Origin of the sequence: Evansella vedderi (genome assembly GCF_030813435.1) — a bacterium.
In the GTDB taxonomy this organism is placed as follows: domain Bacteria; phylum Bacillota; class Bacilli; order Bacillales; family Salisediminibacteriaceae; genus Evansella; species Evansella vedderi.
The window spans coordinates 230687-461372 of sequence record NZ_JAUSUG010000001.1 but is presented as its reverse complement, the minus strand read 5'-3'; the positions used below and the strand labels follow the sequence as shown (position 1 = coordinate 461372).

Below are 230686 nucleotides of genomic sequence, written 5' to 3'. Positions count from 1 at the left end.
TGGCCACATAAATCAAGGATTACCGCTCCCCTAAACGTGTCCCAATTTAACCCCTCCGGAAGGTGACGATAAAAATGAACACTTCCCATGCTCTCCGTTTGAAAATATGGGGGCTCCTCCATATCGAAAATAGCAAGAACAATATTCATCTGAAGATCTAAATTCCTCAACGCATCCATCACTGCAAGTAAAATGCCCACTGCAGCAGCATTATCATCGGCACCAGGACAACCTCTTAGATGATCATAGTGAGCACCTAACAGCATCCAATCCTCCTTGCTGCCTTTGTTTACCGCCAACAAATTTCTCCCCGTAACTCCGTCATGTGCCAAATAGGACTGTACCCATCCTGTTTTTAACAAAGGATCCAGACCCAGCGTCTCTACCTGTTCTGTAATCATCCTCCGGGCTTCATTATGCCCTTCCGTCCCAGGCACCCGACCATTAAGTGCTGGATCCGACAATTTCTCAATGAACGTAATAAACTCTTGTTTCATACTTTCTCTCCTTTGCCATTTGTCGATGTAAGAAAATCCTGTATAAATTCCGCCAATTTTATGGAAATTAAGTAGTGCATAATTTAACTCAACTGGGGATGTGGAAGGATAACTATGATGAAAACGAAAATCAGGGAGCACCGGTTTCTATTCCTTTGCCTCCTTGTGGTATGGCTAAAAACCTTTATCGTTTCCGGCCTCACATTTTACATAAATATGAACGAAATGCTGCAAGGCTTAGCCTTCGCCATCAATCCCCTGCTATTTTTATTCATCCTATTTACCCCAGGGGTATTTTTCCGTGAAAAATTTCAGCCAACCTATTATCTCGTCATTAGCATTTTATTATCCGTCGTCCTTTATTCCAATATCGTTTACCACCGTGAATTTAGTGATATCATCACCCTCCCCATGCTTCTAATGGGGGCCAATATGGGCGATTTAACCACCAGTATTTTTGCCCTAATCGAGTGGTATGACATCCTTTACTTTATAGACATTTTCTTGATTAGCTTTTTTGTGTGGCGTTGGGAAAAATTCCGATGGTTAACGACCAAACAGGTTTCATTCCGACAGTCAAAGACTGCGGTCTTTACTTTGTTTTTTCTCCTATTTATCATTTTCGCGCAGTTTAAAACATTAGACGCAGCCTACACCTTTAATCGTAACCAATTAGTTCAAACACTGGGCCTATTTAATTATTATATTTACGATGCCATCATCCATACGCAAACGCGGACCCAACCGATTTTTTCCGAAGAAGGGGATTGGGATTCCATAATCAGGTTTTTGCAGGAAAAGCATGTAGAACCAAACCGTGAAATGTTTGGCATTGCTGAAGGGATGAACGTCATTGTTGTTTCACTGGAATCGGTGGAGAGCTTCGTCATCGGCGAGACGTTGCACGGCGAGGAAATAACACCATTTTTGAATGAATTAATCGAAGACAGCTTTTACTTTGACAACTTTTATTATCAGACGGGGCAAGGAAAAACGTCCGATGCGGAGTTTTTGATAAATAATTCCCTTTACCCATTAGGAAGGGGCGCGGTGTTTTTGACCCATGACGATAATAAATTTCGAACGTTGCCAGAGACACTTTTTCGTAATGGGTATTCTACGAATGTGTTCCATGCCAATTATCGAACCTTTTATAACCGGGATGTCATGTACCCAAACTTGGGCTACGAGCAGTATTATTCCTTTAGTTATTTTGATATTTCCACGAAGAATTCCGTGGGATGGGGCTTGAAGGACATCGATTTCATCGAACAATCGATGGAGTATTTAGTAGAGCTGTCTGAACCCTTTTACAGTACGTTTATTACGCTCACCAACCATTTTCCCTATGATTTAGATGAAGAGGATCACTTTATCGAGCCCTTTTATTCCGAAAGTCATATCGTAAATCAATATTTTCCAACGGTCCGCTATACGGATGAAGCGATGCGAATTTTCGTTGAGCGTTTGAAGGAAACGGGCCTTTATGAAAATACTGTTTTAGTAATGTACGGAGATCATTACGGTTTGGCGGAAAGTCAGTACGATGCTTTAGGGCAGTTTTTGGGCAAGGAGATTACTGTCCATGATGCCGTCAAGCTGGAACGGGTACCGCTGATTATTCATATTCCTGGGTTAGAGGGGGCGACTGGAACGATGAGCACTGTCAGCGGACAAGTAGATGTCATGCCAACTTTGTTGAATCTATTAGGGATCGAAGAAATGGAAGGGGCGGAACATATTATGTTCGGAAGTGACTTGTTCGCCGAAGATCGAGAGGACTTCGTCGTCTTGCGCGATGGAACAGTCATTACCGATGGACTCATTTACACCAACGAAATGTGCCTTAAGAGCGAAACGGGAGAGTCTGTTCCCTTGCGTGAATGTGAAGAGCTTCGGGAGCGAGGCATGACTGAACTGAACTATTCTGACAAAATCATATACGGAGACTTGTTAAGGTTTAAATAGTCGCGAATTACTTAAATCTATTAGCAACAAAGCAACCGTAATCTTTATCTATGATATAATTTTTTATAATATTGTAATCAATCCTATTTCAGAGAGGGGTAGAAACGAATGAAATTAAGGAAACTTCGGGAAAAATTAAGCCAATTAGGCTTGGACGGAATGCTTGTTACAAACCAATATAATAGAAGATACATATCTGATTTTACGGGATCCGCTGGTGTACTACTTATTTCTCCATCAGAAGCAAAGCTATTAGTGGACGGTCGCTACACGGATCAAGCGATGGATCAGGCCAAGGAGTTTGAGATCGTTCAATCCCCAAGAAACCTCCTTCAAGCAATTACCGATCAGGTTGAACAAATGGGAATAAAAAGGCTTGGGTATGAAGCGGACCATCTAAGTGTTACCCAATTTAATCAATACAAAGATAATATCAATGCAGAACTGGCTGCCACTTCTAAAATTATTGAAACGTTACGAATTGTAAAAACAGAAGACGAATTAGTACAAATGCGGGGCGCTGCGCAAATCGCAGAAAAGGCGTTTCAACACATTTTAACGGTGATTAAGCCTGGTATAACGGAAAGGGATATTTCCGCAGAATTGATTTTTCAAATGCAAAAGCTTGGGGCAAGTGGTCCTGCCAATGATCCGATTGTTGCTTCCGGTTGGAGGTCAGCTCTCCCCCACGGGCGAGCAACGGACAAAGTTATTGAAAATGGGGATATCCTCACTATGGATTTCGGAGCCATTTATAACGGCTATCTCTCGGACATGACTCGGACGCTGGCCATTGGCGAACCACCTGCTGAATTGAAGAAGATTTATAACATCGTCCTAGATACCCTTGAGCACTCGAAGGAAAAGGCAATGCCGGGAGTCACTCCACGGGAACTAGATAAATTCGCACGGGATTATTTGGACGCACAAGGTTACGGGAAGTACTTTATCCATAGCATCGGGCATGGCCTTGGACTTGACCTCCATGAAGACCCATTCTCCTCTTCAGAAGAAGTTTTCGAGGAAAACATGGTTTTCACCATTGAACCAGGTGTTTATATCTCTGGCCTAGGAGGCGTCCGAATCGAAGACGATGTGGTCATCAAAAAAGACGGTGTCGAAGTATTAACACCATCTAATAAGAAGCTCATCATTTTATAGTTTGGAGAAAGATGAAAATCAAAGAATGTCCAAATCATCGTGGGTCATTTACTTATTACAACCTTTAATGGACAAAAATCATTCCCCTACTTCGAATAGAAATAAGGTGCAGTTAAAGACCTTATGAAAACTGTATGATTTGGAAACATAGAATCAGCCCCCGTACTTCAAAATAATGTATAATGGGTACAGAGATTTATTTTTTCATAGATTGGGGGGATTTAAATGTACTGTCACCGTTGTGGTAGTGGTAAATTACCGGATGATTATTTGTTCTGTCCTAAATGTGGAGCGAGGCTGGATTGTGCAGAGGAACAGGATGAACAGGAAATCCAGGGGCAGATCAGCGATTCAGAGGACCAAAAAAGAATAACATCTTCTGATGAAACTGGTAAAGAAGATCTTCCGGAAAACACTAACCTACAGGAAAGTACAGATAACCCAGAAGCTACAATTCACGAAGAAAGTATGGAAACTGTAGACAATACAGATCAGCAGGGCGATGCCGACAAACCTAATTTGGAAAAGTCCGGAGAAAATGAGGAGGCATCTGAGGAACCAGAGGGCGAAAATAAGTTAAATCAGCAGGAAAAAGAGGACAATGCTCATGACCTGGAAGATGCTGATCAAATTGATGATACGGAACAAGGCTTGGACGAAACGATTCATACTGACACCCTAGAAGCTGAAAATCAATTTGAAGATACAAACACCAATGAAACCGCGAATCAACTTAACGAAACGGACACGCATGAAACTGCGAATCAACTTGAAGATGCTGACACCTATGGAGCTACAGATATTATAGAAGATACTGATAGTCTAGTTTCTGAGAATCAGGATGACCAAGATCGCGAAAGACTACTTAATGATACGGACCTGATCTCAAATAGCAGCAATCTTCAGGAAATCCTGGATACTTCTGAGGAGCCAACAGCATACAACAAGTCAACGGAAGTTGCCACTTTAGATCCGGATTCATCCTTAGTAGTAGACCCGGCTCACCATGAATTGGAGCACAGCAGTAAGAATGAGCTGGAACTTATTTTGGAAAATCAGCAAAATGAAGTCCTTTCTAGATCCAACGGTAAAATTTCTCTCTGGTTCACGATAGCAACTCCTCTCATTAGCTTGTTATTCATTTCTTCTGGAATTATTTATTATTTTTTTCATGAATCAAATATTAATGAAGAGGTATTAGCTTTACAGATTTCCGGGGAAGAAGCTGCGTTAAATGGCCATTTTGAAAGGGCGGAACAAGCATTTACGGAAGCCTTGAATTTGCGGCCGAATTACTCTGTTTTAGTTGACAACCTTGAAGAAATTCAATTGGCGATGGAGATAAGGGCTACCCTTGATGAGGTTTCGGAAAAAATTGCAGATCAAGAATACGATGAGGCTGAGGAATTACTTTATTTTTCCAGGGAGAGGTTGGAAGGGCAAGGAGGTATCTTGTTTGATCCTTATCACGATAAAGTGAATGAACTTCAACTCCTTATTTCCAAAGGAAAAATTGACTCCCAGTTGGAAGAGCAAACGACTGTTGGTGAGCTTGCGAATCTATTAAACCATCTTGCTCTTCTTCCTTCTGGCAAAGGGCAAGAGCTTCGAGAACAAATAATTTACAAGATTGTGGAAACTAGTCTAGGTGAGGCTTCCATTTCCCTTGAAAACTATCATTTTTCACAGGCCCTATCAACAGTTAATAGAGGGCTGGAGCTAGCGGTGAATAACTCGGAACTCCTTGATTTAAAGGAAGAGATTAAACAGAAGCAGTCGGAGTTTTCACAGGCGGAACAGGAACGGTTAGAGGAAGCTGCAGAGGTTGCGGCTCGAGAGGATTTACGGAATAGAACGGAGGCAGTTAATATTAGCTCATTTGAGACAGAATTAACAGAAGATGGTGACCTTTACCTTCACGGTGAAGTGGTGAATCAAGCGACGCGGACCATTTATTCCATTACGATTTATTATTCTGTCCTTGATGGGGAAAACACTCATGTAACGGAAGGGCATACTGTCATCACGCCCTACTATTTAAGCCCTGAAGAGAAAGGTGTTTTTGAAGATACAATTAGTCTTTCTAAGGAATATGAAGAACTTACGGTAAAAATTGAGAGTATTACTTGGGAATTGGAGTAAAGGAAGGTGAAAACAGTATGAGAAGAAATTGGCAAATTATCATTAGCACTATTTTTACCTTAGCCATCATAGGTTTAGGAGTTTATGGGTTTCACTATATTTCTACTTCCATACCTACTCAGCTGAGTACACCTTCTACTATTTTAGTATCGGGAGAATTCGAGGATGTGAACCAGGACCAGGGTGTTTCACAGCAGTCTAAGGAATTAAGTGATGTCATTCGGGAATCGCAGCAGCGTGTGGTGAAAATCGAAACTCCAGACGGAACGATCGGCTCAGGTTTTTTATATAACGATAAAGGTGATATTGTTACCAATGCCCATGTAGTAGCAGGCACAAAGGACGTTATCATCATTTCCGCAGATATGAGACAGCTCGATGGGACCGTGATTGGGATTAGCGAAACAACGGATGTGGCCCTCGTCCGTGTGGAAGACTTAGCTGGTGAGGATCCCCTGAAGATAAGCTTTGAAAGTCCGGCAATTGGGGACGATGTCCTAGCATTAGGGAGCCCCTTCGGCTTTGAAAATACCGTTACAACAGGGATCATCAGTGGCGTTAACCGTAATTTCGAGATCCCCCCTTACAACTTTGAGGATGTGTTTCAAATTACAGCGCCTATCGCCCAGGGAAATAGTGGTGGCCCGCTAGTGAATAGTAAAACGGGGGAAGTGGTGGGAATTAATTCCGCCGTTATAGAGCAAACCTCCATTGGATTTAGTATCCCTATTTTAAATGTTATTGGGTTGCTGGAGGGCTGGGCTTCCACCCCAATGGGTGCTATACCGAATGTGGCAGATGATCAAAACGCACAAGGACATGGACAGAGTTACCCATACGATAATCATGTGTATAGTAACTCTGAGATGGATCTCGCTATCTTTTTAGTAAGCTACTTTTATGAAAACATTAATTTCCATGACTTTATTACGGCTTATTCTTTCTTAGGAAACTCGTGGCAGACAAATACAACCTATGAAAACTTCCGAAACGGCTTTATAAATATAGAATGGATTACAGTAGATGATATTTGGGTGGAGGAAGAAAACTTAGAGGCTGTTGATACTGGAGAGAACTTAACCGTTATTACCAAAATTACCGTTCAAGAACGGAAAGATGGAAGAAGTACCTTTGAAAAATATGAACTCACTTATACTGTAGGCTACGAAAATGATCAATTAAAGCTGTTATCCGTTGAAGAAGAAAAATTGGACTAGGCTGTTTTTTTAAAAGATTGCTCTTATATATAATGTGGCTTGGATACGCTGCAGGCGGACGCTTTCCGCGGGCAACGCCTCAGCCTCCTCGTGCTTTTCCGGCTGGAGTCACCGCCTTCCGGCTTCTCCAAGCTTTTCAAAAGAAGCAACAAACGATTCCCAATACAACCTTTAGTTAAGAGGGAAAATCAAAAGATTTTTTACCTTTTGATTTCCCCCTTTTTTCTACCCTTAAATTTGAACTGGCTTTTTTGAATGGAGTGATTGGTAGCAGGCTTGAATGGTCTTTATATTATTCAAGGTCTGCTCTCCTGTGTAGCTTGGCTCCTCCCCATTTAACACACAGTTGGAAAAATGCTCTACTTGCAGTTCATATTGATTACCTTTAAAGGTCTCTGTCCGTTCTTCCCCCGTTTCGTTTTTGACAATTACCTGGGCTAGGCCTGATTCCAATCGGTCTGGCCTGTAGGCAAATGGAACATAAATGGAACCTTTTGTCCCAAATATTTCATAGTTATCATCCATGGGTTCTTCGAAGCTGCTATGAATCATTGCCGTGACTCCACTAGGGAAGGTGAGTATTCCTGCAGCATTTGTATCCACTTGGAAATCAGGATGAATTTTTCCCGTCACATAGACTTCCGTAGGCTCCTCCCCTAAAATTAACCGAGACGAATGGATACAATAACAGCCCACATCCCAAATGGAACCTCCACCAAGCTCCCCATTCAAACGAATATTCTCCCGCTGCTCTTCAAAATTAAGTTTAAACGTAAAGGTAGATCGCATGTGGCGTACTTCCCCAATTTCCCCTGAGGAAATAATTTCCTTTACTCGCTGATGCTGTGGCTGGAATTGATACATGAATGCTTCCATAAAAATTACACCGTTCTCACGGCACCCATCCACCATTTCCTGAACATCTTCTGCTGTTAATGCAGCCGGTTTTTCGCAAAGAACATGCTTCCCTTTGGCAGCTGCCTTTAGAACCCATTCCTTATGTAACGTATTGGGAAGTGGGATGTAAACAGCGTCGATGGAAGTGTCCTCCAAAAGCTCCTCATAGCTTCTGTATATTTGCGAAATCCCAAGAGCCTCTGCAAATGCCTCCACTTTGTCGCTTGCGCTAGCTACTGCTGCTACTTCTACATTGGGTACATTCTGCAGTGCAGGAATGATCGCTTTTCTTCCGATATTTGCCGTGCTCAAAATTCCCCATCTTACCTTCTTATCCATTCATAACATCCCCTTTTCTTTTTGTTTATTTATATTCCTACAATGTTTGTTTCGGAGAATATATATGGCTTGGATACGCTACAGGCGTAATGTCACCGTCCTGGTTCCCGGGCAACGCCTCAGCCTCCTCGGGAAGAGCTCTCTCCGAGGTCTTCAGCCATTAAGTTACAACTCACAGCTGTCTCGTGAAGCCTCGCTCGTCGCTGGAGTCGAGTTGGAATTTACTTTGTTAATTAGCTTCTACAGTAATTATGTATGATCCTTCCTTTTACCTATCCTCTTAAATTCTGTTATCCAAATAGGATGAGGTTCGCTGCTGCTATGGCAACTACGATGGCAGCAAAGCGTTTAATTTTTTCCTGAGAAAGCCTTGCAAAAAATCGAATACCTATCCTAGAACCGATAAGTACACTAGCTAGTCCAACTAGAAAGGAACCTAGAAAATCAATGGAAAAGTCCCCATTTATTCCATGGAGAGCAATGGTGATAAGGGCGGTTACCAAAAAGGATATTTGCAAGTTTGCACTATAAGCATACTTGTTATCATGGTAAATCAACAAGAAATAAAACACAAAGAACGGCCCCCCAACAGCAAAAATCCCCCCAATGAGTCCCCCGAAAAATCCAAGGGTAATAGGAAGCCAAGTTTGGTTCACCTTCTTACCTGGTTTCGGTCCCTTACTGCAGAATAAGTAAATGACAACTGCAATAAGAAAAATACCTAAAAATGTCTTTAAAATATCCATTTCCCCATAATGACTAAGAATCAAGAATCCGACATATCTTCCCACCACTGCAGCACTTAAAATAACAAGGAGTGATTTCCATTTTATATGCTTCCACAACTGAAGGGCAATGCTCACTGATAGGACGAATGCTAACGAAACGACAAGCAGTGTACTTTCCTTAACCGTAAACAAAAAGGGCAAAAAGCTCATGGCAATAATTCCAAAACCAAACCCACTAGCCCCTTGAATAAAGCTCCCAAACAATAATATAAAAAATATGAACAGCAACTCTATAATCATGCACAGCGAACCTTTCCTTTTATCTATCCCTTAATGAGACTTCCTTGAACATATTTTAACGCTACCTACGTTTATTAACAAATAAACAGCAAATAATTCCCCTAAAAAAAGTTATTACACAAAAATATTGAAAAATTACGAATTTTCTTAAATACAAATCTTATTTTTTTAATAATCCTTTGATACGACAAAATTAACTCTTGTTTTATTATTTGAAATTAGGCATTATAAAGTTGTAGGATTATTTTGAAATATTTTATTAAACAAACAAATAAAAGGGGGAGTTTGATGAAGCTTATTGCAAAATTAATTGTCGGGATTATTGCCGGTATTTTGATTGGACTAATGAATATTACTATTATTACAGAACTGATGGTAACGGTGAAGGATATATTTGGTCAGTTCATAGGTTTTGTGATTCCATTTATTATTTTATTTTTCATTGCTTCTGGTGTATCGAAGCTTGGAAATCAATCTGGAAAGATGGTTGGATTCACCGTGGGAAGTGCTTATATTTCTACGCTACTTGCAGGTCTTTTTGCATTTATTGTTGCTATCACCGTTATTCCATTCCTTAACACGACTGAGCGCTCAGTTGAAGAAGGTGCCGGCGTAGAAGGGTTGTTCGCCTTAGAAATCGCACCCCTAATGGGTGTCATTACCGCCTTAGTAATGGCCTTCCTCTTTGGGATTGGTATTGCCAAAACGAAGAGTCAGACACTAATGAACGTTTTTGACGAAGGGAAAAACATTATTGACCTCGTCATCTCAAAGATCATCATCCCATTTTTACCCGTCTATATCGCTGGTATATTTGCAGGATTAGCAGCTGAAGGAACCGTGTTTGATACATTACAAATGTTCGGTATAGTCCTCCTAGTGGTCATCGTAACTCACTGGGTTTGGCTCACGATTCAATATGTTACTGCGGGTAGCCTTGCAAAACGAAATCCATTCTCGTTATTAAAAAATATGCTCCCAGCGTATTTTACAGCCCTTGGAACGATGAGCAGTGCAGCAACGATCCCTGTAACATTAAAGCAAGTAAAGAAAAATAAAGTAAAGGAAGAGGTTGCAGACTTTGCAGTTCCTTTGTGTGCAACGACACACCTCTCCGGAAGTGTCATCACCATCGTTGCCTGTGCCGTGGCCGTCATGTCCGTAATGGGTGAGTACACGGTACCAACCTTCGGAGAAATGATTCCGGTTATTTTAATGCTCGGCATCATCATGATTGCTGCTCCAGGGGTACCTGGTGGTGCCATTATGGCAGCATTAGGTGTATTAACAACCATGCTAGGTTTCAATGAAGCAGCAATGGGATTAATGATCGCCCTATACATGGCTCAAGACAGCTTTGGAACAGCAACGAACGTAACAGGAGACGGAGCGATCAACATTCTCGTAGACCGATTCGCTAAAAAATAGGGAAGCAAATAACGAAATCACAACAAACAGTCAAAAAGCAGTATAAATATGAAAGTGCACGGGGCCGTTCCCGTGCACTTCTTTAATAGATGGAACTGATTTCCATATCAATAGAATCCGATTCTCTAAACCTGCTAACGAGTGAACCTCTTATGGTTAACTGCTCTATGGAGAAATCCCTTGCTGCCAGTTGAATAGCTTCGATCACCCGTTCCAATTCTACTTCCTTCAACTCGTACTCTTCTTCTGATATTTCAATCACAGCATAATGACTGTCAACAATCACCGAGTCGAACTGTACCGATTCTGGAATAGCTGGCCGATACCATGCTCCAGGCTGTACCCACTTCATTTTTTCCAACGTCTCCTCGAACGTAAACAAGGAGTCCGCTGTATTTCTGAGGGGTTCCTCCAATGCAGCTCCCCTAATAAAATAAGTCCGGCCTTCCTCCCCGACATACATATAGTATCCTCGATTTTCAGGGAGCAGCTCGAAGCCTTCCACGTAGCCTTTTGCTCCATATTGAACACCTAACTCCCCATTCACCGTAAACTTTACTTCCTCAAATCCGTACAAACTGAATACCTCGATAATGGAACTTGTGGCAATGTTCATTTCTCCCGTTGCGAGAGTGCCCAATCCATGCCCTTTAGAAAAATTCATTGTTACAGTTCCCTCTCGTTCATGGATCTCAATGGATTCCAGCCCCTGAAAAATCTCCGTTGCCCCAATCCCATTTTCATGGGAAGTGAATACATAGACAAGCATCTCTTCTATATTTTTTCCCGTATCCTCCGAAAAAGGGATCCATTCCTGAACAATAAAGGAATGGAATTCTCGCGTTCCATCAGCCATCGTCACATCAACAGTGTATGGAACAGGAACGGTTAACCCATTTCCATTATCTTCTACGAATCGGTTCGTTTCATCTCGGTTATCAACCTCTATGGTCTCCCCCGTTTCTGCCACTTCCAATCCCCCAGCGTCACCCTGATCCCCTACAATACTTACACCAGTATCGTTTATGTTCATGTCCCTTGCAGAATCGGGGAAATCCTTTAACAGTGACGGGACAATCATGATTACTAGAATGATAGCGGCAATGGACGCAAGGATAGGAATTCTTCTTGTAAAAACAGAGTCCTGACTCTTAGAATCTAGTAATTCTCTAGCTTGAATTTTTTCTTGAATCGATTGATATAGCTTTTCCTTTGATTGTCGGTCCTTAATGGGAGGGAACTGTTGCAAGCAGCCTTTCACCCGTTCATCATTCCATAATGACTGTGGATTCCTCCTCACATTTTTCACCTCCTATATGTTATAGTTTCTAGTTTTGTAAAACTTTCTTGACTGCCCCTTTTAAAAATATTGTCGCTCTTTTCCCTAAGGAAGTTACAAATAGGGTGTTTGCCAAGTGCCCATTTATGTGATTCAATAACGAATGTCCGGTGAAAATAACACAAAAAACCATGGGAAGAAGCTCCTCATGGATTCAAAACATGACACCGGTACAAACGAATTGCTAGGAAGATAATAATATATTATTAGAGGTATTGTGTCTCATTCTAAATAGACACTAAAGGAGGTCGAAAATTGATGTTTACTTTACCAATCCCTAACCATACCTTACTTTTATTTACTTCCGTAGTTATGAATGGCAGCATGACCAATTTGTATAACTATTAAAATAAAAAAAGGGTATCCCAAAGCCATACTTTTGGGATACCCTTTTTTAACTTACCTTTTTCTGTTGTTCCAAAAACAGTCAAGGAGTATTTTCCACCTCACACGGATTCCTGCAATAGCCCAGGTTTCCCTAAGACATAGCCTTGTCCTAAAGAGACTCCTAACATTTTCGCCATGGCTAGTCTGCGGGGGTTTCTAATCCCTCAAGAACAAGCTGGCTGTTATGTGTATTACAATAATCAACGTAGTACTTAATGAAACTCTGTTTCTTATTGGAAGTTAATAAATCATCAGAAAAAAATCGGTCCAATTTTATATAATCATGTTCTAATTCAATAATGGCACGAGCATTAGCATATCCCTTCCCAACATCATCTATGGCAATTAAGAAACCGAGGTCCTTTAACACCTTAATTTGCTGTTTAAAATGGTCAAACTCTTTAATGATTTCCGTTTCAGAAATTTCCAAAACTACCTGTTGACTATTAAGGTGATTATTAGAGATAATCAAATTTAGAAAGGATGGAAACATTGGATTTAAAATAATCGATGGGAAGATATTTAAAAACAAGTATCCATCTTTTTTTGAGAATCCTGCCTTTTGGTAGGTGCGAATAGCTTTATGAATGGACCGCGAATCCAATTCATAGAGCCTTTTTGCTTTTACTGCCTTTTGAAAGGCAACCTCTGGGTTCGGATGAAGCTTCGACCGAAGGATTACCTCATACCCCTCTTTCTTCCAGCCCCCAAGCTGATATATGGGCTGAAAAAAATGATAAAACTCCTCTTTACTTATGAAATTATGCATCGACAAATTAACATCAAACCTATCATAAAAAAGTAAAAGGTGAAACTTCCAATTAGAAATAAAGAAGTTTCACCTCGTGGATGTTTTCTTCGGTAACCCGGCTGCCTTCGCGAAAATGCATTAGGCCCGTGGCTTTGCGTCCCTACCTTTCGATAGGTTTGCCGTTTCGGTAAAACTTTATATCTACTTTTATTACAATTATAAACAAAATATCCCATCAAATAAATACATTCGACAAAAACAGACAGAATCATTATAGCTCCATTTGACTAGATTTGTAATATTCCGTCTGTTGATATGTTACTAAAGTCTGATTATTAACAAGCAAACATAAAAATCAGTCCCTTTAGTAATTTCACCTTATAATATTTAACTAATGAAGTTATAACTAGAAATAATTTTAAACGAATACACCTTCTCCTAATATGTCAGGAATTTGTAACAATTCAAAGACTTCCATAACATCCTTTTTTACATTCACAATATATACTGTCGTTCCCTTTTTATTTAAAGTATGAACTAAGTTAAGCAATAACCCCATTCCCGAAGAATCTATAAAAGGCACTTCCGTAAAATCCATATTTACAACAGAGTACTTTTCCATTTCAGGTGTAATTTCCCGTTCCATAACTTCTGTACCTTCTATATCTAAGTCCCCTTTTAAATAGATATTTAAGTAACCACCTGTTGTGTTTTTTGAAAATGTAAACATTCGCAATCCCCCCTTATTTTATTACTATCCTTCCATGCTCGTTTAATTGAGCTTGCACAAAGTTCCTTGTTTCTTTAAAACTGTACCTGGTGCGACCTATTTTTAGAACGGTCCCTTCAATTGCCTTCCCAATACTAATTGAACTGCCTTCAGAAGTTTCAATAAGTGTAGTAGTTCCAATTTCCGCTCCTACTTCCTTAACTTCGACACCTAAGTTTCCATAAACATGACCACCACGTAAAATACCTCCAACGGTTAACTTACCTCCAGCATGGAGTTTTGAATTTATGCAGCTTTTCCCGGAAACAGTAATATTACCGCTGCAGTACAGTTGACTATTAAGAGTATTTGGTATGGTAATGTAGGATTCTGGTTCCACTGGAGTAGTACTCAATTCATGTAATTCTTTGAGCTTTTCAGATAATTGAATTAACCCATCTACCGACAAAACATCTTTTGATAAGGCTACATAATAACGCATTAAAGAAGTGGCTACGTCTTTCCAACTACTATCTATTAAATACTTCTCTTCTTTCTTAACCAATTCTGTATATTTTTTTACCAGTGGGGGAATTTCTTTAAATTTCTTCTCTAATAAAATTCCTATTAAAGGCTTTAGTCCTCCTTGTGAAAAATCGTTTGATTTAAAGGCTGTTAACTGTTGCACCAATTGCCTAATCACTGTGATAACCTTTTCTGTCTGGCCATGCAATATTCCTAGGATCTGCCCTAGTTCCACGATAATCATATTATTTTTCCCCGCTGAAACAACGGATCCATTAACAGTCCCACGGCTGATCACAGCACCAGATGCAGTTAATGTGGACATGTTTACTGTTTTGTGAACGACTATGTTTCCGTCTGTCTCTACCATCATGTTGTCATCCACATTACCTAATATCTCAACATCCCCCATAAAGTGGATATTCCCAGATGCCATATCCACATCAGATCTGATTGTTAGTTTCGGCATAATGGAGACCCTAACTAATTGCCCTCTCTTTTCAACTTGAGGGCGTCCACTTTCCATTGATACAATTCTATCTTCTACTAATACGATCCCTTTCCCAGCAGCAACAGTAATGGGGAAGGTTTGCTTTGCTGGTAAAGGCTCATTTGTAACGGTATACCCTGCTTTCCCAGGAACAGGAGGATGAATGATTGCAATGACCTGACCTTTTTCCACAGTAGGAATGGTTTTAATTTCACGGTGGTCAACACTACCATCTTCATTTTCTTTCGGCCCTTCCTGTTCCTCTATATCTACCATAAGTTCAATCCAACCGTTTTTACCTGGAGTAGGTTCTTTCCCAAAAGCAATTTCATAGGTTCCTGGTTTTGTGCCATTCATCGCTTTTATCAATTGCGTATGATCAAACCCATGTCTAATTCCCATCTCTACTGCTTTTTCTATTATTGCATCGTAATTGAGATTGGTTTGAATTTTCTTCGTCTCCTCAACGGTTAATTTAATGTGATGATCAGGTTGGATATCCTTTACTTTTCTAATAATTTCATTGCCTGGATTAACATGTAAAAGAGCTTTTAATCTATGTTGATCGAACGTTATTTTCCAATCAGTTGCCCTTTCCTCAAATTCCTCTTTAAGTTGAAAGGTATCTGCTTCCGTCAAAACTTCACTTTTTCCTTTTACTTCCAGATTATTTTTATAAAGCTTTACTCCTTTTGAAATAGTAACCGTAGGAAGTTTACTAGGCGCAGTTTGGAAATGTAGTATCCCATCCTTTACCCACGCTTTCCCATCAAGGTTGGCTTCTGCCACTGGAAGAATTTCTTCTTCTGCAACCTTTTGTTCCCCTTGTGCTGCCATTCCATCAATCATTTGCTCCGCTATATCCAAATATCCTGTAGGGTTTTCCTTTTTCATAAAGGAGTCATTAGAGTCTAGTTTTGTTAGTTTTACAATTGCTTCTTTGGAACGTAAGCCCCAGAAACTTTTCGTTTCCTGCTGAACAATTTCTATATTTACCTGACTTTTTGTGGTTTCTAATAATTTCAATCCGACTGCGATGGCCTCTTCAATATTCCTTCCCTTTGAAACAACGCTTTGCATATACCCTCCCCCTAACTGAATACTGGAGAATTCAAACTTGTAATATCAGCTTTTTGCTTGCTGATTTTTAATAAAACCATTGTGATATCGTCTTTCTGAGGAACACCTGCCGTAAATTTGTTAATGGATTCCATTACAGCCCTCTCAATGTCCCCCACTACCTTTTCTTTATTTTGTTCTAATGTGGAGATTAACCTATCCAATTTATACTGTTCACCGTCTTTGTTAATAGCTTCGACGATCCCATCTGTATAAAAGAAAACCGTATCTTCGTCATTCAACTCCACTGATTGCTCTTTATATACTTGGTTTGGCAGGCCGCCTACCATAATACCTTTTATTTTAGGGAGCTCCTCTATGGAATTACTTTTTCCATTTATATAAAGTGGAGGATTATGCCCTGCATTAGCATACGTAAGTGTACTGGTATTTGGATCCCAATCAGCACAGAATAGTGTTACAAAAGACTTTAACGTTTTTAAATCATTATAAATCGCTTGATTCATGGCTGTTAATGTTTCACCTGGACTTTGGGTACTTTCTGCGGCACTTCGAAATGCCCCCCTAGTTAAAATCATTAACATGGCTGCTGGGATACCTTTACCCATGACGTCACCAATGACAATTCTAATCTTCCCATTCACTAGAGGGTAAAAGTCGTAGTAATCTCCCCCTATTAATCGCGCTGGTAAAGAAGCACCACAGACTTCCCCTCCATCGAATGTGGGAGTTTTTCCATTTAATAGGGATGATTGTATATTTCTAGCTAAATTTATTTCCCTTTGTAATGCTTTATTTAAATCTCCTTTAATCTCTTTATCATTCTTATAAATATAAGTTAAGCTGTCCTTATACATCTAATCCCTCCTGTTGTACCGCCTCTAAAATGTCATACAACCCTACCATTTCAAACACTTGTCTTGTAAGCTCATTAACACCCTCAAACTTTAATGTGAAATCTTTCTCTTGCGAAAGGTGAATCGCATTCATAATCGACCCAATACCAGTGGAATCGATAAACTCTATTTCACTGAAATCAAGGGAAAGTTCCTTTAGATTATTGTCAATCTCATTTAGGTAAGGGACTATTTCGTTTGTTGTTGAAATATCTAAGATTCCTATAAACTTAAGAGTCATTGTAGTATTTTTAGTTTCTTTTTTTATAACTAATGACATAGCTTTTTCCTCCGATGATTAATAATTAAAAAGTTATTTCTTATTCCTCTCGTACTTTAAAGTATTCTATCTTTTGATTTAGTTCCATTGATAATTGATCTATTTTGTGAGATGCAGTTTTCAATTCATTTAATGTGTCGTAAAACATTATCGTTATTTCTGTAACATGATTAGAATGATTTTTAATCATCTTTTCCAGTTCCATAATTTTTCCGTGAGTTGAACTTAAAGACGTTTTCACCGGTAGATAGCGTCCACCATTTGCACCCTGTTCCTCTTCTACTGACAGACATTCATTCTCTAATGCTTCTAATAATTTCTCTAACTCCTCTTGAAAAATTGAAATTTCTAGCACAATTTCCTTTGATTCTGAAGTCATCATCGTTGATGTATTTTCCATTGTTTTCACAGAATCATAGACTTGCTTAGAAAGGAGATTAGAAACAATCATTAATGAATGAGTTTCTCCCTTTACTCCTGTAATTAATTGTTGAAATCGTTTCGTCATGTCATTAATGGACGTTGATAATTTATCTAGTTCATTTCTTTCATTTAATGTAATGGTCTGAGTCAAATCCCCATCGGCAACATCCTCAATATGATCAACAATGTCATTTAATGGTTTAAGTTGTCGTTTCGCTATGAAATGGATCATTAAAAATAACACAATGGAAGATACAATAAATAAAAGAATAAACAGTAAAAGAAAATGACTTTCCATTTGTTTTTGTCTAGATAAATCTAAAACAATGGTCATGACACGATTGTTCGGCAATGCTGTATATATTTTCTTATAGCTTGTACCTGCTTGATCGAATAGTATACTTTGAGTTTCCCCCTTATCCTTTACCATTGGGATAAGATCTGTATCTTCTTCTAGACTAAATTGATGACTTCCGTATAAAATGGGTAAATCTATGTCAGGTTCAATGACTTCATGATCCTCTCCCTGAAGCCAAGCATCCACATTAATAACGGCAATCTCTTTCATGTCCAAATTCTCATTGACTATTCGGTCAATCATTTGTGTTGGGCCAGCCTCAAAGGTATGTTTATAAATTTCCTCATCAAGAATATAAGGGTTTATCATGAAATCTGCTGTTCCGTCATAGTAATAAGCAAATTTATAATAGATATTATCAAAGCGATCTGCCCTCGAGATTGGTCCTACCCAATAATTTTCTAAAGTAAATCCTTCGTCTACTATTACTACTTCTTGATTCATTAATTGATTAAAGGCTGTAAACCAATAGCCCCAATCTTTTGAACTAAGATTTAACTGTGTCACATCTGAAGACTGTGTTACAACAATGTCATCCCCTTGTCTTTCCCACAGAGATATTTCATGAACATCCCATTTTTCCGCTAAATCACTTAACATTTCCTGGCTTATCTCTAACACACTTTTTCCACGAAGATCACTCATAATCCCTTTAGAAGAGGTATACAGCCTGTGTTCAATCATATTTTCTAAAGTTTCCGCAGATTTTTGCGTAGAAGACATGGCATGTACAACCGTACTTGTGGCACTGTTAATTTGTTCTAATTGATTTTCCTCAATATATACTTTTATAATCTGATAACCTAACAATAGAACGATGATTGCAATAAACCCTAGAACTAAACTTATTTTAACTACTAACTGAAGCATTATTGTATTTTTCTTCATTTTTTCCCCTTTCCTATCCAACAAGAACATTATCTGTGGGATTACTTACATCGAAGGTTAATATTAGGGTGGATCCTTCATTAGATGTGTATAAAATAACCTGTTTGGCCATTTTCATCATTAATGTAAACCCCTGCCCCATCGACCTTTTTGTAGAATACCCTGCTAACAAGGTTAGCTTCGGCAAATCTTTTAGGGAAAAACCTGGTCCCTTGTCTTCAATGATAAAACGAATTTCGTTCCCCTCTTCTATCAAGGTCATTTTTCCTTCTTCCGCATGCTTAATGGTATTGGTTATGGCCTCAGATAGTACCAACAATAACCCCATCATTGCTGACCCATTAATTTTTTTATCCTCTAAACTCACCTTTACCTTTTCACGACACCTAGGAATATCAGAACGCTTTTTTATCATTTCTTGACACAATACTTCCCCAGCTTGGTACTCACTAATCTCATCCTTATTTATAAGCAAAAACTTTTCTTGTGTTGCTGCATATATCACATCTCGATATACTTCCCAGGCTTCTATTTCTTTTTTGCACTCTTGAACATCACTTTCTTGGGAATTCCTAAACATTTCATCCTTAAACATTTCATAGGCTTTTAAGAGGGCATTTTGAATGTCACTTCTAATTTCCATCCCCTTAATCTGCTCAGGAATGTCTAATTTTCTATCATTCCACACAAGCATTAATTCACATAAACATAGGATTACTTCCCCTTGATCCTCTTTATTTGTATCTAGAAATGACGGCCGTGAATGGGATAGATAAAACAAAGAATCCCCGTCTGTTTGATTTAGCTGTAAATATTGACATATTTTTTTAGCAAGGAAACCTCTTTTTGTTCGATATTCTAGGTTGGCATAGGATAGATCTGATGGGAGGGATGGAGTATTTAATAAAGGCTCTTTAAAGGGCTTTTTTAACACTCTATCGAATAAGCGCTTTGCTTTTTTTACCTCATCCTTCATTGAATAATTCCACCTCTAATCTCATGAATTTAAAAAGTCCACCAAGGAGGATGGTGGACGAAAGATATAAACCATTTGTTCCTAAATGCCTTTACTGATAAACGGTTTAGACTTTTGTTGACCCAACCCTTTTCGGAAGCTCGGCGATCATAGCTTTCATATGCCTTAGACCCGTAGCTTTGCGTCCTTACTTTTCAATAAGTTTGCCTTTATCGTAGGTAATAAGAGGGCTATTAACTAAAAAGCTTTGAAACTTGAATTTTGTTCATTATTCTTTCTAAAATCCCAACGTTTCCAAAATCCATTTCATTTAAGTCTGGGAAATAGATTTTATAGTTGTTTTTTCCTTCACTTTTAGCGTAGTACATAGCTTTATCAGCGTGTTCTAGAAGGGTATCCTTATCGCATCCATCATCAGGATACATACTAATTCCAATACTTAACGAAATGTTCGTTTTCGTTTCGTCAATCATATACGGGTAAGCAACATTTTCAATCATCCGTTTCGCAATTTCCTCTATTTCGTCCCGGTCTGTTTCCTCAAATACGATGATAAATTCATCGCCGCCGATACGGGCAACGAGATCCTCTTCCCTGATACTTTCATTAATCCGACTAACAACTCCCTTTAATAACTCATCACCTGCATCATGCCCCAAAGTATCATTGACAACTTTAAAATCATCTAAATCAATAAACATGATGGATAAGTTATGGTTATGGCGTTTCGAACGTGCTAATGCTTTCTTCATATGCCTATCCAGAGCCACTCGATTAGGTAAATCTGTTAACTTATCATTATAAGCCATCAATTTAAGTTCATTTTCCATTTCTTTTCTAACCGTTATGTCGACAATTTGTCCATTTACCTTTGTTACATTACCATCTACATCCATAATTGGTTTCGTATATTTCGCAACCCATCGCTCCCCTAATTGTGGATGTTGTATTTGAAATTCGGTCATTGTGGTTTTTCCGTTTAATATTTGCCTTTCATCTTTTTCTAATTTAGTTAAGTGATCTACATGAATGACCTCATTCCACAATAACGGATTTTTATTGAATAGATCGACATTATATCCATAGATATCTTCAAATCCGGTGGAAAAATAAAACTTATTCGTAACATAGTCAAAGCTATAAATGGCACCATTTAAAGAATTAAGTAGTTTCTTATATTCCGTATTATTCTTGTTACTGATGCTTAATTCTTTTTCCATCTCATCATTCTTTTGGCGTGCCTCTATTAAACTTGCCTCTATCCATTCCATTGACTTCCATAGCTTCCATAGAAAATAGCCCATAGCCAGTAGGAACACTAAACTTATAATCGATTCAAAAGGTATTGTGGCAAATGGAAGCACCCCTACGATGAACATACTTACAACGAGCGCTGTGAGATAAAACTGATTTCCCCTCATCCCTTACCTACTTTCTTAATTTTACTTTTCATTTACAAAAGTAATCACTAAACCTATCTAATTACTAACAACGTTTTGATTTAATTCTTTTAAATTTTCGATAATTAAACTCTCGACTTCAGGAGAGGCTAATAGACTCACTCCGTAAAGATAGTTACTTATTCCGAAGTTTTTATTCCAAACAAGTTTTCCACCAACTACTATGTCTTCCTTCAAGGAAAACCTTATTTCTAATTCAACGTCATTTTGCTCACATTGGAAATCTAATGGGGCTTCTAGTTTTATCCCATTTGGACTCATATCCCATATCCTTGCTTCTCCGAAGTTACTGGCTACTTTTTCCCCATTAACACGCAAAATTTTTATCCTGCATTCCAAAGGCTCTTTAAACTTATATCGAAATAATTCCTCTCGCTTATATCTCATTGTTATATCCCCCTCAGGAATTTTACTATTTACAGAATTATCTCCTCCGCGCTAACCGGTAGGATTACCTCTACTCTTGTCCCTTCTCCCTCTTTTGTCGCCACTTTTATATGTCCACCATGCTCTCGAACAGTCTGATTACATAAAAGAAAACCTAAGCCTGTTCCTACTTCCTTGTTACTATAGAATGGCTCCCCTAACTTCTCAAGTCGCCCTTTACTCATGCCACTCCCATTATCTATCACCGTAATTCGTATATTTTTATTTATAGAACCTACATTTATCCTTACCGTTCCCCCATTTAACATGGATCCTAGGCTATTTGAAATCAATTGTTGAAAAACAGTGTTGATTTGCTCTGGGTCACATGGGATGTCTGGTATATTTCTTTCGAATTGTAATAAAATGTGAACACCCCTTAACTTTGCAGTAGATTCTAATCCTTTTACTACTTTGTTTAATAAAGATTGTATATTAATGGATCTTTTTAAATTAGGTTTCGATCTGCCAATTAAAAGTAATTTATCGATATATTCTTCAATTTGTTGGATCGAAGAATTAATAATATCAATATATTCTTGTTTCCCTTCCCCTTGTTCAATAAAGTGAACAAATCCTTTTACAGAAGTAATAGGGTTCCTTATTTCATGGGCTACCCCTGCAGTTAACTTCCTTAAAGTTTCTTCTCTTTCTTCCTCATCAATATGTTTTTTCTTAGTAGTAACGGCACTGTGTACATCTTTTAAACGAAGGTCCTCCTGGAAAAATTGTTCCTTTATCTTGTCTATTAAATGAGCAATCCCACTAGCTGGTATTGGTTTACTAAAGTAAAATCCTTGTCCCTCATCACATTGAATGTACTGTAAAATTTGAAGCTGCTCTTTCGTTTCAATTCCTTCAGCCACAACTTTTAATTTTAAGTCATGCCCAAGAGTAATGATGGTTTTCGCCAACGTTTCATCTATAGAATTCTTCTTTAAATCCGTTATAAAAGATCTATCAATTTTAATCGTATCAATTGGAAAATCCTTCAAATGAATTAAGGAACTAAACCCGGATCCAAAATCATCCATACTTAGTTTTATTCCCAGATTTTTTAACTCTTTTAATATATAAGTAGTTTCCTCATAATTGGATGTAACACTTTCTGTAATCTCCAGCTCCAATAAAGAAGGATCATGGCCTGTTTTTTCTAAGATTCTAGAAACTGATTCGACCAGCCCAGTTTGCATAATTTGTTTAACGGACAAGTTTACGGACATTACCATATTAATACCCTCTTTTTGCCACTTTCTATTCTGGATACACGCTGTTTCCAGAACCCACTCACCAATCGGAATAATGAGCCCCGATTCCTCTGCAATTGGAATGAATTGGCCCGGTGGAACCAACCCCCATTTCGGATGTTCCCACCTAACTAGTGCTTCCACTCCAATCATTTCCCCTGTTTTTAAATTCACCTTTGGTTGATAATGTAAAACTAATTCCTTTCTCTCACATGCCTTATGTAAATCCATTTCCATCTGAAATTGATTCCACTTTTCTCTGGAAAATGATTTGTTTTGATAAAAATAGTAGGAGCTTTTTCCATCCTTTTTTGCCTCACATAAAGCCGTACCAGCTGCTTCAAGCAATTCATCCATAGTACTGCCATCTTTAGGAAACAAACTAATTCCTATTCTTGGTGAAACAAAAACATCTTTTCCCTTCACGATAATTGGGTAAGACAAGGCGTTTAGAATTTCATTGGCTTTCCTCGAAACATCTTCCAATTCCCTAACAGAAAGGATGATTGCTAATTCATCTGTTCCCCGTCTGAATAAATCCCCCGCTGTTCCTATACAGTTTTTTAAACGGGTGGTGACTTCAATTAATACTCTGTCTCCTCCTAAGTATCCTAAACCCATATTGACCACTCTAAATCGTTTAAGGTCTACCAATAATATGGCAAACTTACTTCCTGTTCCCCGGGAATTATCTAGCTCTTCAAATAACCTTTCTTCTAACATGAAATGGTTTGGCAGCTCAGTTAGATAATCATGATAGTATAACTGTTCACCTAGCTGTTTGTACGTAGTATTCACAGGTTGTAATTTTGTCTTTCTCACTTTTTCCTTAACACTAGTTACTCCTAATTTTTTCATAAAACTGCCACCTCAAATCTGTTTAGTTATTTGCATTCCCTAACTGAAATAAAAGTCATTAGTTATATTGACCTATTTAGATTCACTGGATCTATGATTACAACACTTGTCGAAACATGTCTTGGAATTAATAATATTTTCTAACAATTCACCAATGAAGTAAATCACCTTCTATTCCTATTATCTATTTCAAATGTAGTCTTAAACTTTGAAAATATAGTCTTATTTCATGAAAAAATATTGAACTAGTCCTATATATCCAAATTTTAATAGGAATGTGTTCCTATTTTTTCATGAATGACAAAATAATAGAGTAACCCTTTTTAATTTATATAGGTTACTCAATTATTGAAATGTTTTCACCAGGTTTTAAATTACTAATTAAACTTTGGAAACATTGAATTTCTTCACAAGTTTGTCAAGGTAAGTAGAAAGCTGCTGGAGTTCCCTACTCATATCCGCTAATTCATTAACAGTAGCCGTCTGCTGTTCAGTCGAGGCAGCAATTTCCTGTGAACTTGCCTTTGCTTCCTCAAATACCTGTGATGTCGTATTAATAGAGTCATTCACATGTACAGTACTTTGGCTAAGCTGCTTAATCGTATCGGAAATTTCTTTCGTTTGTTCTTTTATAACCGTGGTTGCACTATTAATATTGTAAATCGTCTTTTCCGTATTTCTTACTTCTTCAACGACACTCTCAATTTCTTCCCCACTTAATCTAGATACTTTAACGATATCTGTTATAGAAGATTGAATGTCTTGAATTAGAGCCTGAATTTCATCCGTGGACTTTTTAGATTCGGTGGCAAGCTTTCTCACCTCATTAGCAACTACTGCAAAACCTCTCCCAGACTCTCCAGCTCTGGCTGCTTCAATGGAGGCATTTAAGGCTAATAAATTTGTTTGCTCCGAGATCCCATTAATGATGCTAATAATATCATTAATGGCATTTGATTTTTCACTTAATAGGGTTACCTGTTCAATGGTACGGATTACCAGGCTTTTCGTAATATCCGCTTTTCTTATGGTTTCATTAATTGCTCCTACTCCTTCTCCTGCTTGTTGTAGGACATCCGATGCAGAATCGTCCACCTGCTCCACACTAGCAGAAAATTGTTGAATGCCAGCAGCAGTTTCATTGGCCTCCGTAGCAATTTTTTTAAATTCCTCCGCCAGCTGTTCCGTTGAATTAGAGAAATCTTCTGTACTATTGGCAATCTGTTCGGAAGACATTAATGTTTCATCTAGGGAAATTTTGATATTACTTGACTTCTCCTGTAACGTTTTGCTTGAGTCTTTTATTTCTTGAATCAATTTTTCCATTTGAGTCGATGTGTCGTTAAAAACGTCTGCCAGCTTCTCAAACTCGTCTCCCGTTTTTAACTCTATTTTTTTCGAATAATCGTTTTCCTTAAAAGCATTGGCAAACTTCGTTAACTCTTTTAGAGGTTTCCTAATCATAATTCTTATAATAATAAAAGCACCAATTGCCCCTAATAAAATAGTAATGGCACCGGTTATAATGTTCATTAGTAATAAATCCTCTATGTAATTCTGTGCTATTCCCGTAGCAATCGTACTAAGGGATGTAATTATGAAAAATAATACGACAATCATCATTGTGAGCTTCCATTGTAAATTTAGTTTCCATTTTCTCATTTTGTAAGTTCCTCTTTTGTTCCCCATTAGATGTCTCCCCTTTTATACCTTGATAATCTTTATTAGTTCTTTCGTAGCAAACCTAAAGTTACATATATACAACTATAGCAAAACAAGCTACCTAACAAAAACATAATCTGACATTTTTCGACGGATATCTACTATAAACAGGAAAGTTAATAAGATAGTCCTACTAATTACAAGCAACTAAAAAATACTTAGGAGCTAGATAAATCAGGTTTAGAAACTAAAATCTTTGTTAAAACTAGTTTCATAGATTACTTTCATTTAAAAGGAGTGCGTGAATGGTGAACAAAATATCGATGGTTCCATTTGAAAAATTATTAGACGTTTATTTCGATGCCCATAACAATGATAATATGAAAAATGATCCTTTAAACCCTTTTGAAACAGCCTATGAAAATGGCATGATAGAAGTAATTAAAGAAATAGCGCAAACAAAGCTCTTACAATATGAACTCAACAGAGGATCAAGTTCCACGATAGATAGGGACGCAACGGAGCATGCCATCGCGGCATTCCAGCATGCTATGGACCTCGCCTCCACCCCGGAACAAAAGAAGGCATTAATGGAAATCGATTCAACCTATAATCGATGTGCAGGAAAAGAAGCCGATGAATATTTTATCACCGGTTTTATCATGGGCTATAAATTCCTTAAAGAATTGAAGGAATCCAGCAGGGCTTAACAGAACTCCCCACATGTTTCATGTTTGATTAAAAAGGGTATGTAATCAAACACTTCATAATTTAATTACTAGATAAATGAGGGGGCTTGATGTTTATGATTAAAAGTTTTGTTTTTGCAATATTAAGAACTTGGCATAACCACAAAGCAAACCTTTATTTAAGAACTGCAGACAAAAGTAAGTGCAAGAAGGAAGCACAAAAACTGATGGAAAAGTGCTCATTCCACCATCAAAAATACATCAACTATTTAACGAAATGAATTTTTGGTAAAAAAATAACCCTGCTGAACAGACAATGATATACTGCTCAGCGGGGTTTAATCATTAGATTTCTATGAACGGGACGTGTGCATGTGGAAAGTTTCCGTGAAATGTTCTCTTGCTTCGGTTATATTTACGTCTTTACCTAGTTCAATAAGGGTTTCACCAATGTGGGTCACCGCTTCTTCTAGCATGGCTTCTGTCGTATTCCCCATATGGCCGATCCGGAACGCTTTTCCAGCAAGATGAGCCAGTGCTCCTGCTACAATAACTCCTTTTTTTCCTAATGTCGCCCTAAATTTAGCATCGTTCACTCCATCAGGATAAAGAATGCAGCTTAATGTAGCTGCTGCAGCCTCTTCATTAGCAAGCGCCTTCATTCCATATACAGCTAAGGCTGCCCTTACTGCTTTTCCAAATGCCTCATGACGTTTGTAACGATTCTCCATCCCTTCTGTCAAAACCAGTTTCATTCCCTCGTCATAAGCATAAATAAGATTGACCGGCGGCGTAGCAAAATATTTAGTTGGATCATGCATTATTGGTAGCCAGTTATAAATATCACAATAGTACGCCGGAACCTGCTCAATTTTTTCCCGGGCAGCAAGGGCAGTTTGGTTAAATGCAACGATTGCTAGACCTGGTGGTACCCCAATTGCCTTCTGCGATCCTGTCAAAACTACATCGATTTTCCCGTCGGCCCCTTCTTGTCCGTAGGTTTTGCTCATATCCTCTTCCATGGCCGCTGTGGCACAAACGCCATCTAAAATAACCAGGGCGCCATGCTTCTTAATAATCGGCACAAGGGTATCAAGGTCAGCTGCAACACCCGTCGACGTATCCGCATGGGTTAGGGTCACTGCCTTATATGTCGTTTGAGCAAGCTTCTTTTCCACAATATCCGGATCAACCTGCTTCCCCCACTCCGCTTGAATAACATCCGCTTCAATACCGAAAGCCTTTGCCAATGGTAGGAAACGGTCCCCAAAGAAACCTTGGCTAATGATCAACAGTCTTTCCCCAGATGTAACCGTATTCACAAGTGCCATCTCCATAGCAACCGTACCTGAACCGGAAATGACAAACACCTCACCATCCGTTTGCAGCATCTCTCTCGTGCGGTCGATAGCCCGCTTATAAATAGCCGCAAATCTTGGATCCGTATGTCCACGTGTTTCCTGACCCATCGCATCGTAAATGGAATCCACAACCGGAGTCGGACCCGGTACAAGCAACATCTCTTCATTTCTCATGATTTCATCCCCCTCTAAGTTCACGCAAAAGTTTATTGCATTAATTTAATACGTGTAAGTCTTCGACGTGAATACGAAATTACCTCTTTTTGGGTGGAATGTCTTTTTGATTACAGTGATAAGGGGGACTATTTCTTAAAACCATTTATTTCTTCTTAAACTGTCAATACTTTTACTATCCTTTGACACTTCAACCTTCCATACCTTCTCAACTGTCAATACTTCCTCCAACCTTTGACACTTCAGCCTTCCATACCTTCTCAACTGTCAATACTTCCTCCAACCTTTGACACTTCAGCCTTCCATACTCGCTCAACTGTCAATACTTCCTCCAACCTTTGACACTTCAGCCTTCCATACCTTCTCAACTGTCAATACTTCTTCCATCCTTTGACACTTCAGCCTTCCATACCTTCTCAACTGTCAATACTTCCTCCAACCTTTGACACTTCAGCCTTCCATACTCGCCCAACTGTCAATTCCGCCTCACCCCTTTGACACTTCAACCTTTCAAATACACTCATCTTTCAATACTTTCACTATGTCACTTCAATCCAAGGACTTATCAACATAGTAAGCTAAACTAGAAGACCCAATCCTTTTAAAATTCGTCCTTAAAACTCGTATAACTCTCCATTTACAATCAATCACTCTACACCATTTCCAAATAATATCAGTTGTTAATTTCTCGTCAGGAAACAGCATTCTGAACTCTTCAATACTACGCAAAATGCAACTCGTCACATTTTCTATATGCTCACATTGGTGGCAAACAATAGTTTGTTTATTCCTAACAGGGGCAGCCAAAAACCCACTGCAACAAGCACACATCATTCCCTTTCGAAGCCCCTCATAATCATAGTCCGGCACACTAAAATAAGGGGTCTCCCCCAACTGCACAGATAGTATCTGATTTGCTAGATTCACCTGCTGCTGGGTAGGCTTTTCAATCCCACTGCCAATACTCTTTTACTTTAATTGTTCAAAAAAACTCTTCATTTGAGTTGGTAGCTTTATGGGATGATCACGAATATCCCCAAATAAGGTGTATTCTGGATTGACAAACGTCAAGGTAGAGATTACAGGAAAGTTTACATTACACAATTGCTTCAAGAGGTTTCAGTAATAGGTATCAAGCGTTGCAATTGAGTTAGGGGGTTATTTCTTGTTTCTGAACCATTCTTATAAAAACGGCCATCATTAAGTTCATACTCCCCTTCATTATTTTTTATATCGAAAACATAATTTGCTTGGGGAGTAAGGAGCAAACTGTCAATTTGAAAAGTAGCGTTACTATTCTTCAACCATAAATCATTTAAAACTAGCCAGTTACTTGGACAATTCTCATAAAACTTATCAAACTGGACCTCTCCTTCGTAACCTTTTCGAATAGCGTACAATCGTTCCTTTTCTTCCTTACTAAATTCCATTCGTAAACTCAAAGATGACATCACTCTTAACTCTAACGATGGACTGCGTGGCTTAATAATCGTCATGATCAACTTCCATTCCTATATATTTTTTAAAAATCAAAAGTATCATACATCACACATCATTCCCCGACAATATTGCCCAAGAAATATTACTAAAGTTGACATATTTCACTGCAATTGCGCCCCCCATAAAAAAAGCGCTACTCTCTTCACCAAGAGAGTAACGCTCCTCCTTCCAAAACCCTTAATTACAGAATTTCGCCAATCCTTTTCCTTTTCCAGGGAAAACGTCTTGTCCTTTCATTTTCCCTTTACCTGGGAAGCATACTACATTAAATAGACCTTCATTTCCAGTAATAACAATGTCATCGATCCGGCTCGTTCCACCTGAACCAACTGTTCCACCCGCAACGGACACATTAGAAACATTCAACCATCTCACAAAAACTATTTCCTGATTTTCCACTTCCGCGGGTAAAACTAAATTATCTGTTACGCCGGAATTCCAGTTGTTTCCGACAACAATTTCACTGCCGTCCACTGCTGTCCAGTTTTCACCGTCCACACTATACTCCACTCGGAAATCCCTTGGACCAGTGTTGGAGCCAAACTGTCTAGAAGATAGTGCAATATTTTTATAGCCTAAAGTGGTGAATTCTACTAACCAATGTCCTTCCCCTTCATGCCATCCGTTAGCATTCACTGCTCTAGAACCACTACCGAAACCGGCAACATAACCTGTAATGGAGGAGCCTACTGTACGAATCTCACTGCCTACGTTTTCCTCAATACCGCCAGTGGCCACTTCTGATTCCCCGTCAAAATTCCAGCTCACAAGCTCAACAATTTCAGGTAGTACAAGCAAAGTGAATTCTTTCGTTTCCACTAACTCTCCCTTTACAAGGGTAGCTGTTAAAATAACCTCCACAGCTTCATACTTAGGATTGGTCACCACTCCATCAACGGAAATAACCGCTTCATTGCTTGATTCCCATGTAATTGTAGACCCGTATGAGCCCGTTGTTTCTAATGCTACATCAGAAACGACACCACTAGGGGAGTCTGTCCCTTGGAAACCTATCCCCAATGCATTTTTGTCCATATCAATGGCTTCTCGGTCTGTCAATTGTAAAGGAGTATAGCCAAGTGCTTCCGCTTGCGCCCGTGTAAAAAATACACGATACTCCGGCTCAATAATAGCGTAATGATCCGGTGCTACATATTCCTTCGTGCGGAAGTTCCCTACATAACGGGATAGTCCGCTGTCGCCACGTTCTCTTGCACGGAACACAAACGGCTCCTCCAACAATGGATCCTCAGGATTGTAGATCCCAAGCTGATTCTTACGGGCATATTTTGCCGCTTCCGAATATTCTTCTACCTTCTCATCTTCAAATGGATAGATAAAGTAAGTGGAAGCATAACCAGCCCTTACCATCTCTAAATTCGTGTTCAAACCGTCAACAGTATAAACCTCTGCTAACAAACGGCCGAAAGCGTCTAACGGCTCTTCCCCTAATTTCAAAATAACCGTATCCCCGTCACTCAACATCGTTTGCATATACGCCGTTGCATTATTACCGTGACGCATTTGATTTTCATCTAGTTCGTTACGAACCGTATGATAGGTTTCTGGCGTGTCCATGTTCAAGAAACGGACGTTCGTTGCACCAAGAACAGGCGTTGCTAAACGGATCGTATCCCCGTCTGTAACATGGGTCACTTCCACTTCGAACTCACGATTCAACGTCGTCGGTGCTGGGCGCTGCTCCTCCAACTTAACAAAGTCATCGTTACTTCTTGCTAAGACCTGATAGTTCGTGTTAAATTTGCTGGAAATTGCCGTAACCTCATACCACGTATGTTCCTCTAGTTGCTCTAAATCAATCCCCGTGCTTTGCCACACACGAATATCTACTGCATCAAAATCGTCATTTATAATGGAAATAGAAACTCCGCCATTGAAGTAATCGTTGATGTTGCGGATATAACCTTCGAATCTCACAAGCTGCCCTTCGTAGGAGTCAGCTAAACTAGCATTCATGTAAGTGGACAAATCAATTTTTTTCACAGGAATATCTTGACCTGTCTCAAGGATTTCCACCTCCGACACTTGTAATTGGGTAACTCCGGTATGCTCCCCAACGATACCAGTGGCCTTCACTAAATCCCCTTCTTTTACTGCCGGAAAAAGATTTTCATTGAAGTTAAATAGCTGTATTCCCGCTTCCTCATCTTGAATGTATAAAGAAAATCTACCATTTTGTAATAAACCTTGATCAATATTCGCCACACCTTGGACGGTAACCTCCTGCCCCATCATGCCTCGAGCAGTAGAAAGACTGACAATTCCGTCCCCCGGCTCCTCAGGCTCACCCGGGTCCATCGCTCCATCTAGGGGAACACCTTGAATGACCACATCGTCCACTCGGTTTGTCCCGCCTCCAGCGACATTATCTCCTCTAATGGAAACATTGGATGTATTTAACCACCTCAAATAAACCGTTTCCTGGTCATTTACCTCTTCTGGAAGGGAAATGTTCGCCAATACTCCTGACGTCCAATTATTCCCTACTGTAATATCCGTTCCCGGTACATCTAACCAGTTTTCACCGTTTAGACTGTATTCTACTGTAAAGTCTCTTGGTCCAGTAAGGGAACCAAAATGCCTAGAGGAAAAACTTATCTCCTCAAAGCCCTCCGTGGAAAATGCTGCAAACCAGTAACTATCCTCGGAAGTATTCCATCCGCTAGAGTTAATTGCTCTCGAACCAGTACCATTACCTGCAACATAGCCAGTAATGTTAGCACCTGCTATCTGGAATTCTTGATGGGCATTAACGTCGACTCCCCCCGTAGCAACAGGACTTTCACCGTCAAAATCCCATTCAACAAGCGTTACCGTTTGTGTCTGCCCCTGCGCTGAAACGGCTGCTGGTAAAACTAACGCAGACGATAACTGCGAGAAAAATAAAATAATAGCTAAAAATAAAGGCATTACTCTAGTTCTCATATTTCTCCTCCTAAATATACGTAATTCTAAAAATACTTTATTATTATAGCTAATCCTCACTATAAAAACTATCAATTTCTTTACATTTAACATATAAATAGGTCTTAACATTCGGTTTTCACTTAAACAACCCTGTTTTATGGAGTGAAAATAGTTAAATCATCCTGCTTCATTTTTCATAGTAGAAAACAAAAAAACAAAAAGCCCTCTTATTAAATAAAAGGACTGTGCACTTCGGTTAAACTGCTATTCTGTTTTTTCCCGTTCGTTTCGCTTCATATAACAAGGCATCCGTCGCTTGGAAAAATTCTAGTTTTGATAAGCTGGGATCATAGTTTTTCAGCCCTATGCTGACCGTCACTTTCTCCCCTTGTATCTCTCTATGCTTCACATTTTCAATATGTATTCTAATTTCTTCTATTGTATTAAAAGCTACTTTCATATTTTTGTTCGTAAGTAAAATGGCAAACTCCTCACCGCCGTAGCGAGCGGCAATATCATCTTGGGAAACATTTTCTATTATTGCGTCTGCCACACGTGTTAACACCTGGTCTCCCACACTATGTCCATATGAATCGTTAATCTGTTTAAAATTATCAATATCAAGTACTGCGAGTTGGAGTGGCATGGCATAGGTTTTGCTTTGTTTTACGAGATGATCCATATACTCCTGAAATGTCTTATGATTATATAAACCAGTTAATGCATCTACCTTTGATAGTTTTTCCATTAGCGCCGTTTTTACCATTAATTCCTTTTCCTTCTTTGCCGTTTGCCGGAGCATTTGGAGTACTTCATTCCCCCTCTGGATGATGGCCAAGTAAATGATGTAACCGGCTATTAATGCAAAAATATAAGAGAAATATTCATACTCCGTCACTGCCAGCCTTATGGACGGGAACACGAGGTAAATAGTAGTTAAGCCTAGTATATTTACTACCAAGCTGAGTAGCAATTTCACCCTATTAAAATAGATTAAAGCTACAGCCATCGGTAACAATAGGGTCACCTGCAACCCAGGCACATTCGGATGAGCCACAATAATAACCAAAGTTAATAAAGTCCCGGCTATTATGATCAAACTAGAGCTATATATCTTTCTTACCCTTATCAAATACACGCACACACTCAGGATCACTAACTGAATGGATGTAGGAATAATAATTTTTCCCACCACAAATTCCATCACATCTTCAGGGAAATAGTAGGTTGTGATAAGTAACCCTACACATTGGCCGATGATGGAGACAGCAACCAATAACCAATAAAAATTAAGGATTTTCACCGACCAATATCTGTAATTCATTCGCTCTGACAATTGCCCAGCCCCCTACCCCAGCCAAAACTCAACTATCTTTCTATTATAATAAAAATAGAGGCAATTACCTATTACTAATTCCAATTTCATACACATCACATGAAAAGTCCAGGTTTGGGCGGTATGATACAAACCACATTTATTTATAAGCATTAATATTCAAGATCGTTTCTAAATCTACGATTTCAAAACCTTTTTCTTGTAACCCTATAATAATGGTAGGCAATGCATCTACCGTTGCAGAATTGCTAGAATCAGAATGCATCAATATAATATCCCCATTCCTAACATTATCTAGCACTACATCCACAATATCATCCCCTTCCATTTCTGGACCGTAGTCAAGGGAATCGATGGACCACAAGATAACGGAATACCCATTCCTATCCAAAATAGCAGCCACTTCTTCATTGATATCCCCATAAGGGTTTCGGAACAACGCAGGTTTTTTCCCAATAACTCTTTCAATTGCTTCCTCGGCCATCCTCACTTGTCCTGCCACCTCTGACTCGCTTAACTGGGGCAGTTGAACATGATGGTAGCTGTGACTTGCAATAATATGCCCTTTCTCATAAGCATCCCCCACTACAGAAGCATACGTTTCCACATTGTCTCCAACGAAAAAGAAAGCTCCTTTCACACCATAATCTTCTAAAATTTCAATTACAGCAGGAGTAACATTATTATCGGGACCATCATCAAAGGTCAGTGCCACCATTTTTTCATCACGACCATTAAGATAAATATGCTCGTATTCCTTAGCAAAGGATAGAGCCTCCACTCGCCAATCCAATATACTTGCCATATATTGATCAGATAATTTTTGGGACTCTCCAATAATTTCTAAAATATAGTCTTCCTTTTCCACTTTATTCAAATCTACTTTAACCTCCTGGACCATTTCCTCACCATCTGCGGTTCTCTCTTGATTTTCACACGCACCGAAGGTAATGACGAAAAATACAGTAAATACGATTAAAATAACATTTCTATTACTCAAATCTACAACTCCCTCCCACTCCCTTTTAACACATTATATCAAAAATATAAAAATGGTTATGAAATTAAATTTCACTACCACTAAAAGGTTTTTTTCAAACCAAAAGTGAGTTTGTTTCGTCTAAACTATAGGAAGGGGTGATACGTAGATGAGTGAATTGGAGCAAGTAGCTGTCTCGGCAGAAGAACATGAAACCGATCGCGAACAACTTATCGACCAGTTGATGGAGAAGTATGGAAATGATATTCTTCATCTCGTTTATACATATGTAAAAAATCAAACCACAGCGGAGGATTTAACACAAGAAATCTTTATAAAATGCTATGAAAAGCTAGATGACTTTAAACAGCAATCCTCTATGAAAACTTGGCTATATCGGATAGCTATCAACCATAGTAAGGACTATTTGCGGAGCTGGCATTACCGAAAAATCACCCTTAACGATAAAATTGCCGAATACATTCCTTCCAAATCTAAACAAGTGGAAGAAGAGATTATTGCGAAAAATGAGGAAACGACCCTTACCAAGGCTGTCATGGCCTTACCTATCAAATACAGGGAAATAGTGTTCCTCCACTATTACGAGGAGCTGACCTTATTAGAAATCAGCAGCACTACTACCACCAATATAAATACAGTGAAAACGCGATTAAAACGAGCGAAAGAACTGCTCAAAGACATGATAAAAGAGGAGGTTTAGAAGATGAACGATCCACTTAACAAACTCAAAAACTCCATGAAAAAAACAGTTTTCAAGGATCTTTCCTTTTCCCATGAGCGAAAAAATGCAGTGAAGGAGGCCATACAAAGAGGAAAACACTCACATCCACAGCTTCATTTTTGGAAGGAAGAAACCATACTCTATATATTAGACTCCATTCAATACGAAGAAAAACACGGCTACGAAATTTCCACCCACCTTTATCAAAAAAATGACAATAGCTTTATAAAAAGCGAAGGCCAGCTTTATACACTGCTCCACCTGCTAGAAAACAAAGGAATTATTCAGTCGGAATGGATAGAGGAAAAAAAGTACTATTCCTTAACTACCAAAGGGAAAAAACATTTAGCCGCAGTTCAGGAGGACGCCCCTAAACAACGAGCTTCCCTCAAACACCTACTAGAGGAGGCCTCCACATGAGCAGGAATTTCGATGAATTTTTAACAAAAGTCACCTCGAAAGTGAAGTCTAAGGTAGCACACGGCATGATTAAAAAGGAGCTAACAAATCACCTAAAGGAGCTTAGTCACGCCTATCAAAAGGGGGAAACCACAAAAGAGGAGGCTGACCAAAAGGCCATTCAAGAAATGGGCAACCCCTATACCATCGGGGAAAATCTAAACCACCTTCATAAGGCAAGAATGGATTGGTCCCTCCTTGCCCTATTCATCACTATTGCAGGGATAAGCTTCCTCCCACTCGTAGGCGGAATTCCCCATTTGTCAATGCCTGGACCCTATTTTATTGGACGGCAAGCAACCTGGTATACTCTCGCCATCCTAGTAATCCTTGGCTTTCTCTTTTTTGACTATCGAAAATTAAAGAAATTGTGTCCAGTATTTTATGGAGTCGCGTTGACCCTGCTTTTATACACCCATTTCTTCGGCCTCGAGTTTAACGGAGCCCAACGATGGATTGTAATAGGAGAGTTTATAGCCGACGTGACCATAACTTTATTTCTCTTTTTCATTGCCTGGGCCGGTATTTTTACCAAAATCAATTACTATGGGACTTGGAAAAAGCAAGGGTTATTACTCTTTCTATTCTGGATTCCAATCCTCATCTATCTGGCGCTGCCCAACTATATGTTAAGCTTTATTTACTTTTTTACCGTAGTAGCCATGTTTGTTTTTTCCGGTGTAAAAAAGAAATTAGCCATACAAATTTCGTTGACTAACTGTGTTGTAGGTTTCATTGTGTTCATTCCAATAACCTATGTAGTAACCTCAACACCACATATGTATAATCGGTTATTAGCTTTCTTTAACCCTGAAGCATATGCACAGACTGCAGGGTATATCAATATGTTGATTAGGGACGTCCTTTTACAGGCAGGCTGGTTCGGGAACGGACTTCTTACAGGAAACCCTTTGCCCGAAGGACATACGGATTTTGCCTTCCCATACCTCGTTTACTCACTAGGCTGGGTATTTGGAATATTCCTTTGTTTGCTATTGTTACTGTTTATTTTACGAATTTCCCTTAATGCATTTAAAACAAAGGATTTATTCGGTCGCTTATTAGTCATTGGCGGTGCAGCATTATTTACGGTTCCCATTTGCTGGAACATCCTCATGGGCCTAGGTTTGCTGCCCATCATGGGAGTCTCCCTCCCATTCATCAGCTACGGTGGAACAATGCTCCTATTTTACGCTGCTGTATTAGGCCTCATTTTGAACGTCTACCGGCGAAAGGACATTGTGGAGCCAACAATAGAGACCTCATCATAGAAAATAGGGTGACGAAATGTGTTCCCGTCACCCTTTTTTCTATCAGTTTAACCGGAACTGGGGTCCATTTATCCTACACCAGGCTCTTGCTTACTCTCTTTTTCTCCCGGTTTGAACTGTAGCCTTTTAATCCCAATTAACCTGAACCATTTTCTTCCAACTTATCGCGATACCAACGCTTTCCCGACACTTCCGGTCAAACTGTTCTGGGTACAAACTGTCCTCCTTCAGGCTCCTTCTTTCTGTACCATTCTCCAGGTTTTAACCTTATCAAAATGAACCTGGTTCACCTGAACCAGGTTCATTTTACCCTTCTTCAAACTCTGTCTTTCTTTCTCTTTCTCCCGATATGAACCGTATCAACCTGAACATGGTTCAATCCGACCGCTATTTACTTCGGATACTCCCTGGCCTGCATCTTCGGCCGCAGCTTTCGGATTGCCAACGCTAACGAACCTACGATCACCGCTCCGTACACACCAAAAAAGATGATCCACGGCGAAAATTCGAAGCCGGCCATATGTTTAAATTCCGTCATGATAGATTCCTCAAAAACGGAGAAAAACATGATTGGTATATTCATAGAAGCAAATATAAACGGCCAAATATACTCCTGTCCTTGCTGCTGAAACGTATAGCTAAAGCTAGTAAGCATCAAGGTGATAACGGCTAAACCACCTGTGAGAAAAAACGCAATACTATACGTTGTCACCATAGCAATAATGGTTTTTCGAATGACCGTAGAAGCAAGGACACCGATGCTTCCAATCACTAACATCGTAAAGGTATAAAGGCCAAAGCTTGCCAACACGCTCATGGGGGAAATCCCCCCGTACAGAAATACGATCATATATAAAGGTGCTGATGCAAACACAATTAACAGCAAGTAAGCCAACGAGGAAAACAGTTTACTTAAAATAATAGAGCTAGAAGATTGGGCCGTCGTCAGCAAAATAGGTAGCGTCTGCCGTTCTCGTTCACTACTAATTACTCCTCCTGTGAGCCCTGGAGTAATAAAAATAACGAGGGAAAGCTGCAGCATACTAATCAACAGGAACATGCTTCGGCTTTCCTCTGGACGGAAGGTCCCCCCATCAAAACTCAACGTTAAACCGATGAAACCTAAGGAAATCAATCCAAGAATGGATAGGTAGGAAGCAATGCCAATGAAGCTTTTCGACGACCGGAACCGAAGACGAATTTCTTTATTCAAAACAGGATTCATGAACAACGATTTCATTCTCCCTCCACCTCCACTTCCTTCATAATCTCCATAAAGACATCTTCAAGGTTTTTTTCCAACGTCTGAAATCCTAACAATGGAATGTCAGCTAACACTGCCTTTTTAATCAAGGCTTGCTGGCTCGAGTCAGAGCCACGGAAGCCAAATTGGATCTTGCCAACACCATTTTCCACTACGGAAACGTTCAATACCTCCAGTTCCCCTTCAAAGAATCGAACGGCCCTTTCCATTTCTCCGCTTACAGTTACGATAATTTCTTTATGCACCTGAAGCTTCGTCTGAATCTCAGAAACGGTACCAGTGGCCACCAACTGTCCACAATTGATAACACCGATCTCGTCACACATTTCTGCCAGCTCCGGCAATATGTGAGACGAAATGATAATGGTTTTTCCCATTGCCTTCAATTCCTTTAATATTTCTCTCATTTCCACCCGAGCGCGCGGGTCTAAACCAGAAGCGGGCTCATCCAAGATCAATACCTTCGGGTTATGTATCAGCGCACGAGCCAAACACAGACGCTGCTTCATTCCCCGGGACAACAAATCCACGTAGGAATCCCGTTTCCCTGTTAAGTTCACAAGTTCTAACAGCTGGGGAATAACCTCTTCCCGCTCAGCCACGGACAAGCCGTAGCTCGCTCCGTAAAAATGCAAGTACTCTTCCGCTTTGAACTGATCATAAACCCCGAAAAAATCAGGCATATAGCCAATCACCTGCCGCACCTTTGCCGGCTCTTTAGTAATATCGAATCCGCTAATATAAGCAGAACCGTACGTGGGAGACATTAGCGTTGCAAGGATTTGAAAGGTGGTAGATTTCCCTGCACCATTTTGACCAACGACTCCATACACAGTACCTTCAGAAATAGATAAATTTAAGTCTTCCACTGCAGTAAAGGAGCCATATTTTTTTGTTAGATTCACTGTCTCAATCATGGCTAATTTCTCCTTTCAATGACACTTCTGGTACTGGCATCTCCTCCGGCATATCCCCTTTTTGAACGCGGATAACGATATGGCCATACTCAGCAATATATTTTTCCGGCTGATCAAAAATAGTTACTTCACCCAAAGCTTCGTACCTGTCCTCTTCTATGTTATAAATCTCGTAATCTATATTATCGGAGCCCCTTATTTTTATCTCCAAATCAGAGAAGGTTGTTTCCTCTCCCAACAGCTCCTCCGGTACCGTAAACTCGAACGCAAAGGTCCCTGCAGTAGCATATACACTACGTCCACCAAGCTCAAGATCATGGGAATCCACAAATCCATGGCCATCCATCATATAGACAAAAGGCATCAGGTCGTCTGTGTTAAGGGTAAAAGGTCCCCCAACAGCATCCACAACAACCAACGGCTGAACGATAATATTTAAACGTTCCACTAATGCATCCTGCCCAGCAAGGGATGCTTGGAGTAAATTTCCCTCTGAAAAACCTATTAGGGCAGGCTTCCCGCGGGTAAACATATTCAAATCGTGCAGGGAGCGAAGAAGCTCATCCTTCCGCCGTTCCCCAATGTCCTCCGATAGGTTATATGGTTGATTCCGCCACATCGGGGCAGTAAGGATGGACCCCGTTAGCTCAAAGGAAACATCAATGGTCTCTCCAGGCTGTATAGAGCCTAAGGAGACCTCTTGACGGCCAGACATTAACAGCAATTCAAAAAAAGCAAGTTCCGTATTATTCGTCAAGGTCCCTGTCACTTGCTGATCATTTATTTGTAAATCCCCATCCAAGGTACCAACGTCCATGGATAATATCGGACCTGACACGTTTCGAATGGACCAATATTCCACATCCTTATACAGGACATCCACTTGATCTCCTTGGTGACGAATTCCCACATTGGATAAGGCTCCATTCATGGAGTAGCCTGTAAGAATAGGAAATGGGGCAAAGCTTCCTTCGCCTAAGTGAATCGTATAATTCCCCCTTCGATTGCTTAATAGGGATAGACTTCCGTATCCTTGGCCAAAGCCTTGCTCATCAACTGTCAGCAAGGTTACCTCATTTAATTGGGGCTGGGCGATACGGTCTTTTCCCCCAAACCCGAAGATACCTAAGCAAACGATCAAGGACAACGCCGGCAAAATCCACCAGGAATGCTCCCGCTTATCCATCTTTTTCAAAATGAAATAGATCGCAGGGAAGATCACCAGAACATAGACGACAAAAACAATGACCAGAGCAGAGAATGGCAGAAAGGAGGATGGGAAATAATTCGTCGCCCGCGCCACGCCCCACGTTAAACGGTCATAAATAGAATCGTAGTAAACATTCGAGTTATTCAATGCAGGTTGTACTGCATCGGTCCAGTATCTGGAAGCACCGTCCCACTGGGCAAAGGTTTGATCACTTGGAGAGAAGGCCAGTTGAATGACCTCACCATTTCCAAATGGACGGACAGCAATAATCGGCAAATCCTCCTCTGTTCGCTTCGTTACCCTTGTGTTATCAGACAAGGTCCCAGTAATGAACTCTACTGTATCAGACGGATATTCCCGTGTATCTTCTTCATTGAAAAAATCAGTGGAGACCGTTTCAGAATGAAGATTCTCCCCCATCGGCAGGAGCTCCGACAGCAATCCAAGATTCTCCTGTACACCTGGATCCGCCCCGACTATGAGCCTACCTCCATTGGATATCCAAGACTGAATTGCTCGCAGTTGTTCTGTCGTTAAATTGGTCATGGAGAACTGATCGGTAATAATGGCATCCAACATGGATAAGCCCATGGAAACGGTCGGCACCTTATCCGGTTCGATCGGTATTGGCGTATAGGCATTTCCATGTGGAACCCGTACCGTTTTCAAGAAGTTGAAGACATCGGGATCCTCCGTAAATAATCCAATAAGCCTATCCTCTTCGTTATACATTCGCTGTGGCAATCTCGTTTGACCAGCTAACTTAACTTCCTTTCCGTCCTGCCAGCCCCCCTCGTAAAAACGAATGTGATTCATGTTTGGCATACCATAACTGTGCATATCACCATGGCCTGGCAAACTGAGTCGAACAGTCCTTTCACTGTTCGCTGGAATATCCACCGCAGTAATAATATTTCCATGACTGGAATTCCAGCCCGGTGCAACGGAAATTACCAGATCCCCCGAAATATCCGGTCCATTATTGGTGATGGTCACCGCAATGGGAAACCCTTGCTGCCGTTTCACCTTTCCATCAAAACCAACTTCCGTTGAAACCGTGAGACGTTCCTCTCCCTCAGCCAGTGCTGAAGAAAGGGGAACAATAAATGTTAAGCAAAGCACGAACAAAATTAGAACATTCCATTTTTTTGATTTTTGTTCCATGACCTACCCTCTGCTTTCTCTTTTAGTATGTTGCCAATTTTCACGAATATTTTAAAAAAAATAATAGTACTAATACTCTTAATCTACCATATTTCACCAGATTAAATGATGAGTTTTTTAGGCTAATTTCCAACATCATTCTCCAAGTCTTTTAATTTTATAGAATAGGATAAGCTTTTCCTCTCATATCTTTATAAATAACAGACTGTTGATTAGGGGGGATGAATATTATAAGGAGAAGTATCCAGCGACCTTTAAATAGTGTTTCTCTTATGTATTGGCTAAACCTCTCCAAGAAAAAAGCAGAACAGAGGTCTAAGGAATATAACGAAAATAGAAGTAAAAATGAGCTCATTGTTTATAAAATGAAACAAAGTGACTATTTACTTATAGAAGGATACGAGAAGTATTTCTCTTTATACAGTAAGAACCCAAAAATGAAGGTGAGGTTTGTCATTGGGGACTACGAGTCCGATCTGGAAGCCAGGTATGCAGCAGTAAGAGAACTACTGAGCTACCACCAATCGGCATGGATCACGAAAATGCAGCAATTTAAAATACTATACAAAAACTATAAGCAATGCAAAAACACCCTTTCTTCCAAATTAGGTATCCCCTATAGAAAGGTAGAGCATTACTTATTGGATGAAGACATTCCCATTAAAATACGAGCGAGGGCAGCGGAATGTGAACTAGGGAGACTGGCCAATGCAATTTGTCGTTCTACCCTCAACGAACGAATGAAAAACATTATGTATGAGTTTATAACCTATCCTGCAAAACACAACCTCCGATTAACAGATCAATCCTGGAAAATGGCACGGTCAATGATTCTCGATACTACTGACGACCTTATGGAGTTATCTGATAGGAACATTCGATTCCTTATTGTTCGCCACGCCATTGAATATAAAAAACGTAGTAAAGAAAACTTTCATTCTGATTTAGAAAATATCAAAAACAGGTTGCAAATTAAATTATTTACTAACACCTATGTATTGAAAGGAAAACAGAAATCGGCCAAAGAAGAGGCTGGGACATAACTAAAGTGTTTAAATGAAAATACGAACAATGCAATGCCATAGCGCAGGAGATATACGTAGACTCCTCGAAAATGTTAGCACATTTTCTTCGTGCGTGGGCAATCTCACGGATGCGTAATCAGTGTCCTGCGGGAGCAAAGGCAAAGGTGAGACCCCACAGTGCGTTAGGGGGCCACTGAAAATTCATATATTTTTCGCTGAGAAAATAGCAATCGCTCCGCGCGTTGCGCGCCTGCTATGAAAAAACCACTCATAGCAGGCTTTAAAAACTTGCAACGGCTTCGCTGATTGCTTCGAGACCACTGAAAAAGGGAAAAAACGTCCTTTTTCAGTGGCCTCGTGCGTTAGCGCGAGGAGGCTCAGCAGCCGCCCGCGGAAAGCGAAGTATATTTCCGAATCGGGTAGATTGCACCTACATTTAGTTTGTTCGGATTTCTTATTAGTAAAAATACTTTTGTCCCAGCCTCTTCATCATTTTCAGCCGTCTATTCACCAGTCCGATATCTAATATATTTAGGGCAGTCAGCCAAGTAATTTTCTTGACTGACTGCCCTTTCAGTTGATCATGCTAGCAAACAAGTTATCCACCTACAACATACTTATTATCCCCTCGGAAACTTTGGGACAACATTTGAGTGGTAACAGATAACGGTTCCGGCTTACTTATGAGGTACCCTTGAATCTCATCACAACCAATAGATTGAAGAAATTCCATTTGACTTTCCTTCTCTACACCTTCTGCGATTACCTTGAAATTCAATCCTTTGGCAATCATAACGATCAGCTTAACTATGGAATCGTTCTTATCATTTGTATTTAATCGAGAGATAAAGGAACGATCAATCTTCAAACGATCTATAGGGAAATTACTCATGTACTGTAAGGAAGAATATCCAGTTCCAAAATCATCAATGGCTATATGAAACCCAATTTCTTTTAATCTAGTTAACTTTGCTATGGTACATTCTATGGTACCCATTGCAATACTCTCGGTAATTTCTAGTTCTATATTATCCGGATTAGCCTTTGTTTCCGTCAGTATGCTTTCTAATGATTCAACAAAATCACGTTGCTGAAACTGTAAAGAAGATAGATTGACAGCAACCCTTAACCCCTTATAGCCTTGTTTTTCCCACTTAACAGATTGCTTACATACTTCCCTAAAAACCCATTCTCCAATTGGAATAATCAGCCCCGTTTCTTCTGCGATCGGTATAAAGTCGGAAGGAGGAACAAATCCTTGGCTTCGGGAATTCCAACGGAGTAATGCTTCAACTCCCGTAAATTTACCATTATCTAAAGATACCTGCGGTTGATAATATAACTCAAATTCGTTCTTTTCTAGGCCTTTTCTTAACGAATTTTCCAGCGTTAATTGGGGTTCAATATCCATCGTTTCATTATATATTCTATAATGGTTTTTTCCGTTTTCCTTTACCTTGTACATGGCAGTGTCTGACTTCATCATGAGAGCCTCAAAGTCCTCGCCATGTTCAGGATAAAAGGAAATCCCAATGCTAGGTGTGACATGAAGATCGACACCTGTAATTTTATACCCTTTACGAAGAGCAGATAATATCGTTTCTGCTTTCCTTTCAATCTTTTCCATCGTAGCATTTTCCATTAATATAGCAAATTCGTCTCCGCCGATTCGGCAAACTATTTCATTAGGTCGCATGGCTTTGCCTAGTCTAGTCCCTACTTCCTTTAATAATAGATCCCCAGAGGAATGCCCCAGACTATCATTAATTTGTTTAAATCTATCAAGATCTAGTAGCAAGAAAGCCATCTTCTTTTCACGGGTGAGATTCGTATTTTTTATTGCATGTGTAAGCCTTCTTTCAATATAACGTCTATTTGGAAGACCTGTCACAACATCATGGTAAGCTAGATGTTCCATTTTATTCACCGTTTCCACTAACCGGTCCGTTCTCTCTTTAACCTTTATTTCTAATTCTTCATTTAAATTATTTAGATCATTAACTAATTTATCATTGTCTAGCAGTGTAAATACCTGCCTTAGTATGACTAGCAAAATACTTAAAAACAACCCTAGCAGTATAGTTTTATTGTATTGAATCTGAGAGATAACATAAATGGAGAGTAATATAACCCCTGCATATGGGAAGCTATGTTTTAAAAAGGCCATCCCCTTCGTTTTTGCACCAGTTGATTCTCCATGCTTCCGATCGGATACAGGTTTATGATATACCCCAGCTAACCCTAAGATAAATAGAGATAGGATCCATAACGGTTCAGATAAACTTCCCACGGAGTAAATATTTGTAGCGGTTAAATAAGAAAAATGCAAATCTGCAATAACTTGAACTAGTAGTCCACTAACAAGGAGAAAGGAGGTTGCCTTCGTAAAAATGGTTTTTGAAACTATAATTAGACTAAGAACCCCCGCCAATACACCAAGATCTAAAATGGGATAAAGAAAATCAACAAAAGAAATAGGGTTTTCTCTGTTTTGTATTAACGGATTCATGATAAAAAACCAAATAAAAGTAGTCGCAACGGACATAACAATCAAAATATCAAACACAAACCGGATTGTTAGTAGATTATTATGTTTCATGACATTCATCATCAACAAAAGGGCTACAAAGTAGAAACCATTTTGAAAAACAAAAAATGTCTTCGGTAAAATAGAAGAATCGGCCTCCACTTGCATGACAAACTGAAGAAAAGACCAAATAAGGATTCCTAATAAATAACATAAAATCCCTAAGCCCAGGAAAAGCCAAAAATTCCTAGCTTGACTATTATCTTTTTTATATGTACTCCTAAGCCAGCTAAATACTATTAGACAAGCAATAATTTGAAATACCACGCCGCCCCAATCCAAAAAAGCCTGTTCAGTTTGAAACCAATAATTCCAAGTAAAGTACAAGGCTATTAAAGTGATAATAATCATGTATGCAAACTTCTTATCAGTCCGGTTAAACATTCGTTTTAACTCCTCGATTAATAATAGATAGGGGTTCGTCTAAACTGTGGTTCCATGTTTATCAACCATGGAAAACTTTCCTTTCGAGTATAAATATGATTAGGATAAATAACGGTAGGAATCACATGATCACCCTTATAATAAATGGGATCCCCAACAGATTCTAAAGGAATTTTATACACATTTTTCAAAGCCTTATAAAAAACTCTTTCTAGTAAAGCAAGGGAATATTCTTTCTTATAATGTTCCGTATAACTGACAAACAGAGACAATAACGTTTCCAAATTTTTACCTCTGTGCTTCCTTAAAATAGCCACCTTATCTATTTCTATTACTTTTTCTGGTGCATTTGCAAGGTGTTCTATCTTATGAAAAGGAAACACCTTGTTGATATTATTCTCAATAGATGGATAATAAGGCTTAAATTCAATAGTACCAATGTTTTCTTTTTCTAAATTTTGAATGATAAACTGATCCCCATTATCAGAAGACGGTTCCAACATATATCCTTTCTCTAACCAACAATCCATCCAGATTTGGTTAAAACAATTCAGTTCCCCTACTGTTTCTACTCGAAGATACATAATAAACATCCCCTAACATGAAATTTATTAATCAATTATCAAGAAGTTATTAATATTATAAAAGTCTAGTAATGTTAACGTTTTTAAAAACTATTACCTTTCCATCTTACTAAAAAAATCTTTATCTGTTAATTCTTTCTTATTATTCTTTTGGTTATTGTATTAGGACCGACAGTCAAGTTTGTTTTCTTACAACCTGTCCCACTTTTTCTTATTACTCTTCATATGTTGGCATATCAGGGTAATGGCGAGTCCGGAAAAGTAGGTTTTTTTATGTATAATAGTAAGACCACTTTCTATTATCGTTTTTTCCGTATTTCTATTAAGATGGCATCCATCACATAGATGCTTCCAAACTGGTGTTAGCATGTTTTGAATGACTCTCAAAAGTGGCTGATTCATTTTTACATGTTCAATAAGTAAAATAGTTCCATTAGCTTTTAACACTCTTTTCATTTCTGCCAATGCCTTTTTGGGGTCACCAACGGAGCACAATACTAGTGTGACAACAATTGTGTCAAATTCTTCCTCAGCAAATGGGAGTTTTTCGGCCATTCCTTCAACGATCTTAACAGGAACGCTAGCCTTCTTTACCCTCGCCTTTCCTTTCTCAATCATAAAAGGATTCGGTTCAAGGGCAATCACTTCGTCACACCGTTCATATAGAGGAAAATTGATACCTGTTCCAGCCCCAATCTCTAATACCTTTCCCTTTGCTTGGGTTAATAACTCCCTGCGCCACTTCGTGATATATTTCCTTTCTATAGGTCCCATGAAAGTATCGTAAACACTCGCAAATATTTTCTCCATCTGCCGTTCCTCCTCCCTGTCTCTTCCTTATTATAAAGGCTTTAGCTGAATTGCCCATGCAAACTTTTATGAAGGTTTTTCGGATGGTAACAGGCATCATATGTATAAAGATGAAATTATTGTAAATATTAGATGGAAAGGGGACTGCTTTACTTTTGGGGTCTTTGACTATTAGTAATGGAAATTGGGATAGGCTTATCCCTTTTCCATAAAAATGGAGATAAACATGAAACATTTTTCCGTAATATTTTTGTTAATATATCTTAACCATAAATCTAAAAACTGGTCGAAAGTAAGAAAACATTGGAGAGTTATGGTATATGTATCATTGGTAAATACAATTTATTATGTATTATGCCACCGTAAACTCGTATGGGATTTTCGTGATGACTATTTTAGTGTAAAATTTATTCGTTTGATAAATGTGATTTTCATTGCTCCATTAATCATACTTTTATTTTTATCTAGGATGCCAAGTAAACATCAATTTAATTATATTGTTCGATGGGCGACAGGCTCTTCCATTGTAGAATGGGTAGCATTGAAATTAAAAATGTTAACTTACAGGTATGGTTGGAATCTATTTTGGACATGGGTCCTTTATATTAAGATGTATCTATATAGTTTTCTTTACTCCAGAAAGCCCTCTCTAGTTTGGATATTAACCGTCACTTCAATCTACATGTTTGGCACTGTGTTTAAAATACCATTCGCTTTAAGAATTAACAAATTTCTTGAAAGAAACTTACAGATGAAAAGAGAAGACCTACCACATTCATAGGGTAGTCCAAAACAAACAGGAGTCAGTAGTAACTTTCCTGTTTGTTTTTTTTTAGAAAGTCGCCGGCAAATAAATTTTTTTAAAATAACATTGTAAACGCTATCCCCTTTGTAAAATCAACATTTCACACACACCATTGTTTTGAATTTATAGTATTTTCAGAAAAAAGTACTTGTTTTAGCAGGATGAAGTGATTAAAATATTCAATATACTCCAATAATTTATTATCTACATTTAGTGCCAGGTAATAACCAGTACAATGCAAAGATACACATTACAATATACTAAAGTCAGGAGAGACAACGATGGTAACATTCTTTATTGCTATTATTCTATTAATTACCGGCTACATGGTTTATTCAAAGGTGGTTGAACGTGTTTTTGGAATCAACGATAAACAGCCAACACCCGCTTATTCTAAATCAGACAGTTTAGATTATGTGCCCATGCCTTGGTGGAAAGGAAGCCTAATTCAGCTCCTAAATATTGCGGGCTTAGGACCAATTTTTGGTGCCATCATGGGGGCCCTATATGGTCCAGTCGCCTTTATTTGGATCGTTGTGGGATGTATTTTTGCCGGGGCCGTACATGACTACTTCTCAGGAATGCTTTCTTTACGTCATAACGGGGCACAGTACCCAACACTCGTTGGCCGATATTTAGGAAAAACGGTACAAGTATTTGTTAGTATCGTTTCCCTTGTATTAATGATATTAGTTGCAGCAGCATTCGTTGCTGGCCCAGCTCAATTAATTGCGGAGATTACATCCATAGGCTTTATGACTGCACTTTTATTCATTTTTGGCTACTTTCTATTAGCAGCTCTTTTTCCTGTAAACAAAATTATCGGAAAGATCTATCCAATTTTTGGCGGTATTTTAATCTTTATGGCCATTTCTATCGCTGTAGCCTTAATTTTTACCGATAGACAAATCCCTAATATAACAATGGATAATCTCCATCCCGGGGAGTTGCCAATTTGGCCACTTTTAATGGTAACTATCTCCTGTGGGGCCATTTCAGGGTTTCATAGTACACAAAGCCCAATCATTGCCCGTACATTAAAAAAGGAGTCCGATGGGCGAAAGGTATTTTACGGAGCTATGATTGCAGAAGGAATTATTGCCCTTATTTGGGCGGCGGCCGGAATGACGTTCTTCGGTGGCACAGAGGGATTACAGGCTGCACTTGCAGGTGGAGGACCGGGGGCAGTAGTAAATGAAATCTCCACTACTCTACTTGGAACATTAGGAGGAATTCTAGCCATTCTCGGTGTTATCCTATTACCAATCACAACAGGAGATACGGCGATACGCTCCTCTCGAATGATAATCATTGAATTTTTGCAAAGGGGATTCAAAAAGGTGAATGGAAAAGGGATCGTCATTGTTGCCACTTTAATTGTAACCATACCAGCCTTTTTCCTATCTACCATTGATTACTCCTTCCTATGGCGCTATGTAGGATGGACAAACCAAGTGGTTGCTACCGTAATGCTCTGGACAGGAGCCATGTATTTGCTGAAAAACAACAAGTTTCACTGGTTGTGTGGTGTGCCAGCAATGTTTATGTCAGCTGTCGTATGCACCTATATCTTCTATGCACCAGAAGGCTTTAATCTAGGTTATGAAGTATCCATGATAATCGGTTTCGCCCTTACCATACTTATCGTTTTATGGTATGTAAAACAAATAATCGCCCATAAACGGATGGGTGATCATAACTATAGTAAAGTAGCTTAATAAAGTTATTAATTAATGAGGGTGCTCTAAAGTGAAAGACACTTAGAGCGCCCCCATTCTTTTCTTTATATTCTTAATGTACACTATTCAAATTAACTTCCTTAGTAAAAAAGAAAGAACAAAGGAACTAAATCCCATGTTCTATATAGAGTTTCTTATACTCTTAACCCAACCCTATTGTTACAGTAAAAACATCATTAGGACTGGAATGGAACAAAATTATTGTTGGCTAACTGAAGGTTTCTAGGAACGTTTATATCTGCCATTGTTAATAGACCAGATACGTTCCCCATCCCTACAATTTTAGCCGTGTTAATAGCCATGGCCGCTGTTGCTGTATCTCCAAAAATCCCGTTGGGAATAACTAGCTCAACTGGCTCTTGACCCTCTAATGTAATACGGTCTTCCTGTTCAACCCCGACCGCCATAATTAATTCTAATGTAATGTTTCTCCCATCTGTTGTTATTGCTTTAACGACCTGATGTTGTCCACTTACTTCACCTTTTGTTAGTTGACCAATAGGTAAATGAATGTCCTCTTCTGCTATCACTGGATTGATAGTATTATAAACTTTTCCAAGGGAAACACCTAAACCATAAGCAATTAACTGGGCCGATTCCTCCAAACCAACATGTCCAATACTATTTTGACTGGCTAGTTGATTAAACTCTTCCCTAGTCATACCAACGCCTACCTTTTTCTGTAGGGGGATTCTCCTTTTGGAAACATCCACTTTTCTAACAACTTTAATGTTATTAACTTCGTTAGTAACAGAGGTAAAACATATGGTTAGGGTATCCATAATAAACCCAGGATTGATACCAGTGCCCAAAACCGATTGTCCCTTACTTTTAGCATAATAATCTATTTCTTTGGATAAATTTGGATACCGATGCCACGGATAAGCTAATTCTTCACAGGTTGAAACTACTGAAAAACCGTAATCTAACAATTCCCGTATTTGAGGCCAAACCTTTTCTAAATTTGAACCAGTCGCATGAATGGCTACCTTTCTACCATTCTCTTGTTGAGGAAGGGATAAATCGTTGAGATCCGAAACGACCTGAAACCCTAGTTTGCCGGTGCCTATTAAATCACCTACATCCTTCCCAACCTTTTCTGGATCAATATCAACAGCTCCTATTATATTCAGTTGATGAAGCTTCCTTGATTTTTCTAAAATTTCTAATCCAATGGGACCTAGACCAAACTGCAAAAGACGAACATCATTTTTTGGTAGCATAGTATCACTCCTTCAGTTAATATCTTTTTTACAATAAAAATGTAACAATTTACTGAAAGGAATGGAAATACGAAAATATTATATATTTATAATTTAAAGTTATAAATATTACTTTTTAAAACGTATTATTTAAGTTTATTAAACTGCTACACTTTTACTTATCTTATTAGATTTTTTCGTTGTCATTTACATTTACCCTTCGATATAATGTGGATATATCACGCCGGATTATTAAGTATCTATTATTAGTTTCAGCTAAGGAGCTGCATTATTTATGAATCTACTTTCCCTCCGCTATTTTCTTGAGGTAGCTAACAGTCTCAATTTTAGTCAAGCTGCTCGTGATCTACATATTTCACAGCCAGGACTAAGCCAACAAATTACGTTACTGGAGCAAAACCTAGGTTTTAAGCTTCTCAATAGAACAACTAGAAAAGTTTCTTTAACAATAGAAGGGGAATATTTATATAAACACTTAATGCCTTCCTTTGAAAATATCGAACGAACTCTTAAGGTGTTAGTTGAAAAGGGGGCTATACCTCAGTCAACCATCAAAATTGCTACTGTTCCTTCTGCTGCTAGTAATTGGATTCCTAACTTATTAAATCAATTAAAGGAAACCTTTGAAAACATCGAGTTTTATATTGAAGAAACCTCATCAAAACATGCAATAGAGCTTGTTAAAGAAAAAGAATGTGATATTGCTTTAATAAGAACACCAATAGAAGTTAGACAACTTGTGGACCATCAATTAAAAATAACTGAATTAACAAGGCATCCCCTAAAGGTGGTTGTCCCAGTGAATCATCCCCTTTCCACCAGTGATTCAGTAGATCTTTCGGAATTTAAAAGGGAAACATTCCTCCACTATGACAAAATAAAATCGCCCGCTCTCTTTTTTGCTATGGAGAACGCTTGTTTAAATGCTGGATTTATTCCTAAAACAATGGGAATGGGGCCAGAACTGTTAACGATTGCCAACCTTATCTCTAGTGGTATAGGCGTTACTTTAATGCCCAGTGATATGATCAAACTATTGCCCGCCGAAAAAATAAAAGCAATGAATATTAAAAATGAAAATTCCTACAGCTCTATCTCAGTTGTATGGAATAATAGTCCTAACCTTCCCCCCATAACCGAGTCCGCCCTTCAAATTCTTAAAGGGCAAAGTAAGAAATTAAATATAGATGTTTAAGATAGTGAGTGAAATTTATATTAAGGGTAATTTTAATATTCCTTATTAATAAGGTTCTTTAAAACTATTAAGCGAGGTTCTCGAACAATCTGAAGAGGCTGGGACAAAAGTATTTTTACTAATAAGAAATCCGAACATACTAGATGTAGGTGCAATCTACCCGCTTTGGAAATATACTTCCCTAAGGTAGTGTATTGTTCGTATTTCTGATTAAACACTTTAGTTATGTCCCAGCCTCTAGCTTAAAAAATTAATCCTTTAAGACAGATCAAAAAAGGCTATAACTCTTCTCCAATTTCTTCTTCCGATCGTAATAATGCCATCAGCTTAATCCTTGCCTTTTTACTATCATAATCCTTTCCTAAAATAATACCGGCCCTTAACAAATCGTAAGTACTCCCCCTGTAGTCATAGGAGGGGTAAACTTCTCCCTCTTCGGTAGCTGTTGTTATCACCACATGTACTCCTTTTTTTACCGCTTCTTCTATAGCGTCTATCATTAGGGGAGAAACCTGACCCCTGCCAACACCTTCAAGAATGATACCATCTACCCCCTCTCCCAAACAGGCACGAATAAACTTATCATCAGCACCTAAATAGCATTTAATGATCTCCACAGTTGGAATTCTTTTCTTTACAGGAAGGTGCTTTTCACTTTTAATAGGTTTTTGATACAGCTTCAACTTATCATTATCGATAATACCTAAATAACCAAACCCGAATGAATTGAATCCTTGTATGTTTGATGCGTGCTCTTTCTTTACATACTTCGCTGAAAAAACGCGTTCATTGAAGACCACCACAGTACCAACGTTGTACAAGTGCTCATCACAAGCGGAATAAATAGCATGCCTTAAATTAATATACGCATCACTACCTAACTGTTCAGGGGAACGCTGGGAACCAGTAACCACAATTGGCCGAGGATCATCAATTGTCAAATCAAAGTAGAACGCCGATTCCTCCAAGGAATCAGTACCATGGGTAACAACAACACCATCCAACGCTTTGTCCAAAAATAAAGAGAGGATTTTATCCCTTATTGCGTCCAAATCAGAAAATGTAATATGCATGCTTGGCTTTTGTAAAAAGGAATAAATGTGTATATCAATATTATCAGGGAGATGTAATACAGCATTAAGCTCTTCCCCCGTCATTTCACCGGAGGATAACCGACCATCTTTATTATGCTTACTAGCAATTGTTCCACCAGTGGTAATAACAGCCACTTTTTTCATAATCATCCTCCAACTAAAATAATAATCTACAAATTAGTTAGCTACTTTAACAATTTAACGCATCGGAGGTCTGTCCCCCTACATATCTACATCAATATAGAATTTAATCCTATTTGCCGGCAAGTAATATATTGAGTAATGGACAGGGATATCCTTGTCATCTCTGATTAATTTCTCAATTTGTATGACTGGTTCCACGCTTGAAATATCAAGAGCCTCACTAATTTCCCCTGTCGGTTGAATGAAATCCATCTCTTTTCGAGCTTTTTTAAACTTAACTCCGTATTTATTATTGATAAGATCGAAGGTAGAGACGTTATCTTGTATTAATTCTTCAATACCGGGATAGATATCACATGGAAAGTAAGCGGAATCAAAACTTAGTAAAACATCAGCATCTCGAATAAGCCTAACTAATTTCAAGATCTTAAATGGCTCCTCCCGTTCAAAAAGCTTCATTAGCTTCTCATCTGCCATTTCAATCTCCTTTACTAATATTTCCTTCGTGATATTTTCTTCCGTTAGACCGAGGCCTCCTTCCGTAAACCCCTTTAGGTTTAAAATATGAAGCTGACGCTTTTCCATTTTTACAAAGGTGCCTTTACCATGAATGATTTCGATAACCCCTTCACTTGCAAGCTCCTTTAATGCCCTGCGTATCGTAATTCGACTTGTATCAAACATCTCACAGAGCTCCGTCTCATTAGGAAGCCTCCTACCGGGGACGATTTCCCCATTAGCGATCATCTCTTTAATTCTAATTTTCACTTGTTCATATAAAAATACCGGGCTTTCCGACTGAACGGACTTTTCCTTTGACATAGGCCCACCTCTTCATCTCAATGTACTTACTCTCATTATATCTCATATACTAGAAATTTTAATCTAGGCTGTTTTCACAAACTTTGTTGCTTTTTACACTTTAAAACAACATTCTATGTGAAAAGAGCCTTAATCTAATAAGCACCTAATCCAAAATTTAAATAATAGCCTTTGCACCAAATTGTACAAGGCTATTACAAAGGGTCCATTATACTAACGCTTTCGGGTAGCCAAATCCGCCATAAAAACCACAAGTAACACTAGCATTATGAGCAGCCACTTCCAATGCATGGACAATATTCTTCGTTTCAACAAATGCTGTTAGGAACCCAGCTATAAAGCTATCTCCAGCACCCATTGTATCAACCACTTCCGTCTCCAAAGCTTCCTGGTGATATCTTACCCCTTTGTGGATGAACAATGCAGGTCTAGCCCCTCGAGTAATCCCGATTACTTCAAGATCATATTTTTCTAACTCACTTACCAATCTTTCCAACTCCTCTTCATTCAGGTCTGCCCCTGAGAAAAAACCGTAGGAAATGTGAGGACAAACCCGCCCTAAATATTCAGGCTCACGGCGATCGGAAAAATCAAAGGATACTTTAATATGCTCTGATAAAACTGGAAGCTCCTCCTCTAAGAAGGAGTAACAGCTCGAATGGGCCACATGAAAGTTCTTCAAATAATCAATGTCATCCTGTATTAATCTAATTTTCACTTGATGCCGCACCGTATTTGTTGGCCCTCCCACAAAAATTCGATCCCCATCTTCTGATAGATTGACCTTCGGTTGACCACTGATGCCCTCCACAGTACGGGAGCGATGGAAGTCCACTTTTTCTTCTCCTAAAACATTTTTTAAATGGTCGGCTTTATCGTCCGTAGCAAACACCCCGATATAGCCGACCTCTTCTGCCCCAGAACGTTTACAATTGACGGCTACGTTGACGCAGTTCCCTCCAGGATAGTACTTCCCCTGATCTAAATAGCAATCCACAACATTATCTCCGATAGTTATTATTTTCATTGTATCTTCCTTTCTATTAACCTTTTACGGAACCTTCCGATAGACCTCTAACCAAGTATTTTTGAACAGCGATTAGTAGGATAATCATAGGGATCGTAGCAATTACCATCCCCGCAAGGAGTACTCCCCAGTCGGTCCTTAAGGCATCTCTAAAGTTCATTAGCCCTGATGGAATTGTCTTTAACACATCTGAGTCGATAAAGATCGTGGCAAACAGGAACTCATTCCATGCAAAGAAAGAGGTTAATACTACTGTTGTCACGAGAATCGGTAAGGCAATAGGCAGATATATTCGCGTATATATTCCCCATTCACTGCATCCATCAATGGTTGCCGATTCGTCAAGCTCCTTTGGAATACTCAGGAAATACGCTCTCAGTAACAAAACAGATAGTGGCAATCGATAAGCCACATAGGTCAAAATTAGGGCCCAGCGAGTATTAATCAAGTCCAATGTACTTAAAATATTGAACAAAGGAATTAAGGCAACCTGCGGATTCATCATCATTCCGCCAATAATAAAAAGGAGCGCCAAATCAATCCATTTCGACCGATACCTTGCCAAAACAAAGGCTGCCATAGATCCAAACAACAGGACGGCAAAAATAGTAATTCCCGTAACATACACACTATTTAAGAAATAGTTGGATATCCCTTTAGACCAAGCCTCCACGTAGTTCCCCACAAGCCATGTGCTTGGTAAGCCCCATACATCGTTAAAGATTTCATCATAGCTTTTCATGGAAGAAATAACCATCCACAATAGTGGGTACAGGATGATGATAGCAAAGGCAGTCAACCCTATTGCCACTAGAAATTCTCCAATGCCGAATTCACGCTTTTTCTTAGGAGTTTTTTTCACAATTTTGGTCTTCAGCGTCGTTGATTTTTTCATTAGTTCCATATCAATCATCCTTTCCAGTACGGGACAGTCGAATTTGAATGATTGCTAAAATTGCCGATAGTAAGAAAATACAAATGGCTAATGTGGAGGCATAGCCCATATTATCCTTAACAAAGCCTTCTTGGTACATATGAACAGCCATTGTCATGGAGCTGAAACCTGGCCCCCCGTTCGTTAAAATGTACGGTTCGTTAAATACTAGCATGGATCCAGTTACGGTAATTAATGTATTAACAAAGATAGCCTCTTTCACCTGTGGTACTGTCACACTAAAAAACTTTCTTATTTTCCCTGCACCGTCAATATCAGCAGCTTCATATAGGTCCTTTGGAATTTTCTGAATGGCAACAATGAACAACATCATAATAAATCCGATACTCTGCCATTGGGACATGGCAATAACGGCATAAATAGCAGTGGTAGCATTCCCTAACCAAGGTTTTCCCCAATCACCTAAGCCTACTAATTCTAGGAAACTATTTAAAAGTCCCATCTGAGGATTATAAATAAAACCAAATAGTAAAGCGATTACAGAAATAGAAATCATCACCGGCATGAAATAAACGACCCTAAAAAATGGAGCAACTCTTCTAAATATCTTATCTTCTAATATATAAGCAAGGACTAATGCAAAGGCAACCTGAAAAATGACAGAAATGACTGCATACTTAAAGTTATTTAACAGGGCAACAGGTACGACTCTATCATTAAAGAATATTCTGAAATTTTCCATTCCAACAAAGGTTTTGGTCTGGGAAAAAACAGAAAAGCTAAAGAAACTATTATAAAAATTTTGAAAAAGAGGAATATAAACAAATGTTAATAGAAAAACAACACTAGGTAGTAAAAATATAACAGGGATTAAAATACTTCTTCTTTTAATCAATTGCTCCACCCCTTTACTTATAAGCTAAGCTTTACATCCGTTTCTATATTTCTAAGCTGTTTTTTAAAGCTCGTTGTTTGCAGACTATTATAAAATGGCTTGGATGCGAAACAGACGGACGCTTCTCCAAGCTTCTACAAAAAGACGAAAACAGCTATTTTCTAAGATCCGGGATCTAAATCCCGAATCTTAGAATTTTGGGAAAATATATTCTTATTCTTTCGATAAACGGGCTGCCTGCTCTTGTGCATCCTTAATAATTTCTTCTGGAGTCATTTGGCCCGTTGCCAATGACTGTCCACCTCTCATGAAGACATCGGCAACGTTAATGTTCACCGCATTATCAAACCATGGAGCAGATGCACTAGCATTTAGTATAATCTCATAAGCTTCCATTCGTGCTGGAGAAGTATTCTCTTCTGTAACAGCACCTATAATGGCGTTTAATTGACCATCTACTTTTGTAAACTCAAAGGCTGTTTCTGCAGAAGTTAAGAACTTTAAGAAATCAATCGCTTCTGGTGGAGCATTTTTACTAAGCATCCATCCTTCAGGAGCCCCTGTTAAAGCATTTGGATCTCCCTTTCCATCGGCAAAAGCAGGGAAGTTGAAGAATCCGAAGTCCACTCCACCAATGTCCTCTACTAGCTTGATTTCAGCAAACTGCATGTAAACAATAGGAATCTCACCGTTACCAAACATATTTCTTGCATCCTCATGGGTGATAGCCGTTGATAGATCTCCCATATACGTCGCGAGCTCTTGGAACACTTCTAACCCTCTTAAGTAACCTGGATCTGTAAACTCACCATAACCATCTTGATAGTCTACCTCTAATACAGCAGGATCAATAATTCGTTGGAAGATGGTTCCCATATAATGAGAGATTGCCCATGTATTTTGTAACCCTTCCACTAACGGATTTTCATAGCCCGCTGCTTGAAGGGCATCCAATACAGCGATAAACTCATCATACGTTGCAGGTGCTTCTAAATTGTTTTCAGCAAAAATATCTTTATTATAGAAAAACACTTTCCCATCGATCGTAAACGGTACACCGTAAGTAACATCGTCAAACGTAAATCCAGCAAACTGAGATTCCATAATATTCCCGGACCACTCTGGATCTTCTGCTAAAATATCATTTAAAGGCATGATCCTACCAGATGATACAAGATTTAAAGCAAAGGAATCAGACCAGGAGGTGAAAATATCCGGAAGATTCTCATTGGAAATCAACACTCTGATTTTTTCCTTATAAGCATCATTTAACACAGCGTCCACATTGATCTTAACGTTAGGATTTGCCTCCATATACTCCGCAATCTTCTGATCATAGAAAGATTTACGAGGTTCGTTCGGCCACCTGTGATTAAAATTAATTTCTACAATCTCGTCACTAGAAGCATCATTGGAGTCTGATGAACTAGATCTGTCCCCACCAGACGCTTCATTGGAAACATCACTGTCCCCTGAGGAAGAACAAGCCACAAACAACGACAATAGAAGAAGCACCATAACTACTACTGCAAGTAATCTTTTCACTTACTTCACACCCCTTAATTTTTTATGGTTAAATAATTGATGCACAGGTGAATGGAGTGGTTGTTCCGAATAGTATACTATCAAAATAGATTGGTGTCTCTAGTTCTCTAGACATTTTTCTAATTATTTCGACACCTTTCGGAACAATCCACCATTTTTTCAAAACAATGCTAGATGCTAGTAAAATAGCTATTCGTAGTTGGGAAGTGCTAGTTTATGTTCCTCTTGTTGTTATGAAAGAATCTATCTATTAATATTCCATTTTCCACATATAACGTCTTACGGAAAGTGGGTGTCCTGTATGCTCAGCTAAACCATCGGCATATTGTCTAAGTACAACTCCTACGATAGCAGGACCAAAGTATTCACGAAGATCCTCGTCAACACCTGTGTAATCTAGTTCGGCAACATCCAATACTTCCACTTTTTCACTGAATTTTGCCGCAAAATCAATGGCACGTTGATCTAATGGACGAATAGGGCCTTCCCCTTTAATGATCAAGAAAGGAACGTCATAATCTGTAATCTCAAACGGCCCATGGAAATACTCACCGGAATGAATTGCATTAGAGTGAATCCATAGCATCTCCATTAAGAGACAACTAGTGAAGGAGTACGCTTGGTGATAATAAGCACCACTACCCATCGTGTAAATGATTTTCTCCCGTTTGTAATCCATACCAAATTTGTAAGCTCTGTCTAGCGTTTGCTTTTTATTGCTTTCAAATAGGTTTTCTAGATTGCTCAATTGACTTAACACTCGCTGGTACTTTTCATCGGATGATAATGCACTGATAATTCCGAAAATTAAGCTGAAATAAACACCAACTTCCCCATCGATGGCATCTGAACCATCTTTGTAGTTGTAATGAACGGTATATTCCGCCGCTTCGCATAATGGTGAAGTTTCTTCCATTGAAATAGCAATGGTAACGGCTCCCTTTTCTCTTGCAAACTTTGCTGCCTCTACCGTCTCCGGAGTAGTACCAGAATGGGAACGCAGAATGACAACACTATTTTTCCCAAGCCCACGTGGATTCATATGGATGAATTCATTAGAAGTATAAACCCTGCTTGGAGTCTCTAACTCTCGATTAATAAAATAGTCCCCTGTTGCCAGTGAAGCCATGGAGCCCCCACAAGCAACAAAATAGAAATTCTCCACCGTACTGAGAGATTTTACTGCAGCAATAGCTGCGTCAATTTGCTGGACATGCTCATTTTTCATAAATGATAACCTCCTAAAAATTATAACATCATATGACGTCTTAATCACATCATATGACGTCATATGATGTTTGTCAAAGGTTTTTTAAAAAAATTCAGTCAATTATGTTGGGTAAGGGGAGCAGGTTTCCTAGAAAAGTTATTTCGATAAAAGTTCATTACGGGAAAGCATAAAGGGCAATCACCTAAATAGTTAGGTAATTACCCCTTTTAAGTTTTATAGATATATCTTTTTTTGACGAAAATTTTTTTTAATCTAGCGGATACTTCAAAGGCTACTGCCCTATAACAGCACAGGAAAACATTTTCCTATGAACAGTTCATTACAAGCCATTAAGACAGTAAGGGAGTTTATTATCTCCATAAAAACGAAGAGATGTACAGCCATGTTAGTTAGCTATACATCTCCCCTTTTAGTTTCTCTCTTAATTTTAGGTAAAGAGTCTGTGGATACTCCTTAATTTCTCGGAGCAAGCTCGATTGCAGAGTTAATGGCTGCTTTCATGCTTCTAGAGTCAGCGATGTTTTTTCCAGCAATATCAAAGGCAGTTCCGTGGTCAACAGAGGTACGAATAATGCCGCCCTTTAAACCTACCGTTATATTTACCCCATCCTCTATTCCCATTACTTTAATTGGAGCATGGCCTTGATCATGGTAACATGCTACTACGATATGGAAATCACCACGGGCTGCACGGAAAAATAAAGTATCTGCTGGGTGAGGGCCGGAAGCGTCGATTCCTTCGGCTTTCGCCCGTTCGATACCTGGAATTAACTTCTCCTCTTCCTCCCCGTTGCCAAATAAACCATTTTCCCCTGCATGTGGATTAATACCGCACACAGCAACACTCGGGTTTTCAATACCTGCTCTCAATAACGTCTCATGGGCTAATTTAATTACTTTATAGGTTCTTTCTGGATTGATCATCTCGATAGCTTTAATTAAGCCTACATGAGTAGTAAGATGAATAACCTTTAGGTTCGGTGCCGTAAGCATCATGGAGAAGTCCTCGGTCTCCGTTAATTCTGCTAAGATTTCCGTATGACCTGGGAATAAATGTCCTCCTTTGTGCATGGCTTCCTTGTTTAGTGGTGCTGTACAAATAGCATTAATTTGCTTTTCCTTTGCTAATTCTACGGCCTTGGCAACATATTGGTAAGCTGCATTTCCCGCTTCTCCAGATACTCGTCCGAACGGTAAATCAGCAGACACTAGATCCAAATCGATAACATCAATGACACCTACTGCGTTTTTTGCCTCTACTACGTTATCAATAACATTTATCTCTACATCCGCTTCCACTATCGGTTTTACCCGTTCTAAAATTTTAGCATCCCCAATAACCACTGGCTGGCAGCGGTCATAGATATCCTTGTCTGTTAAGGCTTTTACGATGATCTCAGGTCCAATCCCTGCAGCATCTCCCATTGTTATTCCAATAATCGGTTTCATTCTTTATAGCACCCCTTTTAATTTATCAATAGCATGAGCGAACACGGTGTCCTTCCCGAAACCACCAGCTTTTGTTATGACATAAATCTTATCATTCCCTATAAACGTAGAGATAGGAACGCCGATCTCCAGTTCATCATGAAGATAAAAGCCTTTTACATTCCATAGTTCACACACTTGCTTCGCTGTATCCCCACCAGTCATGACAATACCCTGAAACAATTTTTCCTCAATTAATTCGGCACTAATGGCTCCAAGCATTTTTACAATTTCATTGCTCGTCTCTGTAAAATTATAGCCGTTTTCCTTACCAATTTTTCTCGCTCTATCAATATCTCGTTCCTCTCCAGTAGAGTAAATAACTACATCAAGCCCTTTACGAGCCGCCGTTCTAGCTTCCTCAATGACTTTCAGCCTTTCCCCTTTTCTTACCTCTAGATCGGAAACAGCTTTGTATGATTCCACTTGAATCCCAACGACCCCTTGTTTTTTCAATACCACATTTAATTGATGGCGGGAATTTTTATTTACACTACCCACAACGGTTAGAACAGGAAGATTATTCTCAGGAATGGTCAATTGCTTTTCCCTTTGTTCCATCCCGTAAAAAGCAGGAAGATAATTAGCTAAACCGGCTGAACCTACCCAAGAAACAGAAAAACGGAGACTTTTAGTATTAGTTAAGATCCGTTCTAGATCCTCTTCCGTTTCTGAATCCACCACAACATAAGTAATTCCCTGTTGTGTGAACTTTTCCAATTGCTGCTGAACCGCTTCCGGACCTTTACGTAACATATCAATATCGATTAGACCTATTGATTTGCTAGTCTGTTCTTTTAATAAAGTGGGAAGATGCGATTCTTTAACAGGTGTTTTCGGATCGTTGGCAATCTCTGTTTCATTTAACGGAATTCCATTAAGATAATGGTGGCCACGGACTACCTTCCGACCATTTTTAGGGTACCCCGGAACGATGAAAACAAAATCAGACTGTAAGGAATCGTAAAGGGCATCCACCTCCCTACCAATGTTCCCTCGCATGGTAGAATCCATTTTTTTATAGACTTTATTTATTCCTTGCTTTTTTAGAAACTCTACTACTTCATACACTCGCTTATAAGCTTCTTCCCTATCGATAGAACGACTATCTGTATCAAAGACTACAGCCTCTGATTTCCGAACAGCCTGTTCATCCAATCCAAATAACACAGACGTTTTTAATCCAAACTTGGCAAGTTGTACCCCACTATCATTTGCTCCAGTTAAGTCATCTGCGATAATGGCTAATTTCATGGTTTGCACCCCTTCTCTCTCTATAAAAAACACTATGATTATGCTGTTTATAGATTAAGTTAATCATTTGACATAGTTTCATAATAAAAGAGAAAGCCATCCAAGTTAATGAATGGTTCCCTTTTTTTATTCTATTAAAGTAAGTTTTTATCTAAAATCCGTGCTGGCTGTTTTTCCTTGTTTTTCTAAGCGTTTCACTAAGAATGCCACGAAAATTGGTAGTAGTATAGCAGTTGTTACAACACTTGCTGCAACTTGAACGGTCGCTAGTTCCACATTCGCCGCAAAGGCTGGGCTCGCTGCCGCAATGGCTGCTGGTGTAGCAACGGCATTACCTGCTGTAGATCCTTCTGCCGCACCAACGATTGGGTTCCAGTTAAACGTTTTGAAAACAAAGTAAGCTGCTGAACCTGTCAATAGAACGGTTAATACACCAATTACAATTCCTGATAAACCACCAGTAATGATTGCTTGGAAGTTAATCCCCATCCCTAACGCAAAGGCAAAAAATGGAATTAACATGTCACTGCCTTTACTTAAGAACTCTCTCATTTCTCCATCTAAGTTACCTAATACAAATCCAATTACGATTGGAAGTAATACCGATACGAAAGAAGTGAGGGAGAACATCCCTTCCACGAAGCCCATTGCACCAAAGATAGATAGGGCAACCATTGTTAAGAAAGGACCATCATTTAAAGCTAATACAGAGTAAGCAGCTTTATCGTCCGCTTTCCCGTATTGCCCAACTAACGCCATATACAATCCACCGTTACTATTGGTCATGGCAGCAATAATGGCAATTGGTACTAGTCCATAGAACAATCCATCAGAACCTGCCATAGCAAAAGCTAGTAAACCGATTGCAGCACCCACGATCCATTTTACAATAAGAAGGGTTGCCCCTTTCCCAACAGATACACCAATATTTCGAACATTTATTTGTGCACCAGCGCAAAGTAAGAATAAGGCGATTAACGTTCCTGCCCCGTTTACAAACAATGCTTCTGTAAAGTTTCCGATACGAAGTAATTCGGGAGCAACTGTATTAATAGTAGCAGCTAATAATAAAGGAACTACCATCATACCGCCTGGAATACGATCCAACGTTTGTTTAATTTTCATTGTAAAAACTCCTTTATATTTTTTTGCGCACGTTGCACTTGAAAACGTTATAAAATTTATGATTTCGTTAAGCCCCACCTATCTAGGCGGAATACAATTGTTTTAAAATACAACACTTGTGTTTTCTTAGACAAACTCTAATGCGCTTACATTTGTAATTATATATATTAAAGTTTAATTTTGCAATAGTGATTTGTGAAAAATAATTTAAAAAATAAATAGAGTTGCATTTTGCAACTCTATTTTATCTTTCGCCATAAGGTTGTCCGATTTATTCCTAAACGTTTTGCTGCTTTTGTTTGATTCATATTTTCCTCTTGGAGGACATGAAGAATCACTTCCTTTTCAATTTCCTCCAATGTTTTTGATAAATCAATTATCCTTCCTGCCCCTGAGGAAGCCTTTTCCTCATCCGTGACAAAGGAGTCGATTAAATCAGCTTCAATATAATCCCCATCAGATTGACTTACTAATTCTTTCACTACTCTTTTCAACTGTTCCACATTTTCCTTCCAGTGCATATGCCGTAGTCGGTCCAGTGCCTCTTTTCTTATCCCAACTATTTGTTTTCCAAAGTAGCTGTTGTAATTGGCAACATAAAGACGAATGAGTTCCTCCAAATCTTCTGCCCTTTCCTTTAATGTAGGGATATAGATTGTCTTCCCTTTCATTTGTGCAACAAATCTACCTGACAACTTATTAGGGGCAACATCAGGATGAAACGGAAAAGAGTAGATAACCCTCCATTCATTTAAAAAGCTAAACAGCTTCCTAACTTCCTCCTGCTGATCAACAGTTAGCTTCTCAAACCCAGTCACATAAACAGTTCCTTTGACGGATGAAAGGATAGGGGCTATCTCCTCTACTATATTTCCGGAACCATCGAGAATTTTCATTTCTACGAATTCCCCTAATTCCTGTTCACTTTCCCAATGGATACAAGCGGCGATCAGCCTCTTCCCTACTCCTTTTTCACCAAAAAGAATTACATCCTCCGTGCCCTCTGCCGCTTCCTTAGCCTCTTGCAATACTTTTTTCATACTACTGCTGCTTGTCACTAGTTGGGCAAAGGAGGTTCTCCCTATTCTGTCTTTTATGACCTCCATACTTTTTGCAGTCGTTCCTTTCTTTTCTTGAAGCTTAAAATAAAAATAGTTATCACTGTTATTAGTTATTTTTCCCCCTGTCACCACAAATTCCTCCCCTTGGAGAGCCATGGCCTTGTTTAGGATTTGCCTATTTTGTAGTTGGAAAACATCCGGCAGCAGCTGGACAAATTCCTCTGGCAAGTCAAAAATAGTAAGCTCACTCATTTCTATGCTTCTGTTATATACTTTTTCCGGAAAAACAGGGTTGGCATAATGAATCTCGCCACTCTCCTGAAATAGGAGAACCCCCTCATCCATGTGATGGAGAAACTCCTTGTACAAGGAATAGTCCTTTTCCAATTGATCCATCACCTTATTCATCTGCCTTACTTGGTCAAAAACCTCCATAATCGCTTCTTTACCTGAAGTAATAAGCATCCCCTGTAAACCAAAGCTTTCTGCCGTATTAACGGTAATGGTATCACCTAATATCAGTTGGGCTCCATTTCCCCATGCTTCCTTTACAGCATCAGCAACCTCTTCTTTATATTGAATAACGGTATAAGAAATATCTATATGAAGTAAATTGGCAATGGACAATACGTCATTACAAATGTTTGGAAATCCAATCATATGTACCTTCATTTTATAGTCTTTAATGAGGGTTAAAGTACGTAAAATATCATAACCGGATAATTTAATTTCAACTACAGGAACATTCGTATACTTGCTGATGATTTTGGCAGTACCACCACGACTTATAATAAACTGGACACCTTTATCTTCATAAGCCTTCACTACTGGTAGGGCTGCACTCAAATCTGCTTCTTCTATATAAATATCAAGGTCATCCTGCTGTCTAGCCAAGGTTGCAGCTAATTCCTTTAAACCTCGATACGGCGCTATAAACAAAGTTTTAATACCCATGATCACTACTCCTACTGTTGCAATTTACTACAGTCATTATACAAAAACATCCTCTAAATGGAAAGTTTAGGAATCAAAGTTAAGAAGGATGCACCTAACCCCAAGAGTATTTTCTTTTCCATAATCAGTACTTTCATGACTTTCCTCCTTCATTTTAACAATATACCGAATCTATTTTATATACTGTCTATAAATCTAGTTAAAGGAGGACATGATATGTTAAAGAAATCCATGATATTTCTTGTCTTATTTATGTTCGTAACGTCATCGGTTTTGGCAGGCTCTAATTTTATTAAATCTAGTATTCCCGAAGAGGTGTACGAAGAAAATAACGCTAATTATACACTTCAGTACAGCATTTTTATTGAAAACTTCAAAAACGGTACCATATACCGAGAAGATCCTGACGGAACAATCACTCATTTAGGAAATGTCGTTCGTCATACGGAAAGTACCTATCAGGCTGCAGACGGCTTTTGGGCTGCCCAGTTCTCCCGTTCCATTGATGGCAATGCAGGTAACGTAACGGCAACAGCAGTAAATGCCTTGCATCTTCGAGTAGCTCCTGACAATTTTTATGACCCTGAGCAGGCACAAAAAGGAAGAGATGCAGTCTGGAAGCCACGTCTAATATCCCTTCTTCCAGATCGTGAGTATTTTAAAGCCGGTATGGGGCCTCATCCTGGTCGAATTGCAACCGATATTCCCGGTGGTGAAGGACTTTTTGGGGGACTATCCTCTGCATACGTTGGCTCTCCAGTTAAATATTTAAATGAAAATGGAGATTGGGAAACGATCGATGAATTTTATCGTCAAAATGATGATGACTCCGCTCCAGAAAACATAAAAATTGAAGTCTACAAGCCCTATACGGAAAATGGAATCGCATCTCACATTATTTTTGAAAATGAAGTGGGCGGAGATATAACCTTACATTATGAAAACGGCTTCTCCAAGCCCATTGCGACTGTTTTACAACGTGTAGAAGGTACTGGACGCTTTGGTGGATCCGAATATGCTGAAGCAGGTTATGTTAGAGCAAACCATGGGGGCGTATTAGACCTTTCCGTCTCACCTTATCATGGATTTACATGGGACATAAATGTAATGGGTGGTTTTCAAATTGTTCCTGCTAACCATGTGATCTATTCGAAGTATTTCCTAGACCTTAATTACCTTGATCGCCCACAATGGATGATTGTTGGACACTATGGTGCAACTCCAGACCGGTTGTACGACCCAACTTACTTTGATGAAAACGGATTGGCCTATGACCCGCATTATGAAGCAGTGGCACCACTATTTAGTAATTATATTAAGCCTAAACTAGTAACAAATCACGATAAAATATCAGAAAACGCTAATAGAAACTCGGTACCAGTTAAACCGGTTAAAGGACAATCTACTCATTTCCAATTCTCCTTTGACGGTGGTAAGACTTGGGTTGACCCAGAACCTACTACAGGAACACACAATGATAATTTAGTAGATGTAACACATATTAAGCTGAAGTTAAATTATTAAAATTGATGGGATAATCCATATTTAGAGGGTGACTTAACCCCCCATTTCTTTACAGACACCACGATAAATGAAAAATTATCGTTTAAAAATAAGCAATGTATTAAAACATAGTTTTCTTATGTTCTTATTACCTATTAAGTCACCCTCAAAGGAGGTTTATTATGAATACTTCCCTTTCCTTAAAGGAAAAAATTGGTCAACTATTTATTATTGCTGTGCAAAAGGATGAATTAGATGAGGAATTAAAAAAAGCCATTTCTCACTATAATATTGGCGGTGTTATCCTTTTTCAAAGGAACCTGCGCAATTTTTCAAAGATCATTCATTTCATAAAGGATATTCAAGCCTATGCAAAGGGTTCAGGTAGACCCCCCCTATGGATCTCGATTGATCAGGAGGGCGGTGGTATCTCTTATTTATGGGAAAACATGGCCGTTTCGCCAGGAAATATGCTTCTCGGCGCGACAAACACCCCCGAAAAATCCTATATCGCCCATTACCACATGGGACGTCAGTTAAGAAGTATTGGATTTAATATGGATTTCAGCCCTGTGTTAGATATTAATAACAACCCAGAGAATCCTGTTATTGGAGCCCGGTCCTTTGGGGAAAGGGAGGAACTGGTGACAAAAATGGGAATGGAAGCCATAAAAGGGCTTCACGATGCAGGAGTAATGGCTTGCGGCAAGCATTATCCCGGACATGGAGATACGGAGTTTGACTCCCATTTAAGTCTACCTACCATCAATAAATCGATAGAGGAATTGGATCAATTTGAGCTAGTTCCTTTTCACAAATCTATGAAGAATGGGTTAGAGGCAATTATGACAGCTCACATCGTCTATCCTCATGTTGACCCTGATAAGCCAGCAACACTCAGTAACGAATTCTTAACTGAAATTTTACGAAAAGGGGTTGGTTATGAAGGACTAATTATTACCGACTCCATGGAAATGGAGGCTATTTCTCGTTTTTTTGGAAGAGAAAAGGGAACTGTTATGGCATTACAAGCTGGTGCTGACATTATCTTAGCCTGTGGGCAAAGCTATGAAAATCAATTTAAGATGATTGATGCAGCAGTTGATGCTGTAGAGGGGGGAGAATTAGATCCTAGCCTTATCAATACAGCATATAAAAGGAATTTAAAGTATAAATCTAAGTGGGTGAAACCTGATTTCAACTCTACTGTTGAGGATATTATAGTCTATTGCAATGATGATTCCATTCACCAACTCATGGAGGAAATAGCCTGTGAAGGGATTACCGTTATTCAAGATGACAGGAGGCTCATTCCCATTCCCCCTGCCAAATGTACTCTCATCTATCAAAAAACATTAAACGACGAGAATTATATGGGTGATCGGAAAAACCCTTGTCCTGCCACCTTTACAGAAGAGCATTATCAATTAATCGCCTTAGAAAACAATGTCCCAACTTCTAAGGATACAACTGAAATGGTTGACAGGATATTGCCAAACGAACAGGTTATCCTATTCATCAATGAAAGACGCAACTTGAGGGAAGAGTGGAATAGTTTAATAGGGGAAATTAGCAAACTAACAAAAAATATTATCGTTGTATCTTTGTGGAACCCGCAAATTTATAAGGAGATTTCAGATAAAGAGATTACGTATATAGCTTGTTACAGTAATACCTCCCATGTTATTCAAGGACTTAAAAAGATCATAGAAGGAAAGGTCGAGCCAAAGGGCACTCCCCCTGTTACGATTTTAAAGCAAGGGAGTCAAAGTCTATGACAGCTAAATTATATTCATTATATGAATGGAATGCTAGAAATTTCTTAGAGGAAATGGTTCATCTTTGGAATGAAACTTTGTCTGACTATTTTCCACTTAACAAGAAATTATTTGAACGGAACGTTTTTCATCCATTGTATTTGAATCTAGAGCGGTCGTCCCTATTAATAGATAACGATACAGTAGTTGGTTATTTAATTGCTAAAAGTGATCCTTTTCGGGTCCTCGGTGGAAGGGGCAGTTTATGGATATCTTGCATTGTTGTCCACCCCGCTTATCAGAAAAAAGGATATGGCAGTGCCATGATAAAACACGCGTTAGGTGATAAGGGTAATGTGTATGATAAATACCATATAGGGTCGGATCCACATCATTTTTTTCCTGGCATTCCCCAAGAGTTAACGGAGGCACAAGTTTTTTTCAAAAAACATGGCTTTAACCTGAGTGGTGAAGCCTACGACCTTCACTGTGATATTACCAAGTACCATTACACATCCCCACCTCTGGATGAAGAATACCATGTTCGGCGTCTCCTCCCAAAAGACCAAGGACCACTTTTTCAACATTTGAAGGAAAATTATAGTTTAAGATGGTTTGAGGATACGAAGTGGTCTCTAACCTATGAAAAAAACATCTCTTCACTTATCGGACTTTTCCATAGGGAAAAAGTCATTGGCTTTGCCCATGTTCATACGAAAGGAGATAACTTTTGGATACCTAGTGTCTACTGGGGAAAGCTACATAACCCTTCCTTTGGCGGCTTAGGACCAGTGGGGATCCATAAGGATTACCGGGGTTTAGGAGTCGGCTCTTATTTCATGGTAGAATCCTTAAAAATCCTTCAACTGGAAGGAGTTAAAGAAATGGAGATTGATTGGACGATACTGGTTGATTACTATAAAAAGTTTCACTTTAAACCATGCCGAAGCTATATCCATGGCCAAATTAATAATAACGTAGAAAATGAAAGTTAAGTAATTTTGAGGGAGTTTTTATATAGATAGTAGAAGAAGTGGTGACAAGAGAATAATCCTGATTTCTTGTCACTACTTCATAAAGTCGCGGCTGGTTGAATGAATCACACTCTATTATTCACAAACTTTGTTACTAATTCCCAAACAGATTTCTTAAAATAGATATGGTCAAATAGCATCACACCATCGCTATGGCTCATGATTACCTCCATGGCCTGCTCTAGTTTTTTCTCATCATTATGGTAATGCAATAAATACAATCCACCATATAACTCACATGCTCCATTTATAAGTTCCTTTGCCCTACTGATAGATCCTTCCACCGTATCTTCTACCATCGCCCCCCCAGTCCCCCGTAAACGATAAATTTCCGGATAATAACAGCCTGCAAAAATACGGTCTACCTCATCTGCTAAACTAGTAGAGCAATATAGGTCCCCTTTACATATATGAGGAATTTTATCTAGCATATGATTGGAGCTCGCCCAGTTTAAACCTTCTTCATAAGAAGTCTCGTACCAAGCACCTGTATAAAGGGCCAATTTCGTGAGAGGAGAGGCGGACTGGATCCGCTCTTTTACTTTGACGATAAATTCCTTTATTACTCGAGACCTGTAAATGACCCACTCATGGTACATGTTTCCTTCTCTCCACCAGTTTTCACCCTCATCATAATAAAGGATTTCCCTTCCCTCAACCTCTCTCGGTAGTCTTACCCAGTTTGAAAACTGCTGTAAAGACTCCTTACTAAAATCAGCAAACTTATTAGGGTATCGTGCTCTATCTAGAATAATACCATCGGGGTTGTATTGTTTGGCAACTTCCTCCACGATTCCAAGTTCATAGTGCTGCACCTCAGAATGAGCGGGGTTAACAAACATTGTTTTTATATTTCCTTGTTCACCTTTATGAGAACTTCCCCCGCCTTCCATCTGTAAGAAGGTAACACCCCAGCTCTTTTTCTCATCCCAGAACTTATCTTTAAAATCCTTATGTCCTTCTGTGAAAATATCCAGTTTCACCCATAGTAATAGTCCATATTCTCTACCTCTATGAATTAATTCCCTGACTAAGTCTCTTCCTTTCCAACTATCGTACCTTCCATCAGAAAAGGAAGAAACATGAGGAGCTGAATGGGAAAGATAGGTTGTAAAGCCATAAGGAATTTTTCCATCAATCACAATTTCCTTGATCCCACTTTCCTTTGCTTCTAGAAAAATCCGGTGTTGCTCCTTTTCTGAAAAAAGCATTTTGTCATTTGCCATAAAGTCTATCCATAAACAAACAGTTTTATTGATCATCATATTCACCCACAATATTTAACTAAATGCAGCTTTTACCCCTTCTGTTTTCACGGTTGTAAGCATTTCTCTTGGTGTCATTCCCCAGTATCTTCGAAAAACCTTTGTAAAATAACTAACATCCTTATAAGCTAGCTTTTGAGAAACAACAGATATTTTATCCCCATTTTGCAGCAGTGTTTTTGCCAAAAGCATTTTCCGTTCCATAACATAATGGGAAAAGGACATGCCTACCTCTTTACTAAAGAGACGGCTTAAATAGGAGGAGTTTACATAAATACTCTCTGCTGCATCCTTTAAGGATATATCTTCATAAATCCTCTCTTCTACAAAGGAGATGACCTGCTGAACGAGTTTATTTTGCGGTTGACCATCCTTTTGAATGTTTTGTAAGATTTTATCACTAATATCTTCAAAGACGTTAACTAATTCGTGATGACTAGTGATCTCCTTCCTATCTATTTTGTAAATGTCATTAGTATAAAGGACTTCATGGATATACCAGCCCTTTTTTTGTATAAAAGCTATAAACAAACTCATTAAATAATAATACTTTTCCTTTCTATCCATATCAGCTGATCGATGAATAGAAGTTTGATGAATATAGCTTTTTAATAGGGATACGATTTCTTTTTTATCGAGGGCTTCAAGAGCGATTTCCAGGTTCTTATCAAGCCGAGTAACTTTTAATCGTTGATTATATAAAAGATAGTTCCCATTTCGTTCCTTTAACATTTTCCTCCTCCTTCATATCTACCATCTCCGTGATATAAGAGGGGCCATTTTCTCTATCCGCTTACTAGCACCGCTATATTTGGATTATTTATAACATTTAACTCCCTTTACCTACCTTCACTCTAACTTCAAACGTCCTATTCCATGGCAGCTCACAAAGGGATAGATTCCAATTATCCCTAGCAGAAACAGGTCCCATTGGCAAATAACTAACTAGCCGGTTAAAGTAAGGAATCATTTCCTTCTTTACTAGTTGGTTTACTTCCTCATATTTCCCCTCTAAATTCGTCCCATCTACATTTAAACGATCCGTTATGTCCAAATTCACTTTCCCTCGTACGTTCGCTTGATAAGCCCACTCATCCATTAGGCGCTCCATCATAAAAGAAAGGTGCTCCTGTTCCAGAGCTTCCTTCCCCCCCTGCTTCCGTTGAGCAATAATAGAGATAATCGATTGGGTAATACATGTTCCTAACGTATTTCCTGCCGTATTCCACCCTGCATAAGCGGTCAATGAAAAAAATAAATTTTCCGTTAATAAAAATTGTACCAATTCTACATCAGATGCATTTGGAAAGCTAATATCTGCTACACTAACAGCTCTTCCCTGTTTAAGATCATATTCAATAGATTCTATTAAATAGAGCAACGGGTGACGGGAATTAAAATGGGCTTTTTCCTCTAAAGGGTGGTTCCCATCAATATCTCCCCCAACAGGCGTATTCACATACAAAACAAGGTCGGCTTCAGAAACCTCATCCACTACTAATGCACCTGCCGCGGTTATATGACTAGTGACACTCTCCTCTACAGGACGGTCCTCAAACTTTGCAACCTCCAATTTACCTGACGAAGAAGCATATTTCGGATAAATTTTGATCCTGCTGTTCTCCCAATATTGAACCATCCTAGCAAGTAACGTTTGGGTTGCTTCGTCAGCCCCTGGATACACCAGTACCTTCCGTTGAACATTCAACTCAAATACTTTCTTAACAAGGGTTCTTTGCTCCATAAGATGCATGCCTACTGCACTGGCATCCTCCTGTGTAATTGCTAAAAAGTCTATGGTTCCGTCTGCTACCCAATCAATCATCAGCTGATTCATGTGATGGTTTCTTTCTCTTGCATCTAAATATTCTTGAAGCACTTCCTTAGGAATTTGCTTTTCCAAAGCCTTAAGTTCCCCTTCTACCTCTCCTTCTTGTAGACGATGGAGTCGGTCATATAGCTGAGAGTAGGCAAATACCTGCTTCCAATATTGGGTGAAAAGCTTATTTTTCGTAGTAATGGAAATTCGCATTAAAACATTCACTGCATAAATCAATAAATGAGGGTGATCCTCTCTAAGCTGTTTAATGATGCCAACAATTCCTTTACATGTTTCTAAATCTCTTTCCATAATTCTTGATGGGATGAGCCCTCCGTATGCAAGCTGATCAATAGATAAGATCATCCCGTCTACTTTGGGGGCTGTTTCTTTTAACCAGTCACTAATTTTCTCCGTGTCACCAAAATAAGTAAATTCTCCAATTATCTCTTTAGGAGGCTGAAAAACTTGTACAGCTCCCCACTTACCAAAGCTTTCTGTGAAATCATAACAGCACGGTCGATTGTCTAAGGGCAAAATGGCGACTTTTTTCATCTTATCCTACCTTCCATTACTTATCAGAGCTAATATTAATGTTCATAAAATACTTTTGAGCAAAAATAAACACGATAATGATCGGTAACGATACCCATACAGTGGCGGCCATAAGCGGTCCCCAATCCGTGGTGTACTGAGAAGTTTGGAAGCTTTGCAACCCTAATTGTACAGGCATTAAGTTTTGGTCATTAATAACAATTAACGGCCAGAAGAAATCATCCCACATCATAGAAAAGACAAAAACGACAAGGGTAGCAGAGGCTGGTTTGATTAAAGGGAACATCACCCTCCAAAAAATACCAAATTCAGAACAACCATCAATTCGGGCCGCATCCTCTAAGCTCTTTGGCAATGTTAAAAAGAATTGTCTCATGAGAAATACTCCAAAAGGAAAGAGTAACCTTGGCACAATTAAGGCACTGTAAGTATTTAATAATCCCGTACCTCCACCCCATATGCCATTGCCTCCTGTAAATGGGAAATTTACAATAATTAAATACAATGGTATAAGCATTACCTCGAAAGGAATCATCATAGAAGCAAGCAATAATATAAATAGAAAGTTCCTTCCAGGAAACTCTAGTCTTGCAAAGGCATAACCTGTTATGGCACATAAAAATAAGGAACTAAAGGTAATAACCCCGGCAACAAATGCCGTATTAAAGAAAAACCTTTCCCACGGTGCCGCTTTCCATGCAGCGACGTAATGATCAAAAATAATTTCATTCGGAATAATCGTTGGTGGGTATGCAAACATTTCTGTGTTGGGCTTAAAAGAGGTAACCGTCATCCAAATGAAAGGCCAAAGCATGATAATAGCAATGGCTGACATAAGAAGAAATAACCATAATTTATTTATCGCCTGTTTTACATCCCTACTATTTCTAGTCATGCTCTCCCTCCTTATAGATCATAGTTAACCTTCTTTTGTGTAATGAACATATTAATTAGTGTAAGCGTTAAGATAATAAAGAATAAGACAAATGCAATGGCGGATGCATAGCCCATTTCATATCGCTCAAATCCGTAAACAAAAATCAAATACACTAGAGTAGTTGTCGATTGAACAGGTCCACCGGAAGTCATGGCATAGATTTCCCCAAAGGTTTGGAATGTACTGATCGTTGCCATAACAAAAACGAAAAATGTAGTCGGTGCTAAAAGAGGCCACGTTATTTTCCAAAAGCTCATCCATCGCCCTGCCCCTTCAATAGAGGCAGCCTCATACAATGTTTTCGGTATGGATTGTAGTCCCGCTAAGAAAATAACCATATTCCACCCCACCCCTTTCCATACACGCATAAGCGCTAATGCCGGAAGGGCGAGGTCAGGATCATTTAACCAACTTTGTGGATTAAAACCAAGCTGAATGAGTACATAATTGATTAGTCCATTATTGGAGTCATAAAGCCACATCCAAATCATCGATGCTGCAATAATGGAAGTTACAACAGGCACATAATACGCGGCCCGAAAAAAGTTCATTCCCCTCATCTTTCTATTCACCAATAGTGCAAGACATAAGGAAATGGATATATTTAATGGTATTACCATTAGTGCGTAATAGGTTGTATTCCAAAGGGCGTTGCGAAAGGCATTATCGTTCATTAACCTCTGATAATTATTGATACCAACAATTTCTCCTGGGGTAAAAATGGTATAGCTTGTAAAGCTTAAGTAAAAAGCCCATATCACTGGTATAAATAGAAAGACCACAAACAATAAGTAAGCCGGAGCAATAAACGTGTAGCCTGCAATTGCCCTCTTTCTGTTTTGCGTACTCCCCCAATATTCTTTTTTCCTTTGAAAATAGCTTTTCTTTGACGGAGGAGGAGAGGAAGGAGTATTGACTGGTATATTTGGTTCGTTATTGGCCATCTGGTCATCACCCTAATGAAATAATTAGTTAGGAGGGTGACTTAGATGACCGAATTTTCAGTCATCTACATCACCCTTGAAAAGCTTTTATCGGTTTATTTCCTCATTAATTTCCTTTTCTGCATTTTCAACCGCTTCCTGTGGAGTCAATTGACCGTATATTGCCTTCTCCACATTGGCGGCGACGATATCACGGATAGCAGTCCAGCGAGGTACGTTCGGATTCGCCTTCCCATCCACTTCCGTCGTTAGCTGAACAAATTCATAGAAGAGACGATCTTCTTTAACAAAATCTGCTTCAGCAACATCTAATCTTACAGGTAAGAACTTAAGCTCTGAAGAAACCTTTTCGATATTATCTCGATTACCAATAAAGGACATTAGTTTCCAAGCCTCATCCTTATGATCTGAATTGGCATTCATAAAGAATCCAGATGAACCAACAAGTGTAGTTGTACCCTCTAACCCTCGTGGAGGTGCTGCTACCTTAATATGTTCATAGGCATCTGGAGTATAAGTTAAAATTTGATCAATCGCCCATACACCATCGAATGTAAAGGCTACTTCTCCAGTACCTAGAGGATGCTGATCCCCCTGACCTCCCATTCCAGCTATTGGGGTCAATTCTCTATCAAAGAAGGCTTTATAGAACTCTATGGCCTTTACTGCTTCCTCTGAATTGATGGCAGCTTCTGAGAAATCCTCACTTAAAATGTCTCCCCCATTGGACCAGAGGAATGCGCTCCAAATTTGCTGCAAATCATTTCCTTCCGTTGGTAATGTTGTAGCTGCTCGCACGAAACGGGATCCGTCTCTTTCTACAAATGCCTCACTTATTTCTAGAAGCTCATCAAGGGTTTCAGGAATCTCCACTCCTGCTTCTTGAAAGATATCCTCCCGATAGAACATCATCCGGTTAGCCCCTTGAATAGGGACGACATAATAGTCTCCGTCAACGGCGCCGGCTTCTAAATAACCCGGATTAAATTCCGAGTAATCAGCCCAATCGTCAAAGTAGGCATTTAATGGTTCAATCTGATTTCCCGCTGCAAAGCCAGCAGCTGCTGCCGCACCATGCATGAATACATCAGGTCCAACACCACCAGCTAAAGAGGTGCTGAGCTTTTGATCAAGCTCCCCCCATGGTTCAAATTGAACATTTGCCGTAATTCCTTCTGATTCATATTGTTCATTAAAATCATCAATAATCGCACGGAACGTTTCTTGGATTTGGTTACTGTTACCGGCAACCCAAATGGTTAATTCAGTTTCTCCATCTCCAGAAGTACCTTCCCCGCCACAAGCTGTAACTACGACTAGAAGAACTGCCGTGAGCATACATACTATCCACTTTTTCACTTTTCCTTCCCCCTTTTGATTTATCCGCGTCACAGGCTCCATCTAAAAACCTTATTAAGTGTATATTCTTACTCTTTTTCTATCTCCCCCTTTCATAGGGTATAAAGCCCTAATGAATTAATTGTCTTATAGCCCGTTCCTTAGCTATTGCAAGACACCCATATAGACCTACATGCTCCACTTCCTCAGAAACCTTCATTTCAATAGGAAAGGGATAGATTCGATAAACCTCGTTCTTAATTTTTGGGAATAGATAATTTGATAAGGCCATTAACTCTCCACCTACTACTACTAACTGAGGATTTATCAGAGCAGAAACATTAGCAATCATAACTGCAATATGCTTTGCTAATTTGTCTACAACTTGGTGAACGTAAGCATCTCCTTTGGAAAGTAAATCAAGAACATACTCTAAAAACCTTTCATCGTCCTCCTCATAAATGGAAACTGAACTACCGGCTCTAGTTCCTAATACTGCATTTCTTAATGCATCTAACGAAAGAATCGTTTCATAATATTGTAGATTCTGATCTGTTACTGAAGAGGACATCAAGGCAACTTCTCCTGCTCCACCAAAGGAACCTTTGTAAAGTTCCCCATGTATAATGAGACCAGAGCCAAGTCCCCTTCCAATGCTAATAAAAACCATATTTTCTGTTCGCTCATATTTTTTAAGACTTTGGTATTCTGCCAATGTAGCTAGATTAATGTCGTTTTCTAAGACGACAGAGATATTCAATCGTTCCTGTAGAATAAGGGCTGGATTTACATCCTGCCAATTAATTTGTTCAGGATCTAGCCTGATATGACGATGATTCATTAAAATTCCTGGAGAGGCAATAGCAATAGCAAGAACAGAAGTAGGTGGTACTTTTTCTTCGTTTAAGACCATGTAAATATGCTCTTCAATCATGTTAATTAAATCATGACCAACCACATTTTTTGTTCTTTGTCCCTTCGTAATTTTTTCAGGTTTTCCAGATAAATCACTAAGGGCACTTACAATTCTCCCCTTACTCAAATCAATTCCTAATATATAGCCGTATTTAAAATTAAACTGAAGCATAATCGGTTTTCTGCCTGCTGCAGATTTTCCAAGTCCCCTCTCATATAAGATACCTGCTCGAAGCAAAGGTTCTACATTACTAGAGATACTTGGTGCACTGATGTTTAGGCTTTTTGCCAGATCAGCACGTGATATTTGTTTCTTCTTTAGAATTTCTTCCAGAATTAAATTCTGGTTATGGATTCTTACAAAACTTTGGTCTCCTCCCTTTTTAATCATAATTAACTCTCCTCAATTTCTTTTTCTGTTAAATAGCACTCTTGTTTTCTAAGGGATTGCTGTAATTTTTCAATAGAGATGTTTCTTGGAAGCTGTTCTTCATGGACGGCTATTGCTGCAGCTGTCCCTGCCGCCTGACCGACAAGCATAGCAGTAGGGGTTACCCGTGCAGATGCTAAAGCTTCATGCGTAGCCGATAAGCACCTTCCAGCAACTAAAAGATTCGGTACTTCTTTATTCAAAATGGAGCGGTATGGGATATCATAAATCGTTCCCGGTTCCATCTGAATGACATTTATTTCATCACCATCGGGGGCGTGAATATCAATAGGATAGGAACCTAATGCAATGACATCATCAAACTTTCTACCAGTAACGACGTCTTCCCCTGTGAGGACATATTCGCCGATAATTCTTCTAGACTCCCGTACACCAATCTGTGTGCCGCAATTGATTAAAATCGCCTCTTCAAATCCTGGAACGTCCCTTTGAAGAAACTGGACAACCTCCATTACCTGTCTTCTTGAGATAATTTCCGCTTTACTTAAGGCCTGACCGTCTGTGGCATCATAGCGAATAACCCTTGTCATATTAACGGAAACTTCCCCTTCTGTGGGGAGTTCAAATAAGAGAACTCTATCACGGTCAATAGTAAACCGCCCTTCCTCTTTCGCCTTTTTAACAAGGCTAAAGAATCCTGAAACAGCCACCATTGGGAACGAGTCCCAGTCTTTAGCTAAAACAAAGTCATCCGGGTTATTTCTCATATATTCTTTCACTTTTTCTAGGTTTACCTTTCCCATCCGAAACATCATACTCATCGGTTGAGCGAGACCGTCCTTTGGGCGTCCCTTCTCATAGGGAACTCCAGCCATTGCTACGACGTCACCATCGCCAGTACAGTCAATAAATACCTTTGCCTGCACTTTATAATGACCGGATTTATTATAAAGCTGAAGGGCTTTCAAAGTCCCTTCTTCTTTTAATTCAACACCTGTAACTACGGTATGAAGCTGCAATTTTACATCGCTTTCCTCTGCCATTTCTTGATAAATATATTTTAATTTCTCCACATCTACCGGGGTAACAGTTGGAACGAAACCAATCATATCCCTCACATGCCCTGGAGTTCCACCTATTTGTTTTAAACGTTGGATTACCTCTTCCCCAATCCCTTTAGCAATTTGCTTTTCACCTGCATGGAAGGTTTGAAGAGGTCCAACTAACGCATTTGTAGCCATTCCCCCTAAAAAGCCATACTTTTCAATAAGCAGTGTCTTTGCTCCGGATCTTGCTGAGGCTATAGCAGCAGTAATTCCTGATGGCCCGCCTCCAGCAACGACCACGTCAAATTGTTCATCTATGACCACTTGGGCATCACATCCTTAATCGATCTATTTCTTGTTTATACGCTTTTGTTGTTTCATAGATTTGATCAGCCGTTTTACCAGTAACAACGGCACCAATCATAAGACCATGAACACCAATTTTATATAATGCTTTTAAATCTTCTAGCTGTATTTTTTTTTGAGTAGGGATAACGATAGGTTGATTGACTTGAGAAATAAGATATTGGTAATGAAGTAGATCTTGGAGGCTTAATTCTGTACCATAGGCTGCTGGTTTCATTACAGAAGCTTCAAGTACTTCAATATTTGCGCTGTTGAAAGAGTGTAATTCGTAGTTGGTATATTCGTTGGATAATGCGATCATTTTTTCTAAGTGGTTATCTTCAAGAAGCCAGGCTGGAGCTGTATGTGAATAAATAGATAAGAAAGTAAATCCTATCTCTTTTAGACTTTTTATTTCTTCCGGTTTTACCTTTTCTGGTAAATCGCCAGGAACAACTCCGGTGGGGCCTCGAAATAGTTGGTTCATTTGTTGAAAAAAATCTTTATTTTCCTCTAAGGTCCCAAAGGAATTTCCACTTGCACGATGCTCCACATTCATATGGACCTTTATGACATCCGCTCCCCCATCAGAAGCTGCTTTAACTAACTCCATGGAGTTTTCTGGGAGGCTGACAATTAAATTCATCGGCTTTGCCTTTAATAAATCAGTGAACGTCGTCACTTTCCTCACCCCTTTATGTAAATTTTAGGAATTATCAATTAATTAATTAACTATCGTAATTTTCTGACTTTAGTTTAGTTAACCATGAATTAATTACTTGTTCAAGGTACTTTAAAGAAAAGGTAAAATTATTACCAAAAAGTCATAACAGCAAGGGGAATTCGACTACCTTCGTCAAAATAATAGTAAATTCCTTAGGTGGTTGGTTAGTTTTAGGCTTGGAAGAGGTATATTCTATTAATAAACTTTATTAATTAATTCGTCCTCAATGCGCTTCCCTCCACTTATTTCTTCCACACTTATGTTGTTGATTAATAGGACTTATTACCTTAGAATTAATAAAGTATCAGCCTGAATAATCGATAGTGATAGGAGGGAATAGGATGTCAAATTTTTCATTATTTAGTAGACTTACTAAGGCTCACATTTACATATTTCTAGTTGCTGTAATAGGGTGGAGTCTATTTTTTCTACATGACATTTATATTCCAAATCCTACTATGTTAGATTGGGCTCTATTTTTACTGTTAACGAATGCCGTTGTCCTTTTAAATAAATATCGAATTATTCTTCCATTTGATCGAAATTCCCTTTCGATGGACTCTGCCATCTACATAGCGATTCTTTTTATGTATGGTTTGGAAATGACCTTGGCAGTGTTAATAGCAGGGAGTATCCTTTTTGCCATTATCGACAGGGTTACGGAGTGGTGGAAGCATATATTTAATATAGCCATGTTTATTATTACTATTACGGTTGCACACTACGTTTTTATCTTAGTCGGTGGTGAAACTGGTATATTGCATTTAGCCAGTTCCTTTCCCTATATACTCTCCATGGCAGTGTATTTTTCCATTAATATCATCATGATTAGTATCGTTTTTCAGTTGCGTCTTCCAACCTCTCCACCGCTTCTTGATGTTATGAAAGAAGTTGGAAAAGAAGCAATTTTAAACTACGTTATTACATTAGCACTAGCATTTATACTTGCTATGCTACTAGAAAGCTATTCTATTTTCGGAACTATTGTTTTTTCTTTTGTGGTTATTTTAACGTCCCTAGCATTTTACAAATACTTTCATCTTTATGATCAAATGTCTAACGAAAAGAATTATCAAGAGCAGATACTTAATTCACTTCCAGTTGGCATCATAACGGTGGGCAGTATACCTTCTGAAATTTTTCTAAACTCTACTGCCGAAACTCTTTTAAATTGTAATAAAACAAAAATCAATCAATTAGTGACAGAAGAACAAATAAAAAATAAAGAGTTCTGGTCGATTTTTTCAACGGAAGAAAATTTTCAGAACATCAAAGTCACTTATATATCCCATGACGAGACATTTCTGCTGCTTGTCTCACAATCACAGCTTTATAACCAGCATCAAAACCCTATCGGCCGAATTTTCTTCTTTATTGACATAACGGATACTTCTGAAATGGAGACACGGATGCATCAATCGGAGAAATTGGCTCTCCTAGGTGAACTAGCTGCAGGTGCTGCCCATGAAATACGAAATCCATTGACAGTTGTACACGGCTTACTTTCTATGTTGAAAAAAAGTTTTTCCACGGAAGATCAAAGGAAATTCCACTTTCCATTAATGTTAAGTGAATTTGAGAGAATTAATTTCATTATCGAAGAAATGCTAATGGTCGCAAAGCCAGGGGCACCTAAATTTAAAGAAGGGAAAATACGAGATATTATCCTAGAGATAACTGATCTTTACAGAAAATCTACTGCTAATCAACAACTACAATTCAACATTAATATAGAGGATACAACATTGATGATGGATGAGATGCAAATCAAGCAAGTCCTCCACAATATTATAAGGAATAGCAGTGAAGCGATGAATGGAAAGGGCACAATCTTATTTTTTTCAAAAATAGAAAGGGACCATTACCACTTTTATATCCAAGACACTGGTACTGGGATTCCAAAAGAAATCCAAGGGCAAATATTTAACCCATTTACAACATCTAAAGAAACCGGCACAGGATTAGGACTTACTATTGTTCAAAGAATTATAGAAAATCACAATGGAAACATTCAATTGCACTCAAGCTCAGGAAATGGCACCACCTTTGTTATCTCCCTACCACTTCTAAATAAACAAGAAAAAAACAGGCTATCTTCATAACTCCCCACCAACAAACTTGGCGGGGAGCACTCTAAATCCTTTATTTATTAAAATCAACTGTTTCTTGTTTTCCATCCAGTTGGATCATGGTTTCCGATAGTTTCGTTTCTGCGATGATCTTGCCGTTTCGGATGGAGTAGCGAACGGCTGCTTGTTTGCGGATGGCTTCATATTCGTTTTCCGCCCCAAGGATGATAAAGTTCGCTGGCTTCCCAGCTTCCCCATTTGGAAAGGACAGGATTCCTTCCTGTGGAAAAGCAACGATTAGTAATTCAACGTATGGTGCAACCTCTTCTTTCACATCTAGCATGAGCCTTTATAAAACACCTAAACAATAAGAGGCATTCCGTCAATTGGTTTACTTGACGGAATGCCTCCTGGCCATGTACTACGCAGTTTTGAATCATACATCAATAATAGGAATCTTCCATTCTATCGACAAAATCCGGTGGTGACAGGCACGCTCCTAGAAGAAGCTAGTAGCGATTGTGTGAATAATAATGATGGCCATTCCTACTGGTACGATGTAACGTAACACGAAGAAGAATGTTTTAAACAATCCGTTATCAGCAAAATCTGAGTTCTCATATACTTCTCTTCGCGTCCATCCCCAACCAACAAATAGTACGATGATTAGACCACCAATCGGTAAGAATAACTTGTATGCAAATAATTCAACAAATCCGAAGAAATTGTAATCACGGAAAATTGTAAAATCAGCTAATGGACCAAAGCTTAAGGAAACTGGGATACCCGCTATAAAAATAAGGGATCCTAGTAAGATTGTTACTTTTTGACGGGCCCATCCTAATTTTCGCATGAAATAAGCAACAGCTACCTCTATTAGTGAAATAGCAGAGGAAAGGGCTGCGATCGCTAACATGAAGAAGAATAGTATACCGAATACAATTCCAAACCCACCCATGCTTTCAAAAATAGTTGGTAATGCGAAGAATACTAAGCCTACACTTCCAGCTGGCTCACCACCAAAAGCGAATAAAGCAGGGAAAATCATTAAACCAGCAAAAATAGCAAATAGGGTATCTAATGTAACAATCGTCCCAGCAGCTTTAGGTAATTTTTGCTGTTGCTTAATATAACTACTGTACGTAATCATTGCACCCATACCTAAGCTAAGAGTAAACATCGCTTGACCCATTGCCATCGCGAACACACTTGGATTAGTAAAAGCCGCTGCCCAATCTGGAACAAACATAAAATCTAAAGCTTCACGTGTTCCGCCTAAAGTTAAACTATAAATAGCTAAGAATAAGATCAACAAACCAAGTGTAGGTAAAATAAATTTATTTGCTTTTTCAATACCTTTCTTAATACCTAAACTAACAATCCCTACTACAAGGAGCATAAAGATAAAGTGCCAAATAAGCGGTTCAACGCTGTTTCCTGCAAATGAAGCCCAGTAACCTGTAGCTTCACCAACATCCGTTGTTCCAACACCACCAGTTAAATACACTGTAAAATATTTTAATGTCCACCCAGCAATAACGGAGTAGAAAGACATAATGAAGAAGGCAGCTGCAACCCCTATACCTCCAGCTATATACCACTTTTTACCCGGTGCTATTTTATGGAATGACTCTACTGCATCGCTTTTAGCACGTCGTCCAATCATAAACTCCGACATCATTAGTGGAAAACCAATGAATAAAATACAAGCTAAATAAATAATTAAAAATGCTCCACCACCGTTACTTCCTAATTGGTAAGAGAAACCCCAAATGTTTCCTAAACCAACAGCAGATCCAACCGCAGCAAGAATAAACCCCCAACGGGTCGCCCAAAATTCTCTACCTTGAGCCGTTTCAAGATTTTGTGACATTTTCATCTCCTCCTGTTTTTCTTTTTTTGAAAGTCAGAAAGTCGCTGCGCAGGAATCATGCAATGATAAAAATTATGAATAATTTCATTGTTCAAAAACTCATAAGATTTCAACGCAACGATTAGTCGTAATATTCTGACAATCAAGAGAGTTACTTTAACACTAGGTATTAGCTATTAAATTTTATCAATTAAAAAATTAAATTACAATACTTTTTTTAAAAAGTAAGAAATTTGAAGGGCAGGGCTTTTATCCCTTCAAAACACTCTCTATCGACAAGTCTATCAAGTGATTTATGGTCAAGCCCTTGCGATACTCCAATTGCCTACTAGGCCCCTGTTAATAACACATATCTCTTCCCAATACCAATATATACTCCTGTCTTCGGCACCCGGCACACTTGCCTTCACTCATGCAAATTTGCACGAATGCATCAAACCTCCTACCCTAACCATCTCTTTAATGACTTAAGTTTTATCACCAAACTATTATTACATGTAAATTTGCATATTTGTCGTGGAAGGGTCGAGTCCCCACGCTTTTTCAAAGAAGCACAGAAACCACCGAAATACCCACACTTATTTCTGAACATTCTTTATTTTCTGTTTTTTGGCACAAGGTTTGCATTATACTTTTAGTAAGACTATGAAAACGAAAATAAGGAGGAGAAAAAATGAAAGAAAGAAACAACCCAATACCAGAAGATATTGTTTATCCATTTTCAGGAATACCAACTTTTCTAAGATCAAAATTAGTAACTGAGTTAGGTGACTTAGAAAAACTGAATCCTACCATCGCAGTAATGGGAGTTCCATTTGATGAAGGTTGTCCTTATATGCCCGGCTCTCGCTTTGGTTCAAGGACTATTCGTGAGCACTCACTCCGGTTTAGTAGAAATGGCTACTACGATTATGAGTTGAAAAAGATTCTCCTCAAAGAAGAGTTGAGCAGAGGTCGCATAGTTGATATTGGCGATGTTAATGTAATTCCAACGGATGTGGAAGGTACTTTTCACCGCATTACACAAATGGTAGAAACTGTCATGAAGAAAAATCGGATGTTAATTACGTTAGGCGGTGATCATTCTATCACGTACCCCATCGTAAGAGGAATCAGCCAACCGATCCATGTAATCCATTTCGATGCCCATTCTGATTTTGCTCCAATTTATGACGGATACCAATATACAAACATGCACGCTTTCAGGCATATTAGTCAGATGCCTCACGTTAAGAGCCTGACACAAATCGGTATAAGAAGCATTAGAGATACTAGTGTTTTGGACTCCATTGCTGCAGGAAATAGAGTAGTTGGAATGGACGAATACCGCGAAATCGGTCCGAAAAACATAGCTCAAGTCGTTCCGGAGGGAGAACCTTGTTATGTAACAATAGATATAGATGCTTTTGACAGTACACTAGTACCTGGATGCGTTTCAGCCGAACCTGGAGGATTCCTCTATAACGAGCTAAGAGATTCCTTAGGAGCCATTGCCGAACGAAACCCTATCGTAGGTTACGAAATGGTTGAAGTTGCACCTCAACTGGATGTGGGAACAGGAATCACTTCTTATTTAGCAGCACAAACAGTGATAGAATTCCTTGGAAGAATTTGCGAACAACCATGGTGGAAGGAAAAGTACAAAAATAACAGAGAAACGGAAGCGGTTACATTTCAATCGTCTATTGAAAATAAAGTGTAAGGGTATAACTAATCTAATTTGGGAGTGACTTTATGAAACCAATTCCTGGTAATAATGAATTTTCACCCTCTGAATTATATGTAGATCGTTCTTCTGACTTAAAATTAGGAAATAAGGAATATATTAGGGGCCTAATTAGGTGTACTTTTTATTCTTTTATAGCAATCATGATTTTTTTCGTCCCACTTACCATTAACGGTGAAACGGAAATTCTATTTGGTTATATTTATAAATACCTTATTGAACTATTCGGTATCGCTGGTATTTGGATGATTGCTATCCTTACATTAGGAAATGCTTGCGCTAGTATTTATGGAAAATTCTTTGCACACGAAAACACAAAAGTTTATCAGTATTTCAAAGACGATACACTAATACACCTGTTTATTTATTCCTTAGGTGCTTTCTACGCTATTCTATTTACCTTACACACAACGTTCCCAGGATTTACAGGTCCTGAAATGATCGTTGGGGGTGATACTGGGGGCGTAATGTCGAGTATTGCCGTACAAGTTTTTTGGATCATTCCATTAGGGGCCATCTTTATTCCACTAATTTTAAAATATGGAGGAATAGATTTTGTCGGGACGCTCATGCAACCAATTATGAGACCGGTGTTTAAAGTACCTGGTAAAAGTGCTGTTGATGCAGTTGCATCGTTTGTAAGTTCTTCTTCTGTAGCTGTTATCATTACTAGCAATCTGTATAAAAGTAATGAGTATACTAGAAGAGAAGCAGCCACCATCGCTACTAGTTTCAGTGCAGTAAGTATTGGCTTTGCTGCCGTGGTAATATCTACAGCCGGTTTAATGGATCATTTTCTAAAAGTTTACTTTTCTTCTTTTCTAATTGCCTTTATTGTTTCTGCCGTTATGGTAAGACTGCCACCATTATCTAAAAAAGCAGATGTATTTCATAATGGGAAAGAACAATCAGTGGAAGAAAGATTAAAAGAAAGCAAGTTTGATCGAAAAATCATGAAAAAAGCTGTTTACCGTGCTGCAGAAAATGGCTACAAGGCAGATAATGTTTTTAAAGAAACGGGGCGTAGTTTAAAGGATGGTCTTGCTGTTCTGCCAAAGGTACTTTGTATGTTAACAGCTATCGGGGTTACTTGCCTGATCATTGCTGAGTATACACCGATTTTCAACTGGATCGGTTTATTATTTGTACCTATCCTTCAGCTTTTCGTTGTTCCTAATGCAATGGAGATAGCCCCAGCCATAACTGTGGGACTCGCAGAAATGTTTCTTCCAGTATTAATGATTGCCGACTTAATAGGAACTATAGACATTAAAGCAGCCTACTTTATTACAGCTTTATCGATGGTACAGATTATTTTCTTCTCAGAAACAGGAGCCGTTATGTTGTCGACAAAACTGCCAGTTAAGGTGAAAGATCTAGTCATTATCTTCTTTATGAGAACATTAATTGCAATACCAGTCGTTGCTTTATTCATGCATATATTGTTTTAGCTAAAAAAAACATCCTCTTGAAAAAGTGTAACAGCATTTAAATCACACTTTTCACGGGGATGTTTAGCTTTTTTAATTTTCTTCTTACAGTGCTTTCATCAATTTTTAATTCCTCTGCCATTCTAGCGATATTTTTTACTTTAGCTAATTTTTCCTTCAAAAACTCTCTTTCATAGGCTTCCATGACTTCTTTATATGACAATTGGGAATCCGGTTTATAAAATTTATTTTCTCTCTTCATATTTGCAGGTAATCGTTCTAGATCAATGGTATTATCCTTTGAAGTGACAACAAGACGCTCGATTACATTTTCTAGTTCACGAATATTTCCTGGCCACTCATAATCAATTAACAATTTTATGGCGTCCGGATGAATCTCTTTCTGTAAAGAATATTTTTCGTTGAATTTTTTCAGTACCTTTTGGATTAACGGATAAATATCTCTCTTCCTTTCACGGAGAGGAGGTACATTAAGAGGAACGACATTCAATCGGTAATATAGGTCCTCTCTAAAGGTTTTATCCTTTATCATTTTTTCTAACTCTTTATTTGTGGCTGCAATAATCCGGATATCTACTTTTATCGGTGCTTTTCCCCCAACTCTTACAACTTCCCTGTCTTGGAGTACTCGTAGTAGCTTAACTTGTAATGAAAGCTGTAGTTCTCCTATTTCATCAAGAAATAACGTCCCTCCATGAGCTAATTCTATTAAGCCCACCTTTCCGTTTTTATCTGCTCCAGTAAACGCTCCCTTTTCATACCCGAAGAGCTCTGACTCTAATAGATTTTCTGGAATTGCCCCACAATCGATTTTTATAAATGGACCCTCTTTCCGTTTGCTTTTTTTGTGTATAAATCTACTTATAACCTCTTTTCCCACACCCGATTCCCCTTGAATTAAAATTGAAGAATCTACATTAGATACCGTGAAAATAAGATCCATCATTTTTTGCATCTCGAGGCTTTCACATACAATATGGGAAGGCATTTTTTCTGTTCGGATAAACTCCAACTCCGTTTGGTATTGCTCTTTTATCATCTTCTCATGGGACAATTCCTGCTTTAGTAGATTTAATTCAGTAATATCTCTAGAGTTCATTACGACCCTTGTTATTTGACCATTTATAAAAATTGGCTTAGCAGATACCATAATTTCTTTACCATTTACTTTTTGCAGCTGGGTCATAGGCATTTTCGTTTCTAAAACTTTAAGGGCCAATGAATTGGGATAAACACCTTGATCCACAAGACGTTGTACATTTACACCTATCACTTCTTCTTTATTCAACCCTTCAATTCTTTCACAAGCTTTATTATAAAAAAGAGTAACCCCTTGTCCATCAGTAATATGAATACCATCAAAGGAAGAATCAAGAATTGCTTCAAACTCTTCTTGAAGAGAAGCAGGCATAGACATGGCATTCTCATAGTTATTATGGAAGTTTAGCAAATCAAAATCACCACCTTCGTAACATTCTGAATTTTTATATAATTTTATCATGGCCTGGAATTATATTAAAGAGTCAAAGGAAAGAATATAACTTTGATGCTTTTCATCAAGTAATAGTGGCACTTCATTCGACAAATCTCGAGCAGTGACTGGCACCTAAACCGTTTGTTATACTAAGCTTAACACGAAAACTCTTTTAGCAATCAAAATCAGAAAGGGGTTAATACATAATGGAACTAGGACTAAATGGAAAAGTAGCACTCATCACTGGAGGAAGCAAAGGAATTGGCTTAGAAACTGCACTGCAATTAGGTTATGAGGGTGTAAAAGTAGCTATCGTTGCACGAAACGAGGAAAATTTACAAAAGGCAGTAGCTTACATTACTGAAAAAACAAATACTGAAGTATTACCCATTCAAGGGGATGTTTCAATAGAGGACGATTGCAAGCGCGCCGTGAATCAAGCTGCTGAACACTTTGGGCAGTTAGATATAGTTATCAATAATGCAGGAACAGCTAACGCCAAAGCCTTCGAACAAGTGGAAACAGAACTATGGCACCAAGACATAGATTTAAAGTTATTTGGGGCGATTCATTGCTCCAAGCATGCACTTCCCTACTTAAGAAAATCAGATAGTGCATCCATCCTTAATATCACTACATCTAGTGCAAAAACACCCCCAGCTGGAGGACTGCCAACGAACGTCAGTCGCGCAGCTGGCTTGGCCCTAACAAAAGCAATGAGTAAGGATCTAGCAAAAGATAATATTCGCGTCAATACGGTGTGTATTGGTTTAATAAGAAGTGATCAAATTGAAAAAATGTGGAAGAAACAAGCTCCTGAACTCACATGGGACGAGTTTGCTAAAAAACCTAGCCACGACATACCATTAGGAAGAATCGGAAATACAGATGAAGCAGCAAAAGTCATTACATTCCTTGTCTCAAGCGCAGCCTCCTATGTAACCGGTACCTCCGTTAACGTCGACGGCGGAAAAGGCGCTGCACTTTAAAGTTGGAACATTGGCATCTGTGGGAACTGCAGGTGTCGTCATGAATTCCACCGTTTTCGTGCAACTCGGTTTACCAATGGAAGCCGTTGCCCTGTTAGTAGCTATTGATGCATTAGTAGGTATGGGATGTACCGTCCTTAATGTAACAGGCGACCTAACCGGATCTTCCGTGATGAACCAAACAGAAAAAAATAAAGCCGTCGCATTATGTAGCAAGCACGGGGACGATTCGAAACCAGTGAAAAAGTCGATAAACTTTGTTGCAATGGCTGCTCTCGTTGTGCGCTTGATATGAGAAACCCGCTCATATCAAGCTTTTAAAAGATGGTAACGGCTCAGCACATTGCCACTCGGACTGTTCCCGTGCTTCTTTTTTTAATATAGTTTTTTCCCATTCGAACCGGGGGTCAGGCACCACCAAAACCACTACTAAAACAAACCAGGCAGCCACAATGTTAATGCTGGTATAAATGTTACTAGAAGAACAACGATGATACCTGCTATAAAGTACGGAAAAATGTCCTTGATTGTCCTTTCGATTCCTATTTTTGCTATGAAGCAGGAGATGAATAATGTTGCCCCTACTGGTGGGGTAAACATTCCTAATGCTAAGCTAACTAGCATGACGATTGAAAATTGAATAGGATCCATTCCAAGCTCCGTGGCAATTGGGAAAAATATTGGAATAAATAAGAACAAATTCGGAACCAGTTCCATGATCATACCTGCTATGAGCATGATCCCAACGATGACTAGTAATAAGCCCCAAGCTGGTAATCCCAGAGAGCCTAATAGATCGGCTATCATTCTTGGTATTCCTTCTGTGATCAAAACCCAGGTGAAGATCATGGAGGCACAGACAGTGATCATAACAATACCAGTACCATGAACCGTTTCACGAATGGATCGTAAAATATTTCTCCCGTTTAAGCTTCGATACACGAACACCCCTACCAATAGGGCATAGACCACCGCTAAAGCTGCGGCTTCCGTAGCCGTTGCGACACCAAAGACAATTGCTCCAATTAATAAAATCGGCAGCAACAGCGCCCAAAATGCTCTTCTAATGCTAATGATAAATTCCATGAAAGATGGCTTACTCTCTCTTGGGTACCCTCTCTTCAATGAAATAAGTACGGTTGTTATTAAATAAATAAGTCCAATTAAAATACCAGGAATAACTCCAGCTAAAAACATTTTTGCTACGGAAAGGTTTGCTAACCAAGCAATAATAATCATGGTACTACTAGGAGGAATAATGATACCAACAACAGAACTAGATGCATTTATTGCTGCGGCAAAAGAGGGCTTGTACCCCTTTCGCTTCATTTCAGGAATTAATACACTTCCCGTGGAGGCTGCATCCGCTACTGACGACCCTGATACACCAGCCATTCCCATACTGGTTACAACAGAGACACATCCTAATCCCCCAGGAAGCTGCCGAACCATGGAGTCAGCTACATCAATAATTCGTTTAGCTATATTACCATAAATCATTAAATTCCCTGCTAAAATAAAGAACGGAATTGCCAAGAAGGCAAAGGACTGAGTATTGGAGAAGAAGCGCTGTGCTACCATCTCAAGGGGGATTCCTGCAACCATAATGTACATTAATGCAGATGCTCCCATAGCAAAAGCAATCGGAACCCCAAGTACAATCAATACTAAAAAACTAGCGAGCATTATCCATATCATCTAACAAATCCTCCTCTCTTGGCGGCTCTAGCTTATTCATGAAAATTAGGACTAGTTGATAGATGAGAATAATCGTTATTGCCGCAAAGGATACAACTACGGAGTAGAATAACCAGGCTCTTGAAATCCTTAACATTGGCAGTACCTGATTGGAAACCGTCTGTGCAAGGTTATAACTAGAAACCAACATATAGAAAGAAAAATAAAGCATGACTAGCTTGGAAAAAATAAAGGCCAATTTTTGCATTGCTTTTGGCAGTAATTCACGAAAAAAGGTAATAGAAAGATGACCCTCGTTTTTTGTTACAGCAATAATCCCCAAAAAGATCGTCCATGGAAATAATAGTTGGGTTAACTCGTTCGAGAAAACAAGGGGATAATTGAAAACATATCGACTTAATACCTCACTGAACACAACAAGGGTTAGAAGGGCCATTAATCCACATGCTGCTAAATCAAGTATTTGGACGGTTTTGTCTATGAAGTTAAATGACCTTCTCTTCTTTCCAGGTTCCATAAATAACACCTCTCGTAGAAAATGAGGCCTATCCTACAATAGGCCCCCATGATAAAAACTATTTGATTAATTACGATACTGTTCTAAGAATGCTTGAATGTCGTTAATGATTTCTGCTCCCATTACACTTTCCAATTCCTCATAAACAGGTTGAACCGCTTCTTGGAATAAGGTTAGGTCAGGATAGGTTACTTCTACGAAGTCCTCTTGTGCTTTCTCAAGATAGTATGCATCACTTTCTTCCACAACGGCACGGGAAGCGTCTCTTGCTAATTCAGCACCTTTACGTACAATTTCTTGTAGCTCAGCATCTAAACTGTTAAATACATCTTGATTAATAATCATGTAGCAGTAGTAGTACGTATGGTTTGTAATAGCTAAATAATCTTGAACTTCTTGCATGTTTTGATCATAGATATTTATCAATGGGTTAAATTGTCCATCAATAACCCCTTGAGCTAGTCCACTATAAATTTCTGTATAGGCCATCGTAGATACGGAAGATCCGAATGCTCTAAATGTTTCAATTAAACTAACATCATTAGGGGAACGGATACTCATTCCTCTTAAGTCTTCAGGTGTATTGATTGGTCGTGCATTGTTTGTAATTTGAGTAAAACCAAGGTCTACATCTGTAAGTGCCACAAAACCATGGTCTTGGCTAAGTTCTTTTAATTGCTCTCCAACGGCTCCATCTAATACAGCGTAGGCTTCCTCTGGAGTTTCTACTAAGAACGGCAGTGATAGAGCCGAATATTGAGGAATAATATTTGCTAATTCATTTGCACCTGGAATCGCCATTTCAAGTGCACCTAGCTGAACCGCATCGATCATTTCTGGTGATGATGCATACGTTTCATTTGGGAAAAATTCAATTGAAATACGTCCATTAGATTCCGCTTCAACGTATTCCTTAAAAGCAATTGCCGCTTCCCCTTTTGTGTCACCTTCTAAACCAGAATTCCATCCTAATTTCCATTCATATGTTGCTCCATTTTCCGTTTCTTCATCCGCTTCACCATTTTGGTCTGCTTGACCTTCATTGGAACATGCCGTAAATAATACGATGACTGCTAATAAACAAGCATATATTAATCCTTTGTAATTTTTCATTTTTTTATTTCTCCTTTCTTATTCTTGACAGAGTTTCTCTAGATAGTTTTTTAATACATGAATAGTTTTGACACAATCATTTAGTGATGACCATTCCTTTGGATTATGGCTAATACCATCCTTACTTCGAGTAAATAACATTGCCATTGGTACATACCGTCCTAGGGCCATGGCGTCGTGCCCAGCCCCACTTGGCAGGTGGAAAGGCTGAATACCAAGTGCTTCTTGTACTGATAAGGCCGCTTTTTCCTGCATCTCTTCCTTCACCGCTACAGGCTGAACATTCATCGTTGTCTTTACTTGTACCTCTATTTGATGATCTGCTGCAATTTCTTCAGCAGTCTGTATAATTGAAGTAACAACCTGATCTTTCGTATGTTCATGGATATCCCTTATATCTACAGTTAACCTTACTTCCCCAGGTATCACATTGACACCATTTGGAAAAACTTCTAATTTCCCAACGGTAGCCACTGCGGAATCGCTCACCTGTGACGGAAAGTTAGGTACATTTGCAACAAATTCACTTGCAGCTACTAAAGCATCCTTTCGATCATTCATCGGTGTATTGCCGGCATGTCCAGCTTCTCCAACAAACGCTATATTTAGCCAAGTTGGACCGGCGATACCTGTTACAATACCAACGGGTAAGTCTTCTTTCTCCAATCGTTTCCCTTGCTCAATATGGACCTCAACAAAAGCAGCAACGTCCGAAAGATCTCGTTCGGCATGTTGAAAACCTTCCATCGTTAATCCGTCACTTACAATAACTTCTTCAAAGGATTTCCCATCAAAATCCTTTAAGTGCTTTTGTTTAGCAATGTCAATGTCTCCTGTCATTGCACGACTTCCCGTTAATCCACCATTGAATCTGGCACCTTCCTCATCAGAAAAGATAACAACTTCATAGGAATAATCCGGTTGATAATCCGAATCTCTCCATGCTTGGGCAACTTCTAACGCAGCTAAGACCCCAAGGGGACCATCGAAATGACCTCCATTTGGTACACTATCAACGTGAGAACCGGATAATACAACTGGCTTTTGTTGTTTTCCCTCAAATAAGCCAAAAACATTTCCCGCTCCGTCTTCTCGTACGTCCAAACCAGCCTCTTTCATCCACTCCTTCACCAGCTCTTTTGCTTGCCTTTCTTCTGGTGTAAAAGCGATTCTTCTAGAGCCACCTTGCTCCGTTAAACCGATTTGTGAAAGTTTCGTTAGTCTTTCCGCTACTCTCTCTCCATTAATACCGGAATGATTAAGTGCTTTGTCATATTCTGAAACTAATGCTGTATAGAACTTATCTAGCTGTATAACAGTCGACATCGTACTCTTATCCCCTTTAAAGCTTTTTCAAAATTTTCTTTCTTTTGCATATTGTGATTATACGATAAAGCCTTACGGATATTAATAGGCGATATCGACAAACTTCTACACAACCCTTTGTCTGAAACCAACAATTAGACAGGTACATACTCCTGAATATATAGGGCTAGCTGTAAATCAAAAGCAATCCTTCCAGATAATGATTCTATTTGTAAAATTTGATTAATTGTTTTTAAACGGTATTTAATGGTGTTCGTATGCACGTACATTTTCTTCGCTGTTTGAGCCATATTTTGGTTCGATTCTAAATAAACCTTTAAGGTTTCAAGGAGGTCCGTTTCATTTCGCTCATCATACGCAATAATAGGTCCGAGGGTATCCTTTACAAAGTCATTTAACTCACTCTTCTCCGTTTTTAAGAATAGCCGCTGTATTCCTAATTGATGATAAGCAAGAAACGTACTCTTTAAATTAGATGATTGTAAATAATCCACACACTTTTCTGCATCACGATAAGATGCTTTGACTTCTTGAAGGCTAGTAACGATTCGTCCCATCCCTATTAGAAGAGATAAATGAAATTTTTCTTGGGCATGTCCTTGAATCGATGAATATACTTTCTTTATTTCTTTATAGATGTTTTCCTCTGTAAAATGGAGGGGAAAAACAAACATACAGATGATTTCAATATCTTTATCTAACACAAATGTCTTAAAGGGGAGCTTCAAAATCTCCCTATTAATCGCCCTTAGGAGCAGGTGTTTCTTTTCTGAAATTTCTTTAATCGATAATAGAGCTTCATTCATATATGATTTTACAGCCACAAACTGATATTTCTCACTCTCATCTATATGAAGCTTTGCTAATTGGTTTAATGAAAGTTCATTCAACTCACGATGAAGTAATTGATCGAGGACATATCCGGAATATTTCAGATCCTTTATTGCTGTACTTTCCCTTCTATTCATTTCTAGGGCGAAAATAACAGACGCTTGCTCCACGGCAAACATGTCGAGAGGATCTAGTATGTCACCCCCATCCAGGAAGATCGCCAGTAAACCAATAATATATTTATCTGCATATACGGGAAAAAAGTAAACTCCTTTATCGTTATTAAAAAGCTGTATTTTCTCATAGATCACTGTTCGTTCATGATGAATAACACGTTGCATAAGCTCAGGAAAATGCTGAACCACTGCGGCAGCCACATCTCCTGCCTCACTGGAGGATGAAACAAGAACATCGAAATATTCATTGTACACGGCCACTTTTGCCTCTATAATTCCAGATAATGCTTTCGTTATTTCCGATAAGCCCCCCTGTGACAAGGAAACCTTCGATAATTCCTCATGCATTTTCTGGGTACGTTCATTCTTTGAAAATAACGTAGCATTTTCAATTGCTACTGTTGCCTGAACAGCAAATGTTTCTAACAGTTTCAAGTCATCCTCATTAAATTCATTTTCCTTATCGTAAATATCTACCGTTAATACCCCTATACATTCTTCATTCGACATAAGGGGAACACAAATAGCACTAGATGGATATTGAAACCCACCTAATGATTTTCCATATAAGTCTAGAATTTCCTCACTTACATCTTTCATCCCTTTTGTTGTATCTTCCTTGGAATGAAAAATTCTGCCTTTTTGAGAAAGGAACGTTCTGCCGCTCATCCCTTCTCCAGGCTCCAATAAAATATGCTTTAAATATTTCATATCAAAGCCAGCAGCAGCCTTGGCATACAACTTATTGATCTTTTTATCATATAAAAACAACACACTAGCGTTGGAACCTTCAATGACATTTAATACTTCTTTAATTAATTGGTTCAACACGGTATCTAGGTCACGTGTGGAATTCAACACCCTAACGGAATTAATAAGACTTATTAGCTTCTTTTCTGTATTCATTCTTTCTCCCTAACTTTCATCTATTTTTCTTCGTATAACATTACATAAAACTTAAACAATCAACTGTATTTTTATTCAATCGGTAGAATTATAGGATCCCTTTACCTAGAGGATCGGTGGAATTTAGTGGCGAGCACTTTTATTGGTGGTGACAGGCCTCCCCTTGTGATATCATTATATATAGATGTGTAGACCAAGGAGGAGTCAAAGGTTACTATAACAACTCATGTCCTTTGACCAAATGGCCCATGTATATAACTATCCTGATTTTAATGATTCTATTTCAAATAGTATTAAATATATTTTTGATTGTGTCCAAAACCGCTTTCAAAGACAGTATTGAAGTTATCGGTATTCCAATCCATTTGATTTTTATGTTTTTTCTAAATGTATTTTGTCTTGTTTTGCTAGCATTTATGAACGCCAAAGAGGAGAAACGAAAGATTTCCTTAACGGAAAATACGCATGCAGAACAATTCCGAGCTCTAGTTACATCCGTTCGATCCGACCGTCATGACCTTAATAACCATTTAACCGTCATTGCTGGTTTGATAAAAATTGGGAAATATTCACCTGCAGCTGACTATATAAAAAATGTCGTTGGTGATGTACAAATTAATAATGAAGCACTAAATATTAAGAACCCGGTTCTTTCTTCTATGCTGTATACAAAAATGGATAAATATTCAAAGGAACAAATACCCTTTATACTTAACATTAAAAGTGAAGCATTCACAAATAAACTATCGTCAACAGACTTGATTCGATTAATTAGTAATTTATTAGATAATGCCTATGAAGCAACAATGGAAATGCCTAAAGAAGAACAAAAAATAGTTTTGACGATGACAGAAACCAAAGATGCTTATCTCCTTACCGTGAAAAATTCAAGTTTAAATAAAAGCTTGGATGATAAATTTTTTGAACTGGGATATTCTACAAAATCAGTACACAATAGAGGCTATGGTTTAACAATCATCCAGGAAATCACAAAAAAATATAACGGGATTTTAAAGAGCTCCAGCGAGGATTCACTAATTGTAATTGAGGTTCAATTGCCAAGGAGTAAATAAAATGATCACCCATATAAGTCATAGAATAGCGGTTTTATTGTGCCATTTATCAGACCGTAATCAGGAAGTAGAATATGTCCGTTATGGAATAGAAATCATGCTTGGTTCCTTCCTTAAATTTGTTGCTCTACTAGGGTTAGCATATTCTTTCGGCTTCTTTCAGCCAATGGTATGGGCCATCGCGACCTTTGTTATTTTCCGGTCCATAACAGGGGGACATCACTATTCTACTTATTCTCGTTGCCTTTTTGCAGGTGTAGTCATTTTCCTCACTATATCCTATTTATCTACAAAACTAGTAAATATATTTACCGGGGAGTTCTATTTATGGATATTATCTTTTTCTATTGTTTATGGTATAATCCTAGCATATTTCTATGCCCCTTCTAACCATTTTTACAAGAAAATAAGTGTCAAACAACAAAATACACTACGGAAACTTTCATTCTTTGCAATATTCTTCTGGGGAATGGTAATGTATTATTTCTTTGCTAATTATGGCATTCAGGAATGGATACTAGCATCGAACTTAGGATTTATTGCACAATTAAGCAGTATTCATCCATTAACATATAAAATGGTTGATCACATTGAAAAACGATTAACGAGGGGGACAATGACGTAATGAAAAGACTTTTAAAAGTTTTTGTTAGTGCAATAGTCACATTTATTATCCTTGTTGCGAAAGCAGATATTAGTTCTGCATCAACTTTAACATACTACCAACCAAAACTCCCAGATAATAAAAACAATTAAGAGTAGGTTGTATGTTTTCATAAATTTTAAGTTTAGACTAAATAAAATAAGAAAAGAGAGTGAGCATCTTGTCTTGGTACAGCTATTTCTTATTATCCGTTCCTGAAGCATTCATTTTACCTTTATTTCTTTTTGTCTTATTTGGGATTTCCATTCGAGATAAACTGAAGCCTTTAATTTTATTTGCATTTATACACGGGGGATTTGCATTTTTATTAAGTATGTATTTTGAGAATTCCTATAAACCGTTTTTAACCTTTGGAATATTCTTTTTACTGCTTGTTATACTCTTCCGATTCAAGGTTCTTAAAAGTCTATTCCTTACGTTAACTGCGTTTATAGCCTTAGGTCTATTTGAGGTTCTCCTTACATTATTTTTAATTAATGTGTTCCCAATAGATTTAAATTACGCTGAAATTTTGAGTAATCCATGGAAGCGTATTTTATTTAGTTACATTACATTGCAAATTCCATTGCTAATATTGACTTTTATTCTGTTAAAATTACGTATTAAAATTAAGCTACCTCAACTATAAAAAGAAAGGAAGGAAGGGATACCTTGTCCCCCCCTTCCTTTCTTTTATCTCGAAAACTTATATAATCCCTTGCATTCTTAAAACAACTTCTGCTATTAATGCTGAACCTATAAATGTTCCTAGGAGAACACACACGGCCACAACTATACTTCTCCAGCCCAGCTTAACAAAGTCTGTCCAAGATCGACCGATGGCAATACCTGCATAAGCGAGGATCGGTGTAGCAAGGGCAAGAAGGTTTACACTAGTTGTCCACTCTACAACCTTTGCTGATCCTGGCATCCACGGCATGGATACTAGAATACCCACAATGGCAACGTAGGCTACACTTGGAATATTACCTGGCATAATCTTTTGAATGATTAAGCCTGCAAGACAAATAAGAACAAGTACAATCATTCCTAGTAAAGCATCTAGAGGTAATACATTATAGCCTATCCAGTTACCTAGAAGGGCAACAATACCAAAAATACTTAATAATAATGTCCACTCTTGAATATTTTTCAGCATAGTATTACGCCCCCTTCTCTTGTTTCATTTCTTCTTTTTTCTGCTTTCTTCTTGTTAAAACGTTATACAACTTTTCTGTTAATGGTAAACCAATAAAAATACTCATATATAGTCCCGTGGATAAGGATAGTAGATTACTAGCTCCAGCAAAGGCAACAATATCATTTTCCATTCCAGGGAAGGCGGCTACAAGAGATCCGCTTGCAGCGGCCATCATACTTCCACTACCAATACCTGATGCCATGGCAAAAGATAATGGATGCAGTGGTGTGAGCGTGGCCAGGAATCCAGCGATTAAACCCATAAATACAGCACCAAATACTGTACCGAAAATGTAAATAGACATTACACCCCGTCCTTCTGGGGAGTCAAAACCAAACTTATCCATCACGAGACCAACGTTAGGCTCACGGGCAACGGAGTGCGTCATACCGATACTTTCCCGCTTTAGCCCCAAAAATATGGCAATGGGTAAAGCGAAAAATATCGTTCCTAAGTTACCAAATTCCTGTAATAATAATGCCGGACCTGCAGCTATAATTTGCGGCAAAGATGGTCCAATTATGACCCCGATTTTGGCAATAAGTAAGGTTACTCCTAACACAATAAGAGGTTCAGCATTCTTGGATTGTTTTTCTTTTACAATTGGTGTGAAGTATAAGGCAAGACCGATAATAATGGCATAAAGCATAGGCAGTAATAGAATAACACCAGGACCTACTTGGAACTGGTGAGTTCCAATCAATTCTGTAAGTAAAACAATCCCTAGAACGATTGCATGTAATCGCCAGTCTTTCCAAAGATTCTTTCTTTCTTCTGACATATAAATTCCTCCTCTTCGTTATTTTGGTACAATAGTAGATTCAGCTAAATCTTCTAATACTTGACTAACAGCAGTGGTATCTAATGCTCCTTTCCCGTTATTTTTGGCAATAGTAAAAAACTGATCTACTGTAGCACTGAAAAAGGTCGGGATCTTTTCTTTCTTAGCTAGATCCATATATAATTGAATGTCCTTCGACATGTGCTGAAGCATAAACTTTACATTTTCATGGTCCCCGCTAATGAGATTAGGTCCAAACACCGACATGACCTTTGTATGGGCTGAACCCTTTTGAAACATACTGGCTATCTTCTCAGCAGGAACTCCAGATTTCACGCCTGTAAGCAAAGCCTCACTTAGCAAGGTCACAATACCTGCTACTACCATGTTGTTGCAGAGTTTTATCACTTGACCAGTTCCAGAGTCGCCAATGTACTCAATTTCTTTTCCAATGGCAGACAAAAGGGGATAAATAGTAGCATACGTAGCTTCATCACCGCCAACAATAATGGTTAACTCCCCTTTATCCGCTCCCTCTGGCCCGCCACTTAACGGACAATCGAAAAAGGATATTCCCTTCCCTTTTGCTTCCTGATAGATTCTTCTTGTTGTTTCCACATCCGTTGTACTGACATCAAGGATATAACTGCCATTCTCCATAAAATGAATGGCTCCATTTTTCCCTGTAATCGTTTCTTCTACTAACTGTGGCGTTGGCAAGGAAGTAATTAAATAGTGAACTAAACTATACATCTGTTCTTTTTCTTGAATCGGATGTGCTCCTAGCTCCTTCACCGAATTCATGGCTGCCTCATTTACGTCAAAGGCATAAACCTCATAGCCACCAAGGACGAGGTTTTTAATGATCCCCCGTCCCATGGCACCGCAGCCAACTACACCTACTTTCCGTCTTTCATCCAAGCCTATCTCCCCTTTTTTCAAAGTTGATTTCTAAAAGATTGTTTTTTAGCTGAATATATTACACTTGGATACGTTACAGGCGGACCAATTACGCCTATGGACAGCCCATGTCCTGCGTCTGCGATTACTCGACGCAAACTACTCGAGGAAGCGCCTCAGGTCCCGCTTGTGGCCAACGGCGTAATGTCACCGTCCTGGTTCCGCGGGCAACGCTTCAGGCGCTCTCTTTCTGCGCGGTCCGGTAGTCTCCTCGGCTCTTACATCCTAATAGTTTGGGTTGATGTAAACGGTTTTGTAATCTGTCCAGAAGTCGAGAGCGGTGCTCCCTTGTTCACGTGGTCCGATGCTGGATGTTTTCTTACCACCGAATGGATACTGATTTTCAAAGTAGTTGGATGGTACGTTCACATGGGTGACCCCTGACTCAATTCGTCGGACAAAATCAAAGGCCTTTTGCAAATCTTTTGTGTAAATGGAGGATGACAAGCCAAATTCCGTATTGTTGGCCACACGGATGGCTTCTTCGTAAGAGTCTACCTCCATAACGGCAATGACGGGGCCGAAGATTTCTTCTTTCGCAATGGTCATCTCTTCCGTTACATGACTAAATACGGTAGGCGCAACGAAATATCCTTTATCCAATCCATTTTCCGTCAGACGCTTGCCCCCAAATTCCAATTTGGCCCCTTCTTCAATGGCAGTGTTAACGTAATGCAAGTACACATTAAGTTGAGATTCATCAATGACTGGACCATTATCCACCCCTTCATCAAAACCGTTACCAACGACCACCTGACGAGCTTTCTCAACAAGTTTTTCCGTCAATTCTTCCGCAATGGATCGTAGAACGATTAAGCGGCTTGTTCCAGTACAGCGTTGCCCATTATCTAAGAAGCCACTCAGTACTAAGCTTTCTGCTACCTTATCTAAATCGGCATCCTCTAAAACAATGGATGGATTTTTCCCACCCATTTCTGCCTGCATTTTGCCACCACGGGCAGTTACTGCCTTTCCGAGGGCAATTCCAACATCGGATGAACCTGTAAAGGAAACGGCCTTAAGATGTGGATTCTCTCCGAACTCTCTCCCCACAACGGATCCGGAGCCAGTAACCATGTTGAGGACACCCTCTGGCACACCTGACTTCTCAAATAACTCCATAATCTTAATACTAATTAACGAAGTGTTACTAGCTGGTTTAAAGACTACCGTATTTCCTGCTACGATAGCGGGGGCTATCTTCCAAATTCCAATCCCCAACGGAAAATTATATGGAGCAATAACCCCCACCACTCCAAGTGGCTCCCTAACGGTATAGCCGAAAATATTAGGATCATAGGAAGGAATCGTTTCTCCCGTTAGTCTAGTCGCTTCCCCACTAAACTGCTTCATAGCCTGAATGGTTTTTTCTACCTCGCCTCTCGCTTCACGGAGGGACTTACCAACTTCCTTCGTAATAATTTCAGCAAGAACTTCCCTTTCCTGCTCCAATTCTTGCATTAACCGAAATAATATATCTCCACGAACGGGTACTGCCGTTTTTGACCAAGCAGGAAAGGCCTCGCTGGCAGCATCAATTGCCTTTTTTACATCCTCCACAGTGGAGCTTTGGAAATATCCCAATACTTCCTCTGTATTGGCTGGATTAATGCTGGTGTACGTTTCCCCGGATTCGGAATTAATCCATTTCCCATTGATGTAGTTTTGATAAGTAGTTACCATCTTAAATTCCTCCCTATCCTATTTATTCCATTGAAAATGATCTAACGCCTTCTCCAACGTTTTAACAACTATGGTTACGGCATCAGGAATAACCTCATCATTCACTAAAAATGCCGGATCATGCCACTGCTTCGTGACACCCTTTTCTTCACTTCCTGTCCCTACCCAGAAAAAACATCCAGGTACATACTGTTGATAGAGGGCAAAATCTTCTCCCCCTAGGGTAGGCTCCGGTTTCACAACGGCCCCTTCCCCAAGAACCTCACTCACTGCTTCTTGAACGATACCGGTCATGGTGGCGTCATTATCAATAGCTGGGACTTGTGGAATAAAGTCTAATTTAGCTTCCGCTCCGTACCCTTTTGCAATATCCGTTGCAATTCTTTCTATTAAACTAGGAAGCTGCGCACGTACTTTTGGATTGAAACTACGGACTGTTCCTAATAATTCCGCCGTTCCGGCAATAACGTTATGTGTTGTTCCCGAATGGAAGGAGCCAATGGTTACGACAACTGGTTCGAATGGATCCATATTTCGGCTCACGGCTGACTGTAATCCCATAACAATGGCCGATCCTGCCACTACGGAATCTACAGCATTTTGGGGAATGGCCCCATGTCCACTATGTCCCGTCACCTTAATCTTGATTGTGTCCACAGCTCCCATTAAATGATGATCCGTGACCCCCACTTTTCCTGCAGGAATACCTGGTTGGTTATGGACTCCAAACACTGCCTGAATTTTCCCATCTTCAAACAATCCAGCCTCTATTAACTGTCTTGCTCCTTGAGTCGTTTCTTCTGCCGGCTGAAAAATAAAACGCACAGTCCCTTTCAGTTGATCCCTCTTTTCCGCTAATGTGAATGCTGCACCAAGGGCAATGGTCATATGCATGTCATGGCCACAAGCATGGGAAACTCCTTCTATCGTTGAAGCAAAGGATAGGCCTGTTTCTTCTTGGATGGGTAAAGCATCAATATCCGTACGATAGGCAACCGTTGGACCTGCTAAAGCCCCACTGATTTCCGCAACTAATCCCGTTTCCACATCCAGTGGTAAAATAGAGTACCCTACCTCTGTTAGCCATTCCTTTAAACGTTCCGTCGTTTTAAATTCCTTTGAGCTTACTTCAGGAAAGCGATGAAGCTCTTTTCGAATCTCTAGCAATCTATTGGTTAGATTTTCTTGATTACTTGTTTTTGTGTTTACCAACCTTCACGACTCCTTTTTCAAGTATCTTAGGAAGAATTATAATATTCAGATAAATAAAAAGAAATGTGGAAGGTCACAATGTTAAGCTCTACCCATTGTGACTTGCCACATGTAAATTGTAGGCAACAACTAAATTCAACCAATCTACATCACGATCAAAGGAGATATTCATCTCCTTTTCCATCTTTTTAATACGTTGGTAAAGGGTGTTAGGGTGAATATGCAGTTGTTCCGCTGTCCTCTTATGATTTTTATTAGAAAGAATCAACATCCCGAGAGTTTCTAAGTAAATTGGTTCCATGGTGAGAAGGGGACCTATTTTATCGTCGATAAATAAGCTAAGGGTAGTTGGGTCCACATGTTGTAATAATCGTTCCACCCCAAGATGGGAGTAGTTGACGTAGCTTTCTCCAGTAGATTTCCCATAACGAATGGCATCTAACGCTTCCCGGTAAGCATTCCCCAGTTTCCCGATGGACACCTTTCTTCCAACTCCAAATACAAGATCCTTCTCTCGCTCCCATTGATGAGTTATTTTCTGGACAATGGCATTGACGACCTGATCGTTGGCTTCAGGTATGATGAGGATAGCTTGATAGGTTCTGGACAAAACAAAGGTAGATTCGCTCACACTTTGGCAAATAGTTTCTAAGGAACGAATGAACCTTTCCTTATCTAATAACGATTCCCCTTTCCACAGCTGGCTTTGCTTCTCTTCAATCACCATGCAAACCACTTCCGAATCCACATTCCAGTTCACATAATTTTGAATCCGTTTCAAATCACTGTGGGGAATTCCTTCGATCATTTGCTGAAAAACTTCTTCCCGAAAATGTAGCTCCTTTTCATATAGAGCATTTATTTTCACTAGCTCAAGGGCTAAGGCAGTTGCTGCATGCTCCACAGCCACCACTTCTAAAGGAAATAATTCATTTATATCCTTGTCCATATAAATATACCCCAGCGTCTCTCTCCCTCGAATAATGGGAAACCCCTCAGAAAGATAAGACTGCTGGCTTTCATAGTGGAACTCTACATTCACCCCAAGAATTCTACTTAATAATGATAGAATCGTATCAATACCACCACCTTCTAGAATCGCCTTTGTAAATTTTTTATGGATATCTATAGAATTCTTTAATTCGTTATTCTTCTTTTTCAAATCTTCAAACAAATTAGAATGGACAATGGCAATGGCACTTTGGTTTGCAATCACTTCAATAACCCGTATATCATCATCCGTAAACTGGCCATCGTTTTCGAAATTATCTACAATCAATACACCTAAACACTCATCCTGATACATTAACGGCACTGATAAAGCACTCTTGATTTCCCTACGATAAACCCCTTCATAATAGAAAGAGTAATTTTCAGGAGACATGTTGGACATGTTTTCCTTTAAGGTATCCTCCTCCGCAAACAAATAAGATTTCCGGTCCGCATACGTTTTCCCTGTTAACGACTCCCCAGGGACAAAGGCAATCTGACGCATCACTTCTATATTAATACCAACACCTTCTGCCACCCGTAGAACCTTTTCATCTGGGTGAAATAAATAAAGGATTACAGTATCTGACACCTCTAATAAATTCCTAGCTTCTTCCACTAATGTTCGCAGAACAACACCAATATCCAAAGACTTCGTCAATAAATGATTAATCTCAAACAACTTATTCACTTTTTCCCTTTGTTTAATTACACCCATCCTTTCACCACCCTAATATTTAATAGTTACTAGTATATAAGAACGAAGGATAATAGAAAACCTACTTCTCAAAAAATCCAGCCATTAAAGATTCCCTTGCTTTACCTAATTGAACCCATGCTGGTTAGCTCGCATGGGTTCGGATCACTTATTTGCTACAGTATGTGTTTATAATCTATTGAAACTATTAATTCCTTATAAGGCTCCAAAACTACTCTTTCCCAGTAATTTTAGTAATCACTTTTGCTTCACCGGCGGTCAAACCTCGCTGTTCAGACAAGATAACGGCAGCCATTTGAATAACAAAGGAATAAGGGATGACACTGCAGTACTCATTTACTGAATCCATAACAACCGATTGAATGTTCTCGTGTTCAAGGGGCTCATCAGCTACATATAGCACTTTTGCTCCTCGTTGGACAAGTTCAAATACATAGTCTTTATTCCGTTCATAAGTCACACCTTTTGGGTTAAAGAAAATGGCCTGTAGGTTTTCTTCTAGAAGTTCAAATGGACCATGACGGAATAAAGGTGCAGACATCCCCTCTGCATAGATTCGAGCCGTTTCTTTTAAGGTTAAGGATCCTTGGCGTGTGGTAGTCACACTTGGACCACGGCCAAGTAGCATAAGTGGGCGAGTTGGATCTATAAAACTTCCAATGAGTTGTTGAATATCGTCTGCTTTAGCCAGATTTTCCTCAAGGACTTCTGCCGTCTTTACTAAATCTGAGGTTAAATCTTTACCAGCTAATTTTGATCCTAACAGCAACATTAGTGTCACTGTCGTTGTAAATGACTTTGAGGAAGCGATTGCCTCTTCCTTCCCGGCATCGGTGTAATAAGCATGGACACTTTCCTTATCCAGTGAACTTCCAGGTGTATTCGTGATCGCGGACACAGAATATCGTTTAGCGAGCTCCTTTGCCTCATAACTCTCCCCACTCTGGGAAGTTACAACCACATCATGCTTTTGAAAAAAAGTATCAGGATAATAATATAGAAGTTCCGAGTTATCAATAGCACTTGCCCGTATCCCGTGAGACCCCAAGTAGGAAACGAGTAACTCAGATGCAGCCAGGGAGCTCCCCATTCCAGTAAATAATAAAGGCTTTTCCCCTTTTAATGTACTTTCCTTATTAAGGGCAATCGTTTTACGAATAGCTTCTGGCTGCTGCTTCACTTCATCAAAAAATTTACTCATTCCATATAACCTCCCATTATGTATAAATGTAGATGCCAGCTTCAACAACCAGCACCCTCAACAAAATTGATGTGATGAAAAAATCTACCTGTGTTACATCCTTGAATGTTTGGCGACGGTAATCGCAGACGCTGGCACCGCTAAACGTAGGAAACAACCAGTTTCGCCTTCCCATCTACTTCCATCTCCCCATACCCACTTGGAAGCATAAAGTGATCTCCCTTTTTAATGACCTGGTTGTTCAGCGTTGCTTCCCCTTCAATCACACTGAATAGGAGGAAGTTTTCGCCGTGTTCTTTCGTCCCTTTCCCTTCAATTACCCACTCTTCTACGGTAAAAAATTCTGTGCTCACTAGATTTTTCACTGCTAGATCCCCATATTTTTCCGTTTCAAATTGCAGGGCTACATCTTCATGGGGAACGGTGATGACATCTATGGATTTATCAAGATGTAATTCCCGCTTATTTCCTGTATCATCTGTTCTGTCATAGTCATAGATTCGATACGTCACATCGGAGCTTTGCTGCGTTTCTAAAATCATCGTACCTTCACAAATGGCATGGACCGTTCCACTCGGTACAAAAATGAAATCACCTGGTTTAATATTAATCTTACGGATAAAGGCGTCCCACTCTCCGTTTTTCAGCATGGACTCCAGCTCTTCCCTTGTTTTCGCATGGTGGCCTAAAATCAGTTCCGCATCTTCTTTGCAATCGATAATATACCAGCATTCGGTCTTACCGAATTCCCCATTCTCATACTTATTGGCATACGCATCATCGGGATGTACTTGAACAGATAGATCTGCTGTAGCATCTAATATTTTCGTTAATATAGGAAACTTATCCCCTTCTGCCTTTCCAAATAACTCCCGATGGTTATGCCATAAATCACCGAGGGCAATCCCTTTATAAGAACCGTTTTTTACGATACTTTGACCATGTTCATGTGCAGAAATGGCCCAACATTCTCCTGTTTTTGCCGAAGGAATGTCGTACCCGAAAGATTTGGCTAATAAGTCTCCTCCCCATATTCTCTCTTTAAACACCGGCTCTAAAAATAAAATCTCTTTACTCATCCATTTCACTCCAATAACTTAATTAATAACCCCATTCTAGCTCCTGCCAAAACAGATGACTAGTAATAAAAGAAGAAGAGCCAAAACACTAGCTCTTCCCCTCCCTTACTTACTCAATCTCCCCTAATAAACCTAATGCTTCTTCCGCGGATCCTACATTCACGAGTTGCTCTCTAAATGTTTCATCCATTAGCTTACGAGATAGCATTTGCAGAATTTTTAGGTGTTCGTTTCCGGCACTTTCTTCAGGGACAGCAATCATAAAAACAAGCTTTGCTGGATCCCCATCCATGCTGTTCCAATCCACACCTTCCCGCTTAATTCCAAAAGCGACCTTTGGTGACTCCACTGCTTTTGACTTCCCGTGAGGAATGGCGATAGAGAAGCCGATTCCTGTTGATCCCTCTTTTTCACGCTTTAAAATCGCTTTTTTGAATTTACGCTTAGACTTTAAGGCACCTTCAGCATCTAATTTTTCGATCAGTTCGTCAATAATCTCATCACGAGTTGAACCGTTTAACTCGGTATCAATGAGTCCGATACTTGTTAAGTCTGTTAATTTCATTGTTCCATACACTTCCTTCCAAACCTATTGTGCTACGTTTTTCTTCAATGCATTCACCATAAAGGCTGTGACAAGTGTACCGATGATAATGGCAACGAAGAACATCACGACACCATTGATTGCACCGAACGCTGCTACTACTGGGCCACCGTGTGGAACGTTGTTACCAACACCTGCAAGCATCGCAATCACGGCACCGACAATGGAACCTACCATTAAGGATGGAATAACACGTAATGGGTCTTTGGCTGCGAATGGGATCGCACCTTCTGTGATTCCAACCATCCCCATGGCAAGGGCAGCTTTACCGCCTTCTTGTTCTGGCTTCTCGTATTTTCGCTTATTTAAAAGTGTAGCTAGTCCCATACCTAGTGGCGGGATGCAAATGGCTACGGCGATTGGACCCATAATTCCGATATTTCCTTCTGCCACCATTGCTGCACCAAACATAAAGGCTACTTTGTTAACTGGACCACCCATATCAAAGGCAATCATGGCCCCTAAGATAATCGCAAGTACTATCGCACTTGTTCCTTGCATTCCTGCTAACCATGTTGTTAGTCCGTTAAAGATTCCTGCAATTGGAGCACCAATAACGAAGATGAAGATGACAGCTACTCCAATGGATGCAAGTAAAGGAATAACTAAGATTGGCATAATTGGTTGAATCATTTTTGGAACATTCCATGACTTAATCCACTTCGCAATGTAACCTGCGATGAAACCTGCTGCAATTCCCCCTAAGAAACCTGCACCTGCTTCTGGACTTCCGTAAAAGGAACCGTTTGCTGCGATGAAACCACCGATCATACCAGGAGCAAGACCAGGACGGTCAGCAATACTCATGGCAATGAACCCAGCTAAAATTGGTACCATAAATCCAAAGGCAGCGGCACCTACGTCTAAGATTGTTTCCCAAATGGAACCTTCTTCAATTTGAAGACCCGATTCCGTTGGCGTACCACCAATAGCTAACGCTAAGGCAATTAACAAACCACCGACAACAACGAATGGAATCATGTAAGAAACACCATTCATTAAATGCTTGTAAATCGGATTTTGCTTTGATTTCATTTCTTTTTTGTGTTCGTCAACGGATTTCATTTCCCCTTTGAACACACTTACCTTGCCGTCTAGAATCTGTTGAATCAGTTCTTCCGGTTTACGAATACCATCTTGCACTCCCGTTTCTAGCAAAACTTTATTGGCAAAACGAGATTTATCTACCCCTTTATCGGCAGCGATGATAATTCCGTCGGCTTCTTCTATTTCTTGAGCTGTGAACTCATTTTCCACTCCAATGGAGCCTTGTGTCTCTACTTTCATCTCGACATCGAGCTTTTTTGCAGCTTTTTGCAAATTCTCGGCTGCCATATACGTGTGAGCGATACCATTAGGACATGATGTAATCGCTAGTATTTTCTTCATGATGTTGTCCTCCCTGTTTTCTTTATGGTCCTATCTTACCGTGAAAACGGTCCCAATAAAGAAGTACATTTTACCGTTACTTCCGGTAAAAAAATAATATACAAAAAAAGGAACTAACAAGGAGGCTACGGAATAAAGGTTGTTTTTCACCCTTTTTCCGTAGCCTTTACTAACAGACTCTATGCTGCCAATCCCTATAATAATGAAAGGAACGAACGTTTATCCGTTTGTTTCGTGAGCTTTTCCACTAAGAGAGGATTCTCACTTAAATTGGATAAATCCTGAAACAGCTTCTTCGTTGTTTTACTTTCGGCAAATTTATTCCCCAATAGGAAGATCATCGATACTGTTTCATTCCCCCAGTCAATCGGCTTCTCTAGTGTCGCAACGGCAACAACTGGTGTAATGATTTCCTTTGGATTGCCATGGGGGATGGCAAGACCGCCGCCAATAGCCGTTGATGACGTCCGCTCTCGGTCAAGACAACTCTTAATATACTCCTGTTTCACAACTCCGCTCTCATATAATGCCGTTGCAACCTTCTCGATAACTTCATAACGGTGTTCCCCTTCGACATGAAGATAGATAAACTCTTCCTTTACGAGTTTTCTTAAACTTAGAAGACCGCTGTCCCCGTCTAGCTTTTTAATAAAATACTCAATCTTCTGTTGCTCATAATCAAACATAAGGGGGGAAATCTCAATTGACGGAATTTCCGTATCCACAGGAATCGTCGTAATAATAAAATCAATCCCTTCGAACGCCTCCATCTTCTTTAACTGCGAAAACGAAACGCAACCCTTAATTTCAAGGGAGTCAAAGCGCCTTTCTAACTTCGTCTGCAGCAATTGAGACATACCAATACCCATGGAACAGACAATCAATGCCCGTTTATTTTGACCCTTTAATTTATTTAAACGCTCCAACGCCGATTGAAAGTGAAGGGTTAAGTAGGCCATTTCATCTTCTGGCATTTCGGAAAAAATCGGGTCATCCATCTCTATAATGACAGAGTAAATCACACCGAACATATACGGGTACATTTTTTTTATATCACTCACCATGGGGTTGGCAATGGGAAGTTCGTATCGCAATCGGTTAAAGGTAGAGTGCAAGTGAATGGACAATCCGTTAACTAGCTGTTTGTCCGTTTCAAAGGAAACATTAGACAACTCACCTACTCGATCGATTAAGTTCGTAATAAACTCCTGTACCTTGTCCTCCATTTGAATGGGAACCGTTGATGAAATATAAGGAGATTGCCGCTTTCCCCCTAATATTCTAAGAGAAATATAGACAACTTCCTTCTCAGGAATTTTCAATTTAAAAAACGACTCTAGTTTTTTGGCCAATTCCTCCGCTAAACGATATTCTTCTTTTCCTTTAATTTCAGCTAATTCCATATCAAAGAGTTCAATCGGATTCTTTAACTTCATTCGCTGAACAGCAATGAGAACATGAACAACAACATTCGTCAAAGCTTCATCAGCCAACGGAATGGGTAGTAATTCATTGATCTTTCTTACTTCCCTTTCCACAAAAGCATATTCATTTGGCTCAAACAAGCTGCTCATCATCGTTTGCTTATCCGACTTCTTCCGTGCATACAGCTCTAAAAATCGAAGTAGGGCATTTCGACGATTTAACTCCTCCCCTTCCACAATGATCCCGATTTTCTGCTTTGTCGTAAGCTTCAAATCAGAAAGACGAAGGAAATCTTCAATCGTCGAGAGATCCTTTTTAATCACCTGTTTACTTACATAGTAGCGATCTGCCAGCTCTTGAATCGTAAATGTCTTATTTTTATTTAAAATAAATTTCAAAATCTCTAACAACCTGTCTTCCTCAAAGGACTCCTCGATCATATCTACAATATTTAATGCCTTAATTAGCCGCTTCCGCTCGTCCTCCGTCAACTCCAGGGACACACCCTTACTACGTTTACGTACCAAAGTCGCAGTAGAATTCTCCCTTAACCACCGATCTATCTCCTTAAAATCATTTCGCACCGTCTTCTCAGAAACCGCAATCCTATCAGCAATTTCTTGAACCAATAAATTACGATCAGGATCCATTAAAAACAACTGCAAAATCTTTTTCTGCCTATCATCCATAAAAACACTCCGTCACATACATCATTTGGGTCGTTTGTATTATCTACTTATTTAACTAATATTAGCCTCACTCTGTCAAATAATAAGTCACTTATCCCCCTTCAAAAAAGGCATAGGATCTCATCCTATACCTTTTAAAGTTAATTGATATTATTTCAAATCTTTATCTCGTACAAACGGGGGCCCCGGCTTGTGGCTTTGTTAATCAAACTTGATATTTTCAGCTATTTGGATAAGCTTATCCCTCGTTAAATCCGGACCGCCGCCGGTTAATTCAATAAATAAATCATTTTGTTCCCACATTAAGACAATAAAGAAATCCATATCTATAATAACCCCGTCATTTCCTTGAATAACCACCGTTTCTTCGTCTTGCATTTCTTCTAAAAAAAGATCGTTGTACTCGTTTTCAGTCGGGGTAATGGTTAACATAAACCCGTTTTCCATATCTTTTTCGTAATTCAACATAACCATGTCCATTGCTTCCTCATACATGCTTTCCGTTAACGTATACCCTTCCGGAAGATCGGTAACTGTTGGTATTTGATAACTTGTTCGTTCTTGAATTTCATCTAAGCTCATTTCCTCATTAGGAAAGCCTGGATCAAAATCCATAAATTCATCCACTGCATTTTCCCTTACTTCTCCAGGAATCTCAATAGGATCGATTTCATTTATATTTGAAATGTCAAACCGGCCTTCAAGTAGCATTGGTATGTTTGTTCCTTGTTCAACAATTTCAATATCTGCATTAACTATTTGTGCCGTTTGGAAGAATGTTTCTTTATCAATATGCAATTCTAAATCTAAATGATTTACATGGATGAGATCCATCATTTCTTCCAAATCCTGATCTGGCTGAAAATCCCCCATAGCTGATTGAACAAAATCTTCAATTAATGGGCTATACTCATCACCTTCACCAGATAAGACTAAGACATAATTATCCCCCTCTTCCGTCATTTCAAAGTCATCAATAAATCTTAAGAACTTCTCCATATGTTCTTCCGTAAGCTGGTCAAAATCTTCCATTCCTAACTCTTCTGTGTCCATTACAAACCATTCTCCGAACATACTCATATATGCTTCTTCTTCGTGAGCGTAAACTTCAAAATCCATTGACATTCCTGGCATTCCCATATTCATCAATAAATACATAGTGTCCGGGTTATGTGTTATATCTCCAGTAACTACAAGCTGATTTTCCATCCCCATCATTTCTATATTCATGTTCATATCGACTGAATAACTTTCTACTGTTTCGGCAGCCCCAACAGCCCGATTTAACACTTCCCCTTTGTCCAACGTCTCCTCTGTTCCACAAGCTGATAAAGTAATGATAAAAAATGCTATAAAAAATGAAATATACCTTTTCATCAACTTTCCTCTTTTCTTTTTATGATACCTTGCTCGCTTTTGAAAAAATATAGAGTAAGATTTTACTCATAGTCCATTGAAAATGAAAGTAAATCCTTCTTTATATTCCCCTTTGAATTCGGCTCTATTCACTTGGTCTCAGTCGCTATCAAAGGATTATTATTGTGAAAACAAAGGTGATAAATAATGAAGAAAATTGTAATTTTGGAAATTATTTTTTACATGGATCTTCCTTATATCCTATGGAACTATGGTAGAGGTTCTGCAACTTCTACATAATAGAAGAATCTCGGGTGTGACAGGTACGTTCACCAACGCTTCCGGGCTTCTGTGGATTTTCTTTTTCCTACGAATCTTGTCCTCACATCTTGCTTCTGAAGACAAGAATCTCTTTTCTCCGAGCAATTTGTCGTGATCCAAGCCGTAACGCGACACTTTAGGGAGGTGCTCCTTTTTCATGCTTAAAAACCCTTGGTATATAAGGGCATAAATTTATGAAATTCATTCAATAGAAAACAATTTTAAATTTCCCCAAGCAGCTCAAAAACTAAAGGGTAGACAGTCAAGTGAAATTCTTGACCGTCTACCCTTTTCTTTTCATCTCTATAAAATTTGTCTGTTGATTTGGGCATTAAGCGTGTCAAAACTCGTGAAACTTCCCCTCCCCCTTTTTACTCAAAGAAAAGGCGATAGTGTACCTACGTTATTGGGGCAGGGTTGAACAGGGTTAAATCATTATGAATCCCCCAGTGCTCAGCCCACGTTTGCTTCCGTCCACTAGCAACATCTAAAATGAAATGGAATAATTCCCATCCCACTTCTTCTATAGTAGCCTCACCAGTGGCTATTTGGCCTGCATTAATATCAATTAAATCACTCCATTGATGCTTAAGGGAATTTCGGGTGGAAACCTTTACTACGGGTGCCGCTTGTAAACTATATGGTGTTCCACGTCCTGTAGTAAAAACTTGTAGATGCATTCCTGCAGCTAATTGTAAAGTTCCGCAAACAAAATCACTTGCTGGAGTGGCAGCAAATATTAGGCCTTTTTCCTTAACCTTTTCTCCTGGTGACAAAACAGCGGAAATCGGACTGCTTCCTGATTTAACAATGGAACCAAGCGATTTTTCCACTACATTAACTAGTCCGCCTTTTTTATTTCCTGGTGTTGGGTTTGCACTCCGGTCTGCCTCTCCCTTTTGTAAATAATCATCATACCATTTCATTTCATTGATCAATGCACGCCCAACATCTTCATTAATCGCCCGTGGCGTTAACAAATGAACAGCATCACGAACCTCCGTTACTTCTGAAAATAAGACGGTTGCTCCTGCCCGTACCAATAAATCAGCAGCATATCCGACAGCAGGATTGGCCGTGACACCAGAAAATGCATCGCTGCCCCCACATTGTAAACCAACTACCAAATCTGAAACAGGACAAGTAACTCTTTTACGCTCGTTTAATTTTCTTAGACGTTCTTCCGCCATATTCATGATGGAATCCACCATTTTCATGAAGCCCTGTTGATCCTGCAGAGAAAGAATATTTGCTTCTGGATCATCCCCTGATAGTAAACGTTCAGGTAACAGTTTCTCACAACCTAATCCAACAACCATTACTTGACCGCCAAAATTGGGATGTGTAGCTATATTTTGCAGGGTTCGAATAGGAATTTTTGATTCGGGCGCGTGTATCGCTACGCCACATCCATAAGTATGATTCAAAGGAACAACATCATGGACATTAGGAAATTTAGGTAAAAGCTCCTTTTTGATTTTACTCACCGTATAGTCAAGAACGCCGGCTACACACTGTACGCTTGTTGTAATACCTAAAATATTTTTAATGCCTGCACTTCCATCTGCATTTCGATAGCCTTCAAACGTATAGCCTTCAAGAGGTGGAAGCTCTTCCTTTACCTTTGTAGCAATGGGCAGTTCATCTAATTGTGGAGGCGTCGGTAATTTAACATCGTTTTCTCTTACCCAGCTCCCTTTTTTTATAGGAACCTCTGCATAACCGATAACTTCCCTATAACGAATGATTGCTTCCCCCTGCTCCAAGTCAGTTAACGTAACCTTATGACCTTCAGGAATAAATTCCTGTAATTCCAATCCACAATTAAATAAAGTTCCTTCCTTTAGTCCACCGGAATTAACGATTGTTGCCACATTATCTTCTTCATTTACTTTAATATAAAGGGGAATTTCTTTTTTTACTTTATCTAATGTCATACAAAAAACCTCCTCTCTAAACAAATCTAGAAGACTTCTATGTCACCATTGCAAAACACTTTTTGACCCCGCCCTTAAAGTGAGATTTTGTGGTCGGTGGGATATTTCTCAAATGCCTTCTTCAGAATTCCTTCCAGCTCCTTATAGTGCTCCTGTTCAACTGGAACTATTGGAGGTCTAACCTCTGTGGATACTGGTAGTCCCACAATTTTCATCCCAGCTTTAATTAAGGAAACGGCGTACCCCTTTCTCTTCTTTCGAATACGATTAATAGGTAGAATAACATCTTCATAGAGATCCTTTATTAATTGCTTGTCATTATTTAACAATGCATCATAGAACTTTCTGGAGATGTGAGGAATATAGTTAGATATGGCAGATGAATAGGAATCAAAACCTAATGGTATGTACGCCGGCATAGTGACTTCCGCCATGGGCATGCCATTTAACCAGCCAAGGCGCTCTCCAATCGTTTGAGTAAGTTCAATGTTTAAATCCATATTTCCTACCCCATCTTTCACCCCTACCACTTGAGGAAATTCAACGAGCTTCTTCAATGCATCCAACTGCAAGACAGCATTTCCTCTTTGGTATAAGATGGCATTTAGATCCGAGCTTTGAATAATAGCTTTATAGTATTCATAAAGACCTTCTTGCTCTCCTTCAATCAGATATGGAGGTAAGATCAAATAGCCATCTGCACCAAGCCTTTCTGAAAGTTGAGCTTTCTCTATTGCTTCAACTGAGTTCCCACCAACTCCTGTATAAACTGGAACCTTACCATCTACTACAGAAACTGCTAATTCAACGACCGCTTCATATTCCTTTGTACTAATGGCATGATACTCACCGGAACCGCAGGCAATAAATATGGACTCTAAACCATTCTCTACTAGAAATTCTATATTTTTTGTTAAGCCTTTCTCATCAATGTTTCCCCTTTCATTAAAGGGAACAATGGGAAATCCTAATATACCTGTGGGAGCATTTCTTTCGCTTGACATTTCACTTCACCCTTTCAAACGTTATGGTTGTTTTTATTTCTTAACATTGGACTCTTGCTAGTAGTCTTTTTCTAGCATGATCCAGATGTCGATACATACATAGGTGGGATTCTATTGGATCTCTTTTTTCTAGTGCATTGTAAATTTCTTTATGTTGTTTTACGGTAAAACTTTTATCTTTATCCTCACTCGGAATAATCGAAAACATCTCATCAAACATATGGAGTAATGGGTCAATGATTCCTTCCGTAATGGAATTACTGGCACTATAAGCAATAATCCGATGAAATTCCTTATCTATTTCTCTGTAATCTCCCTCCTGTTTCTCCATTAACTCCATATTCTCCCGTAATTTCATCAAATCGTTATCCGTTATTTTCTCTGCTGCTAGTGAGACAAGCCCCAATTCTTGAGCCATTCGTGTTTCAGCAATGGATTGAATGTTTCCTGCAGATAAAGACAACATAATTTCAAATGGCTTGCTCCAAATCTTATTTGTAAAATAGGTTCCTTCCCTGGTTTTCCTCCGGACTATTCCAATCGTTTCTAGTGAACTAATAGCTTCACGTAAAACTGGTCTACTTACCTGAAACATATTCAGCAAATCCATTTCTGTCGGAAGTTTATCTCCTGGCTTAAGTTGACCACTAATAAGTAAATGAATAATTTGATCAATTACCTTATCAGATAATGTATCCCTTTTCACAGATTTTACATTAAGCTTCTTTGTTGCCTTTTGCATAGCACTCCCCCCTTTCTAGCTTTCTTTTAAAACGATTAACTTTCTAATAATTTAAATTGTATGACAAATTAAATGTTTTATCAATTTAAAATATCGAAAATTCAAACAATTTAATTTGTAAGACAAATTGACCTAACAACCAAAAGCCATCCTGAGTTTCGACAAAAACTGGGTGGTGACAGGTACAACTTTCCCTACCCCTTCCTACGACTCTTCTCTAGATGTCATAAAAAATACACTACTGCGTTAATCATCAAAACGGATAATAAATTAAAATAATAGTAGATAAGTTTTTAAAGGGAGTGCAATCAATGACATACAAACGAAGAGTCATCGTTCTATTTACATTTTTGATGGGGATAGCTTTGCTGGGGGCTTGTTCTGGAGGGGGAACATCAGAGGCTTCCGATGATCCAAATGTTGTAGCAGAAGGTCTCTATCAGCGTGCTTGTATCGGTTGTCATGGAGGCAATTTACAAGGGGCATCTGCTCCAGGATTACTAAACACAGGATTAACTAGACAAGAATTTATCGATGCTACTTATCTAGGAGTTGGCAGCATGCCAGGGGGACTCGTCTCTGAAGAAGTAGCGGAACTAATTACGGATTGGATATTTAAAATAGAGGCCGAGCAATAAAAGGAGAATGATCCTCACAGAGCAGACTTAGCGAGGATCATGAATGATTGGGTGACAGGCACTTAAAGTGTACCTCCTGTTATATTTTCATTGGGTCACCATTATAATCAACAAACACGTAAGGACTCGTTATTTTTTTCTTCCGCTCCGCTAATTCAACGATTCCTTTTCCTGTGTCCATTGGATAAAGGGGAGCATTTTCACCGCCCATATCCGTTTTCATCCACCCAGGATGAATCGATAAGACTTGGATATCTTGATCCCGTAAATAACAATGTAGTTTTTCTGATAACATATTTAAGGCAGCCTTTGAAATACCATAGGCATAATCACCGCTATAGGAATTGGTTAAACTAGCTGCTTCTGATGAAATATTAAGTATCGATTGATTTGCTCCTTTTTCCAATAATGGAAGGAAATGCTTAACGACACGGATAGGTCCTAAGATGTTGATATCAAAGGCAAGCCTGCATGCTTCCATATCCAATTCTTCAATCGATTTGCCTCTTTCATTTAAAATCGCCGCATTATTTATTAAAACATCAATACTGTCCGTTTTTCCCTTTAATTGAGCCAAAGCGGAAAGGACTGAGTCCTCACTTTGGACATCTATTTCAATAATTTCTAAATTCTCGTTATAGGTTTCTTTCAGCTCGAGTAATTCTTTTATTTTGGCTTCCTCTGTCCCTCTTACCCCAGCAAACACTGTATGACCATTCAATAAACTTATTTTTGTTAAAGAAAGCCCAAGACCACGATTGGCTCCTGTAATGAAAAATTTCAATGGACGTATCCTCCTTAGTTATCATTTTCTAACAATTCAAGAATCACTTTCAGTTCGTTAAAGGTATCCATATAAGCATATCTTCCGCCAGTATATTCTCCTTTTTGAACTAAAGGCATATTTCTAGATTCCATTTTAGCAACGGTAGCTTTCATATCTTTTACTACAAAGGCGATATGGTGAACCCCTTCCCCATGAGTATCTAAGAATTCTCTCCACGTACTAGGATGTTCATCAGGTTCAATCAATTCAAGCTGTAAAGATCCCATATCAAAGAATGCTAGTTTTGCACGGGCTTCGGTAGGGTCCCCTTTATAGTTTGTTTGGGCCTTATCCAGTGGATCTGTTGGGTTTGCCGGCGGCTTTTCTACTCCAAAGAAATCCGCATAAGCTTGAGACGTTTTTTCAATATCCTTCACGATAATTCCTACTTGTGCCACAACATTTGTTCCTAATACACCTTTACTCATCTTCTCATTCCTCCTGTTTTACTCAACTGGTAATAACCATAGGGAAAAATAATGTGGAAATTACAATACTTAATAATGTTCTAGTTTTGATAATCAACCCCTATTAGAGTCTGTTCAAAACAGCCTCCTCGGGAAACCCGTCCTGCGGTGTCTTCTGCCGTTGCTTTTCCCGCAGGAAAGAGCGTTACTTCGTCGATTAAACATCGATTTGTCTCGACACATAATGCTACAGAGCAAAGCTGGCAGAGGAAGAGACAGTTCTCGTGCCTTGCGCTTCAATCAACTTCGTTTGAAAATAATCAATATATTAAAACATAGTTTGTTGAACAGACTCTATTATTAAATTTTTCTACAAAAATTCCTTACCAGTAATTTCAAATCCATTTTAGGAACCGTTTTCATTTTTAACCTTTAAGCGCTTAATAAAAGATTGTCAATACCGATGATCGATATATCTTAAATAAGACCGAGATATCTTTTCGATCTCGGTCTTACAGTATATATACTATTTATTTGGTATTACTGTTTGAATTGTACCGTCTTCGTTGTATTTCAGTTCCGCGTATTTTACACTTCGCTTGTGGTTTACACCACCAGATAAGGAGCAGTCGTGATAGAATAAATACCATTTATCCTCAAACTCCACGATGGAATGGTGCGTTGTCCATCCGGATACAGGGTTAAGGATTGTTCCTTTAAAAACGAAAGGTCCCTGTGGATTATCACCTATTGCATACACGATCTTGTGTGTCGTACCAGTCGAATAGGATAGATAATACTTACCATTGTATTTATGCATCCAAGGTCCTTCAAAGAATCTTCGGTCTTCGTCACCAGCAACGATTGGGTTACCTTCTTCATCTACAATGGAAATTTCCTTTACTTCACCTTTGAAGGTAAGCATATCTTCATTCATTTCCGCTACCCTTGGTCCAAGTGCAGGAGCTGTCGCTGCAGGTCCTTCTGCATCAGGTTTGAACTCCCCTGTTTGCCACTTCTCCAATTGGCCGCCCCAAAGACCTCCAAAATAACAATATGCTCGGCCATCTTCATCCACTAATACAGCCGGATCGATACTGAAACTCCCTGGAATGTAGTTCTCTTCCGCCTTAAAAGGTCCAGCTGGAGTGGAACTTGTTGCTACACCAATTCTAAAAATACCCTCTTTATCCCTTGCCGGGAAAAATAAATAGTACGTTTCATTTTTAAATGCTGCATCTGGCGCCCACATTTGTTTCGTTGCCCACGGTACATCCTTCACGTGAAGGACTTCCCCATGGTCCACAACAGGAGAATCCATATTGTCCATGGAAAGAACGTGGTAATCCTCCATTGCATATTGATCCCCATTATCATTAGAAGGACCATCATGATCAAGATCGTGGGACGGGTAAATGTAAATCTTCCCTTCAAAAACATGAGCTGAAGGATCCGCCGTGTATATGTGTTTCACTATTGGTTCGTTCGGTTTCGTCTTTTCCATCATCCAGTCTCCTTACCTAAAAATAGTCATTCTACTAGCTTTACCTATTATTTTATAGGAAAATGAAAACACTTTTAACTCTAAGAAATATATATTATACCGTGTTTTCTTTAGGTATCTAAATATTCCTACAATCCAATGACTGCGGGTATGAACCACTAATTCTATTGCCAAAATCTATCAAAATGCGGGCGGTGACAGACACGTACTAAAAGTCCGAGTATTGGACAATAATATGCACAAAATGATGAAGACAAAAGGAGTGTTATTCTACTATGATACATAAATCAATTCAAAGACAAGACATTATAGATGCATTTCACTTTAGGCATGCTACCAAAAAATTTGATCCAACGAAGAAAATTTCTGAAGAAGATTTTAATGTTATCTTAGAAGCAGCACGTTTGTCCCCAAGCTCAGTGGGGTATGAACCTTGGAAGTTTTTAGTGGTAGAAAATCAAGAGTTACGAGAGAAATTACGTGAAGTCTCCTGGGGTGCACAAGGACAATTGTCCACTGCCAGTCATTTTGTTGTGATTCTCGCTCGAACGATTAAAGACACCAAATACGATTCCGACTATGTGAAACATCAAATGCTGGATGTAAAAGGTTTCCCACCGGAATTATTTGAAAAAATAAAAGCCCGATATAAATCGTTTCAAGAAGAGGACCTTCACTTACTAGAAAGTGACCGAACCATGTTAGATTGGGCCGGCAAACAAACCTATATCGCCCTAGCAAATATGATGACCGTCGCTGCTTTTCTTGGCATTGATTCTTGTCCCATTGAAGGATTTCAATTTGATAAAGTTCAGGAGATCCTTGACGAGGAAAACCTACTGGAAGATGGACACTTAGCCGTCTCTGTCATGGTAGCCTTTGGGTATCGAGCAGAAGAACCACGCCCTAAAATTAGAAAGGAAATGGATGAAGTAGTACAGTGGATTGAATAATAGTAATGACAAAAGAACAAATCAGTATTTCGATTCTTTCTTTTTTTTTAATTGGCTCATGTGTTACGCCCCACCCGTTTTCTCACCTCCACTGAGAAATACGGGAAGTGACGGCGCACGTTAGTACTACATATATCTTGGTAGTACAAACTAGCAGGCTTTTATTTATTTCACGAGGATAGACACATTATCATTAATGATATGTATTTTATCAACAACGCCATCTGCTAGCATGACTATGTTTGATCCGTCATGGTTTATTCAGTAGAGACCGTTATGATCAAATTAATCGCATCTTCCGCCCAATGACCACTTGCATCTGGAAAAATTGAATATGCTTTCGTTTTAGAAGTTCCACTTTTATTGCCATTCGGACAGGTAAAAAAAGAGGAAATCTCCTTTTTTTCACCTGTCTCAAATCGTCCCCACATGCTCCCTCCCATATTTCGAGGAAATCCGTACGCAATATATTACAAAATTCGGCTAGTAACTACCTTAATATTAAGGTAAAAGGAACTATTTTTTTATGATTTTTGAAAATGTAGAGTTTGTAAGGTTGTGGCTCTTTTTTTTTTTGTTAGGATTCTATCTAAATACTTTATAAATTTTAAAGTGTTGTAAGAAAAGATGGGAGGGAATCTATTAAAAAGTTTTTGAAGAGAACGACTATAAAAAAATAGGAGGTTTATCATGAGGAAAAAGCGCTTTAAAAGTCTGATCATTCAATTTTTAGTTTTGCTATTAGTGTTACCACCAGGATTACTTCATACGAGTACGTCAACAGCAGCTAACGATGAGTTTGAACCTGAAGTAGTTAAAGAGTTTAATTTTGAAGCTGGAGAACAAGGGTGGACTCCTAGAGGAACAAGTGTACTATCATCCGTAGAATACGAAGGCTCTACTAATGGCGGACGTAGTTTACTAGTGTCAGACCGTCAAGAAACTTGGAGTGGGGCGGGGGTAGACCTTACACCTGATTTAGAAAAAGGTGCAGAGTATAGGTTTACAGCAAATGTAAAACTAAAAGAAGCCGCAGAAAGTCAATTGCAATTAATGGTTCTCGAAGGTTTTACATGGATTGATGGGAAACAAGTATCTGATACCGATAATGATTGGGTTGAGCTTGAAGGTACTTTCAAATTTGAAAGTAATATTAGTCAAGTTTACCTTTATGTAGAAACAGCTAATGATACAAAATCTTTTTATGTAGACTATGTGAAAGTAGAAATGATTTCACCTCCTTCTGAAAGCGAAGAAGATGACAATATCATAGATATCCCTGAAGAGCATCGTATTCCTGTATTTACAGACTTTGAAGATGGTACAACACAGGGATGGGAGCCTAATGTAGGGAGTGTAGAGTTGACTGTAACAGATACTGTTGCAAAAAACGGGGATTACAGTTTATTCATCTCTAACCGACTAGGCTCTAATCATAGTGCAGTAATTGAAGCGCTTGATAACATGTATGCAGGGTATACGTATGATATCAGTCTTTGGGTAAAATTAGCAGAGGGTGAAGCACCAACTCGCTTACAAGTGACTCGCGCGGAGACAAATGCAAACGGAACAAATTACTGGCCTCCAGTAGTTAATCCTGTAACAGTAACTGCGGATGAGTGGGTATTGTTAGAAGGGACATATACGTTGCCTCCATCTGTAACTAGCTTACAATTCTTCGTTGAAGAGCCGTGGGATCCAGATCAAACGACGGGCGTTCCGTTCTACATCGATGATTTTAAAGTGGAAGTACAAATACCAAAAGAAATCGAAGATATCCCTCCGTTAAAGGATGTATATGCTGAGTATTTTGACATTGGTGCAGCAATTGAACCAAACCAAATGTTAGGTCAGCACGGAGAAATGTTAAAAAAGCATTATAACATGCTTGTAGCTGAAAACATTATGAAGCCAGATGGCATTCAGCCAACAGAAGGAAACTTCAATTGGACTAACGCAGATGCAATGATTGAATTTGCAGAAGAAAATGGAATGGATGTCCGTTTCCATACGTTAGTATGGCACAGTCAAACACCAAGCTGGTTCTTTAATGATGTAAATGGAAATCCAATGGTTGTAAATGGTCAAGTTGCAGATCCAGATAACCTGGAAGCAAATAAAAAACTCCTTCTTGACCGTATGGAGACACATATACGTGCAGTAGTAGAACGCTACTATGATCGAGTAGATTCTTGGGACGTTGTAAACGAAGTAATCGTTACTGGAGAAGCGGATGGTTTCCGCAGAAGTCCATATTACTTAATTACTGGAAAAGAGTTTATCCATCGTGCATTTGAAGTTACTGCCGAAGTATTAGAAGAAAAAGGTGGACACGGAAAACTTTATTATAACGACTACACGACACATATTCCTGCAAAGAGAGATCTTATTTATGACATGGTTGTGGAGATGATCGATAAAGGGATTCGTATCGATGGAATTGGTCACCAAACACATATTAATATTCAAAATCCACCAATGCAACAAATCACGGATTCCATTGAATTGTTCGGTGAACTTGGCTTAGACAATGAAATTACGGAGCTTGATGTTAGTATTTACACGAATAACAATCAAAACTTTGATGGTTTTGATAATATTCCTAGTGAAATCTTTGAAATTCAAGCAGAGCGTTATGGCCACTTATTTAGTGAATTTAGACGTTTAAGTGATTATATTAGCAGTGTTGTTTTCTGGGGAATCGGCGATGATCATACATGGCTTCATAACTTCCCAGTAGAAGGACGTACGAATGCTCCATTTGTATTCGATCACCATTTACAAGCAAAACCTGCATATTGGGCAATTGTGAACTTTGATGAAGAAATCCCTTCATTAAGTGAATTCTTTACAGAGCATTTCCAAATCGGTGCTGCCATTGAGCCTTACCAAATGGGAGGCGTACATGGTGAAATGTTAGACAAACATTACAATAGTATTGTTGCTGAAAATATAATGAAGCCGTTGTATATTCAACCAAGGGAAGGTGAATTTAATTTTGAGCGTCTTGATGAAATGATGAATTATGCGAAGGAAAATGGAAAAACCATGCGATACCACACTCTCCTTTGGCATAGTCAATCTCCCGGTTGGTTCCACCAGGATGAAAATGGAACTCCATTAGAAGCTAATGAAGAAAATAAACAACTTGTTCTGGATCGCGTTGAAACACACGTAGATACAGTAGTGAGACATGTCATGGAAAATCACCCTGGAGTAGTTGATTCTTGGGATGTTGTAAATGAAGTAATTGATGTAAATGGACCAAATGGAATGCGCAATAGTGAATGGTACAGATTAACTGGAAAAGACTTTGTTAAAGTAGCTTTTAATACCGCTAAGAGCGTATTAGATGAATTTAACGATGATTCTAAGCTGTACATCAATGATTACAATACTCACGAACCAGCAAAGAGAGATGCTCTTTTTGATTTAGTGATGGAATTAACAGAAGAAGGTGTTCCGATTGATGGTGTTGGACACCAAACCCATGTTAATATCCGTAATCCTCATATTAATCAAATAACAGAGTCAATCGAGTTATTTGCCAATGAAGGATTTGATATTCAAATCACAGAGCTAGATATGAGTATTTATACAGATAACACAACTGTATATGAAACGTTCGATGACATTCCAGATGAAGTACTTTTATTACAGGCGTATCGCTATCAAGAGCTTTTTAATGAGTTTGTTAGACTAAGTGATTCCATAAGTAATGTAACATTCTGGGGAATTGGAGATGACCATACTTGGTTAACGAACCGTCCGATTCCACGTCAAAATGCCCCATTTGTGTTTGACCAAAATTTACAGCCGAAGTTAGCATTCTGGGCACTTGTTGACCCTTCACGTTTACCTGCTGTAACAAAAGAAGCGAATGCAACCTACGGTACTCCTATAATTAATGGAGAAGTAGATTTATTATGGGAAACAATATCTCCAACAGTAATTGGTGCTGGGGAAGAATTTTCCGCAACCTTCCGTACTACATGGGATGAGAATCATTTATACGTATTAGCAGAAGTTACTGATGCAACTGTAAATGAAAATGACAGTGTAGAGGTATTTGTTAATGATGTTCATGTGACATTTACTCGTGGCGAAGAATCAGCTGTACAATCTGTTGTTGAAGTTGATGGTGGGTATCTCCTTGAAGCAGCAGTTGCGTTAGAAGGTTCACTAGAAGTAAACGACAAGCTTGCATTTGACGTAAGAATAACGGATGCAGAGACAGGTAACTTACTTTCTTGGAATGACCCAACTCACAGCCAAGAGGAGAATGTAAACTATGGAGAATTAACCCTTCTTCCAGAAGTAAAAGTTACAGAAGCATTCTATGGTACACCGGTTATTGATGCAGAACTGGATGACGTTTGGCAAGATGCACTTGAAATCTACACAGGTACATGGGTCGAAGGTTCAGATGGAGCGACTGCTACCGTTCGTACACTGTGGGATGAAGAATACTTATACGTATTTGCAGAAGTCAGCGACCCATTATTATCAAAAGCAAGCGGAAATGTTTGGGAACAGGATTCTGTCGAAATATTCATTGATCAAAACAATGCGAAAACAGAATACTACCAATCGGATGATGGGCAATTCCGTGTAAACTTTGCTAATGAACAAAGTTACAATGGGTTTGCAAGCGCAAGTACGTTTGAAACAGCAACACGTCTAACGGACGAAGGTTATATCGTTGAAGCAGCAATTAAATTTACAGAGATCGATCCAACTGAAGGAACGATTATTGGATTTGATTTCCAAGTTAATGATGATGCTAATGGTAATGGTTCAAGAGACAGCGTAGCAATTTGGAATGACCCAACTGGACAATCTTTCCAAAATACGTCTCGATTCGGGGTATTACGCTTATCAATGGTTCAACCTGAAGAACCAGGCAAACCTTGTCCACCTGTAGCTCCGGGTAAACCTGAACAACCAGGCAAGCCTTGCCTACCTGTAGTTCCAGGTAAACCAGAACAACCAGGCAAACCTAATCCACCTGTAGTTCCAGGTAAACCTGAAGAAGCGGGCAAACCTGAACTCCTAATACCAAACCGAAGCAAAAATTAAAGTTTTTCAATCTACACTGGTGAGATAATAAGAAACTACTGGAAGAGCGTTACTATTGTTAGATTCAATTGGATTAGTAGTAAAAAGAGTAATTAATTAATAGGAGTACACATCAAATGGAGGGGCTCAAGTTATTAGAGCCCCTCTTTTCATATGGTTACTATTTCAACCTTTTAAACCCTTCAATACAAGGAACCACCGTCGTCATCTCAAAAAAAACTTGGCGGAAACGTTAGGATGGTGCCTAGTATAGTAAAGTGATCAAGATATTAAAAAAGGCCACCGTTTTCTAGTAATATATTTCGTAATATAGTTTATCAAGTAGGAAAATCCTTAGCCTTTATTAATCCAGAGATGAATCAGAGGTATACGGAATTAATCGATGTTTTGTAGGGGCAAATTTGTAAAACGTAGACAAACTCATAATATAATTTTTTCACCTAAAATAAGGACATGGAGTTTGAATTACTCCATGCCCTTTATTTCTATTTGCTTGTTCATCATCTGTACACCGGACTTTAAATTACTTGTATGATATTAACGGAATGAGGCTTTATTTCTATTTCCATATTACTTTTAAAATCCCCAAGATCTTCTTTAAAAATAGTTACCTCATTTTTATTAACATCGTTGTAGGAATCAGGGGTTTCACCACTAATCCCATATAAATCTACCTTTTTTCCCTCACACGAAATGGAAAGATTTATTTTTTGGCTTTCTACCGGATGTTTATTAATAACGGATAAAGCGAGACCTGGTTTATCTGACCATTTTGTAGCAAGTATGTCAATGGTCTCTAACTCCATTTCCGTTCCATTCTTATGCGTCACTTTCATGGTAGGGAACTCTTCAGACCATATATCAATAATCGTATCTCCAAGATAATTCACATATAAATCAAAGACATGGTAGGTACTTCTGAGAACAATTCCTTCCGAATAACTGTAAATGCAACCTCTCGTATTGACGATAGGTGCAAAATTAGCCATACCTACAATATCGCAATTCCGATTCATGGCACTTAAGAAGCTTGCTGTAAAAATGGCATCTGCCATCGTATATTGGCTGTTGTCATCATTTTTATCTCGGGGATCTAGATAATCCTTTTTATCAATTCCTTGTTTAATCGTATGTACATTTGGATGATGCCAGCTTCTAAGGTTCCATTCATCAAAGGCTATTTTTATTTTCTTATCTAATTTCATCGCCTTTAGAAGGCCTCTCATTTCATCTACTGCATGATCAATACGTACAGTGTACGCCATACATTGTTCATACGTTGCTAAATCATTCTTCTCCGGAACCATATCCCAATATTCATGAATAGAAATCCAATCTAAAAACTCACCGCAATTTTTCAGCAAATTAACATTCCAATCTACATCCGAAAGTGCTGCAGCAGAAAGTTCTGCTTGTGGATCCACATGCTTCATCATTTTTGCCGCTTCTCGGACTAAACGTCCCCATTCTTCTGCTGATTTCGCTCCTATTTCCCAAAAACCATAATTCTCGTTACCAATACTCCAATACTTCACATTGTACGGCTCAACATAACCATTTTGTATTCTCCATTTTGCATACTGGCCTTCATTCTCTAAATTGCAGTATTCAACCCAATCACTCATTTCTTCTGCTGTTCCTGTTCCTGCATTTGTACAAATATAAGGTTCACAGCCAATCTTTTTACACATTTTAATATATTCATCTGTGCCAAATGTATTGGGATCTTCGACACGCCATGCTTTATCAAAGAAAGGCTTTCTTTCATCACCCACTGCATCCTTCCAATGATAAGAGGATACAAAACAACCACCCGGCCACCTTAGTATAGGAATCTGAATTCTTTTCATCGCTTCCATGATATCCGTACGAAATCCATCTTCGTCTGCCAAAGGTGACTCCGGATCGTAAATACCATCGTAAATCTGCCTGTGAAAATGTTCGATGAAATGCCCATAAATCATTTGATTTCTTTTTCCATAGATTCTCTTTTCATTCACTTGGATATTCATCTTCATACTATTCCCCCAGCTGATTTTAATAAGGAAAAATGAAATATTTACTCAACATTATCCGTATTGCTTATTTTAATGCCAGTACTTTTTATATAAAAAGCAATTAAACTTATAAATATAATATAATACCAAACATTTGTAGTCAAAATTTTCTAAAAACTAAACAGGTGGGGACAGGCACGCACTACTGCCGCCAAAAACTTGTACAATCTGCTTTATCCTGAATATTAAATGCTATGATTTTTTCAAGTAACTCGTAATTTACCTTCTTAAATACTGTACAAAAACTTCCATGTTAAATCACTTCCTCAAAAAAATGTTATCCTCCACTAACCGCCTTCAATCGTTCGGTTCAATCAGTATATATAAAGAATGGGTAAACCCTCCATATTAGCTAGGTAGATTTAGTTGCCACGAAACTCCAAATTTGTCGTTAATCCAGCCAAATTTTTTACTAAAACCATAATTATTTAATGGCATCAGGGCTTGTCCACCGTATAGTAGTTGTTGATATAAACTCTCCAGTTCTTCATCTGTAGAACACGTAATAAAAATCGAGAAGGACGGTGTAAAGGAAAATTCATGTTTTATATTACTGTCTATGCACATAAATTCTTGACCCTTCAATTCAAAATGAGCGAGCATGACCGTTCCTTCATCACCACTTTCATTAGCTCCGTACCGAACAATGTTGGTAATTCTAGAGTCTTCGATGATTGATGTGTAAAAATTCATTGCCTCTTCTGCCTTGCCATCCTGAAACATTAAAAACGGGGTTACTTTCTCCATCATAAAATCCTCCTTCCACTATTCACTCTAATCTCCGATATTAGTATGTTCTTCTCCCCTTACATAGTTACCTTTCATTTTATCAATGAAATTCACATAAAACCAACAAACGTTCCACCTCTAACAAAAGAATCGTACAAAAAAATACCCACAGTCATATAATCTGACTGCAGGTACTAAATTCAAAATCTATTGACATAATCTGGGTGGTGACAGGTACTACAGGCACCCAACCACAATTGGGCTGTCCTCTTCTATTCCAGATATCTCCGCTAGTGCCTTTTGAACACCTTGCTCCTTGATTTTCCGTTGGAGCTCCACGGCTTCTTCGTCTCCTTCAAAGTTATAGTGCAAGGCGGCTTTAATTCCAACCAGCAGTCCTTCTGGATAAATGTCTCGTTCTAACAGCTGGCGGGCTGGACTAATTAAGCGTTCGTTGTAGCCTAGCTTCTTGATTGGATTTCTTGCCACTCGGGTTACATCGTCAATAATAAACGGATTGGTAAAGCGACCAATGATTTTTTCAATATAGGCTTCATGTGCTTGTTGGTCAAAATCGTATTTATCTACCATTAACTTACCCGTTTCCCTAAGGGCCTTATAAACAGCATTCCTAATCTCCGAATCTTCAAGAGCCTCCTGTACTGTCTTCTTCCCCTCTAAGTAACCGAGATAGGCTGTGACAGCGTGCCCGGTATTTACCGTATAGAGCTTTCTTTCAATATAGGCGTTTAAATTATCCACATAATGAATGCCCTCAATGGGAGGTACGGCTCCTTTAATGGCTTTCTTTTCTACCACCCACTCAAAGAAAGGTTCCACCATGACATCAAGGGGATTCTCTTGCGTTTGATTGGGTACAATTCTGTCCACCGCTGCATTAGGGAAGCCAACCATTTCTAGTACCTTCTCGTGATACTCCCCATCCAACTCCGATAAGATGGCCTTCTTTAAAATATCCGTTCCACCAATGGCATTTTCACAAGCAATGATGTTTAGTGGTTGATTATTTTCTTCCACTCTTTTCACTAGCCCTCTAGCAATGAGCTTGGCAATGATAGGAAGGATGTTTGTTCCTACGGCCGTTGTGACAATGTTTGCTGATGCAATAGCTTCCACCACATCATCTGGGTTGGTAGCAGAGTTAATCCCATAAACATTCGTGATGGTAAAGCTTCGTTTTTCTTCTTCCGCGTAAAAAACTTGATAGCTTTCTTTTTCATTAAGCAAACGAATAATTTCTTCGTTCACATCAACAAAGCAAGTACGATAATTGGCTTCGGATAATAGCTTTCCGATAAAACCTCTTCCGATATTCCCCGCTCCAAAGTGTACCCCTAACATTTAGTCCTCCTCCTTGAAGATAGCCAATAAATCCTCTTCCGTGGAAGCATCTAATATTCTTTGGATATTGGACTCATCGGAGCACGTAATCGCGATTTTCGATAATAGATCGAGATGCTCATTGTCTTTCCCTGCAATTCCAAAAACTACTTTTACTACATTCCCATTTCCAAAGTCCACACCGTTGGGAACTTGCAGGATAGAAATACCTGATTTCCTTACGTTTTTCTTTGCATCCTCCGTCCCGTGGGGAATGGCGATTCCATTTCCCATATAAGTAGAGGTTAGCTCTTCCCTTTCCAGCATTTTTTCAATATAGCCAGCATCCACATAGCCGCCTTTTACAAGGACTTCCCCTGCCTTACGAATCGCTTCCTCTTTGGACTCAATAGTTACATTTAATAATATATTTTCCTTTGGTAAAATTTCTTGATTCATTTGATTAACTCCCTTTCTCTAGTTGTTCTCTATAGTAATTAGTAAGCTTGTATGACAAGAACGAGGATAGTTTCTCTTCATCCCCCGATTGAAATAATGCCATACTCTCCTCGTTTTCAATAATAATCGAGCTAATATAACTTAGTAGCTGCAGGACCCCTTCCTCACTCTCTTGTGGGGCAAGAAGCAATAAGATAGATTTTAACGTAATGGTGGAACCATCCATGGCTTTTATTTCCGTATAGGCTGATGGCTCCAACTCGATAATCAAAAATATCGGCTGACGAATACGATCACTTTTCGTATGGTACAAGGCCATCTGAGTAGTTGGAATCCCTATACCAGACAGTTCCTCCCTCGCTTTTAACATGCGAAGTACTTCCTTTTGATCCAAAATAAGGTCTTTCTCTTGCAGCTTCGCAAGAACCTCTCCAATGGCATCCCAATTAGTAGAACCGGCAAGCTCCTTCCCATGATATACCTTAAAGTTTTCCAAAAGGATCGCTGTTGTTTGCAGCGTAACACTCATCTGTTTCATGTAATCAATGGCTTCCTGCTGATTAAGGGAAGGAGGCATTTCCTTCTTGATATCCACCTCTTTCCCAGCAGAAAGGATGGAATGTCGAAGCCTCCGCCTGGAATACTCTGTGATCCTCTTCACATCTTCAGGGGAAAGGATTGGATTTACCTCAATATAATCTAGCTCTACGTTCCCTAAAGGTAAAGTAGAAATGATCAAATCTATTTCATCCAGCTTCATCTTATCCAGGTCAAATAAAGAAATGTTTTTCACCTTGTCAATGTTAGGGAATTCCTTTTGCAACCGGCTGGCTAGCATTTTCGACGTTCCAATTCCCGTGGAACAAATAACGACAGCATTGAGCTTGCGGTCTTTCCCTTGTTGTTCAATGGCCGACCCGAAGTGCAATACGAGAAAACCAATTTCCGCTTCAGGCACCTTGATTTTGGACATTACTTCTGCGGTACACTCTTTCAACGTTGTAAACAACGTAGGATAGTTATTTTTTATTTTTTCTAAAATAGGGTTATTAATGGCCATCCCTTGTTCTAATCGGTACATGGCCGGGCCAAGATGCGTGATTAACCCTTGAAAAAGACTATCATCTTTCGTTAAATCAATATCTAACCGTTTGCTTACAGCAGTGATTAATTTTTTTACCTTAATGGCCGTATCCAGGTTCTTATCCTCTATGTCTAGCTTCCCCTCATCTCTAAGCTTTGCTCCACGGAGGTGCATCGTAATATAGCAAACTTCCGCATCTGGAATCGTAACGGAAATCGTTTCCTCTAGATACTGTGCCAGCTTTTCTGCAAACTGATACTCCTTTAGTCCTTGCAGCTCCGACAATAATCGGGAATTGATCGTGATCTTTTCCCCTTTTTGAATTCTTTCAAGAGCTAAAGCTAAGTGAACCACCAGACCGATATAGGCAGAATCTGCGATGGGATGAGGAAGCTCCCGATTGATTTTATCTACTGCAGACTCAACGATTTCAAGCTTTTCCGGTTTGATAAACCCAAGCAGATGCTCGGAAATAGCTTTACTTACGTCTGTTTTTGAATAATGAAAATTTAGTTTTATATAATTTAACAGGTCTGACTCGTTAAAGTTTTCGGCCAAAATGCTGCTAATGGCTCTTCTCTTGTCTGACTCTAACCCTTTGATTTCAATACCATAGCCCCTGCGCTTTTCGACCTTCAGGTTAAATTTAGATAACCATTCAGAAACTTTCTCCAGATCATTGCTGATCGTAGCAACCGTTACGTTTAAATCAGTCGCAAAGGTCTGCAGCTTTAACGGCTCAAAAGCCTCTAACAGCTTACATGCGATCAAAACATATCGTTCATTAGGGGAAAAATCATGATACTTCACTTCTTGAATCGCTTTTTTAAGCCTTAAAATATCCTTTTCCGTCCCTTCTAGATAAATCCCTTTTCCCGTTTTCTTAATCATTTTCACGTTAAAAGGAGCAAGAAGAGGCGTCATATTACTTATATCTCGATGAATCGTTCGTTCACTCACATCAAGGGCTTGGGCAATCTCATGGATGGTCACTTCTTCCGATTCATTCATTAATATTTCAAGTATTTGCCGATCTCTTGCAGATACATAAATCATGATAAATCACTCCAGCGTGATTTTATTTCACATTCCCTTCCATCTTAGGAATGGTAACCCTATTTCCCCTTAAAAAAAGCAATGTTAAACGTAATGTTTGCGTTTTGCTCCCATCAACGCTAACACAATCCTTTAACACATCCTGAAAAATAAAAGGAAATTACGGGCTTACCATGGAAGGCAAGCACCGCAACTTTTTTATATCCTCTTATGCATCTTTTAATCTTTCAACGAGTTTGTCATACTCAGGGGAGCTTAAGAAATTCTCCACAGAAATATGTTCTGCTTGAGGACGCTTTTCTTTTGCTCGTTGCGTTAAATCCTTATGGGTAATGACTAAGTCTACATCTTCTGGCAAATTATTAATAGAAGTGTTCGCTACATTCACATCTAAACCAGCCTTCTTGATTTTATCCCTTAAAATGGATGCTCCCATTGCACTAGAGCCCATACCAGCATCACAAGCAAAGATGATTTTATTGATATTCTTCACTTCCACATTTTCAGCTGAAGCTGTTAAGTGTGCAGAAGCTTGGCTTTTCTTCCCTTTCATTTCTTCCATTTGTGCTGTAGCAGAAGTAAGATCTACTTCCCCTTTGTTCTTGCTAGCCTTTAGGATTAAAGAAGCTATCGCAAAGGTTACTGCTGTAGAAATAACAATCCCTGCTAGCACTCCAAAATAGTCGCCTCTAGGCGTCATCGCCATGTAAGCAAAGATACTTCCTGGTGAAGGAGTAGCCACTAGACCGACATTAAATAGTGTGAAGGTGAATACACCACTTGCACCACCTGCAATAACGGCAAGTAATAACGTTGGCTTCATTAAAATGTAAGGGAAGTAAATTTCGTGAATTCCCCCGAAGAAGTGAATAATCGTTGCACCAGGTGCAGACTTCTTCGCCATCCCTTTACCGAAGAACCAGAACGCCAATAGGATACCTAAACCAGGTCCTGGATTTGTTTCTAACATAAATAGGATTGATTTTCCTGTGCTTGCTGCCTGCTCTATTCCTAATGGACTTAAAATACCGTGGTTGATGGCATTGTTTAAGAACATTACTTTTGCTGGCTCGATAAAAATACTTGCTAGTGGTAACAAGCCTGCATCCACAATAACCTCAACACCCGCTGCTAGAGCGCGGCTTAATCCGTAAACAGTTGGACCAATTCCCACGTAAGCTAGAATCGTAAGGATTCCCCCTAAGATACCGGCAGAGAAATTGTTGACTAGCATTTCAAAACCAGATTTCACACGACCTTCTAATGCCTGGTCAAGTTTCTTAATTAAGAAGCCCCCTAAAGGACCCATGATCATGGCTCCAATAAACATTGGAATGTCTGCTCCTACGATAACCCCCATCGTAGCTGTGGCACCCACAACCCCACCACGGACGTCATACACTAATTTACCACCTGTGAAACCGATTAATAGTGGTAGTAAATAAATGATCATCGGACCAACAAGTTCACTTAAATGCTCATTTGGGATCCAACCTGTTGGAATAAATAACGCTGTAATTAACCCCCATGCAATGAAGGCCCCGATATTCGGCATAATCATACTACTTAAATAACTGCCAAAACGTTGAATTTTGGCACGGAATGAACCTTGTGAATTCGCCATTTTCTTACCTCCTGTATGAATTTTGATAAAATAATAATTCCTTGCTTTTATTTTAAAGCGCCTACATACCATTCTCAATCTAATGAAAATACGATTTCGTCAAAGATAATGTTGACATTATTTTAGTTCTATTACGAAAACCTTACAGGTTTAGAGTTTACGGAGTGAAGCGAAGGGACGGTTCTTTTGTTTAGATAAGCTAAAAGTGTTCAAAAAAATAAGCCCATACCTTGGATTAGGTATGAGCTCATTTTGACGAGTTTCTTCTATAATTTATTATTTATCGATTCTAAAATATCTATGCGAGTAAACTTCGGGTATAAGCAATCGACAAAACCCGGGTGGTGACAGGGGCCCTTCAACCCACATCCCACTCCACCATCATTTCCTACCAATCGATGTTTCCTTGATGGCATTGGACCGTAACGTAACTCCCACTGTTGCTTCCACAATTTTTTCAATGATTTTTGCTTTATTACTGCTCTTATTAATATGTATATTTAGCACCGTAGCAAGATCGATAAGGTCTTTTTTTAGGATTCCCTTTCGAGATAAAAGCCTTGTTGCATCCCCACGATTGGTGGTCTCCTTTAACTGAGCAATGAGTGGATTCGTTGGATTTACCTTTTCCCCTCTCTCCACACCAGCAACTTTATTTTCACTGTAAACTAATTTAGCCTCACCGTTCACTAGTTTTTCCACTTCCTGATCTGTTAACCTACTTAATGTTGCAGTCATGACCTTCAACACATCTAGTACCTCGGATTTCATTGGTCTCCTCCCCCTGTCAGTCTCGACGGACGATCTTGTAACTCATTCGTCAACTGCTTTAATTCCAACAAAATTTTTCCGTAAGTATCTCCACTCAAAGGCTGAAGGACAACGGGAATACCCTCTTCTGGTGCATTGGCATAGGCCGTTTTATTTTCCCGTACAACCGTATCAAATGTGGGAATATCCAAACCCTTTACTTGATGTATATAGTGTCGTAAGGCGGAGATCGGTTCATTGTTGCGCTTCTCCACCATCGTAAAAATAACACCTGCCACAACAGGAGCAATCTCCTCAAACTCACCGCTTAAATGATCCTTTGCTAGTTTATTATTGTAGTCCACTATTAATTCCCTAACATGTTTTTGCAGCTGTTCGATGCCAATGGTGGATAAATAATCGGGCCTTGCCGGTATCAACAGTTGATTGCTAGCCACAATCGACGTTTTCGTAACTACATTAAAATTAGGAGGACAATCAACGAAAATATAATCGTAACCCTGATTTTCCAGTTGCTTAATCCCTTCCTTTAACCGAGTATAAACCACCAAGAAATTCCTGCGGTTGGTCCGCTCACTCCCGCCCCAAAGCTTCGCACTCAGCTCCAAATCCACATTGATCAACCCTAAATGAGAGGAGATTAAATCCACCGTTCCCAACGACTTCAACTCCCTTAACCGCTCATTCACTCGAAAGGGCCGAATAACCAGATCATGCAAGTTCAGTTCCTGGTCATTATCAATAAACGCATCAAACCACTTCTTAATCGTCCGATCCTGAAAATCCTGTTTCCACTCATCCACCTTAATAAAGGAAAACGTAAGATTCGTTTGCGGATCAAGATCAATAAGCAATACCTTCTTCCCTCGACGAGCTAACTCCACTGCCACATTCGCCGTCACCGTTGTCTTCCCAACGCCACCCTTATAATTAATCACAGAAAAAATCATAGGCCCCCTCCAATCAATGGAAACTATTTACTACACCATATTCCATCAGAGAGAGAGTTAGAATAGAAAGCCATGTCCCTTATTCTCCTTTCATAAACCCTTTTTTTCCCCTAGAAAAACTCCATTATGAAGCTTCATCGAGGGAAAGGGGGGACATAATCCACATAAAGTACCGACTAACCTCTCCCCCAGAGATTTACAAAAGGTGAGGCTACAGGCAGGTTATTTAATGGGAGTTCTAATTTAATATGTTTATAAAATAAGTTACTTGGTTAGCATTTTAGATTTCCATATGCATTATTTACGCGTACATTTTGAGGATGATATTATAGTTATAACCTAGGGGGAAGAAGGGATATAATGAATACTAAGAGGCCTTTAGTTAGAAGTCGAGGAAGAGCATTATATGAACCCACTACAACACAGAATATAATTAAAGAGCATATATTAAGAAAAAAGCTTTATGCTAAAAATCCTCGTTTTGCTGTCCAAATAGCTACTGGAGGAGAGCATTTAAAGAAGGTTATTGAAGAGACAACTGGAAAAAAACGTTTAACTAAGGAAGAAAAGCTAGCAGGTAGTACCGAGCGTTTTACCGTAGAAGGTATAAAAGAAACCATCCGAATTGCCAATAGAGAATACGAGCAGGAGGATGAGTCGTGAGTCGTATCTTAATTGACAACAATATCTAGGCATCTCATGAAATGGGATACCCTGATGCTGTTTCCTATATTACACAAGCTATAGAAAATGAATATACTCTTATTATCAACACTGTAATACAAATGGAGTTGTTGTCTCATTTTGAAATAGAATCAGACCCAGACATAAAAGAAGCAAGAGGAACTATTAGAGGTAAATAAACAAAATCAACAATTCAAGCTAGATACACAGAGGGAACTAAACCTAGCAAAAAGATTCAGGAAGCATCACTATCTGATGACATTTCTAATGACCAAATAGACATTACCTCTTATTATCGGGCATCTAGCATTTTGTCTGGAGACATCTACGGATTCTATCAAATTAGTAAGCATCATTATGGGGTCATATTATTAGATGTGATGGGGCATGGTATTTCTTCGGCACTCATAACCATGTCCCTCCAATCCTTATTCCATCGATTAATAACGAAAGGTATTCCAGCTGATGTAGTAATGAAAGAATTAGATAACTATTTGCACCATTTATTTAATAACATAGATGATACATGGCACTACTGCACAGTCATTTACCTTTTCATTGATACGGAAAAGAAGGCCATCGACTATATCAACGCAGGTCATCCTTCCCCTATCTACCAAGTCCCAAGTGGAGAACAACAAGAGCTTAAATCAACAACACCTCCCATTGGAACATTCGAGGGAATTAACTTCAAAACAACGCAACTGTCCTATACAAAAGGAGCAAAGCTACTACTCTTTACTGATGGCGTATCGGAACCCCTGGAACCGGACCGTCTATGTACTTTATTAATGGAGAATTCCTCCTCCTCCCTTGACGAAATCAAAGAACAAATCCTATTAACCTTGGAAAAACAAGGGGATGAATATCGTACGATGGACGACAGATGTTTTATTTTAATAGAGTTAAAATAATATAGCATCCTCGTTTTTTAAGAGGGGCTATTCAAATTCAATACCGATTACGTCGGAATTCCTTACCAATGTTTGTACCGGCCCATCTACTATAATGAAGAAAATCATATAAGGAAGGATAAATGATCGAGGTAATACCCGTTTACTTGTAGAAGACAAAACACCTACATTATCTACATTTTTAAGAGAGACGATGAGTAGTGCAGAAAATCAAATCTTGAGCACCTTAGCATACTCTCCAATCGGTCAAGTTAACAATGCAGATGTAATTGCTACTTGTAGTAATGAAGTTATAGAACATTATGTTCATCGAGTACTAAAAGATTCAGAGGAACTTTCTCCAGGCGAATAGGAGAAATTATTAGCCAAGAGGAAATCGGTTGTTAAAAATGATAGAATAACAGAAATCTACCAAAGGATTGAGGTTATGCAGGCCGTTCGCATGCTTAATGGCTTTGTTAATAGGCATTTTGACAATCTTTATATACAAAAGATTACGGGACAAAAAGAACGGTTACTCTTTGCTCTCTTTGATAGTAATAGTATCGTTAGTTAATTAAAGCATAGAAGTACAGGGAACTATTCCTGTGCTTCTCTTTTTCATTCATTTACTTAGTTAACAACCCATTCTTTTATTTACTATACTTTTTACAAAATCTAGAAAAACCCGTGTGGTGACAGGCACTATGAAATGTTGACATTATTTTAGTTCTATTATAAAACCCCTTGCAGGAGCTGAGTTTACGGAGTGGAGCGAAGGGACGGTTCTTTTGTTTAGATAAGCTAAAAAAATAAGCCCATACCTTTAAGTAGATAATGAGCTCATTTTGACGAGTTTCTTCTATACCTTATAAAAGTGATACCTCTCCCTCTTTGCTAAGGTTCGATGGGATTATTTTAGGAGAGTGAGTTTCGTGTTGTAGGATGTGTTGATTAATCATAGACAACAAGAAGCCCCGCCCTTTGTTTCAAAGATGAGGGCAGGGATAGTATGAATTAAGTGATTAAACATTATAAACTATATTAGTTTGCTATAAGCAACTTTAAAAGAGTTTTATTAACGACTAGATCTTTGCAGTAATTCCTCAATAAAAGGTAGCCTTTTTAAATTATCTCATTTTCCATCATAGATAGCTGGTATACCGTATTAAGTAAAGTGTTAGCACCCTTTTCTATATCTTTATCATGTGTCAGTTCTGATTCATGATGGCTTTTTCCATTAACACTTGGAACAAATATCATCGCAGTAGGACCTATACTATTAATATATTTTGCATCGTGTCCTGCGCCGCTTATAATATCCATTACTTCATATTCTAATTCCTCTGCTGTATTTTTAATTAAATCTACTAGATATGGATTAAATATCGTTGCATCTATATCCCATAAGGGTTCGATATTAATTGAAACATTTTGTTCTACGGCCAATTTATTTAGCAATTCTGTTATCATTCTAATTGATTCTACTTTTTTTGTATTAGAATCGTGCCTAATATCTACGGAAAAAATCACTTCTTCTGGTATACAATTTGCTACGTTCGGACGCATAGTTAACCGGCCCACTGTAGTTTTTGCATTAGTTTTTCTTCCAATTTCCTCTATCCCTACAATCATTTTAGAGGTTGCTACTAACGCATCCCTTCTATGATTAATGGGAGTTGTACCTGCATGATCTGATTCACCAGTTACCTTTACCTCTAGCCATGCCATACCTTGTATCCCATTTACTGCCCCGATAGATTTTCCTTCGCTTTCTAGTATTGGTCCTTGTTCTATATGAAGTTCAATAAAAGAAAAAATGTTTTTTATTCTGTTTGCTGGAATTCCTTTATAACCTATCTCTTCCAATTCTTCTTCAAATCTTCTTCCCTCTGTATCTTTCTGATTATATACATATTGTTTGTCTAAACATTCAGAAGTTCCTCCTGACCCTAACATGGGTGGCTCAAATCTAGCACCTTCCTCATTAGTAAAATTAACAATCTCAATTGGTCTTAATGTTTCTATATTACTGTCATTTAGAGAATTTACTACTTCAAGTGCAGAGAGAACTCCAAGTATTCCATCGTATCTACCCCCATTTGGTTGAGTGTCTAAATGAGACCCAAGAACAACCGGAGACTTATTTTCTTTACCTTCTCTTCTACCAATCATATTCCCAAAATCATCAACTCTTACTTTTAAGCCGGCTTCTTTCATCCAATCCTCAAATATTAATCTCATTTCCTTATCTTCTTTTGATAATGCCAATCGTGATACTCCATTCCCTGGTATTGTTCCAATATTAGCACTTGCATCAATATATTTTTTAAGACGTTCTAAATTAACACTAAGCCTTGTTTTTTCCACCACGTTAAGCCTCCCTATGTGTAATAGATTATTTAATCTTTAGTACTTGTATTTGTAATACCTTGTACAAAATATCTTTGTAATGGTAACAAGATTAATACAGGAATAATTACTGATATCAAAGCTGCTGCAAATAATTCATTCCAATAAGTACCTGTTTCTGTTCTTAAATGACTTAAAGCGACCTGAATGACACGATATTCCTGGGTTCTTGTTGCTATTAACGGCCACATAAATGATTCCCATTGTTGGATAAATATTAGTAAACTTGCTGTTACAGTAACCGGTTTGGATAATGGCATAACAATGCTCCAATAGATTTTGAACCACGATGCTCCATCCATTCTAGCTGCCTCTAGTAATGGCTTTGGAATGTCCATAAAAAATTGCCTATATAAAAATATAACTAACCCATTTGCTATACCTGGGACTATTAGAGCATAATAGGTGTTTATCCATCCTAGACTATCTACAAGTCTATACAAAGGGATTGCAATGGACTCCTCTGGAATCATGAAAGTAAGTAAAACTATAACAAATATGATATTTCTTCCTTTAAAATTGAAAACGCTTAATCCGAATGCTGCCAATGAACAAACAAACAATCCAAAAATAACAGTTAAAGTTGTTACAAAAAAAGTATTGAATAGTACTCTCCCAAATCCTCTAATAGAAAATAAATTCACGTAAGCTTCCAAAGTTAAATTAGTTGGAATGAAAGTTTTCCATGTCACTGGTGACATATAACGAAATATATCATCAAGGTGTCTAAAGGATGATACGAAGCCAAATGCTAATGGTAATATAACAATTGCCGCTATAAGTACATGGATGAAATAAATTAACCAAGGGTTTCGTGACCTTTTATTCATAGATAATCATTCCTTTTCATTAATGCTTAGGTCTCAATAGTTTGAATTGGATAGCAATGACTACTAGTGTAATCAACAAAATTATAACTACTATTGCATTGGCTCTTCCCATATTAGAATATAAAAAAGCATTATTATAACTTTCTAGCATAAGTACGTTGGTACTTTGTTTAGGTCCTCCACTTGTTAATATATACATAGGTGAAAAAAGCAACATGTTTGCTACTGTCACCGAAACCACAACGAATGTTAACGGCCTTTTCATCATAGGAAAAGTTATATTTTTAAATCTTTGCCACAAATTAGCACCATCAATAGAAGCAGCCTCATAAAGAGATTTAGGGACTTCTTGCAGACCTGCCAAAAAGAATAGTGCCCAATAGCCAATACCTCTCCACGACGCAATTGCTATTAACGATAATAAAGCTTGTGAATCACTTGCTAGAAAAGGTTGTGGAGATAAATTTAATGAAATCAATATTGAGTTAACAACCCCTTGTTCAGGGCTCAACATTATATCCCATAGTATTGCTGCAGTTGGTATAGAGATACATACAGGTATAAAATTTATTCCACGAAAAATAGGTATCGCTCTTATTTGGTAATTTAATAAAACCGCCAATCCAAATGCTAAAATTACCTGTAATGGATTTATGATTAAATTAAAATAAGCAGTGACTTTTAATGAATTCCAAAAGACCGGGTCTGTAAAAAGCGATGAATAGTTAGCAAATCCTACAAAAACTTGTTCTACTGTTAGGAATTGTCTAGTAAACAAACTTTGCAAAAACGCACTAAAGATCGGATAAATTTTAAATAATAACAATCCAATAAGTGCTGGTAGTAAAAATAAATATGGTGTTGATATATTTTTAATAGACTTCATCTCATCACCCAAACCTAATAGCATTTTTTTGAGATATTTCCCTTTATTAAGAAATTTCACCAAATTCCACACTCCATGTAAAGGTGTGGAATTTGGTTATTTCTTAATACAATATCAGTTATTAATATCCTTCATATCTTTCTAGCAATCTGTCAATAACATCCACAATTGCATCAAGGGCATCCTGTGGATCCGTTCCATTTTTTATATCTTGTAAAGCCCTATTCATGTTGCTATCCCATTCTAAATAGCCTGGAGTTAATGGGCGTGGTGATGCTGTTTCCTCTGACTCTTGTGCAGCAATTCGAGTTGCAATGTGTGGGAACTCATCATAAAATGGATCATTCTTTATATGATCAATTAACTCTAAATGAACTGGAAGTATTCCTCCATCTTTAAACATAATGTCCGCGCCATCACCAACTGTTAAGAAATTTAGAAACTTTGCAGAAGCTTCTTTCTGCTCGGAATATTTAGATATACCTATACTCCATGAACCTGTAGGGGTAGCAATTTCTCCCCCCTCGAAATATGGATGTAATGTAATTCCAAAATCAATATTGGAATCTATCAGTCTAGGTAAACTATGTGATAGACCTAGAAACATTGCCACTCGTCCAGAAGTAAAATAATCGATTGATTCTTCTTCACTAATTCTTGGACTTATGTTCCATTCATTAAACAAATTATAATAAAACGTAAATGCTTCAACTGCCACAGGAGAGTTAGTATAACCCTTTGATGTTAAACCGTCTTCGCTTAACATGGATGCTCCTAAACTGTCAGCTAAAGGTAACAATTGATACGCACGGTCTAAACGGTCAAATGTAAATCCATGCACGCCATCTTCTCTATCATTTAATTCTAGTGCAATTTCTACTAATTCTTCCCACGTCATTCTATCGTCTTGTTCAGGGTATGGAATCCCTTTTTTATCAAATAATTCTTTATTATAAAATAACACCATACTTGAATTATTCAGTGGGGCGGCCATTAATTCATTGTTATAAGTTACTGTGTTTACTGCCGATTCTACCCATACGTCATTAGGATCAATGCTTAAATAACTATCCAACGGTTCTAGATAACCTTTAAGTGTATAGTTAGCAACTAGAGGAGCATCGACAAATAATAGATCTATATCAGTTGATTGAGCTGATAATCTAATTTCAATTGATTCCATCAACTCATTAAATGGAGCAAGCTCCAAATTTACTTCAATATCTGGATTGGCATCTTCAAAGGCCTCAATAACACTGCTTAAGCCCACATCATAATTAGAATGTGCTAAAATACTTATCGTTTGAGTCTCACCAGAGTCATTTTGATTTTCGCTTTGGTTTTCATTCTCAGAAACATCATTATTTACATTTTGCGAAGCATTATTTGAGCAGCCAAACAAAAAGGCACTCATTACCCCAATACAGATCAAAAGTACAATTCTAAATTTCACATTTAACACCCCTCTAATTTTTAGTTGAAAAAAAAATATTAATTAACAACATCAAGTGAATCCTATAAAAAAACTTTTATATGCTTACGCAAAGTAACACCTCCTCTACAATGCTTCTTGAAATTGATCTACTTCTACTAATGTTGGTAATGAGGATTGGGCACCAACTTTAGTTACAACTATTGCTGATGTTTTACTTGCAAACTGTATGGCACTTCTGTCATCCATACCTTTTAGCTTACCGACGGAGAAAGCAGCAATAAAAGCGTCCCCAGCAGCTGTCGTATCAACGGTATTTACCTTAAAAGCTGGAATGAAAACAGTTTCCTCATTATTGAGTAATAAAGATCCTCTTTTGCCTAAGGTGATAATTAGTTTTTCAACGCCTTTGTTCTTTATTTTGTTAGCGGCTTGTTCAATTTCTTTGTCATTAGCCGCAGATTCCCCCGACATTATTTCCAATTCTGTTTCATTCATGATTAATGTATATAATTTACTTAATAATTGGTCCGAAAACATCTTCATTGGGGCAGGATTCAATATAACCTTTTTTCCCAATCTCGAGGCTAACTTGACTGTATATTCAACTACATCTATAGGGATTTCAAGTTGGATAAGTAATAAGTCACACTGTTCAATCAATTGTTTATGTTCATCAACATCAGAAGAATTTAGTTTGTAATTGGCTCCTGGTGAAATAATAATTTTATTTTCTCCATTATTATTTACCGTTATAAAGGCTAATCCGGTATTTTCATCTTTCTCGAAATTAATCCCTGCTGTCGATACCCCAACCTCTTCAAGTCCATTAAGAATTTGTCTGCCTTCACTGCCAAAACCTACTTTCCCAATCATACTAACGTCTGCACCTAGCTTACTTGCAGCAACAGCTTGATTCGCTCCTTTGCCACCATTAATTTTTAGAAATTCATTACATGATATAGTCTCTCCAACTTTTGGAAACTCAGAAATTTTCAATACCATGTCTAGATTTAAACTGCCTACCACTAGTATTTTGTTCAAAGTACTCACCCATCCTATTAATTCCAGAACTAATTTTGTTCCATCACACATTTGAAAATATACTAATATCTGATAATTTATAACCTTATTAGTTCCTCTATTATTTATAATAACCAATTGCTGAAACCAACATGTTTACAAAACGTTCCCGATCGATTTCAAACAAAACTTCTGTATTCTTAACCTTCCCAGTTCTTTGATTTACATCTACAACTGTAGTACCTGTTGTGAGCTTACCAGAGGTCTCAACAGAAACATTACAAGTAATACCATTAAAAATTGTTGGATCAATTAAATAGGCAACAGCACAGGGGTCATGCATGTGTGCTCCTTTAAAATAACCATCCTTTGACATGTAATACGGTGGAGAATTCTCCGAAAAAAAGTCCAATAATGGTGCGATGATGTTACTAGTTTTGTTTCCGATATTCCTTATTCTTTCTATATCTTCTTTATATAACCTCGCTTGGGTTGTGACATCTAATCCACTCATAATTATTGGAACTCCAGACTCAAATACAATATTTGCAGCCTCTGGATCAACATAAATATTAAACTCGGCTGCCGGTGTCCAATTACCTCCCAATGCGGCTCCACCCATTAATGAAATACAATCTATTTTTTCCTTCAATTCAGGATATGCTAATAAAAGTATTGCAATATTGGTTAAAGGACCCGTTGCGATGATTGTCAATTTGTCTTCAGTTACAGATAATAACTCTCTCATGGCTTCTAAAGCAGAACGTTTGCTTTCTTCAAAAAGTGGGGTTCCCAAATCAGAGCCATCCAGACCAGTTTCACCATGAATGTTATCGGCTATTATTAATTCTCGTATTAAAGGCTTCTCTGCACCTCTTGCTACTTCAATATCAATTACTCCAATAAAACTAAGTAATTTTTTAGTGTTCAATAATACTTTCTCCTGTGTTTGATTACCCGCACTTGTGGTTATTAATTTAACGTCAAGATTTTCATTAGATAAAGCCAACAATAAAGCTATTGCATCGTCGTGACCAGGATCGCAATCAAATATTACTTGTCTTTTCAAAATTTTTGCTCCTCCTTAACTTAAAACTACTACTTGCTATCTTATAGAATGTAGTACTTTCACGAATTATTAATTTAGGATCTAAGTAAATAGATTTATTTTGCATTCCTCCACCACTACCTAATTTCTTAAGTAATAACTTCGCAGCTACTTTTCCCATATTAGAAACATTTTGATCGATAGTAGTAAGTTTAGGTGTTAACAATTCATTAAAGCTAAGATTATCAAAACCGACAACTGATAATTCCTTTGGTATTTGCACATCAAACTCCTGCGCTGCTTTATATACCCCAAAAGCCATTAAATCATTTAGTGCAAAGATAGCAGTTACAGCTTTATTTTCAATTAGTCTCTTTGCAGCCTCGTATCCCCCTTGCATTTGATAATCCCCGTTTAGGATGATGTCTTCATTTACATCTACTCCAGCATCATTTAAAGCTTTTTTGTAACCAGTTAAACGTTGTTGTGAATTTTGTATCTGTTTTGGACCAGTAATACAACCTATATTTTTGTGATTTAAATCGATTAGATGCTTCGTTGCAATATACCCTGCTTTTTCATTGTTCAGAAATAAACCACTATAACTTTCAATCTCCGGTTCTCTATCTATAAAAATAATTGGACTATCTTTTTCAATAAAATATTTATTATTTTCATTGAATGTACCTGGATTTGAACTTGTAAATATAATTCCATCTACTTTGTTTTCTTTTATTAATCTTAGAGATTCTAATTCTTTATTTTTGTTTCCATCGGTGTTATATAGTAAGACATTATACTTGCATTTATTTGCAACTTCTTCCACTCCTCTTACTAACTCAGGAAAATACGGGTTACGTATGTCTGGAATTATTAGTCCTATTGATTTTGTTTTCTTTGTCTTCATACTTCTTGCAATTGAATCTGGACTATAATCTAGTTCCTCTATTATTTTTAATATTCTTTTACGAGTTTCATCCCCAATACCTCCTTTTTTATTATTTAATACTCTCGAAACTGTTGTAATTGAGACATTTGCTTTATTAGCAATGTCTTTAATAGTTATTGTCATTTTCACACCCTCTTTTTGGTTTAACGTTTTAGTAAAACGTTAAACTAACAAGAATCAATTATTATAATTAATATAATTTTAAATTATTTAAATATTCAATACAATTTACATTATGTAAAACACTTTTAGTATTTTTTTATTCATTATGTAAAAAAACATTTAGGGTATAACTAGACTCATATATTCCCCTCTTCAACTTAACCTGCAGTCTCGCATAAACAAGCATTGGTCAAAGTATAATTCACATCCTCGTTTAAATATTTCATTTTTTTACACTTCCTTAAATATTGATACCATTCTGGCTATATAATTGAACTTATTGTTGTAAAACATGGAGCTAGTTTTCTTGTTAACTGATCAATTTTATAGCTTCTTATTTTTGTTTCAACTTATTTAATATAAATGTATGTGTAGCTCATGGGATCGGAGCCTTTTAATAGGTTTGCTGTTGCCAAATAATATATTATTGCTTGTTAAACAAAAATAAAAAATTAAAAAAAGGGTAACGGGGTCACATTTAAACCCCGTTACTCCTTTTCCTTCATATCCATAAAATTAAGTGTTTTATTTTTACAAATATAACCTTTATTTATCACAATATATCGATATTGGGTCTGTTCCCTAATGCACAATGAATTAACCTTGAAACGCAACAGGGGAAAGTCCCTCGTATGCTGTGTATGGTAGGTTTTGAGATTCTGCTACTGATTTATATGTGATGATGCCATCGATAACATTTAATCCTTTTAAAAGTGCTGGGTTTTCAGCAAAGGCCCTTTCATATCCTTTGTTTGCAATTTGTAAAGCATAAGGAACAGTGACGTTTGTTAATGCGATGGTTGAGGTACGGGGGACTGCACCTGGCATATTTCCAACAGCATAGTGGACTATACCATGCTTCACGTAGGTTGGATTCGCATGCGTCGTCACTCGGTCAACCGTTTCGAAAATACCCCCTTGATCAATCGCAACATCAACAATAACAGCCCCCTCTTCCATAAGGGCAACTGTTTTTTCATCTACTAGCTTAGGTGCTTTTGCCCCTGGGATAAGTACTGCACCAATTACAAGATCTGATTCCTGACATGCTTTTCTGATTGAGTGAGGATTCGACATAATAGTTTGAATAGATGTTCCAAAAATATCATCTAGCTCTCTCAACCTATTCGCATTGACATCGAGAATTTGCACGTCAGCACCAAGCCCAATTGCAACCTTGGCGGCATTCGTTCCTACGATACCACCACCGATAATAGTTACCTTACCTCGTTTAACCCCTGGAACCCCACCAAGTAAAATCCCTTTTCCACCTTTACTTTTTTCCAACTGCTGCGCACCAACTTGTGTCGCCATTCTTCCGGCAACCTCGCTCATCGGTGTTAAAAGCGGCAAGGAATTATCAGCTAATTGAACAGTTTCATAAGCGATGGCAATAACTTTTTTATCCATTAATGCTTTTGTTAGTTCCGGTTCCGCTGCGAGATGTAGATAAGTAAATATAATCAACCCTTCGTGAAAATAGTCAAATTCCACCCTTTGCGGCTCTTTTACTTTCATTACCATTTCACATTCCCAAGCTTCCGCTGCTGAGGTAACAATGGTAACTCCTACTCCACGATATAGTTCATCATCAAATCCTGATTTTTCCCCTGCTCTTGTTTCTAAAAAAACTTCATGTCCTGCTTGAATAAGATTTAATGCCCCCGATGGAGTCAGTGCCACTCGACTTTCGTTGTTTTTAATTTCCTTTGGTATGCCAATACGCATAGTACACCTCCAAATTTACAATATAATTAACCTAACTTCCTCTAACCTTCCTCATACTAACCGAAAAAGAGTTTTATTACTTCTTACCAATCCCCGCTACTTCATACAAAGCATCCGTAAGAGTTCTAACAATAAAAGTAAGATCATCATCCGTAAGATTTAATGGCGGCGCTAGAGTTAATACATTATTGAAGCCCGCTACCGTTGCACCATTTTTACCAATAATCAAGCCATTTTTCTTACAATTGGCAATGACTTGATTCACAACATTTACATTTATTGGTTCCTTTGTATCTTTATTTTTCACAAGCTCAATGCCGACAAGGAGTCCTTTTCCTCGAACATCGCCTACATACGGGTGATCCTCTAGGAGCATATTTAACTCACATTTCAACTGCTCGCCTAATTGGAAGGAACGTTCCGTAAGATTTTCTTTTTCCATAATTTCTATGTTTTTTAATGCTAATGCACAAGCAGCAGGAGTCCCTCCGAACGTGTTTACATGACGGAAATAATCATATTCCTCCGTACCTTTAAATGCTTCGTAAATTTCTCTTCGCACCGCTGTTGCGGAAAGGGGCAAGTAACCACTTGTCAAGCCTTTGGCCATCGTAATAATGTCTGGTTTCACGTTATAATTCATAAACCCGAACAGTTTTCCTGTTCGGCCAAAACCACAAATTACTTCATCTACAATGAGAAGTGCACCGTTCTTTTCACAGACTTCCTTTACCCCTTTTAAATAATTATCCGGCGGCATCAGGATACCTCCGCCAGTAATGATCGGTTCCATAATTACACCTGCAATCGTTTCCCCTAATTCCCATATCATCGTACGATCCAGCGCTTGAACCGATTCCAATTCATGCGGCTTACCATCCTGTTTATCATTTGAACGATAGCTGTCTGGTGGAGCGACATGAACAAAGCCAGGAGCTAACGGTTCATACTTATACTTTCGCTGTGCTTGACCAGTGGCAGCAAGGGCTCCCATCGTATTTCCATGATAAGCACGGTATCTTGAAACAAATTTATATCTCTGGTGTTCCCCGTTTTGTTTGTGATATTGACGAGCAATTTTAAACGCCGTTTCATTTGCTTCTGAACCACTGTTAGAAAAGAAGATCACATACTCATCGTCAAGCATTTCATTCAGCTTTTCCCCTAATTTAACTGCAGCGATATGACTTTGTGACAATGGATAGTAAGCTAACTCCTTTATTTGCTCGTAAGCTACTTCGGCTAATTCCGTCCGCCCATACCCGATGTTCACACACCATAATCCTGACATTCCATCTAAATATTTATTTCCATCGACATCCGTAATCCAAGCTCCCTCCCCTTTCGTAACAACTATCGTTCCTCCGGGGTTATAAGGTTTCATTGCATGCCAGATGTACTGTTCATCCTTTTGTTTAACTCCTTCGTACTGATTAATTTCCTGTGCCATAACAATTCCTCCCTTTTCGAACAAATATGTAGTCTCATTCTTTTTTTTTAGAAAAATCATTTCCTTTCCAAAAACTCCCCTATAAAAAACGGTTTAAATTTTCTTACTAAATATTTCCTTGACATTATTATCTCTAAAATTACTACTCTATTCATTAGACAGAGTGTAAAATAAAAATAAAGATTCTTTTACCAACGTTCCTATTACCTTTCACCCATTTCATCAATTTATTAGCTAGGAGATGGTCACTTTGTCTAAACCAGTATTACAACGTTTTTTAGTAAAGGATATCGTGGAGCTTCCATTTTTTGAAAAGGCTGTTGTGATTGGAGATAAAGAAGCATTAGAGCGAACTGTAACTTGGGTACATATTATGGAAGTGACTAACGTAAAACAATTATTAAATGGCAATGAGCTGATCTTATCAACAGGAGTAGTGTGGCAGGAGAGTGAAGAAGCTTGCCTAACTTTCTTGCAACAGCTTATTGAAAAAGACGTTTCCGGATTAGTAGTAGAACTTTTAAATTTTAAAAACAAGAAACTGCCAGATGCCATGGTACAATTAGCGAAAGATCATCACTTTCCGCTCATATTATTTCACAAGGAAGTTCGTTATATTGATATCACACAGGAGCTTCACGCTATGTTTCTTAACGAACACCACCAAATGGTTTCAAAGCTAGAGAAATTATCTGAGTTCCTTAACAATTCTTTATTATCAGGAAAAGGCCTTATCAACCTACTGCAAGACTTTCATCGTTTTACCAATTTAGATGTGATGCTATTTCCAAAGCAAGGAGAAGCTATATTTGTTCCTTCCTTATCACATGAAATAAGGGAAAAGTATGCTAATCAGTGGAGAAAGGATAAAGAAATCTTCATTGAAGCATTTCCAGAAGGGGCTGTGAGACCAATTTACTTTCTTGGTCAGACCTTCGCCCATCTAGTCATTCGACCAAGACAATCAATTGAATTAACCGAATTTGAAATTCTCGCTATTGATCGGGGTGCAACGGCAATCGCTCAAGAGATCATGCGATCCATGTACTACGAAGAGCAAAAGAGCCATAAGGAAGGGGCATGGGTACAGCAATGGCTGACGGGATCGACCAAGGAAGAGGAAGTACGGGAACATCTACATAGCTCTATTGGTAGCAGCATACCGAATCAATTCTTAACTGTCATTAGTGAAATTAACGACGTTAAGGACGACACCACCAACTCCTATTACATTAGTAATGTTATGATAGCGCGTTCTTTTTTTGAAGATAAAGGCTTTAAAATTGTCATCACAAAGCTAAACAACTATGTCGTTTTATTGCTGTTTCCACCTGCATATAAAAAGCTTTTTACTGTACATGAGGAAATAGCAAAAGTGTTTCATAGATTACACAAAGGAACAAACCGTTATTTCGGAACATACAGTATTGGTCAACTTGTTCATCAGTTGTCTCAAGCATCAAACAGTTACAAAAGCGCTAAGATCGTACTTCAGATCCAAAAAAGAATTGGCCCATTAAAGCTTCCTGCTTATGAAGAATTACATGCGTATAGAACGATTGCCATGATGGAGGAAAATAAGGAGATTGAAGCTTTTGTCAGTTATTATTTAGGGGACCTGGAAAATTATGATAATGATAAAGGGAAAGAGTTGCTACTTACGCTAAAGTATTATCTTCTTAATAATGGGAAAAAGAAAGAAACGGCGGATGCCCTCCACATTGTACGTCAAACCTTATATCATCGATTAAGTAAAATTGAAGAAGTGATCGGAAATATTTTTTCTTCTCAAGATAGACGTTTAGGTCTGGAGTTAGCGATTAAAGGCTACGAGTATTTATATGGATCGCTTCACGATGAGTAGTCCTTGTATAACAATGAAAAATTCCCCAAGTAACATACTAATCACTTGGGGAATTATTATTTAGCAAATAAACTTTCTTAGATCAAATTATAATAGAATAGTGGTAATCGTTATATAGAAGAAGACATTTATTAAATCCTTTCCAGTAATCAATCTCATTGACTCATTTTTACAAATAATTAACATAGTTATTAGAACCAGCGGGACGTGATCATTTTTTTACGAGTATAAAACTCTACTCCATCCTTTCCATTTGCATGGAGGTCCCCATAAAAGGAATTCTTCCACCCCGAGAACGGGAAGAATGCCATTGGTGCTGGAACATTAACATTTACCCCAAGCATTCCAACCTCGATATCTTCTCTAAACTGACGAACTGCCTTACCACCGGAAGTATATAGAACTGCTCCATTCCCAAAATCAGAGCGATTTGTCAGTTCAATTGCTTCATCTAAATCTTTTACACGAACAATACTTAACACTGGGGCGAAAATTTCTTCTTTCCAGATCGTCATATCACAGTTAACATAGTCAAAGAGTGTTGCCCCGAGAAAATAACCTTTTCCTTGCTTATAACCATCTGGACGACCATCTCGAATCAGTTTTGCCCCTTCTTTTTCACCTATTTCAATGTAATTACGTACTTTTTCTAAATGTGTATCACGTATAACTGGACCTAAATCTACCTCTGGATCTAGTCCGTTTCCTATTTTCAAGTTATCAGAAGCTTCTACTAGTCGCTCTACCAGTCTATCAGCAATATCTTCCGTAACAACAACTACCGAAGCAGCCATGCAACGTTGCCCTGCACTTCCAAATGCAGCACCAATAATACCTTTAACGGTCTTATCTAAATCTGCATCCCCAAGAACGATCGAATGATTCTTTGCTCCAGCTAGAGCTTGTACTCGTTTTCCATGCTCTGCAGCTTTTTGATACACATGCTTAGCTACCGGCTGTGAACCTACGAAAGAAATGGCATTCACCTTTGGGTGTTCTAATAAACCATCAACAACATCATGAGCACCATGAACAATGTTTAAAACCCCTTTTGGCAATCCTGCTTCTTCAAACAACTCAACTAAACGTTGTGCCAATAAAGGAGTCCGCTCAGAAGGCTTCATAACAAATGTATTTCCACAAGCGATAGCAAGAGGGAACATCCAGCAAGGTACCATCATCGGAAAGTTAAAAGGAGTGATGCCACCAATTACACCAACTGGATAACGATACATACCCGATTCAATATCCGATGCAATATCCGGTAAAACAGATCCCATCATTAAACTAGGTGCTCCAGCTGCAAACTCCACACACTCAATTCCACGTTGCACCTCACCGTATGCATCTTCATAGCTTTTGCCGTTTTCTTTGGTTATTAGACTCGCAAGTTCTTCATAGTTATCCATCAAAAGTTGATGATATTTAAACAATATACGAGCCCGTTTGGGTACAGGGGTTTTCTTCCAAGACTTAAATGCTTTAGAGGCTACCTGTACCGCCCGATCCACATCATCTTTATTTGAAATAGGAACGAGAGCAAGAGCTTCTCCCGTGGCCGGATTAGGAACGCTTTCAAATCTTTCACTGCTAGATTCTAACCACTCTCCACCTATAAAATTCTTTAGTTTTTCCGCTTCCTTTGTTGTCGTCATATTACGCCCTCCTTCTATAGTCTAAAGCAACCCTTATTTTAAGATATTTATATTAATATTCACATTATAATTAATATTCAAATGTCAGTCATTAGACGATCTGTAAAAATAATCACCCAACATTTTGACGAATTGTTTTAATTCATCAACTGAAAATCGATGAACTACTACTATATGGTACAAGGGCTGTTGAACAGTTATTTTGGAGAACGGAAAATCCAGATGGACCATTACAAGAAATTCTATTACACTCAGAATTAATAAAACGGGAATGAGGCCAAAGGTGTATAGAAAACAAGTTAATTAATTTGCAATGTTATCCATTTATCCACCTAAACATAATTCCTATAGATAGAAAATGTAATTATTGAAATACTTATAGTACTACTTATCACAATGAAAAAAATCAACCAATTTTCATTGGTTGATTTTTTTTGTATTTTTTATACACTAACCTTCTTGGCTGCTTTCCCTCTCATAAATCGCAATACCGCAATATCTATTTTATTATCTTCTCGGTACTTATCATCGAAGTTTTCTTGCAGGTGGAAGGTTTTTAATGCTTCCTTCAATGCTACTGGGCTATCTGTCGTTTCGAGGAAACCTAACTTCTGCAAGGCTTCTTCGACTTCAACGATGATTTGTCCTTCGATATCTACCAGTGCGGAGGCATCGGTTTTGGAGAAATACAGCATATGTAAGTCGTAAAGCCTTTTTAGTTCCTCAATCGGCTCTGGATGGTCGTCCACCCTTAAGTCAAATTGTCGATCATTATACCCTCCATAGCCGCCGTTTTCCTTTACCACATAAAGGGCGGCAGATTGTCTTCCTCGGGAATCTCCACCTGCGTTTTCCCCTGTATCAAGGGCGGCTAACAACCGCTCCGCTAGGGTCCCCTCGGCAGATTCAAAGGTTTCTACTAACGCTTGAACCGTCGCTTCACTTACGAGAATATTTCCTTGGGCAGAGCAATTTTGCCCATATTGATGACCAGCCCAGTCAAAACATTCCTTCCCTGTAAAGGCAGCAACACGGCCCTTGGCATCCATGACTGCAAATTGGCGTAACTCTCTACCTTCATCATTTTCTAATAGCATTTCCACTACCTTTTCAGGCTCATAGCCTTCCTCTAGCAGCTGTAATCCCCTTGGTCCAAAGCTAGTATTTGCCCATGACTGCGTGGCAATTGCCCCGACATTTGCCTTTGCCCATGGGACAACTGCACCTACAGCCAAAAACTTTGACTGAACGGCAATACCTAATTCGCCTGTTTCAGGATCACAGGCGACAATGGAATAGGTAGCCACAAGATTATCTTCCGTTATATCTGATCGTTTCATCGTAACAACTCCTCGTTAAGTTAATGATTAAACTAAATGACAAGCAACGAAATGCTCGGACCCTACTTCCCTCAACTCAGGCTCTTCCACTTTACAGCGTGCCTCTGCAAACGGGCACCTCGTATGGAAGCGGCAGCCGGAAGGTGGGTTTTTCGGACTCGGGACATCCCCTTCTAAAACAATTTTATGGGGTTTTTCCTCTAAGGTTGGTACTGGTACCGCAGAGAGGAGCGCCTTCGTATAAGGATGCTGGGTGTTGTGAAAAAGTTCCTCTGCTTCCGCCAGCTCGACAATTTTTCCTAAATACATAACGGCAATACGGTCGCTCACGTGTTTCACAACACTTAAATCGTGAGAAATAAATAAGTATGTCAAATTAAATTCTTCTTGGATATCCTGCATTAAATTTAACACTTGAGCTTGAATGGACACATCGAGAGCAGAGACTGGTTCATCACAGACAATGTATTTCGGATTTACTGCCAACGCCCGTGCAATTCCCACCCGTTGACGCCTGCCCCCATCCAGTTCATGGGGAAACCGGTTTACCCAGCGGGGATCCAGGCCTACCTTCTCCATAAGCTCTAATACTTGGTTATATCGATCCTTTTTCTTACCGATTTGATGAACCATCAACGGTCTCATGATCGTTTCCCCAATCGTTTGTCTTGGATCAAGGGAGGCATAAGGATCCTGAAAAATCATTTGCATCTCCTTACGCATTTTTTTCATGTTCCTTTTATTGAAGTCGTTGATGTTCTGACCTTCGAAATTAATCTCACCTGAGGTAGATTCAATTAAGCGGAGAGTCAGTCTTCCTGTGGTTGACTTTCCACAGCCGCTTTCCCCTACGAGTCCCAGCGTTTCACTTTGATTGATCGATAGACTTATCCCATCCACGGCCTTTACTGTTTGAGTTCCTGTTGTAAAATGTTTGACTAAATTATTGACCTCAAGGAGTGCTTGGCTCATTTGTTTCTACCCTCCCTCTTACTACGGTTTCATCAAATAAATGGCAGGAAACCTTATGCTCCCCATTAAGTTGAATGTTTCCTGGTTTCATAGATTTACATTCTTTCATCGCTTTTGGACACCGTGGATGAAAGGAACATCCCGATGGTATTTCCGTTGGATCTGGCATTAAGCCAACAATTGGTGTCAATCGTCTGACTTTTTTATTCATATTCGGTATCGAATTAAATAGACCTTGCGTATAGGGGTGGCTCGGATTGCGGAAGATCTCTTCAAGCGTTCCGTATTCCACGATTTCACCAGCGTACATAATCGCCACCTTATCACACACTTCCGATACGACTCCTAGGTCGTGAGTGATCAGGATCATGGACGTATTTAGCTTCTCTTTTAAGTTTGTCATTAATCTTAATACTTGGGCTTGGATGGTTACATCTAATGCTGTCGTCGGTTCGTCTGCAATCAGTAATTGGGGATTGCAGGCTAGGGCGATGGCGATTCCCACCCGTTGTTTCATACCCCCAGAAAATTCATGGGGGTATTCACTGCCCCTTTCAGCCGGTATTCCAACTAGTTCTAGAATACTGCCGGCCTTTTTTCTAGCCTCTGTTTTGGACACCTTTTCATGGAGCCAAATAACCTCTGCAATTTGATCCCCCACCGTATAAACAGGGTTTAAGGACGTCATCGGATCTTGGAAAATCATCGATATTTTATTCCCTCTCACTTTGCGAAGGACCGATTCTTTCTCTTGAAGGAGGTCTTTTCCGTCAAATTGGACACTGCCGTTTCGAATTTTGCCAGGGGGAGTTTGTATTAAACGCATGATCGCTAACGCAGTTGTCGTCTTCCCCGCACCAGTTTCTCCGACAATTCCTAACGTTTCTCCTTTGTTCACTTGAAAGCTTATATTGTTTACTGCTTTTATTTCTTTCCCTTCAGAAGTGTATTGAACACTTAAGTCCTTTACTTCTATTAATACTTCTTTCATGAACAGCTGCCTCCTTACTGTTTCAGACGTGGATCCATTGCATCTCGCAATCCATCTCCAAAAATATTTAGTGCCAATACAACGAGAGCTATGGCGATACCTGGGAAGGTCGTTACCCAATAGGCTTCATATATATATTGTCTTCCTTCACTCAACATTGCTCCCCATTCCGGTGTAGGAGGTTGAAGACCCAATCCGATAAAACTTAATCCTGCAGCGGACAGAATGGCCCAAGCTACCCCTAAGGTTGCCTGTACAATAATTGGTGCTAAACAATTGGGCAGTACATTTCTCCGAATAATCGAGAAGTTACTTTCTCCAATCGCTCGGGATGCTTCCACAAATTCCTGATCCCGTATGGAAAGGACTGATGCCCTGACGATCCGTGCATACGTAGGTAAGCTTGCAATCCCTACGGCTATCATTACATTCACAAGTCCTGGTCCTAATACGTTTACAATTGCGATGGCTAATAAAATCCCTGGAATCGCTAATAAAATATCCATGAATCTCATTAAAATATTATCTGTACTTCCGCCATAGAAACCTGCGATCGCTCCGATAATTCCCCCTAAAGTAACGGAAAAGGTTACAGCCACAAATCCCACTTGTAAAGATATTCTGGACCCATAAATAATACGGCTTAAAATATCGCGGCCATAGGCATCTGTCCCTAGCCAATGCAGCGCATTTGGTGCTTGTAATATATTAGTTAAATTTTGTTCGTTTGCTGGATAAGGTGCAATGACATCCGCTAGCAATGCGGTTAAAACTAACAAAACTAATACTCCTAAGGAAACCACGGCTAGTTTGTTTTTTAACAATCGGTACCATATATCGATATACGGATTCTTTTTTTTAATACGAGGTTTCGCTGCTGGTAATGGAAGTTCATTACTTACTTGCGTATTCGTACTCATGGTCTCCCCCCTTACTTGTATTGCGCTTTAATGCGAGGATCGATATACGCATACAACACATCTACTAATAGATTTACCATTACAAATAGAAAGGCGATAAACAATACACTACCTTGAACAACAGGAAAATCCTTTGCCCTGATGGCATCGACCATAAACCTGCCAATTCCTGGCCAAGAGAATACCGCTTCCGTTAATATGGCCCCCTCTAGTAAAACGCCCACTTGAAGTCCTACAACGGTAATAATCGGGATGAGTGCATTTTTTAGAGCATGAACATAAATAACTGCCCTTTCCGTGAGGCCCTTAGCCCTTGCGGTACGAATATAATCGCTTCTTAAAACCTCAAGCATACTGGACCTTGTCATTCTCATAATGACCGCAGCCGTCTGAGTACCTAAGGCAATGGCTGGCAGGATTAAAAAAACCATCCCCCCGTACCCCGATACAGGTAACCAGTTTAAATTAACTGCAAAAATAATAATCAACATCAAACTCAGCCAGTAGTTCGGCATGGAAAAACCAACTAAGGCACCGATCGTGGAAGTATGATCGAAAAAGGAATACTGTCTTGTTGCAGAGATAATTCCAACTGGTACACCGATGGCAATGGCCACTACCATGGCCGCAAACGTTAATTTAAGCGTGGCGGGCAGATGCTCAAAAATTTTCGTAATTACAGCTTGTCCATCTTGGATGGATCTACCAAAATCTAGTGTGACAATTCCAAATAAAAACTTGAAGTATTGGACATAAATAGGTTCATTTAATCCCATTTGTTCCCTCATGTTTTCAATATCTTCCTGGGATGCTTGCGGTCCTAGCATAATTTGTGCCGGATCCCCTGGAGTCAATTGCATTAATGTAAAAACAATGAGCGAAACACCGATGAGAACAGGGATTAGCATCAATAATCTTTTCATCACAAACCGAAACATGAAACCCCTCCTCTACTATAAGAAAGCACAGCGCCTAAAATAGCACTGAAAAAGGGCGTTTTTTCCTTTTTCAGCACCCTTTGCAATAGGCGCTGGAGCTAAATACTTTTTTTCATTTTTTAAGTACTCTATAAGGTAAGGGGAATTATTCCTTTAACTTATAGGAAAGTATCTACCGTGACAAACAAGGTTGTTCGATCGCTACAACCTACTCCCTTTCCGCGGGAAATCTGCCAAGCCTCCTCGAGCTTCCCTCTGAGGGGTCTCGGCTAAACCCTTCTCCCACAGGAGTGTCGTAGGTTTACGCTCACTCACAATGAGATGAATCAAATTTTCATAGTCCATGGTGATAATTCCATTTACATGGAGGATTTACTGAACAGATACTGGGTATAGCTTATAATTTTGTGTTGGCATATTAACGAAGCCTTGGACTCTTTCGTGAACTCCTACTAAGTTTTGACTTACTGCTAAAAATGCCCATGGTGCATCTTCCACGATTATTTCTTGTGCTTCGTGATAGTTTGCAACACGTTGTTCATGGTCCGTTTCCGCTCGTCCTGCATCTAATAAACGGTCAACATCCTCATTGGAATAGAAGCTTCGATTACCAGCTCCACCGGCATTATCGGAATGGAACAATGCATACATACCATTATCCGCATCTCCAGTCACTGTAATCCAACTTAAGATAAACATCGGTACACCTTGACCTGTTATATCTAAGAAAGCTCCCCATTCTGTTACCTGTAAATCTACTTCTACACCAATCTTTGCTAGATCAGCTTGTATAATCGTTGCGATTTGTACATCAATATCTGCATCACTTAAATATAGATCTGTTTTAAAACCGTCAGCAAATCCTGCTTCTGCAAGAAGTTGTTTTGCCTTTTCTGGATCGTATTCATATCCTGATAAGCTATCATTCGCTCCATTTATTCCTGGTGCTAATGGACCAGTTGCAGGAATTGCTGTTCCTCTGTAAGCGGCACTTACAAGGGCTTCTTTATTAATTGCGTAGTTCAATGCTTTACGAACTTGTGGATTATTAAATGGTTCTTGGCGGTGATCAAAGCTTAAGTATTTGACTTCAAAGCCCGGTACTGTATCCACATGAACATTATCAGCCGATTCTAATGTATTGATTTGCGATGCCGGTATATCTAATACAAGATCCACCCCACCAGTTCTTAATTCCGCTACTGCCGTTGCACTTTCTGGAATCACACGGAAGACAATTTCGTCAATCTCCGCTGGACCTTCAAAGTACTCTTCGAATTTTCCCATGACAATTTGCGAATTTCTATTCCACTGTACAAACTTAAAAGGACCTGTCCCAACAGGATTTACTCCGTACTGATCTCCAGCTTCTTCCACTGCTTTTTCATTAAGAATGGATGTCGCTACGTGAGTAAGGTTATATAAAATAGGTGCGAACTGTTCTTTTGTCTTAATTTGTACTGTCTGCTCGTCCACTATAGTTACTTCGTCCACAGATGCTAACATAAATGCACCTGGAGCTGACGTTTGCGGATCTAATAGGCGGTCAAAGGTGAACTTTACGTCTGAAGCTGTAAAGACTTCACCATTATGGAAAACTACATCATCACGAAGGCTAAACTCCCAAGTAAGTTCATCTTTCTGCTCCCAAGACTCTGCAAGGGAAGGAACACCTCCATATCCGCTGTTAAATCTACTAATGTATTATAGATTTGCTGCATCGGGTTGGCTGAAGCCAAGTCATTTGTTTTATGTGGGTCTAACGTAACTGCATCGGAGTTTTGCGCAACCGTTAGCCTTTGCTTTTCCCCACTTCCTTCTCCTGAATCTCCTCCTGTGGCTTGTGAAGATGTATCTCCACCTGAACAAGCCATAAGGAAAACAACTAAACTTAAACAAAGAAACATTAATTTACTTACTTTTTTCATTTGGTTACATTCCCCTCTTGTTTATTGTTTTTTTATAAAATGAGAATTCATTTGAATCTCTCATATTTAAAATAAAGCTTTTTAACAATTCCTTCGTGTTCATTAAGTCTTTTAAATCTATTAATTCAATTGGGCTGTGAGTATATCTGGATGGGATCGAAATTCCTCCTGTTGGAACTCCTTTTTTCCCTAAGTGAAGCTCTCCTGAATCTGTCCCAATACCAGGGAAGACTTCCATTTGATAAGGCAAGTTACTTTCTTTAGCACATTCAACCAGTTTTTTTCTAACTGATGGATTAGCAATGAAGCTAAAGTCCATGACCTTTATACAAGGTCCAGCACCGAGAAACATCGTTTGACCCATCGGCGCTTCTGGTGTATCACTGACGGCGGTAGTATCGATGGAAAGTGCCACATCTGCGTCAATTTGTTGTACCACAACCTTCGCCCCACGAAGACCAACTTCTTCTTGTACAGAAAATACTGCGTAAACTTCTCCGTTTACTTTGTTAAAATCAAGTTCCTCCATGGCTTTGAGTAAGACGGCACAGCCTGCCCTGTCGTCAAAACCTTTTCCTATGATCCTATCTTTAGCCATTTCCTTCTGCTCTGTAGCCCAAGTGATTGGATCTCCAACTTGTATTCCTAATTGCTCAGCTTCTGCTTTACTGTCGACACCTACATCTATGTACAGTTCAGCATGCCTGCGAACTTTCGTTGGATCTTCAAACTTCATCATATGTACAGATAAGGTTCCAATTACACCGTTGACAATGCCTTTTTCTGTTCCCACTTTTACTTGCTGGGCTAACAAAATGCGATCATCATGCCCACCTAATTTTTCAAATCGGATCAGTCCATTGTCTTCGATTTTCTTTACTATGAAACCTACTTCGTCCATATGAGCGGAAACGATTAATCGCGGTCCTGGTTGCGCACCGCTTTTCTTCATAATTAAGTTACCTACTCCATCCACCCACCATTCATCTACCTGGTCTTCTAATCTGTTCACAATATAGTGAACAACGTCTTGCTCAAACCCACACGGTCCAAACAATTCCGTAAGCTCTTGTAGGGTCTCCTTCAAGATATCCACTCCTTTTAACATAAATTATACAAATCATTTTTACTTTTAAAATACGAAAAATGTTATTTTTGTACTAAAAACATAAATTAATTAAACTTATTATACTGAAAGCGGAATATTTAAACAAGAGGAATTTTCTAACAGGGGAGAAAATTCTAATAATTTTACACAAAAAAATAACCCTCTCCTATTTGAAGGTTATTAGATCTACTTTATTTATCTTTCATGAAACGAAACTCATTTTTTAATATCTTTAGTTCCATCACTACGTCTCTTTCGCGAATCCCTTCTACTTTTTGCAGTTTATCGGAAAGAAAGTCTCCTAATTCTTCATGGGATCTTGTACAAACCTCTATCATCAACTCATATTTCCCCGATGTCATAGCTATAAACCTTACTTCATCTAATGCATGAAGCTGCTCCACACATGTGTCTAATTTATATTGTTCCACAGACAGGTGAATAATGGCCATTAATTTAAGGCCAACCTTGATTGGATTAACGATACCAACAATTTGCAAAGTTCCGTTTTCCCTTAAATTGGCTACTCGAGTACGTATCGTCCTTTCGGCAACCCCAATTTCATTGGCGATATCTTTAAAGGTTTTCCTCCCATCCTTTTGTAAATGAGAGATAATTTGAAGATCTATATCATCTATTCCCGTAAAATCCTCCGTCATATTACCACCCTCCTAATTTTAAAAATTATCTTTAAACATTCTATCGTAAACACCGTCAAAATGTAAACGCATTATGATATACTTTCCTGCTATGCTGATTCCAGCTCCCTATAGTAGAACCCCAACCAATTTAATTGCCTTTCTAAATTGCACTGCATAAGAAAAATACCCGTAACCCTTATGAGACTGCGGGTATAAACCTCTATTTCTATCGACAAAATCTAGCAATACTCAGGTGAGACAGGGACCTATTGTATTACTCCTGCTACTTCACCATTTCCACCCATCTTTCAATTAATATAGCACGGTTTAAACCTGCCCAGTTATGGTCGTAGTCAATGACATTAATCTCAGTAAGATAAAAGGCTTCCTCCGGTGAAATGGCTGTTTCATTTGTTAACAGTTGAAAGTTCCCTGTATGTTTTCCAATTTCTTGGGCTTGTTTTGTTAATGACCAGTCAATAAAAGTCTTAGCCGCTTCCAGGTCAGGTCCATTACTTATCATGGCAACAGCACCAATTTCGTATCCTGTCCCCTCTTTCGGGATCGTAATTACTAGATCACGAAACCCCTCTTTAAAAAACTTCAAGGCATCGTGTGCAAACATAATCGCAACACCCGTTTCCCCCATTCCAACGCTCCTACCAGGAACACTTCCAGAAGTGGTATAACTTCGAACATTTTCATTCAGTTTCTCCAAGTAATCAAAAGCTTCCTCCTCCCCCATCAGCTGCACTAGGGTTGCTAAAATCGTGTAAGCAGTACCTGAGGATCTAGGATCTGCCATGGAAACCATCCCTTTATATTCAGGCTTTAATAAATCTTCCCATGAATTAGGAATGTCCAGCCCCACATCCTGTAGCCAAGAACGATTGGAGACCAGTGCAATGGATCCGACATATATACCAGTCCAATACCCTTCAGGATCTTTATAAATATCAGGAATAAAACTCGAATTTGGAGAGGTATAAGACTTTAGCAACCCTTCATATTTTGCCTGAACAAAGGTATCGCTTGGACCACCATACCAAACACTTGCCTTCGGTGCATTTTGCTCGGCTCGAATCCTTGCGAGAATCTCCCCATTAGACATTCGGACATGGGATACTTTTATCCCCGTTTCCTTTTCAAAGGTCTCAATAGCCCTAATAGCATGATCCTCGTATAACCCGACATAAACGGTTAATTCACCCTTGTCTTCTCGCCCACAACTGACTAGTAACAATGCAAAAAAGAGGGCAAAAAGCCCAAGTACCCTTTTCTTCACCGACTTTTTTCCCCCTTCATTCCTTCGTACCTTCAAATTCGCAGTTCCACTAAAACTCGCTCGATTCACCTTATCTACCTATATAAAACTCCACTTATTGATTTTTGCAATATCTAAATAAAACTTCACTTAACCTTTAATAATATGCAATGACTCCTTTGGAAAATGCAGCGATACCGTTTCATCCACTTCGTAAATCTTTTCTCCCATTGGATTATGGACAGTCACTTGCAGTGGAACTCCATTATAATCTACTTCGTACTCCTGGGTTTGGCCCATGAAGACACTCTTCGTTACTTTCCCCTTCAAGGAACCTTCCCCTTCGTCCTTTAAACGAACAGCCTCAGGACGAACAACGATAAGTACTGATTGACCTTCAAAGAAGTCCCCGTAAGCAGCTGCTCTCAGAATTGTATCGGCAGTTTGAATCTCCAACTCATTCTCTTTTCGCCCAAGTACCTTCCCTTGTATGAAATTGGCAGTACCAATGAAGTCTGCAACAAATCTAGAAGTTGGACGTTGATAGATTTCTTGCGGAGAACCTACTTGCTCAATTTTTCCATTGTTCATGACGATAACCTTATCGCTCATACTCATGGCTTCACTTTGATCGTGGGTTACATAGATAGCTGTAATTCCCAATCTCTTCTGTAATCTACGAATCTCATCGCGCATTAATAATCGGAGCTTAGCATCTAAATTCGATAACGGCTCATCAAATAATAATACTCCAGGCTCCATCACAAGGGCCCTTGCTAAGGCTACACGTTGTTGTTGCCCACCGGATAACTGGCTAGGCATCCTTGTTTTATGATCCGTTAAATTCATTATACTAAAAATCTTATCTACTTTTTCCTCAATTACATCCTTTGGTAGTTTTTTAATCTTCAAACCATAAGCAACATTATCAAAAACAGACAGATGTGGAAACAATGCATAGGATTGGAACACCATAGTACAATCCCTTTTATTTGGTGAGATTTTATTGACATTCTCACTTCCAAAATAAATGTCCCCTTGAGTTACTTCTTCAAATCCTGCAACCATTCGTAAAGTCGTCGTTTTTCCACATCCAGAAGGGCCTAATAAAGTAGCAAACTCCCCCTGCTCAATGGTCAAGTTCACGTCAGATACGGCATGAACTAGGTTATTATTATCATCATGAAAGGTTTTCGTTACATTTTTTAGTGTTACCGATTTCGTTGTCATTCTAGGTCCCCCCTACATGCTTAGCGGTTTTTGCCCCGCAGGATTGTTCGTAGTCTTTTTCGTTTTCTTATCATACTCTCCGCCGAATAATCGGAGCATTCCATTTAAGATTAATAGTGAAATAATCATAATGATGATCAGAATCGTACAGTAGGCGCTCGCAACACCAATTCTTCCCGATTCTACCTGCGATAAAATCGAAGCAGTAATCAAATTATATCTAGCGGAAATCAAGAAAATTACTGCGCTCATGGCCGTCATACTTTTTACAAAACTATATACAAGGCCACTGAAAAAGGCCGGCTTGATCAAAGGAAGAACGATTCCAAAGAAAGTCTGCGATTGGTTCGCTCCTAGATTCGTAGATGCCTCTTCAATGGACGGATCTATTTGCTGTAGCGATGCGATACCCGATCGTATCCCTACTGGAACAGCCCTTACCACAAAGGCTGCTATAATTATGACGGCCGTTCCCGTAAGAGCCAATGGCGCTTTATTAAAGGACAAAATATAAGCAATCCCCAACACTGTTCCAGGAATGGCAATGGATAACATACTTACTAATTCCATTGTTTTTTTCCCAATAAAGTTTTTGCGGACAATTAGGAAGGCAATAATCATCCCTAGTAGCCCCGCAATTGGAGTAGCAATCAAAGATAAAGTAAAGGTGTCGACAATCGCTTTTTGACCGAGATTGAACACATACTTGTAATGATCTAGCGTAAAGCTGTTATTGATTCCCCATAACTGGATAAATGAACCAATCGGTACAAGAATATAAAAAAGAATGACTGTAACGGACAAGGAGAAGCAGATCCCGAACATCATATGCTTTAACCAACCAGAATCGATTAGTTTTCGACCACTGGTAGGTTTCCCTGTGACCGTAACATAGCTACGCTTCCCGACCCAGAACTTCTGAATGGCGTAAACCACCATCGTGATCGTTAACAACAACATCGCTAATGAAGCACCTGCCTGCATGTCATAGCTTCCCACTGCTTGTAAATAAATCTCCCTAGCTACAGTGGTATAGTTTCCACCAATCGTCATAGGGTTACCAAAATCAGCTAATGACTGAATAAATACTAACAAATATGCATTAGCGATTCCCGGTGTGGATAATGGCAAAGTAACACTTATAAATGTTTTCAGCTTACTAGCCCCTAAATTTTCACTTGCTTCCTCCAATGCTGGACTGATAGAACGTAATAGTCCGGCTAAAACAAGGAAGGCAATGGGAAAGTATGTTAACGTTTGTACCAATATCAAGCCGTTCAAACCATATATATTTGCATTTTGTAGCCCTAATAAATGATTAGAAATAAACCCTTGGCGTCCGAACAGCAAAATCGCGGATAATGCGATAACAAACGGTGGAGAGATAACTGGCAAAATAGCTATCCCATTAAATAATTTTTTTAATGGTACATTAATATAAGCTATCGTATAGGCAAAAATATAGGCGATGATCGTGGATAAAATAGAAACGATAAAGGCTAACACTAAGGAATTGGTCAATGCCGTTAATAGATTTCCCCCGGATAAAATCCTCTTATAGGCTGCGACAGAAAAACTACCGTCGACGGAGAAGAAACTTGTCCTCCCAATTTGGAAAAGAGGATAAACGATGAAAACGAATAATGATGCCATAACTAAAATAATACAAGTTAATAATAACGGTTCTCTAGCTAACCGTTTTAATTCTTGAATTGGCTTAACACGCCCCATATGATGACTCCTTCCCATTAGTGCTTATTCAAAAGGGAGGCAATATCCCCCTTTGAATAAACACTTTAATATGATTTTGAGCTGTGGGGGTACCCAGCAGCTCAAATATTATTAATTATTTACTTCATTGTCCCACTTATCGATTAATCGCGAACGTTGACTACCCGCTTCAGCTGGGTCGTATTCGATTGTGTTAATATCTTCTAACCTAACAGCCTTTTCTGGTTCTTTTGCATCTGGGTTGGTTAAGTTTTGGTAGCTTCCTGTTCTTTGACCAACTTCTTGTGCACTTGTACCTAATGACCAATCAATAAACTTTTGAGCTAGTTCTGATTGAGGAGCTCCATCAATAATTGCAACTGCCCCCGTTTCATAACCAGTTCCGTCTTCTGGAATTGTTAATATTAAACTATCAAATCCTTCTTCTTGATATTTGATAATATCGTGTGCGAATAATAAACCTACTGCCGCTTCACCCATACCTACCATACGGCCAGGTGCGGAACCACTTGTTGTATATTGTTGTACTTGTGGGTGTAGTTTGTGTAAGTAATCAAATCCTGCATCCTCTCCACCGAATACTTTAAGTACTGTGTAAAGGATAGTATAGGCTGTACCAGAGGAACCTGGATGAGCCATGACAATCTCATTTTCAAAGGCTGGGTGTAACAGATCTTCCCATTTAGTAGGTGCCTCTAAACCGTGTTGATCTAAGAAATCCTTATTAGAAGCAAATCCTAATGCCCCTACGTAAATTCCTGTCCAGTAGCCATCTTCATCCTTAAAACGAGGATCAATTTTTTCGGCCTCTGGTGAATGGTAGGATTGAAGTAATCCCTCTTCTACCGCTTGAACAAATGTGTCAGCTGGACCACCATACCAAATGTCTGCTTGTGGGTTATCCTTCTCTGCACGGACCTTTGCTAGAATCTCTCCCGCTGACATACGAATCATATCTACTTCAATGCCAGTATCCTCCGTGAACTGTTCCATTGCCGCAACGGCGTGGTCTTCTTGGAAGCCAACATAAACAGTAACTTTGCCAGATGAACTACCAGTTCCTGACGAGCCACACGCTACAAGGAATGCAGCCAATAAAACGTAAATGAGTACCAAACGTGTTTTTTTCAATGATGTATCCCCCTTATTTAAAGTATATATTCACAATAATGTATCCGTTTACACAAAAACAGTCCAACTCTTTGCCACTTCAAACGGCAAAAAAATAGAGCCATCGAATGGCTCTATTTCGAGTATAGTTATATAGAGGTAAAAAACCTTACCAAATAGTGGATTAATACACCAATAATGGAAAAGTCCGAATCGGCAAAGGTAGCACGAATGTATCCAAGCCCCGTTAATAGAGGGACAAGGGCCATGGGGAGCATAGTAATGATCATCCCATGGATAAAGGTAGCAATGACAAGCCCACGCCTCCCCCCGACGGTATAGGCAATAACCCCAGCAGCACCCCCGGAGAAAAAATGGGGAATGACACCTGGAATAATCGTTGTATATTGATAAATCAGGAAAATAGACATAGCGGCCAAGCCACCTAAGAAGCTAAGTAAAAACCCCATAATCGCTGCAATAGGGGCATAAGGAAAAAGAATTGGACAGTCCAATGCAGGAATAGATTTTGGCACAACCTTTTCCGCAATCCCCTGAAAAGCAGGGATAATCTCCGAAATTAGCATACGTACTCCTGCTAAAATAATATAAACTCCCGCTGTAAACCAAATCGCTTGGATGAAGGAAACGACGATAAAGTGCCGTCCAGAGAACAGTTCATTCATTCCTTCTGGAGAAACAAAAATACTAGAGATGAGAAATAATAGAAACATAAAGACAGCTACAACCACCATATGATCTTGAAAAAATGGTTGTAGTCGTTTGAATCTAGTAGAATCATTTTCTACCTTTTTAGACTTTGTTAACTGAGCGATAAAACCTGCAATCACGTATCCAACACTATTAAAATGTCCCACGGCAACTTGATTCCCGCCAACCACTTTTTTCACATAGGGTTGCGCAATAGCAGGACCAACGGACATGGCAACAGCTAGACATAATCCGCCGATGACATAAACTTCCCAACTAGCAAAGCTAGTAACAACAAGTAAGCTTGCCATCATAGAAGCCATGTATAAAATATGGTGCCCCGATAAAAAAACAAATTTCATCGGAGTAAACCTGGCAATACATAAATGAATGATCATACCTATGAGCATGATCCAAGCAATTTCATGACCATAATTTATCTGCGCTAAGGCAACAACCGTTTCATTATGAGGAATGATACCGATGATTTGAAAGCCCTGTTGAATCATCGCCGATAAATTAGAAAGGGACGTTCCAGCCGCCATACCACCGATCTGAATAAGAATATATCCTAACATGGTTTTCATCGTTCCGTTAATGAGCTTCTCTACAGGGGATTTCTGCAGAAGAAGACCGAAAAGGGCAATCATCCCCAGTAAAAATGCTGGCTCACCAATAATACCTTTATTTAAAAGTTGTGTTAGATTCATAGAACAGGGCCTCTCAATTTCTCAGTAAACAGTCTTGAATGGTTTTACTTGCTTCAAGACATTTACGTAAATACTCGGGATTGACGATATTCTCAAGGGCGATAATCTCCACTTCCCTTTGTAGATTAATAGATTCTACAATTTGCTTTGCACCAATTATAAGGTCAGGACTTTCAGCCGTAACAGACGTTTTGTCCATATTGACAACGCTCGCAGAAATGTTCCACTCTTTTAGCAGTCGTTCAAGGTTAAGTTTCAACATTAAACTAGTCCCTAGCCCACTAGAACATACGATGATAATTTGTTTCACTTGGCCTTCTCCTCCCTCTCCCTTAAACTTCTCCAGATTTGATGCGAATCCTTGCTAGTACGGAGCTTTAATATAAATTCTTCATCATTGAGAACATCCAAAATTGTTTCCAAAGCAGGTATGTGCTGATGTTTATCTACCGCTGCCATCGTGATTATCATCCACACTGGATCTTTTCTTCCTCCAAAAGGAATGGGCTCCTTTAAGGTAACCATACTAAATCCCGTCTGAAATACTCCCGTTTCATGTCCTGCATGGGGAAAGGCTACCCCTTCTGTAATAATGAAGTGATGATTGGCCTCCTTTGACATCTCAACGAGCCGCTCCCCATATTGCTCATTGGTAAAGCCACCAGCCATCAACAGAGCATTGCCTAATTCAACCGCCTCTTTCCAATTATTAGTTTCATAGGCTAATTTGATTGCACCTGGTAACAGAAATTCGGTTAAGGTACCTTTTTTATCCGTAGGTGAAACTCCGATTAAGTAGGAGAACAATTCAGATGTTAACCTTTGCTTCTCGTGCACGGTAGAAAATTTGTTCACAATGTTAGTTATATCCTTAACGACTTGTAGGACCCTTCCCTCTTCCTGCTCTGCAGCCCTCGATTCCCCAATGTAGGGAATGAGCCTTTGCTGATCCTCCCCTTGTAATAAGGGGGAAACATGGATAACCGGTACACCGGTTGAAAAGGGGATATCCATAGTAGACAATACTAGCTCCACATCGGATAAGCTCCCTTGAGTCCTTAGTTCTTTGTAGGACATTTTCTTCACAATCGTTATTTGTGGATAACTCATGGTCAATTTTCTTTCCAAAATGGAGGAAGTTCCTAATCCGGAGCTACACACTATGGCAACTTTCCTTTTATGAGGAAGCTGTTTTTGTGCTAAGCCACTACATACATGTAAGGTGATATAGCTTATTTCATGTTTATCAAAGCTAATACTCGGCTCAAAAATGGAATGGGTAACTTCTTTAATTAATTCCATAATTGGACCGTACATCGTTTCCATTTGATCGAGCAATGGATTTTCATATTGTATTTGATATTTCGCCCTGTAAAAGGCTGGTTTCAAATGAATGGCCAATCCTTCAATAATTTTACTTCGGTTAGACAGGGAATTCTCTAATCGTTTTTCCACTTCAAAAACGATTTGCTTCGCATACTGGACATACAACTTGTCCTCATTGGAACCGGACTGTTCCCGTTGTGCCCCAAGGACGTGCTGAGTAATATAGCCAATTTCTCCGAGGGGAGGATGTATATTAAAAATATCATTAAAATAGGAAGTTACAATGGAATTGATTATCTCGAACTCGCTTTTTTCTTGTAATTCTATTAAAAGGCTATCCTCCATTTTGATAAGATTTCCTGCCCTAAGACGTTCCACTGCCATTAAGAGATGGAGGATGAGGGCGGTAAAACTGGAATCGGAGAATTCAATACATAATTGTTTCTCCAACTGTCGTACCACTTCATATAGTTCGTGTATATCCTCTAGTTTGAACCAGTCACTCCAAGATACTCCCGTTAGCTCTTCAGTTCTATTGTTAAAGAGGATTTGAATGATTTTTTCCTCCGTTAATTCTTCACGCAAAAGGTCCAAGTACGCTTTTCTCAATTCCTTTTCCTTCCCTTTAATTAAAACAAAGCCTTGCTCCCTTACTAAGGTAAGCCGATAGTTTTCTAGCCAAGTACGTGCACCTTGAATATCATTAAGAAAAGTATTCCTACTAATCTTATAATCTTCCATTAGCTGTTCGGAAGATACTTTTTCCATCTCTAAGAGCTGTTTTGTTATCAACTTCACCCGCTCTTTTGCCTCAATGAAGGGAGGTTTCTCCTTTAATAGACCTAAAATAAAGCTCCGGTCTTTCTCATCTATCGGAACGAATACACCACGTTTTCGATTTCTTTCAAGACAGATGTTTTTTTCCTTCAACCACTCTTCTATTATTAATAAATCATACCGTACTGTTCTAACAGAAATACCATACTTTTGCTTGAAATCATCCATTTTGATGTAATCATTCTTCTCAACAAGATCACCAAGCATCTTCTGTTGCCTAATGGAAAGCATGATATCCCCTCTTTCAGAATTCTATAACAATTATTTTATCATAAATAGGGGATTAACATTGGAGCAATATTTATAATATGAATAGCTTAATTCATCCTTCTACATAGGTGGCCGAAACATTGCCTTACTTGATGACTAAGCAGGTTTCATTTCAAGAGAAAACACAGTTAGCAGAATGCCGGAGAAGGTTAGCTCCTTCGTTCCCCATTACAATGTAAGGAATCGTATCCTCTTATGATTGGCATATACACCTTTGGAGACTCTTCAATTATATCGACAAAATCTATTAAAATACGGACGGTGACAGGCACATACTAAGGAAGTTTTAGTTGCCACGAAACTCCGAATCGGTCATTTATCCAGCGTAACCTGCATTTTCTACTTGTAAAAATAACTGTATACATTACCACACTTAGTATGGTAGTAGCGAGGAGGAAACGATGAATCTTGCAAATAAATTAAAAGAAATTATTCCTTCTGATCGTGTTAGTACGAATGAAACAATCCTATTAAATCATAGTAGAGACGACTCCTTCCATCCAGCAAGATTTACCGATGTTGTTATCTTTCCTGAAGAGAAAGAAGATATTATTGAAATTATAAAATTTGCAAATATAAATAACATAGCTGTAACACCCTTTGGTATTGGTTCAGGTCTTGAAGGTTCTGCAATCCCTGTAAATGGAGGCATATCTCTTGATCTCAAGAAAATGAACAAGATACTAGAAATAAACCCTGAAGATTTCTTAGTACAGGTCCAACCAGGTGTTACTAGGGTGCAATTAAACAAGGAACTTGGAAAATATGGTTTATTTTTCTCCGTTGACCCAGGTGCAGACGCAACCTTAGGTGGAATGGCATCAACAAATGCTAGTGGTACTACTACAGTTAGATACGGCATGATGAAGGATAATGTTAGAGATTTAGAGGTTGTATTGGCAGATGGTCGAGTGATTCGAACGGGTGGGAATGCCAAAAAGTCATCATCTGGCTACAATTTAACAGAATTATTTGTTGGATCAGAAGGAACTTTAGGTATCTTCACAGAGTTAACTCTTCAAGTATATGGAATCCCAGAAGTGATTACCGCTGCTCGAGCAGTCTTTCCAACTACAAATGAGGCTATCCATGCAGCTCAGTCTCTACTCACTGTGGGTGTCCCCATTGCTAGGCTTGAATTTGTTGAAGGGAAAACGCTTAAATACTTAAATCATGTAGGTAATACCAATTACATCGAGGATACTTCCCTATTTATAGAGTTCCATGGGAGTAAAGGATCTGTTATTGCAGACGTGGAATTAACTAAAAAATTGTTTAATCAAAATGGATGCTACCAGTTACATTTTGAAACAAACTCATCAGGTAGGAATCGATTATGGGAAGCAAGGCATAACTCTTTATATGCCCTCATTCACCAAAATCCAGGAAAGCAAGTTATGAATACGGATGTTTGTGTTCCCTTATCTAAACTAGCTGAAGTAGTGGAATTCACTAGAAAATGTAAAGAAGAATCTGGATTACAAGGTGATATCATCGGTCACATTGGTGACGGTAACCTACATGCTGGAATTTTAATTGATACTAAGCCTTCTTTTGATATGGAAAAAGCAAATCAATTTAATGAGGCTATTGTTAAGTTCGCTTTGTTATGTAGCGGGACTTGTACCGGTGAGCACGGGGTTGGTTTAGGAAAAAAAAAGTATCAGTCTCTTCAACATGGAGTGGCCTTGGATGTGATGAAAAGTATAAAAAACGTATTGGATCCAAATAATATTTTAAACCCAGGTAAAATCTTCGATACTACAGAAATACTAGAAGAAAAAACAAAGAATGTACTTGATCAGTGTCCTGCGGGAGCAGAGGCAGAGTGAGACCCCACAGTGCGTTAGCACGAGGAGGCTCACCAGCCGCCCGCGGAAAGCGAAGTATATTTCCAAAGCGGGTAGATTGCACCTACATATAGTTTGTTCGATTTCTTATTAGTGAAAATACTTTTGTCCCAGCCTCATAAATGTTTAAAATGCAATAACCGCTTTTCTTACTTCATTAGGGTGTTCTTCAATGAAATTCATTGCCTCTTTTATTTGATCAATCTCAAAGTGATGGGTCACCATATTATTCACGTTTAATTTCCCATCATTCATTAGGGTAACAACCTTTGGGAATTGATTTGATTGCAGACGTGATCCGACAATAGTCACTTCTTTTTTAGTAATCGGAAGCTGCGGTATTTGTGAAGGCTTTTTATCAAACCCTAGGACAACTACCCGACCTGCATTGGATGCAACGTTTACACTTAATGCAAATGTTTGTGGACGGCATACAGCGTCAATGACTACATTCGCACCTTCGCCAGCAGTTAAATCCATAATTACTTTCTCTACATCTTGCTTACCGGCGTTAATTACTTCATCGGCTCCACACTGTTTTGCAAACTCCAAGCGCTCTTCACTTAAATCTGAGATAAAGCAGGTAGCGCCTTTCACTTTTGCGATTTTTAAACAGCAAATCCCGATAGGACCAGCCCCTTGGATAAAGACAGTATCTCCTTCCTGGACTTGGCCGCGCCAATTTGCCTGTGCTCCAATTGTTAATGGTTCTACTAAAACAGCTTCTTCAAAAGGAATATTCTTTTGTACTTTATGAAGGTTTTTCTCTGGAACGACGATATACTCCTGCATTCCTCCTTCACGATGAACACCATACACTTCCAACTGATTACAAACGTTTTGTCTGCCATTACGACATGCATAACATTGACCGCAAGTATCGATCGGTTCCAAGACTACTTTATCTTGAACGTTAAGCGACGTAACCTCCGAACCGATTTCAACTACTTCTCCTGTAACTTCATGCCCTATTATTCTTGGGTATGTGGCTAAAGGATTGGTGCCTTGATAAATGTGCATGTCAGAGCCACAGATGCCAACGAGCTTCACCTTTACTAGAACATCATTTGGGTGATTGAGTACCGGCTTCTCTTTTTCTGTAACTTCTATTGAACCTGCTTCCTTAACTTTAACAACTTTCATAAACGAAACCTCCAAATAAATTAATCAAAATAATCCAGGTAAGAACAATGTAATTTGCGGGATAAAGGCTACTAAAAGTAATACGACTAAACTTACAAATAGGAATGGAAGCAGCTCTTTTGTCGTTTCCCAAATAGACACTTTTCCAATACTTGATGCCACGAATAAACATACACCTACTGGTGGTGTAGATAAACCAATAATTAACGTTAACACCATCACGATTCCGAAGTGAACAGGATCCATGCCAATGGATGTTGCAACAGGTAATAATACCGGGAATAAAATAACAAGTGCTGCGATCGTTTCCATGAAAGTACCAACAAATAATAGTAGTAAAATAATTAATAAAATAATTAATATATGATTTTCTGTAATACTCATAATGCCGTTTGCAACTAAAACTGGGATTCTCTCACTAACAAGAATCCAGCCAAATAGGTTTGCAAAACCTACTAGCATCATGATAGAAGCTGTACTGACCATGGAGTTTAAGATAATTTTCGGTAAATCTTTTGCACTTAATTCTCCATAAACAAACAACCCAATAACCATCGCATAAACTACAGCAACGATAGAGGCTTCTGTTGGCGTGAAGAACCCACCTAAAATACCGTATAATATAATTACTGTCATTAATATTGCCCAGAAAGCATCAAAGAAAGATTTCGTTACCTCTTTAACTGACTTACGTGGTTCTTTCGGATAATTTCTTTTAACAGAAATAAAATAAGCCACTGCCATAAGACCAATACCTAATAGTACACCAGGGACAGCTCCTGCTAAAAATAAGTCACCGATGGAGACTGTCGCAAGAGTTCCGACAATAATTAGTGGTAAAGACGGTGGGATAATTGGTCCAATCGTCGAAGATGATGAAGTTACCGCTGCAGAAAAGCCAGCTCCATAACCTTGTTTTTTCATGGCGGGGATCATAACAGATCCAATACTAGCCGTATCAGCTAAAGCTGTTCCTGAAATACCTGCGAACCCCATTGATGCACCGATATTTGTCAAACTTAGACCGCCTCGAATATGTCCTAATAAATTGTTTGCAAACCTAATAATTCGATCCGTAATACCACTTGCATTCATTAAATTACCGGCAAGGATAAACCCTGGAATACATAATAGTACGAAAGAATTTATTCCAGAAAACATACGCTGCGGGATAATCGTTAGACCGATATCAGCAACCAATAAATAGATAATGGAGGATAAGGCTAAACTAAACGCAATTGGAACTCCTAAAAACAACAAAACTATAAAAGAAAAAAATAGTAATGCTGCCATCATGACTCTTCACCTAGCTTTCTATCTCTAATAAAGTAATAGGCGTTTATAATTGAATAAAATCCAACAAAAATCATGGACAACCCGATACCTGCATGAATATAAGACATATCAATGGACATGGTAGCTGATGTTTGTCCTTGACCTATTTTCATAAACGTATAGCCATGGTAGGCAATAAAGAAAGCAGTGGCTGCAACTACTAAAGAGAGCACAGCTTTATAATAATTCCGGAAACGTTCCGGGATAACATTCAAAATCAAATAAACACTAATAAACTCTTGGCGTCTCATTGCAATAGTTGCACCGAAACATACTGCGAATATAAATAAAAATCTAGATAATTCTTCTGTCCAAACGGCGGAAAAAGGTAAAAATCTTGTGGAAATTTGTGTTAAAACAACGATAATAATACCGATAAAACAAATGGCGGTTAATGTTTCAAGCGTACGGTCTAATAGTTTCAGCGGTTTCATTCACTCATCGCCTTCCTTTATAAAGGAGGCATATCAACGTCTAGTTGATACGCCTCATAATTATAATAGTTATTATTCTACTTCTATAATTCTTTGATAAAGCTCAAATTGTTCTTCAGATAAAGAAGCTTCGATAGCTGGTTCCATTGCTTCACGGAACGCATTTTGGTCTACATCTTCATTAAAAGTCATTCCTTCGGCTTTTAATCTATCGATGTAATTTTGGATCTCTTCTTCAAATAATTCTTTACCATAGGTTTGTGCTTCTTCAGCCGCTTCAAGTACAGCTTGTTGTAATTCATCAGATAAAGTTGCGAATTGCTCATTTCCTACTACCACATAAATCCAAGAATATACATGCTCCGTTACGTTCACATATTCTTGTACTTCATAGAAACCTGCACTATGAATTAAATCAACAGGGTTTTCTTGACCGTGAATAACACCTTGCTGTAAACCAGTGAATACTTCGTTAAAGTCCATCACCTGTGGTGTTGCTCCTGCAGCTTCCCAAGCATCTAAGAATAATGGTACGTTTGGAACACGCATTCTAAATCCACTTAAGTCGTCAGGTGAATTGATGGGTTTATTAGATGTTAAGTTTCTAGGGGCACGCTCCATGTAAAATAACGGCGTTACTCCTACTTTCTCAATAATTTCTTCTTCAATTTCACGACCGATTTCACCTTGAACTACGGCACTTAAATGATCTGCATCTCTAATTGCGTACGGTACTGCAAGTAATGCCGCTTTTGGTGCCCAGTTTTGCATCGTCTCACCAGTAATTAGTAAATCCACATTACCAGCTAGAATACTGTTTAATACGTCTGTTTCTCCACCTAATTGGTTATTTGGATAAATATCAATTTCAATTTGTCCATTCGTCTTTTCATTAACTAATTCAGCAAATCTTAGAGATGTAAGGTGCCAAATATGATCTTCTGCAGATAAATGACCCATTCTCCATTGGATTGTTTCAGCAGTTGCTTCTGTTGTTTCATTGGTATCGTTGTCGCCATCGTTTTCATTGCTGTTCACTGCGTTATCGTTGCCGCCACCACATGCTGCAAGTACAAGTAATAACACTAATGCTAAAGCTGCTAGTTTAAATGTTTTCATGTTTAAATCCCCCTAAAGATTTTTTTATAATGTGCGAGTTTACTCGCGAACATCCCTTGTCATTCATTTTCTCAACTACCTGCTTAATATTTGATTCAACACCATAGTTAGTAAGCGCTTTCTCTGAGCCTGTGACTCGTTCTACTCCAATGCACCTTCCTTTAATTTACAATTTAACGATACCTATATCCTTCTAACCCTTTTTCAATCAAATGTTCTAAGTTAGTAAACTAGTTTTCTAACTGCTTCTCCTGTCTCTAAAGACTGTTTCTTAACTAGGTCTATCTCTATCTTTCTTCCAAAAAAGACCTGCTTTCATTTTATTCAATAGTGTCTCACCCTCTGTCGACCGGTATACTTGTCGACAACTTTAAGCGAAAAATAGATGCAATGTCATTTGTTAAACTTTATAATAAATTCTTAATTGAAAGATGACCATCATTGAAATGTTCCTTCAATACTTTATCGATATGTTTTACATCCCTAGTTTTTATAACATCTATCATTTGGCGGTGCGTCTTTATAACATAACGGTACTCTTCTACTCTTCCTTGAAATCTCTTTTCTGTTGTTATAAGAATGACCGATTTAACAACTTTACTCATGCTATTCCATAAATGATTAATACGGTTGTGTTCAATTCCTTTAATGAGTGTTTCATGAAATAAAAAATCAAGCTCAGAGAACTCCTTGTAGTCCCCGTGTTTACCACAAATATCCATCTTATCTATAATTTTCACTAATGAGATAATAAGATCTTCTTTATAATTCTCCATTAATCTCTTAATAGCAAATGTTTCAATTAGGTATCTTACTTCATATAATTCTAATAAATCTGTTGAATTAAGTCCTAAAACAACTGCACCCATTCTCTCCAGTCTTATAAGTCCCTCATTTGAAAGAATTTTCAAAGCATCACGCACTGGTGATCTACTCGTTTCGAATTCCTTTGCTATTTGATTTTCAGATATCTTTGTTCCTGGTGTACTTTCTTTGCTAACAATTCTTAACCTTAGTACATTTGCTATTTGTTCCCCTAGACTCTCACTAGAAGAGTAATTAACTCTATTCATAATATTCACCTAATTCTTTAAGCATCTTTCTTTTAATTATCTACCGATTAGAATTACTAAGTATGTAAAACCTAGAGTTGTATACTTGTCGACAACTAACCCTCGTATGTAATTTGAAAGCGTTTTATTGTTTACATCTTACATTATTAAATTTTTTACGTCAATCATTTTTATCAAAAAATCTGAAAATTACTAATTGAGGTGCAAATTACTAAATAAACAAATCAAAACTTTGTTGATGTACAAAACAAGGAAACTTATTAAATAGTCCCTGTCTCGTATACGGTTTTTCAAACAGCTAACCTTCGTTCCCCCAAGCCCCCCTATTGAGTAAGATAAAAAAATGAACTGAAATTATTACAGCTCATCATTTTTACTTACGACCCGTTAGTAAAAAGAAACTTCGTAATTATTGTTTAGCCAAGGAGTCTCTATCAGGTGCTTGGGGTGGTTGTTCCATCCAATTCCTGTTTATTATAAGATTAGCTCCATCCTCTGAAAACTTCATAATTTCCATCATAATTCTAGCATAGTGAGCACCTAAATCTCTTCTCATCGAAGTGCCTAACCCAAATCCCATAAAACCAATTGCAGTTGAGTTTAAGGATGTGACCATATATAGCATCAGCTTATCAGAAAATGGAGATGTTGTGGAGTCAGTTACTTCCATACCAACAGGAAGCGTACCCAGTAAATTCTCTTCTTTTAAAATGTCATTAAATATAGCTGCTTGTTTCTCAGCAAAATCCTTTCCTTTTATAAAATACTCCCTTATTTCTTTATCTTTCACAACTTGACTGAACCCTGTTAATACCACCACACCAAAAAAGTTTCTTTCTATATTGAAAAAGAGCTCGGTAAGTTCTATTACGTTTATTGGTCTACGTTCCCCAAGCCAACCTCTTATAAAAGACTTGTCATCTACAAAATCAATTTTATTAGGATATGGAATAGTTGGAGGGCGGTCATAAATTCCTTTAGATAACATTAGGTTTACTGATTTTTTGTATAAATTATTTACTCCCGTTAAACAATTCGAGAAAAATTCTAAAACATCCTCTCGAGCAATTGTTGCAGTTAATTTTCCATAACCCATTAAACCAATTGAAGCGTTGCTATACACAAAACTTAATGCAAAGGAGTCATTAAATAAAGAAGGAGCAGTCAAGTCTATATCATCGTCGGAAAAACCATTTGGAATTGGAAAATTTTCTTCCTTAAATATGTTGGATATTTTCTCTAAATGGCTCTCCGTTTCATCTAAAGATAGTTGTAAAATAGGCTTTATTTCTTCATCTTGCACAGTGTTCAGAAAGTGTTTGAGAAAACATCGAAAAGCACTGTCTTGCATGTATACCGTCCATAGAGCAGCTATCTCCGTTGACGATAACTTTACATTTTTCTCCATTTTATTCCCTCCAATGATATTTTATTTTTTTATTATTTTTTAAATTGGTCATCTTATACTCAATTTTTGGTAAGGGAATGATTGCATATAAGTAACTCTAAGATGAAGAAATACAGACATTCTGAACCATGAGTGCCCAAAGATTCCTAAAAACTCGGGCGGTGACAGTCACCCATTGTTCTCAGCAAGCACGTGAGCCTTGCTTCTTCTCGTTGTTCTTTCTAGCTTCCATATGTTTTTGGTATAGATAAAAAACTACCGCAATGGCTAATACAAGGCCGGCAAGAAAGATATACAGATTGGAAAAGCCAATGTAAGGGACCATCAATCCTAGGAGGAAGGAGCCAGCCGCTACTCCTGAATCATATAGTGTAAAAAAGGTGGATGTCCCGTGACCATTCCGGCTAGGTGGAATAGTTTTTATAGATAACGACAGTAAGAATGGCAATAACGAGCCGTATCCGACCCCAATCACACCAGCGGCGATCAAAAATAGCCAAGGTGATTCTGCCGCCACGCTTAAGATAATAAAGCCTGCAGAAAAAGTGATTAAACATGGAATAATAACAATTTGTGGCCCCCGCTGATCAAATAATCTGCCTAGATACGGCCTAGTTAAAAGCATCATAAATGCGAATACGAGAAAGAAGTATCCGGAAAGGTGGCCCAACCCGATTTCTACGGAGTAAACGGAAATAAACGAAAGAATTCCTGCGTAGGCAAAAGCGACAAGGGCGCTGATGATGGAAACAGGAACTGCTTTGAATTCAAAGAAGTCGTGGATGGACAGCTTTTTTTTCGCAGTGGAGAGTGCCGGGATGCCCACGTTCTTTAGTTTTACTAACATTGCACAGAGAACAGAAAAAACTACTAAAATACTAAGGGTGATAAATAATTGCTGAAAGCTGATTAACTGAATGAGAGTAAGGCCAAAAAATGGGCCGATAACAATTGCCATATTCATAAACAACGTAAAGTAACCAAGCCCTTCACCTTTGCGCTCGACCGGAAGAATGTCTGCGGCGATGGTGGATGTGGTAGTCGTTAAAAGGCCGAAAGCTACCCCATGCATGAAGCGCAGTATCATCAGAGGAACGAACTGTTCCACCCAAATATACCCTAAGGAAATCACTGCGAACGCAATGGTGCTGCCTATTAAAACATTTCTCTTACCAAGACGCTCCATCAAGTTTCCAGAAAAGGGCCTTACAAGAATAGAAGACAGAAGCATCATCGTGACCACAAGCCCAGCCTGCGCTTCAGTGCCTTCTAGACTGTAAATCACGTAAATAGGCAAGGTTGTTAATAAGGTGTAAAAGGTAATAAATACCAGTAAACTTAAAAAAGATATACTAAGAAAATTTTTCGTCCATATTGGTTGCTTGTTGGTTGTCATTTGAATCAGAGTCCTTCCTATTTTCCTCCAACTTCTCTAAAAGCTGCTGGAGCTGATGTTGTTCTTGGTCTGATAGTTGGTAGACGAGTCGTTGCTCCAGATTTTCCACCGTTTTTTTTATTGATGGATATTTTTCTTTTGCCGTCTCCGTCAATTCCACAATCCGCTCCCGCTTATCCCGTCCTGGTTTTCTATAAATCCAGCCGCTTGCTTCCATGCGCACGAGTGTCCGGGTGGTCGTTGGGGCCTCCACCTCAAGATATTTCCATATTTCCGTTTGGGACATTGGCCCTTTTTCACTAAGGATGTAGAGAATCGTCCATTGAGACGAAAACAACTGAAATGGCTGTAAAACTTCATTTAATTCCTTTGTCAGTAAGCGCACTTTCTGATTTAACGTATGAAAAAGCCTGCTTGTATCCATAATGGCGTTCACTCCATAATATTATTTATCTAGGTAAATAATTATAAAGTATATAAGGTAGAAAGTAAATAAACCTCAGGGGAAGTACGGGGTGTAATGTCAACTAAATTGACATCCACTGTTGTTTTTTATATTAATGGTGATTACATCGATTGGAGTGACAATTTTGGATCGTGGCTTAGAAAACTTAGATTTGATTGACCTGTTAAGTGAACGTCATCTATTTCTTCGTAAAGTAACGGAAAAAATGTGGAACGACAGCAGTGATATTCACATTTCCAATTCGGAATGGTTTATCATGGCGAGAATATATCAAAAGCAGCCAACAATGGCATATGTTTCAAAAAGTGTAGACATCTCACGTCAAGCAACCCATAAGTTTATGAAAAAACTGGAGGCAAAAGGATTAGTTGAGGTAAGGAATGTAAAAAACAACAACAAAGAAAAGTGCGTCAAATTAACAGCTTTAGGGGAAGAATGCTATAAGAAAAACGAGGCACTTAAGGCTGCCCTGGTGAAAAAAATCGGCAATAAACAAGTTAACTTGCTGAAGGATATACTAAAATTAGATTGGGGATTACAAGCAGATGAACAAGGGGATTAACGGTGATTTGGTAACTTTCCACATCGTAATTTTTACTTTTTGCAAGTTTCTTTATTTTAACCACTAATATAAGCTTTAAAGAGTGGGATACGGTCTTCCAAAATACGAAGTTAGCAAACGCCATTTTAGACCGTGTTCTTCACCACGCAACAGTGGTTAATATTGTTGGACCATCCTACCGAATTAAGGATTACTTAGAGAAGGATGATGAGTAAATTTGTACATTCTTATATAGTCAAAAGTGTACATCGTTTGCTTGACATTTACATTTTGGCGTCTGCTCGCGCTCTTTGAACCTTTCTATGTGCGCTTTTCCCTTTACTCCAGTACTAGCTTCATGCTCTTTGACGTTATCTATTAAGTTAATTAAATAGTATCATTAGATTATAAAGTCTATTCGTATATAATTAGCCTAAACTATTTTTACAAAAAATAAGACGGAAGCCCTGACAAAGTTTTGTTAGGGCTTCCAGTCGCTGGATCCTTAATCTAAATCTATTTAATCTACTACTTTATACTTTCTCCACTTTAACGGCACATGCTTTAAATTCCGCCGTACCGGCTAGGGGATCCGTAGCATTGATAGTAAGCAAATTTGTGTTTACCTGGTCAGGAAAATGGAAGGTCATAAATAGCAGCCCTTCATATAATTTTTTGCTAATTTTGACCTTAGTCGTGACACTTCCTCTTCTCGAACTAACCTTTGCATAATCACCATCTGCTAAGTTAAGCTTCATAGCATCCGCTTCACAAATTTCAAGGAATTCTTCAGCATCCTTTATTTTTTTGTAATCTTGCGTTTGCACCCCAGTATTATAAAAGGAAAGACGTCTGCCAGTTGTTAACTGGAATGGGTAATCGTCATCCGGTTCTTCCGCTGGTGGTTGATGGTGTGTCGGGTGAAAAGGAACCTTTTTCGCCACAAACTCCTCCCACAATCTTTCATGGAGCAATTGGGTTCCCGGATGGGATTCATTCGGACACGGCCATTGAATTCCACCTTCATTATCCAAACGAGAATAGGTGATTCCAGCGAAATTAGGGGCAACTCTTCGAACCTCTTCCCAAATTTCTTCTGCTGAAGCATAATTCCAATTCGCTCCCATGCGATTAGCAATGTCTTGAACGATAAAATGGTCTTGCCGCGCCTCTCCTGGGGGATCAATTGCAGGACGGAGGCGTTGAATGCGTCGTTCGGAATTCGTTACGGTTCCATCGCTTTCTCCCCAACCAGCCGCTGGTAAAACTACATCGGCCATCTGTGCCGTTTTCGTCATTAATATGTCCTGAACAACAAGAAAATCCAAATCTTTAAACAGTTGTTGAATATGATGGCCGTCTGCATCCGATTGAACAGGGTTTTCCCCTATAACATAGAGGCCCCTGATTTCTTTCTGTTCCATTGCATGGAGCATGGCTGTTTGGTGTTTCCCTGCTTTTTCTGGAACAGGTACTCCCCACACTTGTTCAAACAGCTTTCTTGCCTTTGGATCATCATAATTCCAGCCGCCAGTTAAGCGGTTAGGAAGCGCTCCCATATCTCCTCCGCCCTGAACGTTGTTTTGCCCGCGCAAGGGGTTAAGTCCAGATCCATATTTTCCAATATGACCTGTCAACAATGCCAAGTTGATCAACGCAAACACATTTTCCGTTCCATTATGATGCTCCGTGATGCCAAGGGTCCAGTTGATGATCGCTTTATCCGCTTTCGCATACATCCTTGCCACTTCACGAATATCCTCTGAAGGAACCCCCGTGATTTTCTCCGCTAACTCTGGAGGATACTGTTGAACACACGCTTTATACTCGTTAAAGTAATTGGTAGCCCGATTAACAAAATCCTTATTGTATAACCCTTCCTCAATAATGACATAAGCCATCGAGTTCGCCAGTGCGATATCTGTTCCAACCCGTACCGGCAACCATTTTTCTGCCTGTTTCGTTTGGTCGATTCTGCGAGGATCAATCACAACCATCTTCGTTCCATTGTTTTTCATGCCTCTTCTTATATGATTATAAATGATAGGATGGCATTCCTGCGTATTGCTTCCCCATGCTATGAGGACATCTGTATTTTCCATTTCATCATAAGAGCTAGTTGTTGCTCCCGTACCAAATACAGCCACCAAACTGGTGACGCTAGGTGCGTGTCACGTACGGTTGCAACTATCGATATTATTCGTTCCGATGATGGTTCGCATAAATTTGGCTGCTAAGTAATTTAGCTCATTGGAAGAGCGGGATGAACTAAAGCAGCCTAACGCATCTGGACCGTGGTTTTCCTTGAGGTTATTGAACTTTAATGCAATAGTGTCCAATGCCTCTTCCCAGGTTGAGGGGACGAGCTTACCATTTTTTCGAATCCATGGGTGTCTGAGCCGCCGGTCACTATACACATATCTCCAGCCTTGTGAGCCTTTTACACATGTTTCCCCGTGACTTGAAGGATTTTCTTTCGCACCAACTACCTTGGCGATTTTCTCATCCTGCACCTGCACTATCAACCCGCAGCCAGTACCACAGAAGCTACATATTGTTTCCACTTCTTTTAATTCCTTATGCACATCCGCCATTCGATTTTCGCTCCTTTCTCAAATCTAGCTATTGAAGTATATCAATTTTTTAGTTACTTAATATCAAAATGTTGGTTATTACACCGAAAAAAAATAGATATGGATACGTCGAGGCAACTCGCAGCTAATCAAAGAAGTAATGCTCGTCGCTGCTGTTCTTTAAAGCTTTCTAGGAGTGGGTTTCTCCTAGAAAGCGCGCAGCGAACGGAGCCATTGCAAATACGCTTTTTGAACAAATCTATTAAAATACCCCTAATCTAAATTACATCGATAAATAAAAACAGCTTTCGTCTATATAACGGATAGCTGCTTTATTTTTCGCCTTAACTGGGATTGTTCTTCAAAAAAATGCCTTTACTGTGTAGACTGCAGGGGTGAACCGTTATTGAAAATACGATACTATTAATTTTTTATAAAACGAAATCGATCGTAAATAAGCATCAATATCGACCCACTCGTCTGGCTGATGGGCAAGCTTTTCATCACCTGGACCGTAAATTAATGTGTCTATTTCACTCTGGGGATTTAATACGGAACCATCTGTGTAATAGGAAACGCCGTAGCATGGATTTATCTTGCCTTCCGTTACATTTCCGCCATTTAATTTTAACGCCTTCTGGATAATTTCACTTGACGGATCCGTTAACAACGGCGCACGATCAAGTAATAATTGGACTTCATAACGGAAGGACGGGTATTTTTCCGCAATCAGTTCCAATTCTGCCGTGATGCCCTTTCTTAGTTCATCATGTGATTGCGGCGGTACACTGCGTATGTCGACCTGTATATAACAACGGTCGGGAATCACATTCGTCTGTATCCCACCACCGATTTTTGTAATTGCCATACTGCTTTCGCCTAAAGGCTCTTTTCTGACCTTCCAAGCTAGGCCTAATTTCTTAATCATACTGATAACGAAGGTCATATGATCAATGGCGTTGATTCCTTGATCTGGCATGGCTCCATGGGAGGTTTTGCCGTAGGTGACAATTTCCAGCCACAAAGCCCCCTTATGGCCGATAACGACCTTCTCGTTCGTCGGTTCACCGATAATAATACTATCAAACGATTCGATACGATTTGCTTCTAAGTAATGCTTCGCACCACAGCTATCCACTTCTTCTCCAGCTGTAGCAAGGAAAACTATGTCACCAAGATTAGAATAATCCTTCGATTTATAAAGGGACTCAAACGCTAAATACATCGCAGCCAAGCCGCTTTTCATATCGGATGCACCGCGGCCGTATAAACGATTATCTACAATTGTTCCAGAATAAGGAGGATACTGCCAAGCTTGCTCACCGGGTGACACGGTATCCATATGCCCGCATAGGAGCAGCTTTTTATCCCCCTTCCCCTTGAGTCTTGCTTCCACATTGCATCTATTCTCAGCAAACGTAGCAACATGCATTTCGATACCATTTAGCTTGCCACGCTCCTCTATCAGTCGAGCAACTTCCAATTCATTTCCTGGTGGATTTGAGCTGTTAGCTTGAATGATTTTTTGGAGAAAAGCTACTTCCTCTCGCACTTATCTCACCGCCCTTTCCGATTATGGAGCAATTCAATACTCTCGATTATCCCTCAAGAATTTGAAGCTTCAGTGGGGTTACCTTGTAGCCATTTACTGGGGCCATGTCCTGAGAACAGGTGGAAACGGCAATCACAACATCCTCCACCGCTTTTAAACGGACATAGTCACCAGGCTTGGAGAGTGGTTCACAGATCTCGTAATCTCCTAAATAATCTAGTTTATTGTTCATAAAAAAATTAATCGGGTCTGGGATCGGTAAATGATCTAAACCGAAAGCCTTTAAGCTTTCCTTCAAATTATCGTGACAATTTGGATGATCCTCCATATCGAAATCCACTTTATAGCGATAATAATCACAGGCAGGAAAAAAGAAGTCATGCTTCCCGACCGTATCTTGCTCAAAGGTCATTAAAGGACGTCGTCTGTTACTGTACAGAGGGTCTCCTATCTTTAAACGAATACTGCTCAAGGAGGCGCGCATATGAACAGGGGAAACATGCTCTTCTGGGTCATGATAATTAAAGCAGATGAAATCGCCCACTTGTTTTCCTTCCACATCAATAATAATCAGCTCTTCATTTTTTCTTATTAGTGCACTTCTTCCTTCATATGGAGGAATGATAATTTCTTCTTTTATTCCCCTTCTAGCTCCATACATTTACACTCACTCCTCTCTTTTCTATCCATTTCAATCAATCAATAAGGCGACCGCTCGTATAGGGGAGCCGGTACCTTTACGAATTTTTAAAGGTAAGCCGAAGTAGAGGAACCGTTTCCCTGCCACTTCCCCTAGGTTACATAGGTTTTCTGTATTAGAGATTTGGTACTCGCGGCAGACGAGGTGACCGGAGTATTTTGGATCCTTTGGGTTATCGATAGCCGGGGCGTCGATGCCAATATTCACGACACCCTTTTCTGCGAGCCATTTTGCTCCGTTATAGTCTAACCCCGTGTACCTCGTTAACCACTCATCGGTACCATAAGCCCTCTCATAATGACCAGTGTAAAGCAGCACAATATCTCCTTCTTGAATCACCTGACCTGACTTCTTCAATGCCCGTTCCAAATCGTAGGGCGAAATATAGGCATCCGGTGAGATGTGCGATAGGTTCAAACAAATGGCTGGCCCATAAAAATACTCTAATGGCATCTCATCAATCGTTGGTCCATTTGGGTCATATTCATAAATGGCATCCGTATGGGTCGGTCCATGTTCATTAATGAGTAAATTATTCGTCGCAAATTCAAAGCCTATTTGCTCCTTTGCCTCAGCATGGGATACATTCGGAAAAATCATCGTTTTTTGATGCAACGGAAAAACAGGCATTCCTTGGTAAATCTCTTGTGACAAATCAACTAGTCTAGTCATACCTTCTCCCCTCCTCTTCCAAAAATATGGAGCGTGTTCAAAACTCCCATTTCTTTATAGACCACGATAAATGAAAGTCAGTTTTAGCAGTGCTCATTTTGGAAGTTGATTTGCGCTTCAGGCACTCCAATTCGCCTAAGAGCAGCCCACGTCCTGCGGTGTCTTCTGTCTCTCCCTCTGCTAGCTCGTCGCAAGAAAAGGCTTGTTGCTTTTCCCGCAGGAGTCTCTTGCCTTACGCTACAATCAACTCTGTCTGAAAAATCAACAATGCTCCAAAACAAAGTTTTCGTATAAAAGCTCAAAAACCGACTTTTTCCAACAGACTCTATATATTTTGCTTCAAAGTGTAATTATTTCCTTAATCAATAACGGTTGGGATTACTTCAAATTTATCTACTTCAATTAGTCCCATGTCTGTAATCTTCCATTTTGGACTTGTAACTAACGACACAAAGGATAAGTGCATAAATGGTACGTGAATCCCGCAGCCTAACTCTTCTTTTGCCAGCAAATGTAATTCAGCAATTTTCTGACTGGCTTCCTTGCCTGTGAGCTCATCGGTCATTAATCCACCGATTCGAAGCGGCAAATCCCCGACTACTTTCCCATCGTTAATCATGGCAATTCCACCTTGCATGGCGATGACTCGATTGACTGCCGTTACCATATCCTCATAGTTGGTTCCTGTTACAATAATGTTGTGGGTATCATGGGCGACACTTTCGGCGATGGCACCGGACTTAAGCTTGAAGCCATGTAAGAAGGTTTTACCTATTTTGTTGCTTCTGCCGTGGCGTTCCACCACCATAAGGGGTAATACGTCCTGCTGTAAGCAAGGCTGAACGACGCCATTTTTTACATTTAATCTGAATTCTCTTGTTTCCGTAAGATTTTGATCTGGGATCACTTCAATTGCCCTTACGTTCGCCTTCGTATCGGAGACCCGTCGGTGATTCAGCTCAATATGCAGATCTGCTAATGTAACAGGACCCCGTTTAATCGAGTTTTTCACCGTGTCTGGATAAGTATAGCTTGGAATATCGACGGTTAATTCGCCGTTTTCGGCTACTTTTTTCCCGTTAATATATACTTGTGCTATCGTCATTTGCTCTAAGTCAGAGATGACGGCAATGTCAGCTCGTTTACCTGGCGCCAATATACCTAAATCTTGAAACCCAAAGTGAGTGGCTGGGTTAATGGTTACCATTTGAATCGCTTCAACTGGATCTACCCCTTGAGCTATCGTTCTTCTCACAATATCATTCATATGACCATATTTGAGTAAGTCTTCTGGTACGACATCATCGGAAACGAGAATTGCTCTCCGGGAATCTAACCCTTCTTCTGTAATCGCACGAATACATTCCGCCATATTTCGCTGCGAAGAGCCCTCTCGCATAAACACACTGACTCCGTAGCGCAGCTTTTCAATCATCTCTTCCTTTGTCGTTGTTTCGTGACAAGAAACGTGCGTTCCCCCGCTGATGATGTGGGCCGCTAGCTCCTTGCCAAATAATCCAGGAGCATTTCCTTCTACTGTCTTACCAATACTTTTCGCATAGGCGACGGAAGCTAACTGATCATCGATTAATTCAGACGCATGTTCAAAAACAGGATGAACATTACTAAATCCTTGTATTTCCCCAATCCCTTGAACATATGGATCATTTAACAGCTCCGCCATATCCTTTGAGGTAACATCATAACCAGCAGTTTCTAAACCAGGAGCATCTGGTGTTAAACAAGGCACCGTATAAAACACGTGATTAGGTAACGCCCTTGCTTCCTCAACCATTGCCTTCATCCCTACTACACCTAGTACATTGCCAATTTCATGGGGATCAGCGACTAATGTCGTTGTCCCTGTCGGAATCGAAAGCTTAGAGAACTCCGTTGCCGTAAGAATAGCGCTTTCGAAATGCATATGGGAATCGATGAAGCCTGGCGAGACAAATTTACCGCGCACATCAACTATTTCCGTAGCCGGACCGATTAAATCGTGCGCATCCCCTACAAGTAAAACCCTTTCCCCTTTTACGGCTACATCTGCCTCATAAATTTCTCTTGTAATCACATTGATAAAATACCCGCCTTGAAGGACTAAATCGGCATATTGGTTTTTATCCAGTAATGTATCAATTAATTTACGCCACTGAATCGCTTCTTTTATTTTCCCTGCATCCATTTAGCTCTTCCCCCCATATTCCTTTTCAACCTCGAACGTATCGATGATTCCTACAATGGCTGCATCCACGGGAGCATCTTTATTTTGCGTTGCACGGGAGGCCATGCTTCCAGTCACATATATCACCTTTTCTCCAACGCCTGCCCCAGCCATATCGACGGCAACGATCGGTTCACCGGTTGTTTCTTCCTTTACATCGATAGGTTGCGTGATTAATAGTTTAAAGCCAACTAGGTTATCATCTTTTCTCGTGGCCGTTACTCGTCCAATTACGACGCCCATATTCATGTAGGACCCTTCTCCCTTAATGAAATTTTACTAAAATAGTTTTCGCTCTCGTTTACCCATTTCTAACTAATCGTTACACTTATTCCTGCTCTTCCCTATCAGCAAAAATAAGTTCAACCTCCCTTTCTTTAGCCGTGTCCCATGCTAAAGGTGTTACGATCGTTCCAAAGGGAACATCTATTATCCTTACATTATTTTCGTACGCATCATGAATATCTTCCTCGGAAAGGACTTGCTTTTTCTGGATATCCTTAGCATGTACCCAGTCGTTTACCTCATTCAAGTGGAGATCCTCTATGCCCATATTTCTTAAATGCTGAAGCTGTTGATTTATATCCCGCTGTAAAAACATCGTTCCTTGGTTTAACCTTCTTTTTTTCCAAGTCTGGTGTCCGGGATTAACTCCAATGGACAGCGTCCCTACTTTCACACCAGAAAACAATGCCCATAAAATCATCCGAACAAAAGGATGACGATCGTCATATCGAATAATTGCTGATAAAAGAGAAAAGGATAAAACCGGAATGAAGAGGCGTTGATAGTCGTTTTTTTTCGTTTCCGCCTCTAGGTCTGACGATAGCCAATCATCAATTCCGGTTTGATGGATTATTTTTTTTCGCCCACAATATGTCTCTAGCTGATCATCAGACCAAATTTGAATTCGATTGTTTTCTTCCTTCAATGCTTTTAAACTAGTAAGGCCTTCTTCCATACCAATCATATGATAGGATAGGAGCACTAAGACGAGGGGATGCCCTTCTCTTAGCTTCTCCTGTTGATTTTTATGATAGAGACTTAACAGAGTATGGTGAACCACCGAACTCTGCGATTTGGCATACATTTTTATTCACCTTTGTTCATTTTTAATACTCTTTCCACTTCACTATGCGGTCTTGGAATAACATGAACAGAAACGAGCTCTCCTACTCTGCTTGCGGCGTTTGCCCCAGCATCGGTAGCTGCTTTCACGGCACCAACATCTCCTCGTACCATGATCGTTACGAGCCCGAACCCGATTTTTTCATATCCACAAACCTCCACATTCGCCGCCTTTACCATAGCATCTGCAGCTTCTATCGCTCCAACTAGCCCCTTTGTTTCCACCATTCCTAACGCTTCACCCATTTTAATTCCTCCTTTAAAGTTGGTTTTCTTCTTCCTGTTTCGTTCCTAATAAGTCAAATTGCTTTAGTATTTTTCCGCCAACCTCTGCGTGGGCATGGGGGATGACATGGGAGGAAATTACCTTGCCTACACGATTTCCTTCCTTCTCTCCAGCCTCTACGGCAGAAGTAACCGCCGCCACATCCCCATTCAGGTGAATGGTTACACTTAAGGAGCCTCCTCCACCAATGACTTTTTCAACGGCAATCAACTCCACATCTGCTGCTTTTAGGGCAGCATCGGCAGCAGATACAGCCGTGGTGTATCCTACTGTTTCAATCATTCCTAAAGCGTATGTGTTCATACTCTACTCCCCTTACTAAAAATTGAGGTAACTACTTGCCTCTTTTTTTAACGCTTGAACGGCAGTTGAAATTTCCCCATTGTCGCCCATGAGTACAACATACCCTTCTTCGATTTTATACGTGAAAGAAGTATCTGGATGACTCGTAACATACCGATCGACTAGACCCATGTTGTCGTAAAAACTTAGTCCTTCCAGCAATCCGATGGCATTATAGGAACTATCCAACTTTAATTGCTGCAACAGCCATGCACTAGGATGGAAGGCCGTATATGCTTCAAGTCGTATCATGGCATGACGATTTAAAGATTGATAGATTTTATTTAAAGCTTGTAACAAGCATTTCTCATCTTGTAAATACAATTCTAGATGGAACTTTCCATTAGGAGACCTATCCCATTCTATGTGATGCTTCAAACCGGAAAATTCATGTAATACTTCATTCACTAAGAAGAGTATTCCTGGATTACAAGCAATTCCCGATACGACACCAACGGAGGTGGTATGTACCTTCCCTTTCAACAAAGGCTGCATTTGACTATGGATTTGAGGAAAATACCATACGCTAAAATTATTTTTCGTTTTCCCTATTAACTGGGCTGATTTCTCCTTACGTGCCGTTCCACTTGAAGCAGCTCCTTTAGAAGGATGTTGAACTGGCTCCCTACCCTTTCCTATCGAAGCGATTGTTAATTGGGCCAGATTATTTGGTTTGTTCACCTCTGACTGTTTTTTTGCCGGGGGATTTTGTTTCACTGTAATTGGACTATCCCCTTTTTTTACGTAAAGGTGATCATTTTTCTTTTGCCGTTGATAGTTCGGTCGATGAAGACTTTGTAACACAACCGTGGAATTTTTCGGTTGATTTGCTGCACTCGAGGTCATTGTCCTGCGTTCTGGAGCCACTTCCTTCTTCTTCTCCAAAACGGTGGGAGCAGTAACGGGACTGCTTCGTTTAAGGACATCTTCAACAATACTCTTCATAAATTCTGACATACGTATCACCTCTGCTATAAAATCATACTCAGACCACTATGGGGTCTTGGAATGATATTGGATGAAATCAGCTCTCCTCCAGTACGGGTATGGGCTGTTTTTCCCGTTTCGACAGCAGCGGAAACCGCAGCTACATCACCAGTGACGATAACGGTAACAATGCCTGATCCGACCTTTTTCAAATCAACCAACTGTACATTCGCTGCCTTTGTCATGGAGTCTAATGCTTCTAAAGCAGCTACGAGACTTCTAGTTTCAACCATGCCAATCGCTTCCACACATACCCACTCCTCACTTACATGTTAAAAATAATGTTTATATAGTCTTTTCAAAAAGGTCAATTTTTGAGCTGTTTATACGAAAACTTTGTTTTACTACATTGTTGATATTCAAACTGAGTTGATTGTAGAGTAAGGCACGAGGCTCCTGCGGGAAAAGCAACTGCTGAAGACCCCGCAGGAACGAGGAGGCTGAAGCGTTGCCCGCGGAAAGCGAGTGCCTGAAGCATAAATCAACTTCCAAATTTAGCTCAGCGTAAAATAAGTTTTCATTGATCGTGGTGTCTGTAAAGACATGGGAGTTTTGAACAGACTCTTATAAATACTCATTTAGATCGATTTTTTTAAATGGTATCGAGGTTCTTCTAAACATGTGGGCGGCATGGAGTGGATAGGTAGCATCAATCCCTACCTTCGCTGTTACTCCCCGAAGGTTGTGGGAGGCTTCCAATGGCGAGCCCTTTGCTCCTGGAACGATAAACACATCCACATCTGCTTGAACTCTCGTGGCAATCGCCCATTCCACATCCTCTGGATCAAAAATATCTACATCCTCATTCACAACGACCACATGCTTTAAATCCTTGTCCCCTGCAAACGCTGCTAAAGCTGCTTGCTTCGCATCTCCTTCTGACCTTTTTTCTATTTGAATCACTGCGTGGTAACGTGCCACTCCGCCCATCGTCACATGAACAGCTTTAATATTTGGTACCACTTGGCGAACAGAATTAAAAATGTACACTTCCCGTACGAGGCCCATTGGCACTTTCTCTTCATAGCTAGAAGGGAAAATTGTTTGTGCGATCGCATCATTTCTAAAAGTGATAGCTGAGAACTCGACAATCGGCTGTTGGGACTGCTCTCCATAATAACCTGCTAGTTCCCCAAACGGACCTTCCGGCTCTCGTACATGTGGGAGCATTTTCCCCTCCATGACAATTTCCGCATCTGCCAATACTTCCAAGTCAACAGTCATACATTGCACCACATCGAGGGACTCTCCTAATAGCGCTCCCGCCATATCCAATTTATCTGCATGATATAAATGAGTGCTAATTTGTGAAGAAAGGATGATAGCAGGTACTACCCCAAACATAACCGCCACTTCCATCGGTTCTCCCCGTTTCTCATAATAGGCAAACTGCTCATTTAATTCGGGAGAAGTAATTAAAATGCTCGTTTTGTTCTCCTCGAGAAATTGCATCCTGCGAATCGAGGTGTATCGTTTCCTTCCTGATATATCCTTGACTACTAATATTCCCGATACGTAATAACCGCCTGAATCCTCTGCATGAAAGGTAGGGATGGGAAAGAAATCGTCGAGATCAAACGGCCCTAATACAACATTGTCATGCACGGGACCTGATCCCTTTTGCGTCGTAGGAATCGGGTTTACAATGCAATCGATAAGCTTAGGGAATAATTCCTTTTCCGAAACGCCAATGCTGTCCGCAATTAATTCACGCGTCCCCCCTAGACCTGCAACCATCGGTGAATGATAGCCCTTTACCTTTTCAAACAAAAACGGCCGCTTACCTTCACAAGCATTTATGACAGCTCCGAGCTCAAACAGAGGATCCACTTCTTTTCGAACGCGTTTTAAAATCTCTCTTTCTTCCCAGTCTTTTAATAAACCTCTTAACGTCGTTTTACTCATACCTTTTCCCCCCAACGAGGAAGCAACTGATGATCGAGATCAAAGGCATCTAGTATTCTGGCGACCATAAAGTTGGCTAATTCCCATATTTCTCGCGGACGATGGTAAAAACCAGGTGAGGCTGGCATAATATCAGCCCCTGCTTCTGCTAATAGCTTCATATTGTTTATGTGAATGATCGTAAGGGGACTCTCCCTCGGTACAACAACCAATTTTCGTTTTTCCTTTAATGCAACGCTTGCGGTTCGGCTTAATAACGTATCACCGACCCCGTTGGCAATCGCTCCTAAAGTATTCATGGAACAGGGAACAATCACCATACCATTTGTTTTGTACGAACCACTTGCAATATTGGCAAATAAATTTTTATTGCTTACTACTGTGGCGTAATTTTTAATTTCTTCCATACTGACGCCACACTCAAATTGCATCACTTTTTCACCCATTTCTGTTGCGACAACATGTGTTTCCACACCTAATTCATGGAGCGCACGGATCAATGTATAGGCATACAATGATCCGCTTGCTCCCGTAATCCCGACAACTATTCTCATATTAATCCCCTCTAATAAATGTTAGGATAAGGAAGACTGGCTAAATTTTTTTTTGGCTGCTTCAATGTAATCTTCTGTCGTCATAATATCTCCGAACAGGTCAATATCTCTTAAGCCGGACCGGTGCATATCATCGTCTTTCGAAGCTGTTCCGTCACTGAGGCAGATGATATTATAGCCGTGGTACAAGGCATCGGACGCCGTGCTTCTTACACAGACATTCGTCCATACACCCGTTAACACTACCGTGTCGATTTGCTCTTCCCGAAGGAACAAATCCATGTCTGTATAGCTAAAGGCACTGTGACGACGCTTTTGTACTACATAATCCCCTGCCTCTTCATCTGGCTGCAATTCAGGAATAAACTCGTGTCCCCATGTACCTTTAATGGCATGAACAGGCCTCACGCGAAAATCTGCATCATTCTTCCGGTGGGCTTCTTGAATATGAATGACTTGGATTCCATTTTCATGGGCAAAATCGATTACTTCTCGAATCTTCGGGACAATTTTCTCTCCATTTTCACAACGGAGCGTTGCTTTTGGACCAATAAAATCATTCAACATATCAATCACTACAATAGCGTGCTTATTTCCCTTTAAGCTCATATTTTCGCTTCCTTCCTTCAGTATTTTAAGGTTCGATCTAATTTCTGCGTGCTTTGTCGTCTTACGTATTGGCCATAACCAGGTTTTCCGACAATCCCGCCAGCATCCTCATCATATACAAGCGTTCCCCGGACGATTGTTTGTACTGGCTTCCCTTTCAATTTAAGACCATGTAACGGGTTATATTTAGCCATGGAATAGGTTTTTTCCTGATCGATCGTGTATTCACGCTCTAAATCGATGATCGTAAAGTCTGCGTCACTGCCAATTTCCATAGCTCCCTTTTTCGGGTAAATACCGTAGTGGATTGCCGCGTTTCGACTCGTCACCTCTACAAAGCGCGATAAAGATAATCGTCCTTTATTTAAACCTTCACTTACGAGAACAGGGACCATCGTTTCTACTCCAGGAATACCTGGGAAGCTGTTCCAAATATCAGAATCAGGAGCTGCTTTTTCCGTAGCGATTTCATACGGGGCGTGGTCTGTTCCCACAAAATCGATCGTACCGTCGGCTAACGCTTCCCAATGGATCACATTATCTTCTTTGCCCCGAAGCGGTGGTGCGATTTTTGCGAACGTTCCATACTTTGTCATCGCTTCCTCAGCATTCAGCATTAAATAATGTGGACACGTTTCCGCTGTTACTTGTACGCCTCGCTTTTTCGCTTCTTTAACGAGCTCCACACCTTCCTTCGTACTCATATGAACGACATGCACTCGTGCTCCTGTTTCTTCGGCGTAGCTGATAATCAACTGGATTGCAACTTTTTCTGCTAGGGCACTGCGTGCTTCTGCCCAAGCAACACTGTCTTTTCGCCCTTCTTTCTTAAATTTCTCCGTGTAGAAATTACAAATATCGAAGTTTTCTGCATGGACACCAACCGGTAATCCCGTTTCAGCTACTTTATGGAAGATCTCAAGCATTTCCGCATCAGTTACCTTAGGGAATGTAGGAACAGATGGTGTCATATAAACCTTAAACGAGACGACTCCCTCTTCCACTTGCGGCCATACATTATCTAGTAATTCTTCGCGAACATCTTCTCCGGTCATCCCTCCCCAGAAGCAATAATCAATATAGGCTTGATCCTTAATCGGACCAATCTTCTTTTTAAAGCTTTCACCATCCCGTACGGAAGGCTTACTGCAGCAAGGCATATCGATGTGTAACGTTAGACCTCCGGCAGCGGCAGACATACTGCCTGTGGCAAACGTTTCCCGGTGTGTAAAGCCTGGATCCATAAAATGGGTATGCGGATCAATGCAGCCGGGAACGACTAGCTTCCCGTTTACATCCATTACCTTATCCGCTTGTAAACCATTTACTGTATTCACAAAGCCTACAATCGTACCTTGATTCACAAGAATATTTGTTAATACCTGCCTATCTCCTTGAGGAATATTTGCGTTCTTAATTATTAAATCCATTATAAAAAGACCTCCTATTTTACTAGATTTATTTTATAAAAAGGCTCTTATCGTAAACTTTGCTGCTTTTTTTGATAAGCTTGGAGAAGCGGAAGTGTCCGCCTGCAGCGTAACCAAGCTAATAATATTTGTAAAAACAACATTCTTTTTTGAAAAGAGCCTATATAAAAAACCGTAGATAAGAGGAATGGCACGACAAAGCACCACCTTTTATCTACGGTTTCTTATTTCTCCGGTTAACAGAGCATAAGCGACCGAATGTCACTTTTTTAATGAAGGTAAAAGCGATAATCGCATTTATCTTCAGTTAGATGTATATATGAAGTTGGGAAATTAGCGTTACGGATTAATATTTTCAAAGTGAATAACAGTAAAAGCCTGTTCCGTAACAGGGTCAAAATCCTTTAAGACGGTTAAAACCTTTTTTTGCAACGAATCTTCAATTTTTTCCTTTAGTCTCTTTTTATATTCAAAAATTAAAGCCGCATCTGTAGAAAGGGTTAACTCTGGAAATCTATCACTAATAACGTTTAATGCAGTTACTCGTTTATGTTCACTAAAAATTAGAATAGCATTTTGGTAAATTTCAATTTTTTGCTTCTTTACTCCGACACCGTATATCTCTTGATTTATTTTGTTATATAGTTGAGAAATCTGTTTTTTGAGAGTATTCAACGATTGAATCGATGCAACAGCCTCCATTGCTTCTGATTCCCCCCATATAAATTTTTATAGCTACTACCTTTATTCTTCATTAATTAAAATCAAATCAGCTACCTGCCGTAACGTTTTTTGTTGATTCATGGCTTCCGTACGCATTCGTTCATACGCTTCTTCTTCTGAAATACGCCCCCTTTTGACTAATATGTATTTAGCTTTTTCGATAATTCTTCGATCTTGAAGCTTTCTAGTTAGCTTCCGATTATCCTTTTCTATTTGCTGAAACTGTTTTTGTTTCATGAGTGCAATTTCAATCACCGCTTGAAGAGTACGTTCATTATAAATAGGACAGATAAAGCCCGTACAGGAATGCGTTTGAATTAGTTGGATTTCGTCCTCTCCTACTGTTTTTGTAAATAAAATCGCGTAGGGAAAGTGTGTTTTACATCGCTTGAAAAACCAGCTGTCTACGATACATAAATGATTACTATAATAATAGGAAGTCTCTATTTTTTCTTTTACCGGTATATGAACTTGGTAGCCTAAGCTATGCAATGTATCTGCTAGATTCTGTCTATATTGCTCCTCGCGCATGAAAAGATATAATTCTTTCATCCATCACTTCACCCAAATCTTATACATTCTACTTTAAATTTAGCAGAGAATTTTCTTTAAACTCTTCTAAGGTTAAGACTTTACCAAACATAGAAATATCCGATAAGCCAGACTGCTGCATCTCCTCAGTTTGTGAAAAACAACAATTACTTAGTACAGTGACTTTGTATGCCTGATGAAAGGCATCCGAAGCTGTACTTCTTATTCCCGTATTCGTCCAGCCCCCTATTAACACTAAATGCTCAATTTTCTCTTCTCGCAAAAACAAATCCAAGTCAGTATAAGAAAAGGCACTATAGCGTCGTTTATCAATAATATAATCTTCCTGGATTATATGGTTTTGAATCTCTGCAACCATTTCTGCTCCCCACGTTCCCTTTACTCCATGGATCGGACGGACAAGAAAATCAGCATCCTTTTCCCGGTGAGCATCTTTAATAAAGATAACTTGAAAGTCTCGTTGATGAAACAAATCTATTGTCTCTTTTATCTTTATGATAGTTTTGTTTGCTTCAGAACAAAAGAGTGGACAATCTTCGTTGACAACAAAATCATTAATCACATCGATGACAAGTAATGCTATTTTCTCCACTTCGTTTCACCACTTTTCTGCACAAATAAAAGGACACAATGTAAAGAGTGTAACTCATACACTTATCTCTACACAGCGCCCTTGCCATGTTATATGTTTTTTCTCCTACTATTCTACTTTTTCAATAACGTTATCGCACCGTTGCGATTAACCTACTATTATAATAAACGCAAAGTAGTTATTAGTCAATACTGATTATTCAGATTATTCGAAATAAAATATCAGTTATTACGTTATACATTATATAATTTAGTCGATACATATATAACTAATTATTAAAAATTAGTTTCATAGAAATGGAGAACTGGGAAAGAAACCTAGTTGTTCCATTGAAATTCCACAAAATATTCCCCTTACTTTATAGCTGTTTTTATAGCCGTTCGATAAAGATTTCCATCGTCCCGCCACAAATACCCCCATCTTCATAGAGAAGGCCGGATGTTAAGTCGACAACATAGTGGCAGGGAACTTTTGTTTCTATTACATTTAGTGCTTCCCGTATGACCTCCGCTTCCCCACACCCGCCTCCAATCGTGCCTTCAATATCACCATTTGGATAAATAATCATTTTTGCCCCAACCTTCCGAGGCGTAGATCCCTTCGTTTGAATAACTGTCGCTAATGCTGCAGCTTCTCCTCGCTCGCGGATGGCAACAGCCTGCTGCAGATAATGAATGCTCATCGTCCCTGTCCCCCTCTCCACTCACCGGCTCCGTCATGCATTATCCCTAATTTTAACCCTTTACGGTATTCTCCTTTTTACTTCTTATCGAAAACCTAGTTTTGCTAGGCTGTGAACTTCTCCACTTAAGGAATGACCTGATGCCTGATTTTTTACCTTCAAAATTTCAGCCATAATACTAATCGATATTTCTTCAGGAGTCTGTGCCCCTATATCTATTCCTACTGGAGTATAAATGTGATCAAAGCTTTCATTAGGAAAGTCCTCCCTCAACTGTTCAAAAACTCCGGCAATCCGTCTTCTGCTGCCAATCATTCCAATGTAGCCTGGTTTTTCCTGGCGGCTTAACAGTTGCTGCAGGCTTATTACATCGAATTTATGCCCCCTCGTAAGTAATAACACGTACGTGTCACTCGTAATCGGAACATGTTGAAAATAACTTAGATACGATTCACAGCATACCACCTCATCCACTTCGGGAAACCGCTCTTCCGTTGCGAATTCAGGTCGATCATCGACGACGGTGACAAAAAAATCGAGCATTTTTCCTACCTTGGCCACCGGTTCGCATACATGACCTGCGCCTGCAATGATGAAGTGAATCGGGGCTTTATAGAGTTCCACATAGCACTGTACGATAGCATCCCCCCATTGAAAATTAATTGTTTTTGTTTTTTTCATTATCATTAATGGCAGACAGTGAAGGTTCAAAGCTTCCGTTAAACATTGTGACGCAGTATTCCCATGATATTGACTGCCATCATTCCATAGTAAAATCCTATTACCAACCATTCGTCTATCCGTATGATCGGTTATCGTAATTAACGCTGTTTCTCTTCTTTTTTCAATAGATTTCTGGAGCTTCTCTATTATCTGGTCATTTAGCATCTACATCACATTTTCTTCATTCGATTGATTGGTTTGGTCTTTCCGTGCTTTTAAGGCAGCATATACCCGTTCTGGGGTTGCTGGTAAGTGCTTAATCCTAACGCCAACGGCATCGTGGATGGCGGAGATGGTTGCTGCAATAATCGGAATCATCACGACTTCACCGATTCCTTTCGCACCAAACGGTCCTGTTTCTTCTAATTCCTCTACTGGAAACGTTTCTATTTGCGGGCTATCCTTTACGGTAGGTAATATATAATTAGAGAAGTTCGTCGTTTTGTGATAGCCATTTTCGATAATCGTATCTTCATATAACGCATATCCAATCCCCATTACGGCACCACCCTCTGCTTGCCCTTCTAAGCCTTGAGGATTGATCACCTTCCCTGCATCGGGAATCGATACGACCCGAAGTACTTCCGTTTCCCCTGTTAACGTATCGACTTCGACCATGACAACATGGGTTAAATACCCATATAGACGATGGGGAGCGCCGCCTGACCCTTTAATCTCTTTCTTTTCTTTAGGCAGCATGAAGTGTCCTTCTACCCGTGTATCACGGCGATTTTCATATAAATAGTCATAGATTTCAGCGAAAGATAGGGAGGAATCAGCCTTTCCATCGGCATCATAAACAACGACCTTTTTATCGGCGACACGGACTTGTTCCTCAGATACCCCAAAAATTTCCCCTGCCGCTTTCGTTAGCAGGTTCAACATATTCGGTGCTGCTGTTGCTACCGCTCTCCCTCCCGTATACGTAGAGCGAGATGCAGTGACGGTTCCCCCGTCTAACGTACGGGATGTATCTCCTTGTACAACTACGATATCGGTTACATCACATTGGAGAATTTCTGCAGCTACTTGCGCATAAACGGTTCCATTTCCGCCACCAATTTCCTCACAGCCTACCCCAACCTCGAAACGGCCGCCAGGGAGAAGCTGGATCGATGCTGCCCCATAGTCCGGTAAGCCAATTCCCATTCCAACGCCGTGAAACGAAGTGGCAATGGAAACGCCTCTTTTTTTCCAAGGCTCGGAAATTTCAGCTTTGTATTTTTCACGGTTGATCCATAGATCACATTTTTCTGCTGCTTCGAGGGTTTTCCACGTACCAACACTTCCCTTGACTACATGACCTAAACTGGAAACGTCCCCTTGGTGATACACATTCTTCTTCCTAATTTCGATCGGATCGATGCCTAGTTCCGCTGCAATCATGTCCATATGGGTTTCAATTCCCATACATACTTGATTGACGCCAAAACCTCGAAATGCACCGGCGATGCCATTATTTGTATATACACAATATCCTTCTAAATCCACATTCGGTATTTTATATGGACCACAGGAGTGCTCAATAGCTAAGCTGATAACGGCTCCCCCTAAGGAAGCATAGGCACCCGTATCGGCAATTGCCAACACTTGATTGGCAAGCAAGGTACCGTCTTTTTTCGCCGCCGTTTTCATTTTTACCTTAAAGGGATGTCGTTTCATCCCTGCAATAACCGACTCTTCCCTTTTATAGTGAATCTTTACAGGTCTGCCACCCGTATGAAGGGCAAGCAAAGCTAAATATATTTGCACGGTTATTTCATCTTTTCCACCGAATGCTCCCCCGACAGGACTAGAGATTACTCTTATACGGGCTGGATTCCAAGCTAAGGCACGGGCAATTTGCAGGCGATCACGATAGGCGTATTGACCCGGACATTGAATCGTCAACGTCCCGTCCTTTTCAAGGATTCCCCATCCTCCTTCCGTTTCAATAAACGCGTGCATTTGCCGTGGGGAATGAAAAGTATTTTCCAAAATAATGTCAGCCTCTTGAAACGCCTTTTCTACCTCCCCATTTTTAATAACGACATGACTATGAATGTTTCCATCGGCATGGAGCTTTGGGGCTTGTTCCGTAATGGCAAACTCCGCATCAGTTACGGCATCTAACCGCTCGTAATCTACATCAATTAATGCTAAGGCTTCTTCTGCTATCTCTTCCGTTTCTGCAGCGACTAAGGCGACCGCATCAGCTGTAGTACGAACGACATCTTCACAAAGAACCGGTTGATCGGGAACGACGATGCCAAATCCATTAAATCCTGGAATATCCTCGTGGGTGAGGACAGCGATGACGCCTGGTAAGTTTTTTGCTCTCGTAGTATCCATGCTTTTTATCTTCGCATAAGGATAAGGGGGGCGAAGGACTCTTCCCCATACCATGTTGTTATAATGATAATCCGTCATATATTTTAGTTCTCCTGTTACTCTCTCTGGTCCATCTAATCTAGGAACTCGTTTTCCAATCCATTTTGAAGTCATCTATCTTCCCACCTTTTCATTAATCGAAGTAATCCCCTTTCCAACAAAGCAGTGGACATATCCCTACGGTATGCTGCAGACGCTCTCACGTCAGAAATGGGTGCTACCTCTTTCCATGCTAAGGAGGCAATATTGGAAATCCCTTCCTCATTTAACTCCTGCAACGTTAGTAACACTTCACATTTACGAGCACGAATGACAGTTGGAGCTACGGAACCAAAGGCAATTTTTCCCCCGGCACACTGCCAGCCATCTCCGCTCATTTTAAGGGAGATAGCTACGTTGACAATCGATATGGCTTGCGCCTTTCGAGGACCTAATTTTTCAAAAATACCGATTTCATTTTCTTCCTGTGGTCGGATAATAATGTTAGTAATCATTTCCGACTTGTGTTGTACCGTTTTGCCTGGTCCGACAAAGAATTCTTCAATCGGTATCCTCCTGATTCCATTGACGGAAGAAAGCTCGATGACTGCATCTAAAACAAATAATGCCGGAATCGTATCCCCAGCTGGAGATGCTGTGCCTAAATTACCGCCGATTGTTCCCATATTCCGGATCTGCGTTGCCCCTACTTCCTTCGCGGCATGGACTAACACATCTGCTTTTTCCTGTAAAAGGGACGATTGAACCATATCTGTATGGGTTGTTAGCGGTCCAATATGGATACCGTCCTTTTCTTCACAAATAAAACGTAAGTCTCTTAATCCTTTAATATTTAACCAAAGCTTCGGTCGCCAGTGGCCTTCTTTCATGCGGACGACTGCATCCGTCCCCCCTGCTAACAGCCGTACTTCTTGCTCATACTCATTTAGAATCTGGAGGCATTCTTCCATCGTTTCAGGAGATATCATGTCTATTTCAGAAACCATCATTTTGAACTAGTCCCCCTTTCCTTGGAGGTTCCCTTGCGTTACTGCTGCTCCAATCCTTGAGAATCGCTCTTCGGCTGCAGTTTGAATCGCCTTGACAATTTTTGTATATCCCGTGCAGCGGCATATATTGCCGGCAATTCCTTCTTCGATTTCCTCCAAGGTTGGAACCTTCTCGATTTTATTTAAAAAAGAACGAGCTGCGACGATAAAGCCTGGAGTACAATACCCACATTGCGTGGCCCCTTCTTTGATAAAAGCCTCTTGGATGATATCCATATTCGTTGAGGTTCCTACCCCCTCTACCGTTTTAATATCCTCCCCCTCCACTTGTCCAACAAGTACTAAACAAGAGCAAACAACCTCATCATTGATCATAACGGAACAGCTTCCACACTCCCCTTTGCCGCAGCACTCCTTACTTCCCGTCAAATAAAGATCATCCCGTAAGACATCAAGCAATGTCTTCGTTGTATGTGTATCCACTACCTTTTCTTTGCCGTTTACTTTAAAGCGAATCGTAGCCAATGTATCTCCCCCTTTCAATAAGAAAAGCGCAAGTCGCAGTATAGTCGACGATGTAACCGCTCCTTTTTGACTGATAAAAAGTGCTTTTTACTTTTTATTCGGGCAAAACACTCTTCACCTGCGACGAGCAAACGAAGTGGCGCAGGAGCATTTGACCTAGAGCCGATGGCGCATGAATTAGACAACTAGCGAGTACGAAAAAATTTTCTTAATCTAAAATAAAAGGAGCCATGTAAAGGCATGATAAACCGTTATCGTAAAACGGTTTCATGATCTTTACACAGCTCCCTTGCCGTGCCTAATATCAAACTATAAAGTTATAATATTCTAAATTTTCTACGAAGTCAATACGAGTTTTATTACAATTTCATTTTTCAGTTAACCTATACTGGACTTATCTATATTGGATTGTCGGCAGACGCTTTAACAGACGCTTAATCGATTGGTTCGACTCTTTTAAAATTATTCCCTTATCCATTGTCTTTAAATTCCGGTTTTCCATGACTATCTTACCGTTAATTATCGTCGTCTCCACATCCGCCCGCGTTGCGGAATAAACAATACGGGAAATAGTATCGACACCGAACGACGGGTACACGTGAAAGTCATTTAAGTTAAGAATCGCTAAATCGGCTTTTTTCCCCACCTCTAAGCTGCCGATTTCCCCTTCTAGTCCTGCTGCCTTGGCCCCTCCTATGGTGGCCATTTGAAACACTGTTTTTGCATTCATAGCTGTTGGACCATGTACTGGCTTTTGAATAACCGCGGCTAACCGCATTTCATTAAACATATCTAAATTATTATTGCACGGGGCGCCATCCGCACCTAAACTAACTATCACATCCATCCCTAACATATCAGGGATTTCCGCAACACCAGAAGCTAATTTCAAGTTGGAGCCTGGACAATGACTCACTTTTACTCCCCTTGCTTTAATAATTTCTTTTTCCTCGTCATTTAACCAAACACAATGGGCCAAAATTAAGTTAGGATTCGCCAGCCCGATGTGATCCAAATAAACGATATTTCTCATGCCACGTTCACGTTCAACAATTTCAATTTCTCCCCGATTTTCAGCAGCATGGGTATGAATTTTCGTTCGATAATATGCAGCTAAATCACGGACATTCGTCAATAATTCTTCTGTACACGATACAACGAAGCGTGGGCAGAAGGCGTATTGGATTCTCCCGCTGTCATAGTCATGCCACTTTTCAAGTAAATTCACACTTTCCTGGAGTGACTGTTCCGTATTCTCTTGCAATAACTTAGGTACTTCCTTTCCCTTATCCATCATGACCTTACCGCTCAAGGCCCGGATGCCGCTTTCGGCAATTGCTTGGAACGCAAAATCAGCATAGTGAACGGTCTCCATGTCAATGATCGTCGTTGTGCCACTTTGAATGAGCTCACCGATACCAAGCATAGCCGAATAATAGCTAGATTCCTCATCATGTGAAGCCTCTAATGGCCAAATTTTTTTCTTTAACCAGTCCATCAGTTCGAGATCGTCGGCTTGACCGCGAAACAGGGACTGACATAAATGGATATGGGTTTGTACGAACCCTGGAATAACGGTCTTTCCTTTCCCATCGATGACCTTTTCGATACCATGCTCGTTAATTTGCCGGCCAACCGCTGCAATCCGGTCATTTTCTATTAAGAGATCTCCATGAACAATTTCATTTAGATTGTTCATCGTAACTATTTCGGCATTTTTAATTACTATTTTCTTCAAAAACATCCACTCCCTATGACAAATAGCGCTAGCTGCAAGCAACACTGGTTTCATAGTCAAGGGATATCGGTCCCTGGTAGAAACTTTCGACCCATTCTGTCGAAACTATATGAAAGAACAAAAGCGCAATGCGCCCCAATTACGCCTAACTACTGCCCACGTCCTGCGTCTGCGACGAGCAAACGAAGTGGCGCAGGAGCATTTGACCTCGAGGCGATGACGCCTGGAGCTAGACATCATTCAAACATTAAAAAATTTATACTAATCTTTTTTAAAAAAAACTTCTGAAATAATAGCAATGGCTTTTCACTGACGGAAGCCCACTATAAGAAACTAACCTAACCTATAGTGGACTTTTAAAAGACTGCGTCAGTATTGTTCATTTTATTAATTGGTGTCTAAAACTTATCCTTTCATGATACGATCCATATTCCGATCTACTTCCACATTTTTATATGCATAATAAATGAAGAATAGACCCATAACGATATATCCAATGACAAACTGAGGTGCCGCATTCAATGCGAGCTCCGGTGCATGCATTAATCCAATGAAGGAGAAGAAAGCACCGATAAAGGAGAAGACGACTGCCTTCTTGTATTCCTGATCGATAACAAATACAGTAATCGCTCCTAAAATAATTCCTGTAAACATGGCTCCCTGCCCTAAAGGAACAATACCACTAGATATATTTGCCACCACCTCACCGGCAGCATTATTAAACCTTGTCATGATATAGTTCGATACATATGGGAGCATGGCTATCGCAACAGCAGGATAATACTTTACCTTATTCGATTCAAAAGATGTAGCCACCATAGATACCCCGACAAAAACAAGGATCGGTGCAACAACGGCAATTGGAATAATCGCGGACATGGCAGCAATCAAGCCAAACACTGCTGTAAGTGCGTATACAACGGCATTCAAAATACTGTAGCCTCGACCGGCCCCCATCCACTTCGAACCAACGCTCGCAATATAAACAGTAGTTGGGAACAAACCGCCAAACAAGGCGCCAATCATCGTACCGACACCGTCTACAGCTTGACACTCTTTAACATCATACTTATCTCCTGCAGCCTCCATCGCTTCCACATTATTCATTGTTTCAATCGCATTATAGATGGTAATAGGAAGGACGACAGCGAAAACAGCAATCAATGTACCGAATAAATAGCCCATCCCTTCAAATGCAGCTAATGTTGGTAAGAACGGATAGAAACCAACGTAAGAAAGACCTTCGGTAATTTTAGCCATACTCGCTTGGCTAAATACATAAGCAAGGACCGTACCAATTACAATCGCAAACAGAGAAGCTGGAATTTTAAAAGGCATCGCCACTTTACCAACAATACCAACGATAATAATCGCTAATACTACTAAGCCTACCGCTGGGATTTCAAAGGTTTTGAATAGCATCTCACCTGCAATAAACGTTAAGGCTACCCCAGCTAACGCACCTAACATAGCAGCTCTCGGTAAGTTTTGTTGCACCCATCTGCCGATAAAGCTGAAGATCACTTCAATAAGGCCGCTAATAAAACATGCCGCAACGGCAATTTTCCACGCCAATTGCGCATCTCCTGTTATGGTTTTTGCCGGTAATAAAACGCCGAATAAGAAGATGAACATAACGGGAGTACTGATACCATAAGATAATGCCGTTACATCTGTTCGTTGTTCCCGTTGCGCTAATCGATTAGCACTATAAGCATAATATAAATTTCCAACTAACACGGCTATCGCAGCTCCTGGAATAACTTGCCCGAAAACGATACTCGTTGGAAACCCCATTCCTAGCATGGTAACAGCGATAATAACGAAGTTGGCAATATTGTTTTGGAACAACGCAAAGAATGCATCCGTATCTTCCTTCTTATACCATGGATAGTTAACTGTTTTTGTTGACATTCATTACCCTCCCCTTTTAGAAGTCTTGGACAACTAATCAACGACTGACAAACACATCCCGCCCCTTCATCACCACCTTCCTTTTGTCTCAAGAAATGCCATTCACGTTCACCCTTACTTTTTTACCGATGACAAAGGAACAGAAAAAAAGCTGCAGCTTAAGAAGAAAACTCTTCTTAGTCTGCAGCTTCTCTAACCCTCGTTAACAAAGGTTAAGCAACCCAGTCCATGGCAAAGAAAAATGTAACGAAATCTCGTATACATGTCCCTCGTAGAATTATTATATGCAATAAAAAAGTAAAAATCAATAAATTCTGAATATTTGGTGAACAAAAATAATCTAGACAAGCTTCTCTGAAATACAAATGCCGTATTAGAATTTGCTCCCTCGACGGATACGCTTCAATGCAATGCTTGTAGAGGAAGAGACAGGAATAATAGCTGAAGATCCAGAGGCTGGGAGCCAGGATGGCAACATTACGCAGTTGCCAGCAGGACGTTCGCTCTACTTAGGCGTAATTGATCCGCCTGCCTATAACGGATTCGAGGAACAAAATTAATGAATTTTCATACTTCTTGGTGCTAACTTTTAGTTGCATGGAAGTCTACCCATTTAACTTGTTTTTTGCACGGTAATAGTCCTGTGGCGTATTTAAATTGAAATGTATTGATGGATCAGCTACTTCTACTTCTGCTATTTGACTTCGATACTTCCCCACTACCTGGCGAAGTCCGAACGTTTGCTCCTGGATGTTAAGGATATCTGTTCTAAGTCTGCTGGAAAAAAGGATGGGGTGTCCACGTTTTCCTTTATATACTGGAACGGTAATGGGAGAATCGTTTTTTTCATTTGCGACAATTAACCCATCGATGACATAATGGGAAACTGGCTGATCCATAGCGATTATTATTATTCCACTTACTGTGTCCGTAAGTTTACTTACCCCGACACGAATCGATAAGCTTTTTCCTTGTTGATAATCTTTATTTTGGATTACTGCCACTTCAAAAGGCTCTACAACTGGGATAATTTTGTCAGCATCGTGCCCAACAACGACAACAATTTCTGCGATTCTAGATTTCCTTAACTGCTCCAATTGATATTCAATTATTTTTTGCCCGGCCGCCCATGGCAATAATCCTTTCATCTCCCCCATCCGGCTCGAGCAGCCCGCTGCCAACAATACAGCTCCAAAATGTTGTCTCATTCTCTCCCTCTCTTTCCTAAAAAATAAATTGCTCAGTAAGATAAGTGCAAGGCGCCCCAATGCCGCCAACTACAGCCCACATCCTGCGTCTGCGATTACTCGACACAAACTTACTCGAGGAGCTTCTCAGGTTCCGCTTGTGGACATCGGCGTCATATTGTCATCCCGAGCAAGCAAAAGCTATCTTTCAAAAAAAGGTAAATATATTTAAAATTTTATGGATATTTACTAACTAATAGAATATAATTTTTTTGAAGTACTCCGCTCATTCTATAAATGCTATTCTCTTAAAATACTACAACAACTTCATTCTGGAACTTCATTTCAACCCTTTTCGTGATGATAATCTAGTTACTTACATTAATTTTCTGAATATTCTAAATAAAATAGATTTTTCGTATAACCTCAATAATATGGATTGGGGGTCTCTAGTAGGAACCGTAAACTCCTAACTACGAAAAATGGTTAAGTAATCATTTTTCTAGTTGGTTTTTTTGACGTGTTCTCTGGTAGTAAAACATAGTTTTCATACAAAAAGTGTATTGCAATGGCTCCATTTACTAATTGGATCAAGTCTGTTCAAACGGAGAATCCCCACTTTATGAATAGAATTTATTATAACAAAATGTACGGAAAGGAGTAATTGTTTTGGATGTGAAAAAACGGGAGCTTAAGCGAAAAATTTCTGCGTCTTCCAAGCGGGAGCCTGCTCAGCTTGTCATAAAAAATGGGAAAATTGTCGATGTGTTTAATTTAGAAATTATTGAACAAGATATTGCGATTACCGACGGTGCCATTGTCGGAATAGGTGACTATGAGGGAGAACAAATAATCGATGCAAAAGGACAATATGTTTGTCCTGGTTTCATCGATGGACACGTCCATATCGAATCTGCCATGGTAACGCCGGAGGAATTTGCAAAAGTCGTGTTGCCTCACGGGGTAACAACAATTATCGCTGATCCCCATGAGATTGCTAATGTATCTGGCTTAGCGGGTATCCAGTACATGATAGATGCTTCAGAAAATCTACCATTAAACATCTACTATATGCTGCCATCGTGTGTCCCTGCGACTCCCTTTGAAAATGCTGGTGCGGTTTTAACAGCAGAAGACTTGCAAAGCCTGTATGACCACCCGAAAGTATTAGGGTTAGGGGAAGTAATGGATTATCCCGCTGTACACAACGGTAATGAAGAGATGCTAAATAAGATTTTAGATGCTAAAAAACGGGCCCGGCCTGTTGACGGACATGCGGCAGGAGTAAATAAAGATGGAATTAATGTGTATATGACGGCTGGTATTCGAAACGATCATGAGTGCGTAACACCATCGGAAGCAAAGGAGAGACTTCAGAGGGGGATGTATGTCATGCTCCGTGAAGGCTCTGCAGCAAAAGATTTGGAGGCACTACTTGAAGCTGTAACAGAAAAAAATGCCCGCCGCTGCCTTTTCGTTACGGATGACAAGCATTTAGATGATTTAATCCTAGAAGGAAGTATAGACCATAACATCCGATTAACGATAAACAAAGGCTTCGACCCATTACTTGCGATACAAATAGCTACCTTAAATGCCGCAGAATGCTTCGGCCTTACGACGAAAGGGGCAATAGCGCCAGGTTATGATGCGGACTTTCTACTGTTAAGTGATATTGAAGAAATGAAAGTTAATCAAGTGTATACAGCAGGAGAGCTGGTAGCAGAAAAAGGGAAAGTAATCACTGAAATTACTCCAACCCGTCCGTTTACCCACTTAACGGATAGTATAAAGATCGATCCTATTAGTGAACAGGATTTACAAATAAAGCTAGACTCAAGCACGGCCAACATCATTGAAATTATACCAAACAGCCTAGTTACTAAACACGTAATCGAAACGGTAGACGTGGATAATTACTCGTTTATCCCTTCTGTTCAAAAGGATCAACTTAAATTAGCGGTGATAGAAAGACACAGACATACAGGAAATATCGGGTTGGGTATTGTAAAAGGGCTTTCTCTCCAGTCAGGGGCCATTGCTTCTACCGTTGCCCATGACTCTCACAATATCGTAGTCGCAGGAACAAATGATGCAGACATGGTGACAGCTGTACACGAAATGAAAAAACGGAAAGGGGGGTTAATCGTTGTCGAGAATGGAAAAGTGATGGCAGCCTTAAGTTTACCGATCGCTGGTTTAATTTCTACTCAAGATTTTACAACCATTGACAAGGACTTAAAGGCACTTAATCAATCACTTCGTCAAATTGGGTTTTCCAAATCTTTTAATCCTTTTCTCACACTATCATTCTTAGCTCTACCAGTTATTCCAGTGTTAAAACTAACGGATCTCGGACTATTCGATGTCAAACAGTTTAAACACATTTCCATTTCTCCATTGTAAAAATATTTTATTAGAGCATGTTCAAAAAGTTTGCTGCAATGGCTCCGTTCGCTACACGATATTACTCGTCCCTAATTGTCATGGAAAAAAGTTTTCACCGCTTTGTTTTTTTTAATGAGTAAAACAATTGAGGAGGGACTTGCAATGGAACCAAAAGTAACAAGCAATTCATCAGCTGGAGGTAAAATTGAACAGTATTTTGAATTCAATTACCACAATACAAATTTTAAGCAGGAATTCATAGGCGGACTCACTACTTTTCTAGCAATGGCTTATATTTTGTTTGTCAATACGAACATCTTAAGTGATGCAGGGATGGACCGCGGTGCTGTGTTTGTGGCGACGGGAATAGCAGCCGCCATCGGCTGTTTAATCATGGGATTATGGGCAAAGTATCCTATCGCCCTCGCCCCTGGTATGGGACTCAATGCCTTTTTTGCCTACACCGTTGTACTCGGCATGGGTATTCCGTGGGAAGTAGCCCTTGCAGGTACGTTTGTTTCGGGGGTAATTTTCTTCATTCTAGCTATTTCTAGAGTAAGGGAAAAAATTATTAATGCTATCCCACAGCAACTAAAATTTGCAACCGGAGCTGGTATTGGATTATTTATTGCCTTAATAGGATTAAAGAATTCTGGAATTATAGTAAGTTACGAAGCAACCTTAGTTTCCAAAGGTGACCTAACCTCCCCTGCTGTTTTGCTAACTATATTTGGGTTTGTTGTTACAGCAATTTTCTTAGTACGGGGATTTAAAGGCGGAATTTTTTATGGGATGATTGCTACTGCGATTGCAGGAATGGTTGTTGGCCTTATCGATGTCCCTTCCCAGATAGTATCAGGGATTCCAAGCCTTGCTCCTACCTTTGGTGTGGCGATTACTCATTTACCAGAGTTGCTTACACTTCAATTACTTATCGTTGTGTTTACCTTCTTGTTCGTTGACTTTTTTGATACTGCCGGAACGTTAATTGCCGTTGCTAACCAGGCAGGATTTTTAAAGAAAGACGGTTCCCTTCCACGGGCGAATCGTGCATTAGCTTCGGACTCGGTTGCTACCATGTCGGGTGCTATTTTAGGGACTTCAACTACGACTTCTTATATTGAATCATCTGCAGGGGTTGCTACCGGTGGACGTACAGGATTTGCTTCGGTTGTCACTGCAGGGTTTTTCTTGGTATTCTTGTTTTTCTCGCCACTCTTAAATGTGGTGACTGCACATGTAACCGCTCCTGCATTAATTATTGTTGGGGTACTCATGGCGTCTGCATTAGGAAATATTAAGTGGAAACAGCTAGAGTATGCGATTCCGGCCTTTATTACGGTAATCGCGATGCCGTTAACATTCAGTATCGCATCCGGAATTGCCTTAGGATTCATTACTTATCCTATTTTAAAGGTATTTAAAGGCGAACATAAGGACGTTCACCCTATCATGTATGCATTATTCTTTGTATTCTTAGCTTACTTTATCTGGCTCGCATAGTAGTTAATAGAATACTCTATTTTTAAAAAAGGCTGGAGGATATGTGCAGCGGCATCCCTCAGCCTGTTTTTGCTTTTTGTTTTTTTATCTAAAAGCTCTGTTAACGTTTGATGTTGATTTCCGCTACAGGACGCTCGCTTTCCGTGGGCAATGCTTCAGCTAATTATAACCCCTTCATGATTCTTCTAGCTTTAATATAATGAATTGCCTCTAGTAATTCCTCTTGGTTTGTTTCTTTTTCATCGATAATTAACACATATTCTTCCAAAAATACTTCTGCAGTTATATGCTTTTTCGGTGCTAAGTGGGATAATTCTAGTTTTTCCGATTTATTTTCAGCTTTCCGAATTGGTAAATCAGACGCTCCTAACAAATAGTCGATGGAAACATGAAAGACCTCCGCTAATTTCTTTAACGTATCCGTATCGGGAGTACGTTTTCCCGTCTCGTAACAGGAAATGGCTACTTTAGAAACATTTATTTTTTGTCCAAGATCTTGTTGAGTTAATCGCTGTTTATGGCGAAGTCTTTTAATACGAGATTTAAAGTCCAAGAGAATCACCTCTCAAGCGCCTAGTATATATTAGATTTATTCGCGAACAGGAAAATAATAACCTATACAAATTTACGATAAGTTATTTATTTTTTTGTAATTTACATTTAGTTTACTCATATGATATAGTAATAGCAAATGAATAATCAGATAATTCGGATAAAGATTACGTAAACAACGTATCTATTTTCCACCTATTAGTTTTTGCTGCGAAAAACTCTGTTTACGGAGATAGAAGCCATAGACTAGAAGATAATTGTCTTATTGATGACAACCTCTTCTTATCTATGGCTTCTTTATTTTTGTAGATCAGTAATCTATTTTAGCTCTTTTCGCATAGAATGTTGTTTTTTTCAATTCTAGAATGAGCGAAAGTCTGCGACGCTCCTGCGAAAGAACTTTTTTCAGGAAGCCCCGCTGCTACTTTTTTAGGAGGTGTTGAAAACAAAAACGGTATTTATAATCAATCTAAAATAGTTTTCCACAAAAATAATAAAAGGAGCGATGTTCATGGACTTAATTTTAAAAAATGCAAATATTCCACAGGGTGATAGGCAAGTATTAACGAATATTCTAGTGGACGAAGGAAAAATTGTTGGAATCTCTAATTCCGTAGATTTTTCACAAGCAAAAGAAGTAATTGACGTAAAGGGTAACCTTGTTGTTCCAGGGTGTATTGACCCACACGTTCATTTTATGGATCCTGGCTTTACGCACCGGGAAACGTTTGCAACAGGTACAATTTCTTCCGCTGTTGGTGGATTAACGACTGTGATTGATATGCCTTGCTGCAGTGTGCCATCCGTTAGGGACGGTGAATCCTTTTACTCCAAGCTAAACGCGATTAAAGATCAGGCCTATATCGATTTTGCCTTAAGGGGCGGCATGACTGGTGAAGATGTCCGGGAAGGATGGCTTGATAATGTATGGCCGCAGGTGGAGGCGGGAGTTGTTGCCTTTAAGGTTTATATGACACCGTCCGTACCGACGTTCCCTAAAGTAACCGATGCGGAAATGCTGGAAATTTTCCATAAAGTAGCTGAAACTGGACTTCCAATGGGCGTCCACGCCGAAAATTATGATATTTGCTCATTTAATACGGAAAAACTCAAGAAGCAAGGGAGAAAGGATAGTGTAGCCTGGGCCGAAGCCCGCAGCGCTATTGCAGAAAAAGTTGCGATTGAACTTATCATCAGCTTTGCAGAAGAAACGGGTGCACGGGCCCACATCGTACACATGAGTACAAAGGAAGGTGTACACCTTGTAAGGGAAGCGAAAAAACGAGGCTTAAAGGTGACGTCAGAAACTTGCCCGCACTACTTAGTGTTAAATGCCGAAGAATCCATGACCGAACACGGAACATTAGCTAAGATCGCTCCTCCCCTACGCGGCAAAGAAGATAACGAAGCGTTCTGGGAAGGGATCAGGGACGGCACCATCGATTGGGTAGGTACGGACCATGCCCCTTACGAGGTGGCAACGGAAAAATGTGCACCGGACTCGGATATTTGGAACAGCTTCCCAGGTATACCTGGTGTAGAAACAATGGTACCTGTCTTAGTTAGTGAAGGATTAAATAAAGGAAGAATTTCCTTATCCCAGTTCGTGGATATAACAAGCCGGAAAGCGGCGATTCATTACGGAATTTACCCGAAAAAAGGTGCAATGGAAATTGGCAGTGACGCAGACTTTACGGTCATTGACTTGGAGCATGAGTGGGTATTAGATCAGGAAAAAACTCATACGATGGCAAAATACACGCCATTCCACGGCATGCAATTAAAGGGCCGCCCTGTGAAAACAATCATCCGCGGCAACGTCGTTTATGATTACGACAACGGAGGAATTGTTGGAAAAGCTGGCTTCGGTGAATATGTTCCTCGCCAATCGATCCAAGTGTTAGATAGAGTATTAAAATACTAATACATCCACGTTAGGGGGCAGTGTGTAACGCACTGTTCCTTAATGTTTTGAAAAGGCTCGAAGCAATGAAAGGCAGCGACTCCAGCGACGAGCATTACATCATAAAATCGTTGCGAGTTATCTCGACGGATTATAATTCGAAGCAATGCTTGTAGAGGAAGAGACAGGACTAACGGCTGAAGACCCCGCAGGACGTAGATGATACTATTAGCAATGACTTCGCGTGTTGCATGCCCGCTTTGATAAAACCACTCAGCAGGCTTTAATACATGCAACGGCTCCGTTCATTGTTTCAAACTACTAAAAACGCGAATACCGTACTTGTTTTATTGAGCTCTGTGATAATACATCATATATTTAGTATAACCATATCATAACGATTTTTGTTATACGTCACATCATTACAGGCGGCCAACATCTTGCGTTTCTTTCCCTTCCACAGATGATTTTATGTACGAACCGTCCCTGTGCTTCCAAGAACTGTGTACGTGCCCGGTGCATAAAAATATTAAGTGATTCCTATTGAATTTGGAGGTGATAAAATGAGCATTAGAAGGCCCACATTAGAACAGTTGAAAATGATCGCAGATAAATATAACCTTTTTTTGACCGAAGATGAATTGGCGTCTTATCAGCATACCATTGACAACACGTTAGTTTCCTATGATCGCCTTTCTCACTACTCGGAACCTCGTTTACCGACTAAAGTTCCCCGTACTCCTGGTTACCGACCAGATAAATGGGAGAATCCGCTCAATGCATGGTACTGGAAAACATCCATTAAAGATGAAAACGCAACTGGGAAGCTTTCAGGAAAGACTGTTGTCCTTAAAGACAATGTGTTTCTAGCCGGTGTTCCAATGATGAACGGTTCCCGAGTTTTAGAAGGTTTTGTCCCTGATGAAGACGCCACCATTGTTAGGAGGATACTGGAAGCTGGAGGAGAGATTGTTGGAAAAGCCGTTAATGAGGATTTATGCTTTTCAGGTGGGAGCCATACTTCGCACACTGGACCGGTGCGAAACCCCCTTGATCCCAGTAAAATGACAGGAGGCTCTTCCAGTGGCAGCGCAGCCTTAGTTGGTGCCAGAGAGGTAGATTTAGCTATTGGCGGCGATCAAGGAGGCTCGATTCGTGTTCCCGCTGCATGGTGTGGTATATGTGGATTAAAGCCAACTTACGGGCTCATTCCGTACACAGGAATTTTCCCAATTGATCGATCCTTAGACCACACAGGCCCTATGGCAAGTTCCGTAGAGGATACTGCCCTACTCCTTGAGGTGTTAGCAGGAAAGGATGGTTTAGATCCAAGACAATCATTTTTTCCTGTGGAACCAAAAAAATATACCGATTACTTAACTGGAGATATTCGACAATTAAAAGTTGCTATTGTTGAAGAAGGCTTTGGGTGGAAAAATTTATCCGATCCCGAAGTGGATCAAGCGGTACTGCAGTCGGCATATTCATTACAACATTTAGGAGCTAAAGTAGAACGAATTTCAATACCATGGCATAAAGAAGGACTTCATTTATGGAATATTATTGCTATAGAAGGTGGCTTAAAGCAGATGATTAACGAAAACGGAGTAGGAACTGGCTGGAAAGGTCACTATTCCACAGCCTTAACTGAATTTTTTCACTGCAGAAAAAAGCTACTTGCTAAAGAATTATCAAACACTGTCAAATTCGTGATTTTATTAGGAGAATATATGCAGCAGCACGGTGGAAAATATTATTCTACTGCACAAAATATATCTAGACGTTTAAATGCTGCTTATGATTATGCCTTGGAACACTTTGATGTACTTATTATGCCAACGGTTCCAATGAAACCACTGAAAATACCCGGACCTGATACTTCCATTGAGGAGTCCATTAAGATTGCTGTTGAGGTATTGATAAACACTGCACCCTTTGACATTACAGGTCACCCCTCCATGACTGTTCCCTGCTCTCCATCGTATCCAATTGGAATGATGATCACCGGACGCATTGGAGAAGAGGAAACCGTACTGAAAGTAGCCCATGCCTATGAACAGCTTAACCGGTAAAGAATGGGGAGTGACTTCTGTTCCTAACAAATCAGGAACTAGAGGGTGTCCCATAAGGTTGTTAAAAAACAACTGTTTGTGACACCCTCTTTTTTTATTCGACGAGAATCGCGGCTTCATCCATATCAATCCTAGATGATTAATCACGTTGTTCTATTCTATACCTTTTAAGGAGTTGTGTTAAGAAATAGGCTAGGACTCCGATAACAATATCGCTCAGAAAAAGATACAATTGTCTCATTCCGCCTCTTAGTTCAAGAAATCCCATCCTTATTTCTATGCTTGCAAAGCCGAATGCATAGACAGCAGATAAGAGTAATAAATAAAGAAAGAAGTTCTTCTGATGGTTGGTGCAGTATTGGTACAGTAATAAAAAACTCACAGGGAGTACGGAGGCAGTCATATTTAAACTAGCGGGAAGTAATGGCGTTGAATAATAGTTATAAGCAAAATAACCAAGATTGCTGAGAAGCAGTGCCGCATACGTCCATAACATATGCACCACAAATCCAAAAAATAACACCTCAAAAATTCTCTTTCTATCTACAGCAAAGACAAGGACAACTAAAGGAATAATTAAAAACGAGGTAACCACCCAAAATTGCCACGTACCCATGTGGGAGTATTGACTCCAATAGGATTGGACTATCGTACTTAACTCCTCTTGCTTTTCAAATATTTGATCTATATATTGATCTCGATCCATAATACTTCAACCCCTGTAATCGTTTTATAACCAAAGTTTTTGGTAATCTTGGTCTAAATATTCACCGATGTGGATGGTTACCGATTTTCCCCGTTAATAGGGGGAGAGTGGAAGAAACTCTCGCTGTTGTTGTTGCACGAAAGGGAAATTTAATGAAAAAAGGAAGGTGTTAATAATAATACTGTCCACCGATATGACTATTGTCGATGGACAGTATAAGAGTAAACGTTTATATTCTGAATGTTCTCGATGGTTTTATAACAACTTTAGCTTTTTAATTCTGCAATTTTTTCAAATCGGTAATTAAGGCTTCTAGGTCAAAATCTGCTTCTCCATTGTATAGACGGATAACTTCCCCTTGTTCATTGAACAAGAAAAAACGAGTTGGGTGTGCAATGTCATTGTCAATTGGCACGAAAGCGGTAAAAAGAGCGGGTGCCAAATTATCCGTTAAAAAGGATTCATCATATCCCGTCAAAAATTGCCAGTTAGTTAACTGAGCTCCATAAGAATAAGCATAATCTTCCAACCGTTCTGGTGTATCAAATTCTGGGTCAACAGTGAAAGATACAATATTAACACCTTCGATTCCTTCATTGTCCATAGCCTCTTGCACTTGTACCATGTTCGGTGTCATAACCATACAAACAGTTGGGCAACGTGTAAAGATTGTTTTTACCAGGGTCATTTCACCTTCTAAATCTGTATTTGTCACTGTTTCACCTTTCTGGTTAACAGCTGTGAACGCAGGCATTCTCCATTGATAATCCTCTTCCCTTTCTACTTCTGTTAAATCAATTATCGAATCGGAATTTTGTTCTGGTTCGGAGTATAAGAAGCTGCAACCTGCTAGTCCAACTGCTAAAACAAGTAGGGTCGATAAAATAAAATGTTTCTTCATAACAGTACTCCCTCTTCCTTTGTTATTCTAAATTTAATATAGAAAATATGAAGGACAATGATTATAGAAAGACAAAATATACAAAGACAAAAATGAATGCTGGGACAAAAGTGATGATATAAATCATAGTCAATAATGTTATGCGGCTTTTGGTTGTTTTTTGATAATTTTTATCATTAGGATTTATTCCAATAAGAATGGTTGCAACTAGTGCAAAAACACAAATGATGGCGGTAATGGCTATAAGTATATTCATATCAGTCGAGTCCCCTTTGTAATGATCCTTTTGATAATGTCGTAATAAGTTTAGAAAAAATCCTATCAATGTATTTAATACTTCAGATAATCCCTTGTTGGAGAAGATATCTAAAATAGCAATTATTTTTGTTCGTCTCATTTAATAATACAAGTTAATTTTGAATTTAACACATCCAATTTACTTGTTTTTATACCATCCAATTTATTTCATAAAACAAAAAAAATGATTCAGTATATTACATGAATCATTTTACGTCTGATTATCAGCACTTGTTGTTCTCTATTCTATTCAATACCTCAGCAAACCTCGAAATCCCTTCTTGTATGGAAGGAATATCTCCTCGACCAAAAGTAAAGCGTACATAGCCTTGTTTAGTACCTAGGACATTTCCTGGTACAAAGGCTACCCCTTGTTTAATAGACTCTTCAAGTAAATGGTATTCATTGACTGGTTGTTTTATTTTACACCAAAAATGAATTCCTCCAGCTGGCACAGAAAATTCAGTTTTATCACCTAAAAAGTGATGAAGAGAGGAGATAAGTTGGTCCCTACGTTCTTCTAAACGTTGCCGGAGCATTGTAATATGTGTACCAAACTGAGGCGAACCTAGAAATTCATTCGCAACCCATTGCGGGAATACACTATGTCCGAAGTCTACTTGCTGTTTCGCATCTGCCAATCGCTCAATCACCTTTTTCGGTCCAATTATCCAACCGATTCGTAGACCAGAAGCAACAACTTTTGATAGGGAGCTAATATAGACGACATTTCCGTTAAGGTCCATTGATTTTAGATTAGGTCCTATTTCCCCATTAAACGATGTTAAACTATACGGATCATCTTCAATTATTGGAATGCCGAATTCACCTGACAAATCCAGAATCTTTTTACGCCGACTTAAAGAAAGTTTGGTACCAGTTGGATTTTGATGATCCGGATTTAAAAAGAGCATACGGATTCGATGCTTTTGATGCAAAGTTACAATATCTTCAGGATTGACACCTTCCTTATCGATTGGCAAGAGTAGTGTCCTTAACCCTGCAGATTGGAAGAGTGGAAGAGAGTAACAATAGGAGGGATCTTCAATAGCGACAGTATCTCCAGGCTTAAGCAAACATTGAACAATGAGATGGAGCGCTTGTTGAGCACCAGATGTAATTAGTATATTATCAGGACTTATCTCAATATTCTTGTACACTTTAACGTGATTCCCTATCGTTTCCCTAAGCCTTTCATTCCCTTGTGGATGATCGTAACCGAGATGTCCTTCGAATGGCTGCTCTGAAAAAATGGTTCGAAATTGTTCAGCTGGAAATAAATCTGGAGCTAATTCTCCGCTAGCTAAATTTATTAAGTTATTCCTTTGTGTTTCTGTGCGTATCCGTTGAACTACTGGTATATTAGGAACAAAAGAGCCGTGTTCCACATATCTCCCCCAATTTGGTATACGCTTATGGGATATGCCCCATATATCTGTACTAATCCAAGTACCACTTCCCTTTTTTCTTTCTACCACTCCAATGGATTGCAATTCTTCATAGGCCGCAACAATAGTACTTCGATTTACACTTAATTTTTCCGCTAAAGTACGTTCAGGCGGTAATGGGTGATCGGGGGAAAATTGTCCTGAAGAAATCCCTTTTTCAATAAATTCTGCTATTTGTTTGTAAATTGGTGTTTTTAACGTACGATCTGGTTTCCATTCCATCGATTTTACCCCTTGTTAATATATCTTTTTACCTAAACATAAAAACGGATGATTGGAACGATTATTGGTTGAATGCTGACATACGAGTGAAATGCAAAATACCCAGTACCACTCTTTTTTAATTACTGGGTTTTGTGCCCAGCCTACTTCCATATAAATGATTTAAGTATGCTTTTTAATAAAGTGAAGTAATGTTTGTCCTAATGTGGTTAATATAACCCCCTTACCATCACATTTAGTACAAGGTATATCCTTATCATTGACAATAACATGTTTTTGTCCATTGCAATTAGGACAAGTTTGTTCTAAATCATCCGTGGAAATTATGACTGACATCTTTTCACCTTCCTATTCTGGAAAAAAATTTAACTTTTTTGTAGATGAATGAAATTCATAAATTTATGCCCTTATTTACCAAGACTTTTTGAGCAGGAAAAAAGAGTACCTCCCAAAATGTCTAATTTACCCTTTTTCTATTTTGAAAATAAAAATGGAATATAGTTATAAGTTACTTGTCTCATAAACAAATTCATGGAACATGTATCGTACCAGAAGCAGTAGTTAGCTGTTCTTAAAGCTTTCATGAAGCGCGTAACGGAATGGAAACGTCACTTACCTATTTATAAAGCATTAGGAAACGGGTAAATTTAATTAATTTTTAAAAAGATATAAATATTATTCTAAATTTGTTCTCATTATATGAAACTGAATGATAAAATTCATTCAATATAAAATAATATAACATAAAATTCTTAAAACAATATAAGCTCCCGACTTATGTTCATACACTTTGTCCAGTACATCCCAAACAGCATCCTCATTTACATTATTAATTATTTCTTTAAGTTTTGGTTGGGAAGACTTATTACTTCATTTAATAGAACAGGCCTGCCCCCCCATCTGTTTAGTTTCACATACTATTCGCTCGTAAAAAAACTAAGTTGATATCTCTGAATAAAAGTAAGGTGGAACAGTATCCTTAACGGTACATGTTTTAAAGCACTTTATTGAAAATTATTATTTATAATAGCCAGTCACTGCTTTTAGGTTACTGGCTATTTAAAGTACTATTCGTTGTGACATATTAAGTTACTACACCTTCCACAAAGAAACCCTTTGGTAAAGACATTTGTTTACATATGCATAGGCAACTAACCTCCGACAATACCTTTCCTCGAGTGATCATTGAATCATACCAGCAAACTTACTTATCCTAGGCAAAATAAACACAATATTGTTGGCACTTTTCTTGGGGGGGCCTTAGAAGTAGTCTAGTAGTAGCATATTTAGATATGGTGGAAGTTTGGTGACGTTCTGTTTACAAGCATTAGCATGAGGTATACACTGTAGCAAGCAATCTCTAAAACTCTCTTCGCTCGGCCATAAAAAGAATATGGTTGGAATCTTTATGGTAGTAAACCCGGACGGTGACCGATACCTGCACCCGGCCAATATTTTTCCATTTTTTTCTGTGTCCTTTGCTATAATAAAATAAATATTGATTTAGTTGGAACTTATAATTAGTTAGAAACGTAAATGTAAACGATGAGTTAAGGGGGGAAATATAGGATGGATTTGAGGCGTATGTTTCTGAAAATTGGGATAATGCTTTTGATTTTATTTTTTCCAATGAATGTGTATGCATCTGTATCATTGGAGGATCACGGTAACTTCTTTTCAGAAAGGGAAAAGAATACGTTAGAAAATACTTTAAGGAATACGGAGTTTCATTATTACATCAAGACGCTTCAAAGTTTGGACGGGGAAAATATTGAAACGGTTTCCCAACGAATTTTTGACGAAGTTCGTCCAGATGGTTATGATGCTGTCATTCTCCTTTCCATGGAGGAGGGAGAGAAGCTGTCAAGTGCACTCCTTGACTGGTTGCCTGACTTCTGAGAAACTCCAAAATAATGAGAAGGAGAAAAGGAGCATGCACCCACCAGCACAAACTCCTTCATCAAAACCTGAATTTATAGTGTCTACTTTCTAGGTCGCGATTCACAGGCACCACCCTATTCCACCCATTCTTTCACTTTTTCATATTCTTCTGGGTAGTTCATGTTATAAAAAGCAAGCTCTATTTCAGGAATTGTACTGAGATCATCTTCTTCCACCCATAATGTATTCACTTTTCCCCATAAGTTATTGACTCGGAAGTCATTTCCTTGTAAGAAACGTTCAATATCTCCGGTCATGGATTTATGGTATACAGCAAATAACGGTTGTCTCATTCCCCTAAAACGTGGAACAACAGCTTGATAGCCTTTGCTTTTTTGCACTAGTAATTGCCCTAACTGTCGTGATACAAACGGCATATCACATGCGACAACCACATTATATTCAGCTGCTGTTGCCAATAATCCGGCATGTATACCTGATAAAGGTCCTAAACCTGGATATACATCAGAAACTATTTTTACGTCCTCAGGAAGTAGAGGGGCATATTCTTCTGGACTATTCGTTACTAAAATACGATCCGTAAACCCTTCACCAAGACTCTCAAAAATGCGTTCTATATTTGTTTTCCCCTCAATCGGTAGTAGGGCTTTATTTGTACCCATCCTACTCGACTTTCCACCTGACAATAAAATTAACCCTGCATTCATTTCTATTTCCTCCCCTTAACCGCAACCCCTTACCTTTCAATAAAAACTGGGTGGTGACAGGCACCACTACTACTGCAACGTCGTCGACACAGCTTGTCTGTGATACCCTTTTTCTTTTGCTAAAAGATCTAGATGGAATGTTGCAAAATCGTCTAGTAACAAGAATATTGGACTTGATGGATCAAGCTTATTAATTCCTTTAACATAACCATGGCACTCTTCACAAGTATCAATTTGGAAGGATCCCTTTTCCTCTTGAATGAAGAGGGTGCTTAGTTTGTTATGATCTCGGTTGTCACAATGGGGGCAAGCAATTCGCCAAAATACCCAGTCACCTGCACAGGATAAACATCTAAAATGACGGAATCTTTCGCTGCCACGAAATTCTGCAAGACCGTGTTGGTCACCACAGACTGGACAATAATCTTTCATCCATTCTTCTTCATTAAATACCTTTGTTTGTTCAAATTCTTTTGTGTATTCGTATAATGTCGGTAATAAGCTATAACGAATAAGTACAAATAAAATATCTAATGGCAAATTGAATTTATTTGCAAATGGATCAATAACCGTACTGTCACCAGTTAACCAGGCACGAAGCAATTGTTGAATTTCCGTATCCGTAGCTTTTTTACCCATCTTTTTGAAAATGGAACGGGACTCACCTAATCCTGTCCAGTTGGAAAGTTCCCGAAGATGACGGATTGCAAACGTTAATTCAATTTTATCTTCTTCCCCTTCTAAAAAAGGGACTCCTTGTTGTAGCTTTCCTTTCACTTCCTCTTTGGATAAATCTAGTTTAGCAACTAAAGGTTGGACTTTTTCTAAACGTTCAACTAAATCAATATGAACTTTCGAGACACTTTTTAACTCTTTATTTTTATCAATTAAGCGATTCCACACATTCTTTACATTTCTAGCTTTACTCATAATCGCCCCTCTTTCTTTTGTTTACGCTTATACCCTAATTGTAAAAAGGAGAAAGAAAGCCAAATAGATTAGCAAGCTATCTCCTTTCAGTATTTTACAATTGTATTTGTTGAAGTTGATTTTGGCGGAAGATGCGAGTACAGATTCTATTAAAATAGGAAAAACACCCCCTATTTGGTATAGTAAATTTGTCAAAATACTACCAAATAGAAGAGGTGTCTCCTACTATGATAGAACAAAACAAAAGGATAGACCTCCATGCCAATATTCATTCGCACCACGGAGTATGAAAATACAAGTTATTATTGCAATTGGTGTGAGCGGAAGCCCACGAGAAGCCGACTGTCTCTTCCTCTACAGCTTATGCTTAGTAGCCTATGCGTCGAGACAACTCGTAGTTTACTCAAGTGGCATCACGCGTGATGCCTCTCTGAAGTAAACGCTCGTTCCTGCGGGAACAGTGAGCCAAGCAAGGGCGTAAGCCCGAGGAGGCTTGCGGTTCGCCCGCGGAAAGGGAGTGGGCTGCAGCGAACACCAACACAGTATTTGTATTTTCAGGTTAGATTACCTGCCTCATTTAGCTGCAGGAGTTGGGTTTTTTACCAGTATGACATTGGCCCCATCATTACTACGTACCGAAGGATAAACCCACCAACTAAAACTAATACACTGGAAAAAATTAAAGAATTTTTTAATCCAAGGAGGTTTGGTTTAAGTTTTAATAATAATGGTACTAATAATCCAATACCAACTACGCCACCCCATAATAGAACGCCAAACATCCCTCTTGTTACTGTTTCGCTCCATTGTCCTAGTGCAAAAACAAAGACAATGATCATAGCGATGTTAAGAACAATAACGGATTTCACAATATTATCTAGACGTTGAATGGATTCATTTAGTTGTGAACTACGGTTTGTAAATATTAGTAATAAAATTACTACAGATACACCTGTAATTACTGCACTAATCATCCATAATGTTGGAATGAATGGTGTTGCGTTCCAAGCAGGGAGATGGGATGTTGTTACAAGTATCCCTAAATACACTCCGAACCATGCTGAGAAGAATGCTCCGATTGAAAGGAACACTTTTGCAATTGGCCCTTCATGTAACCACGTTGCTAAATGATAAAGCTTTTGAGCCCAAGAGAATTGAAGTAAATTGTCTTTTTTGAGTGCATATAGGAAACCAACTAAAGCAAATACTCCAAATACGTTCATTACCCAAGCTCCTAATGACATTGGCGACTGGAGGTTTAACATAATAGTACCATCTCTAATTTGCCACAAAACATTAATAAATCGTTCTTTATGTTCCAGCTTTAGAATAAGTAACAGACCGTAAACTGGAAGTAGTGCCATTGTTATATAATAAGCACGGTGTAATCCAGCTTTATTAATCTTGCCACCAAAGGCGAGGAGGAGGACAGTGACTAAAAATGCCCCTGCCGCAATCCCTCCGATGAAAAGGTCAAAAATAATAATAAAAGGAAAATCTGGACTTTTTAATTGAGTTAGTTCATAATTATACATCCTTTAGCCCCTCCCTATTACGCACCTTTGGTGGTCTCTTCTTCTTCTGCAAACTTACGTTCACGGTAAGAACGGAAGCTTAGAAGGGATACTAGGCCTACAGCAAATAAGCTGAAAACACTACTCCAATAACCACCAAGCATTGATTTTTGAGGCAATTGTGGATCGCTAGGAAGACCGTATTTTTCAGGTTTATCTTCCAACATGTAGAACACGTTCAAGCCACCTAAGATTTTTTTATCCGCTCCATATAACTCTGCTTTATAGTTTCCAGTAGATTGTAAAAACTGTTCTCTCTGTTTGGCCATCGCTACTAAATCTGGAACATCACCGAACTCAATACAGTCTGTTGGACATGCTTGCGCACATGCTGGTTGTTGACCTACTTGTAGACGGTCATAACATAATGTACATTTTTCCGCAGTCCCACTAAGGTGACCAATCTCGATAACACCGAATGGACATCCTGTAATACAGTATTTACAGCCAATACAGGTGTCATGATCAATATAAACGGTATCGAACTCCGTACGAATAATCGCATTTGTCGGACAAACGGTCATACAGCCTGCTAATTGACAGTGTTTACAGGAATCAGATAGGAATAACCAACGAGAATCTGTTCGATCATCGGAAATGTCTTCGATGAATTTAACGTGACGCCAGTTTTCTCCGTCTAACTTACCTGTATTATCGTAACTATTTCCTGTTAAGGAAGGAGCAGAATTAGCAGGAAGCTCATTCCATGACTTACATGCTACTTCACAAGCCTTACAACCGTGACAAAGGGTTGTATCAATAAACATACCTTTACTGCTTTCAATTTGGCTCATCTTATGCTACCCCCCCTGGTAATCTTCCCTTTTTCACATTACATGTGAATGCTTTGGAAGAATGAATGAATACGTTTGGATCGGCGACGATAGCACTTAAATCATTTGGAACAGATCCTGTTGAAATTCCAGAGTAACCCCAGTGAATTGGCATTCCAACCGTATGGACCATTTTACCTTCCACCTTTAATGGACGCATACGCTTTGTAACAAGTGCTTTTGCCTCAATCTTGCCGCGAGCTGTTTCGACTGTGACATAATCTTTATTTTGAACCCCTAACTCCGAAGCTAGCTCAGGGCTAATTTCTAAGAACAACTCAGGCATTAACTCAGCTAGCCATGGTAACCAACGTGTCATTGCTCCACTTAAGTGATGCTCTGTCACACGATAGGTTGTAATAACAAATGGATAATCACTGTTATTAGCACCATGGACCTTGTTATTAGGAAGATGGTCGAAAATGACAGCTGTCGGACTGAAAGTCTGATTTGGATACAAAAGGTTCGTTGAAACCGGTGTATCTGGTGGCTCGTAATGTGTTGGCAGTGGTCCATCTGCTAAGCCTGCAGGTGCAAATAATTGAATAACACCGTCTGGAAGCATTAAGAATGGATCTTTACCACTTTGTGCTGCTAACCCTACTCCACCTGGTACAGCTGGTGTGTCTGGTGCTTTTGTAGCTGCAAAGTCAGGTACATCAAACCCAGTCCATTTTTGCTCAGCTTCATCCCACCAAATATATTTCTTACGCTCAGACCATGGCTTTCCATCTGGTCTTGCAGACGCACGATTGTATAGGTTACGGCGGTTAGCTGGCCATGCAAAGCCCCAATTTAAGTATTGGTAGTCATCGCCTTCACGATTTGCTGCACGATTAACCGTTTCTTCAGGTAAAACTCCTGTGTAAATCCAGCAACCACAAGCTGTAGAACCATCATCTTGTAAATCTCCGAAACCTGGTAAAGGGGCACCTGTCGCTATATCGTAACCATTAATTTCTTTAATGATTTTGTGTTCACTTGGCTCTTGAATTTTAAAGCGTGGGTTTACATCTGGCTCATAATCCCATGTTAAGTTTTTAATACCCCAATCCCGTTTTGCTGTACTATCTTTATATAAATCTTTTAATTTCTTACCTAGCTCATAGGTGAACCAAAGGTCAGAGCGGCAGTCTCCTGGCGGATCAGCTGCTTTTTCTTTCGTTTGTAGAAGTCGGCTTGTGTTTGTAAAGCTACCTTCTGTTTCAGCAAATACAGTGGAAGGTAGATAGAATACCTCTGTACCTATATCTTCTGCTTTCACTGTTCCATTTTTTACTTCAGGTGCTTCATACCAGAATGTCGCCGTTTCGATTAGGAATGGATCTTTGACTACTAACCAATCAAGGTTTGCTAATGCTTTACGGTGGAAGCTAGCGTTTTGACCTCCAACGGCTGGGTTTTGTCCGATAACCATCATACCTTTGATGACGCCGTTATAAGCGTCTTCAAACATTTTGTAATGGGAATGATTTCCGAGTGTTTTTGGAATCGCATCATATCCGAAATCGTTGGCAGCTGTTGCCGCATCCCCATACCATGCTTTCAATAAACTAATTAAATATTTAGGATAGTTTTGCCAGAAGCTTGTTGGTCTCATTTGGGCACGTAAGAAATCTTCTAACGTGTCATGTTCCCTTGCTTTAGCTGGCATATCAAGGTAACCAGGCAAAGAGTTCCAAAGTGTCGATAAATCTGTTGCACCTTGTACGTTAGCATGACCACGAAGCGCTAGAATTCCGCCCCCTGGACGACCCATGTTTCCAAGTAATCCTTGTAAAATTGCACCAGCACGGATTGTTTGAACACCATACGTATGTTGTGTCCACCCCATCGCATAACAGAAAGTAGTTGTGCGCTCTGGAGTAGAGTTCGCAGTTACTGTTTCTGCAACCATCAGGAATTCTTCTTTGGAAGTTCCACAGATCTCTTCTACCATTTCTGGTGTGTAACGAGCATAGTGTTTTTTCATCAGTTGGAAAACGCTTCTTGGGTGTTGTAACGTTTCGTCACGCTTCGGTCTTCCTACTAATTTTTCACGAGCTAAGCGCTCTGATAGATTAGCAGGCTCCCCTTCTGGTAATACAACTTCTTCCCGCTCATAAGCCCAGCTAGAGTTGTCATAGGTTTTTTTCTCTGGATCAAAGCCTGAGAAAATACCTTCTAAATCTTCTGTATCTTGATACTCTTCTTTAATAATAAATGGAGCATTTGTATAGTTAACTACATACTCTTTGAAATACTTGTCGTTTTGAAGGGCATAATTAATTAATGCACCTAAAAAGACAATATCTGTACCTGAACGCATTGGTACATAATCAGACGACATTGCTGAAGTACGTGTAAAGCGTGGGTCGATATGAAGAACTTTCGCCCCTTTATCACGCGCTCTTAAAACAAAACGGAAACCTACTGGATGGTTCTCTGCAAAATTGGAACCCATAATGACAATACAATCAGCATCTTGTAAATCTCTTGCGGATGAAGTCGCACCACCGCGACCATATGAGGTACCCAGACCGGGCACTGTAGAGCTGTGTCATATACGGGCATGGTTTTCAACGTTAACAACGCCTAAACCACGCATTAATTTAGCATGTAAATAGTTCCATTCATTTTCTAATGTTGAACCACCAAGGGATGCTAAAGCTGGGTTTACATTTACCAACTTACCATCTTGTGTTTCAATAAAGCTGTTATCGCGATCTTCTTTAATCTTTTGCGCAATACGCTCCATTGCCCAGTCTAAAGGCTTCTCTTCCCAAGAAGTGGAATGCGGAGCACGATATAAAACCTTTTCCGGTCTTTCATCGTTTACGGCAAGCTGTAATGCCGCAGCTCCTTTAGGACATAAAGAACCTAAGTTAATTGGGCTATCAGGATTTCCTTCAATATTGGTGATTTTCCCTTCTGATTCCGTGATGATCATACCACAGCCTACAGAACAATAAGGACATACGCTAGGAACTTGTCTTCCTTCTTTCACCTGAAGCTTGATTTTCGTAATTTGGGCTTGGACTGGTTTTACATTAATCCCACCAACAGCTGCAATGGTTGCACCTGCTGTTACAGCACCAGTACGCTTCAGAAAGTCACGGCGTGTAATCATTGCCTTTCCCCCTTTTTTAATCAAATTAGATAGGAATTTATATACCTAAATAGAAAATCTATTTGGGTAGTAGAAGGTAGAATGAGTAAACATTCTTAAGTAACATTTACTCATTTACTAACTTTAGAATTCGCTTCCCATCTGTATAAACATAAGCAGATTGACCGCGAACATAACCAACTAAATCAACGTTTAACTCTTTCGCCAATGCTACGGCTAGATTGGTTGCAGCGGTTCTAGAAGCGGCTACCCCAATTCCAAAACGAGCAACTTTGGAACACATTTCCATCGAAATTCTGCCTGTTGTCATAATGACGCACTCTTTACCTGTTAAGCCTTTTTTAAGAGCGGCA

191 protein-coding genes, 4 pseudogenes and 4 riboswitches (2 of these 199 cut by a window edge) are annotated in these 230686 nt (G+C 39.2%); of the genes and pseudogenes, 41 read left to right on the top strand and 154 right to left on the bottom strand.

The features are described from left to right. On the bottom strand, positions 1-497 hold the beginning of the coding sequence (locus J2S74_RS02150; protein ID WP_307321213.1) for a M28 family metallopeptidase. The gene continues 508 nt to the left of window position 1, outside the view; the window shows 497 of its 1005 coding nt (coding positions 1-497); its start codon is at positions 495-497; its stop codon lies off the left edge, out of view. 117 nt (positions 498-614) lie between these two features. On the opposite strand from J2S74_RS02150, the gene J2S74_RS02145 reads away from it, so the two are divergent. The 4 genes from J2S74_RS02145 (at position 615) to J2S74_RS02130 (ending at position 6985) form a co-directional block, all read left to right on the top strand. After that, entirely contained in the window at positions 615-2465 is a 1851-nt protein-coding gene (locus tag J2S74_RS02145) for an LTA synthase family protein (RefSeq protein ID WP_307321211.1), read from the top strand. A 108-nt stretch (positions 2466-2573) separates the two neighbouring features. Next, positions 2574-3626 carry a M24 family metallopeptidase gene (locus J2S74_RS02140; RefSeq protein ID WP_307321209.1) on the top strand — a complete coding sequence of 351 codons (1053 nt, stop codon included), beginning with the start codon at positions 2574-2576 and terminating at the stop codon, positions 3624-3626. A 225-nt stretch (positions 3627-3851) separates the two neighbouring features. Beyond that, entirely contained in the window at positions 3852-5768 is a 1917-nt protein-coding gene (locus tag J2S74_RS02135) for a zinc ribbon domain-containing protein (RefSeq protein WP_307321206.1), read from the top strand. Between the two features lie 17 nt (positions 5769-5785). Beyond that, entirely contained in the window at positions 5786-6985 is a 1200-nt protein-coding gene (locus J2S74_RS02130) for a S1C family serine protease (protein WP_307321204.1), read from the top strand. Between the two features lie 231 nt (positions 6986-7216). On the opposite strand, the gene J2S74_RS02125 is transcribed toward J2S74_RS02130, so the two are convergent. Together J2S74_RS02125 and J2S74_RS02120 are read right to left on the bottom strand one after the other, a co-directional pair. Then, entirely contained in the window at positions 7217-8221 is a 1005-nt protein-coding gene (locus J2S74_RS02125) for a Gfo/Idh/MocA family protein (protein ID WP_307321201.1), read from the bottom strand. Positions 8222-8511: 290 nt separating this feature from the next. Then, the gene (locus J2S74_RS02120) at positions 8512-9249 is read right to left on the bottom strand and encodes a sulfite exporter TauE/SafE family protein (protein ID WP_307321198.1); all 738 of its coding nucleotides are present in this window, start codon (positions 9247-9249) and stop codon (positions 8512-8514) included. A 288-nt stretch (positions 9250-9537) separates the two neighbouring features. Between J2S74_RS02120 and J2S74_RS02115 the strand changes: the two genes are divergently transcribed. After that, positions 9538-10677, top strand: a complete 1140-nt coding sequence (locus J2S74_RS02115; protein ID WP_307321194.1) for a dicarboxylate/amino acid:cation symporter — start codon at positions 9538-9540, stop codon at positions 10675-10677. A gap of 82 nt (positions 10678-10759) precedes the next feature. On the opposite strand, the gene J2S74_RS02110 is transcribed toward J2S74_RS02115, so the two are convergent. From J2S74_RS02110 to J2S74_RS02055, 12 genes are all read right to left on the bottom strand, one after another. Further along, positions 10760-11977 carry a hypothetical protein gene (locus J2S74_RS02110; RefSeq protein ID WP_307321192.1) on the bottom strand — a complete coding sequence of 406 codons (1218 nt, stop codon included), beginning with the start codon at positions 11975-11977 and terminating at the stop codon, positions 10760-10762. A 565-nt stretch (positions 11978-12542) separates the two neighbouring features. Continuing rightward, complete coding sequence (locus tag J2S74_RS02105; protein WP_307321189.1) at positions 12543-13172, bottom strand: EAL domain-containing protein; 630 nt, start codon at positions 13170-13172, stop codon at positions 12543-12545. An 88-nt stretch (positions 13173-13260) separates the two neighbouring features. Next, positions 13261-13345: riboswitch (cyclic di-GMP riboswitch) on the bottom strand. A gap of 227 nt (positions 13346-13572) precedes the next feature. Further along, entirely contained in the window at positions 13573-13884 is a 312-nt protein-coding gene (locus tag J2S74_RS02100; RefSeq protein ID WP_307321186.1) for an STAS domain-containing protein, read from the bottom strand. Between the two features lie 13 nt (positions 13885-13897). Then, positions 13898-15958 (bottom strand): flagellar assembly protein A, encoded by a 2061-nt coding sequence (locus J2S74_RS02095; RefSeq protein ID WP_307321183.1) that lies wholly within the window; start codon positions 15956-15958, stop codon positions 13898-13900. A gap of 11 nt (positions 15959-15969) precedes the next feature. Next, positions 15970-16815, bottom strand: coding sequence for a PP2C family protein-serine/threonine phosphatase (locus J2S74_RS02090; RefSeq protein ID WP_307321180.1), 846 nt, complete (start codon positions 16813-16815; stop codon positions 15970-15972). Beyond that, positions 16808-17134, bottom strand: a complete 327-nt coding sequence (locus tag J2S74_RS02085) for an STAS domain-containing protein (RefSeq protein WP_307321177.1) — start codon at positions 17132-17134, stop codon at positions 16808-16810. Before J2S74_RS02085 ends, J2S74_RS02090 begins: the two co-directional genes overlap by 8 nt. Before the next feature lie 40 nt (positions 17135-17174). Continuing rightward, positions 17175-18803 carry a HAMP domain-containing protein gene (locus J2S74_RS02080; protein WP_307321174.1) on the bottom strand — a complete coding sequence of 543 codons (1629 nt, stop codon included), beginning with the start codon at positions 18801-18803 and terminating at the stop codon, positions 17175-17177. Positions 18804-18816: 13 nt separating this feature from the next. Beyond that, positions 18817-19779, bottom strand: coding sequence for an ATP-binding protein (locus J2S74_RS02075; protein WP_307321172.1), 963 nt, complete (start codon positions 19777-19779; stop codon positions 18817-18819). 131 nt (positions 19780-19910) lie between these two features. Then, positions 19911-19997, bottom strand: a riboswitch (cyclic di-GMP riboswitch). Positions 19998-20012: 15 nt separating this feature from the next. Further along, a complete protein-coding gene (locus J2S74_RS02070; protein ID WP_307321169.1) occupies positions 20013-21158 on the bottom strand; it encodes a sensor domain-containing diguanylate cyclase in 1146 nt (381 codons plus the stop codon). A 99-nt stretch (positions 21159-21257) separates the two neighbouring features. Continuing rightward, on the bottom strand, positions 21258-21626 hold the full coding sequence (locus J2S74_RS02065) for a PilZ domain-containing protein (protein WP_307321166.1): 369 nt from the start codon (positions 21624-21626) through the stop codon (positions 21258-21260). A 29-nt stretch (positions 21627-21655) separates the two neighbouring features. After that, the gene (locus J2S74_RS02060) at positions 21656-23770 is read right to left on the bottom strand and encodes an EAL domain-containing protein (protein WP_307321163.1); all 2115 of its coding nucleotides are present in this window, start codon (positions 23768-23770) and stop codon (positions 21656-21658) included. Between the two features lie 381 nt (positions 23771-24151). Beyond that, positions 24152-25459, bottom strand: a complete 1308-nt coding sequence (locus J2S74_RS02055; protein ID WP_307321160.1) for a methyl-accepting chemotaxis protein — start codon at positions 25457-25459, stop codon at positions 24152-24154. A 278-nt stretch (positions 25460-25737) separates the two neighbouring features. On the opposite strand from J2S74_RS02055, the gene J2S74_RS02050 reads away from it, so the two are divergent. Then, positions 25738-26142 carry a hypothetical protein gene (locus tag J2S74_RS02050; protein WP_307321158.1) on the top strand — a complete coding sequence of 135 codons (405 nt, stop codon included), beginning with the start codon at positions 25738-25740 and terminating at the stop codon, positions 26140-26142. A gap of 332 nt (positions 26143-26474) precedes the next feature. On the opposite strand, the gene J2S74_RS02045 is transcribed toward J2S74_RS02050, so the two are convergent. The 5 genes from J2S74_RS02045 to J2S74_RS02025 form a co-directional block, all read right to left on the bottom strand. Further along, complete coding sequence (locus J2S74_RS02045; RefSeq protein WP_307321156.1) at positions 26475-27656, bottom strand: pyridoxal-phosphate-dependent aminotransferase family protein; 1182 nt, start codon at positions 27654-27656, stop codon at positions 26475-26477. Positions 27657-28765: 1109 nt separating this feature from the next. Beyond that, on the bottom strand, positions 28766-29152 hold the full coding sequence (locus J2S74_RS02040) for a nuclease-related domain-containing protein (protein WP_307321153.1): 387 nt from the start codon (positions 29150-29152) through the stop codon (positions 28766-28768). A 181-nt stretch (positions 29153-29333) separates the two neighbouring features. Then, positions 29334-32102, bottom strand: coding sequence for an immunoglobulin-like domain-containing protein (locus tag J2S74_RS02035; protein WP_307321151.1), 2769 nt, complete (start codon positions 32100-32102; stop codon positions 29334-29336). Between the two features lie 238 nt (positions 32103-32340). Further along, on the bottom strand, positions 32341-33420 hold the full coding sequence (locus tag J2S74_RS02030) for a GGDEF domain-containing protein (RefSeq protein WP_307321147.1): 1080 nt from the start codon (positions 33418-33420) through the stop codon (positions 32341-32343). Between the two features lie 139 nt (positions 33421-33559). After that, positions 33560-34420 carry a polysaccharide deacetylase family protein gene (locus J2S74_RS02025; RefSeq protein WP_307321144.1) on the bottom strand — a complete coding sequence of 287 codons (861 nt, stop codon included), beginning with the start codon at positions 34418-34420 and terminating at the stop codon, positions 33560-33562. Between the two features lie 148 nt (positions 34421-34568). Between J2S74_RS02025 and J2S74_RS02020 the strand changes: the two genes are divergently transcribed. Genes J2S74_RS02020 through J2S74_RS02010 form a run of 3 tightly spaced genes read left to right on the top strand, consistent with a single transcriptional unit; the run spans position 34569 to position 36871 of the window. Further along, positions 34569-35120: a sigma-70 family RNA polymerase sigma factor gene (locus J2S74_RS02020; RefSeq protein WP_307321142.1), complete on the top strand. Its 552-nt coding sequence runs from the start codon at positions 34569-34571 to the stop codon at positions 35118-35120. A gap of 3 nt (positions 35121-35123) precedes the next feature. Then, entirely contained in the window at positions 35124-35561 is a 438-nt protein-coding gene (locus J2S74_RS02015) for a PadR family transcriptional regulator (protein WP_307321139.1), read from the top strand. Beyond that, on the top strand, positions 35558-36871 hold the full coding sequence (locus J2S74_RS02010) for an FtsW/RodA/SpoVE family cell cycle protein (RefSeq protein WP_307321136.1): 1314 nt from the start codon (positions 35558-35560) through the stop codon (positions 36869-36871). Before J2S74_RS02015 ends, J2S74_RS02010 begins: the two co-directional genes overlap by 4 nt. A 391-nt stretch (positions 36872-37262) precedes the next feature. On the opposite strand, the gene J2S74_RS02005 is transcribed toward J2S74_RS02010, so the two are convergent. The 3 genes from J2S74_RS02005 to J2S74_RS01995 are packed head-to-tail and all read right to left on the bottom strand — an operon-like array spanning position 37263 to position 41426. Then, a complete protein-coding gene (locus tag J2S74_RS02005; protein ID WP_307321135.1) occupies positions 37263-38111 on the bottom strand; it encodes an ABC transporter permease in 849 nt (282 codons plus the stop codon). Continuing rightward, positions 38108-39052 (bottom strand): ABC transporter ATP-binding protein, encoded by a 945-nt coding sequence (locus tag J2S74_RS02000; RefSeq protein ID WP_307321133.1) that lies wholly within the window; start codon positions 39050-39052, stop codon positions 38108-38110. The genes J2S74_RS02005 and J2S74_RS02000 overlap by 4 nt, the downstream gene beginning before the upstream one ends. Beyond that, a complete protein-coding gene (locus tag J2S74_RS01995) occupies positions 39045-41426 on the bottom strand; it encodes a DUF8725 domain-containing protein (protein WP_307321131.1) in 2382 nt (793 codons plus the stop codon). The genes J2S74_RS02000 and J2S74_RS01995 overlap by 8 nt, the downstream gene beginning before the upstream one ends. 221 nt (positions 41427-41647) lie before the next feature. Here J2S74_RS01995 and J2S74_RS01990 point away from each other — a divergent pair, with 221 nt between their 5' ends. Continuing rightward, positions 41648-42469, top strand: a complete 822-nt coding sequence (locus J2S74_RS01990) for a hypothetical protein (protein ID WP_307321128.1) — start codon at positions 41648-41650, stop codon at positions 42467-42469. Between the two features lie 580 nt (positions 42470-43049). Here the strand turns inward: J2S74_RS01990 and J2S74_RS01985 are convergent. The 3 genes from J2S74_RS01985 to J2S74_RS01975 form a co-directional block, all read right to left on the bottom strand. Beyond that, positions 43050-45422 carry an EAL domain-containing protein gene (locus tag J2S74_RS01985; protein ID WP_307321126.1) on the bottom strand — a complete coding sequence of 791 codons (2373 nt, stop codon included), beginning with the start codon at positions 45420-45422 and terminating at the stop codon, positions 43050-43052. A gap of 17 nt (positions 45423-45439) precedes the next feature. Continuing rightward, positions 45440-46006, bottom strand: a complete 567-nt coding sequence (locus J2S74_RS01980) for a hypothetical protein (protein WP_307321123.1) — start codon at positions 46004-46006, stop codon at positions 45440-45442. A 189-nt stretch (positions 46007-46195) separates the two neighbouring features. Next, positions 46196-46816, bottom strand: a complete 621-nt coding sequence (locus tag J2S74_RS01975; RefSeq protein WP_307321122.1) for a class I SAM-dependent methyltransferase — start codon at positions 46814-46816, stop codon at positions 46196-46198. Positions 46817-47902: 1086 nt separating this feature from the next. On the opposite strand from J2S74_RS01975, the gene J2S74_RS01970 reads away from it, so the two are divergent. After that, positions 47903-49339, top strand: coding sequence for a carbon starvation CstA family protein (locus tag J2S74_RS01970; RefSeq protein WP_307321119.1), 1437 nt, complete (start codon positions 47903-47905; stop codon positions 49337-49339). Between the two features lie 197 nt (positions 49340-49536). Here the strand turns inward: J2S74_RS01970 and J2S74_RS01965 are convergent, their stop codons facing one another. Then, complete coding sequence (locus J2S74_RS01965) at positions 49537-50583, bottom strand: NAD(P)H-dependent amine dehydrogenase family protein (RefSeq protein ID WP_307321117.1); 1047 nt, start codon at positions 50581-50583, stop codon at positions 49537-49539. Between the two features lie 274 nt (positions 50584-50857). Here J2S74_RS01965 and J2S74_RS01960 point away from each other — a divergent pair, with 274 nt between their 5' ends. Next, positions 50858-51778, top strand: coding sequence for a LysR family transcriptional regulator (locus J2S74_RS01960; protein ID WP_307321115.1), 921 nt, complete (start codon positions 50858-50860; stop codon positions 51776-51778). 278 nt (positions 51779-52056) lie between these two features. Here J2S74_RS01960 and J2S74_RS01955 read toward each other — a convergent pair whose 3' ends face one another. The 7 genes from J2S74_RS01955 to J2S74_RS01925 all read right to left on the bottom strand — a co-directional run bounded on the left by J2S74_RS01955 (position 52057) and on the right by J2S74_RS01925 (position 59428). Further along, positions 52057-53016: an asparaginase gene (locus J2S74_RS01955; protein ID WP_307321113.1), complete on the bottom strand. Its 960-nt coding sequence runs from the start codon at positions 53014-53016 to the stop codon at positions 52057-52059. A 78-nt stretch (positions 53017-53094) separates the two neighbouring features. Then, a complete protein-coding gene (locus J2S74_RS01950; protein ID WP_307321111.1) occupies positions 53095-53838 on the bottom strand; it encodes a GntR family transcriptional regulator in 744 nt (247 codons plus the stop codon). A 208-nt stretch (positions 53839-54046) separates the two neighbouring features. Continuing rightward, positions 54047-54865: a PfkB family carbohydrate kinase gene (locus J2S74_RS01945; RefSeq protein ID WP_307321109.1), complete on the bottom strand. Its 819-nt coding sequence runs from the start codon at positions 54863-54865 to the stop codon at positions 54047-54049. A gap of 16 nt (positions 54866-54881) precedes the next feature. Further along, entirely contained in the window at positions 54882-55769 is an 888-nt protein-coding gene (locus J2S74_RS01940; RefSeq protein ID WP_370875920.1) for a carbohydrate ABC transporter permease, read from the bottom strand. A gap of 1 nt (position 55770) precedes the next feature. Continuing rightward, on the bottom strand, positions 55771-56652 hold the full coding sequence (locus tag J2S74_RS01935) for a carbohydrate ABC transporter permease (RefSeq protein ID WP_307321432.1): 882 nt from the start codon (positions 56650-56652) through the stop codon (positions 55771-55773). Positions 56653-56868: 216 nt separating this feature from the next. Next, complete coding sequence (locus tag J2S74_RS01930) at positions 56869-58200, bottom strand: ABC transporter substrate-binding protein (protein ID WP_307321107.1); 1332 nt, start codon at positions 58198-58200, stop codon at positions 56869-56871. Between the two features lie 250 nt (positions 58201-58450). Next, the gene (locus J2S74_RS01925; RefSeq protein WP_307321105.1) at positions 58451-59428 is read right to left on the bottom strand and encodes an SIS domain-containing protein; all 978 of its coding nucleotides are present in this window, start codon (positions 59426-59428) and stop codon (positions 58451-58453) included. Positions 59429-59738: 310 nt separating this feature from the next. Between J2S74_RS01925 and J2S74_RS01920 the strand changes: the two genes are divergently transcribed. Continuing rightward, positions 59739-59888: a hypothetical protein gene (locus J2S74_RS01920; RefSeq protein ID WP_307321103.1), complete on the top strand. Its 150-nt coding sequence runs from the start codon at positions 59739-59741 to the stop codon at positions 59886-59888. Here the strand turns inward: J2S74_RS01920 and pdxA are convergent. The 4 genes from pdxA to J2S74_RS01900 all read right to left on the bottom strand — a co-directional run bounded on the left by pdxA (position 59885) and on the right by J2S74_RS01900 (position 65313). Next, positions 59885-60880 (bottom strand): 4-hydroxythreonine-4-phosphate dehydrogenase PdxA, encoded by a 996-nt coding sequence (gene pdxA / locus J2S74_RS01915; RefSeq protein WP_307321101.1) that lies wholly within the window; start codon positions 60878-60880, stop codon positions 59885-59887. The two genes, J2S74_RS01920 and pdxA, sit on opposite strands and share 4 nt — an antisense overlap. Before the next feature lie 3 nt (positions 60881-60883). Next, entirely contained in the window at positions 60884-62173 is a 1290-nt protein-coding gene (locus J2S74_RS01910) for a four-carbon acid sugar kinase family protein (protein WP_307321098.1), read from the bottom strand. 147 nt (positions 62174-62320) lie between these two features. Continuing rightward, complete coding sequence (locus tag J2S74_RS01905; protein ID WP_307321097.1) at positions 62321-63298, bottom strand: 2-keto-3-deoxygluconate permease; 978 nt, start codon at positions 63296-63298, stop codon at positions 62321-62323. Between the two features lie 239 nt (positions 63299-63537). Beyond that, positions 63538-65313, bottom strand: coding sequence for a sigma-54-dependent Fis family transcriptional regulator (locus tag J2S74_RS01900; protein WP_307321095.1), 1776 nt, complete (start codon positions 65311-65313; stop codon positions 63538-63540). A gap of 216 nt (positions 65314-65529) precedes the next feature. On the opposite strand from J2S74_RS01900, the gene J2S74_RS01895 reads away from it, so the two are divergent. The 3 genes from J2S74_RS01895 to J2S74_RS01885 all read left to right on the top strand — a co-directional run bounded on the left by J2S74_RS01895 (position 65530) and on the right by J2S74_RS01885 (position 69568). Further along, the gene (locus J2S74_RS01895; RefSeq protein ID WP_307321093.1) at positions 65530-66837 is read left to right on the top strand and encodes a hypothetical protein; all 1308 of its coding nucleotides are present in this window, start codon (positions 65530-65532) and stop codon (positions 66835-66837) included. A 161-nt stretch (positions 66838-66998) separates the two neighbouring features. Next, the gene (nagZ, locus tag J2S74_RS01890; protein WP_307321090.1) at positions 66999-68594 is read left to right on the top strand and encodes a beta-N-acetylhexosaminidase; all 1596 of its coding nucleotides are present in this window, start codon (positions 66999-67001) and stop codon (positions 68592-68594) included. Then, entirely contained in the window at positions 68591-69568 is a 978-nt protein-coding gene (locus J2S74_RS01885; RefSeq protein ID WP_307321088.1) for a GNAT family N-acetyltransferase, read from the top strand. The genes nagZ and J2S74_RS01885 overlap by 4 nt, the downstream gene beginning before the upstream one ends. Positions 69569-69672: 104 nt before the next feature. Here J2S74_RS01885 and J2S74_RS01880 read toward each other — a convergent pair whose 3' ends face one another. From J2S74_RS01880 to J2S74_RS01840, 9 genes are all read right to left on the bottom strand, one after another. Then, positions 69673-70872, bottom strand: a complete 1200-nt coding sequence (locus J2S74_RS01880; protein ID WP_307321431.1) for an alpha amylase family protein — start codon at positions 70870-70872, stop codon at positions 69673-69675. A 15-nt stretch (positions 70873-70887) separates the two neighbouring features. Then, positions 70888-71604, bottom strand: a complete 717-nt coding sequence (locus tag J2S74_RS01875) for a helix-turn-helix transcriptional regulator (RefSeq protein WP_307321086.1) — start codon at positions 71602-71604, stop codon at positions 70888-70890. A 97-nt stretch (positions 71605-71701) separates the two neighbouring features. Beyond that, entirely contained in the window at positions 71702-73246 is a 1545-nt protein-coding gene (locus tag J2S74_RS01870) for a DUF4127 family protein (RefSeq protein WP_307321084.1), read from the bottom strand. A gap of 16 nt (positions 73247-73262) precedes the next feature. Further along, on the bottom strand, positions 73263-74141 hold the full coding sequence (locus J2S74_RS01865; RefSeq protein WP_307321081.1) for a carbohydrate ABC transporter permease: 879 nt from the start codon (positions 74139-74141) through the stop codon (positions 73263-73265). An 11-nt stretch (positions 74142-74152) separates the two neighbouring features. Further along, the gene (locus J2S74_RS01860; RefSeq protein WP_307321079.1) at positions 74153-75127 is read right to left on the bottom strand and encodes a carbohydrate ABC transporter permease; all 975 of its coding nucleotides are present in this window, start codon (positions 75125-75127) and stop codon (positions 74153-74155) included. An 87-nt stretch (positions 75128-75214) separates the two neighbouring features. Beyond that, on the bottom strand, positions 75215-76486 hold the full coding sequence (locus J2S74_RS01855) for an ABC transporter substrate-binding protein (RefSeq protein ID WP_307321076.1): 1272 nt from the start codon (positions 76484-76486) through the stop codon (positions 75215-75217). 109 nt (positions 76487-76595) lie between these two features. Beyond that, on the bottom strand, positions 76596-77771 hold the full coding sequence (locus tag J2S74_RS01850; protein ID WP_307321074.1) for an ROK family transcriptional regulator: 1176 nt from the start codon (positions 77769-77771) through the stop codon (positions 76596-76598). Between the two features lie 2 nt (positions 77772-77773). Beyond that, positions 77774-79141, bottom strand: coding sequence for an FAD-dependent oxidoreductase (locus J2S74_RS01845; protein ID WP_307321071.1), 1368 nt, complete (start codon positions 79139-79141; stop codon positions 77774-77776). A gap of 7 nt (positions 79142-79148) precedes the next feature. Further along, a complete protein-coding gene (locus J2S74_RS01840; RefSeq protein WP_307321070.1) occupies positions 79149-79844 on the bottom strand; it encodes a hypothetical protein in 696 nt (231 codons plus the stop codon). A 383-nt stretch (positions 79845-80227) separates the two neighbouring features. On the opposite strand from J2S74_RS01840, the gene J2S74_RS01835 reads away from it, so the two are divergent. Then, positions 80228-81988 (top strand): ATP-binding protein, encoded by a 1761-nt coding sequence (locus J2S74_RS01835; protein ID WP_307321068.1) that lies wholly within the window; start codon positions 80228-80230, stop codon positions 81986-81988. A gap of 40 nt (positions 81989-82028) precedes the next feature. Here J2S74_RS01835 and J2S74_RS01830 read toward each other — a convergent pair. Both J2S74_RS01830 and J2S74_RS01825 read right to left on the bottom strand, forming a co-directional pair. Then, positions 82029-82208, bottom strand: a pseudogene (locus J2S74_RS01830) (cytosine deaminase); the annotation flags it as partial. 246 nt (positions 82209-82454) lie between these two features. Further along, a complete protein-coding gene (locus J2S74_RS01825) occupies positions 82455-83828 on the bottom strand; it encodes a sodium-dependent transporter (protein WP_307321065.1) in 1374 nt (457 codons plus the stop codon). 673 nt (positions 83829-84501) lie between these two features. Between J2S74_RS01825 and J2S74_RS01820 the strand changes: the two genes are divergently transcribed. Both J2S74_RS01820 and J2S74_RS01815 read left to right on the top strand, forming a co-directional pair. Then, on the top strand, positions 84502-85530 hold the full coding sequence (locus J2S74_RS01820) for an arginase family protein (protein WP_307321064.1): 1029 nt from the start codon (positions 84502-84504) through the stop codon (positions 85528-85530). 32 nt (positions 85531-85562) lie between these two features. Then, positions 85563-87005 (top strand): YjiH family protein, encoded by a 1443-nt coding sequence (locus J2S74_RS01815; RefSeq protein ID WP_307321062.1) that lies wholly within the window; start codon positions 85563-85565, stop codon positions 87003-87005. A gap of 37 nt (positions 87006-87042) precedes the next feature. Here the strand turns inward: J2S74_RS01815 and J2S74_RS01810 are convergent, their stop codons facing one another. Continuing rightward, the gene (locus tag J2S74_RS01810; RefSeq protein WP_307321060.1) at positions 87043-88455 is read right to left on the bottom strand and encodes a sigma-54 interaction domain-containing protein; all 1413 of its coding nucleotides are present in this window, start codon (positions 88453-88455) and stop codon (positions 87043-87045) included. 230 nt (positions 88456-88685) lie between these two features. Here J2S74_RS01810 and J2S74_RS01805 point away from each other — a divergent pair, with 230 nt between their 5' ends. Further along, positions 88686-89468, top strand: coding sequence for an SDR family NAD(P)-dependent oxidoreductase (locus J2S74_RS01805; protein ID WP_307321057.1), 783 nt, complete (start codon positions 88686-88688; stop codon positions 89466-89468). Positions 89469-89487: 19 nt separating this feature from the next. Then, the gene (locus tag J2S74_RS27375) at positions 89488-89763 is read left to right on the top strand and encodes a cation:dicarboxylate symporter family transporter (RefSeq protein ID WP_370875931.1); all 276 of its coding nucleotides are present in this window, start codon (positions 89488-89490) and stop codon (positions 89761-89763) included. Between the two features lie 134 nt (positions 89764-89897). Here J2S74_RS27375 and J2S74_RS01795 read toward each other — a convergent pair whose 3' ends face one another. The 5 genes from J2S74_RS01795 to J2S74_RS01775 all read right to left on the bottom strand — a co-directional run bounded on the left by J2S74_RS01795 (position 89898) and on the right by J2S74_RS01775 (position 96035). Beyond that, positions 89898-91166 carry a TRAP transporter large permease gene (locus J2S74_RS01795; RefSeq protein WP_307321054.1) on the bottom strand — a complete coding sequence of 423 codons (1269 nt, stop codon included), beginning with the start codon at positions 91164-91166 and terminating at the stop codon, positions 89898-89900. Beyond that, positions 91144-91683, bottom strand: a complete 540-nt coding sequence (locus J2S74_RS01790) for a TRAP transporter small permease (protein WP_307321051.1) — start codon at positions 91681-91683, stop codon at positions 91144-91146. Before J2S74_RS01790 ends, J2S74_RS01795 begins: the two co-directional genes overlap by 23 nt. A gap of 66 nt (positions 91684-91749) precedes the next feature. Continuing rightward, positions 91750-92796, bottom strand: coding sequence for a TRAP transporter substrate-binding protein (locus tag J2S74_RS01785; RefSeq protein WP_307321049.1), 1047 nt, complete (start codon positions 92794-92796; stop codon positions 91750-91752). An 18-nt stretch (positions 92797-92814) separates the two neighbouring features. Then, positions 92815-94122, bottom strand: coding sequence for a Zn-dependent hydrolase (locus J2S74_RS01780; protein ID WP_307321047.1), 1308 nt, complete (start codon positions 94120-94122; stop codon positions 92815-92817). Positions 94123-94256: 134 nt separating this feature from the next. Beyond that, entirely contained in the window at positions 94257-96035 is a 1779-nt protein-coding gene (locus J2S74_RS01775; RefSeq protein WP_307321045.1) for a helix-turn-helix domain-containing protein, read from the bottom strand. A 272-nt stretch (positions 96036-96307) separates the two neighbouring features. Here J2S74_RS01775 and J2S74_RS01770 point away from each other — a divergent pair, with 272 nt between their 5' ends. The 4 genes from J2S74_RS01770 (at position 96308) to J2S74_RS01755 (ending at position 98400) form a co-directional block, all read left to right on the top strand. Beyond that, positions 96308-97108, top strand: a complete 801-nt coding sequence (locus tag J2S74_RS01770; RefSeq protein ID WP_307321043.1) for a sensor histidine kinase — start codon at positions 96308-96310, stop codon at positions 97106-97108. A gap of 1 nt (position 97109) precedes the next feature. Continuing rightward, positions 97110-97733: an accessory gene regulator B family protein gene (locus J2S74_RS01765; RefSeq protein WP_307321040.1), complete on the top strand. Its 624-nt coding sequence runs from the start codon at positions 97110-97112 to the stop codon at positions 97731-97733. Continuing rightward, entirely contained in the window at positions 97733-97864 is a 132-nt protein-coding gene (locus J2S74_RS01760; RefSeq protein WP_307321038.1) for a cyclic lactone autoinducer peptide, read from the top strand. Before J2S74_RS01765 ends, J2S74_RS01760 begins: the two co-directional genes overlap by 1 nt. 68 nt (positions 97865-97932) lie before the next feature. Then, a complete protein-coding gene (locus tag J2S74_RS01755) occupies positions 97933-98400 on the top strand; it encodes a hypothetical protein (RefSeq protein WP_307321036.1) in 468 nt (155 codons plus the stop codon). A gap of 57 nt (positions 98401-98457) precedes the next feature. On the opposite strand, the gene J2S74_RS01750 is transcribed toward J2S74_RS01755, so the two are convergent. From J2S74_RS01750 to J2S74_RS01685, 14 genes and pseudogenes are all read right to left on the bottom strand, one after another. Further along, the gene (locus J2S74_RS01750) at positions 98458-98910 is read right to left on the bottom strand and encodes a hypothetical protein (protein WP_307321033.1); all 453 of its coding nucleotides are present in this window, start codon (positions 98908-98910) and stop codon (positions 98458-98460) included. A gap of 4 nt (positions 98911-98914) precedes the next feature. After that, positions 98915-99733 carry a DUF3100 domain-containing protein gene (locus J2S74_RS01745; protein ID WP_307321030.1) on the bottom strand — a complete coding sequence of 273 codons (819 nt, stop codon included), beginning with the start codon at positions 99731-99733 and terminating at the stop codon, positions 98915-98917. Positions 99734-99751: 18 nt separating this feature from the next. After that, entirely contained in the window at positions 99752-100654 is a 903-nt protein-coding gene (locus tag J2S74_RS01740) for an NAD(P)-dependent oxidoreductase (protein ID WP_307321028.1), read from the bottom strand. 264 nt (positions 100655-100918) lie between these two features. Beyond that, positions 100919-102376, bottom strand: coding sequence for an aldehyde dehydrogenase family protein (locus J2S74_RS01735; protein ID WP_307321026.1), 1458 nt, complete (start codon positions 102374-102376; stop codon positions 100919-100921). A gap of 18 nt (positions 102377-102394) precedes the next feature. After that, positions 102395-103588 (bottom strand): M20 metallopeptidase family protein, encoded by a 1194-nt coding sequence (locus J2S74_RS01730; protein WP_307321024.1) that lies wholly within the window; start codon positions 103586-103588, stop codon positions 102395-102397. Between the two features lie 88 nt (positions 103589-103676). After that, entirely contained in the window at positions 103677-105296 is a 1620-nt protein-coding gene (locus J2S74_RS01725; protein ID WP_307321022.1) for a helix-turn-helix domain-containing protein, read from the bottom strand. 211 nt (positions 105297-105507) lie between these two features. Further along, positions 105508-106497, bottom strand: a complete 990-nt coding sequence (locus J2S74_RS01720; protein ID WP_307321020.1) for an SIS domain-containing protein — start codon at positions 106495-106497, stop codon at positions 105508-105510. A gap of 140 nt (positions 106498-106637) precedes the next feature. Continuing rightward, positions 106638-107576, bottom strand: a complete 939-nt coding sequence (manA, locus tag J2S74_RS01715; RefSeq protein WP_307321017.1) for a mannose-6-phosphate isomerase, class I — start codon at positions 107574-107576, stop codon at positions 106638-106640. A gap of 109 nt (positions 107577-107685) precedes the next feature. After that, positions 107686-109569, bottom strand: a pseudogene (locus J2S74_RS01710) (fructose-specific PTS transporter subunit EIIC). Positions 109570-109763: 194 nt separating this feature from the next. Continuing rightward, on the bottom strand, positions 109764-111683 hold the full coding sequence (locus J2S74_RS01705) for a BglG family transcription antiterminator (RefSeq protein WP_307321016.1): 1920 nt from the start codon (positions 111681-111683) through the stop codon (positions 109764-109766). A 201-nt stretch (positions 111684-111884) separates the two neighbouring features. Then, on the bottom strand, positions 111885-113060 hold the full coding sequence (locus J2S74_RS01700) for a DUF4367 domain-containing protein (RefSeq protein WP_307321014.1): 1176 nt from the start codon (positions 113058-113060) through the stop codon (positions 111885-111887). A 698-nt stretch (positions 113061-113758) separates the two neighbouring features. Further along, positions 113759-115297: a galactarate dehydratase gene (gene garD / locus J2S74_RS01695; RefSeq protein WP_307321011.1), complete on the bottom strand. Its 1539-nt coding sequence runs from the start codon at positions 115295-115297 to the stop codon at positions 113759-113761. A gap of 74 nt (positions 115298-115371) precedes the next feature. After that, entirely contained in the window at positions 115372-116301 is a 930-nt protein-coding gene (gene kdgD, locus J2S74_RS01690) for a 5-dehydro-4-deoxyglucarate dehydratase (RefSeq protein ID WP_307321009.1), read from the bottom strand. Positions 116302-116341: 40 nt separating this feature from the next. Beyond that, complete coding sequence (locus J2S74_RS01685) at positions 116342-117043, bottom strand: FadR/GntR family transcriptional regulator (RefSeq protein WP_307321007.1); 702 nt, start codon at positions 117041-117043, stop codon at positions 116342-116344. Between the two features lie 311 nt (positions 117044-117354). On the opposite strand from J2S74_RS01685, the gene J2S74_RS01680 reads away from it, so the two are divergent. After that, positions 117355-117681: a c-type cytochrome gene (locus tag J2S74_RS01680; RefSeq protein WP_307321005.1), complete on the top strand. Its 327-nt coding sequence runs from the start codon at positions 117355-117357 to the stop codon at positions 117679-117681. A gap of 79 nt (positions 117682-117760) precedes the next feature. Here the strand turns inward: J2S74_RS01680 and J2S74_RS01675 are convergent, their stop codons facing one another. From J2S74_RS01675 to J2S74_RS01665, 3 genes are all read right to left on the bottom strand, one after another. Then, complete coding sequence (locus J2S74_RS01675) at positions 117761-118465, bottom strand: SDR family oxidoreductase (RefSeq protein ID WP_307321004.1); 705 nt, start codon at positions 118463-118465, stop codon at positions 117761-117763. Positions 118466-118479: 14 nt separating this feature from the next. Continuing rightward, positions 118480-118935: a VOC family protein gene (locus J2S74_RS01670; protein ID WP_307321003.1), complete on the bottom strand. Its 456-nt coding sequence runs from the start codon at positions 118933-118935 to the stop codon at positions 118480-118482. A 505-nt stretch (positions 118936-119440) separates the two neighbouring features. Continuing rightward, entirely contained in the window at positions 119441-120418 is a 978-nt protein-coding gene (locus J2S74_RS01665) for a glycoside hydrolase family 43 protein (protein ID WP_370875919.1), read from the bottom strand. 275 nt (positions 120419-120693) lie between these two features. Here J2S74_RS01665 and J2S74_RS01660 point away from each other — a divergent pair, with 275 nt between their 5' ends. Together J2S74_RS01660 and J2S74_RS01655 are read left to right on the top strand one after the other, a co-directional pair. Next, a complete protein-coding gene (locus J2S74_RS01660; RefSeq protein ID WP_307320997.1) occupies positions 120694-121371 on the top strand; it encodes an NAD(P)H-dependent oxidoreductase in 678 nt (225 codons plus the stop codon). Between the two features lie 690 nt (positions 121372-122061). Then, positions 122062-126450, top strand: coding sequence for an endo-1,4-beta-xylanase (locus tag J2S74_RS01655; protein WP_307320994.1), 4389 nt, complete (start codon positions 122062-122064; stop codon positions 126448-126450). A gap of 518 nt (positions 126451-126968) precedes the next feature. On the opposite strand, the gene J2S74_RS01650 is transcribed toward J2S74_RS01655, so the two are convergent. The 8 genes from J2S74_RS01650 to J2S74_RS01615 form a co-directional block, all read right to left on the bottom strand. Beyond that, the gene (locus tag J2S74_RS01650) at positions 126969-128468 is read right to left on the bottom strand and encodes an alpha-L-arabinofuranosidase family protein (RefSeq protein ID WP_307320991.1); all 1500 of its coding nucleotides are present in this window, start codon (positions 128466-128468) and stop codon (positions 126969-126971) included. 387 nt (positions 128469-128855) lie between these two features. Beyond that, positions 128856-129254 (bottom strand): VOC family protein, encoded by a 399-nt coding sequence (locus J2S74_RS01645; protein ID WP_307320990.1) that lies wholly within the window; start codon positions 129252-129254, stop codon positions 128856-128858. A 219-nt stretch (positions 129255-129473) separates the two neighbouring features. Beyond that, complete coding sequence (locus tag J2S74_RS01640; RefSeq protein WP_307320987.1) at positions 129474-130598, bottom strand: mannitol-1-phosphate 5-dehydrogenase; 1125 nt, start codon at positions 130596-130598, stop codon at positions 129474-129476. Continuing rightward, entirely contained in the window at positions 130599-131036 is a 438-nt protein-coding gene (locus J2S74_RS01635) for a PTS mannitol transporter subunit IIA (RefSeq protein ID WP_307320985.1), read from the bottom strand. It abuts the gene before it with no gap. 4 nt (positions 131037-131040) lie between these two features. Beyond that, positions 131041-133176: a BglG family transcription antiterminator gene (locus tag J2S74_RS01630; protein ID WP_307320983.1), complete on the bottom strand. Its 2136-nt coding sequence runs from the start codon at positions 133174-133176 to the stop codon at positions 131041-131043. Positions 133177-133384: 208 nt separating this feature from the next. Continuing rightward, the gene (locus J2S74_RS01625; RefSeq protein WP_307320981.1) at positions 133385-134800 is read right to left on the bottom strand and encodes a PTS mannitol transporter subunit IIBC; all 1416 of its coding nucleotides are present in this window, start codon (positions 134798-134800) and stop codon (positions 133385-133387) included. A 381-nt stretch (positions 134801-135181) separates the two neighbouring features. Then, positions 135182-135571 carry a hypothetical protein gene (locus J2S74_RS01620; protein ID WP_307320978.1) on the bottom strand — a complete coding sequence of 130 codons (390 nt, stop codon included), beginning with the start codon at positions 135569-135571 and terminating at the stop codon, positions 135182-135184. Next, complete coding sequence (locus J2S74_RS01615) at positions 135568-136521, bottom strand: ParA family protein (protein ID WP_307320976.1); 954 nt, start codon at positions 136519-136521, stop codon at positions 135568-135570. The genes J2S74_RS01620 and J2S74_RS01615 overlap by 4 nt, the downstream gene beginning before the upstream one ends. A gap of 360 nt (positions 136522-136881) precedes the next feature. Here J2S74_RS01615 and J2S74_RS01610 point away from each other — a divergent pair, with 360 nt between their 5' ends. The 4 genes from J2S74_RS01610 (at position 136882) to J2S74_RS01595 (ending at position 138471) form a co-directional block, all read left to right on the top strand. Continuing rightward, positions 136882-137184, top strand: coding sequence for a hypothetical protein (locus J2S74_RS01610; protein ID WP_307320973.1), 303 nt, complete (start codon positions 136882-136884; stop codon positions 137182-137184). Between the two features lie 41 nt (positions 137185-137225). Then, positions 137226-137384, top strand: a complete 159-nt coding sequence (locus tag J2S74_RS01605; protein ID WP_307320970.1) for a hypothetical protein — start codon at positions 137226-137228, stop codon at positions 137382-137384. A gap of 132 nt (positions 137385-137516) precedes the next feature. Next, positions 137517-138119 (top strand): PP2C family protein-serine/threonine phosphatase, encoded by a 603-nt coding sequence (locus J2S74_RS01600; RefSeq protein ID WP_307320968.1) that lies wholly within the window; start codon positions 137517-137519, stop codon positions 138117-138119. 217 nt (positions 138120-138336) lie between these two features. Further along, a complete protein-coding gene (locus J2S74_RS01595) occupies positions 138337-138471 on the top strand; it encodes a hypothetical protein (protein ID WP_307320965.1) in 135 nt (44 codons plus the stop codon). Positions 138472-139223: 752 nt separating this feature from the next. On the opposite strand, the gene J2S74_RS01590 is transcribed toward J2S74_RS01595, so the two are convergent. From J2S74_RS01590 to J2S74_RS01550, 9 genes are all read right to left on the bottom strand, one after another. Then, positions 139224-140468 (bottom strand): M20 family metallo-hydrolase, encoded by a 1245-nt coding sequence (locus tag J2S74_RS01590; RefSeq protein WP_307320962.1) that lies wholly within the window; start codon positions 140466-140468, stop codon positions 139224-139226. A 32-nt stretch (positions 140469-140500) separates the two neighbouring features. Continuing rightward, complete coding sequence (locus J2S74_RS01585) at positions 140501-141340, bottom strand: carbohydrate ABC transporter permease (RefSeq protein ID WP_307320960.1); 840 nt, start codon at positions 141338-141340, stop codon at positions 140501-140503. Between the two features lie 19 nt (positions 141341-141359). Continuing rightward, positions 141360-142286 (bottom strand): carbohydrate ABC transporter permease, encoded by a 927-nt coding sequence (locus tag J2S74_RS01580; RefSeq protein WP_307321428.1) that lies wholly within the window; start codon positions 142284-142286, stop codon positions 141360-141362. 61 nt (positions 142287-142347) lie between these two features. Next, positions 142348-143679, bottom strand: coding sequence for a sugar ABC transporter substrate-binding protein (locus tag J2S74_RS01575; protein WP_307320959.1), 1332 nt, complete (start codon positions 143677-143679; stop codon positions 142348-142350). A gap of 105 nt (positions 143680-143784) precedes the next feature. After that, the gene (gene rbsK / locus J2S74_RS01570) at positions 143785-144702 is read right to left on the bottom strand and encodes a ribokinase (RefSeq protein WP_307320957.1); all 918 of its coding nucleotides are present in this window, start codon (positions 144700-144702) and stop codon (positions 143785-143787) included. Positions 144703-144802: 100 nt separating this feature from the next. Further along, positions 144803-145750: a nucleoside hydrolase gene (locus J2S74_RS01565; protein WP_307320954.1), complete on the bottom strand. Its 948-nt coding sequence runs from the start codon at positions 145748-145750 to the stop codon at positions 144803-144805. Further along, entirely contained in the window at positions 145728-146801 is a 1074-nt protein-coding gene (locus J2S74_RS01560) for a LacI family DNA-binding transcriptional regulator (RefSeq protein ID WP_307320952.1), read from the bottom strand. Before J2S74_RS01560 ends, J2S74_RS01565 begins: the two co-directional genes overlap by 23 nt. Positions 146802-147437: 636 nt before the next feature. Next, entirely contained in the window at positions 147438-148568 is a 1131-nt protein-coding gene (gene ald, locus J2S74_RS01555) for an alanine dehydrogenase (protein ID WP_307320951.1), read from the bottom strand. Between the two features lie 76 nt (positions 148569-148644). Beyond that, positions 148645-150018: an aspartate aminotransferase family protein gene (locus J2S74_RS01550; protein WP_307320950.1), complete on the bottom strand. Its 1374-nt coding sequence runs from the start codon at positions 150016-150018 to the stop codon at positions 148645-148647. 250 nt (positions 150019-150268) lie between these two features. On the opposite strand from J2S74_RS01550, the gene J2S74_RS01545 reads away from it, so the two are divergent. Next, positions 150269-151882, top strand: a complete 1614-nt coding sequence (locus J2S74_RS01545; RefSeq protein ID WP_307320948.1) for a PucR family transcriptional regulator — start codon at positions 150269-150271, stop codon at positions 151880-151882. Positions 151883-152073: 191 nt separating this feature from the next. On the opposite strand, the gene J2S74_RS01540 is transcribed toward J2S74_RS01545, so the two are convergent. From J2S74_RS01540 to J2S74_RS01460, 17 genes are all read right to left on the bottom strand, one after another. Then, the gene (locus J2S74_RS01540) at positions 152074-153537 is read right to left on the bottom strand and encodes a CoA-acylating methylmalonate-semialdehyde dehydrogenase (protein ID WP_307320945.1); all 1464 of its coding nucleotides are present in this window, start codon (positions 153535-153537) and stop codon (positions 152074-152076) included. A gap of 443 nt (positions 153538-153980) precedes the next feature. Continuing rightward, complete coding sequence (locus tag J2S74_RS01535; RefSeq protein WP_307320942.1) at positions 153981-154877, bottom strand: DUF1028 domain-containing protein; 897 nt, start codon at positions 154875-154877, stop codon at positions 153981-153983. Positions 154878-154904: 27 nt separating this feature from the next. Further along, the gene (locus tag J2S74_RS01530; protein ID WP_307320939.1) at positions 154905-155849 is read right to left on the bottom strand and encodes an ABC transporter ATP-binding protein; all 945 of its coding nucleotides are present in this window, start codon (positions 155847-155849) and stop codon (positions 154905-154907) included. Next, on the bottom strand, positions 155830-156840 hold the full coding sequence (locus J2S74_RS01525; RefSeq protein WP_307320937.1) for an ABC transporter ATP-binding protein: 1011 nt from the start codon (positions 156838-156840) through the stop codon (positions 155830-155832). Before J2S74_RS01525 ends, J2S74_RS01530 begins: the two co-directional genes overlap by 20 nt. A 14-nt stretch (positions 156841-156854) precedes the next feature. Further along, a complete protein-coding gene (locus J2S74_RS01520) occupies positions 156855-157760 on the bottom strand; it encodes an ABC transporter permease (protein WP_307320934.1) in 906 nt (301 codons plus the stop codon). An 11-nt stretch (positions 157761-157771) separates the two neighbouring features. Next, complete coding sequence (gene nikB, locus J2S74_RS01515; RefSeq protein ID WP_307320933.1) at positions 157772-158698, bottom strand: nickel ABC transporter permease; 927 nt, start codon at positions 158696-158698, stop codon at positions 157772-157774. Positions 158699-159070: 372 nt separating this feature from the next. After that, complete coding sequence (locus tag J2S74_RS01510; RefSeq protein ID WP_307321425.1) at positions 159071-160399, bottom strand: ABC transporter substrate-binding protein; 1329 nt, start codon at positions 160397-160399, stop codon at positions 159071-159073. Continuing rightward, positions 160297-160626 (bottom strand): hypothetical protein, encoded by a 330-nt coding sequence (locus tag J2S74_RS01505; RefSeq protein ID WP_307320930.1) that lies wholly within the window; start codon positions 160624-160626, stop codon positions 160297-160299. Before J2S74_RS01505 ends, J2S74_RS01510 begins: the two co-directional genes overlap by 103 nt. A gap of 4 nt (positions 160627-160630) precedes the next feature. Further along, positions 160631-161713 carry a M42 family metallopeptidase gene (locus J2S74_RS01500; protein WP_307320928.1) on the bottom strand — a complete coding sequence of 361 codons (1083 nt, stop codon included), beginning with the start codon at positions 161711-161713 and terminating at the stop codon, positions 160631-160633. A 212-nt stretch (positions 161714-161925) separates the two neighbouring features. Continuing rightward, positions 161926-162393, bottom strand: coding sequence for an Lrp/AsnC family transcriptional regulator (locus tag J2S74_RS01495; RefSeq protein WP_307320926.1), 468 nt, complete (start codon positions 162391-162393; stop codon positions 161926-161928). Positions 162394-162658: 265 nt separating this feature from the next. Further along, positions 162659-163660: an ABC transporter substrate-binding protein gene (locus tag J2S74_RS01490; RefSeq protein ID WP_307320923.1), complete on the bottom strand. Its 1002-nt coding sequence runs from the start codon at positions 163658-163660 to the stop codon at positions 162659-162661. 129 nt (positions 163661-163789) lie between these two features. Then, positions 163790-164869, bottom strand: coding sequence for an ABC transporter ATP-binding protein (locus tag J2S74_RS01485; protein WP_307320921.1), 1080 nt, complete (start codon positions 164867-164869; stop codon positions 163790-163792). Between the two features lie 12 nt (positions 164870-164881). Then, positions 164882-166600 carry an ABC transporter permease gene (locus J2S74_RS01480; protein WP_307320919.1) on the bottom strand — a complete coding sequence of 573 codons (1719 nt, stop codon included), beginning with the start codon at positions 166598-166600 and terminating at the stop codon, positions 164882-164884. 111 nt (positions 166601-166711) lie between these two features. Further along, positions 166712-167731: an ABC transporter substrate-binding protein gene (locus J2S74_RS01475; protein ID WP_307320916.1), complete on the bottom strand. Its 1020-nt coding sequence runs from the start codon at positions 167729-167731 to the stop codon at positions 166712-166714. A 128-nt stretch (positions 167732-167859) separates the two neighbouring features. Then, on the bottom strand, positions 167860-169131 hold the full coding sequence (gene ulaA, locus J2S74_RS01470; protein WP_307320914.1) for a PTS ascorbate transporter subunit IIC: 1272 nt from the start codon (positions 169129-169131) through the stop codon (positions 167860-167862). Between the two features lie 13 nt (positions 169132-169144). Beyond that, positions 169145-169441 carry a PTS sugar transporter subunit IIB gene (locus J2S74_RS01465; RefSeq protein ID WP_307320911.1) on the bottom strand — a complete coding sequence of 99 codons (297 nt, stop codon included), beginning with the start codon at positions 169439-169441 and terminating at the stop codon, positions 169145-169147. Next, on the bottom strand, positions 169438-171525 hold the full coding sequence (locus tag J2S74_RS01460; protein WP_307320908.1) for a BglG family transcription antiterminator: 2088 nt from the start codon (positions 171523-171525) through the stop codon (positions 169438-169440). The genes J2S74_RS01465 and J2S74_RS01460 overlap by 4 nt, the downstream gene beginning before the upstream one ends. Positions 171526-171965: 440 nt before the next feature. Here J2S74_RS01460 and J2S74_RS01455 point away from each other — a divergent pair, with 440 nt between their 5' ends. Further along, the gene (locus tag J2S74_RS01455; RefSeq protein WP_307320905.1) at positions 171966-173396 is read left to right on the top strand and encodes an FAD-binding oxidoreductase; all 1431 of its coding nucleotides are present in this window, start codon (positions 171966-171968) and stop codon (positions 173394-173396) included. Positions 173397-173540: 144 nt separating this feature from the next. Here the strand turns inward: J2S74_RS01455 and J2S74_RS01450 are convergent, their stop codons facing one another. The 8 genes from J2S74_RS01450 to J2S74_RS01415 all read right to left on the bottom strand — a co-directional run bounded on the left by J2S74_RS01450 (position 173541) and on the right by J2S74_RS01415 (position 181746). Further along, a complete protein-coding gene (locus J2S74_RS01450) occupies positions 173541-174557 on the bottom strand; it encodes a zinc-binding alcohol dehydrogenase family protein (RefSeq protein WP_307320903.1) in 1017 nt (338 codons plus the stop codon). 24 nt (positions 174558-174581) lie between these two features. Next, positions 174582-175853, bottom strand: coding sequence for a TRAP transporter large permease (locus tag J2S74_RS01445; protein WP_307320900.1), 1272 nt, complete (start codon positions 175851-175853; stop codon positions 174582-174584). Beyond that, positions 175850-176326: a TRAP transporter small permease gene (locus J2S74_RS01440; RefSeq protein WP_307320898.1), complete on the bottom strand. Its 477-nt coding sequence runs from the start codon at positions 176324-176326 to the stop codon at positions 175850-175852. Before J2S74_RS01440 ends, J2S74_RS01445 begins: the two co-directional genes overlap by 4 nt. Before the next feature lie 72 nt (positions 176327-176398). After that, on the bottom strand, positions 176399-177445 hold the full coding sequence (locus tag J2S74_RS01435; RefSeq protein ID WP_307320895.1) for a TRAP transporter substrate-binding protein: 1047 nt from the start codon (positions 177443-177445) through the stop codon (positions 176399-176401). 407 nt (positions 177446-177852) lie between these two features. Beyond that, complete coding sequence (locus J2S74_RS01430; RefSeq protein WP_307320893.1) at positions 177853-178518, bottom strand: GntR family transcriptional regulator; 666 nt, start codon at positions 178516-178518, stop codon at positions 177853-177855. Between the two features lie 409 nt (positions 178519-178927). Then, positions 178928-179926 (bottom strand): DUF3231 family protein, encoded by a 999-nt coding sequence (locus tag J2S74_RS01425; RefSeq protein WP_307320890.1) that lies wholly within the window; start codon positions 179924-179926, stop codon positions 178928-178930. 181 nt (positions 179927-180107) lie between these two features. Then, a complete protein-coding gene (locus J2S74_RS01420) occupies positions 180108-181322 on the bottom strand; it encodes an MFS transporter (RefSeq protein ID WP_307320887.1) in 1215 nt (404 codons plus the stop codon). After that, on the bottom strand, positions 181279-181746 hold the full coding sequence (locus tag J2S74_RS01415) for a MarR family winged helix-turn-helix transcriptional regulator (RefSeq protein ID WP_307320884.1): 468 nt from the start codon (positions 181744-181746) through the stop codon (positions 181279-181281). Before J2S74_RS01415 ends, J2S74_RS01420 begins: the two co-directional genes overlap by 44 nt. Positions 181747-181912: 166 nt before the next feature. Here J2S74_RS01415 and J2S74_RS01410 point away from each other — a divergent pair, with 166 nt between their 5' ends. After that, positions 181913-182350: a MarR family winged helix-turn-helix transcriptional regulator gene (locus J2S74_RS01410; protein WP_307320882.1), complete on the top strand. Its 438-nt coding sequence runs from the start codon at positions 181913-181915 to the stop codon at positions 182348-182350. Positions 182351-182403: 53 nt separating this feature from the next. Then, positions 182404-182565 (top strand): annotated as a pseudogene (locus J2S74_RS01405) (ATP-binding protein); the annotation flags it as partial. A gap of 297 nt (positions 182566-182862) precedes the next feature. Here the strand turns inward: J2S74_RS01405 and fdhF are convergent. The 27 genes and pseudogenes from fdhF to J2S74_RS01270 all read right to left on the bottom strand — a co-directional run bounded on the left by fdhF (position 182863) and on the right by J2S74_RS01270 (position 209307). After that, on the bottom strand, positions 182863-184746 hold the full coding sequence (gene fdhF, locus J2S74_RS27370; RefSeq protein WP_370875929.1) for a formate dehydrogenase subunit alpha: 1884 nt from the start codon (positions 184744-184746) through the stop codon (positions 182863-182865). A 3-nt stretch (positions 184747-184749) separates the two neighbouring features. Continuing rightward, positions 184750-184923: pseudogene (locus J2S74_RS27365) on the bottom strand (hypothetical protein); the annotation flags it as partial. A gap of 382 nt (positions 184924-185305) precedes the next feature. After that, positions 185306-186454, bottom strand: a complete 1149-nt coding sequence (locus J2S74_RS01390) for a M20 family metallopeptidase (protein WP_307320879.1) — start codon at positions 186452-186454, stop codon at positions 185306-185308. Between the two features lie 46 nt (positions 186455-186500). Continuing rightward, the gene (locus J2S74_RS01385) at positions 186501-187115 is read right to left on the bottom strand and encodes a DUF1989 domain-containing protein (RefSeq protein ID WP_307320877.1); all 615 of its coding nucleotides are present in this window, start codon (positions 187113-187115) and stop codon (positions 186501-186503) included. Positions 187116-187145: 30 nt separating this feature from the next. Beyond that, on the bottom strand, positions 187146-187826 hold the full coding sequence (locus tag J2S74_RS01380) for a cyclase family protein (RefSeq protein ID WP_307320875.1): 681 nt from the start codon (positions 187824-187826) through the stop codon (positions 187146-187148). Positions 187827-188184: 358 nt separating this feature from the next. Beyond that, positions 188185-190011, bottom strand: a complete 1827-nt coding sequence (locus tag J2S74_RS01375) for an adenine deaminase (protein ID WP_307320873.1) — start codon at positions 190009-190011, stop codon at positions 188185-188187. Next, the gene (locus J2S74_RS01370) at positions 190012-190299 is read right to left on the bottom strand and encodes a EutN/CcmL family microcompartment protein (RefSeq protein WP_307320871.1); all 288 of its coding nucleotides are present in this window, start codon (positions 190297-190299) and stop codon (positions 190012-190014) included. A 79-nt stretch (positions 190300-190378) separates the two neighbouring features. After that, positions 190379-191140: a hypothetical protein gene (locus tag J2S74_RS01365; RefSeq protein ID WP_307320869.1), complete on the bottom strand. Its 762-nt coding sequence runs from the start codon at positions 191138-191140 to the stop codon at positions 190379-190381. A 2-nt stretch (positions 191141-191142) separates the two neighbouring features. Next, a complete protein-coding gene (locus J2S74_RS01360; protein ID WP_307320868.1) occupies positions 191143-191424 on the bottom strand; it encodes a BMC domain-containing protein in 282 nt (93 codons plus the stop codon). Between the two features lie 13 nt (positions 191425-191437). Next, positions 191438-191767 (bottom strand): BMC domain-containing protein, encoded by a 330-nt coding sequence (locus J2S74_RS01355; RefSeq protein ID WP_307320866.1) that lies wholly within the window; start codon positions 191765-191767, stop codon positions 191438-191440. Positions 191768-191782: 15 nt separating this feature from the next. Further along, entirely contained in the window at positions 191783-192763 is a 981-nt protein-coding gene (locus J2S74_RS01350) for a hypothetical protein (protein ID WP_307320865.1), read from the bottom strand. Positions 192764-192777: 14 nt separating this feature from the next. Further along, positions 192778-193041, bottom strand: a complete 264-nt coding sequence (locus J2S74_RS01345) for a BMC domain-containing protein (RefSeq protein ID WP_307320863.1) — start codon at positions 193039-193041, stop codon at positions 192778-192780. 316 nt (positions 193042-193357) lie between these two features. Then, a complete protein-coding gene (locus tag J2S74_RS01340; RefSeq protein ID WP_307320861.1) occupies positions 193358-194698 on the bottom strand; it encodes a UbiD family decarboxylase in 1341 nt (446 codons plus the stop codon). Further along, positions 194695-195252: a UbiX family flavin prenyltransferase gene (locus J2S74_RS01335; RefSeq protein ID WP_307320859.1), complete on the bottom strand. Its 558-nt coding sequence runs from the start codon at positions 195250-195252 to the stop codon at positions 194695-194697. The genes J2S74_RS01340 and J2S74_RS01335 overlap by 4 nt, the downstream gene beginning before the upstream one ends. Positions 195253-195273: 21 nt before the next feature. Next, positions 195274-195861, bottom strand: coding sequence for a cysteine hydrolase family protein (locus J2S74_RS01330; protein ID WP_307320858.1), 588 nt, complete (start codon positions 195859-195861; stop codon positions 195274-195276). Positions 195862-195878: 17 nt separating this feature from the next. Further along, on the bottom strand, positions 195879-197291 hold the full coding sequence (locus tag J2S74_RS01325; RefSeq protein WP_307320854.1) for a dihydroorotase: 1413 nt from the start codon (positions 197289-197291) through the stop codon (positions 195879-195881). A gap of 339 nt (positions 197292-197630) precedes the next feature. After that, complete coding sequence (locus J2S74_RS01320) at positions 197631-197993, bottom strand: Na-translocating system protein MpsC family protein (protein ID WP_307320852.1); 363 nt, start codon at positions 197991-197993, stop codon at positions 197631-197633. A gap of 42 nt (positions 197994-198035) precedes the next feature. Beyond that, positions 198036-198566, bottom strand: coding sequence for an ANTAR domain-containing response regulator (locus J2S74_RS01315; RefSeq protein ID WP_307320850.1), 531 nt, complete (start codon positions 198564-198566; stop codon positions 198036-198038). 28 nt (positions 198567-198594) lie between these two features. Next, positions 198595-199158 (bottom strand): cysteine hydrolase family protein, encoded by a 564-nt coding sequence (locus J2S74_RS01310; RefSeq protein ID WP_307320847.1) that lies wholly within the window; start codon positions 199156-199158, stop codon positions 198595-198597. 370 nt (positions 199159-199528) lie between these two features. Then, positions 199529-199840 carry an XdhC family protein gene (locus J2S74_RS01305; RefSeq protein WP_307320844.1) on the bottom strand — a complete coding sequence of 104 codons (312 nt, stop codon included), beginning with the start codon at positions 199838-199840 and terminating at the stop codon, positions 199529-199531. Between the two features lie 84 nt (positions 199841-199924). Further along, positions 199925-200728, bottom strand: coding sequence for an XdhC family protein (locus tag J2S74_RS01300; protein ID WP_307320841.1), 804 nt, complete (start codon positions 200726-200728; stop codon positions 199925-199927). After that, on the bottom strand, positions 200729-203047 hold the full coding sequence (locus J2S74_RS01295) for a xanthine dehydrogenase family protein molybdopterin-binding subunit (protein ID WP_307320838.1): 2319 nt from the start codon (positions 203045-203047) through the stop codon (positions 200729-200731). It lies immediately after the preceding gene. After that, the gene (locus tag J2S74_RS01290; protein WP_307320837.1) at positions 203044-203922 is read right to left on the bottom strand and encodes an FAD binding domain-containing protein; all 879 of its coding nucleotides are present in this window, start codon (positions 203920-203922) and stop codon (positions 203044-203046) included. The genes J2S74_RS01295 and J2S74_RS01290 overlap by 4 nt, the downstream gene beginning before the upstream one ends. 6 nt (positions 203923-203928) lie before the next feature. Then, complete coding sequence (locus J2S74_RS01285) at positions 203929-204447, bottom strand: (2Fe-2S)-binding protein (protein WP_307320835.1); 519 nt, start codon at positions 204445-204447, stop codon at positions 203929-203931. 394 nt (positions 204448-204841) lie between these two features. Then, complete coding sequence (locus J2S74_RS01280; RefSeq protein ID WP_307320832.1) at positions 204842-206185, bottom strand: 5'-deoxyadenosine deaminase; 1344 nt, start codon at positions 206183-206185, stop codon at positions 204842-204844. A gap of 33 nt (positions 206186-206218) precedes the next feature. Further along, positions 206219-206318, bottom strand: a riboswitch (purine riboswitch). A gap of 272 nt (positions 206319-206590) precedes the next feature. Further along, a complete protein-coding gene (locus J2S74_RS01275; protein WP_307320830.1) occupies positions 206591-208099 on the bottom strand; it encodes an NCS2 family permease in 1509 nt (502 codons plus the stop codon). 605 nt (positions 208100-208704) lie between these two features. After that, on the bottom strand, positions 208705-209307 hold the full coding sequence (locus J2S74_RS01270; RefSeq protein WP_307320828.1) for a nucleotidyltransferase family protein: 603 nt from the start codon (positions 209305-209307) through the stop codon (positions 208705-208707). A gap of 375 nt (positions 209308-209682) precedes the next feature. Continuing rightward, positions 209683-209782: riboswitch (purine riboswitch) on the top strand. 173 nt (positions 209783-209955) lie between these two features. On the opposite strand from J2S74_RS01270, the gene ade reads away from it, so the two are divergent. Together ade and J2S74_RS01260 are read left to right on the top strand one after the other, a co-directional pair. Beyond that, positions 209956-211692 (top strand): adenine deaminase, encoded by a 1737-nt coding sequence (ade, locus tag J2S74_RS01265; RefSeq protein ID WP_307320826.1) that lies wholly within the window; start codon positions 209956-209958, stop codon positions 211690-211692. A 144-nt stretch (positions 211693-211836) separates the two neighbouring features. Beyond that, entirely contained in the window at positions 211837-213177 is a 1341-nt protein-coding gene (locus J2S74_RS01260; RefSeq protein WP_370875918.1) for an NCS2 family permease, read from the top strand. 163 nt (positions 213178-213340) lie between these two features. Here J2S74_RS01260 and J2S74_RS01255 read toward each other — a convergent pair whose 3' ends face one another. Next, a complete protein-coding gene (locus J2S74_RS01255) occupies positions 213341-213730 on the bottom strand; it encodes a helix-turn-helix domain-containing protein (RefSeq protein WP_307320824.1) in 390 nt (129 codons plus the stop codon). A 510-nt stretch (positions 213731-214240) separates the two neighbouring features. On the opposite strand from J2S74_RS01255, the gene allB reads away from it, so the two are divergent. Then, positions 214241-215653: an allantoinase AllB gene (gene allB, locus J2S74_RS01250; protein ID WP_307320823.1), complete on the top strand. Its 1413-nt coding sequence runs from the start codon at positions 214241-214243 to the stop codon at positions 215651-215653. Between the two features lie 542 nt (positions 215654-216195). Then, positions 216196-217704, top strand: coding sequence for an amidase (locus J2S74_RS01245; RefSeq protein ID WP_307320820.1), 1509 nt, complete (start codon positions 216196-216198; stop codon positions 217702-217704). Positions 217705-217843: 139 nt separating this feature from the next. Here J2S74_RS01245 and J2S74_RS01240 read toward each other — a convergent pair whose 3' ends face one another. The 5 genes from J2S74_RS01240 to rtpA form a co-directional block, all read right to left on the bottom strand. Continuing rightward, positions 217844-218410 carry a CBO0543 family protein gene (locus J2S74_RS01240; RefSeq protein ID WP_307320819.1) on the bottom strand — a complete coding sequence of 189 codons (567 nt, stop codon included), beginning with the start codon at positions 218408-218410 and terminating at the stop codon, positions 217844-217846. A 274-nt stretch (positions 218411-218684) separates the two neighbouring features. Next, on the bottom strand, positions 218685-219311 hold the full coding sequence (locus J2S74_RS01235; protein ID WP_307320816.1) for an SCO family protein: 627 nt from the start codon (positions 219309-219311) through the stop codon (positions 218685-218687). Between the two features lie 61 nt (positions 219312-219372). After that, positions 219373-219708 (bottom strand): hypothetical protein, encoded by a 336-nt coding sequence (locus tag J2S74_RS27360; protein WP_370875917.1) that lies wholly within the window; start codon positions 219706-219708, stop codon positions 219373-219375. A gap of 124 nt (positions 219709-219832) precedes the next feature. Continuing rightward, positions 219833-221278 carry a MocR-like pyridoxine biosynthesis transcription factor PdxR gene (pdxR, locus tag J2S74_RS01225; RefSeq protein WP_307320814.1) on the bottom strand — a complete coding sequence of 482 codons (1446 nt, stop codon included), beginning with the start codon at positions 221276-221278 and terminating at the stop codon, positions 219833-219835. Between the two features lie 162 nt (positions 221279-221440). Further along, complete coding sequence (gene rtpA / locus J2S74_RS01220) at positions 221441-221614, bottom strand: anti-TRAP protein (RefSeq protein ID WP_307320811.1); 174 nt, start codon at positions 221612-221614, stop codon at positions 221441-221443. A 1233-nt stretch (positions 221615-222847) separates the two neighbouring features. Here rtpA and J2S74_RS01215 point away from each other — a divergent pair. Further along, complete coding sequence (locus J2S74_RS01215) at positions 222848-223177, top strand: TPM domain-containing protein (RefSeq protein WP_307320809.1); 330 nt, start codon at positions 222848-222850, stop codon at positions 223175-223177. A 116-nt stretch (positions 223178-223293) separates the two neighbouring features. Here J2S74_RS01215 and mobA read toward each other — a convergent pair whose 3' ends face one another. From mobA to fdhD, 7 genes are all read right to left on the bottom strand, one after another. After that, positions 223294-223887: a molybdenum cofactor guanylyltransferase gene (gene mobA, locus J2S74_RS01210; RefSeq protein ID WP_307320807.1), complete on the bottom strand. Its 594-nt coding sequence runs from the start codon at positions 223885-223887 to the stop codon at positions 223294-223296. A gap of 69 nt (positions 223888-223956) precedes the next feature. Then, positions 223957-224817, bottom strand: coding sequence for a formate dehydrogenase accessory protein FdhE (locus J2S74_RS01205; protein ID WP_307320804.1), 861 nt, complete (start codon positions 224815-224817; stop codon positions 223957-223959). A 599-nt stretch (positions 224818-225416) separates the two neighbouring features. Further along, positions 225417-226352: an NrfD/PsrC family molybdoenzyme membrane anchor subunit gene (nrfD, locus tag J2S74_RS01200; protein WP_307320802.1), complete on the bottom strand. Its 936-nt coding sequence runs from the start codon at positions 226350-226352 to the stop codon at positions 225417-225419. 17 nt (positions 226353-226369) lie between these two features. Then, on the bottom strand, positions 226370-227185 hold the full coding sequence (locus J2S74_RS01195) for a 4Fe-4S dicluster domain-containing protein (RefSeq protein WP_307320800.1): 816 nt from the start codon (positions 227183-227185) through the stop codon (positions 226370-226372). A 1-nt stretch (position 227186) separates the two neighbouring features. Beyond that, entirely contained in the window at positions 227187-229751 is a 2565-nt protein-coding gene (gene fdnG / locus J2S74_RS01190; RefSeq protein WP_307320798.1) for a formate dehydrogenase-N subunit alpha, read from the bottom strand. 12 nt (positions 229752-229763) lie between these two features. Next, positions 229764-230333, bottom strand: a complete 570-nt coding sequence (locus J2S74_RS27510; protein ID WP_307320796.1) for a twin-arginine translocation signal domain-containing protein — start codon at positions 230331-230333, stop codon at positions 229764-229766. A 106-nt stretch (positions 230334-230439) separates the two neighbouring features. Continuing rightward, a protein-coding gene (gene fdhD, locus J2S74_RS01180; RefSeq protein ID WP_307320792.1) for a formate dehydrogenase accessory sulfurtransferase FdhD crosses the window boundary here: on the bottom strand, positions 230440-230686 show its end. 494 nt of this gene lie beyond the right edge of the window; 247 of the gene's 741 nt are visible here — the last part of the coding sequence; its start codon lies beyond the right edge, outside the window; the stop codon is at positions 230440-230442.

What these genes read in the sequence shown, in the direction of transcription:
- J2S74_RS01700 (WP_307321014.1), bottom strand. Translation starts at nt 113,060, where the DNA reads ATGAAAAGGTATATTTCATTTTTTATAGCATTTTTTATCATTACTTTA.
- J2S74_RS01900 (WP_307321095.1), bottom strand. Translation starts at nt 65,313, where the DNA reads ATGGGTATTAAAACTTTGTTTATAGCGCCGTATCGAGGTTTAAAGGAA.
- allB (WP_307320823.1), top strand. Translation starts at nt 214,241, where the DNA reads ATGGACTTAATTTTAAAAAATGCAAATATTCCACAGGGTGATAGGCAA.
- J2S74_RS01825 (WP_307321065.1), bottom strand. Translation starts at nt 83,828, where the DNA reads ATGTCACAAAATCTTGAAACGGCTCAAGGTAGAGAATTTTGGGCGACC.
- J2S74_RS01585 (WP_307320960.1), bottom strand. Translation starts at nt 141,340, where the DNA reads ATGAATAAAAGGTCACGAAACCCTTGGTTAATTTATTTCATCCATGTA.
- J2S74_RS01665 (WP_370875919.1), bottom strand. Translation starts at nt 120,418, where the DNA reads ATGGAAAAGACGAAACCGAACGAACCAATAGTGAAACACATATACACG.
- J2S74_RS01560 (WP_307320952.1), bottom strand. Translation starts at nt 146,801, where the DNA reads ATGACAATAACTATTAAAGACATTGCTAATAAAGCAAATGTCTCAATT.
- J2S74_RS01965 (WP_307321117.1), bottom strand. Translation starts at nt 50,583, where the DNA reads ATGCTACCAAAAAATGATGTTCGTCTTTTGCAGTTTGGTCTAGGTCCC.
- J2S74_RS01295 (WP_307320838.1), bottom strand. Translation starts at nt 203,047, where the DNA reads ATGACTTCAAAATGGATTGGAAAACGAGTTCCTAGATTAGATGGACCA.
- J2S74_RS01640 (WP_307320987.1), bottom strand. Translation starts at nt 130,598, where the DNA reads ATGTTAGGGGTACACTTTGGAGCGGGGAATATCGGAAGAGGTTTTATC.
- J2S74_RS01785 (WP_307321049.1), bottom strand. Translation starts at nt 92,796, where the DNA reads ATGAAAAATTACAAAGGATTAATATATGCTTGTTTATTAGCAGTCATC.
- J2S74_RS01650 (WP_307320991.1), bottom strand. Translation starts at nt 128,468, where the DNA reads ATGAAGATGAATATCCAAGTGAATGAAAAGAGAATCTATGGAAAAAGA.
- J2S74_RS02125 (WP_307321201.1), bottom strand. Translation starts at nt 8,221, where the DNA reads ATGGATAAGAAGGTAAGATGGGGAATTTTGAGCACGGCAAATATCGGA.
- J2S74_RS01630 (WP_307320983.1), bottom strand. Translation starts at nt 133,176, where the DNA reads ATGATTTATGTATCTGCAAGAGATCGGCAAATACTTGAAATATTAATG.
- J2S74_RS01370 (WP_307320871.1), bottom strand. Translation starts at nt 190,299, where the DNA reads ATGAATATGGGCGTCGTAATTGGACGAGTAACGGCCACGAGAAAAGAT.
- J2S74_RS01550 (WP_307320950.1), bottom strand. Translation starts at nt 150,018, where the DNA reads ATGGCACAGGAAATTAATCAGTACGAAGGAGTTAAACAAAAGGATGAA.
- J2S74_RS01380 (WP_307320875.1), bottom strand. Translation starts at nt 187,826, where the DNA reads ATGACTAGACTAGTTGATTTGTCACAAGAGATTTACCAAGGAATGCCT.
- J2S74_RS02000 (WP_307321133.1), bottom strand. Translation starts at nt 39,052, where the DNA reads ATGATTGAGACAGTGAATCTAACAAAAAAATATGGCTCCTTTACTGCA.
- J2S74_RS01620 (WP_307320978.1), bottom strand. Translation starts at nt 135,571, where the DNA reads ATGAAATCCGAGGTACTAGATGTGTTGAAGGTCATGACTGCAACATTA.
- J2S74_RS01960 (WP_307321115.1), top strand. Translation starts at nt 50,858, where the DNA reads ATGAATCTACTTTCCCTCCGCTATTTTCTTGAGGTAGCTAACAGTCTC.
- J2S74_RS01325 (WP_307320854.1), bottom strand. Translation starts at nt 197,291, where the DNA reads ATGGATTTAATAATTAAGAACGCAAATATTCCTCAAGGAGATAGGCAG.
- J2S74_RS01300 (WP_307320841.1), bottom strand. Translation starts at nt 200,728, where the DNA reads ATGCTAAATGACCAGATAATAGAGAAGCTCCAGAAATCTATTGAAAAA.
- J2S74_RS01445 (WP_307320900.1), bottom strand. Translation starts at nt 175,853, where the DNA reads ATGATGGCAGCATTACTATTTTTTTCTTTTATAGTTTTGTTGTTTTTA.
- J2S74_RS01360 (WP_307320868.1), bottom strand. Translation starts at nt 191,424, where the DNA reads ATGGGTGAAGCGTTAGGAATGGTGGAAACAAAGGGGCTAGTTGGAGCG.
- J2S74_RS01980 (WP_307321123.1), bottom strand. Translation starts at nt 46,006, where the DNA reads ATGTATCTTCGAGTAGAAACAGTAGGGGAACTGAATTGTTTTAACCAA.
- pdxA (WP_307321101.1), bottom strand. Translation starts at nt 60,880, where the DNA reads ATGAAACCGATTATTGGAATAACAATGGGAGATGCTGCAGGGATTGGA.
- J2S74_RS02105 (WP_307321189.1), bottom strand. Translation starts at nt 13,172, where the DNA reads ATGCATAATTTCATAAGTAAAGAGGAGTTTTATCATTTTTTTCAGCCC.
- J2S74_RS01385 (WP_307320877.1), bottom strand. Translation starts at nt 187,115, where the DNA reads ATGTATGGAGCTAGAAGGGGAATAAAAGAAGAAATTATCATTCCTCCA.
- J2S74_RS01850 (WP_307321074.1), bottom strand. Translation starts at nt 77,771, where the DNA reads ATGATTAAAAAGGGAGGAGACCAAAGTTTTGTAAGAATCCATAACCAG.
- J2S74_RS02040 (WP_307321153.1), bottom strand. Translation starts at nt 29,152, where the DNA reads ATGACGATTATTAAGCCACGCAGTCCATCGTTAGAGTTAAGAGTGATG.
- J2S74_RS01260 (WP_370875918.1), top strand. Translation starts at nt 211,837, where the DNA reads ATGGAACCAAAAGTAACAAGCAATTCATCAGCTGGAGGTAAAATTGAA.
- J2S74_RS01350 (WP_307320865.1), bottom strand. Translation starts at nt 192,763, where the DNA reads ATGTCAGAATTTATGAAGAGTATTGTTGAAGATGTCCTTAAACGAAGC.
- J2S74_RS01720 (WP_307321020.1), bottom strand. Translation starts at nt 106,497, where the DNA reads ATGAGTAAATTTTTTGATGAAGTGAAGCAGCAGCCAGAAGCTATTCGT.
- J2S74_RS01625 (WP_307320981.1), bottom strand. Translation starts at nt 134,800, where the DNA reads ATGGCGAATTCACAAGGTTCATTCCGTGCCAAAATTCAACGTTTTGGC.
- J2S74_RS01835 (WP_307321068.1), top strand. Translation starts at nt 80,228, where the DNA reads ATGTCAAATTTTTCATTATTTAGTAGACTTACTAAGGCTCACATTTAC.
- J2S74_RS02095 (WP_307321183.1), bottom strand. Translation starts at nt 15,958, where the DNA reads ATGCAAAGCGTTGTTTCAAAGGGAAGGAATATTGAAGAGGCCATCGCA.
- J2S74_RS01450 (WP_307320903.1), bottom strand. Translation starts at nt 174,557, where the DNA reads ATGAAAGTTGTTAAAGTTAAGGAAGCAGGTTCAATAGAAGTTACAGAA.
- J2S74_RS01645 (WP_307320990.1), bottom strand. Translation starts at nt 129,254, where the DNA reads ATGGAGAAAGTAACCCCGTTTTTAATGTTTCAGGATGGCAAGGCAGAA.
- J2S74_RS27510 (WP_307320796.1), bottom strand. Translation starts at nt 230,333, where the DNA reads ATGATTACACGCCGTGACTTTCTGAAGCGTACTGGTGCTGTAACAGCA.
- J2S74_RS01480 (WP_307320919.1), bottom strand. Translation starts at nt 166,600, where the DNA reads ATGGGGCGTGTTAAGCCAATTCAAGAATTAAAACGGTTAGCTAGAGAA.
- J2S74_RS01955 (WP_307321113.1), bottom strand. Translation starts at nt 53,016, where the DNA reads ATGAAAAAAGTGGCTGTTATTACCACTGGTGGAACAATTGCTAGTAAG.
- J2S74_RS01725 (WP_307321022.1), bottom strand. Translation starts at nt 105,296, where the DNA reads ATGGGTGTAATTAAACAAAGGGAAAAAGTGAATAAGTTGTTTGAGATT.
- J2S74_RS01805 (WP_307321057.1), top strand. Translation starts at nt 88,686, where the DNA reads ATGGAACTAGGACTAAATGGAAAAGTAGCACTCATCACTGGAGGAAGC.
- J2S74_RS01535 (WP_307320942.1), bottom strand. Translation starts at nt 154,877, where the DNA reads ATGAAACGATCAGATATAACGGAAGATAATCTTGTGGCTACCTATTCC.
- J2S74_RS02135 (WP_307321206.1), top strand. Translation starts at nt 3,852, where the DNA reads ATGTACTGTCACCGTTGTGGTAGTGGTAAATTACCGGATGATTATTTG.
- J2S74_RS01485 (WP_307320921.1), bottom strand. Translation starts at nt 164,869, where the DNA reads ATGACAACGAAATCGGTAACACTAAAAAATGTAACGAAAACCTTTCAT.
- J2S74_RS01795 (WP_307321054.1), bottom strand. Translation starts at nt 91,166, where the DNA reads ATGATATGGATAATGCTCGCTAGTTTTTTAGTATTGATTGTACTTGGG.
- J2S74_RS01925 (WP_307321105.1), bottom strand. Translation starts at nt 59,428, where the DNA reads ATGAAAAATGAGCATGTCCAGCAAATTGACGCAGCTATTGCTGCAGTA.
- J2S74_RS02115 (WP_307321194.1), top strand. Translation starts at nt 9,538, where the DNA reads ATGAAGCTTATTGCAAAATTAATTGTCGGGATTATTGCCGGTATTTTG.
- J2S74_RS01750 (WP_307321033.1), bottom strand. Translation starts at nt 98,910, where the DNA reads ATGCTGAAAAATATTCAAGAGTGGACATTATTATTAAGTATTTTTGGT.
- J2S74_RS01995 (WP_307321131.1), bottom strand. Translation starts at nt 41,426, where the DNA reads ATGGAACAAAAATCAAAAAAATGGAATGTTCTAATTTTGTTCGTGCTT.
- J2S74_RS01290 (WP_307320837.1), bottom strand. Translation starts at nt 203,922, where the DNA reads ATGATGGTTTCTGAAATAGACATGATATCTCCTGAAACGATGGAAGAA.
- J2S74_RS01605 (WP_307320970.1), top strand. Translation starts at nt 137,226, where the DNA reads ATGGGATACCCTGATGCTGTTTCCTATATTACACAAGCTATAGAAAAT.
- J2S74_RS01780 (WP_307321047.1), bottom strand. Translation starts at nt 94,122, where the DNA reads ATGTCGACTGTTATACAGCTAGATAAGTTCTATACAGCATTAGTTTCA.
- J2S74_RS01195 (WP_307320800.1), bottom strand. Translation starts at nt 227,185, where the DNA reads ATGAGCCAAATTGAAAGCAGTAAAGGTATGTTTATTGATACAACCCTT.
- J2S74_RS01205 (WP_307320804.1), bottom strand. Translation starts at nt 224,817, where the DNA reads ATGAGTAAAGCTAGAAATGTAAAGAATGTGTGGAATCGCTTAATTGAT.
- J2S74_RS01235 (WP_307320816.1), bottom strand. Translation starts at nt 219,311, where the DNA reads ATGAAGAAACATTTTATTTTATCGACCCTACTTGTTTTAGCAGTTGGA.
- J2S74_RS01970 (WP_307321119.1), top strand. Translation starts at nt 47,903, where the DNA reads ATGGTAACATTCTTTATTGCTATTATTCTATTAATTACCGGCTACATG.
- J2S74_RS01990 (WP_307321128.1), top strand. Translation starts at nt 41,648, where the DNA reads ATGAATATTATAAGGAGAAGTATCCAGCGACCTTTAAATAGTGTTTCT.
- J2S74_RS01685 (WP_307321007.1), bottom strand. Translation starts at nt 117,043, where the DNA reads ATGCAAAAGGCAACAAAGAAGCTTAATGTAAAATCTGTGAAAAGGGAT.
- J2S74_RS02090 (WP_307321180.1), bottom strand. Translation starts at nt 16,815, where the DNA reads ATGTATAAGGACAGCTTAACTTATATTTATAAGAATGATAAAGAGATT.
- nrfD (WP_307320802.1), bottom strand. Translation starts at nt 226,352, where the DNA reads ATGTATAATTATGAACTAACTCAATTAAAAAGTCCAGATTTTCCTTTT.
- J2S74_RS01875 (WP_307321086.1), bottom strand. Translation starts at nt 71,604, where the DNA reads ATGTTAAAGGAACGAAATGGGAACTATCTTTTATATAATCAACGATTA.
- J2S74_RS01495 (WP_307320926.1), bottom strand. Translation starts at nt 162,393, where the DNA reads ATGACGGAGGATTTTACGGGAATAGATGATATAGATCTTCAAATTATC.
- J2S74_RS02015 (WP_307321139.1), top strand. Translation starts at nt 35,124, where the DNA reads ATGAACGATCCACTTAACAAACTCAAAAACTCCATGAAAAAAACAGTT.
- J2S74_RS01415 (WP_307320884.1), bottom strand. Translation starts at nt 181,746, where the DNA reads ATGGATACAAGCAGGCTTTTTCATACGTTAAATCAGAAAGTGCGCTTA.
- J2S74_RS01770 (WP_307321043.1), top strand. Translation starts at nt 96,308, where the DNA reads ATGATTCTATTTCAAATAGTATTAAATATATTTTTGATTGTGTCCAAA.
- ald (WP_307320951.1), bottom strand. Translation starts at nt 148,568, where the DNA reads ATGCGTATTGGCATACCAAAGGAAATTAAAAACAACGAAAGTCGAGTG.
- J2S74_RS02145 (WP_307321211.1), top strand. Translation starts at nt 615, where the DNA reads ATGAAAACGAAAATCAGGGAGCACCGGTTTCTATTCCTTTGCCTCCTT.
- J2S74_RS02050 (WP_307321158.1), top strand. Translation starts at nt 25,738, where the DNA reads ATGGTGAACAAAATATCGATGGTTCCATTTGAAAAATTATTAGACGTT.
- J2S74_RS01760 (WP_307321038.1), top strand. Translation starts at nt 97,733, where the DNA reads ATGAAAAGACTTTTAAAAGTTTTTGTTAGTGCAATAGTCACATTTATT.
- J2S74_RS01245 (WP_307320820.1), top strand. Translation starts at nt 216,196, where the DNA reads ATGAGCATTAGAAGGCCCACATTAGAACAGTTGAAAATGATCGCAGAT.
- J2S74_RS02070 (WP_307321169.1), bottom strand. Translation starts at nt 21,158, where the DNA reads ATGTTCATCGTAGGGGTGCTTCCATTTGCCACAATACCTTTTGAATCG.
- J2S74_RS01520 (WP_307320934.1), bottom strand. Translation starts at nt 157,760, where the DNA reads ATGAGTACGAATACGCAAGTAAGTAATGAACTTCCATTACCAGCAGCG.
- J2S74_RS01820 (WP_307321064.1), top strand. Translation starts at nt 84,502, where the DNA reads ATGAAAGAAAGAAACAACCCAATACCAGAAGATATTGTTTATCCATTT.
- J2S74_RS01945 (WP_307321109.1), bottom strand. Translation starts at nt 54,865, where the DNA reads ATGAAAATAATAACTATCGGAGATAATGTTGTGGATTGCTATTTAGAT.
- J2S74_RS01860 (WP_307321079.1), bottom strand. Translation starts at nt 75,127, where the DNA reads ATGGCCAATAACGAACCAAATATACCAGTCAATACTCCTTCCTCTCCT.
- J2S74_RS01680 (WP_307321005.1), top strand. Translation starts at nt 117,355, where the DNA reads ATGACATACAAACGAAGAGTCATCGTTCTATTTACATTTTTGATGGGG.
- J2S74_RS01425 (WP_307320890.1), bottom strand. Translation starts at nt 179,926, where the DNA reads ATGGAGAAAAATGTAAAGTTATCGTCAACGGAGATAGCTGCTCTATGG.
- J2S74_RS02065 (WP_307321166.1), bottom strand. Translation starts at nt 21,626, where the DNA reads ATGAGATATAAGCGAGAGGAATTATTTCGATATAAGTTTAAAGAGCCT.
- J2S74_RS02010 (WP_307321136.1), top strand. Translation starts at nt 35,558, where the DNA reads ATGAGCAGGAATTTCGATGAATTTTTAACAAAAGTCACCTCGAAAGTG.
- J2S74_RS01885 (WP_307321088.1), top strand. Translation starts at nt 68,591, where the DNA reads ATGACAGCTAAATTATATTCATTATATGAATGGAATGCTAGAAATTTC.
- pdxR (WP_307320814.1), bottom strand. Translation starts at nt 221,278, where the DNA reads ATGGAATGGAAACCAGATCGTACGTTAAAAACACCAATTTACAAACAA.
- garD (WP_307321011.1), bottom strand. Translation starts at nt 115,297, where the DNA reads ATGACATTAGATAAAGTAAAAAAAGAAATTCCCCTTTATATTAAAGTA.
- J2S74_RS01365 (WP_307320869.1), bottom strand. Translation starts at nt 191,140, where the DNA reads ATGTATGCCAAATCGCAGAGTTCGGTGGTTCACCATACTCTGTTAAGT.
- J2S74_RS01340 (WP_307320861.1), bottom strand. Translation starts at nt 194,698, where the DNA reads ATGAGTAAAACGACGTTAAGAGGTTTATTAAAAGACTGGGAAGAAAGA.
- nikB (WP_307320933.1), bottom strand. Translation starts at nt 158,698, where the DNA reads ATGTTTCGGTTTGTGATGAAAAGATTATTGATGCTAATCCCTGTTCTC.
- J2S74_RS02120 (WP_307321198.1), bottom strand. Translation starts at nt 9,249, where the DNA reads ATGATTATAGAGTTGCTGTTCATATTTTTTATATTATTGTTTGGGAGC.
- J2S74_RS02080 (WP_307321174.1), bottom strand. Translation starts at nt 18,803, where the DNA reads ATGAAGAAAAATACAATAATGCTTCAGTTAGTAGTTAAAATAAGTTTA.
- ulaA (WP_307320914.1), bottom strand. Translation starts at nt 169,131, where the DNA reads ATGAATCTAACACAACTTTTAAATAAAGGTATTATTGGTGAGCCAGCA.
- J2S74_RS01940 (WP_370875920.1), bottom strand. Translation starts at nt 55,769, where the DNA reads ATGGAACTAATGAAAAAATCAACGACGCTGAAGACCAAAATTGTGAAA.
- J2S74_RS02140 (WP_307321209.1), top strand. Translation starts at nt 2,574, where the DNA reads ATGAAATTAAGGAAACTTCGGGAAAAATTAAGCCAATTAGGCTTGGAC.
- J2S74_RS01895 (WP_307321093.1), top strand. Translation starts at nt 65,530, where the DNA reads ATGTTAAAGAAATCCATGATATTTCTTGTCTTATTTATGTTCGTAACG.
- J2S74_RS01215 (WP_307320809.1), top strand. Translation starts at nt 222,848, where the DNA reads ATGGATTTGAGGCGTATGTTTCTGAAAATTGGGATAATGCTTTTGATT.
- J2S74_RS01315 (WP_307320850.1), bottom strand. Translation starts at nt 198,566, where the DNA reads ATGAAAGAATTATATCTTTTCATGCGCGAGGAGCAATATAGACAGAAT.
- J2S74_RS02020 (WP_307321142.1), top strand. Translation starts at nt 34,569, where the DNA reads ATGAGTGAATTGGAGCAAGTAGCTGTCTCGGCAGAAGAACATGAAACC.
- J2S74_RS01880 (WP_307321431.1), bottom strand. Translation starts at nt 70,872, where the DNA reads ATGATGATCAATAAAACTGTTTGTTTATGGATAGACTTTATGGCAAAT.
- J2S74_RS01910 (WP_307321098.1), bottom strand. Translation starts at nt 62,173, where the DNA reads ATGAAATTAGCCATTATCGCAGATGACTTAACTGGAGCAAATGATAGT.
- J2S74_RS01670 (WP_307321003.1), bottom strand. Translation starts at nt 118,935, where the DNA reads ATGAGTAAAGGTGTATTAGGAACAAATGTTGTGGCACAAGTAGGAATT.
- J2S74_RS02075 (WP_307321172.1), bottom strand. Translation starts at nt 19,779, where the DNA reads ATGAAGGATGAGGTAAAAAAAGCAAAGCGCTTATTCGATAGAGTGTTA.
- J2S74_RS02085 (WP_307321177.1), bottom strand. Translation starts at nt 17,134, where the DNA reads ATGTCATTAGTTATAAAAAAAGAAACTAAAAATACTACAATGACTCTT.
- J2S74_RS01815 (WP_307321062.1), top strand. Translation starts at nt 85,563, where the DNA reads ATGAAACCAATTCCTGGTAATAATGAATTTTCACCCTCTGAATTATAT.
- J2S74_RS01305 (WP_307320844.1), bottom strand. Translation starts at nt 199,840, where the DNA reads ATGAGCATTCATTATCTGCAGCAGGCTGTTGCCATCCGCGAGCGAGGA.
- J2S74_RS02055 (WP_307321160.1), bottom strand. Translation starts at nt 25,459, where the DNA reads ATGGGGAACAAAAGAGGAACTTACAAAATGAGAAAATGGAAACTAAAT.
- J2S74_RS01330 (WP_307320858.1), bottom strand. Translation starts at nt 195,861, where the DNA reads ATGAGCTTAAAGGGAAATAAGCACGCTATTGTAGTGATTGATATGTTG.
- J2S74_RS01375 (WP_307320873.1), bottom strand. Translation starts at nt 190,011, where the DNA reads ATGGATGCAGGGAAAATAAAAGAAGCGATTCAGTGGCGTAAATTAATT.
- J2S74_RS02045 (WP_307321156.1), bottom strand. Translation starts at nt 27,656, where the DNA reads ATGAGAAATGAAGAGATGTTGCTTGTACCGGGTCCGACTCCGGTTGTG.
- J2S74_RS01430 (WP_307320893.1), bottom strand. Translation starts at nt 178,518, where the DNA reads ATGAATAGAGTTAATTACTCTTCTAGTGAGAGTCTAGGGGAACAAATA.
- J2S74_RS02035 (WP_307321151.1), bottom strand. Translation starts at nt 32,102, where the DNA reads ATGAGAACTAGAGTAATGCCTTTATTTTTAGCTATTATTTTATTTTTC.
- J2S74_RS01540 (WP_307320945.1), bottom strand. Translation starts at nt 153,537, where the DNA reads ATGACGACAACAAAGGAAGCGGAAAAACTAAAGAATTTTATAGGTGGA.
- J2S74_RS01615 (WP_307320976.1), bottom strand. Translation starts at nt 136,521, where the DNA reads ATGATTTTTTCTGTGATTAATTATAAGGGTGGCGTTGGGAAGACAACG.
- J2S74_RS01655 (WP_307320994.1), top strand. Translation starts at nt 122,062, where the DNA reads ATGAGGAAAAAGCGCTTTAAAAGTCTGATCATTCAATTTTTAGTTTTG.
- nagZ (WP_307321090.1), top strand. Translation starts at nt 66,999, where the DNA reads ATGAATACTTCCCTTTCCTTAAAGGAAAAAATTGGTCAACTATTTATT.
- J2S74_RS01440 (WP_307320898.1), bottom strand. Translation starts at nt 176,326, where the DNA reads ATGAAACCGCTGAAACTATTAGACCGTACGCTTGAAACATTAACCGCC.
- J2S74_RS02130 (WP_307321204.1), top strand. Translation starts at nt 5,786, where the DNA reads ATGAGAAGAAATTGGCAAATTATCATTAGCACTATTTTTACCTTAGCC.
- J2S74_RS01420 (WP_307320887.1), bottom strand. Translation starts at nt 181,322, where the DNA reads ATGACAACCAACAAGCAACCAATATGGACGAAAAATTTTCTTAGTATA.
- J2S74_RS01735 (WP_307321026.1), bottom strand. Translation starts at nt 102,376, where the DNA reads ATGGTAACTACTTATCAAAACTACATCAATGGGAAATGGATTAATTCC.
- J2S74_RS01335 (WP_307320859.1), bottom strand. Translation starts at nt 195,252, where the DNA reads ATGAGAATAGTTGTCGGGATTACGGGAGCAAGCGGATCATTGTATGCC.
- J2S74_RS01790 (WP_307321051.1), bottom strand. Translation starts at nt 91,683, where the DNA reads ATGGAACCTGGAAAGAAGAGAAGGTCATTTAACTTCATAGACAAAACC.
- mobA (WP_307320807.1), bottom strand. Translation starts at nt 223,887, where the DNA reads ATGAATGCAGGGTTAATTTTATTGTCAGGTGGAAAGTCGAGTAGGATG.
- J2S74_RS02100 (WP_307321186.1), bottom strand. Translation starts at nt 13,884, where the DNA reads ATGTTTACATTTTCAAAAAACACAACAGGTGGTTACTTAAATATCTAT.
- J2S74_RS01610 (WP_307320973.1), top strand. Translation starts at nt 136,882, where the DNA reads ATGAATACTAAGAGGCCTTTAGTTAGAAGTCGAGGAAGAGCATTATAT.
- J2S74_RS02005 (WP_307321135.1), bottom strand. Translation starts at nt 38,111, where the DNA reads ATGAAATCGTTGTTCATGAATCCTGTTTTGAATAAAGAAATTCGTCTT.
- J2S74_RS01275 (WP_307320830.1), bottom strand. Translation starts at nt 208,099, where the DNA reads ATGTCAACAAAAACAGTTAACTATCCATGGTATAAGAAGGAAGATACG.
- J2S74_RS01985 (WP_307321126.1), bottom strand. Translation starts at nt 45,422, where the DNA reads ATGTTTAACCGGACTGATAAGAAGTTTGCATACATGATTATTATCACT.
- J2S74_RS01635 (WP_307320985.1), bottom strand. Translation starts at nt 131,036, where the DNA reads ATGAATCAAGAAATTTTACCAAAGGAAAATATATTATTAAATGTAACT.
- kdgD (WP_307321009.1), bottom strand. Translation starts at nt 116,301, where the DNA reads ATGTCAAGCGAAAGAAATGCTCCCACAGGTATATTAGGATTTCCCATT.
- J2S74_RS01455 (WP_307320905.1), top strand. Translation starts at nt 171,966, where the DNA reads ATGAATCTTGCAAATAAATTAAAAGAAATTATTCCTTCTGATCGTGTT.
- J2S74_RS01950 (WP_307321111.1), bottom strand. Translation starts at nt 53,838, where the DNA reads ATGTCAAAGGAAAAGTCCGTTCAGTCGGAAAGCCCGGTATTTTTATAT.
- J2S74_RS01775 (WP_307321045.1), bottom strand. Translation starts at nt 96,035, where the DNA reads ATGAATACAGAAAAGAAGCTAATAAGTCTTATTAATTCCGTTAGGGTG.
- J2S74_RS01240 (WP_307320819.1), bottom strand. Translation starts at nt 218,410, where the DNA reads ATGGATCGAGATCAATATATAGATCAAATATTTGAAAAGCAAGAGGAG.
- J2S74_RS01320 (WP_307320852.1), bottom strand. Translation starts at nt 197,993, where the DNA reads ATGGAGGCTGTTGCATCGATTCAATCGTTGAATACTCTCAAAAAACAG.
- J2S74_RS01905 (WP_307321097.1), bottom strand. Translation starts at nt 63,298, where the DNA reads ATGAAAATTAAACAAACGTTGGATCGTATTCCAGGCGGTATGATGGTA.
- J2S74_RS01660 (WP_307320997.1), top strand. Translation starts at nt 120,694, where the DNA reads ATGATACATAAATCAATTCAAAGACAAGACATTATAGATGCATTTCAC.
- J2S74_RS01975 (WP_307321122.1), bottom strand. Translation starts at nt 46,816, where the DNA reads ATGGAGAAAATATTTGCGAGTGTTTACGATACTTTCATGGGACCTATA.
- J2S74_RS01530 (WP_307320939.1), bottom strand. Translation starts at nt 155,849, where the DNA reads ATGAGCCAAGCACTCCTTGAGGTCAATAATTTAGTCAAACATTTTACA.
- J2S74_RS27360 (WP_370875917.1), bottom strand. Translation starts at nt 219,708, where the DNA reads ATGAGACGAACAAAAATAATTGCTATTTTAGATATCTTCTCCAACAAG.
- J2S74_RS01865 (WP_307321081.1), bottom strand. Translation starts at nt 74,141, where the DNA reads ATGACTAGAAATAGTAGGGATGTAAAACAGGCGATAAATAAATTATGG.
- rtpA (WP_307320811.1), bottom strand. Translation starts at nt 221,614, where the DNA reads ATGTCAGTCATAATTTCCACGGATGATTTAGAACAAACTTGTCCTAAT.
- J2S74_RS01270 (WP_307320828.1), bottom strand. Translation starts at nt 209,307, where the DNA reads ATGAGACAACATTTTGGAGCTGTATTGTTGGCAGCGGGCTGCTCGAGC.
- J2S74_RS01745 (WP_307321030.1), bottom strand. Translation starts at nt 99,733, where the DNA reads ATGTCAGAAGAAAGAAAGAATCTTTGGAAAGACTGGCGATTACATGCA.
- J2S74_RS01525 (WP_307320937.1), bottom strand. Translation starts at nt 156,840, where the DNA reads ATGAAAGAAGTATTAATAGAAGTAAAGGACTTAAGTGTTCAATACACT.
- J2S74_RS01505 (WP_307320930.1), bottom strand. Translation starts at nt 160,626, where the DNA reads ATGAAAAAAGTAAGTAAATTAATGTTTCTTTGTTTAAGTTTAGTTGTT.
- J2S74_RS01355 (WP_307320866.1), bottom strand. Translation starts at nt 191,767, where the DNA reads ATGAACACATACGCTTTAGGAATGATTGAAACAGTAGGATACACCACG.
- J2S74_RS01460 (WP_307320908.1), bottom strand. Translation starts at nt 171,525, where the DNA reads ATGCTTTCCATTAGGCAACAGAAGATGCTTGGTGATCTTGTTGAGAAG.
- J2S74_RS01435 (WP_307320895.1), bottom strand. Translation starts at nt 177,445, where the DNA reads ATGAAAACATTTAAACTAGCAGCTTTAGCATTAGTGTTATTACTTGTA.
- J2S74_RS01705 (WP_307321016.1), bottom strand. Translation starts at nt 111,683, where the DNA reads ATGGATGATAGGCAGAAAAAGATTTTGCAGTTGTTTTTAATGGATCCT.
- J2S74_RS02060 (WP_307321163.1), bottom strand. Translation starts at nt 23,770, where the DNA reads ATGAAAAAATTAGGAGTAACTAGTGTTAAGGAAAAAGTGAGAAAGACA.
- J2S74_RS01765 (WP_307321040.1), top strand. Translation starts at nt 97,110, where the DNA reads ATGATCACCCATATAAGTCATAGAATAGCGGTTTTATTGTGCCATTTA.
- J2S74_RS01920 (WP_307321103.1), top strand. Translation starts at nt 59,739, where the DNA reads ATGAACAGTTCATTACAAGCCATTAAGACAGTAAGGGAGTTTATTATC.
- J2S74_RS01870 (WP_307321084.1), bottom strand. Translation starts at nt 73,246, where the DNA reads ATGAAAAAAGTCGCCATTTTGCCCTTAGACAATCGACCGTGCTGTTAT.
- manA (WP_307321017.1), bottom strand. Translation starts at nt 107,576, where the DNA reads ATGAGTAAAGAGATTTTATTTTTAGAGCCGGTGTTTAAAGAGAGAATA.